Source organism: Streptomyces sp. NPDC028910 (assembly GCF_055564955.1).
Window position 1 is genome coordinate 131,661 of sequence record NZ_JBVHVF010000005.1, and the last position, 229,459, is coordinate 361,119.

The 229,459-nt window shown below is 71.4% G+C and carries 202 protein-coding genes, 1 tRNA gene and 1 riboswitch (1 of these 204 running past the window's edge); of the genes, 132 read left to right on the top strand and 71 right to left on the bottom strand.

The annotated features are described in order from the left end of the window. Positions 1-223 precede the first annotated feature (223 nt). The 3 genes from ACZ4TV_RS09550 (at position 224) to ACZ4TV_RS09560 (ending at position 4,219) form a co-directional block, all read left to right on the top strand. On the top strand, positions 224-1,102 hold the full coding sequence (locus ACZ4TV_RS09550; RefSeq protein ID WP_468132490.1) for a sulfurtransferase: 879 nt from the start codon (positions 224-226) through the stop codon (positions 1,100-1,102). A gap of 161 nt (positions 1,103-1,263) precedes the next feature. After that, positions 1,264-3,660, top strand: a complete 2,397-nt coding sequence (gene lon / locus ACZ4TV_RS09555; RefSeq protein ID WP_468132492.1) for an endopeptidase La — start codon at positions 1,264-1,266, stop codon at positions 3,658-3,660. Between the two features lie 118 nt (positions 3,661-3,778). Further along, entirely contained in the window at positions 3,779-4,219 is a 441-nt protein-coding gene (locus ACZ4TV_RS09560; RefSeq protein ID WP_468132494.1) for a MarR family winged helix-turn-helix transcriptional regulator, read from the top strand. A gap of 24 nt (positions 4,220-4,243) precedes the next feature. On the opposite strand, the gene ACZ4TV_RS09565 is transcribed toward ACZ4TV_RS09560, so the two are convergent. Next, positions 4,244-5,017: a protein phosphatase 2C domain-containing protein gene (locus tag ACZ4TV_RS09565; RefSeq protein ID WP_468132496.1), complete on the bottom strand. Its 774-nt coding sequence runs from the start codon at positions 5,015-5,017 to the stop codon at positions 4,244-4,246. A 397-nt stretch (positions 5,018-5,414) separates the two neighbouring features. Between ACZ4TV_RS09565 and ACZ4TV_RS09570 the strand changes: the two genes are divergently transcribed. The 5 genes from ACZ4TV_RS09570 to ACZ4TV_RS09590 are packed head-to-tail and all read left to right on the top strand — an operon-like array spanning position 5,415 to position 11,386. Continuing rightward, positions 5,415-8,606, top strand: coding sequence for a sensor histidine kinase (locus ACZ4TV_RS09570; RefSeq protein WP_468132498.1), 3,192 nt, complete (start codon positions 5,415-5,417; stop codon positions 8,604-8,606). Beyond that, positions 8,603-9,103, top strand: a complete 501-nt coding sequence (locus ACZ4TV_RS09575; protein ID WP_468132500.1) for a roadblock/LC7 domain-containing protein — start codon at positions 8,603-8,605, stop codon at positions 9,101-9,103. The genes ACZ4TV_RS09570 and ACZ4TV_RS09575 overlap by 4 nt, the downstream gene beginning before the upstream one ends. Then, the gene (locus tag ACZ4TV_RS09580; protein ID WP_468132502.1) at positions 9,100-9,489 is read left to right on the top strand and encodes a DUF742 domain-containing protein; all 390 of its coding nucleotides are present in this window, start codon (positions 9,100-9,102) and stop codon (positions 9,487-9,489) included. Before ACZ4TV_RS09575 ends, ACZ4TV_RS09580 begins: the two co-directional genes overlap by 4 nt. Then, entirely contained in the window at positions 9,470-10,102 is a 633-nt protein-coding gene (locus ACZ4TV_RS09585) for a GTP-binding protein (protein WP_468132504.1), read from the top strand. The genes ACZ4TV_RS09580 and ACZ4TV_RS09585 overlap by 20 nt, the downstream gene beginning before the upstream one ends. Before the next feature lie 12 nt (positions 10,103-10,114). After that, positions 10,115-11,386 carry a styrene monooxygenase/indole monooxygenase family protein gene (locus tag ACZ4TV_RS09590; protein ID WP_468132506.1) on the top strand — a complete coding sequence of 424 codons (1,272 nt, stop codon included), beginning with the start codon at positions 10,115-10,117 and terminating at the stop codon, positions 11,384-11,386. Here ACZ4TV_RS09590 and ACZ4TV_RS09595 read toward each other — a convergent pair. The 6 genes from ACZ4TV_RS09595 to ACZ4TV_RS09620 form a co-directional block, all read right to left on the bottom strand. Then, complete coding sequence (locus tag ACZ4TV_RS09595; RefSeq protein ID WP_468132508.1) at positions 11,383-12,597, bottom strand: C40 family peptidase; 1,215 nt, start codon at positions 12,595-12,597, stop codon at positions 11,383-11,385. The genes ACZ4TV_RS09590 and ACZ4TV_RS09595 overlap by 4 nt on opposite strands. 619 nt (positions 12,598-13,216) lie before the next feature. Next, positions 13,217-14,173 carry a sigma-70 family RNA polymerase sigma factor gene (locus tag ACZ4TV_RS09600; protein WP_468132510.1) on the bottom strand — a complete coding sequence of 319 codons (957 nt, stop codon included), beginning with the start codon at positions 14,171-14,173 and terminating at the stop codon, positions 13,217-13,219. A 14-nt stretch (positions 14,174-14,187) separates the two neighbouring features. Next, a complete protein-coding gene (locus tag ACZ4TV_RS09605; protein WP_468132512.1) occupies positions 14,188-15,378 on the bottom strand; it encodes an NAD(P)/FAD-dependent oxidoreductase in 1,191 nt (396 codons plus the stop codon). A 116-nt stretch (positions 15,379-15,494) separates the two neighbouring features. Further along, entirely contained in the window at positions 15,495-17,099 is a 1,605-nt protein-coding gene (locus ACZ4TV_RS09610; protein ID WP_468132514.1) for a serine/threonine-protein kinase, read from the bottom strand. A gap of 96 nt (positions 17,100-17,195) precedes the next feature. Further along, on the bottom strand, positions 17,196-17,705 hold the full coding sequence (locus ACZ4TV_RS09615; protein WP_468132516.1) for an SHOCT domain-containing protein: 510 nt from the start codon (positions 17,703-17,705) through the stop codon (positions 17,196-17,198). Beyond that, positions 17,705-18,112 (bottom strand): DUF6325 family protein, encoded by a 408-nt coding sequence (locus ACZ4TV_RS09620; protein WP_468132518.1) that lies wholly within the window; start codon positions 18,110-18,112, stop codon positions 17,705-17,707. The genes ACZ4TV_RS09615 and ACZ4TV_RS09620 overlap by 1 nt, the downstream gene beginning before the upstream one ends. A gap of 97 nt (positions 18,113-18,209) precedes the next feature. On the opposite strand from ACZ4TV_RS09620, the gene ACZ4TV_RS09625 reads away from it, so the two are divergent. Together ACZ4TV_RS09625 and ACZ4TV_RS09630 are read left to right on the top strand one after the other, a co-directional pair. Further along, on the top strand, positions 18,210-19,589 hold the full coding sequence (locus ACZ4TV_RS09625) for an FtsW/RodA/SpoVE family cell cycle protein (RefSeq protein ID WP_468132520.1): 1,380 nt from the start codon (positions 18,210-18,212) through the stop codon (positions 19,587-19,589). Beyond that, a complete protein-coding gene (locus tag ACZ4TV_RS09630) occupies positions 19,586-21,043 on the top strand; it encodes a penicillin-binding transpeptidase domain-containing protein (protein WP_468132522.1) in 1,458 nt (485 codons plus the stop codon). Before ACZ4TV_RS09625 ends, ACZ4TV_RS09630 begins: the two co-directional genes overlap by 4 nt. Before the next feature lie 540 nt (positions 21,044-21,583). Here ACZ4TV_RS09630 and ACZ4TV_RS09635 read toward each other — a convergent pair. Next, on the bottom strand, positions 21,584-22,696 hold the full coding sequence (locus ACZ4TV_RS09635; RefSeq protein ID WP_468132524.1) for a ferritin-like domain-containing protein: 1,113 nt from the start codon (positions 22,694-22,696) through the stop codon (positions 21,584-21,586). Between the two features lie 168 nt (positions 22,697-22,864). On the opposite strand from ACZ4TV_RS09635, the gene ACZ4TV_RS09640 reads away from it, so the two are divergent. From ACZ4TV_RS09640 to ACZ4TV_RS09650, 3 genes are all read left to right on the top strand, one after another. Then, the gene (locus ACZ4TV_RS09640; RefSeq protein ID WP_468132526.1) at positions 22,865-23,794 is read left to right on the top strand and encodes an AurF N-oxygenase family protein; all 930 of its coding nucleotides are present in this window, start codon (positions 22,865-22,867) and stop codon (positions 23,792-23,794) included. A 126-nt stretch (positions 23,795-23,920) separates the two neighbouring features. After that, complete coding sequence (locus ACZ4TV_RS09645; protein ID WP_468132528.1) at positions 23,921-24,634, top strand: TetR/AcrR family transcriptional regulator; 714 nt, start codon at positions 23,921-23,923, stop codon at positions 24,632-24,634. Positions 24,635-24,644: 10 nt separating this feature from the next. Continuing rightward, positions 24,645-24,911, top strand: a complete 267-nt coding sequence (locus ACZ4TV_RS09650; protein WP_468132530.1) for a hypothetical protein — start codon at positions 24,645-24,647, stop codon at positions 24,909-24,911. Between the two features lie 300 nt (positions 24,912-25,211). Here the strand turns inward: ACZ4TV_RS09650 and ACZ4TV_RS09655 are convergent, their stop codons facing one another. Further along, positions 25,212-25,925 carry a hypothetical protein gene (locus ACZ4TV_RS09655; protein WP_468132532.1) on the bottom strand — a complete coding sequence of 238 codons (714 nt, stop codon included), beginning with the start codon at positions 25,923-25,925 and terminating at the stop codon, positions 25,212-25,214. A gap of 152 nt (positions 25,926-26,077) precedes the next feature. Next, a complete protein-coding gene (locus ACZ4TV_RS09660) occupies positions 26,078-26,710 on the bottom strand; it encodes a hypothetical protein (protein ID WP_468132534.1) in 633 nt (210 codons plus the stop codon). Between the two features lie 199 nt (positions 26,711-26,909). Between ACZ4TV_RS09660 and ACZ4TV_RS09665 the strand changes: the two genes are divergently transcribed. Then, positions 26,910-27,758 carry a nuclease-related domain-containing protein gene (locus ACZ4TV_RS09665; protein ID WP_468132536.1) on the top strand — a complete coding sequence of 283 codons (849 nt, stop codon included), beginning with the start codon at positions 26,910-26,912 and terminating at the stop codon, positions 27,756-27,758. An 811-nt stretch (positions 27,759-28,569) separates the two neighbouring features. Here the strand turns inward: ACZ4TV_RS09665 and ku are convergent. Next, on the bottom strand, positions 28,570-29,676 hold the full coding sequence (gene ku / locus ACZ4TV_RS09670; protein ID WP_468132538.1) for a non-homologous end joining protein Ku: 1,107 nt from the start codon (positions 29,674-29,676) through the stop codon (positions 28,570-28,572). 31 nt (positions 29,677-29,707) lie between these two features. Between ku and ligD the strand changes: the two genes are divergently transcribed. Both ligD and ACZ4TV_RS09680 read left to right on the top strand, forming a co-directional pair. Then, positions 29,708-30,604, top strand: coding sequence for a non-homologous end-joining DNA ligase (gene ligD, locus ACZ4TV_RS09675; RefSeq protein ID WP_468132540.1), 897 nt, complete (start codon positions 29,708-29,710; stop codon positions 30,602-30,604). Then, positions 30,604-31,524, top strand: a complete 921-nt coding sequence (locus ACZ4TV_RS09680; RefSeq protein ID WP_468132848.1) for an ATP-dependent DNA ligase — start codon at positions 30,604-30,606, stop codon at positions 31,522-31,524. Before ligD ends, ACZ4TV_RS09680 begins: the two co-directional genes overlap by 1 nt. A gap of 95 nt (positions 31,525-31,619) precedes the next feature. On the opposite strand, the gene ACZ4TV_RS09685 is transcribed toward ACZ4TV_RS09680, so the two are convergent. Both ACZ4TV_RS09685 and ACZ4TV_RS09690 read right to left on the bottom strand, forming a co-directional pair. Beyond that, a complete protein-coding gene (locus tag ACZ4TV_RS09685) occupies positions 31,620-32,015 on the bottom strand; it encodes a DUF6479 family protein (RefSeq protein ID WP_468132542.1) in 396 nt (131 codons plus the stop codon). Between the two features lie 333 nt (positions 32,016-32,348). Further along, a complete protein-coding gene (locus ACZ4TV_RS09690) occupies positions 32,349-33,332 on the bottom strand; it encodes an XdhC family protein (RefSeq protein WP_468132544.1) in 984 nt (327 codons plus the stop codon). Positions 33,333-33,726: 394 nt separating this feature from the next. Between ACZ4TV_RS09690 and ACZ4TV_RS09695 the strand changes: the two genes are divergently transcribed. The 5 genes from ACZ4TV_RS09695 to ACZ4TV_RS09715 all read left to right on the top strand — a co-directional run bounded on the left by ACZ4TV_RS09695 (position 33,727) and on the right by ACZ4TV_RS09715 (position 39,631). Then, positions 33,727-34,566: a hypothetical protein gene (locus ACZ4TV_RS09695; protein ID WP_468132546.1), complete on the top strand. Its 840-nt coding sequence runs from the start codon at positions 33,727-33,729 to the stop codon at positions 34,564-34,566. A 518-nt stretch (positions 34,567-35,084) separates the two neighbouring features. Further along, complete coding sequence (locus tag ACZ4TV_RS09700; RefSeq protein ID WP_468132548.1) at positions 35,085-36,128, top strand: RelA/SpoT domain-containing protein; 1,044 nt, start codon at positions 35,085-35,087, stop codon at positions 36,126-36,128. Positions 36,129-36,311: 183 nt separating this feature from the next. After that, positions 36,312-37,130: a DUF4365 domain-containing protein gene (locus ACZ4TV_RS09705; protein ID WP_468132550.1), complete on the top strand. Its 819-nt coding sequence runs from the start codon at positions 36,312-36,314 to the stop codon at positions 37,128-37,130. Positions 37,131-37,878: 748 nt separating this feature from the next. After that, the gene (locus tag ACZ4TV_RS09710; RefSeq protein WP_468132552.1) at positions 37,879-38,769 is read left to right on the top strand and encodes a nuclease-related domain-containing protein; all 891 of its coding nucleotides are present in this window, start codon (positions 37,879-37,881) and stop codon (positions 38,767-38,769) included. Between the two features lie 67 nt (positions 38,770-38,836). Next, positions 38,837-39,631: an NUDIX domain-containing protein gene (locus ACZ4TV_RS09715; protein WP_468132554.1), complete on the top strand. Its 795-nt coding sequence runs from the start codon at positions 38,837-38,839 to the stop codon at positions 39,629-39,631. On the opposite strand, the gene ACZ4TV_RS09720 is transcribed toward ACZ4TV_RS09715, so the two are convergent. Further along, positions 39,615-40,745 carry a helix-turn-helix transcriptional regulator gene (locus ACZ4TV_RS09720; RefSeq protein WP_468132556.1) on the bottom strand — a complete coding sequence of 377 codons (1,131 nt, stop codon included), beginning with the start codon at positions 40,743-40,745 and terminating at the stop codon, positions 39,615-39,617. The two genes, ACZ4TV_RS09715 and ACZ4TV_RS09720, sit on opposite strands and share 17 nt — an antisense overlap. 335 nt (positions 40,746-41,080) lie before the next feature. Here ACZ4TV_RS09720 and ACZ4TV_RS09725 point away from each other — a divergent pair, with 335 nt between their 5' ends. From ACZ4TV_RS09725 to ACZ4TV_RS09775, 11 genes are all read left to right on the top strand, one after another. Beyond that, on the top strand, positions 41,081-41,437 hold the full coding sequence (locus ACZ4TV_RS09725) for an SCO3933 family regulatory protein (RefSeq protein ID WP_468132558.1): 357 nt from the start codon (positions 41,081-41,083) through the stop codon (positions 41,435-41,437). Positions 41,438-41,439: 2 nt separating this feature from the next. Further along, complete coding sequence (locus tag ACZ4TV_RS09730; RefSeq protein WP_468132560.1) at positions 41,440-42,795, top strand: FtsK/SpoIIIE domain-containing protein; 1,356 nt, start codon at positions 41,440-41,442, stop codon at positions 42,793-42,795. Between the two features lie 83 nt (positions 42,796-42,878). Continuing rightward, positions 42,879-43,061, top strand: a complete 183-nt coding sequence (locus ACZ4TV_RS09735; protein ID WP_468132562.1) for a hypothetical protein — start codon at positions 42,879-42,881, stop codon at positions 43,059-43,061. A 71-nt stretch (positions 43,062-43,132) separates the two neighbouring features. Next, entirely contained in the window at positions 43,133-43,813 is a 681-nt protein-coding gene (locus ACZ4TV_RS09740) for a DUF2637 domain-containing protein (protein ID WP_468132564.1), read from the top strand. 13 nt (positions 43,814-43,826) lie between these two features. Continuing rightward, on the top strand, positions 43,827-44,021 hold the full coding sequence (locus ACZ4TV_RS09745) for a mobile element transfer protein (RefSeq protein ID WP_374775829.1): 195 nt from the start codon (positions 43,827-43,829) through the stop codon (positions 44,019-44,021). An 18-nt stretch (positions 44,022-44,039) separates the two neighbouring features. Continuing rightward, positions 44,040-44,198 carry a hypothetical protein gene (locus tag ACZ4TV_RS09750; RefSeq protein ID WP_328298446.1) on the top strand — a complete coding sequence of 53 codons (159 nt, stop codon included), beginning with the start codon at positions 44,040-44,042 and terminating at the stop codon, positions 44,196-44,198. 23 nt (positions 44,199-44,221) lie between these two features. Beyond that, the gene (locus ACZ4TV_RS09755) at positions 44,222-44,560 is read left to right on the top strand and encodes a SpdD-like protein (RefSeq protein WP_468132566.1); all 339 of its coding nucleotides are present in this window, start codon (positions 44,222-44,224) and stop codon (positions 44,558-44,560) included. Between the two features lie 90 nt (positions 44,561-44,650). Then, on the top strand, positions 44,651-44,836 hold the full coding sequence (locus ACZ4TV_RS09760; RefSeq protein WP_468132568.1) for a hypothetical protein: 186 nt from the start codon (positions 44,651-44,653) through the stop codon (positions 44,834-44,836). A gap of 4 nt (positions 44,837-44,840) precedes the next feature. Further along, entirely contained in the window at positions 44,841-46,220 is a 1,380-nt protein-coding gene (gene repSA, locus ACZ4TV_RS09765) for a replication initiator protein RepSA (protein WP_468132570.1), read from the top strand. A gap of 11 nt (positions 46,221-46,231) precedes the next feature. Further along, positions 46,232-46,405 carry a helix-turn-helix transcriptional regulator gene (locus ACZ4TV_RS09770; RefSeq protein WP_392242298.1) on the top strand — a complete coding sequence of 58 codons (174 nt, stop codon included), beginning with the start codon at positions 46,232-46,234 and terminating at the stop codon, positions 46,403-46,405. Further along, a complete protein-coding gene (locus tag ACZ4TV_RS09775; RefSeq protein ID WP_468132572.1) occupies positions 46,402-47,775 on the top strand; it encodes a tyrosine-type recombinase/integrase in 1,374 nt (457 codons plus the stop codon). The genes ACZ4TV_RS09770 and ACZ4TV_RS09775 overlap by 4 nt, the downstream gene beginning before the upstream one ends. 219 nt (positions 47,776-47,994) lie before the next feature. On the opposite strand, the gene ACZ4TV_RS09780 is transcribed toward ACZ4TV_RS09775, so the two are convergent. Then, positions 47,995-48,066: transfer RNA gene (locus tag ACZ4TV_RS09780), tRNA-Arg, on the bottom strand. A 73-nt stretch (positions 48,067-48,139) separates the two neighbouring features. On the opposite strand from ACZ4TV_RS09780, the gene ACZ4TV_RS09785 reads away from it, so the two are divergent. From ACZ4TV_RS09785 to ACZ4TV_RS09905, 25 genes are all read left to right on the top strand, one after another. Beyond that, on the top strand, positions 48,140-48,646 hold the full coding sequence (locus tag ACZ4TV_RS09785; protein WP_468132850.1) for a response regulator: 507 nt from the start codon (positions 48,140-48,142) through the stop codon (positions 48,644-48,646). Positions 48,647-48,780: 134 nt separating this feature from the next. Continuing rightward, positions 48,781-49,752, top strand: coding sequence for an ArgS-related anticodon-binding protein NrtL (gene nrtL, locus ACZ4TV_RS09790; RefSeq protein ID WP_468132574.1), 972 nt, complete (start codon positions 48,781-48,783; stop codon positions 49,750-49,752). A gap of 19 nt (positions 49,753-49,771) precedes the next feature. Beyond that, positions 49,772-51,163, top strand: a complete 1,392-nt coding sequence (gene lysA / locus ACZ4TV_RS09795) for a diaminopimelate decarboxylase (RefSeq protein ID WP_468132576.1) — start codon at positions 49,772-49,774, stop codon at positions 51,161-51,163. 126 nt (positions 51,164-51,289) lie between these two features. Further along, positions 51,290-52,579, top strand: a complete 1,290-nt coding sequence (locus ACZ4TV_RS09800; RefSeq protein WP_468132852.1) for a homoserine dehydrogenase — start codon at positions 51,290-51,292, stop codon at positions 52,577-52,579. A 6-nt stretch (positions 52,580-52,585) separates the two neighbouring features. Continuing rightward, entirely contained in the window at positions 52,586-53,656 is a 1,071-nt protein-coding gene (thrC, locus tag ACZ4TV_RS09805) for a threonine synthase (RefSeq protein ID WP_468132578.1), read from the top strand. Between the two features lie 347 nt (positions 53,657-54,003). After that, on the top strand, positions 54,004-54,930 hold the full coding sequence (gene thrB / locus ACZ4TV_RS09810) for a homoserine kinase (RefSeq protein WP_468132580.1): 927 nt from the start codon (positions 54,004-54,006) through the stop codon (positions 54,928-54,930). A gap of 445 nt (positions 54,931-55,375) precedes the next feature. Next, positions 55,376-57,484 carry a transcription termination factor Rho gene (gene rho / locus ACZ4TV_RS09815; RefSeq protein WP_468132582.1) on the top strand — a complete coding sequence of 703 codons (2,109 nt, stop codon included), beginning with the start codon at positions 55,376-55,378 and terminating at the stop codon, positions 57,482-57,484. Between the two features lie 388 nt (positions 57,485-57,872). Further along, on the top strand, positions 57,873-58,973 hold the full coding sequence (locus ACZ4TV_RS09820) for an LCP family protein (protein WP_468132584.1): 1,101 nt from the start codon (positions 57,873-57,875) through the stop codon (positions 58,971-58,973). A 227-nt stretch (positions 58,974-59,200) separates the two neighbouring features. Further along, positions 59,201-59,419, top strand: coding sequence for a 50S ribosomal protein L31 (gene rpmE / locus ACZ4TV_RS09825; RefSeq protein WP_030708126.1), 219 nt, complete (start codon positions 59,201-59,203; stop codon positions 59,417-59,419). A 117-nt stretch (positions 59,420-59,536) separates the two neighbouring features. Continuing rightward, positions 59,537-60,616, top strand: a complete 1,080-nt coding sequence (prfA, locus tag ACZ4TV_RS09830; protein ID WP_468132586.1) for a peptide chain release factor 1 — start codon at positions 59,537-59,539, stop codon at positions 60,614-60,616. A gap of 63 nt (positions 60,617-60,679) precedes the next feature. After that, entirely contained in the window at positions 60,680-61,525 is an 846-nt protein-coding gene (gene prmC / locus ACZ4TV_RS09835; protein WP_243631438.1) for a peptide chain release factor N(5)-glutamine methyltransferase, read from the top strand. Between the two features lie 49 nt (positions 61,526-61,574). Further along, the gene (locus ACZ4TV_RS09840) at positions 61,575-62,222 is read left to right on the top strand and encodes an L-threonylcarbamoyladenylate synthase (RefSeq protein WP_468132588.1); all 648 of its coding nucleotides are present in this window, start codon (positions 61,575-61,577) and stop codon (positions 62,220-62,222) included. Beyond that, positions 62,219-62,851 (top strand): arsenate reductase/protein-tyrosine-phosphatase family protein, encoded by a 633-nt coding sequence (locus tag ACZ4TV_RS09845; RefSeq protein WP_468132590.1) that lies wholly within the window; start codon positions 62,219-62,221, stop codon positions 62,849-62,851. The genes ACZ4TV_RS09840 and ACZ4TV_RS09845 overlap by 4 nt, the downstream gene beginning before the upstream one ends. A gap of 196 nt (positions 62,852-63,047) precedes the next feature. After that, complete coding sequence (locus tag ACZ4TV_RS09850) at positions 63,048-64,277, top strand: serine hydroxymethyltransferase (protein WP_468132592.1); 1,230 nt, start codon at positions 63,048-63,050, stop codon at positions 64,275-64,277. Positions 64,278-64,393: 116 nt separating this feature from the next. After that, positions 64,394-65,728, top strand: a complete 1,335-nt coding sequence (locus ACZ4TV_RS09855) for an MraY family glycosyltransferase (RefSeq protein ID WP_468132594.1) — start codon at positions 64,394-64,396, stop codon at positions 65,726-65,728. Positions 65,729-66,002: 274 nt separating this feature from the next. Continuing rightward, positions 66,003-66,440, top strand: a complete 438-nt coding sequence (locus tag ACZ4TV_RS09860; RefSeq protein ID WP_468132596.1) for a hypothetical protein — start codon at positions 66,003-66,005, stop codon at positions 66,438-66,440. A gap of 241 nt (positions 66,441-66,681) precedes the next feature. Next, positions 66,682-67,491 carry a F0F1 ATP synthase subunit A gene (gene atpB / locus ACZ4TV_RS09865; RefSeq protein WP_468132854.1) on the top strand — a complete coding sequence of 270 codons (810 nt, stop codon included), beginning with the start codon at positions 66,682-66,684 and terminating at the stop codon, positions 67,489-67,491. 77 nt (positions 67,492-67,568) lie between these two features. Then, positions 67,569-67,793, top strand: coding sequence for an ATP synthase F0 subunit C (gene atpE, locus ACZ4TV_RS09870; protein WP_030545783.1), 225 nt, complete (start codon positions 67,569-67,571; stop codon positions 67,791-67,793). Positions 67,794-67,835: 42 nt separating this feature from the next. Continuing rightward, positions 67,836-68,378, top strand: a complete 543-nt coding sequence (locus tag ACZ4TV_RS09875) for a F0F1 ATP synthase subunit B (protein ID WP_362584332.1) — start codon at positions 67,836-67,838, stop codon at positions 68,376-68,378. Next, positions 68,375-69,190: a F0F1 ATP synthase subunit delta gene (locus tag ACZ4TV_RS09880; protein WP_468132598.1), complete on the top strand. Its 816-nt coding sequence runs from the start codon at positions 68,375-68,377 to the stop codon at positions 69,188-69,190. The genes ACZ4TV_RS09875 and ACZ4TV_RS09880 overlap by 4 nt, the downstream gene beginning before the upstream one ends. A gap of 130 nt (positions 69,191-69,320) precedes the next feature. Further along, the gene (atpA, locus tag ACZ4TV_RS09885) at positions 69,321-70,916 is read left to right on the top strand and encodes a F0F1 ATP synthase subunit alpha (RefSeq protein WP_393740304.1); all 1,596 of its coding nucleotides are present in this window, start codon (positions 69,321-69,323) and stop codon (positions 70,914-70,916) included. A gap of 20 nt (positions 70,917-70,936) precedes the next feature. Then, complete coding sequence (locus ACZ4TV_RS09890; protein ID WP_468132600.1) at positions 70,937-71,854, top strand: F0F1 ATP synthase subunit gamma; 918 nt, start codon at positions 70,937-70,939, stop codon at positions 71,852-71,854. Further along, positions 71,854-73,296: a F0F1 ATP synthase subunit beta gene (atpD, locus tag ACZ4TV_RS09895; RefSeq protein ID WP_468132602.1), complete on the top strand. Its 1,443-nt coding sequence runs from the start codon at positions 71,854-71,856 to the stop codon at positions 73,294-73,296. The genes ACZ4TV_RS09890 and atpD overlap by 1 nt, the downstream gene beginning before the upstream one ends. Positions 73,297-73,437: 141 nt before the next feature. Next, the gene (locus tag ACZ4TV_RS09900) at positions 73,438-73,812 is read left to right on the top strand and encodes a F0F1 ATP synthase subunit epsilon (protein ID WP_468132604.1); all 375 of its coding nucleotides are present in this window, start codon (positions 73,438-73,440) and stop codon (positions 73,810-73,812) included. A gap of 155 nt (positions 73,813-73,967) precedes the next feature. After that, positions 73,968-74,414 carry a DUF2550 domain-containing protein gene (locus ACZ4TV_RS09905; RefSeq protein WP_468132606.1) on the top strand — a complete coding sequence of 149 codons (447 nt, stop codon included), beginning with the start codon at positions 73,968-73,970 and terminating at the stop codon, positions 74,412-74,414. 96 nt (positions 74,415-74,510) lie between these two features. Here the strand turns inward: ACZ4TV_RS09905 and ACZ4TV_RS09910 are convergent, their stop codons facing one another. The 3 genes from ACZ4TV_RS09910 to ACZ4TV_RS09920 all read right to left on the bottom strand — a co-directional run bounded on the left by ACZ4TV_RS09910 (position 74,511) and on the right by ACZ4TV_RS09920 (position 78,408). Next, positions 74,511-76,409, bottom strand: coding sequence for a glycosyl hydrolase family 18 protein (locus ACZ4TV_RS09910; protein WP_468132607.1), 1,899 nt, complete (start codon positions 76,407-76,409; stop codon positions 74,511-74,513). Between the two features lie 173 nt (positions 76,410-76,582). Continuing rightward, the gene (locus ACZ4TV_RS09915; protein WP_468132609.1) at positions 76,583-77,227 is read right to left on the bottom strand and encodes a response regulator; all 645 of its coding nucleotides are present in this window, start codon (positions 77,225-77,227) and stop codon (positions 76,583-76,585) included. Then, on the bottom strand, positions 77,224-78,408 hold the full coding sequence (locus tag ACZ4TV_RS09920; protein WP_468132611.1) for a sensor histidine kinase: 1,185 nt from the start codon (positions 78,406-78,408) through the stop codon (positions 77,224-77,226). Before ACZ4TV_RS09920 ends, ACZ4TV_RS09915 begins: the two co-directional genes overlap by 4 nt. Before the next feature lie 163 nt (positions 78,409-78,571). Between ACZ4TV_RS09920 and ACZ4TV_RS09925 the strand changes: the two genes are divergently transcribed. Then, positions 78,572-79,135: a hypothetical protein gene (locus tag ACZ4TV_RS09925; protein ID WP_468132613.1), complete on the top strand. Its 564-nt coding sequence runs from the start codon at positions 78,572-78,574 to the stop codon at positions 79,133-79,135. A gap of 57 nt (positions 79,136-79,192) precedes the next feature. Here the strand turns inward: ACZ4TV_RS09925 and ACZ4TV_RS09930 are convergent, their stop codons facing one another. Further along, complete coding sequence (locus tag ACZ4TV_RS09930; RefSeq protein ID WP_468132615.1) at positions 79,193-79,765, bottom strand: cob(I)yrinic acid a,c-diamide adenosyltransferase; 573 nt, start codon at positions 79,763-79,765, stop codon at positions 79,193-79,195. 292 nt (positions 79,766-80,057) lie between these two features. Here ACZ4TV_RS09930 and ACZ4TV_RS09935 point away from each other — a divergent pair, with 292 nt between their 5' ends. From ACZ4TV_RS09935 to ACZ4TV_RS09945, 3 genes are all read left to right on the top strand, one after another. Next, a complete protein-coding gene (locus ACZ4TV_RS09935; protein WP_468132617.1) occupies positions 80,058-80,906 on the top strand; it encodes a 3-hydroxyacyl-CoA dehydrogenase family protein in 849 nt (282 codons plus the stop codon). Positions 80,907-81,096: 190 nt separating this feature from the next. Beyond that, entirely contained in the window at positions 81,097-81,420 is a 324-nt protein-coding gene (locus tag ACZ4TV_RS09940) for an STAS domain-containing protein (RefSeq protein ID WP_030153791.1), read from the top strand. Between the two features lie 191 nt (positions 81,421-81,611). Beyond that, complete coding sequence (locus tag ACZ4TV_RS09945) at positions 81,612-84,350, top strand: P-loop NTPase family protein (RefSeq protein ID WP_468132619.1); 2,739 nt, start codon at positions 81,612-81,614, stop codon at positions 84,348-84,350. Positions 84,351-84,405: 55 nt separating this feature from the next. Here the strand turns inward: ACZ4TV_RS09945 and nucS are convergent, their stop codons facing one another. Further along, positions 84,406-85,077 carry an endonuclease NucS gene (gene nucS / locus ACZ4TV_RS09950; RefSeq protein ID WP_468132621.1) on the bottom strand — a complete coding sequence of 224 codons (672 nt, stop codon included), beginning with the start codon at positions 85,075-85,077 and terminating at the stop codon, positions 84,406-84,408. Positions 85,078-85,297: 220 nt separating this feature from the next. Between nucS and ACZ4TV_RS09955 the strand changes: the two genes are divergently transcribed. Then, complete coding sequence (locus tag ACZ4TV_RS09955) at positions 85,298-85,690, top strand: SCO5389 family protein (RefSeq protein WP_030037139.1); 393 nt, start codon at positions 85,298-85,300, stop codon at positions 85,688-85,690. Between the two features lie 25 nt (positions 85,691-85,715). Here ACZ4TV_RS09955 and ACZ4TV_RS09960 read toward each other — a convergent pair whose 3' ends face one another. After that, positions 85,716-86,747 carry an LLM class flavin-dependent oxidoreductase gene (locus ACZ4TV_RS09960; protein WP_468132623.1) on the bottom strand — a complete coding sequence of 344 codons (1,032 nt, stop codon included), beginning with the start codon at positions 86,745-86,747 and terminating at the stop codon, positions 85,716-85,718. 227 nt (positions 86,748-86,974) lie between these two features. On the opposite strand from ACZ4TV_RS09960, the gene ACZ4TV_RS09965 reads away from it, so the two are divergent. Beyond that, complete coding sequence (locus ACZ4TV_RS09965; protein ID WP_326587972.1) at positions 86,975-87,301, top strand: ATP/GTP-binding protein; 327 nt, start codon at positions 86,975-86,977, stop codon at positions 87,299-87,301. Positions 87,302-87,308: 7 nt separating this feature from the next. Here the strand turns inward: ACZ4TV_RS09965 and ACZ4TV_RS09970 are convergent, their stop codons facing one another. From ACZ4TV_RS09970 to mce, 7 genes are all read right to left on the bottom strand, one after another. Then, the gene (locus ACZ4TV_RS09970; RefSeq protein ID WP_468132625.1) at positions 87,309-88,142 is read right to left on the bottom strand and encodes an ABC transporter permease; all 834 of its coding nucleotides are present in this window, start codon (positions 88,140-88,142) and stop codon (positions 87,309-87,311) included. After that, positions 88,139-89,290 carry an ABC transporter ATP-binding protein gene (locus ACZ4TV_RS09975; protein WP_468132627.1) on the bottom strand — a complete coding sequence of 384 codons (1,152 nt, stop codon included), beginning with the start codon at positions 89,288-89,290 and terminating at the stop codon, positions 88,139-88,141. Before ACZ4TV_RS09975 ends, ACZ4TV_RS09970 begins: the two co-directional genes overlap by 4 nt. A gap of 153 nt (positions 89,291-89,443) precedes the next feature. After that, positions 89,444-90,220 carry an ABC transporter permease gene (locus ACZ4TV_RS09980; RefSeq protein ID WP_468132629.1) on the bottom strand — a complete coding sequence of 259 codons (777 nt, stop codon included), beginning with the start codon at positions 90,218-90,220 and terminating at the stop codon, positions 89,444-89,446. Positions 90,221-90,222: 2 nt separating this feature from the next. Then, positions 90,223-91,254 carry an ABC transporter ATP-binding protein gene (locus ACZ4TV_RS09985; protein ID WP_468132631.1) on the bottom strand — a complete coding sequence of 344 codons (1,032 nt, stop codon included), beginning with the start codon at positions 91,252-91,254 and terminating at the stop codon, positions 90,223-90,225. A 112-nt stretch (positions 91,255-91,366) separates the two neighbouring features. Continuing rightward, positions 91,367-92,305 (bottom strand): coiled-coil domain-containing protein, encoded by a 939-nt coding sequence (locus tag ACZ4TV_RS09990; protein ID WP_030708181.1) that lies wholly within the window; start codon positions 92,303-92,305, stop codon positions 91,367-91,369. A 196-nt stretch (positions 92,306-92,501) separates the two neighbouring features. After that, positions 92,502-97,157, bottom strand: a complete 4,656-nt coding sequence (gene scy, locus ACZ4TV_RS09995; RefSeq protein WP_468132633.1) for a polarized growth protein Scy — start codon at positions 97,155-97,157, stop codon at positions 92,502-92,504. A 182-nt stretch (positions 97,158-97,339) separates the two neighbouring features. Next, the gene (mce, locus tag ACZ4TV_RS10000; protein ID WP_229336428.1) at positions 97,340-97,768 is read right to left on the bottom strand and encodes a methylmalonyl-CoA epimerase; all 429 of its coding nucleotides are present in this window, start codon (positions 97,766-97,768) and stop codon (positions 97,340-97,342) included. Positions 97,769-97,903: 135 nt separating this feature from the next. On the opposite strand from mce, the gene ACZ4TV_RS10005 reads away from it, so the two are divergent. Further along, a complete protein-coding gene (locus ACZ4TV_RS10005; protein WP_468132636.1) occupies positions 97,904-99,103 on the top strand; it encodes an acetyl-CoA C-acetyltransferase in 1,200 nt (399 codons plus the stop codon). A gap of 85 nt (positions 99,104-99,188) precedes the next feature. Then, entirely contained in the window at positions 99,189-100,169 is a 981-nt protein-coding gene (gene meaB / locus ACZ4TV_RS10010; RefSeq protein ID WP_468132638.1) for a methylmalonyl Co-A mutase-associated GTPase MeaB, read from the top strand. A 310-nt stretch (positions 100,170-100,479) separates the two neighbouring features. On the opposite strand, the gene ACZ4TV_RS10015 is transcribed toward meaB, so the two are convergent. From ACZ4TV_RS10015 to ACZ4TV_RS10030, 4 genes are all read right to left on the bottom strand, one after another. Beyond that, entirely contained in the window at positions 100,480-100,956 is a 477-nt protein-coding gene (locus tag ACZ4TV_RS10015; protein WP_468132856.1) for a MarR family winged helix-turn-helix transcriptional regulator, read from the bottom strand. A gap of 63 nt (positions 100,957-101,019) precedes the next feature. Beyond that, complete coding sequence (locus tag ACZ4TV_RS10020; RefSeq protein ID WP_468132858.1) at positions 101,020-101,823, bottom strand: AIM24 family protein; 804 nt, start codon at positions 101,821-101,823, stop codon at positions 101,020-101,022. 11 nt (positions 101,824-101,834) lie between these two features. Further along, entirely contained in the window at positions 101,835-102,485 is a 651-nt protein-coding gene (locus ACZ4TV_RS10025) for an AIM24 family protein (RefSeq protein WP_468132640.1), read from the bottom strand. Then, positions 102,485-103,123 carry an AIM24 family protein gene (locus tag ACZ4TV_RS10030; RefSeq protein WP_468132642.1) on the bottom strand — a complete coding sequence of 213 codons (639 nt, stop codon included), beginning with the start codon at positions 103,121-103,123 and terminating at the stop codon, positions 102,485-102,487. Before ACZ4TV_RS10030 ends, ACZ4TV_RS10025 begins: the two co-directional genes overlap by 1 nt. Positions 103,124-103,309: 186 nt before the next feature. Here ACZ4TV_RS10030 and ACZ4TV_RS10035 point away from each other — a divergent pair, with 186 nt between their 5' ends. Together ACZ4TV_RS10035 and ACZ4TV_RS10040 are read left to right on the top strand one after the other, a co-directional pair. Further along, positions 103,310-103,654, top strand: coding sequence for a DUF3817 domain-containing protein (locus ACZ4TV_RS10035; protein WP_468132644.1), 345 nt, complete (start codon positions 103,310-103,312; stop codon positions 103,652-103,654). After that, positions 103,651-103,947: an MTH1187 family thiamine-binding protein gene (locus ACZ4TV_RS10040; RefSeq protein WP_468132646.1), complete on the top strand. Its 297-nt coding sequence runs from the start codon at positions 103,651-103,653 to the stop codon at positions 103,945-103,947. Before ACZ4TV_RS10035 ends, ACZ4TV_RS10040 begins: the two co-directional genes overlap by 4 nt. 110 nt (positions 103,948-104,057) lie before the next feature. Here ACZ4TV_RS10040 and ACZ4TV_RS10045 read toward each other — a convergent pair whose 3' ends face one another. Beyond that, complete coding sequence (locus ACZ4TV_RS10045) at positions 104,058-104,504, bottom strand: RICIN domain-containing protein (protein ID WP_468132859.1); 447 nt, start codon at positions 104,502-104,504, stop codon at positions 104,058-104,060. A gap of 252 nt (positions 104,505-104,756) precedes the next feature. Here ACZ4TV_RS10045 and ACZ4TV_RS10050 point away from each other — a divergent pair, with 252 nt between their 5' ends. Further along, entirely contained in the window at positions 104,757-105,119 is a 363-nt protein-coding gene (locus ACZ4TV_RS10050; protein ID WP_468132873.1) for a hypothetical protein, read from the top strand. A 429-nt stretch (positions 105,120-105,548) separates the two neighbouring features. Here ACZ4TV_RS10050 and ACZ4TV_RS10055 read toward each other — a convergent pair whose 3' ends face one another. Further along, a complete protein-coding gene (locus tag ACZ4TV_RS10055) occupies positions 105,549-106,592 on the bottom strand; it encodes a glycoside hydrolase family 6 protein (RefSeq protein ID WP_468132648.1) in 1,044 nt (347 codons plus the stop codon). A gap of 128 nt (positions 106,593-106,720) precedes the next feature. Next, positions 106,721-107,716, bottom strand: a complete 996-nt coding sequence (locus ACZ4TV_RS10060) for an ArsR/SmtB family transcription factor (RefSeq protein WP_468132650.1) — start codon at positions 107,714-107,716, stop codon at positions 106,721-106,723. 120 nt (positions 107,717-107,836) lie between these two features. Between ACZ4TV_RS10060 and ACZ4TV_RS10065 the strand changes: the two genes are divergently transcribed. The 4 genes from ACZ4TV_RS10065 to ACZ4TV_RS10080 all read left to right on the top strand — a co-directional run bounded on the left by ACZ4TV_RS10065 (position 107,837) and on the right by ACZ4TV_RS10080 (position 111,819). Then, a complete protein-coding gene (locus ACZ4TV_RS10065) occupies positions 107,837-109,093 on the top strand; it encodes an MFS transporter (protein WP_468132652.1) in 1,257 nt (418 codons plus the stop codon). 21 nt (positions 109,094-109,114) lie between these two features. Further along, complete coding sequence (locus tag ACZ4TV_RS10070) at positions 109,115-109,624, top strand: MarR family winged helix-turn-helix transcriptional regulator (protein ID WP_468132654.1); 510 nt, start codon at positions 109,115-109,117, stop codon at positions 109,622-109,624. Positions 109,625-109,701: 77 nt separating this feature from the next. Then, on the top strand, positions 109,702-110,031 hold the full coding sequence (locus tag ACZ4TV_RS10075; RefSeq protein ID WP_468132656.1) for a DUF3817 domain-containing protein: 330 nt from the start codon (positions 109,702-109,704) through the stop codon (positions 110,029-110,031). A gap of 87 nt (positions 110,032-110,118) precedes the next feature. Continuing rightward, a complete protein-coding gene (locus tag ACZ4TV_RS10080; protein WP_468132658.1) occupies positions 110,119-111,819 on the top strand; it encodes an acyl-CoA mutase large subunit family protein in 1,701 nt (566 codons plus the stop codon). Between the two features lie 98 nt (positions 111,820-111,917). Here the strand turns inward: ACZ4TV_RS10080 and ACZ4TV_RS10085 are convergent, their stop codons facing one another. After that, on the bottom strand, positions 111,918-112,538 hold the full coding sequence (locus tag ACZ4TV_RS10085; protein WP_468132660.1) for a TetR/AcrR family transcriptional regulator: 621 nt from the start codon (positions 112,536-112,538) through the stop codon (positions 111,918-111,920). A 250-nt stretch (positions 112,539-112,788) separates the two neighbouring features. On the opposite strand from ACZ4TV_RS10085, the gene ACZ4TV_RS10090 reads away from it, so the two are divergent. The 4 genes from ACZ4TV_RS10090 (at position 112,789) to ACZ4TV_RS10105 (ending at position 116,944) form a co-directional block, all read left to right on the top strand. Further along, entirely contained in the window at positions 112,789-113,796 is a 1,008-nt protein-coding gene (locus tag ACZ4TV_RS10090; RefSeq protein WP_468132662.1) for a tetratricopeptide repeat protein, read from the top strand. A 595-nt stretch (positions 113,797-114,391) separates the two neighbouring features. Beyond that, a complete protein-coding gene (locus tag ACZ4TV_RS10095; RefSeq protein WP_468132664.1) occupies positions 114,392-115,039 on the top strand; it encodes a DUF6230 family protein in 648 nt (215 codons plus the stop codon). A gap of 107 nt (positions 115,040-115,146) precedes the next feature. Beyond that, positions 115,147-115,719: a DUF6114 domain-containing protein gene (locus tag ACZ4TV_RS10100; protein ID WP_468132666.1), complete on the top strand. Its 573-nt coding sequence runs from the start codon at positions 115,147-115,149 to the stop codon at positions 115,717-115,719. Next, on the top strand, positions 115,709-116,944 hold the full coding sequence (locus ACZ4TV_RS10105) for a hypothetical protein (RefSeq protein WP_468132668.1): 1,236 nt from the start codon (positions 115,709-115,711) through the stop codon (positions 116,942-116,944). Before ACZ4TV_RS10100 ends, ACZ4TV_RS10105 begins: the two co-directional genes overlap by 11 nt. 94 nt (positions 116,945-117,038) lie before the next feature. On the opposite strand, the gene pyk is transcribed toward ACZ4TV_RS10105, so the two are convergent. The 3 genes from pyk to pta form a co-directional block, all read right to left on the bottom strand. After that, on the bottom strand, positions 117,039-118,472 hold the full coding sequence (gene pyk, locus ACZ4TV_RS10110) for a pyruvate kinase (RefSeq protein WP_468132670.1): 1,434 nt from the start codon (positions 118,470-118,472) through the stop codon (positions 117,039-117,041). A gap of 62 nt (positions 118,473-118,534) precedes the next feature. Next, complete coding sequence (locus tag ACZ4TV_RS10115) at positions 118,535-119,749, bottom strand: acetate kinase (RefSeq protein WP_468132672.1); 1,215 nt, start codon at positions 119,747-119,749, stop codon at positions 118,535-118,537. 75 nt (positions 119,750-119,824) lie between these two features. Beyond that, entirely contained in the window at positions 119,825-121,918 is a 2,094-nt protein-coding gene (gene pta, locus ACZ4TV_RS10120) for a phosphate acetyltransferase (RefSeq protein ID WP_468132674.1), read from the bottom strand. A gap of 224 nt (positions 121,919-122,142) precedes the next feature. Here pta and ACZ4TV_RS10125 point away from each other — a divergent pair, with 224 nt between their 5' ends. Next, positions 122,143-123,168, top strand: a complete 1,026-nt coding sequence (locus tag ACZ4TV_RS10125; protein WP_468132676.1) for an ATP-dependent 6-phosphofructokinase — start codon at positions 122,143-122,145, stop codon at positions 123,166-123,168. 25 nt (positions 123,169-123,193) lie between these two features. Here ACZ4TV_RS10125 and ACZ4TV_RS10130 read toward each other — a convergent pair whose 3' ends face one another. Next, positions 123,194-123,814: a helix-turn-helix domain-containing protein gene (locus ACZ4TV_RS10130; RefSeq protein WP_468132678.1), complete on the bottom strand. Its 621-nt coding sequence runs from the start codon at positions 123,812-123,814 to the stop codon at positions 123,194-123,196. A gap of 391 nt (positions 123,815-124,205) precedes the next feature. On the opposite strand from ACZ4TV_RS10130, the gene ACZ4TV_RS10135 reads away from it, so the two are divergent. Both ACZ4TV_RS10135 and trxA read left to right on the top strand, forming a co-directional pair. Next, a complete protein-coding gene (locus ACZ4TV_RS10135; RefSeq protein WP_468132680.1) occupies positions 124,206-124,598 on the top strand; it encodes a MerR family transcriptional regulator in 393 nt (130 codons plus the stop codon). Positions 124,599-124,620: 22 nt separating this feature from the next. After that, positions 124,621-124,968 carry a thioredoxin gene (gene trxA / locus ACZ4TV_RS10140; protein ID WP_468132682.1) on the top strand — a complete coding sequence of 116 codons (348 nt, stop codon included), beginning with the start codon at positions 124,621-124,623 and terminating at the stop codon, positions 124,966-124,968. Here the strand turns inward: trxA and glgB are convergent. The 4 genes from glgB to ACZ4TV_RS10160 all read right to left on the bottom strand — a co-directional run bounded on the left by glgB (position 124,965) and on the right by ACZ4TV_RS10160 (position 132,607). Beyond that, the gene (gene glgB / locus ACZ4TV_RS10145) at positions 124,965-127,265 is read right to left on the bottom strand and encodes a 1,4-alpha-glucan branching enzyme (protein ID WP_468132684.1); all 2,301 of its coding nucleotides are present in this window, start codon (positions 127,263-127,265) and stop codon (positions 124,965-124,967) included. The genes trxA and glgB overlap by 4 nt on opposite strands. Further along, on the bottom strand, positions 127,262-128,731 hold the full coding sequence (locus ACZ4TV_RS10150; protein WP_468132686.1) for a maltokinase N-terminal cap-like domain-containing protein: 1,470 nt from the start codon (positions 128,729-128,731) through the stop codon (positions 127,262-127,264). The genes glgB and ACZ4TV_RS10150 overlap by 4 nt, the downstream gene beginning before the upstream one ends. 154 nt (positions 128,732-128,885) lie before the next feature. Then, positions 128,886-130,616: a maltose alpha-D-glucosyltransferase gene (gene treS, locus ACZ4TV_RS10155; protein ID WP_468132688.1), complete on the bottom strand. Its 1,731-nt coding sequence runs from the start codon at positions 130,614-130,616 to the stop codon at positions 128,886-128,888. Next, on the bottom strand, positions 130,613-132,607 hold the full coding sequence (locus ACZ4TV_RS10160; protein WP_468132690.1) for an alpha-1,4-glucan--maltose-1-phosphate maltosyltransferase: 1,995 nt from the start codon (positions 132,605-132,607) through the stop codon (positions 130,613-130,615). Before ACZ4TV_RS10160 ends, treS begins: the two co-directional genes overlap by 4 nt. Before the next feature lie 475 nt (positions 132,608-133,082). Between ACZ4TV_RS10160 and ACZ4TV_RS10165 the strand changes: the two genes are divergently transcribed. From ACZ4TV_RS10165 to ACZ4TV_RS10180, 4 genes are all read left to right on the top strand, one after another. Then, on the top strand, positions 133,083-134,102 hold the full coding sequence (locus ACZ4TV_RS10165) for an AraC-like ligand-binding domain-containing protein (RefSeq protein ID WP_468132692.1): 1,020 nt from the start codon (positions 133,083-133,085) through the stop codon (positions 134,100-134,102). Between the two features lie 52 nt (positions 134,103-134,154). Then, the gene (locus tag ACZ4TV_RS10170; protein WP_468132694.1) at positions 134,155-135,024 is read left to right on the top strand and encodes a hypothetical protein; all 870 of its coding nucleotides are present in this window, start codon (positions 134,155-134,157) and stop codon (positions 135,022-135,024) included. Positions 135,025-135,296: 272 nt separating this feature from the next. Beyond that, the gene (glgP, locus tag ACZ4TV_RS10175) at positions 135,297-137,933 is read left to right on the top strand and encodes an alpha-glucan family phosphorylase (protein ID WP_468132696.1); all 2,637 of its coding nucleotides are present in this window, start codon (positions 135,297-135,299) and stop codon (positions 137,931-137,933) included. Positions 137,934-138,214: 281 nt separating this feature from the next. Beyond that, positions 138,215-138,724: a hypothetical protein gene (locus tag ACZ4TV_RS10180; protein ID WP_468132698.1), complete on the top strand. Its 510-nt coding sequence runs from the start codon at positions 138,215-138,217 to the stop codon at positions 138,722-138,724. Positions 138,725-138,832: 108 nt separating this feature from the next. On the opposite strand, the gene ACZ4TV_RS10185 is transcribed toward ACZ4TV_RS10180, so the two are convergent. Continuing rightward, positions 138,833-141,100, bottom strand: a complete 2,268-nt coding sequence (locus tag ACZ4TV_RS10185; protein WP_468132700.1) for a M4 family metallopeptidase — start codon at positions 141,098-141,100, stop codon at positions 138,833-138,835. 381 nt (positions 141,101-141,481) lie between these two features. Here ACZ4TV_RS10185 and ACZ4TV_RS10190 point away from each other — a divergent pair, with 381 nt between their 5' ends. Further along, positions 141,482-142,957 carry a sugar transferase gene (locus tag ACZ4TV_RS10190; protein WP_468132702.1) on the top strand — a complete coding sequence of 492 codons (1,476 nt, stop codon included), beginning with the start codon at positions 141,482-141,484 and terminating at the stop codon, positions 142,955-142,957. A gap of 21 nt (positions 142,958-142,978) precedes the next feature. On the opposite strand, the gene ACZ4TV_RS10195 is transcribed toward ACZ4TV_RS10190, so the two are convergent. Continuing rightward, positions 142,979-143,923 (bottom strand): GDP-L-fucose synthase family protein, encoded by a 945-nt coding sequence (locus ACZ4TV_RS10195; protein WP_468132704.1) that lies wholly within the window; start codon positions 143,921-143,923, stop codon positions 142,979-142,981. A gap of 234 nt (positions 143,924-144,157) precedes the next feature. On the opposite strand from ACZ4TV_RS10195, the gene gmd reads away from it, so the two are divergent. From gmd to ACZ4TV_RS10210, 3 genes are all read left to right on the top strand, one after another. Continuing rightward, positions 144,158-145,171: a GDP-mannose 4,6-dehydratase gene (gene gmd, locus ACZ4TV_RS10200; RefSeq protein WP_468132706.1), complete on the top strand. Its 1,014-nt coding sequence runs from the start codon at positions 144,158-144,160 to the stop codon at positions 145,169-145,171. 248 nt (positions 145,172-145,419) lie between these two features. After that, positions 145,420-148,197 (top strand): CBM96 family carbohydrate-binding protein, encoded by a 2,778-nt coding sequence (locus ACZ4TV_RS10205; RefSeq protein WP_468132708.1) that lies wholly within the window; start codon positions 145,420-145,422, stop codon positions 148,195-148,197. A gap of 100 nt (positions 148,198-148,297) precedes the next feature. Continuing rightward, complete coding sequence (locus ACZ4TV_RS10210) at positions 148,298-148,972, top strand: hypothetical protein (protein ID WP_468132710.1); 675 nt, start codon at positions 148,298-148,300, stop codon at positions 148,970-148,972. A gap of 126 nt (positions 148,973-149,098) precedes the next feature. Here the strand turns inward: ACZ4TV_RS10210 and ACZ4TV_RS10215 are convergent, their stop codons facing one another. Both ACZ4TV_RS10215 and ACZ4TV_RS10220 read right to left on the bottom strand, forming a co-directional pair. Next, entirely contained in the window at positions 149,099-150,217 is a 1,119-nt protein-coding gene (locus ACZ4TV_RS10215) for a glycosyltransferase (RefSeq protein ID WP_468132712.1), read from the bottom strand. Then, a complete protein-coding gene (locus ACZ4TV_RS10220) occupies positions 150,214-150,753 on the bottom strand; it encodes a WcaF family extracellular polysaccharide biosynthesis acetyltransferase (RefSeq protein WP_468132714.1) in 540 nt (179 codons plus the stop codon). Before ACZ4TV_RS10220 ends, ACZ4TV_RS10215 begins: the two co-directional genes overlap by 4 nt. 123 nt (positions 150,754-150,876) lie before the next feature. Between ACZ4TV_RS10220 and ACZ4TV_RS10225 the strand changes: the two genes are divergently transcribed. Both ACZ4TV_RS10225 and ACZ4TV_RS10230 read left to right on the top strand, forming a co-directional pair. Then, the gene (locus ACZ4TV_RS10225; RefSeq protein ID WP_468132716.1) at positions 150,877-152,400 is read left to right on the top strand and encodes a hypothetical protein; all 1,524 of its coding nucleotides are present in this window, start codon (positions 150,877-150,879) and stop codon (positions 152,398-152,400) included. Between the two features lie 121 nt (positions 152,401-152,521). Beyond that, positions 152,522-153,781 carry a Gfo/Idh/MocA family protein gene (locus ACZ4TV_RS10230; protein ID WP_468132718.1) on the top strand — a complete coding sequence of 420 codons (1,260 nt, stop codon included), beginning with the start codon at positions 152,522-152,524 and terminating at the stop codon, positions 153,779-153,781. Positions 153,782-153,799: 18 nt separating this feature from the next. Here the strand turns inward: ACZ4TV_RS10230 and ACZ4TV_RS10235 are convergent, their stop codons facing one another. From ACZ4TV_RS10235 to ACZ4TV_RS10245, 3 genes are read right to left on the bottom strand one after another with little or no spacing between them, the layout of a single operon-like run. Next, positions 153,800-155,068, bottom strand: coding sequence for an MATE family efflux transporter (locus ACZ4TV_RS10235; RefSeq protein ID WP_468132720.1), 1,269 nt, complete (start codon positions 155,066-155,068; stop codon positions 153,800-153,802). Further along, positions 155,065-156,813: a lipopolysaccharide biosynthesis protein gene (locus ACZ4TV_RS10240; RefSeq protein ID WP_468132722.1), complete on the bottom strand. Its 1,749-nt coding sequence runs from the start codon at positions 156,811-156,813 to the stop codon at positions 155,065-155,067. The genes ACZ4TV_RS10235 and ACZ4TV_RS10240 overlap by 4 nt, the downstream gene beginning before the upstream one ends. Further along, positions 156,810-158,015 carry a glycosyltransferase family 4 protein gene (locus ACZ4TV_RS10245; protein WP_468132861.1) on the bottom strand — a complete coding sequence of 402 codons (1,206 nt, stop codon included), beginning with the start codon at positions 158,013-158,015 and terminating at the stop codon, positions 156,810-156,812. Before ACZ4TV_RS10245 ends, ACZ4TV_RS10240 begins: the two co-directional genes overlap by 4 nt. A 170-nt stretch (positions 158,016-158,185) precedes the next feature. On the opposite strand from ACZ4TV_RS10245, the gene ACZ4TV_RS10250 reads away from it, so the two are divergent. Beyond that, positions 158,186-158,671 (top strand): FAD synthase family protein, encoded by a 486-nt coding sequence (locus tag ACZ4TV_RS10250; RefSeq protein WP_468132724.1) that lies wholly within the window; start codon positions 158,186-158,188, stop codon positions 158,669-158,671. Here ACZ4TV_RS10250 and ACZ4TV_RS10255 read toward each other — a convergent pair. After that, a complete protein-coding gene (locus tag ACZ4TV_RS10255; protein WP_468132726.1) occupies positions 158,652-159,371 on the bottom strand; it encodes a CDP-alcohol phosphatidyltransferase family protein in 720 nt (239 codons plus the stop codon). The genes ACZ4TV_RS10250 and ACZ4TV_RS10255 overlap by 20 nt on opposite strands. A gap of 112 nt (positions 159,372-159,483) precedes the next feature. Further along, a complete protein-coding gene (gene glgX, locus ACZ4TV_RS10260; RefSeq protein WP_468132728.1) occupies positions 159,484-161,865 on the bottom strand; it encodes a glycogen debranching protein GlgX in 2,382 nt (793 codons plus the stop codon). 182 nt (positions 161,866-162,047) lie between these two features. Between glgX and ACZ4TV_RS10265 the strand changes: the two genes are divergently transcribed. The 8 genes from ACZ4TV_RS10265 (at position 162,048) to ACZ4TV_RS10300 (ending at position 170,442) form a co-directional block, all read left to right on the top strand. Further along, positions 162,048-163,268 carry a L,D-transpeptidase gene (locus ACZ4TV_RS10265; RefSeq protein ID WP_468132863.1) on the top strand — a complete coding sequence of 407 codons (1,221 nt, stop codon included), beginning with the start codon at positions 162,048-162,050 and terminating at the stop codon, positions 163,266-163,268. Between the two features lie 125 nt (positions 163,269-163,393). Continuing rightward, positions 163,394-164,272 carry an MSCRAMM family protein gene (locus tag ACZ4TV_RS10270; protein ID WP_468132730.1) on the top strand — a complete coding sequence of 293 codons (879 nt, stop codon included), beginning with the start codon at positions 163,394-163,396 and terminating at the stop codon, positions 164,270-164,272. A gap of 126 nt (positions 164,273-164,398) precedes the next feature. Beyond that, complete coding sequence (locus ACZ4TV_RS10275; RefSeq protein ID WP_468132732.1) at positions 164,399-165,109, top strand: L,D-transpeptidase family protein; 711 nt, start codon at positions 164,399-164,401, stop codon at positions 165,107-165,109. A 123-nt stretch (positions 165,110-165,232) separates the two neighbouring features. Beyond that, on the top strand, positions 165,233-166,474 hold the full coding sequence (locus tag ACZ4TV_RS10280) for a L,D-transpeptidase (RefSeq protein WP_468132734.1): 1,242 nt from the start codon (positions 165,233-165,235) through the stop codon (positions 166,472-166,474). 87 nt (positions 166,475-166,561) lie between these two features. Continuing rightward, positions 166,562-167,329 carry an enoyl-CoA hydratase/isomerase family protein gene (locus ACZ4TV_RS10285; RefSeq protein WP_468132736.1) on the top strand — a complete coding sequence of 256 codons (768 nt, stop codon included), beginning with the start codon at positions 166,562-166,564 and terminating at the stop codon, positions 167,327-167,329. Positions 167,330-167,572: 243 nt separating this feature from the next. Further along, complete coding sequence (locus ACZ4TV_RS10290) at positions 167,573-168,085, top strand: ATP-binding protein (protein ID WP_468132738.1); 513 nt, start codon at positions 167,573-167,575, stop codon at positions 168,083-168,085. 363 nt (positions 168,086-168,448) lie between these two features. After that, entirely contained in the window at positions 168,449-169,258 is an 810-nt protein-coding gene (locus ACZ4TV_RS10295; RefSeq protein WP_468132740.1) for a polysaccharide deacetylase family protein, read from the top strand. Then, a complete protein-coding gene (locus tag ACZ4TV_RS10300; protein ID WP_468132742.1) occupies positions 169,255-170,442 on the top strand; it encodes a YncE family protein in 1,188 nt (395 codons plus the stop codon). Before ACZ4TV_RS10295 ends, ACZ4TV_RS10300 begins: the two co-directional genes overlap by 4 nt. Before the next feature lie 103 nt (positions 170,443-170,545). On the opposite strand, the gene ACZ4TV_RS10305 is transcribed toward ACZ4TV_RS10300, so the two are convergent. Both ACZ4TV_RS10305 and ACZ4TV_RS10310 read right to left on the bottom strand, forming a co-directional pair. Next, positions 170,546-171,787, bottom strand: a complete 1,242-nt coding sequence (locus ACZ4TV_RS10305; protein ID WP_468132744.1) for a cytochrome P450 — start codon at positions 171,785-171,787, stop codon at positions 170,546-170,548. After that, positions 171,768-172,577, bottom strand: a complete 810-nt coding sequence (locus ACZ4TV_RS10310; RefSeq protein ID WP_468132746.1) for a tRNA-dependent cyclodipeptide synthase — start codon at positions 172,575-172,577, stop codon at positions 171,768-171,770. The genes ACZ4TV_RS10305 and ACZ4TV_RS10310 overlap by 20 nt, the downstream gene beginning before the upstream one ends. Before the next feature lie 254 nt (positions 172,578-172,831). Here ACZ4TV_RS10310 and ACZ4TV_RS10315 point away from each other — a divergent pair, with 254 nt between their 5' ends. After that, a complete protein-coding gene (locus ACZ4TV_RS10315) occupies positions 172,832-173,044 on the top strand; it encodes an EF-hand domain-containing protein (protein ID WP_468132748.1) in 213 nt (70 codons plus the stop codon). A 54-nt stretch (positions 173,045-173,098) separates the two neighbouring features. Here the strand turns inward: ACZ4TV_RS10315 and ACZ4TV_RS10320 are convergent, their stop codons facing one another. Continuing rightward, positions 173,099-173,647: a PadR family transcriptional regulator gene (locus tag ACZ4TV_RS10320; RefSeq protein WP_468132750.1), complete on the bottom strand. Its 549-nt coding sequence runs from the start codon at positions 173,645-173,647 to the stop codon at positions 173,099-173,101. A gap of 84 nt (positions 173,648-173,731) precedes the next feature. Between ACZ4TV_RS10320 and ACZ4TV_RS10325 the strand changes: the two genes are divergently transcribed. Continuing rightward, on the top strand, positions 173,732-174,445 hold the full coding sequence (locus tag ACZ4TV_RS10325; RefSeq protein WP_468132752.1) for a flavodoxin family protein: 714 nt from the start codon (positions 173,732-173,734) through the stop codon (positions 174,443-174,445). 57 nt (positions 174,446-174,502) lie between these two features. On the opposite strand, the gene ACZ4TV_RS10330 is transcribed toward ACZ4TV_RS10325, so the two are convergent. The 5 genes from ACZ4TV_RS10330 to gcvT form a co-directional block, all read right to left on the bottom strand. Further along, complete coding sequence (locus ACZ4TV_RS10330; RefSeq protein ID WP_468132754.1) at positions 174,503-175,015, bottom strand: AMIN-like domain-containing (lipo)protein; 513 nt, start codon at positions 175,013-175,015, stop codon at positions 174,503-174,505. A gap of 110 nt (positions 175,016-175,125) precedes the next feature. Then, the gene (locus ACZ4TV_RS10335; RefSeq protein WP_468132756.1) at positions 175,126-176,508 is read right to left on the bottom strand and encodes an L-serine ammonia-lyase; all 1,383 of its coding nucleotides are present in this window, start codon (positions 176,506-176,508) and stop codon (positions 175,126-175,128) included. A gap of 324 nt (positions 176,509-176,832) precedes the next feature. After that, on the bottom strand, positions 176,833-178,089 hold the full coding sequence (gene glyA, locus ACZ4TV_RS10340; protein WP_468132758.1) for a serine hydroxymethyltransferase: 1,257 nt from the start codon (positions 178,087-178,089) through the stop codon (positions 176,833-176,835). Between the two features lie 15 nt (positions 178,090-178,104). After that, positions 178,105-178,485, bottom strand: a complete 381-nt coding sequence (gene gcvH / locus ACZ4TV_RS10345) for a glycine cleavage system protein GcvH (protein WP_468132760.1) — start codon at positions 178,483-178,485, stop codon at positions 178,105-178,107. Between the two features lie 114 nt (positions 178,486-178,599). Further along, positions 178,600-179,715, bottom strand: coding sequence for a glycine cleavage system aminomethyltransferase GcvT (gcvT, locus tag ACZ4TV_RS10350; RefSeq protein WP_468132762.1), 1,116 nt, complete (start codon positions 179,713-179,715; stop codon positions 178,600-178,602). 171 nt (positions 179,716-179,886) lie between these two features. Then, positions 179,887-179,990, bottom strand: a riboswitch (glycine riboswitch). Between the two features lie 205 nt (positions 179,991-180,195). Here gcvT and ACZ4TV_RS10355 point away from each other — a divergent pair. The 11 genes from ACZ4TV_RS10355 (at position 180,196) to ACZ4TV_RS10405 (ending at position 192,474) form a co-directional block, all read left to right on the top strand. Beyond that, entirely contained in the window at positions 180,196-180,852 is a 657-nt protein-coding gene (locus ACZ4TV_RS10355) for an AAA family ATPase (protein ID WP_468132764.1), read from the top strand. A 180-nt stretch (positions 180,853-181,032) separates the two neighbouring features. Further along, on the top strand, positions 181,033-181,767 hold the full coding sequence (locus ACZ4TV_RS10360) for an enhanced serine sensitivity protein SseB (RefSeq protein WP_468132766.1): 735 nt from the start codon (positions 181,033-181,035) through the stop codon (positions 181,765-181,767). A gap of 55 nt (positions 181,768-181,822) precedes the next feature. Then, the gene (locus ACZ4TV_RS10365) at positions 181,823-182,563 is read left to right on the top strand and encodes an enhanced serine sensitivity protein SseB C-terminal domain-containing protein (protein WP_468132768.1); all 741 of its coding nucleotides are present in this window, start codon (positions 181,823-181,825) and stop codon (positions 182,561-182,563) included. 463 nt (positions 182,564-183,026) lie between these two features. Beyond that, on the top strand, positions 183,027-184,028 hold the full coding sequence (locus ACZ4TV_RS10370; protein ID WP_468132770.1) for an ABC transporter permease: 1,002 nt from the start codon (positions 183,027-183,029) through the stop codon (positions 184,026-184,028). A 79-nt stretch (positions 184,029-184,107) separates the two neighbouring features. Continuing rightward, positions 184,108-185,856, top strand: a complete 1,749-nt coding sequence (locus tag ACZ4TV_RS10375; RefSeq protein WP_468132772.1) for an ABC transporter substrate-binding protein — start codon at positions 184,108-184,110, stop codon at positions 185,854-185,856. A 148-nt stretch (positions 185,857-186,004) separates the two neighbouring features. Next, positions 186,005-187,012 carry an ABC transporter permease gene (locus ACZ4TV_RS10380; RefSeq protein WP_468132774.1) on the top strand — a complete coding sequence of 336 codons (1,008 nt, stop codon included), beginning with the start codon at positions 186,005-186,007 and terminating at the stop codon, positions 187,010-187,012. Further along, positions 187,009-188,100 carry an ABC transporter ATP-binding protein gene (locus ACZ4TV_RS10385; RefSeq protein ID WP_468132776.1) on the top strand — a complete coding sequence of 364 codons (1,092 nt, stop codon included), beginning with the start codon at positions 187,009-187,011 and terminating at the stop codon, positions 188,098-188,100. The genes ACZ4TV_RS10380 and ACZ4TV_RS10385 overlap by 4 nt, the downstream gene beginning before the upstream one ends. A gap of 14 nt (positions 188,101-188,114) precedes the next feature. Beyond that, the gene (locus tag ACZ4TV_RS10390) at positions 188,115-189,209 is read left to right on the top strand and encodes an ABC transporter ATP-binding protein (protein WP_468132865.1); all 1,095 of its coding nucleotides are present in this window, start codon (positions 188,115-188,117) and stop codon (positions 189,207-189,209) included. Between the two features lie 326 nt (positions 189,210-189,535). Continuing rightward, the gene (locus ACZ4TV_RS10395) at positions 189,536-190,192 is read left to right on the top strand and encodes a trimeric intracellular cation channel family protein (protein ID WP_468132778.1); all 657 of its coding nucleotides are present in this window, start codon (positions 189,536-189,538) and stop codon (positions 190,190-190,192) included. A 47-nt stretch (positions 190,193-190,239) separates the two neighbouring features. Further along, positions 190,240-191,094, top strand: coding sequence for a thioesterase family protein (locus ACZ4TV_RS10400; protein WP_468132780.1), 855 nt, complete (start codon positions 190,240-190,242; stop codon positions 191,092-191,094). A gap of 216 nt (positions 191,095-191,310) precedes the next feature. Then, positions 191,311-192,474: a cysteine desulfurase family protein gene (locus ACZ4TV_RS10405; protein ID WP_468132782.1), complete on the top strand. Its 1,164-nt coding sequence runs from the start codon at positions 191,311-191,313 to the stop codon at positions 192,472-192,474. 37 nt (positions 192,475-192,511) lie between these two features. Here ACZ4TV_RS10405 and ACZ4TV_RS10410 read toward each other — a convergent pair whose 3' ends face one another. Continuing rightward, positions 192,512-193,195, bottom strand: coding sequence for an N-acetylmuramoyl-L-alanine amidase (locus ACZ4TV_RS10410; protein WP_468132784.1), 684 nt, complete (start codon positions 193,193-193,195; stop codon positions 192,512-192,514). A 69-nt stretch (positions 193,196-193,264) separates the two neighbouring features. Between ACZ4TV_RS10410 and mnmA the strand changes: the two genes are divergently transcribed. Beyond that, the gene (gene mnmA / locus ACZ4TV_RS10415; RefSeq protein WP_468132786.1) at positions 193,265-194,416 is read left to right on the top strand and encodes a tRNA 2-thiouridine(34) synthase MnmA; all 1,152 of its coding nucleotides are present in this window, start codon (positions 193,265-193,267) and stop codon (positions 194,414-194,416) included. Here the strand turns inward: mnmA and ACZ4TV_RS10420 are convergent. After that, entirely contained in the window at positions 194,413-195,336 is a 924-nt protein-coding gene (locus tag ACZ4TV_RS10420; RefSeq protein WP_468132788.1) for an NADP-dependent oxidoreductase, read from the bottom strand. The two genes, mnmA and ACZ4TV_RS10420, sit on opposite strands and share 4 nt — an antisense overlap. A gap of 103 nt (positions 195,337-195,439) precedes the next feature. On the opposite strand from ACZ4TV_RS10420, the gene ACZ4TV_RS10425 reads away from it, so the two are divergent. From ACZ4TV_RS10425 to gatB, 10 genes are all read left to right on the top strand, one after another. Beyond that, a complete protein-coding gene (locus ACZ4TV_RS10425; protein WP_468132790.1) occupies positions 195,440-196,405 on the top strand; it encodes a GlxA family transcriptional regulator in 966 nt (321 codons plus the stop codon). 87 nt (positions 196,406-196,492) lie between these two features. Further along, the gene (locus ACZ4TV_RS10430) at positions 196,493-196,837 is read left to right on the top strand and encodes a DUF1330 domain-containing protein (RefSeq protein WP_468132792.1); all 345 of its coding nucleotides are present in this window, start codon (positions 196,493-196,495) and stop codon (positions 196,835-196,837) included. Between the two features lie 154 nt (positions 196,838-196,991). Then, a complete protein-coding gene (locus ACZ4TV_RS10435) occupies positions 196,992-197,681 on the top strand; it encodes an SDR family oxidoreductase (protein WP_468132794.1) in 690 nt (229 codons plus the stop codon). After that, positions 197,678-198,661 carry a methionine synthase gene (locus ACZ4TV_RS10440; RefSeq protein ID WP_468132796.1) on the top strand — a complete coding sequence of 328 codons (984 nt, stop codon included), beginning with the start codon at positions 197,678-197,680 and terminating at the stop codon, positions 198,659-198,661. The genes ACZ4TV_RS10435 and ACZ4TV_RS10440 overlap by 4 nt, the downstream gene beginning before the upstream one ends. 31 nt (positions 198,662-198,692) lie before the next feature. Then, positions 198,693-200,894, top strand: coding sequence for an NAD-dependent DNA ligase LigA (ligA, locus tag ACZ4TV_RS10445; protein ID WP_468132798.1), 2,202 nt, complete (start codon positions 198,693-198,695; stop codon positions 200,892-200,894). Between the two features lie 388 nt (positions 200,895-201,282). Beyond that, positions 201,283-203,463 (top strand): putative bifunctional diguanylate cyclase/phosphodiesterase, encoded by a 2,181-nt coding sequence (locus ACZ4TV_RS10450; RefSeq protein WP_468132800.1) that lies wholly within the window; start codon positions 201,283-201,285, stop codon positions 203,461-203,463. 362 nt (positions 203,464-203,825) lie between these two features. Next, on the top strand, positions 203,826-204,122 hold the full coding sequence (gatC, locus tag ACZ4TV_RS10455; protein ID WP_010984178.1) for an Asp-tRNA(Asn)/Glu-tRNA(Gln) amidotransferase subunit GatC: 297 nt from the start codon (positions 203,826-203,828) through the stop codon (positions 204,120-204,122). Between the two features lie 5 nt (positions 204,123-204,127). Further along, positions 204,128-205,621, top strand: a complete 1,494-nt coding sequence (gatA, locus tag ACZ4TV_RS10460; protein ID WP_468132802.1) for an Asp-tRNA(Asn)/Glu-tRNA(Gln) amidotransferase subunit GatA — start codon at positions 204,128-204,130, stop codon at positions 205,619-205,621. Continuing rightward, the gene (locus ACZ4TV_RS10465) at positions 205,618-205,863 is read left to right on the top strand and encodes a hypothetical protein (protein ID WP_356878288.1); all 246 of its coding nucleotides are present in this window, start codon (positions 205,618-205,620) and stop codon (positions 205,861-205,863) included. The genes gatA and ACZ4TV_RS10465 overlap by 4 nt, the downstream gene beginning before the upstream one ends. Before the next feature lie 16 nt (positions 205,864-205,879). Further along, entirely contained in the window at positions 205,880-207,394 is a 1,515-nt protein-coding gene (gene gatB / locus ACZ4TV_RS10470) for an Asp-tRNA(Asn)/Glu-tRNA(Gln) amidotransferase subunit GatB (protein ID WP_468132804.1), read from the top strand. Positions 207,395-207,466: 72 nt separating this feature from the next. Here gatB and ACZ4TV_RS10475 read toward each other — a convergent pair whose 3' ends face one another. From ACZ4TV_RS10475 to ACZ4TV_RS10485, 3 genes are all read right to left on the bottom strand, one after another. After that, positions 207,467-207,784, bottom strand: a complete 318-nt coding sequence (locus ACZ4TV_RS10475; protein WP_468132806.1) for an NPCBM/NEW2 domain-containing protein — start codon at positions 207,782-207,784, stop codon at positions 207,467-207,469. A gap of 74 nt (positions 207,785-207,858) precedes the next feature. Then, positions 207,859-208,485: a GNAT family N-acetyltransferase gene (locus tag ACZ4TV_RS10480; RefSeq protein ID WP_468132808.1), complete on the bottom strand. Its 627-nt coding sequence runs from the start codon at positions 208,483-208,485 to the stop codon at positions 207,859-207,861. After that, the gene (locus tag ACZ4TV_RS10485; RefSeq protein WP_468132867.1) at positions 208,482-210,587 is read right to left on the bottom strand and encodes a penicillin acylase family protein; all 2,106 of its coding nucleotides are present in this window, start codon (positions 210,585-210,587) and stop codon (positions 208,482-208,484) included. Before ACZ4TV_RS10485 ends, ACZ4TV_RS10480 begins: the two co-directional genes overlap by 4 nt. 188 nt (positions 210,588-210,775) lie before the next feature. On the opposite strand from ACZ4TV_RS10485, the gene ACZ4TV_RS10490 reads away from it, so the two are divergent. Continuing rightward, entirely contained in the window at positions 210,776-211,510 is a 735-nt protein-coding gene (locus ACZ4TV_RS10490) for a siderophore-interacting protein (protein WP_468132810.1), read from the top strand. A 20-nt stretch (positions 211,511-211,530) separates the two neighbouring features. Here ACZ4TV_RS10490 and ACZ4TV_RS10495 read toward each other — a convergent pair whose 3' ends face one another. Next, positions 211,531-212,031, bottom strand: a complete 501-nt coding sequence (locus tag ACZ4TV_RS10495) for a DinB family protein (RefSeq protein ID WP_468132812.1) — start codon at positions 212,029-212,031, stop codon at positions 211,531-211,533. Positions 212,032-212,174: 143 nt separating this feature from the next. Continuing rightward, a complete protein-coding gene (locus tag ACZ4TV_RS10500) occupies positions 212,175-212,966 on the bottom strand; it encodes a GNAT family N-acetyltransferase (protein WP_468132869.1) in 792 nt (263 codons plus the stop codon). Between the two features lie 61 nt (positions 212,967-213,027). Here ACZ4TV_RS10500 and ACZ4TV_RS10505 point away from each other — a divergent pair, with 61 nt between their 5' ends. From ACZ4TV_RS10505 to ACZ4TV_RS10530, 6 genes are all read left to right on the top strand, one after another. Further along, positions 213,028-213,486, top strand: coding sequence for a cupin domain-containing protein (locus ACZ4TV_RS10505; protein ID WP_468132814.1), 459 nt, complete (start codon positions 213,028-213,030; stop codon positions 213,484-213,486). 120 nt (positions 213,487-213,606) lie between these two features. Beyond that, positions 213,607-215,847 (top strand): MMPL family transporter, encoded by a 2,241-nt coding sequence (locus ACZ4TV_RS10510; protein WP_468132816.1) that lies wholly within the window; start codon positions 213,607-213,609, stop codon positions 215,845-215,847. Positions 215,848-215,868: 21 nt separating this feature from the next. Further along, positions 215,869-216,414, top strand: a complete 546-nt coding sequence (locus tag ACZ4TV_RS10515; protein ID WP_468132818.1) for a GNAT family N-acetyltransferase — start codon at positions 215,869-215,871, stop codon at positions 216,412-216,414. 91 nt (positions 216,415-216,505) lie between these two features. Further along, positions 216,506-217,093, top strand: coding sequence for a hypothetical protein (locus tag ACZ4TV_RS10520; protein ID WP_468132820.1), 588 nt, complete (start codon positions 216,506-216,508; stop codon positions 217,091-217,093). Between the two features lie 167 nt (positions 217,094-217,260). After that, a complete protein-coding gene (locus tag ACZ4TV_RS10525) occupies positions 217,261-217,455 on the top strand; it encodes a hypothetical protein (RefSeq protein WP_468132822.1) in 195 nt (64 codons plus the stop codon). A 59-nt stretch (positions 217,456-217,514) separates the two neighbouring features. Beyond that, positions 217,515-220,577, top strand: a complete 3,063-nt coding sequence (locus ACZ4TV_RS10530; protein WP_468132824.1) for a helix-turn-helix transcriptional regulator — start codon at positions 217,515-217,517, stop codon at positions 220,575-220,577. On the opposite strand, the gene ACZ4TV_RS10535 is transcribed toward ACZ4TV_RS10530, so the two are convergent. The 3 genes from ACZ4TV_RS10535 to ACZ4TV_RS10545 form a co-directional block, all read right to left on the bottom strand. Continuing rightward, entirely contained in the window at positions 220,540-220,710 is a 171-nt protein-coding gene (locus ACZ4TV_RS10535) for a DUF6191 domain-containing protein (RefSeq protein ID WP_468132871.1), read from the bottom strand. The genes ACZ4TV_RS10530 and ACZ4TV_RS10535 overlap by 38 nt on opposite strands. Before the next feature lie 51 nt (positions 220,711-220,761). After that, a complete protein-coding gene (locus ACZ4TV_RS10540) occupies positions 220,762-222,051 on the bottom strand; it encodes a PQQ-dependent sugar dehydrogenase (RefSeq protein ID WP_468132826.1) in 1,290 nt (429 codons plus the stop codon). A gap of 131 nt (positions 222,052-222,182) precedes the next feature. Beyond that, positions 222,183-223,190 (bottom strand): aldo/keto reductase, encoded by a 1,008-nt coding sequence (locus ACZ4TV_RS10545; protein WP_468132828.1) that lies wholly within the window; start codon positions 223,188-223,190, stop codon positions 222,183-222,185. Positions 223,191-223,263: 73 nt separating this feature from the next. On the opposite strand from ACZ4TV_RS10545, the gene ACZ4TV_RS10550 reads away from it, so the two are divergent. From ACZ4TV_RS10550 to ACZ4TV_RS10560, 3 genes are all read left to right on the top strand, one after another. Then, positions 223,264-224,211: a 2-hydroxyacid dehydrogenase gene (locus ACZ4TV_RS10550; protein WP_468132830.1), complete on the top strand. Its 948-nt coding sequence runs from the start codon at positions 223,264-223,266 to the stop codon at positions 224,209-224,211. Between the two features lie 282 nt (positions 224,212-224,493). After that, on the top strand, positions 224,494-227,382 hold the full coding sequence (locus ACZ4TV_RS10555) for a putative bifunctional diguanylate cyclase/phosphodiesterase (protein WP_468132832.1): 2,889 nt from the start codon (positions 224,494-224,496) through the stop codon (positions 227,380-227,382). 204 nt (positions 227,383-227,586) lie between these two features. Beyond that, on the top strand, positions 227,587-229,459 hold the 5' portion of the coding sequence (locus ACZ4TV_RS10560; protein ID WP_468132834.1) for an acetolactate synthase large subunit. 14 nt of this gene lie beyond the right edge of the window; the window shows 1,873 of its 1,887 coding nt (coding positions 1-1,873); the start codon lies at positions 227,587-227,589; the stop codon falls past the right edge of the window.

A 229,459-nucleotide genomic window follows, 5' to 3' on the forward strand; every position in this document is an offset into this window, starting at 1 on the left:
CCCCCTCCCCCCCCCCCCCCCCCCCCCCCCCCCCCCCCCCCCCCCCCCCCCCCCCCCCTCCCCCCCCCCCCCCCCCCCCCCCCCCCCCCCCCCCCCGGCGAGGCTGGAGTGGGGGGAGGCGAGGCTGGAGTGGCGGGACTGCCGGGGAGGATGAGGTGGACCGCGTCGTACAGTCGGCGGCCGCCCCGCCGGGCGCGCCCGCCGCATCCTCCGGAGGTGCCGCATGACCACGCCCCAGAACGCCGTTGCCGAGGAGCCCGAGGCCCCGCCCGGGCCGCTGGTCGGGGTCGACTGGTTGGCCGGGAGGCTGGAGGAGCCCGGGCTGGTCCTCTTCGACGCCTCCGTCGGTGCCCACCGCGGCGCGGACCACCGGATCCCGGGCGCGCGCCCCTTCGACCTCGACGGGCCCCTGTCCGACCACGACGCCCCCGCCCCGCACACCATGCCCGGGGCCCCGGAGTTCACCGAGGCGATGCGTGCCCTCGGCGTCGACGACTCGGACACCGTCGTCGTGTACGACGGCGCGGGCATCTACTCCAGCGCCCGCGCCTGGTGGATGCTGCGCGCCATGGGCTTCGACCGGGCCGCCGTCCTCGACGGGGGACTGCCCGCCTGGAAGGCCGCCGGCCTGCCCGTCGAGGCCACCGGCCCGGCGTACGGGGGCCCGCGCGGCTCCTTTACCGCCCGGCCCCGCACCGGGCTGCTGGTCGACAGCGCCACCGTCGCCCAGGCCCTCACCGACCCGGCCGCGGCCGTCCTCGACGCCCGCACCCGCGAACGTTTCGCCGGCACCGCCCCCGAACCCCGCCCGGGCCTGCGCGGCGGCCACATGCCGGGCGCGGTCAACCTGCCCTTCGCCGAACTCCAGCACCCCGACGGCCAGATGCGCCCGGCCGGCGAACTGCGCGAGGCCTTCGAGGCGTTGACCGGTGACCGGGAACGGCTCTACTTCAGCTGCGGCTCCGGGGTGACGGCCTGCGTCCTCGCCCTCGGCGCCGCCCTCGCCGGGTACGAGGACCTCGCGGTCTACGACGGCTCCTGGAGCGAATGGGGCCTGCCCTCCCCGCTGCGCCCGGTCGTCACCGGCCCGGGCGCTCCGTAGCCGCCGACACCATGGTCACCGGGCGGCCACGGCGGTCCGCGTCCGCGGCGCGTGACACCGCGCGCACTCTGTTCGCCCCGGGCGAACGGCGGTTGGGGAACATTGGGAGGCGCACATGCATTGAGTCGGCATAGCTCAACTTCACTGCCGGAAGGAAGATCATGGCTTCGACGTCCGTAACACTCACCCTGCCCGTGTTGCCGCTCGATGACGAGGTCGTGCTGCCCGGAATGGTCGTACCGCTGGATCTGTCCGACGCCGAGGTGCGCGGGGCCGTGGAGGCGGCCCAGGCGGCGGCGGGCAGCGGGAAGCCCCGGGTGCTGCTCGTGCCGCGGGTCGACGGGAAGTACGCCGGTACGGGAGTGCTCGGGACGGTCGAGCAGGTGGGCCGGCTCTCCGACGGGGATCCCGGCGCGCTCATCCGCGGTCGGGGGCGGGTCCGGATCGGGGCCGGGACCACCGGGCCCGGGGCCGCGCTCTGGGTCGAGGGCGAGACCGTGGAGGAAGCCGTGCCCGATCCGCTGCCGGGGGCGGTCGCCGAGCTCGTCAAGGAGTACAAGGCGCTCGCCACCAGCTGGCTCAAGAAGCGCGGGGCCTGGCAGGTCGTGGACCGGGTCCAGCAGATCGAAGGGGTCTCCGCGCTGGCGGACAATTCGGGGTACTCGCCGTTCCTGACGGTCGGGCAGAAGGTCGAACTGCTGGAGACCGCCGACCCGGTCGTCCGCCTCAAGCTCGCGATCAAGTGGCTCAGCGAGCACCTCGCCGAGCAGGACGTGGCCGAGTCCATCGCCAAGGACGTCCAGGACGGCGTCGACAAGCAGCAGCGGGAGTTCCTGCTCCGGCGGCAGCTGGAGGCCGTACGCAAGGAACTGCGCGAGCTCAACGGCGAGAAGGAGGGCGAGGAGTCCGACGACTACCGGGCCCGGGTCGAGGCCGCCGACCTGCCCGAGAAGGTACGGGAAGCCGCGCTCAAGGAGGTCGAGAAGCTGGAGCGGGCCAGCGACCAGAGCCCGGAGGGGTCCTGGATCCGCACCTGGCTGGACACCGTGCTGGAACTGCCCTGGAACGAGCGCACCGAGGACGAGTGCGACATCCAGGGGGCCAGGGCGGTCCTGGACGCCGAGCACGCCGGCCTGAGCGACGTGAAGGACCGGATCACCGAGTACCTCGCCGTCAGGAAGCGGCGCAGCGAGCGCGGCTTGGGAGTCATCGGAGGGCGGCGCGGCGGGGCCGTGCTCGCGCTCGTCGGGCCGCCCGGGGTCGGCAAGACCTCCCTCGGGGAGTCCGTGGCCCACGCCATGGGTCGCACGTTCGTCCGGGTCGCGCTCGGCGGCGTACGGGACGAGGCCGAGGTGCGCGGCCACCGCCGGACCTACGTCGGCGCCCTGCCGGGCCGGATCGTCCGGGCCATCAAGGAGGCCGGGTCCATGAACCCGGTCGTGCTGCTCGACGAGATCGACAAGGTCGGCTCCGACTACCGCGGCGACCCCGCGGCCGCGCTGCTGGAGGTCCTGGACCCGGCGCAGAACCACACCTTCCGCGACCACTACCTGGAGGTGGAGCTGGACCTGAGCGACGTGGTGTTCCTGGCCACCGCCAACGTGCTGGAGGCCATCCCGGAGGCGCTGGCCGACCGGATGGAGCTCGTCCGCCTGGACGGGTACACCGAGGACGAGAAGGTGGTCATCGCACGGGACCACCTGCTGCCGCGCCAGCTGGAACGCGCCGGGCTCGGCTCCGACGAGGTGGTCCTGGAGGAGGACGCCCTGCGCAAGCTGGCGGGCGAATACACCCGCGAGGCGGGCGTGCGCACCCTGGAGCGGTCCCTCGCACGCCTGCTGCGCAAGGTCGCCGCGCAGCACGAGCTGGGGGAGCGGGAGCTGCCGCTGCGCATCGGGTCCGGCGACCTGCGGGGGCTGATCGGGCGCCCGCACCACGTGCCGGAGTCCGCGCAGGACCCGGCCGAGCGGCGCACCGCGGTCCCCGGCGTGGCCACCGGCCTCGCCGTGACCGGCGCGGGCGGCGACGTGCTGTTCGTAGAGGCCTCGCTGGCCGACCCGGAGACGGGCGCGGCCGGCCTGACCCTCACCGGCCAGCTCGGCGACGTCATGAAGGAGTCGGCGCAGATCGCGCTGAGCTTCCTGCGCTCGCACGGAGCGGAACTGGAACTCCCGGTCGCCGACCTGAAGGACCGGGGCGTGCACATCCACTTCCCGGCGGGCGCCGTGCCCAAGGACGGCCCCAGCGCGGGCATCACCATGACGACCGCGCTCGCCTCGCTGCTCTCCGGGCGGCAGGTGCGCACGGACGTGGCCATGACCGGCGAGGTCTCGCTGACCGGGCGCGTGCTGCCGATCGGCGGGGTCAAGCAGAAGCTGCTCGCCGCGCACCGCGCCGGGCTGACCACCGTCATCATCCCGAAGCGGAACGAGGCCGATCTGGACGATGTCCCGGCCGAGGTGCTGGAGGGGCTGGAGGTGCACCCGGTGACGGATGTGCGCCAGGTCCTGGAGCTCGCCCTGGCCCGGGCGGAGGTGCCGGTCACCGCCGCCGCCTGACGGCCGCCCGTACGGCCCGGATCCCCGCTCCGGCGGGGCCCCGGGCCGTCGGCGTGCCCGCTGCGAAATACTGGCCCCTCACCCACCGGGGTGCCACACACCATCGAAGGAGCGGGACGTGCACGGGAGCGAAGACCAGGAGTTCCTTGCCCTGGAGCGGGAGCTGTCCGTCTTCCTCCGGCGCGCCCGCGCCTCCTCCGGCGAGATGGCCCGCGAGCTCCACCCCGAGCTGGAGCCCGCCGCGTACGGGCTCCTCGTACGCCTGGAGGCGGCCGGCCGGCAGCGGGCCACCGAGCTCGCCGCCTACTTCGGGGTGGGCAAGGCCACCATGAGCCGGCAACTGCGGGCCCTGGAGGTCCTCGGCCTGGTGGCCCGCGAGCCGGACCCCGCCGACGGCCGGGCCTTCCTCGTCGGCCTCACGGACGAGGGCCGCGAGCGGTTCCTGCGGGTACGGGGCGCACGGCGCGAGCAGTACATGCGCAAGCTCGCCGACTGGGACCGCGGCGAGGTGGCGGAACTGGCCCGGCTGCTGAACCAGTTGAACGCGGGCGGGGAGTAGGACCCCGCACAGGCCGGTCCCCCGCTACAGCTGCGCGTACACCGCCGACGCGTCGTCGTGCCGCTTGCCGCGAGGAACGCGGCGGGCCGGGTCGGATTCGAGGGCGCGGACCCGGCCGATCAGGCCCTCCGCGCCCTCCTTCCGCAGCACCGCCAGGCACTCGGCCCAGTCGCCCTCCCGGAACGTGTCCGTCCACCGGCTCGCCCCGTCCGTGAGCGCGGCCACCGCCCGCACCCGCTCGCGCGGGGTGCGCCCCGTCACCGCCCGGGCCGCCACCGCCGGGTCCGCGGCCGCGGTGAAGAAGCCGCCCTCCGCGTTGCGCAGGGCGTCCGTCGCGGCCACCGAGCGCAGCACCTCCCGGGGGACCCGGTCCAGCCGGTCGTCGCGCACCGCCGTCACCTCACCCCCGGGCGCCTGGAGGAGCAGTACGGAGTCCGAGAGCACGAGGTGCTCCACGTACGCCTCGTCCCAGCGGACCATGACGACCGTCGCCTGCGGGGTGCGGACGTGAGAAAGGTCACACGCGCCGCCGTGTGCCTCGGCCGTGGCGCGGACGGACTCGGCCAGAATCCGATCCAGTGGCATGTCCCGCCGCGATCCGGACAGTTCGGTCAATCGGCCGCCGAGCCGGGCCGCGAACCACGGCACTCCGTGCACGCATCCGTCCTCGCCGCTCGGCGGGGTGACCCCGTCCAGGGCGACCAGGACACCGCCACCCGAGGCGAGGATCGCGGCCGACACCCAGTCCTCATTGGGGCGTTCCTGGCTGCCGGGGGCCGAGGCGAGGTCGATGCGCATGCCGCCATTCTGCCGGGCGGCCGGTGGAGCGCACCGGCAGGTCCGTACCAAAGCGGGAGGGTTCGGGCGGCCCCGCACGCGGACCGTCCGGGCGCGGGGCCGGGAAGACCGGGCAGGGGGCCGGGATGTGGGCGGGCATCCTGCCAAAGCCCGCATCGATCTTTCAACCACCTGTCCACGGCGGCGCTCTGGGGGCGGGTGCCCGAGTTGGTCGCCAACTCATCCGTGATGTTCACTCGTTCGAGTGGCCGGGTGGGCGATGTGCGGCTCTCTCCCCAACACGCTGCAAAGGTCTGAGGCGGTACGAGGGGGCAGGGGGCGTTTACTTGTTGACCGGCCGTTACCTCGGCCACACGAGTAGACGAGCACAAGCACACGTACAGGATTGCGAGCACCGGTGCAGAAGAAGCGGTCTCGGAACAACGGCACCGCCGCCGACGGCCCGGCCCCCGCAGGACGCCGCGTCCGCGTGCGCCGCAGGCTGGTCGTAGGCGTGGCCGTCGCGGGCCTCACCGTCCTCGCGGCCGGCGCCCCCGCCGTCGTCTCCGCCTCGACGGAACTGAACGACTCCCAGCGCCTGGTCACCCTCGCGGAACGGACCCGGCACACCCTCACCCTCGCGCACCTCCTCGGCGACGAGCGCGACGCCGTCGTCGAGTACGCCGCCAAGGGCCGCCCGGGCGCGGCCAAGGGGGCAGTCCAGGAACGCACCGCCCGGACCGACCGGCAGCTCGCCGAGGTCCAGGCCGAGGCCGACGAGACGACCGCCCGCGCCCTGGCCCGCGTCCAGACCGTCCGCACGGAGGCCGTGGACGGCAAGGGCAGCGCGCTGGCCGCCCACCAGGCCTACGCCGGCGTCATCGCGGAACTGCTCGCGCCGGGCGACCGGCTCGCCGAGCTGACCCCGCCGCGCGCCGAGGCCGCCCTCACCACCACCCGCCCGCTGGCCCCGCTGGGCCAGGCCGTGGAACAGGCCTCGGCCACCCGTGGACTGCTGCTCGCCGCGCTGGCCGTCCCCCGCGGCGAGCAGCTCCCCAACTCGGCCGTGGTCGACGAACTCACCGCCGCCGCCCAGCGTTCGCGCGTACGGGAACAGGCCGCCCTGGACGACTTCGCGCGGGTCGCGCGCCCCGACGTACGCCAGACCCTCGCCGTCACCGTCACCGGCCCCGAGGTCAAGACGGCCGACGACTTCCTCAAGCGGCTCACCGACCGGCCCACCCTGACCGCCGCCGACCGCAAGACCGACGCCGCCGCCGTCGGTGCCGCGCTCACCGCCCGCATCGACCGGATGCGGTCCGTGGAGTCCACCCTGGCGGGCCAGCGGGCCTCCGCCCTCGCCTCCCTGCGCGACGACGACGTGACCCGGCTGGAGACCCTGGTCGCCCTGCTGGGTGTGCTCTTCCTGGTCACCGTCGGCGTCTCGACCGCCGTGGCGCGCTCGCTGACCCGGCCGCTGTCGGTCCTGCGCCGCGGCGCCGCGCGGCTGGCGACGCCGGAGGGCTCGGTCGAACCGGTGCGGTTCACCGGCCGCAACGACGAGTTCGCCGAGGTCGTGCGCCACCTGAACGCGGTGCGCGACCAGACGGTCTCCCTGCACACCCGGATCGCCGGGCTCGACGCCGACCGGCGCCGGATCATCGGCCGCAACGAGGCGCTGGCCTCCAGCCGGGACGTGCTGGAGGAGGAGCTGACGAAGCTGCGGGCGGGGCTGGAGGAGCACCGCCGCGTCATGTCGACGACCTCCGTCTCGCTGTCGCTGCGGACCCTGGGCCTGGTGGAGCGCCAGCTCGCGGTCATCGAGGAGCTGGAGTCCAAGGAACAGGACCCGGACCGGCTGGCGACGCTCTTCAAGCTGGACCACCTGGCGACCGTGATGCGCCGCCACAACGAGAACCTGCTGGTCCTGGCCGGGCAGGAGCACGGCCACGGGCAGGGCCTGCCGGTACCGCTGGTCGACGTGATGCGGGCCGCCGTCAGCGAGATCGAGCGCTACGAGCGGGTCGAACTCGCGGCGCTGCCCTCGTACACGCAGGTGGCGGGCCACGCGGCCGACGACATCTCGCACGTGCTGGCCGAGCTGCTGGAGAACGCGACGACGTTCTCGCCGCCGGACGTCAAGGTGAAGGTGTCCGGCTGGCTGCTGGACTCGGGTGACGTGGTGCTGTCCGTCGTGGACGAGGGCATCGGGGTCACCGAGGACCGGCTGGAATCACTGAACTCCCGGCTGTCCACGCCCGAGGCGTACGACGAGGAGCCCGAGGCGGAACACGGCCTGGGCCTCGGCCTGTACGTGGCCGGGCGGCTCGCGGCGCGGCACGGGGTCACCGCGGAGCTGCGCGCCCCGCGGCACGGCGGGACCGAGGCCCTGGTGGTCGTCCCGGCGGCGCTGCTGCCCGCCGCCCCGCCGGCCTCCCCCGTCCACACCCTGGCCACGCCGGGCGCGCCCGCGCTGCACCTGCCGGGCGTGATAGCGGAGGCGAACGAGAACACGCTGCCGACGCGGCCGCGGGGCGCGGGTGCGGGTGCCGGTGCCGGTGCTGGTGTCGATGCCGCAGAGCCGGGGCTCGAGCCGGAGCCGGAGCTGGAGCCGGAGCCTGTCCTGGACGGGGCCGCCGCGCCCCACGAGGCCTCGGGCGCCGTCCCGGCGGCCACGGCGGCCCAGGACGATACGGCCGACACGGCCGGGCCCGGCGTGGCGGCGGCCATGCCGCCGGCCGACGAGGTGTTCACCGTCCCCGGCCCTGCCGCCGCCATGGTCCCAGCCGCCGGCGAAGGAGCGCTGCCGCCCGCCGAGGAGGTCTTCACCGTCCCGGCGCCGGCCACGGAGCCCCAGGCGGAGCCCGGCCCGGGCGAGGCGTTCCTGCCGTACGCGGAGTCCGCCGCCGAAGCGGAGATGCCGCCCGCCGAGGACTTCACCGTCCCGGCTCCGGCCACGGAGCCCCAGGTGGAGCCCGGCCCGGGCCAGGCCACGCCGTACGCGGAGCCCGCCGCCGAAGCGGAGATGCCGCCTGCGGAGGAGGTCTTCACCGTTCCGGCTCCGGCCAGCGCAGCGTTGCCGCCCGCCGAGCAGGTGTTCGTCGTGCCCGCGGCGGACTCCGCCGAAGAGCTGCTCGCGCGGGTCGTCCCCGAAGCGGAACCGGCTGCCTTCACGGCGCCGGACACCGCCGAGGGGGTCCCGGCCGCGGCACCTGATGCCGACCCGGCTGCCGACGTACGGGAAACCGCGCCGGAGGCGGACCCGCACAGCCACGCCCCGGCCGAAGGCAACTGGCTCCCCCGCCAGGGCAGCCACCCCTCCGACCCCGCCGAGGGCAACGAAGCCCTCACCCACAAGGGCCTGCCGAAGCGGACCCCGCGCACCGTCACCGCCGGGCGCGCGGCACGCGACGACGCACCGCCCGAGCCGCCGCGCCGGGTCGACGCCGACGAACTGCGCCGCCGGCTCGGCGGCTTCTACCAGGGAGCCCAGGACGGCCGGCGGGTCGTCGCCGCCGAGATCGCGCAGGACCGGGGGCACGAGCAGGACCAGGGGCGGGAACAGAGCAAGACCGACCAGGGGGACACCGCACAGGAGGCACGCACATGACCGCGCCCAGTACGTACGGACTGAGCACCCAGGCCCGCAACCTGCAGTGGCTGCTGACCGACCTGGTCGAGGAGGTCCCCGGCGTCAACTCCGTCGCCGTCGTCTCCTCGGACGGGCTGCTGCTCCTGTCCTCCGACCCCGGAACGGGCGGCGCGGGCGAGCCGCCGGCCACGACCGAGACCAAGGCCAAGGCCAAGGGCCCGCGCGGCGCGTCCGCCGACCTCGCCACCATCGTCTCCGGCCTCGGCAGCCTCACCACCGGCGCCGCCGAACTGATGGACGGCGGCGCCGTCAAGCAGACCATGGTGGCGATGGAGCACGGCTCCGTCTTCGTCATGGCCATCAGCGACGGCTCACTGCTGGGCGTGCACGCCACCCCGGACTGCGACATGAGCGTCGTCGCCTACCACATGGCCCTGTTCGTCGGCCGCGCCGGCCACGTCCTGACCCCCGAAGTCCGCAGTGAGCTGCGCCAGTCGATGGAGAACACCCCGTGAGGAGTCCGGCCTCCGACCGGCTGCCGATACGCGGCGCCGACCGCCGCCCCGCCCGCGTCCGCCCGTACTCCCTCACGGGCGGCCGCACCCGCTTCACGCACGTCCTGCTCGTCGAGACCTTTGTCGCGGCCCTGGAGACCAAGGCGTCGGAGCCGCAGAAGCCCGACCGCACGCCCGAGATGCCCGCCATCGTCGAGGTCTGCCGCCGCATGCGCACCATCGCCGAGATAGCCGCGCTGCTGAAGCTGCCGCTCGGCGTGGTCCGCGTCCTCGTCAGCGACCTCGCCGACCAGGGAAGGATCCGCGTCTACGGCACCGGCCACGGCACGGGCCGGCCCGAACGCGCGCTGCTGGAAAGGGTGCTCAGTGGTCTTCGCCGTCTCTGACAACCCGGTGCCCCTGCCGCAGTCGGACGACGAGCCGGTCCAGCCCTGGCAGTACGACCGCTCCCGCGCACCCGTCGCCGTCAAGGTGCTCGTCGCGGGCGGCTTCGGCGTCGGCAAGACCACCTTCGTCTCCTCCGTCTCCGAGATCACCCCGCTGCGTACCGAGGCGGTGATGACCAGGGCCAGCGTGCCGACCGACGACCTGACCGGAACCCCGGACAAGGCCACCACCACCGTCGCCATGGACTTCGGCCGCGTCACCCTCGACGACGACCTCGTCCTCTACGTGTACGGGACCCCGGGCCAGGAGCGGTTCTGGTTCATGTGGGACGACCTGGTGCGCGGAGCCATCGGCGGCCTCGTCCTGGCCGACACGCGCAGGCTGCGCGACTGCTTCCCGGCCCTCGACTACTTCGAGAGCTGCGGGCTCCCGTACGCCGTCGCCGTCAACCACTTCGAGGGCTCGCCGTCGTACGAGCCCGAGGACGTGCGTGAGGCGCTCAGCGTGCCGCCCCACGTGCCCGTCGTGATCATGGACGCGAGGCGCCGCCACACCGTGGTCGAATCCCTGCTGGCCCTGGTGGGCCACGCCCTCGACAGCACTCCCGAATAGAGAACGTGAGAGATGCGCAAGATACTTGTCGTAGGAGCCGGCCAGTCCGGTCTCCAGCTCGCCCTCGGACTCCAGTCGAAGGGCTACGAGGTCACCCTCATGTCCAACCGGACGGCGGACGAGATCCGCACCGGGCGGGTCATGTCCACCCAAGTCATGTTCGACTCGGCGCTGCAGCACGAGCGTGACCTCCAGATCAACTTCTGGGAGCAGCAGGCTCCGAAGATCGAGGGCCTCGGGGTCTCTGTCGCCGCTCCCGACGCCGCTCGCGCCATCGACTGGCTGGGCCACCTCAAGGGCTACGCGCAGTCCGTCGACCAGCGCGTGAAGATGGCCGGCTGGCTCGACACCTTCGCGCAGCGCGGCGGGCAGCTGGTCATCCACGGCGCCTCCGTCGCGGACCTCGACTTCTTCTCCCGTACGTACGACCTGGTGCTGGTCGCCGCCGGCAAGGGCGAGCTGGTCTCGATGTTCGGGCGGGACGCGGCGCGTTCCCCGTACGACGCCCCGCAGCGCGCGCTGGCCGTGTCCTACGTGCACGGGCTCGGGCCGCGCCCGGAGCACCCGGAGACGGAGGCGGTCCGCTGCAACCTGGTCCCGGGTGTCGGCGAGCTGTTCGTCATGCCGACCCTGACCACGTCGGGCCGGGCGGACATCCTGTTCTGGGAGGGCATCCCCGGCGGGCCGCTGGACGTCTTCAACGGCGTCAAGGACCCGGCGGAGCACCTGGCGCTCACGCTGGACCTGATGGAGAAGTTCACGCCGTGGGAGTACGCGCGGGCGACGAAGGTGGAGCTGACGGACGCGGGCGCCACGCTCGCCGGCCGCTACGCGCCGGTGGTCCGCAATCCGATCGGCCGTCTTCCCGGTGGAGGGCTCGTCCTGGGTGTCGCGGACGTGGTCGTCGCCAACGACCCGATCACCGGCCAGGGTTCGAACTCGGCGGCCAAGTGCGCGGCCTCGTACCTCTCCTCGATCCTGATGCACGGGGACAACCCGTTCGACGAGGCGTGGATGAAGGCCACCTTCGACAAGTACTGGTTCACCACGGGCAAGCCGGTGACCCAGTGGACGAACGCGATGCTGGGCGTCCCGCCGGAGCACGTGCTGAACCTGATCGGCGCGGCCGGGCAGCTCCAGCCGGTGGCGAACCGATTCGCCAACGGCTTCGACAACCCGGCCGACTTCGATGCGTACTTCTACGACCCCGAGGACGCTGCGGACTACTTGGCGGAGGTCTCTTCGGCGGTTTCGGGAGCGGTTTCCTCGTCGTCGGCTTCCTAGTCGGTTTCCTCGCCGGTTTTCTCTTCCTCGTCGGTTTCCTCGTCCGTCTCGTCGTCGGCCTCGACGTCGGTCTCGTCGTCGGTCTCGGGAGCCTCTTCGGCCGAGTAGCCCGTATCGTCCCCCGCCGAGGCCGCCTCGGGCAGCGGCGGGGGAGTGAAGTCGGCGAGCGGGGTCCCGTCGGGGTCCGGCCGTACGGCTCCGAGCAGCGGGTTCGCGGCGATCGGTGAGACCTTGACCCGCGCTCCCGGGCGCGGGGCCTGAATCACCTTCCCTCCCCCCACGTACAGGCCCACGTGGGTGGCCTTGGGGAAGTAGACCACCAGGTCCCCGGGACGTAGTTGGTCCAGCGGTACCTTCGGCAGCTGCGCCCACTGCTCCTGGCTGGTCCGCGGGATGGCGCGCCCGGCGTGCGCCCAGGCCTGCGAGGTGAGCCCGGAGCAGTCGAAGGACCCCGGCCCCTCGGCGCCCCAGACGTACGGCTTGCCGATCTGGGCCGCCGCGTACGTGAGGGCCGCGCCGCCGGCCGCGGTGGGCGTGCCGGTACGGGTGGGGAGCCGGCCGGAATCCAGCAGGTTCCGCTGCGCCGCGGCGGTGTTCTCGGCCTCCTTCGCGCCGAGCCGCGCGAGCTGTTCGGGGGTCAGGGCGGCGAGCATGCGCTCGACCTCCTTGAGCCGCGTCGCGATCTCGTCCTGGTGCCGCTTCTGCTGCGCGGCCAGGGTCTGCCGGGCGTCCAGGGCCTTGCGGGCCCGGACGGCGTGCGCGTCGGCCTGCTTCTCGCCCCGCGCGAGCCGCTCCAGTACGGCGGCCCGCCGGGCGCCCTCGCGGGCGGCGAGCCGACGCTGCTCCAGGGCGGCCTGCGGGTTGCCGGCGAGGAGCATCCGGGCGTACGGGGACAGGCCCCGCGTGGCCTGGTACTGCTCCCGGGCCAGCCGTCCGGCGAGGGCCTTTTCGGATTCGAGAGCCGTACGGGCCCTGCCGAGGTCGGCGGCGCGCTGCCGCTCCTCGTCCCGGCCGGCCCGGAGGGCCACCTCGGTGGCGTTGTACGCCTCGGTGGCCTCCTCGGCCTTCTGGTACAGCCCTTGCAGGCGGGTGAGCAGCACCCCGACGGACTCCCCCTCGGGCCGGCTCGGTTCGGCCCCGGCACCCGGGGCCGGTCCGGCGACGAGGAGCACTGCGACGATGCAGGCGGCGCGAAGCGGCCGATGTGACATGGGATCACCTCCGAGGCCGCCGATGCTGCCACGCCCGGTATGACAAATCCCCCAGCGGAGTCGGCCGGTCGCACGGGGGTCACCCGGTTGGGGGGCTGCGCCTATACGGCGGGGGCTTTGGGGGGCCTGTTGTCCTGGGGCGGGATCAGGGAGGGTTTGGGGGTTTCCCGTCAGTCCCATCGTCTCTCCGTGTCGGGCCGGTCCCTCAAGGGCGCTCCTCCTTCGTCGTCGCGTCGCTGCGCGATGGCCTTCGGCCACCCTTGACCGACCGTCCCGCCACGGACATACGAGGACAGCCGGGAAACCCCCAAAGGAACGGGCCGGGGGTTCCTTTTCAGGGACGGGGCGGCGGACGGAGATGGACGGGCGGGTCGGGGGGCGCGTCCGATCGCTACGCGCTTCGCACGGCTTGGCGTCCGGCCGCCGTCTGGGGCTGGGCATAAGCCGCCACAGATCGCTACGCGCTTCTCCCGTCTCAGCGTCCGACGGCCGCCTGGGGCCGGGCATAAGCCGCCACGGGTTACTGCGTTTCTCGATGATGGCGACCGGCGGCCGTCTGGGGTGGGCGTGGGCGCCGTCGATCGCTCCGCGCTTCGCACGGCTTGGCGTCCGAAGCCGGTCACCACTGGGAGATGAGCGGCGTGTGCGGTTCCTGCTGGCGCCAGGCTTCGGTGAGGCGGGCGAGGCGGGTGGGGGCGGCGATGCCGTGCAGGGTTGCGATCTGGCCGTTGGTGATGTCGAACGTCACGGAGCCGACGACCTGGTCGCCCAGCACGAAGAGGATGGCGGGGGCGCCGTTGAGGACCGCGTAGTGGACGGCGGGCGTGCCGCCGGCACGTCGCCGTTTCGCGGGGGTGGGCTTGAAGCCGGCCCGGACGATGGCGGCGACGCGCTGCGGAGTGTCGTACCGCAGCAGCGTCCTGGCCAGGCCGGCGACGCCGTCGGAGATCGCGGTCACGTCGTCGGTGAGCAGTGCCACGAGCTGTTCGGTGCGGCCCGAGGAGGCAGCGGCGAGGAATTCCTCGACGATCCTGCGGGCGGATACCGGGTCGACTTCGCCGCCGCGGCGGCGCGCGGCGGTGATGTGGCGCCGGGCCCGGTGGAGGTGCTGCTGGCTTGCGGACTCCGTGATGTCGAGGATCTCCGCGCTCTCGGCGTGGGTGTAGGAGAAGGCTTCGCGCAGGATGTAGACGGCCCGCTCAAGGGGTGACAGGCGTTCCAGGAGAGTCAGCACGGCCAGGGAGACCGATTCGCGCTGCTCGAAAGTGTCGGCCGGGCCGAGCATCGGGTCGCCGTCGAGGAGCGGTTCGGGCAGCCAGGCGCCGACGGTGCGTTCGCGGCGGGTTTGTGCCGAGCGGAGCCGGTCGAGGCACAGGTTGGTGAGAACCTTGGTCAGCCATGCTTCCGGCACCTCGATCCGCTGCCGGTCGGCGGCCTGCCAGCGTAGGAACGCATCCTGCACGGCGTCTTCGGCGTCGGCGGCGGAGCCGAGGAGACGGTACGCCAGCGAGGCCAGCCGGTTCCGGCTGGCCTCGAACCGGCTGGTGTCGAAGCGGTCAACGGCGGTGCTGTCCACGCGGACCACCCTAGCTACGCGACCGCTTTCGTGGCGGACGCTTCCGGTGTGGCCAAGCGGCGCTTGCGCTTGGGCAGGCCGAAAGTCGGGTGCGAGGTGGTCCACAGCGACATCTTGAGGATGCCCGACTTGATGCGCGCGGCCTTCCGGCCGCCCACGTACTTCGGCTTGGCCTGGGCTTCGGCGTCGACCATCTGCAGGATCCCGTCCCGCCGCCCGAGACTGATGTGGTTGCCGTGGTAGTCCAGCTTGGTGTTCGGGATCTTGTGGCCGGTCAGGCGTCCCACGATCGCGGCCGTGGCCTGCATGCCGGTGTAGCCGGCCGAAGCGCAGGACATCGGCAGCGGCCGGCCGTTGTCGCCGATGGCGTAGGCGCTGTCGCCCACGGCGTAGACGTTCGGGTGCGAGAGCGACCGCATGGTGCGATCGACGACGATCCGACCGGTCTCGGTGACCTCCAGCCCGCCGGCGGCGGCGATCGGGCTGACCGCGAACCCGGCCGTCCACACGGTCGCGTCGGACGCCAGGGCGGTGCCGTCGGCGCACAGCACCCGCGTCGCTTCGACGGCTTCGACGCTGGTGCGCTCCAGGACGGTGATGCCCAGCCGGTCGCAGGCCTGCCGCAGGTGACCGCGGGCTCCGGCGGAGAGCTGGGCGCCCAGCTCGCCGCGGGCGACCAGCGCCACCGACAGGCCGGGCCGGGATTCGGCGATCTCGGTGGCGGTCTCGATGCCGGTCAAACCGTCGCCGACGACCAGCACCCTGCCGCCTTCGGCCCGCCCGCTCAGGCTGTCCAGGCGTGCGCGCAGGCGCAGCGCCGAGGGGCGGCCGGTGACGTCGAAGGCGTGCTCGGCCACGCCGGGGACGCCGTGGTCGGCGACGTGGCTGCCGAGCGCGTAGAGAAGCGTGTCGTAGTCGAGCTCGCCGTCGGCGTCGGCCACGGCGACGACCTGGCGCTCGGGGTCGACGGCGGTGACACGGGCCAGGCGCAGCCGTATCCCCGTGCCTGCGAAGACGTCTGCGAGCTGTGGGGCCTCGATCTCCTGGCCGGCCGCGAGCTGGTGCAGTCGCAGCCGCTGGACGAAGTCCGGCTCGGCGTTGACCACGGTGATCTCGGTGTCCGCCGGGGACAGTCGGCGGGCCAGGGTCCCGGCCACGTAGGCCCCGGCATAGCCGGCGCCGAGGACGACGATGCGGTGCTTCATGTGTCGCTCCTGTCGGTTCGCTTGCTCTCGGCGAGTTGAGCGAAACGGCGCGCCGATTCCTGACAGGAACTGTGTGTGGTGTGAGTCACAAGGCTGCCGGGTGGTTGCCTGCGTCGTCAGGTCGCGGGCCAGACCGTCATGTCCGCGAAAACGAACTCGGCCACGCCCTTCACCCGCGTAGTCGACTTGGTCTGGAGCACGAGCAGTGCGATATCCCCCGACGGGTGCCTGACGCAGATTTCGCTGCCGGTCGCCGTCGCGGCCAGCGGGAGGGTGTTGGCCGTGGCGGCGGCCGTGAGGCGGCGGCACGTTTCGAGGCTGCCGGTGCCCGGATCGGCGTACAGCAGGGTGAACACGCTCGCGTCGCTCTCCAGCTTGCAGCCGACCTCCTCGCAGTTCAGGCGGATGTCCCCCGTGCCGTCCTCGCGCCGGATCGGTTCCCTGAAGCTGATCGATGTCTTCTCGTCCAGCCACAGCGCGGGGTGGGGAACGGCTTTCGGCGGTTGCGACGTGCTCGGTGCGGGTACGGAGGCGCCCGGCGCCTTGCCGCCGGTCGGCGAGCCGGTCGATCCCGACGGCGATGGTGTGCCCTGGGCCATCGCGGCCGGGCCGCTCTGCTGTGCCTCCCGCTCGCGGATCCTGTCCGCCGCGTCCATGACCACCCAGCCGAGGCCCGACAGGAGCAGGACCCCGGCCGTCACCGCCGCCGTGGTGATCAGTGCGGTGCGTCGACGGCGGGCCCGTCGTTCCTCCGGCTCTTCCGGCGGCTGCGGCGGGCGCCGGACCATCGGAAGCGTGCCCAGCGGCGTGGGGTGCGGGATCGGCGCCGGGACCGTCACCTCCGGCCCCGTCACCTCCCGCCATATGGCCGGGCCGCCGCCCGCGTCGGCGTCCCCGCCCAGCCGTTGCCGGCACCACGCCACGATCTCCGCCGGGGTGGCCCGCTCCTGCGGATCGGCGGCCAGGCAGCGGGCGATCAGCGGACGCAGCGGCTCCGGCAGCCGGGACAGGTCGGGGGCGGAGTGCACGATCCGGAACAGCACGGTCATGGAGGGGCCGTCTCCGTACAGCGGTTCGCCCAGGGCCGCGAACGCCGCCGTCTGGCCCAGCGCGAAGACGTCGGTGGCTGCCGTGGTCTCGCCCGCCAATGCCTGTTCGGGGGCCATGAACTGGGGCGTGCCGATGGCGCTGCCCGTGGCGGTGGGCGCGGTGGTACCGGACGCCAGCGAGATGCCGAAGTCGATGACACGCGGCCCGTCGGCGGCCAGCAGTACGTTCGACGGCTTCAGGTCCCGGTGCACGATGCCCGCACCATGGATGGCCTGCAGGGCTTCGGCCACCCCCGCCATCAGCCAGAGCACGGCGGGCACCGGCAGCGGTCCGCGCCGGGTGACGGCCTCCGCCAGCGAGGGACCGGGCACGTACAGGGTGGCCAGCCAGGGCGGCACCCCGTCCGCCTCGGCGTCGATCAGCTCGGCGGTGTACGCGCCGCGCACCCGCCTGGCCGCCTCCACCTCCCGGCGGAAGCGCCGCCGGAAGGCCGGGTCCTCGGACAGCTCCGGCCGTACCACCTTGATCGCTACGGGACGGCCGCCCGGGGTGTGCGAGAGGTACACCCGGCCCATGCCGCCCGCGCCGAGCCGGGCCACGAGCCGGTAGCCGGCCACGGCCGGTGGATCGTCCGCCTGCAACGGCTGGAATATCTCGGTCGCGCTGTTCATCGGTCTTCCCCCGTCCCCCGATCAACCGATGAGTTGATCCACATCACTTTAAGTGCCGGGGGGCGGGGAGTACGTGACGGGAGGTCCGCCCCGGCGTCAGCCGCGCAGCAGGCGGGTCTTGGCCGTCGTGAACTCCTCCGGGGTCAGCAGGCCCTCGCGGGCCAGGTCGGCCAGTTGGGTGAGCTCCGCCACCAGGCTGACGGGGGGACGCGCCGGCCCGGCCGCCGGGGCGTACTCCGGGTGGGCGTACGGGAACTCGTCCGGTGGCTCCGGCTCCGGCTCGGGCTCCAGATCCAGCGGCTCCGGCTCGGGCTCCAGATGCAACGGCTCCGGCTCCGGCGGCTCCGGTTCCGGCGGCCCGGGCTCCGGCTCATGCGGCTCCGGCTCATGCGGCTCCGGCCAGGGCCTGGTCGGCGGCTGCGCCGGGCCCTCCGCCGCCTGGACCGCACGCGCCAGCAGGCCACGGCGCGGCGGTTGGTCCGGGCCCACCGCGCCCGCCGCCGCGTCCCCGGTTCCCGTCGCGCGCGCCAGCAGACCCCGCAGCAGCGGGCGCCCCGCCGGGCGGTTGGCCGAGCGCACCGTCCCGCCCACCGGTCGGATGAACATCAGGCCACCCCCGCCCGGGGGTCCACCGGGACCCGGTCCGGCGGGATGCGGACCGAGCCCACGATCCGCCCGCCCGCCGCCCGTACGGCGATCGCCGCGTCCTCGGCCCACACGTGCTCGACCACCAGCAGCAGCGCGCAGCTCCCGCGCTCCAGCAGCCCCGCCGCCTCCTCCACGTCCTCCGGCCCGATCAGCCGTGCCACGTCGCGCCCCGTCAGCAGGCCCTGCAGCTCCACGAACTCGTCGAACTCCGCCGCCAGCACGTTCCCCGACGCCGTCTTCGTCGCCACGAGCCCGTCGATCAGCCGGACCACCCCGGTCTTGCGCAGCCCCATCACGGCCTCGACCGCCGGGACGCGCAGCTGCTCCTCCGGGAAGGCGAGGACGATGAATTCCACAGGTCCCATACGCCTCGGCTCCTCACGTCCGACCGTTTGTGACGACTCTTCGGCACTCTATGACATAAGCGGACATACCATCCGTCCGCTTGCTACGTTTCGGTGTATGACCGCTCTGACGGCAAAGGTGGCGGAGCCCGCCCCGCCCCCGCCCCCCGACGCCCGCGCCCCCAAGCGCCGCGGCGTCGAGCTGACGCTCCTCGCCGGCGCCGTCCTGATCTCCGTCCTCGGCCACCTCCACGTCGGCCTCGCGACCACCGGCCGCATCCCCGGTGGGGCCGCCCGCTACGCCGCCGGCCTCACCGCCGCCGCCCTGCTCGCGCACCTCGCCGTCCGCTTCAGGGCCCCGTACGCGGACCCCCTCGTACTCCCCATCTCCGTCCTGCTCAACGGCCTCGGCCTGGTCCTCATCCAGCGCCTCGACGTGACCACGCCCGACCACCTCACCGCCGGGGACCAACTCCTCTGGTCCGCCCTCGGGATGGCGCTCTTCGTCCTGGTCGTCGCGCTGCTCCGCGACCACCGCGTGCTCCAGAGGTACGCCTACCTCTCCGTCACCGTCGCCCTCGTGCTGATGCTGGTGCCCGTCTTCTTCCCGGCGGTCAACGGCGCGCACATCTGGATCCGGTTCGCCGGACTCTCCTTCCAGCCGGGGGAGTTCGCCAAGATCCTGCTCGCCGTCTTCTTCGCCGCCTACCTCGCGGCGAACCGCACCGCCCTCGCCCTCACCGGCCGCCGGCTCTTCTGGAAGCTGCGCCTCCTCCCGGGCCGCGTGCTCGGCCCGATCCTCGCGATCTGGCTGCTCAGCGTCGGTGTGCTCGTGCTGGAACGGGATCTGGGCACCTCGCTGCTGTTCTTCGGGCTGTTCGTGATCATGCTGTTCACTGCCACCGGGCGGATCGGCTGGATCGCGATCGGGCTGCTGCTCGCCGCCCTCGGCGCGTACGCCGTCGGAACCTTCGAGCCGCACGTGAACAGCCGCGTGGACGACTGGCTGAATCCTTTCGCCTCCATCGAGCGCGGCGAGGGCCCCGGCCAGCTCGCCCAGTCCCTCTTCGCCTTCGGCGCCGGCGGCCTCCTCGGCGCCGGGCTCGGCCACGGCCAGTCCTTCCTCATCGGCTTCGCCGCCAAGTCGGACTTCATCCTCGCCACCGCCGGCGAGGAGCTCGGTCTCGTCGGCCTCGCCGCGATCCTGCTCCTCTACGGGCTCCTCGTCGCCCGCGGCTTCCGTGCCGGGCTCGCGCTGCGCGACTCCTTCGGCCGGCTGCTCGCCACCGGGCTCGCCTCGATCGTTGCGCTCCAGGTGTTCGTGATCGCGGGCGGAGTCACCGGGCTGATCCCGCTCACCGGCATGGCCATGCCCTTCCTGGCCCAGGGCGGTTCCTCCGTCGTCACCAACTGGATCATCGTCGCCCTGCTGGTACGGCTCAGCGACAGCGCCCGCAGACCTCGCCCCGATCGTCCCGCGGAGGAGCCGGCCGAGTGATCCGCTACATCCGCTGGTGCGCGTACTTCTGCGCACTGCTGCTCGTCGCCCTGCTGGTCAACATCACCCGCGTGCAGGTCTGGGAGTCCGCCGCCTACGGCGCGAACCCGGCCAACAAACGCCCCGCCATCGAGCGCTACGCCGAACCGCGCGGGGACATCCTGGTCGACGGGCGCCCCGTCACCGGCTCCCGCGACAGCGGCCAACTGCTGCGCTACGAGCGGACGTACGGGAACGGCCCGCTCTACGCGCCCGTCACCGGTTTCTCCTCCCAGACGTACGGGACCAGCTTCGTGGAGCGCGCCGAGGACGGGATCCTCTCGGGCACGGACCCGGGGCTCTCGGCCTTCCCGCTCTGGTACGACCTGGCCCGCGGCCGCCCGGCCGGCGGGAACGTCGCCACCACCGTCCGCGCCGGCATGCAGCGGGCCGCGTACACGGGGCTCGCGGGCAAGCGCGGGGCGGTGGCGGCCGTGGAGCCGGCCACCGGGCGGATCCTCGCGCTGGTCAGCAGCCCCTCGTACGACCCCTCCGTGCTCTCCGGTACGGGCGCGAAGGTCAAGCGGGCCTGGGCGGCGCTGAACGCGGACCCGGCCCGGCCGATGCTCAACCGGGCGCTGCGCGAGACGTACCCGCCCGGCTCCACGTTCAAGATCGTGACGGCGGCGGCCGCCCTCGACGCGGGCGTGGTCACCGATGTGGACGCGCCGACCCGGACCCCCGACCCCTACCCGCTGCCCGGGACCAGCACCCTGCTGCCGAACGCGGCCACGGGCTGCGAGGACGCCTCGATGGCGGAGGCGGTGCAGTGGTCCTGCAACACGGTGATGGCGAAGATCGGGGTACGGGTCGGGCTGCGCGGGATGGTGGAGGCGGCGCGCCGCTTCGGGTTCAACGTCGAGGGGCTGCGGGTGCCCTCGTGGGTGTCCCGGTCGAACTTCGACACCGACATGAGCCAGGACCAGCTGGCCCTCTCCTCGATCGGGCAGTTCAACACCTCGGCGACGCCGCTGCAGATGGCGATGGTGGCGGCGGCGGTCGCGAACGGCGGCGAGCTCAAGTCCCCCTACCTGGTGGAACGGACGACCCAGGACGACGGGTCGCCGGTCCGGCGCGGCGATCAGCGCAGCCTCGGCCGGGCGATGAACCCGGCCACCGCCCTGCGGCTGCAGGAGCTGATGGTGAAGGTGGTGGAGAACGGTACGGGCAAGAACGCGGCGATCCGGGGCGCGGTGGTCGGCGGCAAGACCGGCACCGCCCAGCACGGCGTCGGCAACGCGGGTACCCCGTACGCATGGTTCATCTCCTGGGCCAGGGCCGAGGGCGCGGCCCTCCCGGCGGTGGCGGTGGCGGTGGTGGTCGAAGACGCTTCGGCGCGCCGGGGCGACATCAGCGGCAACAGCGCGGCGGCCCCGATCGCCCGCGCGGTCATGCAGGCGGCCTTGCCCCACTGACCCGGCGCCCGACCGCCGGCCCACCGGCCCGCGGCCCACCGGCCCGCCGGCCCACCGGCCCGCGGCCCACCGGCCCGCGGCCCACCGGCCCACCGGCCCACCGGCCCACCGGCCCGCGGCCCACCGGCCCACCGGCCCGCGGCCCACCGGCCCACCGGCCTGCGGCCCACCGGCCAACCGGCCTGCGGCCCACCGGCCAACCGGCCTGCGGCCCACCGGCCCCCGTGCGCCGGCCGGCCGGCGTGCGCTTCGAATGGGGGTGTGGTCTGCCCGTGGACCCAGGGCGACGGGAACCCTGCGCGCCCGCCGGAGCCGGACCTCCGGCCCCGTGATCCGGCGGGCACGCGCTAGTGCTGTGACCGGAAAGGTTCACCGGGTCACGGCCCCCGGCACCGCACCTCGCGGCGTTGTCGGACCGCCCAAGTGCGTCCAGTACGAGCCGCGGTCCTCCGCCTTGCGACGCTTCCCCTAGGCCCTGCGGGCCTGGGGAGACCCCATGCACCGGACGCCGCGACCCGGCAAATCTTTCCGGCCACAGCACTAGCCGGAGGCGTCCGCGCCCTCCTGGATGGCCGCCTCGACCTCCGCCACCCGCCGCGACTCCTCGGCCGCGAACCGCCGGCGGTCGAGGGCCTCGGCGATCTCCTCGTCCTGGCTCATCAGCAGGTCCAGGTTGGAGTCGCCCATCTCGAAGACGCCCATGTCCACGTACGCCCTCTGCAGCCGCCCGCCCCACAGCCCGATGTCCTTCACGCACGGCACGATCCGGCTGAACAGCAGCCTGCGGAACAGGTGCAGGAACTCCGACTGCTCGCTGAGCCGCTGCGCCTCCTTCCCCGGGATGCCGAAGTTCTCCAGCACCTCCACCCCCAGCAGCCGGTCCCGCATGAGGTGGCACCCCTCGATCACGAACTCCTCGCGCTCGCGCAGCTCGGCGTCCGTCAGCTGCTTGTAGTAGTCGCGCAGCGCCATCCGCCCGAAGGCCACGTGCCGGGCCTCGTCCTGCATCACGTACGCCAGCAGCTGCTTCGGCAGCGGCTCGGCGGTCGTGTCGCGGATCATGCCGAAGGCGGCCAGCGCCAGCCCCTCGATGAGCACCTGCATGCCCAGGTACGGCATGTCCCAGCGGGAGTCGCGCAGGGTGTCGCCCAGCAGCCCCTGGAGGCTGTCGTTGATCGGGTACAGCATCCCGACCTTCTCGTGCAGGAAGCGCCCGAAGATCTCGGCGTGCCGGGCCTCGTCCATGGTCTGCGTGGCGGAGTAGAACTTCGCGTCCAGGTCCGGCACCGACTCCACGATGCGCGCCGCGCACACCATCGCGCCCTGCTCGCCGTGCAGGAACTGGCTGAAGTTCCAGGCGGTGTAATGCCGGCGCAGCTCGCCCTTGTCCTTCGCGCTGAGCTTGGCCCAGTGCCGCGTCCCGTACAGCGGCAGGGCCTCGTCGGGCGTGCCCAGCGGATTGTACGGATCCACCTCGATGTCCCAGTCGATGCGCTTGCCGCCGTCCCACTGCTTGTCCTTGCCCTTCTGGTAGAGCGCGAGGAGCCGCTCGCGGCCCTCGTCGTACTCCCAGTTGAAGCGGGCGGAGCCGGAGGCGGGGATCTGCCAGACGGCCTCGCGCGGGTCCTCGGTGTAGAGCTCGTGCGTCGACACTGACGCCCCCTCGTCTCACGTACTGCCGTGCGGGACCGGACAGTTGGCAGCGTCACACGTTGGTAGACACGGGGTCAACAAGTCGTGCGCGGGGGATTGACGACCTTGCTGACAGGCAGTCTCATAACCAGTGACCGCCGGTAACTCGACGACGAGGTGTCCGAAGCCATGACGACCGTGACCGAACGAGCCGCGCTCAGGGACGCTCTCGGCCTGCTCAAGGACCGGGAGCAGATCGCCGAGCGACTGCTCGAATCCTCGGCCAAGCACTCCTTCGACCCCGACAAAGAACTCGACTGGGACGCCCCGACGATCGAGGGCAAGTACTACTGGCCGCCCGAGCTGCTCTCCCTCTACGACACCCCGCTGTGGAAGAAGATGGGGGAGGAGCAGCGCATCGACCTCTCCCGCCACGAGGCGGCGGCGCTCGGCTCGCTCGGCATCTGGTTCGAGATCATCCTCATGCAGCTCCTGGTCCGGCACATCTACGACAAGTCGCTGACCAGCAACCACGTGCGCTACGCACTCACCGAGATCGCCGACGAGTGCCGCCACTCGATGATGTTCGCCCGCCTGATCCAGAAGGCCGGCGCCCCCGCGTACCCGGTCTCCCGCCTCAACCACAACCTCGCGCGGGTCCTGAAGACCGTCTCGACCACCCCCGGCTCCTTCGCATGCACCCTCCTCGGCGAGGAGATCCTCGACTGGATGCAGCGCCTGACCTTCCCGGACGAGCGCGTCCAGCCGCTGGTCCGCGGGGTCACCCGGATCCACGTCATCGAGGAGGCCCGGCACGTCCGGTACGCCCGCGAGGAGCTGCGCCGCCAGATGCTGACGGCCCCGCGCTGGGAGCAGGAGCTCACCCGGATCAGCTGCGGCGAGGCCGCCCGCGTCTTCTCGCTCGCCTTCGTGAACCCGGCCGTCTACGACAACATCGGCCTGGACCGCCGCGAAGCCGTCGCCCAGGTCAAGGCGAGCGGGCACCGCCGCGAGGTCATGCAGAGCGGCGCCAAGCGGCTCACCGACTTCCTCGACGACATCGGCGTACTGCGCGGAGTGGGCCGGAAGTTGTGGCAGAGCTCGGGACTCCTGGCCTAGCGGGTCTCTCGCCGGCAGGTGTCTGGCCGGCGGGTGTCTCGCCGGCGGGGGTCTAGCCGATCACGCCGGGCCGGTCCGATCGGCAAGACCCCCCTGGACCGACCCCCGCGGGGCTACCCTGCGGACATGACCGTACGCGCCTACCGCAGGCTGAGCGTCGAGGAGCGGCGAGCCCAACTCCTCGACGCCGCCCTCTCGCTGTTCGCGCACCGGGCGCCGGAGGAGGTCTCGCTGGACGACGTGGCGGAGGCCGCCGGGGTCTCGCGCCCGCTCGTCTACCGCTACTTCCCGGGCGGCAAGCAGCAGCTCTACGAGGCCGCCCTCCGCTCGGCGGCGGACGTCCTCGAACTCTGCTTCGCCGAACCCCAGCAGGGCCCCCTGACCCGGCGTCTGTCCCGGGCCCTGGACCGCTACCTCGCCTTCGTCGACGAACACGACGCCGGCTTCGCGGCCCTCCTCCAGGGCGGCAGCGTCGTGGAGACCTCCCGCACGACGGCCACGGTGGACGGCATCCGCCGGGCCGCCGCGGAGGCGATCCTCTTGCACCTGGGGGTGCCGGCCCCCGGACCCCGGCTGCGCATGATGGTCCGTACGTGGATCACGGCGGTCGAGGCGGCCTCCCTCATCTGGATCGACGAGGGCAAGAAGCCGGAGGTCGGCTCCCTCCGGGACTGGCTGCTGGACCAGTTCATCGCCCTGCTGACGGCCACCGCGGCCACGGATCCCGAAACCGCGGCCGCCGCGCGTGCGGCCCTCGCCCTGGAGTCGGCCGACGGTCCGGTCGGGGTCCTGGCACGCCGCGTGGTCCCGGTGGTCTCCGAGGCCGCCCACCTGCTGTGACACTGGTGGGGTGAGAAGCCAACCGACCCCGTTCGAGGGCGGCCCGATGGACGGCCGGGTCCTCCCGATCCTCCTCGGCCCGACCGGACACCCCCCGAAGTGGTACGAGATCCCCGTCCCCACGCCGGACGGCCCGCCGACGGTGCTGCTCTACGAACGCGTCCCCTCGGGCTACTCGAAGCGGCTGGGCCTGCAGAAGGGCTGGAAGTACGAGTACGTCCCCTCAGGCACGAAGCCGAAGGCCCGCTGGCCCTGGTCGAAGAACCCGCACGCCTGAAACCTCAGCGTCGCCGGCGTTTGACGCGCGGCCTGACGAGCCCCCGGGCTGGCCGCGCCTCAACCCAGCCTCGCCGGCGGGGTCGGCCGCGCCCAAACCCAGCCTCGCCGGCGTTTGAGGCGCGGGGTCTGGGGCGGAGCCCCAGGTCCGGGCGCAGCCCGGCTACTGGTCACCCGCACGGTGCGGCGGTACTCGCGGAGCCCGGAGCCGGAGCCCGGAGCCCGGAGCCGGAGCCGGAGCCGGAGCCCGGAGCCGGAGCCGGAGCCGGAGCCCGGAGCCGGAGCCGCAGCCCCGCCAGCCTCATGGAGCGCTCGGCGCCGGAGCCCGCGGGGCGGCCGGGGCCTGCGGATTCCCCGGGACCCGTACGATCTGCTCGCGCGTCGGCAACATCGTGAGCTGCTTCTCGTCCCAGGACCAGGCGGTGATCAGCTCGTAGCCGTGGTTCCCGCTGGGCGCCCGCAGGATCACGTCCCGCCCGGCCAGTTCCACCGAGATGACGGTCTGCGTGGTCGCCATGATCCGGTTGAGCCGCCCGTCGGTGTCCGCCGTGTACACGCGTACGGACATCCTCTTGTCCGGGAACTCGATGCCGACGATCAGATCGTCGACGCCGTTGCCCGTGAGGTCCCGGTAGTACGGCGCCAGCACCGGGCACGCCGCGGGCCCCGCGCCGTCCTTCCCGCACGCGTTGATCGCGGCCGCCGTCGCGGCCGGCATTCCGTCGGCCCCGACCTCGGCGTTCGGGTGGGCCCGCAGCTCCGCCTGGACGAGGGCCACCGGGTCGACGCCGTGCACGTTCTGGTTCTGGACGGGCGGGATCCCCTTCACGTACTCGGGCGGTGCCCCACCCGGATCGGCGGGCGGTACGGACGCCCCCCGGCGGTCGGGCCACAGGTGTACGGGCCCGCTCGCGGTCGCGGTGGCGCCGGCGCCGACCAACCCGCCGGCGTCACCGCAGCCCGTCAACAGCGGGAGCAACGGGAGCAGCGCGAGGGCCGGAACGCCGTAGAGCACAGCCGCACGGAAGCGAAACCTGTTCACAGCCCCCTGTGCCGCCCTTCTGCCCGCGCCAAGACGGCCGATCGCGTCCACGCCTACGCGGAACCCTATGCGGAACGCCATGCAGAGGTACGCCCCTTTTCGCGTACGCCGGCGGCGTCGACGCGTCAGCTGTCGGTGCGCCCTCGGCGCAGCATCGCGAAGCCGAGCCCGGCGGCGCCCACGGCCGCGATACCCGCGCCCGCCGCGAGCAGCAGTACGCCGTCCCCCGGCCCGTCGGCCAGCGTACTCAGACGCCGCCCGTCGGCGGATCCGGCGGCGAGGGCGCGGCTGCCGCCATCGGCCGCCTGCTGCGGAGCAGAGGCGCGGACCACCTGCCCGCTACGGGTCCCGGTCTTGTGCCCGTCGCCCGCGACGGGGTGGCCGGCGCCCTGCGCGGGCGCGGCGCCCACCCAGGAGGTCAGCCGCCCGGCGGAGTCCAGCGCGGCGTGCAGGTCCCCGGCGCCGCCGAAAGCGGTGATCCCGTCACGGCTGGTCAGGGTGGCGGCCTTGGCGCCGTCGGCGGTCAGGATCTCGGCCTGGTACGTGCCCTTGGCCGTGCGGTAGACCTTCGCCGTGGAGAGGCCGTCGGCGAGGGAGAGGCTCTTGACCAGGCTCCGATGCGGGGCCGCGGAGTGCGCGGACGAGGCGGCCGGCACCCCCTCGGCCAGAGCAGCGGCGGTCGGCAGCGCCAGCAGGCTTCCGGCACATGCGGTCACGGCGGCGGCGCGAACGAGAGTGCGGCGGCTGACGGTGCTCACAGGAAGTCCTTCGATGCTGGTCAGGGGTTGTCAGGGGTTGGCGTATCCAGGGGACCCTGGACCAACCTAGGCGGCGGCCATTGCGGCGGAGCCCCGTTCGTGTAACAGCGAAGTCGCAAGGTTCCGTCGGAGTCGTTACACAACCGAGGGATTGCCGTGCGGCGTCCCGGCTGTTCCCATGGACGGCGGGGGTGAGGGGATGCACGGACTCAAGGTCCTGCCGAGCGGCCGGCCCGGCCGCGGCCGGCTGTACGTCAACTTGCCCGACGGGCAGGCGGTGGCCTGGTACGACCGGCAGGCCAACCGGATCAGCGTGCTCGCGGACGATCACCGCGAGGCGATCCTGGCGGCGCTACGCCCCTACCTGAGCGGGACGGTCTCGATCGGCCCGCCTCCGGTCCCGACGGCCGCCGAGCTGCTGCGCCTCGCCCTCCCGCCGGACGCCGACCTGGCCCCGAACCGCCCGGGCGAGAGCCTGCTGGGGGAGCTGGAACACCGCCCGGCGGGCGCCCGCGCCCGGCACCGCCTGCGCCAGGAGCTGATCGCACAGCAGCGGATGGGCGACACCTTCGACGCCCTGGAGCCGGACGGCTGGCGGATCCTGCACTGCGTCCCGCTGCCGTTGCGGGGGCCGGGCGCGGGGACGGGGGCGGGCCTGGGCCGCATCGACCACCTGCTCATCGGCCCGGCCGGGATCTTCTGCGTCCGTACGGTCCCGGGCCGTCGCCAGCGCGCGCTGGTCGGCGACCTGCTGCTCACGGTGGGCCGTGCGGAACCCCGCCCGGACCCCCGCTGGGCCCGCCGCGCGGCCGCCTTCGCCACCCTGGCCCTGACCGCCGAAGTCACCCCGGCCCTGGCCCTGGTGGACGCCTCCCGCGTCGAGACGGCCCCCACCGCCCGCGACATCCGCATCCTCCAGCCCCCGACGGCCACCCCGGACCTCACGACAGCCCCCACGACCCTCAAACCCCCGGACATCGAAGCCCTGTTCGCCCGAGCCCGCGACACAAGAACCTGGCTACCCCCACCCACCCCCACCAACACCTGAGACCCCCACCCTCCAGCCGCGCGCGGACACGAGGCCCGCCCACCCGCACTCCCTGGCCGCCATGCGGGCATGTGGCGCGCCCATCACCGCGCGGCACTCGCCTGGTCGCCGCGCGGGCACACGTTGCGCGCTCACCCCGCGCCCCACCCCGCGGTCGCCGCCCGGGCATATGGCGCGGCCACCGCCGCGCCATACCTGCTGGTCGCCGCCCGGGCATATGGCGCCGCCACCGCCGTGCCGCAACTGCTGGTCGCCGCGCGGGCATGTGGCCACCCACGCACCGTGCCGCACTTGCTGGTCGCCGCACAGGCATGTGCCCGCCCACGCACCGTGCCGCACTTGCTGGTCGCCGCGCGGGCGTGTGGCCCGCCCTCCCACCGCGCCGCACTTGCTGGTCGCCGCGCGGGCATGTGGCCACCCACCCACCGTGCCGCACCTCCTGGTCGCCGCAGGGGCATGTGGCGCGCCACCACCGCGCCGCAGTTCTTGGTCGCCCCACGGTGCACCAGGTGCGCCCCCCGCATCCCATCTCCTGGTCGCCCGCGGGCACATGAGGCACCGGCCCACCAGCCCCGCCCGCCCGGCGCACCTCCCAGCCCTGCGGGCGCTTGAGGCCCGCCCGCCCGCCAACCGGCCCACCCCGCCGCGCCCTCCCGCCGCCCGCCGGCGGTCGAGGCGCGGGACTGGGGCGGAGCCCCAGCTGGGCGTTCCCCGGACGGAGTCGGGGGATGGAGACAGGGCGGAGCGGGCCGGGGCGGGGACCAGCGCGCCGGAGGCCCGCCCACGCCGCCCGCCCCACGCACCCCCCCCGTCAGGCGGAGGACCGCTTCCGCGGCGTCGCCGCCTTCTTCGCACCCGCCGACGCCTTCTTCGCGGAGGCCGAAGTGGACTTCGTAGCCGCCGACTTGGTCGTCTTGGTCGTCTTGGCCGACTTCACCGCCTTCGTCGCCTTGGCCGTGGTGGTCTTCTTCGTCCCCGCCGACGCCGCCGTCTTCTTGGCCGAAGCCGCCGTCGACTTCTTCCCGCCCACCGCCTTCGGCGCAGCCGACGCCGCCTTGCGCCGAATCGGCGTCACTTCGGCCTCGGCCCCGGCCTCCCCGGCCCCGGCCCCGGCCCCGGCTCCGGCCTCCCCCGCTTCGCCCCGGGAGGCCTTCGCCGCCCGCACGCTCTTCTCCAGCGCCGCCATCAGGTCGATCACCTGCCCCCCGGCCGGCTCCACCACGGCTTCCGTCGGCTCGAACGCCCCACCCGCCTTCGCCGCGATCATCGCCTCCACGGCCTCCTGGTAGTCGTCGTGCAACGAGGTCATCTCCACCTCACCCAGCGTCGCCATCAGCGCGTCCGCCAGGTCGAGTTCGGCCTCCCGCACCGACACCGCGACCTCCGGCGCCACCCCCTCCGGCGCCCGGATCTCGTCCGGCCACAACAGCCCGTGCATCGCGATCACGTCGTCGACGACCCGCAGCATGCCCAGCCGTTCCCGCCCCCGCAGCGCGTACTTGGCGATCGCGACCTTCTTGCTCCGCTTCAGGGCCTCCCGTAGCAGCGTGTACGGCTTCGCCGCCGTCGCCCCGTTCGCCGCGAGGTAGTACGCCGCGTCCATCTGCAGCGGATCGATCTCTTCCGCCGGTACGAACGACATGATCTCGATCGTCTTGGCGGTCGGAAGCGGCAGCTGCGCGAGGTCCTCGTCGGTGATCGGGATGACCGACCCGTCGGCCTCCTCGTACCCCTTGCCGATCTCGGCGCTCGTCACCTCCTCGCCGTCCAGCTCGCACACCTTGCGGTAGCGGATCCGCCCGCCGTCGGCGAGGTGGATCTGACGGAAGGAGATCGAGTGGCTCTCAGTGGCGTTCACGAGCTTGATCGGAATGCTGACCAGGCCGAAGGAGATCGCCCCGTTCCAAATGGATCGCACGGTTCCTCCCGATTCGTGGCAGTCTCATCGTATGACGCCGATCACTTTGGTGGAGGGCCGTCGCATCGCGCTCAGCAATCTCGACAAGGTCCTCTACCCGGAGACCGGCTTCACCAAGGGCGAGGTGCTGCACTACTACGCCACCGTCGCGAGCCCCCTGCTGGCCCACATCCACAACCGGCCGGTGTCCTTCCTGCGCTACCCCGACGGACCGGACGGCCAGCTCTTCTTCACCAAGAATCCGCCGCCGGGCACACCCACCTGGGTGAAGACCACCCCCGTGCCACGCTCCGAGGACCTCTCCGCCGAACAGGTGGTCGTCGCCGATCTGGCCACCCTCATGTGGTCCGCCAACCTCGTCGTGGAGTTCCACACGCACCAGTGGCCCGCCGGCAGCCCCGCCGTCGCCGACCGGATGGTCCTCGACCTCGACCCCGGCCCGCCCGCCACCGTCGTCGAGTGCTGCGCCGCCGCGCTCTGGCTGCGCGAGCGGCTCGCCGCCGACGGTCTGCACGCCTACGCCAAGACCTCCGGCTCCAAGGGCATGCACCTGGCCGTCCCGCTGGAGCCGACCCCGTCCGAGCAGGTGTCCGCGTACGCGAAGCGGCTCGCGCAGGAGGCCGAGCGCGAACTGCCCGACCTGGTGGTGCACCGCATGGCCAAGGCCCTGCGCCCCGGCAAGGTCTTCGTCGACCACAGCCAGAACGCCGCCGCCAAGACCACCGCCGCCCCCTACACGCTGCGCGCGCGGGCCCGCCCGACCGTGTCCGCGCCCGTGTCCTGGGAGGAGGTCGAGGCCTGCCGCACCCCTGAGGACCTGGTCTTCCTCGCCGACGACATCGCGCCGCGGCTGGCCCGCGACGGGGACCTCTTCGGCCCGCTGACCGACCTCGGCAGAGCCGGGAGACTGCCTGGAGGCCGGTCGTGATCCGCGTCGCGCTGGCCGCCGCCGTACGCACCCTGCCGCGCCGTGCGGGACTGGCCTACGAGCCGAAGTTCGACGGCCACCGCCTCGTCGTGCTGCGCACCGCGGAGGACGTCGTCCTCCAGGCGCGCTCCGGCCGGATCGTGACCAGCGCCTTCCCGGAGCTGGCCGCGGCCGCGCTGAAGCTGCCCGCCGGGACGGTCCTCGACGGCGAGGTGGTGGTCTGGCACGCGGGCCGTACCGACTTCGCGCTGGTGCAGCGACGGGCGGCGGCCGCCACCGCCGCCCGGGCCGCCGCGCTCGCGCAGAGCCTGCCGGCCTCGTACGCCGCCTTCGACGTGCTGGAACTGGCCGGGCTCGACGTGCGCGCCCGCCCGTACGAGCGGCGCAGGGCCCTCCTCGTCGACCTCCTCCTGCCGCTCGGGCCGCCGCTGCAGCCGGTGCCGATGACCACCGACCCGGAAGTGGCCGCCACCTGGTACGACGCCCTGCCCGCCAGCGGCATCGAGGGCCTGGTCGTCAAACGCCTCGACCAGGCCTACCCGGCAGGGCGGCGCGGCTGGCAGAAGCTCCGGCACACGGACGTCCGGGACGCGGCGGTGGTCGGCTACACCGGCACCGCGCGCCGGCCGCTCGCCCTGGTGCTCGTACTGCCGGTCGGGGACCAGACCCCGCTGGTGTCGAGCCCGCTGACCGCGGCGCTGCGCGCGGAGGTGGCGGAGGCGGTCGCCGCCCGCGCGGCGACCGAGCCGGGGGCCGCCGCGACGGGGACCCCCGCCGCCAACGCCACCGCCACCGCGACCGCGATCGGGCTCGGAGAGGTCCCCTACCGCCCGCTCGACCCGCCCCTCACGGCGGAGGTCCGGCACACCTCGACCAGGCACCCGCCGCCGGAGGTGCTCCGGCTGCGGACAGACCTCTGACCCGCGCGGGAGGCGCGGGCCAGAGGGTCGCCGGGTCGTCGCGGCTCGCCGCTAACCGCTCTCGTGCTCACTCATGGTCACTCTGGTCACTCTGGTCACTCGTGCGCGCCACGCCCCGTGCCCGGGGGAGCACCCGGCTGCGGGTGCGGGCCGGGCCCCTCGGGTCGCTTGTAACCGGACTCGCGCTCCGCCCGGACGTCGTCCGGATGACTGGAGGTCGTGGAGCCGAAGTTTCCGAAGCCCTGCATCTCGTGGGGCCTCAGGCCGCCCTCGGGGATCTCCACGGGGTCCCGCTCCTCGCGCACCTCATGGACGGCCCCGCCATTGGGCAGGTGCGGCTGCTCCTCCGGAGAGGGGGGCGGGGGCTCCTTGGCCCGGACCCGCTGACCCAGCTTGAAACCGCCGAGCAGGAAACCGACGATCACCAGCCCGACGACCAGGAACCACACGATGTCGGTCAGAATCGCGTCCGCGCTCAGGATCATGTCCATACACACCATTTTCCCGCACTTAGACGTGATATGCGCACCTGCGGTCCGGATACCTTGCTGCAACCGGGGTAGGCGCGACGGCCGCCTGAGCTCCCACTCCAGCGCCCAGGGCCCCACGTACGACCAGCTCTACGCGGAGGCCGAGCGCCGCGACAACATCCACGGCCGCTCGGACATCGGCCTGGCCGGTCCGGTAGCGGAAGGAGCCGCGAGCAGGGCCGCGGCCTGATCCCCAAAGATCGTCCGGACGCGACCTACGAAGAGTCGTACACGACCTAGGCGTCGAACTCGACCTAGGCGTCGGACTCGACCTAGGAGGTCGAACGCGGCCTACTAGGAGCTGAGGGGCCCCTCGGAGTCCCGCAGTGCGCCGGCCTTGCGCTTCCCGAGCACGCCCAGGATCTCGGCGCAGATCGCCAGTGCGGTCTCCGCCGGGGTGCGGGCGCCGAGGTCCAGCCCGATCGGCCCGTGCACGAGGGCCAGTTGAGCCTCGCTCACTCCCGCCGCGAGCAGCCCTTCCCGCCGCCGTGCCGTCGTACGCCGCGACCCGAGCGCCCCGATGTACGGAACCCCGGCGGCCAGCGCGACCCGCAACGTAGGGACGTCGAACTCCTCGTCGTGGCTCAGCATGACCACGCACGCGGCGTCCCGCCGTGCCTGGATCACCTTGCTCGCCTCCTCGGCGGCCTCGACCCGTACGGCCTCCCAGCCCAGCAGCAGCGCCTGCCGCTCGATGATCTCGGCCAGTTCACCGCCGCCCCCGATGACCACGTACGGGGCCGACGGGTACGCCTCGACCAGCACCAGCCCGGACTCCCCGTACAGCGCGTCCCGCCCGGGCCGCCGGGTGGCCAGCAGCTCGCCGGCCCGCCGCTCGGCATCGTCGACCGGCGCGTCCACGGCCCGTACCACGTGACTCACGGCCTGGTCGGCGGCCTCGTTCAGCCGGGTCACCAACGCCACCCCGACCCCGTCGCCGAGCAGCTCCCACCACTCGGCCGGGATCGCCGTGAGCGGCTGCAGCAGCACCTCGGCCTGCCCACCACAGGTCAGCTTCGCCGCCATCGCCTCGGCCCCGCGCACGGACACCTCGCACACCCGCGCCGTCGCCCCGGCCGCCATGGCCCCCGCCTCGGCGGCGAGCTCGGCATCGAAGACCCCCCGGTACAGGGCGCCGACACACTCCCCCCGCGCATCGACGAGCAGGGCCCCGGCCGGATCCCGCGGCCCGAACCCCTGCTCGGTCACGGGCCGGGCCAGAAACCCCGCCCGCCCCTCGGCCACCCACTGCCGCGCCGTCTCCACCAGCTCACGCATCCATGCCGCCTCATCCTCATGCGCGCTACTCCCCGCAAAGCACCAGGTCAACGGCACAATGCGGCCTCAGAAACCACCCTACGCACGCCCCGCATCCCTACCCACCCCCCAAAACCCACAGACCCCGCCCCACCTTCCTCGTACAGACCACCGGAACCGTCCGAGCCCACGCCGGGCCGGGCGCCGCCCTCGCGTTGACGCCGACGTCACGAGACGGCCTCTCGACCCTGATCCGGCGCCTCTCGCCCCCCCACATGGCCCTCGCCCGCAAGCCATGGAGGTTCCCCCTGCGCAGGATGGCCTGTGGGGCTCCGGACGGCATATCCGGCAGTCTGGTCGGTGCATCCGCGCTGGCACTGGTGAATCGACAGTAACGAAAGCGGGAGGCAACGCCATGCTCTTCTTCTACAGCAAGGACACGGGAGCTGCGGGAACGGGCGAGCTCGATGGCCATGGTGACTTCGTGAACTTGAAGGACTTTCCGGCCGGCCAGTTCGGGGAGTGGACCCACATCGTGCCGGCCGGTGGCCAGCTCTTCTTCTACAGCAAGGACACGCGAGCTGCGGGATCGGGCGAGCTCGATGGCAGTGGCGACTTCGTGAACTTGAAGGACTTTCCGGCCGGCCAGTTCGGGGAGTGGACCCACATAGTGCCCGACGGCGTCCAGATCTTCTTCTACAGCAAGGCCACGCGAGCTGCCGGTTCGGGCAAGCTCGATGCTGGCGGCGACTTCATCAACTTGAAGGACTTTCCCGCTGGGCAGTTCGGGGACTGGACCCACATCCTCTTCGCCGGCGGCGACCTCTTCGCCCGCTTCTTCTTCTACAGCAAGGGCACGCGGGGTGCCGCATCGGGCGAGCTCGATGACGGCGGCGACTTCGTCAACTTGAAGGACTTCCCCGCCGGCCAGTTCGGCGACTGGACCCACATCGTCTTCGACGAAGGCGCCTCCAAGCTCTTCTTCTACAGCAAGGGCACACGGGCTGCCGGATCGGGCGAGCTCGATGACGGCGGAGACTTCGTCAACTTGAAGGACTTCCCGGCCGGCCAGTTCGGAGACTGGACCCACATCGTGCCCACCCGCCGCAGGCTCTTCTTCTACAACAAAAACACCCGAGCCGCGGCATCGGGCGAGCTCGATGCCAGTGGTGATTTCGTCAGCTTGAAGGACTTCCCGGCCGGCCAGTTCGGCGACTGGACCCACATCGGCGCAACCCAGGAGGGCATCTTCTAACCCGCCGTGGAGGCTGCTGAAACGTCGATGAACCACACCAGGCGGCCGGATAACGATCTCGACGACCCAGGCGAGCGCTGCTAAGAGGGCGCACGATCGGTAAGCACTGATACGGCTGACTGCCGCCGCCCCCACACACCCTCACGCCGGACCACGACAAAGGCCCGGACTCAGCGGTACTGAGTTCGGGCCTTCGTGCTTGGCACTTCAGCTGGTCAGCGTGTTGATCGCTTTGTTCCGGCTGGAGTGCCCCCGGCAGGATTCGAACCTGCGCACACGGCTCCGGAGGCCCCGTGCGGTTCGCCTGTTTCAGCAGGTCACGGGCTCATGAGTCATCCGTCTGCACATGCTGGTCCACAAATAGGCCGCCGCCTCCAGGGGACTCCTGCTGAGGGAAGGCCTGCCCCAAAGCCCGAACATGCCCCTCGTTCCCCGTGGTTCCCCGCACGATGTGGCACGGCCCTCGCCGCGGCGATAACCGCAGGCGGGCGTCGGCGCGGCCCTGTACGGTCGCGACCATGAAGAAGTGGGTGGTCCCTGAGAACTCGAACAAGCGCGTCCAACGCGCGAGCCGGACGATCGGTAAGGGGACGGGCATGCCCGAGGAGATCCGGGAGGCGCGGGAGGTCCTGAGCAACTACCGTCTCGCCCACGCATTTCCTCTGAACGCGGTGACCGTGACCGTGCGGCAGCGAGCGCTCGACGTGAACCCGAACGCCGTCGTGGCCGAGCGCCGGAAGCGCCTGCCCACGATCCTGGACAAGCTGAAGCGCCACCCCACGATGAGCGTGACCACCATGCAGGACTTGGGGGGCTGCCGGGTGGTCTTCGGCACCGTCGCCGAGGTGGACGAGTTGGTCAGAGTCCTGGTGGACTTGCCACGGAGTAAGAACCGCGTCAAGAAGGTCTACGACTACCTACGTGATGACCCGGGGCCACGTGATTCTGGCTACCGGGGTGTTCACCTGGTGTACGAGTATGGAGCTTCGAAAGATGAATACCACGGTCTGAAGATCGAGCTGCAGGTGCGCACGCTGCTCCAGCACGCCTGGGCGACCGCCGTCGAGACCATGGATTTGTTCTCGGGCAGCGAGCTGAAGTACGGGAAGGGCGACGCGGACGTGCTCAGGTTCTTCGTCCTGGTCGGCTCGCTCATGGCGTACGAGGAAGGCACCACCCAGGTACCCGGCGCCGAGGGGACGCGGGAGGAGTTGGCGGCTGAGTTGGCGCGTCTGGAGGCGAACGTCGGCGTTCTGGATCGGCTTAGGGGCTACGCGGCGATCGTGGGCGAGCACGCCAAGACGGACCGGCGGAACACCCTGACCCTCGAGCTCTGGCGGACAGAGGGACGGCTCACAGTGACGGTACACGAGACGCTGGCCGCCGCAGAGGACCGGATCACCGAGTTGGAGGCATTGGACGACGGGGACCTGGACGCGGTGCTCATCAACATCGCCCGGATCAGCCAGCTGCGCGACGCGTACCCGAACTACTTCGCAGACACCGGCCGTTTCACCGAGTTCGTCGTTGCGTGCCTAAACGCGCAACACAGCCACAACTGACGCCCGACCGCTCTCACCTGCGGCTGAGCAACCGACCAACGCGCTGACCAGCGGCTGAGCCGCCACCAGTTGTCAACGTTGGTCACCAACGAGCGCCCTCCCACGGCCCCAAGACGGCCCGGGGAGGGCGCTCTTCCTATGCCGAGCTCAGCCCTTGTCCTAGTGGGATGCTTGACTGATCGCATGTCGCCGAAGCGCCCGCGCTCTCACCAGAACGCAGACTTCTCCCTCACAAAGATCCATCAGGCATTTCTATTGCATGGATGGTCGGTTGAGGAGCTGGATAAGGATTACGGGGAAGACCTCCTGGTTCGAATTTTCAACAACGAGGAGGCGACTCCCTACTCGTTTTACGTTCAGGCGAAGTCTGTTGAGAGCCTGAAGAGGTACACAAAAAAGGGTGGGCAATACCTGAGGTATCCCATTGATCTTGATCACCTTGGGCATTGGTGCGAGTTCTGGGACCCGGTCTTTCTGGTGATTTGGGATCGGGAAACCGATGTGACCTTATGGGAAATGGTCCAGGAGCCGCAGCTTCCCGTGGACATGTCCGGCAAGAAGGCCAGGATCTTTGTCCCGATGGCCAACAAGCTCGATCCCGCAGGCATCACGCGGATCCGCTCAAAGACGCTGTCACGTCACCGCAGGTATCAGCGTGAGCTCGCCGGCTCCGAGGTGCTCATCGATAAGATCAAGGAATCGCTCGGTGTCGAAGTCGAGTACGACCCCCAGTCGGGAGTCATGATCATCGAGCGGCCGGATGAAAGCACGGAGATTGTACTATTTGGTCAGCTGGGGGAGATGACTGAGGAGCTTATGCAGGTCACTGGGAAAACGATGAGTGAGGTCTTGGGGGAGGCCATCTCGGGGCTTGCTGATGTTGTTCGATCCATGGCGGAGGGCGGTTCTCTGAAGGTGTGCCAAGGTGATGGAAAGCTCTTGGAGCTTCGGACATTCGATGAATTGGGTCAATTCATCGATGGGTCGATCTTTGAGGAATAGGCTCCCGCGAGATGGGGATCTGTCGGCGGCTAGGCGCTACCTGACCTCCGTCCTTTCCCAGTGACTGCCCCGGCTCCCATCCCGTCTGCCGTCGACCCACACGTACGTGGAGCGGACACGGGCCCTGGCGTCCAGGTGGAGCGCCCAACTGGACGAACGACCTGGACGCCAGGGCCCGTGTCTGCTCGGCTTGCCTGGGTCGACGGCAGACGGGTTGGGAGCCCCCCACACAAGCCACAGCGGACCTGCACCCGCCCGACCGCCCTCCGCCATCCCGGAGCCCGAGCGCCCCCGCCGGAGGCATCGCTCTGAGTCGCGCGCATCGTCGCGACTCGGGCCGATTGAGGCCAGGGAAGCCGCTGAGCCCGCGAACCGCCCGTTGAAGAGCAGGACTTCCCCGCGTGAATCGAGTGGCCCCGCGGCCCGCTCGATTCGAGGTGCCGGCCAGCATGGAACGAGCCGCTGCCCGGCGCCTCAGCCATTGGCGGTTCGTACCCAACAACCCTGAGCCGTAGGCGTGCGGTCGGCGGCCGGGCTGGAGCGGGGCGGAGACAGGAGCGCAGGCCCGGGCGACGGGCCGCACGCGCCGCGCGTGCGCGGCGGGTGCCTTGATGAAGTAGGGAAACTTTGACCCCACGCCCTACCCAGCCTCAGAGCGGGGCGCGTCGTGATCGGGCTTTGCGCTCTTGTGGCACGGGGTTCCGGCTGCTCCCATGGCCTTCGGCGTGGCATGCGGTCGGGGGTGGGTGTGGCTGAACTGAAGGTCGTCCGGTGGAAGAAGTACGGTCAAGATCGGGTGTATGTGAACCTGCCCGATGGCACTGCGGTTGCGTGGGCTGACGCCCGTTCGGGGAAGGTCACGGTCCTGCTCGAAGAGCATCGGCGTGAAGCTCTCCGGTTACTTCGGCCGCACCTCGCCACAGGGACCGTGCCAGTACCACCGCCTGGACAGTCGCCAACAAGCACACCTCCTGCCGCCTCGAAGGCCAAGCGTGCCCCGCGGTCAGCGCTACCGGTACTCACGACCCCGGATGACCTCGCGCTGAACCGCCCCGGTGCCGAATTGCGGGGTCTGCTCGCGGCCAAGGGCCCGACCCCGGTGGAGCGCATCTTCGCCCGGCTGCTGCGCAGGAAGACAGAGTGGGACTCCTGGTTCAAGGGGCTGGCCGGCGAACGAAAAGTGGGGGCTGAGCTGGAGCGCTTAGCGCCCCTCGGCTGGAAGGTCTTGCACTCCATCCCGCAGTCACGGGGAGGGGACATCGATCACCTGCTGATCGGTCCTGGTGGGGTGTTCATCATCAACACCAAGAACCACCGAGGGAAGTCGGTGTGGATCGGGGACACCATGGTCAAGGTGGATCACGGCACCCCCAGGCCGTACGTGGCCAAGAGCCGAAGCGAAGCGCAGCGCGTGCGCGCTGTTCTGGAGGGGCATTGCTCGTTCGCGGTGCCGGTGGAGCCGGTCCTGGTGTTCGTTGGCGTGAAGGAGCTGCCGATGGTCCCCACACAGCTCGCCGTGAGGGTCTATCGAGAACGCGAGGTGGCCACCCTGGGACCGCTCACCGGGAAGCTCTCCAATGAGCAGATCGAAGCGGTATATGCGGTTGCTCGCCATCGCAGGGCATGGCTCGGTACGTAGTCAGCGGTAGGACTGGATGGCTAGGCTGGTGCGAACCAGCCGGTGAACAGAGGGGTGTGCTGAGGGAATGGGGCCGAAGTCGGAGCGGGTGTACCGCACCATCCGTGAGTGGATCACGGCGGGGAGGTACCTGCCCGGGGAGAAACTTCCCCCCGAACGCAGCCTCTCAGAGGAGCTGGAGATCGGGCGCACACAGCTACGCCAGGTGCTGGCCAAGCTGGTCGCCGAGAGCGTCATCGAGGTGCACGGGCGCAGCTCGTATCGCGTGCCGGACCGCTCGGTGTCGGTGAAGGCGCCGGCTGATCTGGAGCCATGGAGGATCCATGGTGAGCGGACCGTCTACGACAACCGGTGGGTGAAGCTGACGCTCGCCGACGTCGAGCCGCCCGGCGTCGAGCGTTTCGAACACCACGTCGTACGGCTGCACCACGTGGCGATCGCTGCTGTTCTGGATGAGCAGGACCGCGTCCTCATGCTGTGGCGGTATCGCTTCGTCCCCGAGACCTTCGGCTGGGAACTGCCTGGCGGCATCGTGGATCCCGGAGAGGATCCGGCTGCGACGGCCCTTCGTGAGGTCGAGGAAGAGACCGGGTGGCGGCCCGACGCTCTTGAGCACGTGGTGACGTATCAGCCCATGGTCGGCATGGTGGATTCGCCGCACGAGATCTACGTGGGCCGGGGTGCTCAGCTCGTCGGTGAGCCCAGCGACCTTGAAGAGGCCGGCCATGTTGCCTGGGTGCCGCTCGCCGACATTCCAGGGCTCATGGCACGCGGGGAGCTGATGGGCTCTGGGACGCTGGTCGCGCTCCTCCACGTGCTGGCCTCGCGTGCTGCCGGCTCGTCGCCTACAGCCGCTGCGTGAGCTGCTCGATCCGGCGGCGTTGGCGTACGGATCCAGTTCGGTTCGCCAGTAGCCGGGCCTGTTGAAGGTGCTCGCGGCCCTGCTCGTACTCGCCGCGTGCGAGGTGTGCCTGAGCCAGGTCGCAGCGCATACCGGCCGCGGCTCGGATGAACGTGGGGTCCAGCGCACCGAGAGCGTCGTAAAGGCTGTCCACCGCGTCATCGTCGCCGAGCAGGGCCAAGGCGTTGCCTCGCCATCGCCGTAAGTGCCCCTCGTTCAGGAAGATGCTGAGCATGTCGGGGTCGCGGGCTTCTTCCCCGTCGGGGAGCCACCGGGCAGCTTCGTCCAAGGCCCGTCGGCAGTCGTCGGCGAGCCCCTCCTTGGCGCAGATCTCGGCCTCCGCTGCGTACAGCCACGCCTTGAGCCTGGGGGACAGGTGTGTGCCACCGACTCGGATCGCGTCGCGCACCAGTTCAACGGCGGTGGTGGGCCGTCCGGCGTCGCAAAGTACGTACGCCTGCTCGGCCGTGGCGTGGGCGAGGTACATGGGCTCGCAGGCCTCCTGCGCCGCCCGCTTGCCTAACTCGTAGTTTCTCCAGGCCCGTTCTACTGCACCTGAGTCGAGAGCTTGCCATGCCGCCAGCGTTGCGGCACCGGCAAGAGCTTGGGCGACCGGACGCCGCGTCTCCGGCAGGACGGCGAACGTGAGCGCGTCTTCAAGCGTGGCCAGGTGGCCTGTCATCTGGTCGATCAGACTCGCCGCACCCATCTGGCGGTCCACTGTTCGTAGCAGCTCTGTCTGGTCCATGAAGGTTTTCACCATGGTGAGGCTGACGCTGCGGGCTGCGTCGATACGGCTCACGAGCTCGTCGTACCCATCGGCCGCCGGCGCGACCGCACTGGTCCGCCGACCGTGAAGCTCGTCGTCGGTGATGCCGAGCAGGGCGCGAAGGATCTTGGCGTACCGCTCGGAGATCTGGCGTCTGCCGTTCTCCCACTCCGAGACGTAGACGTGCAGGCTCGCGAGTGAGGCGACAGTCAGCACGTGCTGGCGTGCGTAGCGCTCGATCTCGCGAACCAGCCGCTCCTGCGACCACTCGCGCGCGTTCCGAGCCGCCCGAAGTCCGTTCGTCACGTGCACCGCCCTGCATGCGATTCCTGAGCTGTGCAAGCAGCATGCCTCACATCGACGCAGGTCGGCAGGGGTTAACTCGGACAGGGTTAACCCCTGTTGGCTACCGGGCCGTTGGAGCCTGAGGTTCTCTAGAAGTGTCGCAGGAAGGCGAGTTGAGAGGTCGGAGCGCGACAACGCTTGACATCTGGTGCGCACCAGATGCAACCTGCTGGTGCGCACCAGTTGGGAACCGAAGAGCCCGTGGGCCTGATGGCCGGGCTAATGCCAACGCAACGGAGCGGCGACCCACCGCCAAGTAGCCCGCCGCTCCCGCCCCTCTGAAAGGGAGTTCCATCATGCGTCAGATTCCCGTCGACACCTCCGCCGCCATGGTGATGGTGGCTCAGCCCCCGGTCGCGAAGATCAAGGACCGGCGTACCGGTGAGATTGCGACCGACCCCGAGACCGGTGCTCAGATGATGAGCGTGGACGTGCTCTTCGCCGCTTACGGCGAGGCCGAGGTTCTGTCGGTCGCCGTCCCGGCGCCCGGCATCTCGGGTGAGCTGGTCATGGGCACCCCGGTCGCACTGACCGGCCTCGTCGCTCGGCCGTGGGAGAACGAGTTCAACGGTCAGAAGCGCCACGGGATCAGCTTCCGCGCCGTCGCGGTCACCTCGCTGGCCGTGGACGCGTCGAAGCCGAAGGCGGCCTGATCGTGGACTGGTTAACGGTCTCGCTGCTGGTGCTCGCCACGATCGCTCCCGTTCTGCGGTGGCGGCGACCGGCCTGGTACTGGCTGACCTTTGGGGTCACCTTCGCGGCCCTGCGGGTGCTGGTCCGCTACCGGTCGGTGATGGAGGCCTGCGGGCTCACCGTCCCGCCCTCGCGGTGGCGTCTGGCTCTGGCTCGCTGGTCCGATCGCCCCATTCCGGAAACCCGGGCACCTCGGATCCTACGGATTCGGCCGACCCGCACGGGGCTGGTCCTGAGGCTCAAGCTCCGGCCCGGCCAGGACGCCTACGACGTGGCCGCCGCCACGGACCGGCTCCGGCACTCGTTTGCCCTGCACGGCGTGAGTGCCCGTGAGATCAAGTCGTCCGTGATCGAGCTGCGGATGACCGGCTACGACGTCCTCAAGCGGGTGCAGATGCCCGCTGTCCGCGACGACGAACCAATGAGCATCCCGGTGGCGCTGCGGGAGGACGGGGAGGTGTTCCTCCGGGACTACCTCCAGGTGCCGCACGCCCTGAACGTTGGGGCGACACAGTCCGGGAAGTCCGTCTACCTACGCAACCTGGTGGCCGGCCTGGCGACTCAGCAGGTGGCCCTTGCCGGGATCGACTGCAAGAACGGTGTGGAACTGGCTCCACTGGCCCGCCGGTTCACCGCGCTCGCCGACAACCCCGACACCGCCGCCGACCTGCTTGCCGCACTCGTGCGCTACATGGCCCGCGTCTACGAGATCATCCGGCGAGAGCAGCGCATCAGCGCCGACATCCCCGACGCTGAGATCACTGCCAACATCTGGGACCTGCCCAAGCACCTGCGCCCGGTGCCGGTAGTGCTCCTGGTCGACGAGGTGGCTGAGCTGGCCCTCTACGTCACCAAGGCAGAGGAGCAGCGCCGAGACCAGATCATCACTGACCTGGTCCGTCTCGCCCAGCTTGGCCGCGCCGCCGGGATCTACCTGGAGATCTGTGGCCAGCGCTTCGGCTCCGAACTCGGCAAAGGGATCACCATGCTCCGTGCCCAGCTCACCGGCCGTACCGCGCACCGTGTCAACGACGAGACCTCGGCGAACATGGCCTTCGGGGACATCTCCCCGGACGCCGTCCTCGCCACAGTGCAGATCCCGACCGACCGCCCCGGCACGGCCGTGGTCGGTGACTCCTCCGGCGGGTGGGTCCGTATCCGCACCCCGCACACCACGCTCCGCCAGGCCGTGAACCTCTGCAACGCGAACGCCCACCGCACCCCCGACATCGGCGAACTCGCACCCTTCCGGCCCGTACTGCCCGCCCCGGTGCTCTCCGGCAACGTCCAGCCGAAGCCCACCGCCGCGAGCGTCTAACTCCCTCCTCGCTCCATCGGTCGGCGTGACCGCATCACGCCAGGTCCCTACCCCTCCCATGCCACGAACCAGGAGTGATCCTCATGGCCACCGCGAGGAAGACCACCGCCCGCAAGCCCACCGCGAAGAAGTGCCCCGACTGTGAAGGCAAGGGCGAGACCGCCGAGACGGTCCGCATCGGGAGCCGCAAGATCCGTGAGACCGCCGACCGGCAGGCCGCCCTGTGCCTGACCTGCTTCGGCACCGGAGAGGTCCCGACCACCTGAGCCGCCGGGACCGGGCGGCCGGCCAAGTCTCCCGCCCGGCCCTGGCTCCAACCCTGGAAGGAGGAATCCTGATGCTCCCCAAGGCCCGCCCGGACGCCGTCCTCGTACAGGCCGTGATCGCCGGGGCCCTGTCCTTCGCCCACCTCCACGACCTCGCCGAAGCAGCCGGACAAGACGGTTGGAAGGCTTGGGCCTACCCGGTCAGCGTGGACCTGCTCCTCGTCGCCGCCTGGCGCCGCCTCCGGCTCCTCCGAGACGCCGGGGAACGAGTCCGCTCGGCCTGGACCTGGTTCACCGTGGCCCTCGCCGCCTCACTCGGGGCGAACGTCGCCACCGCCGGACTCCTCGACCTCGGACACGTGCCGGACTGGCTGCGGATCCTGGTCGCTGGCTGGCCCGCCCTCGCCTTCCTCGGCGGCACCCTGCTCGTCCACCCCGCCGCCGGGACCGACCCCGGCCCAGCCGTCGATCCCGCGCCTGCGGACGAGATCCCGCCCACGGTCATCGAACGCGACACAGCACCTGAGCCTGTCGCCGAGCCGGAGTCAGTCCCGGCTCTCCCCGCACCCGCACCCGCACCCGCGCCCGTTCCTGAGCCGGTGCCCGTTCCGGCCCCCCTGGTCGAGCACGCCCGCAAGCTCGCCGCGGATCACCTGGCCCGCACCGGCACCGAGCTCGACACAGACACCCTGCGCGCCCGCCTCGGCGTACCGGCGGCCATGGCCGCCGCCATCACCGCCCAACTCATCTGACAGGAGATCCCGAATGCCCGCCCCGGACCGCTTCCACTCGCTCATGCAGATCGGCCCCGTCCAGATCGGCACCTACCGCGACCGCTACGGCCGCACCAAGCACGCCGCCGTCTGCACCACCGACGGATGCGGCTGGTCCGTCACGAACTACACAACCAGCACCGCCGCTCAGCTCGCCGCCCGCTCCCACCGCTGCCGCGTCAGCTAGCCCTGGAAGGCCAACGTCATGGACGTCCCGCTCTGGCTCGCACTGATCGTCGTCGGCGCCCTGGGCATCAAGCTGATCCGCCCGCCCTGGTGGCTCGTCGCCGTGATCCTCCTCGGCGGCTACCTCCTCGCGGACAGCCTCCTCGCCCCGGTCATCGACACCGCCATCACCAAGTAACCCGCCCAGAAAGGAGACCACCGATGATCCGCCCCAAGATCCCGGTCAACCCGCTCCCGACCGGCCTAGTCATCCCCCTCGACCAGCCGACCACCAACGCCACGCTTGAGCCCCACCACAGCACCGCCGTGGCATGTGGCTGCCAGCACACCCCGGCACCGGCTCAGCCCCGCGTCCAGATGCCCGCCGTCCGCCTCACCCCGACCGGCCTCGTCGCCGTCGTCGCCGGTGGCGCCGGACTCGTCCTCGTCGTCGGCGCGGTCCTGGTCTCCATGCTCCTCGCGGTCGCCATCACCGGCGCCTCGGTCGCCGTCTGCGCCGTCGTCCTGCGCTCCCTGGTCAATCAGCAGCACCACCGCTGACCGGCCCCGGGACGGCCTCAACCGCCAAGTCTCCGCCGTCCCGGCGCCGTGCTCCCACCCGAACCAACCGATCCGGAAGGAAGCACCATCATGAACCAGCACCACCACACCCCGGGCCAGGTCTGCCCGAACTGCGACGGTCACGCCTCTGTCGCCATCACCCTCGGCGGCCGCGACCGCACCGGCCACCTCCGCACGATCACCGCCTACTGCCCCGCCTGCCACGGCACCGGCACCCGCGCCCGCCGCACCGCGACCGCCTCGGCTGGACGGTGACCGCGTGACCAACCTGCTCCAGGACCCGGCCACCCTCGGCGACATGCTGAGGGTGGCCTCGGCCCCCGACTACCAGCGCTGGCACGAGCAGATCCACCGCACTGGCGGCTGCTCCGACCCCATCCACATCACCGGGTGGACCCTCGCCAAGGACAAGACGTCCGGCGAGACCCTGCACCGCTACTCCACCGAGGGTGAGCCCGGCGGACGCCTGCGGATCGCCTGCGGCAACCGGCGCGCCTCACGCTGCCCCTCCTGCGCCTGGACCTACGCCGGAGACACCTATCACCTCATCCGCGCCGGACTCGCCGGAGACGACCGCCGCGACATCCCCGCCACCGTCCGCGAACACCCCCGCGTCTTCGCCACCCTCACCGCACCATCCTTCGGCCCCGTCCACAACCGGCCCTCCTCCGGACGCTGCCGCTGTGGTGTCCAGCACCACAGTGAGGACCCTGCGCTCGGCACTGCCCTGGACCCGGCGACGTACGACTACGCGGGCGCCGTCCTCTTCAACAACATGGCCGGCGCTCTCTGGGCCCGCTTCACCAACCGGCTCCGTCGCGAGATCGCCCTACGCGCCGGCCTCACCCGGCGAGAACTCGCCAACGTCTGCCGTGTCGCCTTTGGCAAGGTCGCCGAGTTCCAGAAGCGCGGTGCCGTCCACTTCCATGCAGTGATCCGCATCGACGGCACCGAGGGCCCGGAGACCCCTCCGCCCGCCTGGGCGACCACGGAACTCCTCGACACCTCGATCCGCTCCGCCGTCGCACACTCGTACACCTCCGTCAGCCTCCCCGCCGTGGAAGACCAGCCTGCTCGTACCTTCCGCTGGGGCACCCAGCTCGACGTCCGCCCCATCAAGGCCTTCGGTGACGGCTCCGACATCACGGAGCAAGCTGTGGCCGCGTACGTGGCCAAGTACGCGACCAAGGCCGCTGAGAACACTGGCACCCTCGACCGCCGCATCGGCAACCGTGAGGCCCTGTTCCTCCTCGACGTCCCCGACCACACCGCCCGGTTGATCGAAGCCTGCCTCGACCTGGACCCGCTCTACCCGGATCGTCGCCTCGCCGCCTGGTCGCACATGCTCGGCTTCCGCGGCCACTTCTCCACCAAGTCCCGCCAGTACTCGACCACCCTCGGCGACCTCCGCCAGACCCGCGCCGACTACCGCGCCGCCCAGGAGCGCGAAGCCCGCGGCCTCGGCGACGCCGATCCGGACACGGTGCTCGTCCTCGCCTCCTGGCAGTACGCCGGCCACGGCCACAGCCCCGGTGAGTCCGTCCTCGCCGCCACGATTGCCCGGGACATCCAGCTCAACCGCGAGACCGCCAGAGAGGCCCTGCGCGACCAAATTGCCTTGGAAGGAGACGTGACGTGAAAGACGAGCTGATGACCACGGCGGAGATCCTTTCCGAGCTGAAGGGGATCTCGCGACGCACCTTCTACAGGTGGCGTGAACTCGGCAAGGCTCCCAAGGCCTTCACGCTGCCGAACGGGGAGCTGCGGGTGTGGCGGAGCGACTTTCATGCCTGGCTGAGGAGTCGGGAGGGCGCTGCCGCGTGAAGTCGCTCGACGTCAAGATCTGGAGCGTCCGAAAGCGGGATACGAAGCGGCCTTCCTATGACGTCCGCTGGTCCGTGGCTGGGCAGGTCTTCTCCGAGTCCTTCCGGACGAAAGGGCTTGCTGACAACTTCCGCTCCAAGCTCATGCGGGCGGCGCGTGATGGGGAGGAGTTCGATACGGCGTCGGGTCTTCCCGGCTCGATGGCCGAACAGAAAGCGACCCTGAGCTGGTACGCGTTCGCCCTGAAGTACCTCGTCATGAAATGGCCTCATGCGGCGCCCAACACGCGGGATGGGATCAACGAATCCCTGACCTCGGTCACGATGGCGCTGCTGGATGATCGACCCGGTCGGCCCACCGATGTCGAGCTACGGAAAGCGCTTCGGAACTGGGCCTTCGTCCTGCCTGGCCCGGAAAGCAGGGATCTTCCCCCAGAGATCGGCAATGTCCTGCATTGGGTTGCCAAGGCTTCTCGGCCGTTGTCGGACCTGGCTAATCCGGCTCTTGGGCGGGCGGTCCTCGATTCGCTGAAGATCAAATTGGATGGGACCGCGGCTGCTGCCGAGACCGTGCGGCGGAAGCGGCGGACCTTGGTCAATGCCCTGCACTACGCCGTGGATCTTGGGGAATTTCGGGAGAACCCGCTCTCGGCCGTGCGCTGGCAGAAGCCCAAGGTGTCGAATGAGGTCGACCCGCGAGTGGTAGCCAATCCAGAGCAGGCCCGCTCGCTTCTGTACGCGGTCTCGTACGTCGGTGGCTATAGGCGGGCGCGTGGGCGGCGGCTGGTGGGGCTCTTCGCCGGGATGTACTTCGGGGGCTTTCGACCGGCGGAAGTCGTCGGGCTGGCTGAGGCGGATCTGGCCCTTCCGGATACCGGATGGGGAACCGCTCTGCTGCACCGGACGCGTCCGAGCGTGGGCAAGCAGTGGACCGACTCGGGGGAGAGCCATGACGACCGCGGGTTGAAGAATCGGCCCACGGAAGATGTGCGGCGGGTGCCGATTCCGCCGCAGCTCGTGGCCATCTTCCGCGAGCACCTCGACACCTTCGGGACCGCCCAGGACGGGCGCCTCTTCTTCAGCGAGGGCGGGGGAGTGGTCTCCTCCTCCACGTACTACCGGGCCTGGAAGGAAGCCCGCGTGCTGGCCTTGCCGCCGGCCGTCGCTGCCTCGCCGCTGGCCCAGCGGCCGTATGACCTCCGGCACTCGGCGCTCTCCACGTGGCTCAATGCCGGGGTCGACCCGACCGAGGTCGCCGAGCGCGCCGGCAACAGCGTGGAGGTGCTGCTGAGTCGGTACGCGAAGTGCCTCGACGGGCGCCAGGAGGTGGCCAACCGTCGGATCGAAGATCTGCTGCGTGAGTACGAGTGATCGCGAGTGAGTGGCGATACGCTGCGAGGCCCCTGGACCTGTCCGGGGGCCTTCGACGTTCCCCGGGCTGACCTGGGGCGATTGGTTAAGATCCTGTCCACGAATAGTCCACAGGCTCTGACATACGGGTGCACAGGGCGGCAGTTGGCTGCGCATACGCGAAGACCCCGTCCTCAGCATCTCTGCTGGTGGCGGGGTCTTTGGGCACTTCCTGCGAAGTGCCCCCGGCAGGATTCGAACCTGCGCACACGGCTCCGGAGGCCGTTGCTCTATCCCCTGAGCTACGGGGGCGCGTCGCTTGTGTTGCGGCGACGGGTTGAAGACTACCAGCTTCCGTGGGGTGATCAGGAACTGGTTTCCGGGCGTGGGGAGGGTGGGTCGCCCGCAGGGGGTGGAAGTGGCAAAAACCCGGACGCGGGGGCCGGGGCGGACCTACTCTCGAGTTGTGTCAGGCGTCTCGGGCCGGGTGCTTGTTGTCGACGACAACAAGGTCATCCGGCAGCTGATCAAGGTCAATCTCGAGCTGGAGGGCTTCGAGGTCGTGACCGCGAACGATGGTGCCGAGTGTCTGGACGTCGTGCACCGCGTGTGTCCCGATGTGATCACGCTCGACGTGGTCATGCCGCGGCTGGACGGGTTCGGGACGGCCGCGCAGTTGCGGGCCGATCCGCGGACCAGGGACGTGCCCGTGGCCATCGTGAGCGCCTGCACGCTCCAGGAGGTGGAGGCCGGGATCGCGGCCGGGGTGGATGCCTTCGTCGCCAAGCCCTTCGAGCCCGCCGAGCTGGTGGGGGTCGTGCGGAGGCTGGTCGAGCGCAAGGATCGGCGTGACGGGAGGAAAGGGGCGCCCGCCGGGAGGGGGAGGGGCTAGCGGTAGTCCCCTCGGCGCCGTCGTGCCCGCGGAGTGCTCCTGTGCTTGCTCCTGTGCGTGCTCCTGTGCGTGCTTCCTGTTCACATGGCGAAACCCTTCGTCTGATGGTGGGGCGTCTCGCCTAGGCTGGTCCCGTGACCCCCGCCGACCTCTCCCGTTGCGTCGTACGCGCCGTGCGCCGCGCCGTCGAGGACGGGGAGCTGGGCGGGCCCGTGCCCGCGCGGGTGGTCGTCGAGCGGACCCGGCCCGGTGGGGTGGGGGAGTACGCCACCCCCGTCGCCTTCCAGATCGCGAAGCGTGACGAGCAACGCCCGGCCGACGTCGCCGGCGTGCTGGCCCGCCGACTCGGCGGGGAACCGGGGATCGAGCGCGTCGAGATCACCGGCGCCGGGTTTCTGAATTTCACCCTGGGACCGCTCTCCGCCGCCCAGCTCGTGAGCGAAGTGCAGGGGGGCGTCCCGCCCATCCCGCCCCACCCGCCCGGTGACGTCGAGTCGTCCCGCGTCGAGCACGGGCACGGGCACGAGCACGCGCGCGAGCGCGTCGTCCGTGCGGCCGTCCTGCGGATCGAGGTCAGTCAGGGCCTGCCCCCCGGCCCGCCCCCGAGCGTCGCGCCCGTCGCCCAGCGGGACGGGGACGTCGTGGCGCGGTACGGGGCCGATGCCGCCCGCTGGGCCATGCTCACCGTGCCCGCCCGCGAGACTCCCGTCTTCTCCGACGACGTGCTCCTCGTGCAGGGGGAGAGCAGTGACTTCTTCCGGGTGCGCTACGCCTGTGAACGCAGTCGCGCCCTCGTACGCAATGCCGCCCAGCTCGGGTTCCACCCCGAGGCGGGTGATGTCGACGCCCCCCGGCTGCTGCGCGCCCTGGCCGACCACCCCCTCGTCCTCGAAGCCGCCGCGCACCACCGCGCGCCCGAGCGGCTCGCCAGGCACCTCGTCGAGCTGGCCGACGCGCTGCTCGACTTCCAGTACCGCGTACTGCCCAAGGGGGACGAGAAACCCTCGGCCGCCCACCGTGCCCGGCTGGCTCTTGCCGAAGCCGCCGGGACGGTGCTGGCCGGCGGCCTGGCCCTCCTCGGCATAGACGCACCGACACGCCTGTGACCTGCAAAGAGAGATACCGATGAGCCGTTCCGCGCACCCCGCCGGACCCCGCCACGCCGATGTCCTGCCCGAGGGGCACTACTCCCCGCCCCCGGCCGACCTCAACGCCCTCGACGAGAAGGTCTGGGCCCGCACGGTCACCCGTAACAGTGAGGGCGTCGCCAGCGTCGGCGGGATCGAAGTGACCAAGCTCGCCGAGGAGTTCGGAACGCCCGCCTACTTCCTCGACGAAGAGGACTTCCGGGCGCGGTGCCGGGCCTGGGCGCACGCCTTCGGCAAGGACGCCGACGTCTTCTACGCCGGGAAGGCGTTCCTCTCCAAGGCCGTCGTGAAGTGGCTGAAGGAAGAGGGACTGAATGTCGACGTGTGCTCCGGTGGGGAGCTGGGGACCGCGCTCGCTGCCGGCATGCCCGCCGACCGGATCGCCTTCCACGGCAACAACAAGTCCGAGGGCGAGATCCGGCGCGCCATCGAGGCCGGCGTCGGGCGCATCGTCCTCGATTCCTTCCAGGAGATCGCCCGCGTCGCGCACATCGCCCGTGAGCTGGGCGTACGCCAGCCCGTGCAGATCCGCGTGACGGTCGGCGTCGAAGCGCACACGCACGAGTTCATCGCCACCGCGCACGAGGACCAGAAGTTCGGCATCGCCGTCGCCGACGGGTCCGCCGCCGAAGCCGTACGGCGGGCGCTCGGGCACGACAGCCTGGAGCTGCTCGGCGTCCACTCCCACATCGGTTCGCAGATCTTCGACATGGCCGGCTTCGAGGTCTCCGCCAAGCGCGTCGTGCGGCTGCTCGCCGCCGTACGGGACGAACACGGCGTCGAACTGCCCGAGATCGACCTCGGCGGCGGCCTCGGCATCGCCTACACCTCGAACGACGACCCGTGTGAGCCCCACGAGATCGCCAAGTCGCTCACCGAGATCGTGGCCCGCGAGTGCGAGAGCGCCGGCCTGCGCGCCCCCCGGATCTCTGTCGAGCCCGGCCGCGCCATCGTCGGCCCGACCGCGTTCACGCTGTACGAGGTCGGGACGATCAAGCCGCTCGAAGGGCTCCGTACGTACGTGAGCGTCGATGGCGGGATGTCCGACAACATCCGGACGGCTCTGTACGACGCCGAATACTCCATCGCGCTCGTCTCCCGCACCTCCACCGCCGAGCCCATGCTCGTGCGCGTCGTCGGCAAGCACTGCGAGAGCGGTGACATCGTCGTGAAGGACGCCTTCCTGCCCGCCGACCTCGCGCCGGGCGACCTCCTCGCCGTCCCGGCCACCGGCGCGTACTGCCGCTCCATGGCCAGCAACTACAACCACGCGCTCCGTCCGCCCGTCGTCGCCGTGCGTGACGGACAGGCCCGAGTGATCGTCCGCCGCGAGACGGAGGAAGATCTCCTGCGTCTCGACCTCGGATGATGAAATAGGTGTCTCACTCAATGGACCGAGGATGGAAACTGCTGTCCATTGAGTGAGACTGGTTCCACCCGGTGCGCAAACCGCGCGCGGGGTACTGATGGAAGATCGAAAGGCGTAGGTCGAATGATGCGTACGCGTCCGCTGAAGGTGGCGCTGCTGGGCTGTGGAGTGGTCGGCTCAGAGGTGGCCCGCATCATGACGACGCACGCCGACGACCTCACGCAGAGGATCGGCGCGCCCGTGGAGATCGCCGGCGTGGCCGTACGCCGCCCCTCCAAGGTGCGCGAGGGCATCGATCCGGCCCTGATCACCACCGACGCGACCGCCCTCCTCAAACGCGGCGACATCGACATCGCCATCGAGGTCATCGGCGGTATCGAGCCCGCTCGTACGCTGATCACCACCGCCTTCGAGCAGGGCATCTCCGTGGTCTCCGCGAACAAGGCCCTGCTCGCCCAGGACGGCGCCGCGCTGCACGCCGCAGCCGAAGCGGGCGGGCTGGACCTCTACTACGAGGCCGCCGTCGCCGGCGCCATCCCGCTGGTCCGCCCCATGCGCGAGTCCCTCGCCGGCGACAAGATCAACCGGGTGATGGGCATCGTCAACGGCACGACGAACTTCATCCTCGACAAGATGGACTCGACCGGCGCCGGCTACCAGGAGGCGCTCGACGAGGCCACCGCCCTCGGCTACGCCGAGGCCGACCCGACCGCCGACGTCGAGGGCTACGACGCCGCCGCCAAGGCCGCGATCCTGGCCGGCATCGCCTTCCACACCCGCGTCCGCCTCGACGACGTGTACCGCGAGGGCATGACCGAGGTCAGCGCCGCCGACTTCGCCTCGGCCAAGCGGATGGGCTGCACCATCAAGCTCCTCGCGATCCTGGAGCGTGCCGCGGACGGCGAGTCCGTCACCGCCCGCGTGCACCCGGCGATGATCCCGCTCAGCCACCCGCTCGCCTCCGTCCGCGAGGCGTACAACGCCGTCTTCGTCGAGGCCGAGGCCGCCGGGCGGCTCATGTTCTACGGGCCCGGCGCGGGCGGTGCTCCGACCGCGTCCGCGGTCCTCGGCGACCTCGTCGCCGTCGCCCGCAACAAGCTCGCCGAGGCAACGGGGCCCGGCGAGTCGGCGTACACCCAGCTGCCGGTCAGCCCCATGGGCGACGTCGTCACCCGGTACCACATCAGCCTCGATGTGGCCGACAAGCCGGGCGTCCTCGCCCAGGTGGCGACCACCTTCGCGGAGCACGGTGTCTCCATCGACACCGTCCGCCAGCAGGGAAAGGACGGCGAGGCCTCCCTCGTCGTCGTCACTCACCGCGCAGCCGACTCGGCCCTCTCCGGGACCGTCGAGGCGCTGCGGAAGCTGGACACCGTCCGCGGTGTCGCCAGCATCATGCGTGTTGAAGGGGAGTAAGGACCCATGAGCAGCAATCGCACCCACCAGTGGCGCGGCATCATCGAGGAGTACCGGGACCGCCTGCCGGTGACGGACACCACTCCCGTGGTCACGCTCCGCGAGGGCGGCACTCCCCTCGTCCCCGCGCAGGTGCTCTCCGAGCGGACCGGCTGCGAGGTGCACCTCAAGGTCGAGGGGGCCAACCCCACCGGGTCCTTCAAGGACCGCGGCATGACCATGGCCATCACCAGGGCCAAGGAGGAGGGCGCCAAGGCCGTCATCTGCGCCTCCACCGGCAACACCTCGGCCTCCGCCGCCGCGTACGCGGTGCGCGCCGGGATGGTCTCCGCGGTGCTCGTGCCCCGCGGCAAGATCGCGCTGGGCAAGATGGGTCAGGCCCTCGTGCACGGCGCCAAGATCCTCCAGGTGGACGGCAACTTCGACGACTGCCTGAACCTGGCCCGCGCGCTGTCCGACAACTACCCGGTCGCGCTGGTCAATTCGGTCAACCCCGTACGTATCGAGGGCCAGAAGACGGCCGCGTTCGAGATCGTCGACGCGCTCGGTGACGCCCCCGACATCCACGTGCTGCCCGTCGGGAACGCCGGCAACATCACCGCGTACTGGAGGGGCTTCAAGGAGTACAAGGCCGATGGCCTGTCCACCCGTACGCCCCGCGTGTGGGGTTTCCAGGCCTCGGGCTCCGCGCCGATCGTGCGCGGCGAGGTCGTCAAGGAGCCGCACACCATCGCCACCGCCATCCGCATCGGCAACCCGGCCTCCTGGGAGTACGCGCTGGCCGCGCGCGACGAGTCGGGCGGCTTCATCGACGAGGTGACGGACCGCCAGATCCTCGCCGCCTACCGGCTGTTGGCCGCTCAGGAGGGCGTCTTCGTCGAGCCCGCCTCGGCCGCCTCCGTGGCCGGTCTGCTCAAGGCCGCCGACCTGGGTCTGGTCGACCCCGGCCAGACGATCGTGTGCACCGTCACCGGCAACGGCCTGAAGGACCCCGACTGGGCGATCGCCGGCGCTCCACAGCCGGTCACCGTTCCGGTGGACGCCGAAGCCGCTGCCATCCGCCTCGGCCTGGTCTGACCGCACCCCCTCGTGAGCCGGGTCCCGGAGGGTTCCCGAAGGCCTCCGCAGGCCCTCCTGAGATCCTCCGGAACCCGGCAACTCACCCCGTACGACGATAAAAGTGCGGCCGATTCCGGTCGGATCCGGTCGAAGTCGGTCCAAGCCCGCGACACGCATCGTGCGCCTCCTGTGCGCCCTATGTCGCGAGAGAACCTTCCTTCGATACGCTGTACTTACATCCGCCACCGCGCATATGACACGGTGCTGCCCCGAGGGCCTTCGGGTGTCGTACGTTCTCCAGTACATTCGCAGCGAGCCAGCGAAGAGCGAAGATCTCGCACAGTCACAAGGAGTGTCATCGGACGATGGCCGGTCCAGCGTTCCGCGCCGCCGCCGTACGGGTGCGCGTCCCCGCCAGCAGTGCCAATCTCGGCCCGGGCTTCGACGCCCTGGGCCTGGCCCTGGGGCTCTACGACGACGTAGTCGTCCGGGTGGCCGACTCCGGCCTGAACATCGACATCGCGGGTGAGGGCGCCGAGACCCTCCCGCGGGACGAGAGCCACCTGCTCGTACGGTCCATGCGCACCGCCTTCGACCTGCTGGGCGGACAGCCGCGCGGCCTCGAGGTCGTCTGCGCCAACCGCATCCCGCACGGCCGCGGCCTCGGCTCCTCCTCCGCCGCCATCTGCGCCGGCATCGTCGCCGCCCGCGCCGTGACCATAGGCGGCGAGGCAAAGCTCGACGACGCGGCGCTGCTGGAGCTCGCCACCGAGATCGAGGGCCACCCCGACAACGTCGCCGCCTGCCTGCTCGGCGGGTTCACCCTCGCGTGGATGGACGGGGGGAGCGCCAAGGCGATCCGGATGGAGCCCGCCGAATCCATCGTTCCGGTGGTCTTCGTACCGTCCAAGCCGGTCCTGACCGAGACCGCGCGCGGCCTGCTGCCGCGCACCGTCCCGCACGTGGACGCGGCCGTCAACGCGGGCCGCGCGGGCCTGCTCGTGGAAGCCCTGACCAGGCGTCCCGAGCTCCTGCTGCCGGCCACCGAAGACCGCCTCCACCAGGAGTACCGGTCCCCGGCGATGCCGGAGAGCGTGGCACTTGTGAACCGGCTGCGGGCGGACGGCATCCCCGCGGTCATCTCCGGCGCGGGCCCCACGGTCCTCGCGCTGGTGGACAGCGGCGCGGCCGACAAGGTCGCGCAGCTCGCGGGCGAGGGGTGGGCGGCCAACCGGCTCGCACTCGACTCCGCGGGCGCGAGCGTACTTCCGCTGGGCACCCAGGGCGGCTAGGCCTGTTTCAGGAGGTCACGACGTCTGAACGCACAACCGGCCAGGGGCGGGCGGCCAGGGCAGGCCGCCCGCGCGGAAGGGTGCGGTTGCCGGTGATTGAGAGGGGGAATATCTATTGGATCCGATAGTGTTAGTCTCAAGTGCGCATCGGAAGCCGCCATGGCTCGGTGCTCAGTGTCCCCATCCGGGACCACATTTCTTCCGGGAGCCTCCCCGACTGCTTTGATCACTTCCAGCAGTTTCGAGCACGCTCCGGAATCGGCGTGACATTCCCACGCGTCCAGCTCGGGGGCTTCTCGCCGGAACCACCCATGCACGTTCTCTCCGCCGTATCTCTATCGGCGGACCACCGCCCCGGCACGGTCCACACCTAGGACCGTTGTCGGACAGCACAACCGGTCGCCGAGCCAGACAGGCCGACGTCCGCTCCAGGGAAGGACCCTTCGTGAGCGACACCACCGATCTGATGGGCGCTGCCGACACCTCTGTCGACACCAGTGCCCCCGCCGCGGGCGCCGCACCCAAGCGTCGACGCACCGGCACCGGCCTTGACGGCATGGTCCTGGCCGAGCTGCAGCAGGTCGCGTCGGGCCTCGGGATCAGGGGCACCGCGCGCATGCGCAAGAGCCAGCTGATCGAGGTCATCAAGGAGGCGCAGGCGGGCAGCGGTGCCTCCAAGGCCGCGCCCTCCGCAGCCGCGGACACCGCCGAGGCCAAGCCGAAGCGCCGCGCCACCAGCAAGGCCCGTACGGCCACCGCCGATGCCGCGCAGCCGGGTACGGCCGCCGCGGAGGCGCCCGCCGAGAAGCCTGCCGCGCAGGCGCAGATCGAGATCCCGGGCCAGCCGGCCAGCGACGACGCCCCGGTGGGCGAGCGTCGCCGCCGTCGGGCCACGGCCCCCTCCGGCAGTCCGGAGACCTCGGCGCCCGTCGCCGTGCAGGTCGAGCAGAAGACCGAGACCGTGACCGTCGCGCCCGCGCAGTCCGAGGTCAAGGCCGAGGCCGCCACCGCGGTCTCCGCCGGCCAGGCTCAGGGCGACGGCGAGGGCCGTGGCCGTCGCGACCGCCGCGACCGCGGTGACCGCGCCGAGCGCGGCGACCGCCAGCGCGACCGCCGTGACCGCGGTGCCAAGGCCGACGACCAGGGCCAGGGCGGCCAGGGTCAGGGCCAGGGCGCGCAGGGCGGCCAGGGCGGCGGCCGTCCGGACCGCGCCGACCGCCAGGACCGCCAGCAGCAGGGCGGCCGCGGCCAGGGCCAGGGTCAGCAGGGTCGTCAGGGCCCCCAGGACCACGGCCCGCAGGACGACTTCGACGACGAGAGCGGCCGTCGTGGCCGTCGCGGCCGTTACCGCGACCGCCGTGGCCGTCGTGGCCGCGACGAGTTCGCCCCGAGCGAGCCGCAGGTCGCCGACGACGACGTGCTGATCCCCGTCGCGGGCATCCTCGACATCCTCGACAACTACGCGTTCATCCGGACCTCGGGCTACCTGCCCGGCCCCAACGACGTGTACGTGTCCCTCGCTCAGGTCCGCAAGGCGGGTCTGCGCAAGGGCGACCACACCACCGGTGCCGTGCGCCAGCCCAAGGACGGCGAGCGCCGAGAGAAGTTCAACGCCCTCGTGCGGCTGGACTCGGTGAACGGCATGGCGCCCGAATCCGGCCGTGGCCGACCGGAGTTCCAGAAGCTGACCCCGCTCTACCCGCAGGACCGGCTCCGTCTGGAGACCGACCCGGGCGTGCTGACGACCCGCATCATCGACCTCGTGTCGCCGATCGGCAAGGGTCAGCGAGGCCTGATCGTGGCCCCGCCGAAGACCGGCAAGACCATGATCATGCAGGCGATCGCCAACGCGATCACCACCAACAACCCCGAGTGCCACCTGATGGTCGTCCTGGTCGACGAGCGTCCGGAAGAGGTCACCGACATGCAGCGGTCGGTCAAGGGCGAGGTCATCTCCTCGACCTTCGACCGCCCGGCCGAGGACCACACCACCGTCGCCGAGCTGGCCATCGAGCGCGCCAAGCGTCTCGTCGAGCTGGGTCACGACGTGGTCGTCCTGCTGGACTCCATCACCCGTCTGGGCCGCGCGTACAACCTCGCGGCGCCCGCCTCCGGCCGCATCCTGTCCGGTGGTGTCGACTCGACCGCGCTGTACCCGCCGAAGCGCTTCTTCGGTGCCGCGCGCAACATCGAGGACGGCGGCTCGCTGACCATCCTGGCCACCGCGCTCGTCGACACCGGCTCGCGCATGGACGAGGTGATCTTCGAGGAGTTCAAGGGCACCGGCAACATGGAGCTCAAGCTCGACCGGAAGCTCGCCGACAAGCGCATCTTCCCGGCCGTCGACGTCGACCCGTCGGGCACCCGCAAGGAGGAGATCCTCCTCAACGCGGAGGAGCTCGCCATCGTCTGGAAGCTGCGCCGGGTGCTGCACGCGCTCGACTCGCAGCAGGCGATCGAGCTGCTGCTCGACAAGATGAAGCAGACGAAGTCGAACGCCGAGTTCCTGATGCAGATCGCGAAGACGACCCCGTCGGGCAAGAACGACGACTGACGTCCGACCCGCAGCATCACCACAGCAGCCCCCGCCGCACCCGCGGCGGGGGCTGCTGTGCGTCCCGGCCCCCTACGCGGCCCCAGGGCGCTCCACGGGGGCCTTACGGGGCTCGGGGGCTACGGGACCACGCGCTCCCGGTGCGAGCTGCACCACATTCCCGCCCCGCGCGAACCCGGGCACGCCACCCGGTGCTCCACGGCAAAACCGCAGGTGAGGGCGGGATTACGGACAGTTCTCCCGGTCGGCGCCCGCGCGGCGGCGGAGCGGTGCCTTCCGACGGGCCCGGAACCCTGCGGCACACCGGGCCGTCTGTGTCAGGGGGACCCGCGGGGTGGACGGCGGGCACCGGAACGGACCCGGGGACCGACTCAGGACTGAGGAGAGCATGACCGAGGACAGCATGGGCCACGGCCGGCGCGCCGCAGGCCGGCGCCGGCGCAAACCGGCGAAGCGCCGCAAGGCCCTCATCATCGCCGCCTGGAGCGCCGCGGGAGTGGTCCTGCTGGGCGGGGCGGGCCTCGGCTACTTCTACGTCAAGTTCAACGGCAACCTGAAGACCGTCGACATCGACCAGGCCCTCGGCAAGGACCGGCCGCAGAACGTCGACAACGGCTCCATGGACATCCTCGTCCTCGGCTCCGACTCCCGTGGCGGCGCCAACGGCGAGTACGGCCAGGACGACGGCGGCTCCGCCCGCTCCGACACCGCGATGATCATCCACCTGTACGAGGGCCACGAGAAGGCCAGCGTCGTGTCGATACCGCGCGACACCATGATGGCCCGCCCGTCCTGCACGACGGCCCGCGGGAAGACGGATCCCGGCGGCTCGCGCAGGCAGTTCAACGAGGCGTTCACCGTCGGCGGGGCCGCCTGCGCGGTCAAGACCGTCGAGAAGATGTCGGGGATCCGCATGGACCACTACATCGAGGTCGACTTCACCGGCTTCAAAAAGATCATCGACAATCTCGGCGGCGTCGACGTGACCACCACCAAGCCGATCAAGGACGGGGCCAGCCACCTGGAGCTCGCGGCCGGCCCGAACCACCTCGACGGCGAACAGGCCCTCGGCCTCGTACGCACCCGCAAGAGCGTCGGCGACGGCAGCGACCTGGGCCGAATACAGCTCCAGCAGGCCTTCATCAAGGCGCTGATCAAGCAGGTCAAGGGCATCGGGATCTTCGACAACCCGAAGAAGCTGCTCGACCTCGCCGACTCCGCGACCAAGGCGATCACCACCGACAAGGCGCTCGGTGATGTGAAGTCCCTCATGGGCTTCGCCCAGGGCCTCCAGGGCATCGACGCCCAGGACATGCAGATGATCACGCTGCCGGTGACCACGGACGCCCGGGACGGCAACCGCGTCGCCCCGCTGGCCAAGGAGTCCAAGATGGTCTGGGACGCCCTGCTGGCCGACCAGCCGATCCCGGCCGAGGCCACCGTGAAGTCCTCCGGCGACAAGAGCACGGCCGGGGCGATCGTCCAGTAGAGCCCCTGCGCGGACGTGGTGGAGCCTGCGTGCGGACGAGGTGGAGCCCCCGTGCGGACGCGCCGCGCACCCGTGCGGAATAGAAGGCGACCCCTTCCCGTTGAGGGAGGCGTCCTCAGAATTTTGACAGGCAGCCCGGTCCTGGCAGACTGGTCTGTCGGCCCCGGTTCACGCAGTGCGCAATTCCGCTCCTGCGACCCGGCGCCCTCCCGAATCTAGGAGACACCTTGAAGCGCGATGTTCACCCCGAGTACGTCGAGACCCAGGTCAGCTGCACCTGTGGCGCGTCGTTCACCACTCGTAGCACCCTGACCGAGGGCTCCATCCGAGCCGAGGTCTGCTCCGAGTGCCACCCGTTCTACACGGGCAAGCAGAAGATCCTCGACACCGGTGGCCGCGTGGCCCGCTTCGAGGCGCGCTTCGGCAAGGGTGCGGCCAAGAAGTAGCGCGACCCAGGCGCCGGTCAGCGGCCGCCCCCTGTCCACTCGGGGGCGGCCGGACCGGCGCCTTTGTCGTCGTTCCGCCACGTCACCCCGTTCGTACTTTCACTACAGGAGCCCCCGATGTTCGAGGCGGTCGAGGAACTGGTCGGCGAACACGCCGATCTTGAGAAGAAGCTCGCCGACCCTTCGGTCCACTCGGATCAGGCCAACGCGCGCAAGCTGAACAAGCGCTACGCGGAGCTGACCCCGATCGTGGCGACCTTCCGTGCCTGGAAGCAGTCGGCCGAGGACATCGAGACGGCCAAGGAGTTCGCGGCCGTCGACCCTGACTTCCTCGCCGAGGTCAAGGAGCTGACCCAGCAGCGCGAGGAGCTCACCGAGAAGCTCCGCCTGCTGCTGGTCCCGCGTGACCCCAGCGACGACAAGGACGTGCTCCTGGAGGTCAAGGCGGGCGCGGGCGGCGACGAGTCGGCGCTGTTCGCCGGTGACCTGCTGCGCATGTACCTGCGCTACGCCGAGCGCGTGGGCTGGAAGACCGAGATCATCGACGCCACCGAGTCCGAGCTCGGCGGCTACAAGGACGTCCAGGTCTCCGTCCGCACCAAGGGCGGCAACGGCGCCACCGAGCCCGGCCAGGGCGTGTGGGCCCGCCTGAAGTACGAGGGCGGCGTGCACCGCGTCCAGCGGGTTCCGGCCACCGAGTCCCAGGGCCGCATCCACACCTCCGCCGCCGGCGTGCTCGTCACCCCGGAGGCCGAGGAGGTCGAGGTCGAGATCAACATGAACGATCTCCGCATCGACGTGTACCGCTCGTCCGGCCCCGGCGGCCAGTCCGTCAACACCACGGACTCGGCCGTGCGCATCACGCACCTGCCGACCGGTGTGGTCGCCTCCTGCCAGAACGAGAAGAGCCAGCTCCAGAACAAGGAGCAGGCCATGCGCATCCTGCGTTCGCGACTGCTGGCCGCGGCCCAGGAGGCCGCCGAGCAGGAGGCCTCCGACGTGCGCCGCAGCCAGGTGCGCTCCGTGGACCGCTCCGAGAAGATCCGTACGTACAACTACCCGGAAAACCGGATCTCGGACCACCGGACCGGTTTCAAGGCGTACAACTTGGACCAGGTGCTCGACGGCGACCTCGACGCGGTCATCCAGGCGTGCGTGGACACGGACTCCGCGGCCAAGCTCGCGGCCGCGCACTGACACCGGTCCCCGACCCCTGACCCTGCTCCACCCCCCCGTACGACAGCAGCCCGGAGGACCAGCGTGAACTTGCTGCTTGCCGAGGTGGCCCAGGCCACCCAGCGGCTGGCCGCCGCCGGCGTGCCCTCACCGCGCTTCGACGCGGAGGAGCTCGCGGCCTTCGTGCACGGCGTCAAGCGGGGGGAACTGCACCACGTCAAGGACGCGGACTTCGACGCCCGCTACTGGGAGGCCGTCGCCCGCCGCGAGGCGCGCGAGCCGCTCCAGCACATCACCGGCCGCGCCTTCTTCCGCTACCTGGAACTCCAGGTCGGGCCCGGGGTCTTCGTGCCCCGGCCCGAGACCGAGTCGGTCGTGGACTGGGCCATACACGCGGTCCGGGCGATGGACGTCGTGGAGCCGCTGATCGTGGACCTGTGCTCCGGCTCCGGCGCCATCGCGCTGGCCATGGCCCAGGAGGTGCCGCGCTCGCGCGTGCACGCGGTGGAGCTGTCCGAGGACGCCCTGCGGTGGACCCGGAAGAACGCCGAGGGCTCCCGGGTCACCGTCCACCAGGGCGACGCCCTGAGCGCCCTGCCGGAGCTCGACGGCCAGGTCGACCTGGTCATCTCCAACCCGCCGTACATCCCGCTCACGGAGTGGGAGTACGTCGCGCCCGAGGCCCGGGACCACGACCCGGAGATGGCGCTCTTCTCTGGCGAGGACGGCCTCGACACCATCCGCGGCATCGAGCGCACCGCCCACCGGCTGCTGCGGCCCGGCGGCATCGTCGTCATCGAGCATGCCGACACCCAGGGCGGCCAGGTCCCGTGGATCTTCGCCGAGGAGCGGGGCTGGGCCGACGCGGCCGACCACCCGGACCTCAACAACCGCCCGCGCTTCGCCACGGCCCGCAAGGCACTGCCGTGACCGGCGCGACGATTCCAGCCACCACCCTGCTGCACGAGGAGGCCCGCTGATGGCCCGGCGATACGACTGCAACGACGCGACGGACCGTAAGACGGGTCTGCGTGAAGCCGCATCCGCCGTGCGCCGCGGCGAGCTCGTCGTGCTGCCCACGGACACCCTGTACGGGATCGGCGCGGACGCCTTCAGCCCGGAGGCCGTCCACGACCTGCTCGCCGCCAAGGGCCGCGGCCGCGGCATGCCCACGCCGGTGCTCATCGGTTCCCCGAACACCCTGCACGGCCTCGTCACGGACTTCTCCGAGCAGGCGTGGGAGCTCGTCGACGCCTTCTGGCCGGGCGCGCTGACGCTCGTCGCCAAGCACCAGCCCTCGCTCGCGTGGGACCTGGGGGACACCCACGGCACCGTGGCGGTCCGCATGCCCCTGCACCCCGTCGCGATCGAGCTGCTGACCGAGGTCGGCCCGATGGCGGTGTCCTCGGCCAACCTCTCCGGGCAGCCGGCGCCCGAGGACTGCGACGCGGCGCGCGAGATGCTCGGGGACTCCGTGTCCGTGTACCTGGACGGCGGCCCGACCCCCGGCATCCAGCCGTCGTCGATCGTCGACGTCACCGGGAAGGTTCCCGTCCTGCTGCGCGAGGGGGCGCTCAGCGCCGACCAGCTGCGGGAGGTCGTACCCGACCTCGAGGTCGCCCCGTGAGCCCTGGGGGGCGTGGCATAGCCGAGGGAAGTGCTTTCCGCATCCTCCACGTCAGCACCGGCAACGTGTGCCGCTCGCCCATCACCGAGCGGCTGACGCGGCACGCCCTCTCGCACCGCCTCGGCGGCCTCGTCACGGGGGACCTCATCGTGGAGAGCGCCGGCACCTGGGGACACGAGGGCGCCCCGATGGAGGCCAACGCGGCCGCCGTGCTGGCCGACTTCGGGGCCGACGCGTCCGGGTTCACCGGGCGGGAGCTGCTGGACGAGCACGTCATACGCGCCGACCTGGTGCTGACCGCCACGCGCGACCACCGGGCGCAGGTCATCTCGATGGGCCACTCGGCGGGGCTGCGCACCTTCACGCTGAAGGAGTTCACCCGGCTGGTGCGGGCCATAGATCCGGCCACGCTGCCGCCGCTGGACGACGGCATGGCGGAGCGGGCGCGGGCGCTGGTGCGGGCTGCCGCGGCGCTGCGCGGGTGGCTGCTGGCGCCGTCGCCCGACGCGGACGAGGTGTACGACCCGTACGGGGCGCCGATCACTTTCTTCCGCTCGATCGGCGACGAGATCAACCAGGCGCTGGACCCCGTCGTGACGGCCCTGACGGGCGTGACCGCTTCCCGCTGAGCGTTCTCCGTTTCCCGGGGCCCCGCCCCGGACCCCGCGCCTCAAACGCCGGCGGGGCTGGATTTGTGCGGCGGGGCCGGATTTGTGCCGGCGGCCCTGGATTTGTGCCGGCGAGGCTGGGAGAAGGCCGAAACAGGGCGGGATGTGCCGCCTCGGCCTACAGTGGCTGGTACCCGGTACCCCCTGGAGTCGCGCCATGAGCGTCATCACCCAGCCCACGGACCTGCTGCGCGGGCAGGACCCGCAGATGGCCGACGTACTCGACGGGGAGCGTCAGCGGCAGGCCGGTACGTTGCAGCTGATCGCCGCGGAGAACTTCACCTCGACCGCCGTGCTCACCGCGCTCGGGTCCGCGCTCGCCAACAAGTACGCCGAGGGGTACCCCGGCGCCCGGCACCACGGCGGGTGCGAGTACGCCGACCTGGCCGAGCGGATCGCCGTGGAGCGGGCCAAGGCGCTGTTCGGGGCCGAGCACGCCAATGTGCAGCCGCACTCCGGCTCCTCCGCCGTGCTCGCCGCGTACGCCGCGCTGCTGCGGCCCGGGGATACCGTGCTGGCGATGGGTCTCCCGTACGGGGGGCACCTCACCCACGGGTCGCCCGCCAACTTCTCCGGGCGGTGGTTCGACTTCGTCGGGTACGGGGTCGACGCCGAGACGGGTCTCATCGACTACCAGCACGTGCAGGACCTCGCCCACGCGCACCGGCCCAAGGCCATCGTGTGCGGCTCCATCTGCTACCCCCGCCACCCCGAGTACTCGGCCTTCCGGGAGATCGCCGACGAGGTCGGGGCCTACCTGATCGCCGACGCCGCCCACCCCATCGGGCTGGTGGCCGGCGGGGCCGCGCCCAGTCCCGTGCCTTACGCCGACATCGTCTGCGCGACCACGCACAAGGTGCTGCGCGGGCCGCGCGGCGGGATGATCCTGTGCGGCGCCGAGTTCGCCGAGCGCATCGACCGGGCGGTGTTCCCGTTCACCCAGGGCGGGGCCCAGATGCACACCATCGCCGCCAAGGCCGTGGCCTTCGGCGAGGCGGCCCGGCCGGCCTTCACGACCTACGCCCACCGGGTCGTGGCCAATGCCCGGGTGCTGGCGGGCGCGCTCGAGGACCAGGGGTTCGCCGTCATCACCGGCGGCACCGACACGCACCTGATCACCGCCGATCCGGCGCCGCTGGGCCTGGACGGCCCGACCGCCCGCGGCCGGCTGGCCGCCGGCGGGATCGTGCTCGACACCTGCGCCCTCCCGTACGGGGACCAGCGGGGCATCCGGCTGGGAACGGCCGCCGTGACCACCCAGGGGATGGGCGAGGCGGAGATGCTCCGGATCGCGGCGCTGTTCGCCGCCGCGCTGCACGGGGACGCCGCGAGAACACGTACGGAGGTCAATGAGCTCACGCTGGGATTTCCCCCTTACGGGGAGTAAGCAGGACAAGAGGGGTGTACCGCAACCGGGATACCGCCCCCTCGCGTCCTCGATGGAGGGGACATCGCAGCTAATGTGTGGGGCTGAGATGGCCGGCGATACATCTGGGGCAGCCCGTGCGTGAATATCTGCTGACGCTTTGCGTCACGGTCGCGGTGACCTACCTGCTGACCGGGCCCGTGCGGAAGTTCGCGATCGCGGCCGGGGCCATGCCGGAGATCCGCGCCCGTGACGTCCACCGCGAGCCCACACCACGGCTGGGCGGCATCGCCATGTTCGGTGGGCTGTGCGCGGGCCTGCTGGTCGCCGACCACCTTCAGAACCTCAACGGCGTCTTCGAGCTGTCGAACGAGCCACGGGCGCTGCTCTCCGGCGCCGCCCTGATCTGGCTGATCGGCGTGCTCGACGACAAGTTCGAGATCGACGCCCTGATCAAGCTCGGCGCGCAGATGATCTCCGCCGGCGTGATGGTCATGCAGGGCCTGACGATCCTGTGGATCCCGGTCCCCTTCATCGGCACGGTCGCGCTGACCCAGTGGCAGGGCAACCTGCTCACCGTGGCCCTCGTGGTGATCACGATCAACGCGGTGAACTTCGTCGACGGCCTCGACGGCCTCGCCGCCGGGATGGTCTGCATCGCCGCCGCCGCGTTCTTCCTCTACTCGTACCGGATCTGGTTCGGCTACGGCATCGAGGCGGCCGCGCCCGCCACCCTCTTCGCCGCGATCCTGATGGGCATGTGCCTCGGCTTCCTGCCGCACAACATGCATCCCGCCCGGATCTTCATGGGTGACTCCGGCTCGATGCTCATCGGCCTGGTCCTCGCCGCCGCCGCCATCTCCATCACCGGCCAGGTGGACCCCGACGCCCTGGCCCTGTACGCCCAGGGCGAGCGCAACGCAACGCACGCGATGCTCCCCGTCTTCATCCCGCTGATCCTGCCCCTGACGATCATCGCCATCCCGATGGCGGACCTGGTCCTGGCCATCGTCCGGCGTACGTGGAAGGGCCAGTCGCCCTTCGCGGCCGACCGCGGGCACCTCCACCACCGGCTGCTGGAACTCGGTCATTCGCACAGCCGCGCGGTACTGATCATGTACTTCTGGTCGGGGCTGATCGCCTTCGGCACGGTGGCGTACTCGGTGCATTCCGCCACGATGTGGATCGTGCTGGCCATCGCGGTACTGAGCGCGGTGGGCCTGATCCTGCTGCTCCTGCCGCGCTTCACGCCACGCGCCCCGCGGTGGGCGGAGGCCCTCGTTCCGCCGCGCTACCGACACGCTGCACGCGCGGCCGAGGCCGCCGCCGAGGCGGCCGCGCAGGATGCCTCGGGCACCGAGCCGGAGCCCGTCAGGCCGATCGTCGCGGGCGTCTCGGGCGTCAACGGAGCGACGGCCGTGGGCCCCCGTTCGCGCTTCCCGGACCGGCGTAAGGCTGAATCGACCCGCTGACCGCCGGTGAGCATGTCCGACATCGGCGCCCTTTACCAGACAGAGCGGTCTCCTGGCGTGCACACCCGCGCAGGGTCACTCTCATGTGTGACAGTTGGCACACTCGGCAGGTAAAGCTCTCATCAAATAGTTTGTGATACCGTTCACTAAACCCGGCGACAGAGCCGAAGGACCGTAGTGCGACGGTCCCTTGGCCCGAGGTTCCCTCTCGGACCGGGCTTACGCTCGTCCCGTACGAGTCCCGTGCCCCCACCACCACGCGGAGCAAACCGCCATGCGGTCAGATGACGTCCGATTCCTCCTGCAAGCCGCCGTACCCACCGCTGCCGCCGGCGCTCTCGCCGCCGTGATCAGCGCTCTGGTCGTCGGCGGCAAGGGTGCGGTCGGCGCCGTCGTAGCGACGCTGCTGGTGATTCTCTTCATGGGTATCGGATTCGTCGTTCTGCAGCGCACGGCGAAATCACTCCCGCATCTCTTCCAGGCCATGGGGCTCATGCTCTACGCGGCCCAGATCCTGCTGCTCTTCGTCTTTCTCGCCGCGTTCAAGAACACCACCCTGTTCCACCCCAAGGCGTTCGCGATCACGCTTGTGGCCACCACCCTCGTGTGGATCGGCGCGCAGACCCGTGCTCACATGAAGGCCAAGATCCTTTACGTCGAACCGGACTCGATGAAGGGCGACAAGCCCGAAAATCCGGGACCGAAGTCGTGAAGGGTAGGGCCGGGATAAGTGGGCGTTCGAGATCCTGCTATCGTCCGGTGCCAACTGCGGCACTGCGGGCGCGGGCATCTGAGCTGACGCCTGTTCCATCGCGAGGCTCGATGCCTGATCGCCGCCCCACCATCCGTTACACCAGTCCAGTGCCGAACCGCGGCTGCTCGCCGCGCCGACACAACGAGGTTGCCGTACCTATGCGCCACGCTGAAGGAGCCCTGCGGTGAGTGCTGCTGACATGACGCTCGCCTTCGATATCAACTGTCATTTCGAAGACACTCCCAGCTGCGGCTTCCCGGGCCCGACCCTGTACTCGTTCCTGTTCGAGCCGATCTTCGGTGACGCGGACAGCAACCTGTACTTCAACAAGACGATGCTGCTCGCCCTGCTGGGCTCGGTCATCATCGTCGGCTTCTTCTGGGCAGCGTTCCGGAAGCCGAAGGTCGTCCCGGGCAAGCTTCAGATGATCGCCGAGGCCGGCTACGACTTCGTACGCCGCGGCATCGTCTACGAGACGCTCGGTAAGAAGGAAGGCGAGAAGTACGTCCCCTTCATGGTCGCGACGTTCTTCTTCGTCTGGATCATGAACCTGTGGTCGATCGTGCCGCTCGCCCAGTTCCCGGTGACGGCGGTCATCGCGTACCCGGCCGGCCTCGCCGCGATCATCTACGTCATGTGGATGTCGGTGACCTTCAAGCGCCACGGTTTCGTCGGCGGCTTCAAGAACCTCACGGGTTACGACAAGTCCCTCGGCCCGATCCTGCCGATGGTCATGGTGATCGAGTTCTTCTCGAACGTCATCGTCCGCCCGTTCACCCACGCGGTCCGACTGTTCGCGAACATGTTCGCCGGTCACACCCTGCTGCTGCTGTTCACCATCGCCAGCTGGTACCTGCTGAACGGGATCGGCATCGCCTACGCCGGTGTCTCGTTCGTCATGGTCATCGTGATGACCGCGTTCGAGCTCTTCATCCAGGCTGTCCAGGCTTACGTCTTCGTGCTCCTGGCCTGCAGCTTCCTGCAGGGCGCGCTCGCCGAGCACCACTGAGCGAGCTCGCTCCGCAAACCCCCGAATCGTCCGGTGGCCAACCCCCACCGGTCCATGAAAGAGAAGGAAGAACTGGCATGTCCCAGACCCTTGCTGCCGTCGAAGGTTCCCTCAGCTCCGTCGGTTACGGTCTCGCGGCGATCGGCCCGGGCGTCGGCGTCGGCATCATCTTCGGTAACGGCACGCAGGCTCTCGCCCGTCAGCCTGAGGCTGCCGGTCTGATCCGCGCCAACCAGATCCTCGGCTTCGCCTTCTGTGAGGCGCTCGCCCTCATCGGTCTGGTCATGCCGTTCGTCTACTAAGACGAACCCAACGACTAGTCCGAATCGACGAAAGGCACTGATGTGAACCTCCTGGTTCTCGCGGCCGAGGAGCCGGGTAACCCCCTCGTCCCGCCGATCCCCGAGCTCGTCATCGGTCTGATCGCCTTCGTCATCGTCTTCGGTTTCCTCGCGAAGAAGCTCCTCCCGAACATCAACAAGGTTCTGGAAGAGCGCCACGCGGCGATCGAAGGCGGTATCGAAAAGGCAGAAGCCGCTCAGACCGAGGCCCAGAGCGTCCTGGAGCAGTACAAGGCCCAGCTCGCCGAAGCCCGGCACGAGGCCGCGCGCCTGCGCCAGGAAGCGCTGGAGCAGGGCACTGCGCTCAAGGAAGAACTGCGCGCAGAGGGCCAGCGGCAGCGTGAGGAGATCATCGCTGCCGGCCACGCCCAGATCGCGGCCGACCGTAAGGCTGCGTCTCAGGCGCTGCGCCAGGACGTGGGCAAGCTCGCCACCGACCTGGCCGGAAAGCTCGTCGGCGAGTCCCTTGAGGACCACGCCCGGCAGAGCCGCACGATCGACCGCTTCCTCAGCGAGCTTGAGGAGAAGGCCGAGGCGGCCCGATGAACGGAGCGAGCCGCGAGGCGCTGGCCTCCGCGCGTGAGCGTCTCGACGCGCTGATGGACAACACGTCCGTCGACGCGGCGAAGCTCGCCGGTGAGCTGGCTGCCGTCACCGCGCTGCTCGACCGTGAGGTCTCGCTGCGTCGGGTCCTCACCGACCCGGCGCAGGCCGGCGAGGCCAAGGCCGAGCTGGCCGGTCGGCTGCTCGGCGGCCAGGTCAGCGGGGAAACCCTCGACCTGGTGTCCGGCATGGTCCGGTCCCGCTGGTCGCAGTCCCGCGACCTGGTGGACTCGCTGGAGGAGCTGGCGGCCACCGCCGACCTCACGGCGGCCCAGCAGGGCAACGCGCTCGACGACGTCGAGGACGAGATCTTCCGCTTCGGCCGGATCGTCTCCTCGAGCACCGAGCTGCGTGCCGCGCTGACCGAGCGTGCGGCCACCGTCTCCGCCAAGAGCGAGCTGCTGCGCAGCCTGCTCGGCGGCAAGGTGAACGCCGTCACTCAGCGCCTGGTGATCCGTCTTGTCACGCAGCCGCGTGGACGTAGCCTGGAAGCGGGCCTCGAGTCCCTTTCCACGCTCGCCGCCGAGCGCCGCAACCGCATGGTCGCCACCGTGACCAGCGCGGTTCCGCTCAGCGACGAGCAGCGGGCGCGTCTCGGCGCGGTGCTGGCCAAGCTGTACGGCCGCCAGATGCACCTGAACCTGGACGTGGACCCCGAGGTCCTCGGCGGGATCTCGGTGCGCGTCGGCGGCGAGGTCATCGACGGCACCATCGCGGACCGCCTCGCCGAGGCGTCCCGCCGCATGGCCGGCTGACCAGCCACCAATTAGAACAACGCATTCCTAGCGGCCCGGTTGGGCCGTGCAGAACTTGCAGAAGATTCCTGGGGGTCGCCCCCAGACCCCTAAGAAGCTTCAGGCCCAACAAGGAGAGCAGGGAACCCAGATGGCGGAGCTCACGATCCGGCCGGAGGAGATCCGGGACGCACTGGAGAACTTTGTCCAGTCGTACCAGCCGGACGCGGCCTCGCGCGAGGAGGTCGGAACGGTCAGCGTTGCCGGCGACGGCATCGCGAAGGTGGAGGGCCTGCCCTCCGCCATGGCGAACGAGCTGCTGAAGTTCGAGGACGGCACCCTCGGTCTCGCCCTCAACCTCGAGGAGCGCGAGATCGGTGCGATCGTCCTCGGCGAATTCAGCGGTATCGAGGAGGGCCAGCCGGTGCAGCGCACCGGTGAGGTTCTCTCCGTAGGTGTCGGCGAGGGCTACCTCGGCCGTGTTGTCGACCCCCTCGGCAACCCGATCGACGGCCTCGGCGAGATCGCGACCGAGGGCCGCCGCGCCCTCGAGCTGCAGGCCCCGGGCGTCATGGTCCGTAAGTCGGTGCACGAGCCCATGCAGACCGGCTACAAGGCCGTCGACGCGATGGTGCCGATCGGCCGTGGCCAGCGTCAGCTGATCATTGGTGACCGTCAGACCGGCAAGACCGCTCTGGCCGTCGACACGATCATCAACCAGCGCGACAACTGGCGCTCGGGTGACGTGAACAAGCAGGTGCGCTGCATCTACGTCGCCATCGGCCAGAAGGGCTCGACCATCGCGTCCGTTCGCGGCGCCCTGGAAGAGGCCGGCGCGCTCGAGTACACGACGATCGTCGCCGCTCCGGCGTCCGACCCGGCCGGCTTCAAGTACCTGGCGCCGTACACCGGTTCCGCCATCGGCCAGCACTGGATGTACGCCGGCAAGCACGTCCTGATCATCTTCGACGACCTGTCGAAGCAGGCCGACGCCTACCGCGCCGTGTCGCTGCTGCTGCGCCGCCCGCCGGGCCGCGAGGCCTACCCGGGTGACGTCTTCTACCTGCACTCCCGTCTGCTGGAGCGCTGCGCGAAGCTCTCCGACGAGATGGGTGCCGGTTCGATGACCGGTCTGCCGATCGTCGAGACCAAGGCGAACGACGTGTCGGCGTTCATCCCGACCAACGTCATCTCCATCACCGACGGCCAGTGCTTCCTGGAGTCCGACCTGTTCAACGCGGGCCAGCGCCCGGCGCTGAACGTCGGTATCTCGGTCTCCCGCGTCGGTGGCTCCGCCCAGCACAAGGCCATGAAGCAGGTTTCCGGCCGTCTGCGCGTGGACCTCGCCCAGTACCGCGAGCTGGAGGCGTTCGCCGCCTTCGGTTCCGACCTGGACGCCGCGTCGAAGAACTCGCTGGAGCGCGGCAAGCGCATGGTCGAGCTTCTGAAGCAGGGCCAGTACCAGCCGATGCCCGTCGAGGAGCAGGTCGTCTCCGTCTGGGCCGGTACCACCGGCAAGATGGACGACGTCCCGGTCAACGACATCCGTCGCTTCGAGTCGGAGCTGCTGGAGCACCTGCGCCGCGAGCGCAAGGACCTCCTCACCTCCATCGCCGAGGGCGGCAAGATGTCGGACGACACCCTGACGTCGATCGCTGACGCCATCGCCGGCTTCAAGCGCCAGTTCGAGACCTCGGACGGCAAGCTCCTGGGCGAGGACGCGCCGGCCGTCAACGTCTCCAAGTGACGACGGAAGGGACCTGACTCATGGGAGCGCAGCTCCGGGTCTACAAGCGTCGCATCCGTGCCGTCACGGCGACCAAGAAGATCACCAAGGCGATGGAGATGATCGCCGCCTCGCGCATCGTCAAGGCGCAGCGCAAGGTGGCGGCATCGATGCCGTACGCGACCGAGCTCACCCGTGCGGTGACCGCGGTGGCTACGGGTTCGAACACGAAGCACGCCCTGACCACCGAGGTCGAGACGCCGACCCGTGCCGCGGTCCTGCTCATCACGAGCGACCGCGGTCTGGCCGGCGGCTACTCCTCGAACGCCATCAAGCAGGCGGAGCGGCTCTCCGAGCGGCTGCGCGCTGAGGGCAAGGAGGTCGACGCCTACATCGTCGGCCGCAAGGGTGTCGCGTACTACGGCTTCCGCGAGCGCAAGGTCGCGGAGTCGTGGACCGGATTCACCGACAGCCCGGCCTACGCCGACGCCAAGCGCGTCGCGGCGCCGCTGATCGAGGCCATCCAGACGGAAACGGCCGAGGGCGGCGTCGACGAGCTGCACATCGTCTACACGGAATTCGTGTCGATGATGACGCAGAACGCGGTGGACGGCCGGATGCTGCCGCTCAGCCTTGACCAGGCCGCGGAGGAGACCGGCGCGAAGGGCGAGATCCTTCCGCTGTTCGACTTCGAGCCGTCGGCGGAGGACGTCCTCGACGCCCTGCTGCCGCGCTACGTCGAGAGCCGGATCTACAACGCACTGCTGCAGTCGGCCGCTTCCGAGCACGCCGCCCGCCGCCGTGCGATGAAGTCGGCCACCGACAACGCCGGGGATCTCATCAAGAGCCTCTCCCGGCTTGCCAACGCGGCCCGCCAGGCCGAAATCACCCAGGAAATCAGCGAGATCGTCGGTGGCGCCAGCGCCATGGCTGACGCGACCGCGGGGAGTGACAAGTAATGACGACCACTGTTGAGACGGCCGCCGCCACGGGCCGCGTCGCCCGGGTCATCGGCCCGGTCGTCGACGTGGAGTTCCCCGTCGACGCGATGCCCGAGATCTACAACGCCCTCAAGGTCCAGGTCGCCGACCCGGCCGAGGACGGCAAGCTCAAGACCCTGACCCTCGAGGTCGCGCAGCACCTGGGTGACGGCCTCGTCCGTACCATCTCGATGCAGCCGACCGACGGCCTGGTCCGCCAGGCCGCGGTGACCGACACGGGCGCGGGCATCACCGTCCCCGTCGGTGACTTCACCAAGGGCAAGGTCTTCAACACCCTGGGTGAGGTGCTCAACTACCCCGAGGCGAACGCCGAGGTCACCGAGCGCTGGCCCATCCACCGCAAGGCCCCGAGCTTCGACGAGCTCGAGTCCAAGACGGAGATGTTCGAGACCGGCGTCAAGGTCATCGACCTTCTCACCCCGTACGTCAAGGGTGGAAAGATCGGTCTGTTCGGTGGTGCCGGTGTCGGCAAGACCGTTCTGATCCAGGAAATGATCTACCGCGTCGCCAACAACCACGACGGTGTGTCGGTCTTCGCGGGCGTCGGTGAGCGTACCCGTGAGGGCAACGACCTCATCGAGGAGATGGGCGACTCCGGCGTCATCGACAAGACGGCGCTCGTCTTCGGCCAGATGGACGAGCCCCCGGGCACCCGTCTGCGCGTCGCCCTGGCCGGTCTGACCATGGCGGAGTACTTCCGCGATGTGCAGAAGCAGGACGTGCTCTTCTTCATCGACAACATCTTCCGGTACACCCAGGCGGGTTCCGAGGTGTCGACCCTGCTCGGCCGTATGCCCTCCGCGGTGGGTTACCAGCCGAACCTGGCCGACGAGATGGGTCTCCTCCAGGAGCGCATCACCTCGACCCGTGGTCACTCGATCACCTCGATGCAGGCGATCTACGTCCCTGCGGACGACCTGACCGACCCGGCGCCGGCGACCACCTTCGCCCACCTCGACGCGACGACGGTTCTGTCCCGTCCGATCTCCGAGAAGGGCATCTACCCGGCCGTGGACCCGCTGGACTCGACGTCCCGCATCCTCGACCCGCGGTACATCGCGGCGGACCACTACGCGGCCGCCATGCGTGTCAAGGGGATCCTGCAGAAGTACAAGGACCTCCAGGACATCATCGCGATCCTCGGTATCGACGAGCTGGGCGAGGAGGACAAGCTCGTTGTCCACCGTGCCCGTCGCGTCGAGCGCTTCCTGTCGCAGAACACCCACGTCGCCAAGCAGTTCACCGGCGTGGACGGTTCGGACGTTCCGCTCGACGAGTCGATCACCGCGTTCAACGCGATCTGCGACGGTGACTACGACCACTTCCCCGAGCAGGCGTTCTTCATGTGCGGTGGCATCGAGGACCTGAAGGCCAACGCCAAGGAGCTGGGCGTCTCCTGATCCGGCGCGCTCCCTCACGGAGCGCATCCGGTTCATAGGTTTTACGGAGAGGGGCGGGTATGTCCCGTCCCTCTCCCCACGCCCATTAGAATTTGACCCAACACCCGGCTGACCCGCCGGGTGGTGACCCGAGGAGCCACCTTGGCTGCTGAGCTGCACGTCGAGCTGGTCGCGGCGGACCGCAATGTCTGGTCCGGCGAGGCCACCCTTGTTGTCGCCCGCACCACGTCCGGCGACATCGGCGTCATGCCCGGTCACCAGCCGCTTCTCGGTGTGCTGGAATCGGGCCCTGTGACCATCCGTACCAGCGAGGGCAACACTGTCGTCGCCGCGGTGCACGGCGGTTTCATCTCGTTCGCGGACAACAAGCTGTCCCTGCTGGCCGAGATCGCCGAGCTCGCGGACGAGATTGACGTCCAGCGTGCGGAGCGGGCACTGGAGCGCGCCAAGTCGGAAGCCGACGCGGCCTCCGAGCGACGCGCCGAAGTCCGGCTGCGCGCGGTCGCGGGGCACTGAGCGCCGTACCGCTATTGCTTGAAACCTCAGCCGCGGCCCGAGCTGGAATCTTCCAGACCGGGTCGCGGCTGAGGCGATGCAGGTCCCACCCCGGCCCCGGCCGGGAGGGGCCCCGGTTCGTTTGAGGTATTCGATGAGCGAGGAGGTCGGTGAAGATGCTCCTCGCTCTGCTTGTGAGCGGCCTGGTCGTAACCCTGGTGGTGATCGGGCTGTTTGTCTTCGGGCTGCGCCGCAGGCTCATCCAGCGGTCCGGTGGGACCTTCGACTGCAGCATGCGCTGGGATGTGGCCGAGGAGCCCGACATCTCCGGCAAGGGCTGGGTGTACGGGGTCGCGCGCTACAGCGGTGACCGGATCGAGTGGTTCCGGGTGTTCTCGTACTCCCCGCGCCCGCGCCGGCTGCTGGAGCGGTCCTCCATCGAGGTCGTCGCCCGCCGCGCTCCGGAGGGCGAGGAGGAGCTGGCCCTGCTCTCCGACGCCGTCGTGCTCGGCTGTCTCCACCGGGGGACCCGCCTGGAGCTCGCGATGAGCGAGGACGCGCTGACCGGCTTCCTGGCCTGGCTGGAGGCGGCTCCGCCAGGGCAAAGGGTAAATGTTGCCTGATTTCCTTGCCCGTTGACTGTAGGGCCTTGCCTGAGGCGTTTCAGGCATGAAGAAGCCGGGGAGACGGGGGCGGACCCGTCTCCCCGGCTTCGGTCTTTACTGGAGCCCGGTGTGGATCGCGTTCGCGAGCTCACCGTTCGTGGTGTCGCCGCTGAACTCCCAGAAGAAGGCTCCCTTGAGGCCCTGCTGCTTGGCCCAGGTCATCTTCCCGGCGATGGTGGCGGGGGTGTCGTAGCTCCACCAGTTGCTGCCGCACTTGGCGTAGGCCGTGCCGGCGATGGTGCCGGTGGCCGGGCAGCTGTTCTTGAGCACCTTGTAGTCCTCGATGCCCTGCTCGTACGTGCCTGCCGCCGGTCCGGTGGCGGTGCCGCCGGGGGTCGACTGGGTTACGCCGGTCCAGCCGCGGCCGTAGAAGCCGATGCCGAGGTTGAGCTTGGCGCCGGGGACGCCCTTGGCCTTGAGCTTGGCGATGGCTTCGGCCGAGTTGAAGCCGGCTTGCGGGATGCCCGCGTAGGAGGTGAGCGGGGAGTGCGGGGCCGTCGGGCCCTGTGCCGCCCAGGCGCCGAAGAAGTCGTACGTCATGACGTTGTAGAAGTCGACGTACTGCGCGGCGCCGCCGTAGTCGGCCGCGTCGATCTTGCCGCCGCTGGAGGCGTCGGCGGTGATGGCCGCGGTGACCAGGTTGTTCGTGCCGAACTTGGCCCGCGTGGCCTGCATCAGGTTCTTGAAGGCGGCGGCTCCGCTGGTGTCGCAGGACAGGCCGCAGGCGTTCGGGTACTCCCAGTCCAGGTCGATGCCGTCGAAGACGTCGGCCCAGCGCGGGTCCTCGACCAGGTTGTAGCAGGACTGGGCGAAGGCGGCCGGATTGGCCGCGGCCTGTGGGAATCCGCCGGACCAGGTCCAGCCGCCGAAGGACCACAGCACCTTGATGTGCGGGTAGGCCTTCTTCAGCTTGCGCAGCTGGTTGAAGTTGCCGCGCAGTGGCTGGTCCCAGGTGTCGGCGACGCCGTCGACGCTCTGGTCGGCGGTGTACGCCTTGTCGTAGTCGGCGAAGGCGTCACCGATGGTGCACTGGCCGTTCTGGACGTTGCCGAAGGCGTAGTTGATGTGGGTGATCTTGCTCGCCGTACCCGAGGTGACCAGGTTCTTCACGTGGTAGTTGCGGCCGTAGATGCCCCACTCGGTGAAGTAGCCGAGCTTGACCTTGCCGCCCGGGTCCGGCGGGATGACACCGCCGGTCGTCGTCACCGAGACGGAGCCGGAGGAGGGGCCGGTCTGGTCGATGGTGTCGCGTGCGGTGACGCTGTAGGTGTACGTCGTGCCCTTGGTCAGGCCGGAGTCCGCGTAGCTGGTCCCGGTGACGGTGGCGATCTTGGTGGAGCCCCGGTAGACGTCGTAGTTCTTGATGCCCTTGTCGTCCGTGGCCGGGGACCAGCTCAGGGTCAGCGAGGTGTCGGCGACGCTGCTCGCGGTGGGGGTGCCGGGAGCCGTGGGGGGAGTGTCGCCGGGCTGGGTGCCGTTGCACGAGGCGCCGTTGATCTTGCAGCCGCTGGGGGCGCCGGGGCCGGCGCCGTTGAAGCCGAAGCTGGCGGTGCCGCCGGGGGCGAGGGTGCCGTTCCAGCCGACGTTCTTCGCCGTCCAGTGGGTGCCCGAGCCGGTGACGGTGGCGTCCCAGGCCGAGGTGACCGAGGTGCCGGCCGGGTAGTCCCACTCCACGGTCCAGCTGGTGAGAGTGGTGGTGCCGGTGTTCTTCACCACCCACTTGCCCTCGAAGCCGGTGCCCCAGTCGGAGACCTTGGTGTACGTCGCGGTCGCGGAGGCGGCGGCCTGGGCCGGGCCGGCCAGGACGACGAGCCCGGTGACGGGCAGGGCCAGCGCGGCCACGACCGCCGCGACGCGGGTGAAGAACCGGGAACGCCTGGTGCGGGGTGGGGATGCTGTGCTCAAGGGTGATCCTCCGTAGGTCCGTCGCGGTCGTGGGGCCGACTTCGACATGGGGGTGGGACCTGCGCCGCCCGTGAGCACGCTTTTGTCATGGCACGCTCACCACAGTGTTGCGGTGAGCGTAGAAAGGTCTGGACCAACCGTCAAGAGGTCCAGACCGGTGTGGGGGTGCGCTTCCGCGCCGGGCGGGCCGGGCCCGGCGCCGGTTCCCGCCCGGACACCCCCTAGAGGCCCAACTCCTGTGCCAGGACGGCGGCTTGGACTCGGCTGCGCAGCTCCAGCTTGCCCAGGAGACGGCTGACGTGCGTCTTCACCGTCGCCTCCGCCATCTCCAGCCGGAGCGCGATCTCCGCGTTCGACATCCCTTCGCCCAGGCAGGACAGGACCTCGCGCTCGCGGCGGGTCAGGGTCTCCAAGGCCGGCGGGGCGGCGGGTCTGGCCGGTCGCGCCGGAGCCGCGAACTCGGCGATCAGCCGCCTGGTGACCGCCGGGGCGATCAGACCCTCCCCGCGCGCGACGGTCCGTACCGCCTCGATGAGCTCCGCCGCGTCCGCGTTCTTCAGCAGGAAGCCCGCCGCACCCGCCCGCAGCGCGCCGAAGACGTACTCGTCGAGGTCGAAGGTGGTCAGGACCAGAACGTCCGCCAGCCCTTCCGCGACCACCTGCCGGGTCGCCGAGACCCCGTCCAGCCTCGGCATCTGCACGTCCATGAGGACCAGATCCGGCCGCAGCTCACGGGCCAGGCGCACCGCCTCCTCCCCGTCCGCCGCCTCGCCCGCCACCTCGATGTCGCCCGCGCTGCGCAGGATGAGCACGAGCCCGGCCCGTACCGCACTCTGGTCCTCCGCCACCAGCACCCGGATGGTCATCCCTCCACCGCCTTCTCCTCGGCGGGCAGTGACGCCCGCACCTGCCACACCGCGCCGTCGCGGCCCGCCGTGAACTCCCCGCCGAGCAGGTCCGTCCGCTCCCGCATGCCGATCAGCCCGGCTCCGGAGCCGGGGGCGCGGGGTCCCGCCCGGTCTCCGTAGGGCGAGTCCACCCCCACGGTCAGCAGTCCGTCCGTGTGCGCCACGCGGACCGTGACCGTGCCCGGGACGGCGTGCTTGAGGGCGTTGGTCAGCGACTCCTGGACGATCCGGTACGCCGCCAGTTCCACCGGAGCCGGCACCCGCTTCCCGGGCGTCCGGCCGTCGTGCAGGACGAATTCCAGCCCGCTCGCCGAGCCGTTGGCACGGGCCTGGTCGAGCAGGGTCTCCAGGCCGTCCAGCGAGGGCACGGCGACCGCCTCCTGCTCGGCCCCCGCGGCGCGCAGCAGCCCGATCAGGCGGCGCATCTCGGCCAGGCCCTGCACGCTGTTCTCGCGGATCACCCCGAGCGCCTCGCGGCTGGTTTCGGCCGTGTCGATGGAGAGCGCGGCGGTGGAGTGGATGGCGATGGCCGACAGGTGGTTGGCCACCATGTCGTGCAGCTCCCGCGCCATCCGGGCACGCTCGGCGACGACGGCCTGGCTGCGGTCCATCTCGGCCAGCAGCGCGGTCTGCTCGGCGCGCAGCCGGGCCGCCTCGGCGGCCTCGCGGTGGTTGCGCACGCTGGCGCCGGTCAGGGCCGGGGCGAAGCTCACGAGGCCGGTGACCACGCCGATCAGCAGAGCTTCGGGGATGCGCAGCCAGGCGACGGAGGCGATGGTGACGGCCACGGTGATCAGGCCGGTCGTGACGGGGAGACGCCGGGCCATGGCCGGTTTCCCGTAGACGACGGCGGCGTACATCAGGTCGGTGAAGATCAGGACGGTGGCGAGGCTGCCGACCGTGAACTCGTTGGCGATCACGCCGAGGGTGCCGACGGCCAGGGTCAGCGACGGTCTGGTGCGGCGCAGCAGCTCCATCGCGCCGAGGATCACGAGGGGGACCAGGGCCGCCCAGTCGGGCAGGAGGTGCCGGTTGCCGCTGCTGTAGACCCCGAGCGACCAGAGCGCCAGGCCCGCGAGGACGCTGACCACCGCGAGGAGGACGTCGTGGCGGTGGGGGCGCAGGCTCTTCGTGGTCACGGTCCCATCCAACAGGGTGTGCGGTCCGCGCACGTCGGCGGAGCGGCCGAGGTGCGGGTACATCGAAGGATGCAGTCGTACGTCGTCAATGGCGACGACGCGCCGGGCCCGGCCGGACGGGAGTCTGAGAGGGAACCGGAAACCCGAGCGGACGGAGAGTCCCGTGATCGTCGCGCTGATCATCGCCTGTGAGATCGGCTTCTGGGTACTGCTGGCGGCCGGCCTGGCCCTGCGCTACCTCGCGAAGATGCCCAGGCTGGGGGCGGCGGTCCTGCTGTGCGAGCCGATGTTGGAGCTGGTCCTGCTGGTGGTCACCACCCTCGACCTCAAGAACGGCGCGGCTCCGGACTGGAAGCACGGGCTGGCCGCGCTCTACATCGGCTACACCGTCGCCTACGGCCACTACACGATCAAGTGGCTCGACGGCCACGCCGCGCACCGACTGGCCGGTGGGCCGAGGCCGGCCGGCGCCGGGTACGGGAAGGCGAGGGCCGTCCACGAGTGGAAGCTGTGGGCCCGCACCGTCCTCGCGGCGGCCGTCGCGCTCGGCCTGCTCCAGGCGGCGATCTGGTACGTGGGCGACGCGGGCGACGTCAGCTCGCTCAAGGCGTGGCAGTACGGCGCCCTGCGGATGGTCGGCATCCACGCCCTGATCGCCGCCACCTACACGATCTGGCCGAAAAAGGCCCCGGCCGCCGCCACCCCGGAGCCCGAGCGGATCGGATAGTCCTCGGGGTCGAGGTGGGACACCGCCGCGAGGTCTACCGCGGGCTCTGACCGCGGCTCAGCGCTCGCCGCCCGGCACCCACAGCACGTCCCCGAGCTCTTTGTTGGCCACCCGGGCCAGGATGAACAGGAGGTCGGAGAGGCGGTTCAGGTACGTCGCGGTCAGCGGGTTCATCACCTCGCCGTGCACCTCCAGCGCCGCCCACGTCGAACGCTCGGCGCGCCGGACCACCGTGCAGGCCTGGTGGAGCAGGGCAGCGCCGGGGGTGCCGCCGGGGAGGATGAAGCTGCGCAGCTTCTCCACCTGCTCCAGGAAGCGGTCGCAGTCCGCCTCCAGCTTGTCGACGTAGAACTGCTCCACCCGAAGTGGCGGGTACTCCGGCTTTTCGACCACCGGGGTGCACAGGTCGGCGCCCACGTCGAAGAGGTCGTTCTGCACCCGGACCAGGACCTTCACGACTTCCTCCGGCAGGCCGCCGAGGGCGATCGCCGTCCCGATGGCCGCGTTGGCCTCGTTGGCGTCGGCGTACGCGGAGATCCGCAGGTCGGTCTTGGCCGTGCGGCTCATGTCGCCGAGGGCGGTCGTGCCCTTGTCGCCGGTACGGGTGTAGATGCGCGTGAGGTTCACCATGCGGCCAGGGTAGACGGGCGGCCCCGGGAAAACCGGGGCGGGAGCCGGCGCCCGCGCACCGCCCCCTCCGCCGGGCCGCCGAGGCGCTTGGCGCCGGCGTGGACCCGGCACGCCGAGTGAACTGGGCCGCCCCGCACGGGTGCTGGGCCGTACCGGTGTGATGTCCGTCATCTGAGACGTGACGCGTGTTACTTCACGGTCACACCGCACCGCCCGGGCGCTAGTCTCCGCCGGAGTGCTACGAGACTGTGCCGTCCCAAGACTGTGCCGTCATGAGAACGAGGGGTGTGTAGTGGCTGGGAAGCTCGCCGTCATCGGTGCCGGACTGATGGGTTCCGGGATCGCTCAGGTCTCCGCTCAGGCGGGTTGGGACGTCGTGCTGCGCGATGTCACCGACGCCGCTCTGACCCGTGGCACGGACGGGATCAAGGCCTCGTACGACAAGTTCGTCTCCAAGGGCAAGCTGACCGCCGAGGACGCCGAGGCGGCGCTCGCGCGCATCACGACCACCACCGATCTCGACGCGGTCGCCGACGTCGACATCGTGGTGGAGGCCGCCTTCGAGAAGATCGAGATCAAGCACGAGATCTTCCGCGCCCTCGACAAGATCGTGCGCGAGGACGCGATCCTCGCCTCCAACACCTCCGCCATCCCGATCACCAAGATCGCGGCCGTGACGGAGCGTCCGGAGCGGGTCGTCGGCGCCCACTTCTTCTCGCCCGTCCCGATGATGCAGCTCTGCGAGCTCGTGCGCGGCTACAAGACGAGCGACGAAACCCTCGCCACCGCCCGGGCCTTCGCCGAGTCCGTCGGCAAGACCTGCATCGTCGTCAACCGCGACGTCGCCGGCTTCGTGACGACCCGTCTGATCTCCGCGCTGGTCGTCGAGGCCGCGAAGCTGTACGAGTCGGGCGTGGCGTCCGCCGAGGACATCGACATCGCGTGCAAGCTGGGCTTCGGACACGCGATGGGGCCGCTGGCCACCGCCGACCTCACGGGTGTCGACATCCTGCTGCACGCCACCAGCAACATCTACACCGAGTCCCAGGACGAGAAGTTCGCCCCGCCGGAGCTGATGCGCCGGATGGTGGACGCCGGGGACATCGGCCGCAAGAGCGGGCATGGCTTCTACAAGCACTGAGGCCGGCCCACCGCGGAGCACCACCGTTCACGAAGCACCATCGTTCGAGTGCCATCACCCCTCAGGGTGAATTAGGTATCGGTTCGCTCACGGTCGGCAACTTCCCTGCCCGTGCGGCAGTCAGTTGAAGTGAGAGTTGCCGACCAGGGACCAGTCGGACCATACGTACGCAGTACCGCCGGGAGTACACATGCACATCAGGGGCGACCACGCCGAACTCGCTGTCGGGGGCCGCCTCGACGTGCGCAGCGCGGCGGACGCCCGTACGGCCCTCCACACCGCCCTCGACGACGGCCACGGCGACCTCGTGCTCGACCTCACCGGTCTGGACTCCTGGGACGCGACCGGCCTCGGCGTGATCATGGGTGCGCACCGGAGGGCCGGCCGGACCGGACGGCGGCTGGTCCTGCGCGGGGTGCCGCCGCAGATGCAGCGGCTGCTCGTGGCGACCCGGCTGCACCGGATCCTCGCGATCGAGGGCGGCCTGGAAGCCGAGTCCCTGCCCCGGGTCTGACCCGTAGGCGCCTGACCTTTGCATTTCCTGCGGAAAGTAACGGTCCGGTGGTGATCGCACCCCTGCGGTTTCCCGCACGACCGGCCACCGTCTAGGGTTCGGGCGGAAACCGGACCAGTGGCGACAGCGGGTGCGCCAAGGCCGGGCGGTACGACGGCGAGGCGCGCGGCCCGCGATCGGGGGACTGGGTCATGGACCGTACACAGGGGCGGACCGAGCAGGACGAGCAGACCGCAGGGAACTCCGTGCCGCCCGCATCCGGGCCGGCGGCGCCCACGGCGCTCGCCCCCGCACGGGTCGTCACACTGACCGCGGGGGACTTCGCCCTCACCGTCAACCCGGTCGACGGCAGCGAGATCGAACCGCTCCGACCGGGCACCGCACCCGGCCGCCCCGCCAAGCGCGACGCTGCCGCCCGAACGGCCCGGGACGCCGCCGCCCGGTCGCCCCTCCCGCCGGGCCGCGCCGCGGCCGCCGGGCCCCGGCTGGAGCGCGCGGAGGAGCGGGAGCGGCTCGTGCGACTGCTGGGCCGGGGACGGTCCGTACGACTGACCGGACCTTCAGGATCCGGTCGCACCGCGCTGCTCGACGCGGTCGCCGCCCGGTGCGCGGGCCTCGCGCCCGACGGCGTCGTACGGCTCTCCGGGTACGGGCACCAGCAGCCCGCGGAACTGCTCCAGGCGCTCTACGCGACCGTGTACGAGGCCCCGGGCGTACGGCCCGACCGGATCGACCTCCTGGCCCGCGTACGGGACATCGGCGCCATCGTCCTCCTCGACGACCTGGAGATGGGCGGGACCGCCCTCGACGAACTGCTGCGCGCCACCCCCGAATGCGCCTACCTGCTGGCCGCGACCCCCGAGACCCGGGCCCCCTCCGACGACGCGCACATAGAGGAGATCTTCCTCAGCGGGCTGGGCAAGGCCGACTGCCTGGAGCTGCTCGAAGCGGGCGTGGGACGGCCGCTGACGGACGGGGAGATCGCCTGGGCGGAGGACCTGCGGTTCGCCTCCGAGGGGCTGCCCCTGCGCTTCGTACAGGCCGCGGCGCTGCTGCGGCAGCGCGACGAGCTCAACCACGGTGTGGAGGACGACGAGGAGGAGGAGCCCGGCGTCTTCGAGGAGCGCCCGCGCGAGGCCGTGGAGGTGCCGCTGCCGACGCTGGCCGAGGGCGCGGCCCCGGCGGAGCTGCTGGCCTCGCGGGTCAGCGAGTCGGCGCGCGCGGCCCTGCGGATCGCGTGCGCGCTGGGCGGCGAGCTGCCGCACCACGCGCACCTGCCGGCGCTGGTGGGGGACACCCACGCCGACACGGCGGTGGCGGAGCTGCTGGCCTGCGGGCTGGTGACGCCCGTCGGCACGCGCTACCGGCTGGCGTCGGGGGTCGCGCGGCAGCTGGAGGAGGTCGGGTACGGGGACACCGCGGCCGAGGAGGCCCGTACGGCCGCCCGGCACTACGCCTGGTGGACCGGACACGGCTCAGTGACCGCGGAGCGGGTCGCGGCCGAGGCGGACGCGGTGCTCGCGGCGCTGGCCGGTGCGGACGTGGTGGCGGCGGTGCTGCTGGCGCGGACGGCGGCTCCGGCGTTCGCGGCCTCACTGCACTGGGAGGCCTGGGAACGGGTGCTGCGCTCGGGCGCGGAGGCCGCGCGGAAGGCGGGGGAGGTCGCCGAACAGGCGTACTTCCACCACGAGCTCGGTGTGCTGGCCCTGTGCGAGGGACGCCTGGACCGGGCGCGGGCCGAGCTGGAGACCTCGATCGGGCTGCGGGGCGCGCTGGCGGACAAGCGGGGCACGGTGGCGGGCAGGCGGGCGCTGGCGCTGGTCGTGGACCGGGAGGCGGCAGGGGTGGCGGCGTCGCCGCCGCTGCGGCTGGAGGCGCCGGCCGGCCTGGCGGCGGGTGCGGGTCCGGGCGCGGGTGCGGCTGCCGGTGCCGAGGCGGAGGCCGTGACGGTGGCGACTCCGGCTGCGCCGGCGGGCGCGGTGACGACCCCCTCAGCTCCTTCAGCCCCTACGTCCGCTTCAGCCCCGTTGTCGCCCTCAGGGCTCTCGTTCCCCTCGGCCGCGTCGGGTCTGTCCGGCCCGTCGGCCGCGTCGGGTCTGTCCGGCCCGTCGGCCGCGTCGGGCCTGTCCGGCCCCTCGGCCGCGTCGGCCCCATCGGGTCCGTCGGCCCCGTTGGCCTCTTCGGGCTCGTCGGCCCTGCCGGGCTCGTCGGCCCCGTCGACGCCGTCGAGCTCTTCGATCCCGTCGAGACCGTCGGCCTCCTCCGCCCCGTCGGCCGCATCGGCCCCGGCGTCCCGGGTGGCCCCCGTGGTCCCCTTCTCCTCCGAGGCGGTGACGCGGATGACCCCCGTGGTGCCGGTCACCGCGCGTTCGGAGCCGCCCACGACGCTGTCGGAGGTGTTCGAGGACGCCTTCCCGCTGGCCCCGAAGCCGGCCCCGGCCGCCGACCCGGAGCCGGCCGGCGAACCGGCCCCGGACCCCGGCCGCCGCCGCCTGGTGCTGCTGGCCGCGGCGGGAGCGCTGACCGTCGTGGTGCTGGGCACGGTCGTGAGCCTCGCGCTGGACTCGTCCGAGCCCTCGCCCCCGGCGCAGGGCCCGGCGGTGTCCTCGACCCCGACGGCGGCGGTTCCCTCGGTGGTGCCGAGCACCAGCGGGAACGATCCTGCACCCGAGCCGCCCGCGTCCGCCCCGCCGTCGGAATCCACGGCCCCGGGACAGAGCGTCGCCCCGGCCCCGGGCCGTACCCCCGGCCGGACCCCTTCCCGCCGCCCGTCCTCGACGCCGCCGAACCCGCAGCCCCCGTCGTCCGTTTCGCCCCCGCCGACGACGGCGGGGCCGTCCGAGTCGCCGACGGAGACCGCCGCGCCGTCGCCCACGGCCACCACGGGCACGGCCACCGCCACGTCGACGTCCCCGTCCACGGGCCCGTGAACGCCAACGGCTCCGTCCTTCCGGACGGAGCCGTTGCTTCAGGAAGACCGGACGATCAGAACAGCCGCAGCTTGTCGTCCTCGATGCCGCGCAGCGCGTCGTAGTCCAGGACCACGCAGTCCATCCCGCGGTCCGTCGCCAGGACCTTGGCCTGCGGCTTGATCTCCTGGGCCGCGAAGACGCCGCGGACCGGAGCCAGGTGCGGATCGCGGTTGAGGAGCTCCAGGTAGCGGGTCAGCTGCTCGACGCCGTCGATCTCGCCGCGGCGCTTGATCTCCACGGCCACCGTCGCGCCGGAGGCGTCCCGGCACAGGATGTCCACCGGACCGATCGCCGTCATGTACTCGCGCCGGATCAGCGTGTAGCCCTCGCCCAGCGTGTCGATGCGGTCCGCGAGGAGCTCCTGGAGATGGGCCTCGACGCCGTCCTTGATCAGCCCCGGGTCGATGCCGAGCTCGTGGGAGGAGTCGTGCAGGACTTCCTCCATGGTGATGATGAGCTTCTCACCCGCCTTGTTGATGACCGTCCACACACCGGCCTCCTCACCGCTCCCCTCTTTGAGGGTGCACGGCGGCGACATCCAGTTGAGCGGTTTGTACGCCCGGTCGTCCGCGTGGATCGAGACACTGCCGTCGGCCTTCACGAGGATCAGACGGGGTGCCGAGGGCAGATGGGCGGTGAGCCGGCCCGCGTAGTCGACGGAGCAGCGGGCAATGACGAGACGCATGGTCGGCAACGCTACTCGACGAGAAGGCCTCCACGCGATTCGCCCCTGAAAGCCCCCTTCGCCGATGGCGCGTTGTATGCGCATTCTCCTGGTGCGCCACCCATGGGGCGCCTACCGTGGTGAGCGGGAGGTTGCGGAGCGTGCACGCTGCGTCGCGGCCTCCTTCCCTGCCCGTAAGGCTCCGGCAACCCAATCAGCCGGGGTCGCGAGAGGAGAACCCATGTCGCTCGACGTCTCACCGGCCCTACTCGAACAGGCCGAGCGAGGCGAGGTCGACGAAGCCGCTTTCGTCGACTGCGTCCGGACCTCCCTGCCCTTCGCATGGGAGATGATCAGCTCGCTGGTGGCCCAGCTGAAGGTGGACGGCGGACAGTTCGCCGACAACCAGACGCCGCCGCCCGACGAGCAGGCGCGTGGCCAGCTGCTGCGCGCTCTCGCGAGTGACGCGATACGTGGTGCGCTGCAGCGGCACTTCGGAGTGCGCCTGGCATTCCAGAACTGTCACCGGGTGGCGGTCTTCCCGCTGGATCCCTCGGTGGACGACCGGTTGGCCAAGTTCACTTCGATCCGCGGTCAGCTGCTCAACCAGTCGCCGGAACTGCGGGACTGCTAGGCACAGCCGCCAGGCCCCGTAGGTCTCAGCCGAGGCGGGGCAGGACTTCGGCGCCGAGTCGTCGTACGTTCTCCTCCGTCGCGGCGAGATCGCCGGAGCCCTCCGTCAGGAGGGCGAAGCGCGTGATGCCCGTGCGTGCCGACGTGGCCGCCAGCCGGTCCGCCGCCACCTCCGGGGTGCCCACCGGGTGCAGGTCGCACAGCAGTTCCGTGTAGGCGACCGGATCCCGCATCGCGCGCACGCGGCCGTCCACCGTCACATGCGCGTCCAGGCCCTGTTTGAGCCAGCCCGGCATCGCCTTCAGCAGGGTCTCGCGCGCGTCCGCCGTGCGGTCCGCGATCTGGCACACCCCGGCGGAGACGTGCCCCGCGCCGGCCACGTGCTCCCGCGAGTGGCCCGCCGCCAGCGCGGTGCTGCGCCACAGCGCGACCATCTCCGCCTTGTTCTCGTCCCCGCAGTGCATGCCGAGCAGCATCGGCAGACCACGCTGCGCGGCCAGCCGTACCGACGCCGGCGAGGTGCAGGCCACGATGACCTCCGGCCCCGCGCCGTCCCCGTCCAGGGCCTCCGACGGCCGCGGTACGACGGCCACCTCGCGGAAGCCGTACCGCTCGCCGGCGGTTCCCACCCTCGCCTCCGTCAGCCAGCGCCGCAGCAGGTCCAGCGCCTCCGGGAAGCCGTTCTCGTACGAGTCCAGGCCGCCCCCGAATACCTCCAGGTCGACCCACGGCCCGCCGCGGCCCACCCCGAGGGTGAACCGGCCGCCCGAGGTCAGGTGCAGCAGTGCCGCCTGCTCCCCGAGGACCACCGGGTGCGTGCTCGGCAGCACGCTCACCGCCGTGCCCACCCGCAGTCGCCGGGTCCGGCCCAGCAGCAGGGCCGCCAGGGTCACCGCCGAGGGGCAGACCCCGTACGGGACGAAGTGGTGCTCGGCGAGCCAGACCGAGTCGAGCCCGGCCTCCTCGGCCACCTCGGCGGTCCGCACCGCCCGGTGCAGTGCCTCTCCCTGTCCCTGACCCGGGAACTGGGCCGCCAGTACAAACGCTCCTACGCGCATCGCCTTTAGCCTCCTCGCGGCTGACGCGGCCTCCCCAGGTGGACCGGTTTTCCTATGGCAACAACGTCTGACACGTGCCAAAGGCACGGGCTGACAGGAAAGTTATTGGGATTGTCTGGCCATTCCTCTTCGCGGGGCCGTCTTCCTCAGCCACCCTGCGGGTACCCGGTCTCGCTGCGCGTAGTCTGGGAGAAAGTCACTGCCGTCCGCCCCTCCGTGAGGTATACGTGTCACCGCGCAACAACCGCCCCAGGGGCGGCGAGACTCCGGACGAACGCCCCAGCACCGGCCTCGACCGCTACGGGCTGGAGCGCACCGAGGAGTACCAGGGCGAGGACTGGAAGGTCCGGCACGTGGCGGGCGCCAGCGCGGCGGGCAAGCGCTACCGCTGCCCCGGCTGCGACCAGGAGATCCCCTCCGGCACCCCCCACCTGGTGGCCTGGCCGGAGTACGGCGGCGTGGACGACCGGCGGCACTGGCACAAGGCCTGCTGGAACGCGAAGGACCGCCGCACCACGAAGGTGCAGCGGTCCCGCAACGCACCGCGGTACTGAGCGGGCTCTACACGTCCCGGCGGCCGACCGACATGTACGAGGCCGTCACCGCGGCCGCCGTGACCACGAGGATGATCGCCATGTGGGAGAAGTCGCTGGGCAGTCGGCCGATCTCGCTGCCGCTCGGCATGCCGAACAGCTGCATCAGCGCCACCGGCGCGTTGTGCTCGATGATCACCTGTCCGAGCGGTGCGACGGCCTCCCAGATGCTGAGCATCGCCCCTATCACCGGCGGCAGCGTGACGAGGCCCAGCATCACGGCGATGGCCCCGGCCGAGTGCCGCACCAGCGCGCCGATGGCGAGCGCGAGCACGCCGAGCAGAGTGACGTAGAAGCTGCCCGCCACCGCGCCGAACCACTCGCCCGCCGCGTGCCGTCCGGCTGCGGCGCTGTTGTGCGCGATCGCCCCGGCCACCCCGACCACGAAGACGGATCCCGTGGTCACGAGGAAGGCCGTGATGCTGAAGACGAGGTACTTGGCCGTGAGCACCCGGTGGCGGTCGGGGGCGGCGGTGAAGGTGGTCCGCGCGAGGCCGGTGGCGTGTTCGGAGGTGATCGTCAGGACGCCGAGCACGATCACCGCGAGCTGCCCGACCAGCAGACCGAAGAGCGCCGGCGTGGTGAAGGAGATCTCCGCGTAGTCCTGGTCCCGGGTCTGCAGGACGAAGAGCAGCCCGAAACCGACGACGGTGGCCACGAGCGAGCCCAGCGTCCACAGCGTGGAGCGGACCGAGACCATCTTGGTCCACTCCGAGGCCAGCGCGTGCCCCAGATGCGGCCGCGGCGTCGGCAGCGGCGAGCTGTAGGCCGCGGCGGTCCGCGCGCCGGAGGGGCTGGTCATCGGGCTTCCTCGGAGTCGTTCTCGGGGGCGTTCTCGGGGGCGTTCTCGCGGGCGGTCTCGGTGGCGCCGACGAGCTCGCCCGGGTTGCTGGGCATCAGGAAGGGCCGACCGCCCGCTCCGGGGGGCGGCGGGGCGTAGAAGCCCGTCTTCGGTACCTCCGGGGCCGCCGGCTCCTCCTCCCATGCCGGGAGGGTCAGCGGCTGCGGCTCCCACAGCTCGGCCCGCGGGTCGTCGGTGGAGGTGTACTCGACGGCCGACTGGGTCATCCGCATGTACGCCTCCTCCAGCGAGGCCCGGTGCGGTGACAGCTCCCACAGCCGTACGCCGGCCTCGTGCGCGAGGTCCGCGATGCGCGGCAGCTCCAGCCCCGTCACGCGCAGTGCTCCGCCGGGCTCCTGGAGGACCCGGCCGCCCGCCCTGGTGAGGGTCGTACCCAGCGTGTCCCGGCCATCAGGATCGGTGTCGGCCGCGCGTACCCGAGCGAATCCGGCCGAGTTGTGCGCGATGAACTCCTGGGTGCCCATGTCGGCCAGCAGCCGCCCCCGGCCGATCACGATCAGATGGTCCGCGGTCAGCGCCATCTCGCTCATCAGGTGCGAGGAGACGAAGACGGTGCGGCCCTCGGAGGCGAGCCGGCGCATGAGGTTGCGCACCCAGAGGATGCCCTCGGGGTCGAGCCCGTTGACCGGCTCGTCGAAGAGGAGCACCTGCGGGTCGCCGAGCAGGGCGGTGGCGATGCCGAGCCGCTGGCCCATGCCGAGCGAGAAGCCCTTCGTGCGCTGCCGGGCGGCGTCCTGGAGGCCGACCACGGCCAGTACCTCGTCCACCCGCCTCGTCGGGATCCCGGAGAGCTGGGCGACGGAGAGCAGGTGGGTGCGGGCCCGGCGGCCGCCGTGCACGGCCCTGGCGTCGAGCAGGGCCCCGACGTGCCGCTGGGCGTTCGGCAGCTCCCGGAAGGGGTGCCCGTTAATCGTGACCTGACCGGACGTCGGCCGGTCCAGGCCGAGGATCATGCGCATGGTGGTGGACTTCCCGGAGCCGTTGGGCCCCAGGAATCCGGTGACGTGACCCGGCTTGACCTGGAAGGACAGCTGGTCGACGGCGGTCTTGGCGCCGTAGCGCTTGGTCAGGCCGACTGCCTCGATCATCTTGCTGCCCCTTACCAGGCCGGGACGACTCTCGCCCGCGTAAGGGTTAAGAGGATAACGACGTTCCTATGGTTCCGTCCCGGGCCGGATCCCTGAGCTGCCCCTGAGACCGACCCGGGCATCACCCGTAGTCCCTGCGAAGGACGCCGGCCGTCAGGCATCCCTCTTCTTGAGGACGAGGTAGCCCCCGAGTACCGAGGCGGCCACCCACAGGAGCATGATCCCGAGACCGCCCCAGGGGCCGTAGGGCGTCTCGGTGCCGCCGAGGGCGTCCGGCACGATCTGCATGATCTTGGATCCGGCCTGGTCGGGCAGGTACTGGCCGTACTCACGAGTCGCCTCGAAAGCGCTGAGGAGGTTCGAGACGATCAGGAAGAACGGGATCAGGATGCTGATCGCAGCGACCGAGCTGCGCAGCATGGCGGCCACGCCCATGGAGAACAGGGCGAGCAGCGCCATGTAGAGGCCGGCGCCGATCACCGCGCGCAGGACGTTCGCCCCGTCGATGCCGATGCCGTGTTCCCCCAGGATCGCCTGGCCGAGGAAGAAGGACACGAAGCTGGTCAGCAGCCCCACCAGCAGGGCCAGCGCCGTGGCCACGGTGAGCTTGCCCAGCAGGAAGCCCGCGCGTCCCGGTACGGCGGCCAGCGAGGTGCGGATCATGCCCGAGCTGTACTCGCTGCTGACCACCAGCACCCCGAAGACGATCATTGCCAGCTGACCGAAAGTCATCCCGCTGAAGCTCAGCAGGGTGGGGTCGAACGTGGCCCGTTCCACCTCGCTCATGCTGTCGAAGCTCGCGCCGACCGCGGCGCAGAAGGCGGCACCGAAACCGATGGTGGCGATGAGGGCGATGGCGAGGGTCCAGCTGGTGGAGGCGACCGTACGGATCTTGGTCCACTCGGAGCGGAGGACGGGGGAGAAGGCCATGCTCACTCACCGCCCTTGCGCGTCGCGTCGTAACCGGCGCCCCAGGCCGGGACGTCGGCGGGCCGGGCCGGGTTGTCCGTGGCCATGCCGAGTGGGACCGCCGTGCCCGGTGCGCCCGGTGTGCCGGGCGCGTGGGCGTGGTACTCGACGGAGTCCGCCGTCATGCGCATGAACGCTTCCTCCAGTGAAGCCCGTTGCGGGCTGAGTTCGTGCAGCACGATCCGGTGCTGGGCGGCCAGCTCACCGAGCCGCTCCGGGTCCACGCCGTCGATCTCCAGCGTGCCGGTGGCGGAGACGGTGACGGCGTTGATCCCGGCCTCGTGCAGGAGGTCCTTGAGCTGCTCCTGCTGCGGCGAGCGCAGCCGGACGTAACTGCGCGCGTTCTGCTGGATGAAATCGGCCATCGACAGATCGGCCAGGAGCCGCCCTCGTCCGATGACGATCAAATGGTCTGCGGTCAGGGCCATTTCGCTCATCAGGTGGGAGGAAACGAAGATCGTTCTTCCCTCCGCCGCCAGGCCCTTCATGAGATTGCGGATCCAGAGAATTCCCTCCGGGTCCAGACCATTGACGGGTTCGTCGAACATCAGGATTTCCGGATCGCCCAGCAGTGCGGAGGCGATTCCCAGCCGCTGGCCCATGCCCAGCGAAAATCCTTTGGACTTCTTCCTGGCCACGGCCGTCAGGCCGACCAGGTCCAGCACCTCGGCGACCCGGCGCTCCGGGATCCGGTTCGACTGGGCCAGGCAGAGAAGGTTGTTGTACGCACTTCGGCCACCGTGCATGGCCTTCGCGTCCAGCAGCGCTCCGATGTACTTCAGCGGCTCCGGCAGGTCCCGGTAGTGCTTCCCGTCGATCCGGACCGTACCGCTGGTCGGGTTGTCGAGGTCGAGCATCATGCGCATGGTCGTGGACTTCCCCGCCCCGTTGGGGCCGAGGAAGCCGGTCACCACCCCCGGTCTGACCTGGAAGCTGAGGTTGTCCACGGCGGTGGTCGCGCCGAATCGTTTCGTAAGGTCCTCAAGCTCGATCATGCGGCCACGCTAGAACGACGAAGGGCCGTACGCCACCTCCGAAAGGTGACGCACGGCCCTGCTTTGGTCGTGAAACGGGCGAACCGTGCCGCCCGTCAAGCCCGACGCGGGGTCAGCGGCTCTGCTGCGCCGGAACGCCGCGACTGACCGGCTCGTCGTCCACGATCGGGTTGGCCGCCGCGACGGCCGCACCGGTCAGCGTCGCCAGCATCTCGCGGACGTTGGTCAGCTGCGCGTTGATCGAGTCGCGACGGTTGGTGAGCGCCGCCAGCTCGCGCTCGGACTCGCTGCGGATACGGTCCGCCTTGGCGTTGGCGTCGGCCACGATGTCCTCGGCCTGGCGCTGCGCGGTCTCCACGGTCTGGCGGGCACGGCGCTCCGCGTCCGTACGCAGCTTCTCGGCCTCCAGGCGCAGCTGCTCCGCGCGGTGCTCGATCTCCGCGAGACGCTTCTCGGCCTTGGCCTGACGCGAGGCCAGGTCGCGCTCCGACTGCTCACGGCGCTTGGCCAGGTTGGTCTCGAAGTCCGCGGCGGCCTGGGCGGCCTTGGCGCGGGTCTCCTCGAACAGCGCGTCGGCCTCCTCGCGCTTGGAGGCCGCGTCCTTCTGGGCCTCGGCGCGCAGGGTGGAGGCGTCGCCCTTGGCCTTCTCGACGATGCGGACGCCCTCGTCCTCCGCCTTCGACTTCCGGTCGGCGGCGAACGACTCGGCGTCGTTGCGCACCTGCTGGGCAGCCGACTCGGCGAGCTCACGGTGCTGCTCGGCCGCGCGACGGGCCTCCTCGCGCAGGTCCTTCGCCTCCTCCTCGGCCAGCCGCAGGATCTTCTCGACCCGGGCGCCGAGACCGGCGTACGACGGCTCCGCGTCGTTCACCTGGGCCTGGGCGTTCTGCGTCTCGAGGTGCAGCTCCTCGATCCGCTTTTCCAGAGAGTTGATACGTCCAAGGGCGCTGTCGCGGTCGGAGACCAGCTTGGTAATGCGGTCGTCCACCTGACCGCGGTCGTAACCACGCCGCACGAGCTCGAAGCCGAAGGGGGAGGAAGTGTCGCTCATGGGGTTCCTGTCGAATGAGACCGATGAGGTGCTACGTGAGGTGTTAAGGGGAATCCTAGGCGCCCGAGCGGCGTGTCATCGAGTCAATCCACGTTTGATCTGGACAATGACACCCCTTTTGAGTGGCAAGGCGGCAGAATGCTTGTCACCCGTTCGCCTGAACCTTCATCAGGTGCACACATTTCCGTGCATGTGGCTAGCCCTCCGACGACTTACCACCCGAACGAGTGGATCCTGCTGTCGCTGCGGCCTTCACGCCCCCCGCGCCCTGGCCACCGACCGCCGGCTTTCCGCTGCCCGAAGGCGCCTCGAATGATTCCAACGCCTCAAGAACGTCCTGGACACGGGAGATCTCCGCCTGAATGTCCTCGCGTCGGCGCACCAGGACCTCCAGCTCACGGCGGCCCTCCTCGACGAGCCGTTCGGCCTCCGCCTTCGCCTGCGCGAGGGCGTTCTCCGCCTCCCGGGCCAGTTCCGCCTTCTTCTGCTCGGCCTCCTTGAGCAGCGCCTCGGCCTTGCGCACCGCGGCGATGCGCACCTTGCTCGCCTCGCTGCTCGCGTCCGACACCAGCTCCTTGGCCTTCGCCTCGGCCTCGACGCTCTGCTCGGTCGCCGCCCGCACGAGCTTGTCCACGCGCTCGCCGGCCGACTTCATCTGCTCGGCCGACTCCCGGCGGGCCCGCTCGTGCAGCTCCTCGACCTCGCCCTCGACGCGGCTGCGCAGCTCCTCCGCCCGTTCCCTTATGGCCGCCGCGTCCGTGCGCGCGCCGACCAGCAGCTCGTCCGCGTCCGTACGGGCCTTCTCCACCAGGGAGTTGCCCTCGACGGTCGCCTCCGACGTGATCCGCGCCGCCTCCTTGCGGGCCGCGTCGACCATCGCGTCGGCCTGCTCCTCGGCCGCCGTGGTGGCGGCGAGGGCCTGCTTCTGCGCGTCGGTGGTGAGCTTCTCGGCTTCCGCCGAGGCCTCCGTGATGAGCCGGTCGACCTGCTCCGCGGCCTCGCTGCGGCGCTTGTTGGCCTCCTCGCGGGCCTCGTCCAGCAGCCGCTCGGACTCCGTACGGGCCTCCGAACGGATGCGCTCCGCCTCGGTCGCCGCCTCCGCCTTGACCCGCTCGGCCTCCGACCGGGTGCGGGCCGCGTGCTCCTGCGCCGAGGACAGTGCCTCCGAGGCGTCCGCGCGCAGCCGCTCGGCCTCGTTCGCGGCCTCGCCGACCGTCCGCTCGTTCGCCTTGCGGGTCTCGGCGGTGAGCCGCTCCGCTTCCGCGGCGGTCTCGGCCGTGAGCTTCTCGGCCTCCGCAGCGGCCTCGGTGATGAGCCGGTCGGCCTGCTCCGCGGCCTCGCTGCGGCGCTTGTTGGCCTCCTCGCGGGCCTCGTCCAGCGTCCTCGCGGACTCCTGCTCGGCGCTCGCCAGAGTCTCGTTGGCCGCGGCCGTGACGCGCTCCGCCTCCGCGGTCGCCTCGCCGATGATCCGGCCGCCCTCCGAGCGGGCGTCCTCCAGGACCCGGGCCGCCTCCGTGCGCAGCCGCTCGGCCTCCGCCGCGGCCTCCCCGACCGTGGCCTCGTTGGCCGCGCGCGTCTCGTCGACCAGCCGGTCGCCCTCGGTACGGGCGTCGACCAGGACGCGTGCCGCGTCCCGCTCGGCCGAGACCAGGGTCTCGGCCGCCTGGGCCGTGAGCCGCTCCGCCTTCGCGGTGGCCTCGGTGGTGAGCCGTTCCGCCTCGGCGCGCGCCGCGTCCAGCGTGCCCGCCGCCTCCGCGCGCAGCGCGTCCGCGAAGGCCTCGGCCTCGCCGACGGTGGCCGCGTTGGCGGCGCGGGTCTCCTCGGTGAGACGGTCCGCTTCCGCCGAGGCCTCGGTGATGAGCCGGTCGGCCTGCTCCGCGGCCTCGGTACGCAGCCGGTTGCCCTCGGCCCTGGCCTCGTCCAGCGTGCCGGCGGCCTCGGCGCGGGTGGCCTCCGCGGCCTGTGCCGCCTCGGCGGTGATCCGCTCGGCCCGCGCCTCGGCCTCGGCCACCATGGCAGCGTTCGCCGCCAGGGTCTCCGCGGTGATCCGCTCGGCCTCCGCCGTCGCCTCGGCCGTGATCCGGGCGCCCTCGGCGCGGGCGGCCTCCAGGGACTCCGCGGCCTCGCCGCGGATGCGGTTCGCGTCGTCGCGGGCATCGGCCCGGGTACGGGCCGCGTCCCGCTCGGACGCGGCCAGCGCGTCCGTCGCCTCGGTACGCACCCGCTGCGCGTACTCGGCGGTGTCGCTGCGCAGTTGCTCCGCCTCGGCGATCGCGTCGCCGACCGTCCGCTCCGCCAGCGCCTTCGCCGCGTCCGTCTCCGCGCGCGCCTCGCTGCGGATCCGGTTGGCGTCCTCGGTGGCCCGCTCCCGTTCCGCGTGGGCGTCGGAGCGGACCCGTCCGGCCTCTTCCTCGGCCTCCGTCCTCGTACGCTGCGCCGCGTGCTCGGCGGCGCTGCGCAGTCCGGCGACCTCCTCCTCGGCCTGCTCGTGCAGCCCGGCCACGGAGTCCCGTACCTGCTGGGCGGTGGCCTCCGCCGCCGACACCAGCTCCGACGCGCGGCGCTCGGCCTCCTCGGTCAGGCGGGCCGCCTCGGCCTGCGCCTCCTCCGAGCGGCGGCGGGCCGCGGCCAGCAGCTCCTCGCTCTGCTCGCGGGCCTGCGCCCGCTCCTGCTCCGCGTCCGTCCGGGCCGACGCCAGGGTCTCCTCGGACTCCCGGCGGCGCCGGGCGGCCTCCTCCTGCGCGGCGGCCAGCGCCTCGGCGGCCTCCGCGGCGACCCGCTCGGCCGCCGCCTTCGCCTCCGCGCGCAGCCGGTCCGCGGTCTCCTGCGCCTCCGAGCGCACCCGCTCGGCCTCGGCCTCGGCCTCGCCGCGCAGCCGTACGGCCACCTGCTCGGCCTCGGCGCGCACCCGGCCGGCGTCCTGCGCCGCGTCCGTGCGCAGCTGGTCCGCCTCCGCCTCCGACTGCGCCTGCAGGGTGCGGATCCGCTCCGCCGACTCGGCGCGCAGCCGGTCGGTCTCCTCCGCGGTCTCCCGGCGGATGTTCTCCGCCGCCGCACGGGCGTCGCGCAGGGTCTGCTCGGCCGTGGTCAGCCGGTCCTCGGCGTCCGTGTGCAGCCGTACGAGCTCCTCGTCGGCCTCCGCGCGCTTGGCGGCCAGCGCCTGCTCGGTCTCCTCGCGCCGCGCGAGGGCCGCCGCGTCCGCCTCGGCGCGTACGGCCTCGGCCTGCTCCTCGGCCTCGGCGCGCAGCCGCTCGGCCTCGGCGCGGGTCCGCTCCAGGGTCTCCTCGGCCTGCTTGCGTAGCGTGCCGGCCCGCTCCACGGCCTCGGCGCGGACCCGTTCGCTCTCGGCGGTCGCCCCGCCGCGCAGCTCGTCCGCGTCCGCCTTGGCCTTGCCGAGCAGTTCCTCGGCGGTCCGGGCCGCCTCCTCGATCTGCTGGACCGCCTCGCGGCGGGCCTCGCCCCGGATCCGCTCGCCCTCGGCGACGGCCTCCGCGCGCAACTGCTCGGCCTCGCCGCGCAGCCGCCGGGCCTCCTCCTGGAGCTCGACCGTGCGGGCCCGGTACTCCTCGGTGTCGTCCTTCGCGGCGCCCTTGAGCTCGTCGGCCGTGGCCGCCGCCTGGAGGCGCAGCCGGTCGGCCTCCGCCTCCGCCTCGCGGCGGATCCGCTCGGCCTCCTCGGACGCGGCCCGGGTGGTGGCCCGGGCGTCCTCCGAGGCCCTGTTCAGTACGTCCTCCGCCGTGCGGGCGGCCTTCGCCAGCTGCGCCGCCATGTCCTCGGCCGCGGCCGTACGGGCCTTCTCGCCGGCCTCGGTGCGCAGCCGCTCGGCCTCCGCGCGGGCGTCGGCCAGGGCCTGCTCGGCCTCCGCCTTGAGGACCTCGGCCTCCTTGGTGGCCTCGCCGACCAGCCGGGCGACCTGCTCCTTCGCGGTACGGGTGCGCTGCTCGTTGACGGACTCCGCCGACGCGAGCTGCCGGGACGCGCTCTCCTTGGCCTCCGCGAGGACCCTTTCGGCCTCGGCCCGGGCCTCGCGCAGCGCCGACTCGGCCTCCTGCGCGCGGGACTCGGCCAGCCGGCCGAGGTCGATGGTCTGCTGCCGGGTCTGCTCGGCCTCGGCGGAGGTGGTGGAGCGCAGCCGCTCCGCGTGCTCGCTGGCCTCCTGGGCCTGCGCGGAGGCGGCGGTCAGCAGCCGCTCGGCCTCCTTGCGGGCGCGCAGCAGGGTGGCCTCGGCCTCGGCGCGGGCGGCCTCGGCGTCGGCGGCCATCCGGCGCCGGGTCTCCTCGGCGACCCGGGCGGCCTCGGCGCGGGCGGCGTTCAGGGACTGCTCGGCCTCGGCGCGGGACTCCTCCATGAGCCGGCGCGCCTGGGCCTCCGTACGGGCGCGCAGCTGCTCGGCCCAGGCCACGTTCTCGTTGACGTGCGCCTCGACGGTCTGGCGGCGCTCGCCCAGCTCCTGGTCCAGGCGCTGGCGGCGGTTGACGGCCTCGGCGTGCAGTTCGGCCTGCAGGCGCGCCTGGTGCTCGGCGTGCTCCTGGAGGATGCGCTGGGTCTGCGCCCGGGCGTCGCGCAGCTCGCGCTCGGCGTCGGAGCGCATCTGGTCGGCCTGGATCTGGGCATTGCGGAGCAGCTGCTCCGCCTGGTATCCCATGTCCGCGCCGTCGTAGGCGGGGCGGGACGCCAGAGACCGGCGTACCTCGTGGAGCTTGGCGCGCAGCACCTCGACCTGGTATCCCAGGTCCTCAGCGTGCTGGACGGCCTTCCCGCGCTCCTTCTTCAGCCGCTCCATCTCGGCCTCGAAGCGCGAGAGATGGTCGGCCTCGGCCTGATGGCTCTCCTGGCTTTCGTAGCCCCGCACAGCGCGGTCCCATCCGTCCCCTGGTCGCAAGCTCACTCCCAAATGAGCATCGCTCGCCCGCTGAACGACGCCCCCAGGGAATGGTGTCAGATACCGGGGCAAGGGTCACAGGACCAGACCCCCGTCTCCGCACCGAACCCCGGCCGAGCCATGGCCACTCTACCGGCCGGGGAATGGCGGCATCAGTGGTCGGGGTTGGAGGTGACGAGCTCGGTCAGGACTCCGTGGCAGTCCTTGGGGTGCAGGAAGGTGATCGAGGAGCCCATCGAACCCGTGCGGGGCTGGTCGTAGAGGACGCGGACGCCCTTGCCGCGGATGGCCTCCGAGTCGCCCTGGACGTCCTCGGTGCCGAAGGCGATGTGGTGGACCCCCTCGCCGTTCTTGGCCAGCCACTTGCCCACCGCGGAGTCCTCCCGGGTGGGCTCCAGGAGCTGGAGGTAGGAGGCGCCGCCGTCGGACGTCTCGTTGATCTTCAGCATGGCCTCGCGGACACCCTGCTCCTCGTTGACCTCGGTGTGGAACACCTCGAAGCCGTACGTGGCACGGTAGAACTCGACAGTTTTGTCCAGGTCGAAGCAGGCGATCCCGATGTGGTCGATTCTTGTCAGCATGGGGACAGTGCACCGCCGAAGGGGGTGGTAACGCAACGTGCGCGCGATCACACCGGCAGCCCGGTGACCGCTGCGGTACCGCCCAGTACATTCACGTAAACCCTCGTTCACTCCTCATCCAAGGGGCTGTGCCTCATGTCCGGATCGAACAACACCACTTCTGTGATCGTCGCCGGGGCCCGCACGCCCATGGGGCGCCTGCTCGGCTCGCTCAAGTCCTTCTCGGGGGCCGACCTCGGCGGTTTCGCCATCAAGTCCGCGCTGGACCGGGCCGGAATCTCCGGCGACCAGGTGCAGTACGTGATCATGGGCCAGGTGCTCCAGGCCGGCGCCGGCCAGATCCCCGCCCGCCAGGCGGCGGTCAAGGCCGGCATTCCGATGAACGTGCCCGCCCTCACCATCAACAAGGTGTGCCTCTCGGGCCTGGACGCGATCGCGCTGGCCGACCAGCTGATCCGCGCGGGTGAGTTCGACATCGTGGTCGCGGGCGGTCAGGAGTCCATGACCAACGCCCCGCACCTGCTGCCCAAGTCCCGTGCGGGCTTCAAGTACGGCGCCATCGAGATGCTCGACGCGATGGCCTACGACGGTCTCACCGACGCCTTCGAGAACATCGCGATGGGCGAGTCCACGGAGAAGCACAACACCCGCCTCGGCATCGAGCGCGCCCCGCAGGACGAGTTCGCCGCCGCCTCGCACCAGCGGGCCGCGGCCGCGCAGAAGAACGGCGTCTTCCAGGCCGAGATCACCCCGGTCGAGATCCCGCAGCGCAAGGGCGAGCCGGTGGTCTTCGCGGAGGACGAGGGCATCCGTCCCGAGACCACGGCGGAGTCCCTCGGCAAGCTGCGTCCCGCCTTCGCCAAGGACGGCACGATCACCGCCGGCACCTCCTCCCAGATCAGCGACGGCGCGGCCGCCGTGGTCGTGATGAGCAAGGAGAAGGCCGAGGAGCTCGGCCTGGAGTGGATCGCCGAGATCGGCGCCCACGGCAACGTGGCCGGCCCCGACAACTCCCTCCAGTCGCAGCCGTCCAACGCGATCCTGCACGCCCTGAAGAAGGAGGGGCTGGAGGTCTCCGACCTGGACCTCATCGAGATCAACGAGGCCTTCGCGGCGGTCGCCGTGCAGTCAATGAAGGACCTCGGGGTGACCCCGGAAAAGGTGAACGTCAACGGTGGCGCCATTGCCCTGGGGCACCCGATCGGCATGTCCGGCGCCCGTGTGGTGCTGCACCTGGCGCTGGAGCTGAAGCGCCGCGGCGGCGGGGTCGGCGCGGCCGCGCTGTGCGGTGGCGGTGGCCAGGGTGACGCGCTGATCATCCGCGTCGCCAAGTAGGCGCGGCGCCGGAGCCCAGGCGCAGGACCGGCCGGGGCCCGGCGGCCTGCCCGTACCCGTAAGAGAACCGAGGAGCGCAGCACGTATGACGGCGGTGGACGTCCCCCAGCTGGTGGCCCAGGCCCGTGAGGGCCGGCCGAGAGCGGTGGCCCGGCTGATCTCGCTGGTCGAGGGGGCGTCCCCGCACCTGCGCGAGGTGATGGCGGCCCTGGCCCCGCTGACGGGCGGGGCGTACGTGGTGGGGCTGACCGGTTCGCCGGGCGTCGGCAAGTCGACCTCGACCTCGGCGCTCGTGTCCGCGTACCGCAAGGCCGGGAAGCGGGTCGGCGTCCTCGCCGTCGACCCGTCCTCGCCCTTCTCGGGCGGGGCGCTGCTCGGCGACCGGGTGCGGATGTCGGACCACGCCTCGGACCCGGGCGTCTACATCAGGTCCATGGCCACCCGGGGACACCTGGGCGGGCTGGCGTGGGCCGCCCCGCAGGCGATCCGGGTGCTGGACGCGGCCGGCTGCGAGGTGATCCTGGTCGAGACGGTCGGGGTCGGGCAGTCGGAGGTGGAGATCGCCTCGCAGGCCGACACCTCGGTGGTGCTGCTGGCTCCCGGGATGGGCGACGGGATCCAGGCCGCGAAGGCGGGCATCCTGGAGATCGGCGACGTGTACGTCGTCAACAAGGCGGACCGGGACGGCGCGGACGCGACGGCCCGGGAGCTGAACCACATGCTGGGGCTGGGGGAGGCGCGCGGCCCGGAGGACTGGCGGCCGCCGATCGTGAAGACGGTCGCGGCCCGTGCGCAGGGCATCGACGAACTGGTCGAGGCGCTGGAGAAGCACCGGGCGTGGATGGACGAGCGGGGCGTGCTGGCCGAGCGGAGGGCTGCGCGGGCGGCGCGGGAGGTCGAGACGATCGCGGTGACGGCGTTGCGGGCGCGGATGGCGGATCTGCATGGGGATGCGCATCTTGATGCGCTGGCCGCCAGGGTTGCCGGGGGCGAGCTGGATCCTTATGCCGCGGCGGACGCGTTGCTGGCGACGCTGACCGAGGCCGAGGCCGAGGCCGAGGTTTAGGCCTGGGCCTGGGCCGGTGGGCCGGTGCGGCGCCGTTGCCGGGGGCGCTGCCCCCGGAGCCCCCGCGCCTCAAACGCCGGCGAGGCTGGAATGTGCCCGGCGGGGCCGGATTGTGCCCGGCGGGGCCGGATTGTGCCGGCCGGGCTGAAAGATCGGGGCTCCGCCCCGGACCCCGCGCCTCAAACGCCGGCGAGGCTGGATTTGCCCCGGCGGGGCTGGAATGGCCCGGTAGGGCTGGATGTGCCCGGCGGGGGCCGGCAGTGGGCGGGTAGCGCCCGTTCTGCGGCCGGCCGCCGCCGAGTGGGCGAGGTCAGACCTTGCCGCGGTTGCCCCGGAGGTGTTCCGCGACCGGGGTCAGTGACGCGTGCAGCGCTGCCAGGTCCTCCGGCGACAGCAGGTCGATGAAGTGCTGGCGGACGGACGCCACGTGGTGCGGGGCGACCTTGCGCATGGTCTCCATGCCCTGCTCCGTGAGGACCGCGTACAGGCCGCGGCGGTCGGACTCGCAATTCACCCGGCGGACCAGGCCCGCCGTCTCCATTCGCGTGATCTGGTGCGACAGCCGGCTCTTGGACTGCAGCGTGGCGGTCGCGAGATCGCTCATCCGCATCCGGTGGTCCTGCGACTCCGAGAGGTTCACCAGGATCTCGTAGTCGTTGTTGGTGAGTCCGAAGGGCTGGAGATCCTTTTCCAGCTGGTGCATCAGCAGTCTGCTGACGTCCAGGTGGGTGCGCCAGGCGCACTGCTCGGCATCGGTCAGCCAGCGCGTGGCCGTCTCGGTCTCCATGGTCTCCATGAATGAACTCTACCTAAGAAGTTGAATTACGTACAAAGATCTGACATCACGGGGTCACAGTCCGAAGCGGCGCTGAAGATCACCCAGCTGTCCCGGCATCCGCGGTACGCCCGACTGCCCCATCGGGCCCTGACCGGCCCCCGGAACGCCCTGCGCGTCGCCCCTGGCCGCCCCGGCGCCGACCGTGCCGACCGCCTGCTCCGCCATCAGCATCTCCGACGACTGCAGCAGCACCGTACCGGCCCCGACGAACTCGAACTGGTGCTCCTCGCCCGAGCTGCCGCCGATGCCGGTCAGCGAGCGCAGGCCGCCCAGCACGCCCGACATGTAGCCGTGGTCGTAGTGGTGGCACGGCGACGGGCAGTCCGCCCAGCCCACCAGCGCCTGCGGGTCCACGCGCAGCGGCGGCTCCATGAACACCACCGGTCCGTTGGACGCCGCCACGAACTTCCCGGTTCCGATCAGCGTCAGGAAACCCGGGACGATCGACTGCTTCAGGGCGAGGGAGGGCTGGTACGCGAGCAGGTTGCCTGACCGGATCGTCAGGTTCCCGTTCTCCAGGTCGTACGAGTTCACATCAAAGGCCCGGTCGGCCAGCAGCATCTTGCCCTGACCCTCGGCCACCACCCAGTCACTCGCGTGCAGCGGCGAGTGGAAGCTGGTGCGCAGCAGACGGTCGAAACGCCCGTTGCCGATGCCGTTGAACTCGATGTGCCCGTAGTACGAGATCATCTTGCCCTTCTGCAGGAACCACTGGCTCCCCTTGAGCTCCACGCAGAAGGTGTACGGGTTCACGTTGTCGTCGGAGGGCAGCGTGTACGGGTCGAAGACCGTCGGGCCGCCGGGTCCGCCGGTCACAGGGCCAAAGTTCACAGCTTCTCCTCGGAGGCCTGTACGTACACCGCGCCCTGGCCGGACAGCTCCAGCTGGAACGCCTCGCCCGAGCCGCGTCCCACCATGTCCCGCCAGCCGAGCGCGGTGGAGAGCTTGTTGCGGACGTCGCCGTGGTGGGCGACGTACGCCTGCGGGTCCACGTGGACCGGCCGCTGGGGCGTGATGGGGAGCTCGATGACCCCGCCGTGGGCCATCACGGCGACCGAGCCGTGGCCCTTGAGGGTGGTGGTGAACAGGCCCTGGCCGGTCACCTGGCCGCGGACCATGCCCATGACCCCGCCCTGGGAACCCATGAACATCGTGCCCTGCTGGAGGGTCCCGTCGAAGGCGAGCAGCCGGTCGGCCTCGACGTAGAGGGTCTCGCCGGTCAGGTTGATCACCTGGATGTGGTGGCCGCCGTGGCCGAACATCACCGTGCCGCTGCCCTCGACCTCCATCAGCGGGGTCTGCTCGTTCGCCACCCGGCGCCCGATCATGCCCATGACCCCGCCCTGACCGCCCGTCAGGCTCGGGGTGAAGGAGACCTCGCCGCGGTACGCGAGCATGGCGCCGCGCTGGCTGAACATCTTCTGGCCCGGGACGACCTGCGCCTCGACCATCTTCGAGTTGATCTCGCGGAACGGCATCAGATGTCGCCCCCGACGGTGTTGCGCTCGCTGGGCTGCACGTAGACCAGGCCCTCGCCCTCGAAGCGGATCTGGAACGCCTCGCCGGAGCCCTCGCCGATCAGCGTGCGGAAGTTCACACCGGACTGGAAGGACTGCTGGAGGTTGCCGGTGTGCGCGATGTACGCCCCCGGGTCGACGGACAGCGGGTACTGGGCGCTCACGCGCAGCACCACCGCCGGACCGTCGGACATGATCGCCGCCTGGCCCGAGCCCTCGACGGTCGTCGTGAACAGGCCGTTGCCCGACGTCGCGCCGCGCAGACCGGTGAAGGTCGTGCCGGTGCGCAGCCCGGCGTCGGTGCACAGCAGGTTGCTGGACTCGACGTAGAGCTTCTCGCCGCGCAGATCGACCAGATTGATCTCGCTGGCGCGGTCGGCGAAGAAGCAGGTGCCGTGCCCCTGCACCTCCATCACCGTCATCTGTTCGCCGGTCAGCCGGCGGGTCACCATGCCGCGGAGGCCTTCGCCACCGCCGGTCATCTTCTTGAAGGCCATCTGCCCGTCGTACGCGACCATGGAGCCGTTCTTCGCTTTCACGGCATCCCCGGTCAGGTCGACGGCGAGCACCTTGCTGCCTTGGAGTCGGAACTGAGCCACGGGATGACGTTATCCGCAGTGGGCGAACCCGAACAGGGCCCCTTGGCCGATATGTGACACACCCGGGCGGTATGGGCCCGATGCCGGGGCCGTCCCGGCCGCCGCGGAGGGGAGGGGCCGGGTCAAGATCCCGCAAAGCGGCTGAGACACTGGGACGGACCCTGGCCTCCACCCCGAAGGTTCCACGTGGACATCAAGACCGCCTCCGCCCTGCACCGACTGCGCCTCATCTCCGTCCCGGAGGCGCTGTCGTTCCCGGCCCTGCTGATCTTCGGCTCGCTGCTGAGCCGGATCTCGGACATCGACTACCTGATGATGCCGCTCGGTGTCATCCACGGAATCCTGTTCGTCGTCTACGCGGTCTTCCTGCTGGATGTCTGGAACAAGGCGAAGTGGCCGGTCAAGAAGGTCGTGCTGTTCCTCGTGCTCGCGCTGCTGCCCTTCGGCGGGCTGTACGGGGACAAGCTGCTCAAGCGGGACGAGGCCGACAGCGTGATAGCGGCGCGGGCACGCGAGGCGGCCGAGGCGTGATCGTCGCGTTCTCGGTGACCCCGCTGGGGGTCGGTGAAGAGGTCGGCGAATACGTCGCCGACGCGGTCCGGGTGGTCCGCGAGTCCGGACTGCCGAACCGCACCGACGCCATGTTCACCACCGTCGAGGGCGAGTGGGACGAGGTCATGGACGTGGTCCGGCGCGCGGTGGCCGCCGTCGAGGAGCGGGCGCCCCGGGTCTCCTTCATCCTGAAGGCCGACATCCGTCCTGGGGTCCGCGACGGGATGACCTCCAAGGTCGAGACGGTGGAGCGGCACCTCGCCGAGGGCTGACGCGCACCGCCGTCGTCGTTCTTCTCTCTCCGAAGCGCCTCTGGCCTGCCGGCCGGGGGCGCTTTCGCGTGCGGGGGCCGGGGCGGGGTGCCGCGAGGACGGCCACAGCACTAGGTGCGCCAGAGCAGCCAGGGGGCGGTGGTGCAGGACGCCTGGAGGGCCTGGTCCAGGTTTCCGCCGTTGGGGCGCACCGAGACGCACTTTCCGCTGTTGCGGTTGACCAACTGCCAGGCTCGGTAGGGGGCGTCGTAGCGGAAGGTCCAGAACTGGTCCGGGAAGAGGCGGGTCTCGTCGTCCCCGCACAGGTACTGGGTGATCAGGGCGTCGTCCGAGGTGCGGGCCGCGTCGACCGACAGGCACAGTCCGCTGTACTGGCTGCGGATCGCGTAGACGGTTCCCTCGGGGCCGGTGGCCTCGGCGGTGAGCTTCCAGAACTGGTCGAAGCTCGCACCGCAGCCGGTCTGCACGAGCCCCTCGGAGGGCAGGGTGCTCCCGCGATCGGGGGACAGGCACATCCTGCTGCCCACGTTGGTCAGCCGGAACAGCCCGTCCGGCAGTGCGGGCGGGCCCTTCGGGGTCTCCGGGGAGGCAGGGGAGGCAGGTGAGGCCGGGGGTGAGGCCGGGGGTGAGGCCGGAGGGACGGAGACGGGGCGACGGGCCCGGACGGCGTGGGCCCGAGGAACCGCGGTGCGCCGGCCGACGCGCTCGGAGCCGGAGTCGGAGCAGTCGGCGCCGGAGTCGGTGACGGGACCGGGCCGGGTGAGGTACCCGCGGGGACGGGAAAGGGGGCCGGGCCGGGAGACACCTCCGTGCGCGGCGCCGTACTCGCGGCCGAGGCCGTGGCGTACTGCCGGGTGAGGAGGACGGCCACCGCCGCGGCGGTGACGGTGGTGATGCCGAACAGCGCGGCCGTGGCCAGCGCGACCAGCGAGAACCCCCGCTCCCGCGTGCGCCGGCGCGGGGAAAGCACCGGGACGGCGGCCTCCGGAGCTTCGTCGACCGTCCCCGTCCCCGCCTGCGCCACGGTGACCGCCGCCGTGGACGAGGTGTCCACGCGTTCCAGGACGACCCCGTCGCAGCCGTCCTCCCGTATGTCCTGCCACAGCCGCACGACCTCCGCCCGCCGGTGGTCGAGCGCGCTGCCCACCAGGGCCAGCGCGAGCGACAGATGATCCGCGCGCCTGAGCGGTACTCGCCCCACAGCGTCTTCCCGCCGCCGTAGCGCTCCGCCAGCTCACGGACCGTCAGCGAGTCGGTCATCGCCCGCCGGAACCGCGCGAGGGCGTTCGCCGCGTCCGTCGGCCCTCTCATCGCCCCCTGTGGACGGCCCGCCTTCCCCATGGCTCCCCCTGGTGTCCGCGGACCACACGGGTCCAGCCCGTGCCCCGGAGCGGCTCAGGGAACACCGACGGTCCGCGACCGTCCACAGCCGTGTTCCCCCGGTGTCTCGAAAGCGGCAGGGGGAGCAGCGGGAGCGGCCGCGGCCCGGGGGTCACGACGCCGAGGTGGCCGCACTCGTCCCGCGCGGGGCCGGGAGTGGTGGGGGCGGGGCGGACGTGGGGGGAGGCCCGACCCCCGACGTGGGAATGGCCGGTTCCGCGTCACTCCCTGGCGCGCCGGGCCAGACCCAGGGCGTAGTCGGGCCACCACGTGCCGGCCGCCGGGCCGCCCCGGCAGGGTCCGTCGGACTCGCCGGGCCGCTTGATCCAGAGGTATGCGTCGACGAGCGGGTCGCCCGTCCGGTCGGTCGGCGGCGTCCCGAGGGCGCGCCCCGGCGGATTGCACCATGTCTGGTTCCGGTCGCCGGGCAGCGGCCCCTCGCCGTTGCGGCTGGTGTCGATGACGAAGTGCTTGCCGCGGGTGGCCTTGGAGAGCTTGGCGCCGTACGCCCGGGCGGCCGCGTCGGGCTGGAAGTCCGAGACGTTGACGGCGAAGCCGTCGGCGCGGGCGAGGCCCGCTGTGAAGAGCGGCTCGACGAGGTCCGTCGCGTCGGGGATCCGGGCGGGACTGCCGGCGCCCAGATAGACCTTCGTGTTCCGGTTCTTCTTGAGCCGGTCGACGGCCTCCGAGAGCAGGCGGTAGCGCTCCGCGCGGTGTTCGGGCCGGGTGCAGCCGTCGATGACGTGCGCGAGGGCGTCCGGCTCCAGGATGACGACGGCGTTGGTGGCGGCGACGGCGTCGGCGAAGGCGCCGATCCAGCCGCGGTAGGCCCGGGCGTTCGCGGCGCCGCCGGCCGGGTGCGGTCCGCAGGCGCGGTGAGGGATGTTGGACGCGGCGAGCAGCAGGGTCCGCCCGGTGGCCCGGGCGCCCGCGGCGGCCCGGCGGATCTCGGGCCCGGGGTCGCCGGCCGGTCCCCACAGGGTCATCGGCCGGTCCGCGATCCTGCGCAGCACTTGGGCGTCACTGTTGCGGCCCGCCGCCTCCCAGGCGGCGACCTGCCGGGCGGCGGCGCTGCGCGGGTCCACCCAGAACGGGGACTCGCCGGTCGCACCAGCGGCGGGGGAAGGGGCCCGGGGCCCGGCGGCGGGAGTCCCCGGCCCGGGGGCGGACGCGCCGCTGCACGCGGGGGCCGCCGCGAGCAGCAGGAGGAGGCCGATGACGGTGGCGGGACTTCTGAAACGCGGCCTGGGAGCGGCGGGGGGCATCCGGCTTCCTCGGGACGAAGGGTCGTGCAGCGGACCGGGATACCGGCATATGGTGACATGACGGACAGTCGGCACGGCTGCGCGACACCGCGCGCAGGTGTCGGTCAGCGGCGCCCAGTGAGCGTGGCTCAGTGAGCGGGGTCTCCCGTGGTGAGGGCGATGGCCAGTGGGGTGCGCTCGTAGAGCACCTGGTGGCCGTGGCGTGCGGAGATGAGCAGGCCCGCCGCCTGCAGGACCCCCAGGTGGGCCGAGACCGTGGACGGAGCCAGGCCCAGCCGGCGGGCCAGTGCCGTCGTGGACGCCGGTTCGTCCAGCGCGTACAGCACGGCGGCCCGGGCCCGGCCCAGCAGGCGGCCGAGTGCGGCCGGGGTGTCCTCCCGTACCGGGGTCCACAGCGCGCCGATGCCGCGGGCCGGATAGACGACGGTCGGTTGCCAGGGCGGGTCGAAGCCGCCCGCGATCTGCGGCCAGACGAAGGCGCTCGGCATCAGGAGGAGGCCCTGGCCGCCTAGGACGCGCTCGTGGTGACTGGGCCGCTCGATGGTCAGGGTGAGGGAAGCGGCGTCCCAGGAGAGGTCCGGGTGCAGACCGTCGAAGAGCGACTCCAGCCCGCCCGCGGCGAGGCGGCGCGAATGGAAGAGGACGTCCGCCTCCAGCAGGGCCCGCAGCCGTGGCCAGTGCGGCTCGATCAGGACGCTCCAGGCCCGCTCGATCAGATCGGCCAGCTCGTGCACCGCCCGCGCCGGATCGGCGAGCAGGGCACGGCCCAGGTCGCTGTCGAGCGCGCCCGGCGTACAGGCCAGCGACCTGCGCATGTCCTCGCGCGCCTCGGCCGGGTCCGCCCCGCGGATCAGCGCGAGCTCCTCCTCGAAGGAGACGCCGGGTCCGCTCGGCGGCGGGCTGATGAAGTCCGTACTGTGCCCCCGCCGGGGCATCAGCAGCCACAGCGGCCGCAGGTCCAGCCCGTCGGCGGCGCCGCGGATCCGCTGCAGCCAGGGCAGGTGATAGCCCTGCCGGTCCGGGCGGTTCAGGGTGCGGACCGCCTCCTGCGTCTCCCACGCGGGCGACAGCGCGAACCGGCACCGCAGCAGATCCGCGTGTCCGAAACGATGGTGCAACCCCACTCCGGCCCCCTTTCCCTTCCTCGCCTCGCCCGATGACGCCGGTTCGAGGGGCGCCGCCTCAATATTCGGGTACACACGAATATCTGGGGCGCCGCGAGCGCGGCCGGGACGCTGGGCCCCATGTCAGCCGACACCCACGCACCGGGGCGGTCCACGCCGTCACCGGGCTACCTTTCCGTGTTCCGGGTCCGGGAGTTCCGGCCCGTCTTCGCCGCCCACCTGATGTCCGTACTCGGCCTCGTCATCGCCGAGATCTCCCTCACCGTCCTCGTCTACCGCACCACCGGCTCGCCGCTGATGAGCGCGCTCACCTTCGCCCTCGGCTTCCTCCCGTACGCCCTCGGCGGCACCCTGCTCGCCGGGATCGCCGACCGCCACCCCGCCCGGCGGGTGCTCGTCGCGTGCGACCTCCTCTGCGCGCTCTGCGCGGCGGCCATGGTGCTGCCGGGCACCCCCGTCGCCGTGCTCCTCGTACTGCGCTGCGCGATGGCCTTCGTGGCACCGCTGTTCCAGGGCACGCGCAACGCCTCCCTCGCCGACGTCCTCGGCGCGGGCGACACCTTCGTCCTGGGCCGCTCGCTGCTGCGCATGGTCGCCCAGAGCGCCCAGCTCATCGGCTTCGGCCTCGGCGGACTGCTGCTCACCGTGCTCGCGCCGCGCGGGGCGATCGCCCTCACCGCCGCCGGATTCCTCGGCTCCGCGGTCCTGCTGCGGCTGGGCACCCGCAGCCGCCCCGCCCGAACGACCGTCCGCACCTCAGCCCTCGCCGGACTGCGCGCCGTCCTCGGGCGGCGCCGGCTGCGCGCCCTCACCCTGCTGTTCTGGCTGCCACCCGTCTTCCTCGTCGTCCCCGAGGTGCTGCTCGCCCCGTACTCCGACGGCATCGGCGCCGGCACCGCGACCCTCGGGCTGATGATGTGCGCCATGCCCGTCGGCGTCATAACCGGGGAGGTGTGGGCCGGATCCGCCCTCACCGCCCGAACGCGTTCCCGGATCGTGGCCCCGCTCGTCGCCGCCGGTTTCCTGCCGCTGCTGGTGTACGCGGTCCGGCCCGGGGTGCTCCTGGTCCTCACGCTGCTCCTGCTCACCGGGCTGGCCCACGCGTACACCCCCGGTCTCGACCAGTGGTACGTGGACGCCGTCCCCGCCGAACTGCGCGGCCGCGCGATGACCCTGCTCAGCACCGGCCTGATGACCCTCCAGGGGGTCGGCATGGCGCTGGCCGGTCTCGCCGCCGAGTTCCTGCCCGTGCACGTGGTCGTCACCGGGTCCGGGGTCCTCGGGACGGCCGTCGTGCTGCTGCTCCTGGCCGAACTGCGGGCCGCCGCCCGGGAGGAAGAGGGTCTGAGTGGTGAGACGGCCCCCACCGCGAAGTGACCTCCCGGTAGGGTCGGATACGTGCCCAAGCCGCTCAGCCTTCCCTTCGACCCCATCGCCCGCGCCGACGAGCTCTGGCGGCAGCGCTGGGGGCCCGTGCCGTCGATGGCCGCGATCACCTCGATCATGCGCGCGCACCAGATCCTCCTCGGCGAGGTCGACGCCGTCGTCAAGCCGTACGGTCTGACCTTCGCGCGGTACGAGGCACTGGTGCTGCTCACCTTCTCCAAGGCCGGCGAACTGCCGATGTCGAAGATCGGCGAGCGGTTGATGGTCCACCCGACGTCGGTGACGAACACCGTGGACCGGCTGGTGAAGTCCGGGCTGGTCGACAAGCGGCCCAACCCGAACGACGGCCGCGGCACCCTCGCCTCCATCACGGAGAAGGGCCGCGAGGTCGTCGAGGCCGCCACGAAGGACCTGATGGCCATGGACTTCGGCCTCGGCGCGTACGACGCCGAGGAGTGCGCGGAGATCTTCGCGCTGCTGCGCCCGCTGAGGGTGGCCGCCGCGGACTTCGAAGAGTCCTAGGGGGCGTCCGGCCCCGGGTGCGGGCGGGCACGGGGCCGCGTCAAGATCGAGCAAAACGGGCGGTTAGGCTCGTCCGCATGAAACGAAGCGTGCTGACCCGCTACCGCGTCATGGCCTACGTGACCGCGGTCATGCTCCTGATCCTCTGTGCCTGCATGGTGGCGAAGTACGGCTTCGACACCGGCGCCGACCTGACCTTCGCGGTCTCGCAGGCCCATGGCGTCCTCTTCATGGTCTACCTGGTCTTCGCCTTCGACCTCGGCTCCAAGGCGCGGTGGTCGTTCGGCAAGCTCCTCTGGATCCTGGCGTCGGGAACGATTCCGCTGGCCGCCTTCTTCGTCGAGCGCAAGGTCCGCGCCGAGGTCGAGCCGCTGGTCAGTGGCTCCCTCGCGACCGCCAAGGCCTGACAAGAGGCGAGCATCACCCACCCCCGGGGTGACTCCCCGGGGGTTTGCCATCGACATTTACTAGGACGTCCTAGTAAATTCATGGGTATGGACGCTGACGCCATCGAGGAGGGCCGCCGTCGCTGGCAGGCCCGTTACGACAGAGCCCGCAAGCGCGAGGCAGACTTCACCACGCTCTCCGGCGATGCCGTCGATCCGGTCTACGGGCCCCGGCCCGGCGACGCGTACGAGGGTTTCGAACGCATCGGGTGGCCGGGTGAGTACCCGTACACCCGCGGCCTGCACGCCACCGGCTACCGCGGGCGGACCTGGACCATCCGGCAGTTCGCCGGGTTCGGGAACGCCGAGCAGACCAACGAGCGCTACAAGATGATCCTGGCCGCCGGCGGCGGCGGGCTCTCCGTCGCCTTCGACATGCCCACCCTCATGGGGCGCGACTCCGACGACCCCCGCTCCCTCGGAGAGGTCGGGCACTGCGGGGTCGCCATAGACTCCGCCGCCGACATGGAGGTCCTCTTCAAGGACATCCCGCTCGGCGACGTGACGACCTCCATGACGATCTCGGGCCCCGCCGTGCCCGCCTTCTGCATGTACCTGGTCGCCGCCGAACGCCAGGGCGTGGACCCCGCCGTGCTCAACGGCACGCTCCAGACCGACATCTTCAAGGAGTACATCGCCCAGAAGGAGTGGCTCTTCGAGCCCGAGCCGCACCTGCGCCTCATCGGCGACCTCATGGAGTACTGCACGAAGGGCATCCCGGCCTACAAGCCGCTGTCCGTCTCCGGCTACCACATCCGCGAGGCCGGGGCGACGGCCGCGCAGGAGCTCGCGTACACCCTGGCGGACGGCTTCGGCTACGTGGAGCTGGGCCTGTCGCGCGGGATGGACGTGGACGACTTCGCGCCCGGGCTCTCCTTCTTCTTCGACGCGCACCTCGACTTCTTCGAGGAGATCGCCAAGTTCCGTGCCGCCCGCCGGATCTGGGCGCGCTGGATGAAGGAGGTCTACGGGGCGAAGAGCGAGAAGTCGATGTGGCTGCGCTTCCACACCCAGACCGCCGGCGTCTCGCTGACCGCGCAGCAGCCGTACAACAACGTCGTACGCACCGCCGTGGAGGCCCTCGCGGCCGTCCTCGGCGGCACGAACTCCCTGCACACCAACGCCCTCGACGAGACCCTCGCCCTGCCGAGCGAGCAGGCGGCCGAGATCGCCCTGCGCACCCAGCAGGTCCTGATGGAGGAGACCGGGGTCGCCAACGTGGCGGACCCGCTGGGCGGTTCCTGGTTCGTGGAGCAGCTCACCGACCGCATCGAGGCCGACGCCGAGAAGATCTTCGAGCAGATCAAGGAGCGCGGCCTGCGCGCCCACCCCGACGGGCAGCACCCCATCGGGCCGATCACCTCGGGCATCCTGCGCGGCATCGAGGACGGCTGGTTCACCGGGGAGATCGCCGAGTCGGCCTTCCAGTACCAGCGGTCGCTGGAGAAGGGCGACAAGCGGGTCGTCGGCGTCAACGTCCACCACGGGTCGGTCACCGGGGACCTGGAGATCCTCCGGGTCAGCCACGAGGTGGAGACCGTCCAGGTGCGGGAGCTGGCGGCGCGCAAGAGCCGGCGCGACGACGCCAAGGTCACCGCGTCGCTGAAGGCCATGCTGGACGCCGCCCGGGACGGGTCGAACATGATTCCGGCCATGCTGGACGCGGTGCGGGCCGAGGCCACGCTGGGCGAGATCTGCAACGTCCTGCGCGACGAGTGGGGCACCTACACCGAGCCGCCCGGCTTCTGATCCCCCATCAGCGGAAACGGCCGGTCATGGCGCCCTGTCAAAAATGGCGCCATGGCCGGCCTTCCTGTTCCCGTACGGGGCGTGACGGACCGGCCGGTTCAGGCCGGGGGCGTGCCCCGCAGGCCGTGCATCAGGAGGGCGGTGAACGTGCTCACCCAGAGTGCGTCCACCGGCTCCGAGCTCACCAGGGCGCGGTGGACCACGGTGCCCGCGATCACGTCGAATATCAGGTCCGTGGTGCGGTCCGCGAGGGACTCGTCCTCTTCGTAGGGAAGTTCGCCGCGGGCCTGGGCCCGTTCGCGACCCAGTACGACGAGACGTTTCTGCCGGTCCACGATCGCCGACCGGATCCGGTCGCGCAGAGCTTCGTCCCGGGTGGACTCGGCGACGACCGCCATCAGGGCGGTACGGGCCTCCGGGCGCCGCAACAGCGCCGCGAACTGCAGGACCACGTACTCGATGTCGGCTTCCAGGGAGCCCCGGTCCGGGAGTTCGAGCGCGTCGAAGAGCTCCGCGACCGCGTCCACGACCAGCTCGTTCTTGCTCGCCCAGCGCCGGTAGAGGGTGGTCTTGGCGACGCCCGCGCGGGCCGAGACGTCGCCCATCGTCAGCTTCGACCAGCCCAGCTCGACCAGCGCGTCCCGGGTCGCGGCGAGGATGGCTGCGTCCGCAGCGGCGCTGCGGGGGCGACCGGTGCGGCCGGGGCTGGCGTGGGGCATGGCCGAGACCATACCCGTCGGTAGCCAAGGCGGCCGCTGTGGTTCAGATCACGGGCCGCGCGCGGGCGCGGAGGGCCGCGGGGAGAGTTACGCTACGGCTCGTAGCGTAAGAGCGACAACCACGCGAAGAGCTACGGGCGTCAGGTGGGGACCCGGCGCCGCCCAGCCTTTACGACCACGGCACCACGGCACCACGACCAATTCAGGCGATCTTTTTCGTCGGCGCGCGCATACGGGGGAGGATGTACGCATGCAGCCCAGAAACATGTCCATGAGCGGCGTCGTCGACCTCGCCGCGGTGAAGGCGGCCGGTGAGGCCAAGGCCAAGGCCGAGCAGGCCCGCGCCGAAGCGGCACGCCAGGCCGGTCAGGGTGGCGGGGCCGGCCCGTCCGCCGCCGGCGCCCTGCCGCCGTCCGCGCTCGTCATCGACGTAGACGAGGCCGGCTTTGAACGCGATGTGCTCCAGCTCTCCGCCGAGGTCCCGGTCGTCCTGGACTTCTGGGCCGAGTGGTGCCAGCCGTGCAAGCAGCTCAGCCCCCTGCTGGAGCGCCTGACCATCGAGGCGAACGGCCGCCTGGTGCTGGCCAAGATCGACGTCGACGCCAACCAGATGCTGATGCAGCAGTTCGGCATCCAGGGCATTCCGGCGGTCTTCGCCGTGGTCGCCGGTCAGGTGCTGCCGCTCTTCCAGGGCGTGGCCCCCGAGCAGCAGATCCGCGAGACCCTCGCCCAGCTGGTCCAGGTCGCCGAGGAGCGCTTCGGGATCATCGGCGTCGAGGTGGACCCGAACGCGGAGGGGGCCGCTCCCGCCGCCGCGGCCCCGGCCGAGACTCCGGCCGGCCCGTACGACGCGCTGCTGGAGGCGGCCGTCGTCGCGCTGGACGCCGGTGACCTCGGCGGCGCGGTGCAGGCGTACAAGAACGTGCTGGCGGACGACCCGGGCAACACCGAGGCCAAGCTGGGCCTGGCCCAGGCCGAGCTGCTCGCACGCGTCCGGGACATGGACCCGCAGGCGGTGCGCGCCGCGGCGGCCGAGAACCCGCGCGATCCGGCGGCGCAGATCGCCGCGGCCGACCTCGACCTGGTCGGCGGTCACGTGGAGGACGCCTTCGGGCGACTGGTGGACACCGTGCGGGTCACGTTCGGTGAGGACCGGGACACCGTACGGCTGCGGCTGCTGGAGCTGTTCGAGGTCATCGGCGCCGACGACCCGCGGGTGACGGCGGCGCGTACGGCGCTCGCGCGGGTGCTCTTCTAGGCCGGCTCCGGCCTGGTGCCCGGACGCCGGCGGGCGACCGCCGATTTGTTGACACGTAGATAAACAGCGGCCGCGCTTTGCCAAAACTTGGCAATCGCGGCCGCTGTTACTCGCAGTAAATCGAACCCCGTGAACTGTCCGGTGTGTTCGCCCTTCCACCGTTCTGTCGTGGCCCTGGGTGACACCCTGTGTTGCTGCCCGACGGCAGGGGGTCGTACGCGAGTTATCTTGCCGTTACCCGCCAGTAACGAACCCCCTTGTGCCTCGGCCTGGAATGGACCACGATCGGCGACGCTCGGTCCTTCCCGCAGAGCCGCTCACTCGGAGCCGCGGTGGAGGGTCCCCACCGAGCCGGCCGGTGGCAGTGGCACCGGCCGTGGGACAGGGGGGTCTCTGCCGCACCGGCGGGGCCTGTCCTCCAGGTTGCGCGAACGCGTGGCCCAGTGGTTGTCGCTCGGGGGTGATCGCCGGTGTTTCGGACGTGGCACAGCCGCGGCCCGGCCGCCTGCGCTCCTTCCCGAGGACGTAGCACTTCTCCCATCCCAGGACGGGCACGGCCCGGACCGGAGATGTACGTCCGAGAAGGAGGAACGAAATGAGTTCTCAGGTTCGTGGCGGGACCAGATGGAAGCGCTTCGCGCTCGTCATGGTGCCGAGCATCGCGGCCACCGCCGCGGTCGGCGTGGGTCTGGCGCAGGGTGCCCTCGCGGCGTCGTTCAGCGTGTCCGGCCAGGACTTCAAGGTCTCGGCCGACAAGCTCGACGGTCAAAACCTCATCCAGTACGGCGGCATCGCCGAGGGGCACGACCTCAAGGGCAACCCGCAGCACCACCCGGTCACCATCTCCGGGTTCAGCAACGCCAAGATCACCAACATGTGCCAGTCCCTGGTCACCCCGACTCCGCTGGGCAACATCACGCTCCAGCTGAAGACCGGTCACAAGGGCACCCCGGCCGAGGCGACCAACATCTACCTGGATGTGGCCGAGCTCGACACCGACGCCGAGTTCACCAACCTGGACATCGGTGTCGCGGTCGGCGACAAGAGCCACAAGATGAAGCCGCAGCCCGGCACGGTCGCCAGCCCGTACGCGTTCTCGCAGCGCGCCGACCGCGCCGTGCTGACGAACGTCAGGCAGAAGGCGTGGGCGACGACGGCGGGCACCTTCAAGCTGCCCAACCTGAAGCTGCGCCTGATGGGCGGCGACAAGCCGTGCTACGAGGACAAGGACGTCCGGGACTGATCGGTCCCGTTTCCTGACCGGGAGGGCGGGCGACGGCTGTCGTCGCCGCCCGTTCTCGCGGGCTCCACAGATTTCTCCGTACCACCGTTTCCAGGGAGCTGTTGTCCATGAACCCCCAGGCCCCGGTTTACGTTCGCGCAGAAGACGACGCCTGGCTGACCGTGGTGTATTACCACTTCCATGCCTGGCGTGGGCTCCGTCCCTTCTGGGCCGGGTTCTTCACGCTCCTCAGCGGCTTCCCGATCGCGTACTTCCCGTACGCGGACCTCCGGCTGGGCAACGTCAGTCTCGCGATGGCCACCACGGGTGGCGCGGGTGCACTGATCATCGGTGTCCTGCTGATCACGCTGGGGCTGGCCCTCTGGTTCCAGCAGGCCATCCGCGTCTTCGCCGGGGTCGCCGCGATCCTGCTGGCCCTGGTGTCCCTGCCGGTGTCCAACTTGGGCGGTTTCGGCCTGGGCTTCGTCCCCGCACTGATCGGCGGCGCTCTCGCACTGGCCTGGACCCCCGGGCAGCCGGAGGACGAGTCCCCGGCGCAGGAGCGGCCGACCGCGGTGGACCTGGGCAAGGCGGAGGCGATGGCGGGCTTCCAGGGCATTCCCGGACCCCGCGAGACGGAAACGGCACACGCGAGCGAGACGACTGCCCACGCCGATGGCGGGAGGAACAGTGCGGGGTGACGAGACGCAGCGGGGCGTGGCCCCAGGCGCAGAGTCCCGTGAGAGCAAGGGCCCGCGGCACGCGGCGCCCAGAAAGTCGCTGCTGAACAAGATCCAGATACCCGTCGGCAGGACGATGGCGCTGGCGGCGATGCCGACGGCCGTGTTCGTCGGGATGGGCATGGCGCCGAAGCTGGCCGTGGCCGACGAGAAGGACTTCCCCTTCGCGCCCGGGCCGTGTGTGACCCAGTCCGACGAACCCGCCGACACCGAGTCGAAGTCGCCGTCGCCCACGCCTTCGAAGACGCCTTCGCCGAGTACGTCGCCCAGCGCGACGCCCTCCGCGTCCCCGTCCGCGAAGCCGAAGCCGAAGCCGAGCGCTTCGCCGTCGGCGACCAAGCCCGCTACGACGAGCACGACGGCCCCGGCCGCCGCGCCGTCACCGACCAAGACCACGAACCCGCTGGACCCGCTGGGCGTCGGCGACGCGCTCAAGAACCTCATCAACCCCGGCAAGGACGCGCCGCCGGCGGCGACCCCGACCCCCACCCCGACGCCCACGCCCTCCACGACCGCCCCGGCGGCCCCGGACCCGGCCGCGGACGCCATCCGCGACGCGGCGAAGAAGGCCGGCGTCGGCGTCTCGGAGCTGTCCGACGAGGTCAAGGGCACCGAGAAGACCCCGAAGGACGAGACGGGCGAGGCGGCCGAGGGAGAGGACGGCTCCGAGGACACGAAGGACGCGGACGGGAAGCAACCCTTCCCGTGCCCGACCTACGACGCCAAGGCGCTGGCCGACGCCGAGCTGGAGGAGGGCATCCCGCTCCTGCCGGACGAGCCCTGGTACCTCGACAGCTCCAAGCTGACCCTCTACGGCCTGGACTACCACGGCATCGTCGAGGTGAAGACGGCCGGCGGCAAGATCAAGAAGGTCCTGAAGTTCACCGCGGAGTCGCTGGACATCAAGGACCTGTACCAGACGGTCGGCAAGGCGGGGAACGTCGCCCACCTGAAGTCCCGTCCGGGCTCCACGTCCGAGATCCGCGGCGGCACGGTGACGATGTACACCGAAAGCCTCAAGGGCAAGCTGTTCAACGTGGTCCCGGTCGAGTTCACACCGAACAGCCCGCCGCCCCTGAACGTCCCGTACGCGTTCTTCACGGACGTCAAGGTCGTCCAGGCCGGCCAGTTCGGCGGCACGCTGACGGTCCCGGGCCTGAAGAACTACATCGGCCCGCCGGAGTAGTCCCGTACGGCTCACCGCACACGCGAAACACCGAGGGCGGCACTCCGCATCACTGCGGGGTGCCGCCCTCGGTCTCTGTGCGGCAGAGTGTCGATCAGGCCTGGGGGGCGTCGCCACCCAGGTGGTGGACCCGGACCATGTTGGTGGTGCCCGGGACGCCGGGGGGCGAGCCGGCCGTGATGACCATGATGTCGCCCTGGTTGTAGCGGTTGAGCTTGAGCAGCTCGCCGTCCACCAGGTCCACCATCGCGTCGGTGTTGTCCACGTGCGGGACGACGTAGGAATCGACGCCCCAGCTCAGCGTGAGCTGGTTGCGGGTGTTGACGTCCGTGGTGAAGGCCAGGATCTGCTGCGTGGCGCGGTAGCGCGACAGGCGGCGGGCCGTGTCCCCGGACTGGGTGAAGGCGATGAGCGCCTTGCCGTCGAGGAAGTCCGCGATCTCGCAGGCCGCGCGGGCCACGGAGCCGCCCTGGGTACGGGGCTTCTTGCCCGGGACCAGCGGCTGGAGGCCCTTGGAGAGGAGCTCCTCCTCGGCCGCCGCGACGATCTTCGACATCGTCTTGACGGTCTCGATCGGGTAGGCGCCCACGGAGGACTCGGCCGACAGCATGACCGCGTCCGCACCGTCCAGGATCGCGTTGGCGACGTCGGAGGCCTCCGCGCGCGTCGGGCGGGAGTTGGTGATCATCGACTCCATCATCTGGGTCGCGACGATCACCGGCTTGGCGTTGCGGCGGCACATCTCGATGAGCCGCTTCTGGACCATCGGGACCTTCTCGAGCGGGTACTCGACGGCGAGGTCGCCACGGGCCACCATCACCGCGTCGAAGGCGTCGACCACGGCGGCCATGTTCTCGACGGCCTGCGGCTTCTCGACCTTGGCGATGACGGGGACCCGGCGGCCCTCCTCGTCCATCACCTTGTGGACGTCCTTGACGTCGTTGGCGTCGCGGACGAAGGACAGGGCGACCATGTCGCAGCCCATCCGCAGAGCGAAGCGGAGGTCGTCGACGTCCTTCTCCGACAGGGCGGGGACGTTCACGGCGGCGCCCGGCAGGTTGATGCCCTTGTGGTCCGAGATGACACCGCCCTCGATGACGATGGTCTTGACCCGGGCGCCCTCGACCTCGGTCACCCGGAGCTCGACGTTGCCGTCGTTGATCAGGATCTGGTCGCCCTTGGCGACGTCGCCCGGGAGGCCCTTGTAGGTGGTGCCGCAGATGGACTTGTCGCCCGGGACGTCCTCGGTGGTGATGGTGAACTCGTCACCGCGCACCAGCTCGACGGGACCTTCGGCGAAAGTCTCCAGACGGATCTTCGGGCCCTGGAGGTCGGCGAGGACGCCGACGGCGCGCCCGGTGTCCTCGGAGACCTGCCGGACGCGGTCGTACCGCTCCTGGTGTTCTGCCTGGGATCCGTGGCTGAAGTTGAATCGGGCCACGTTCATGCCTGCCTCGATGAGCGCTTTCAGCTGCTCATACGAGTCGACGGCGGGGCCCAGCGTGCAGACGATTTTGGAACGGCGCATGGAGCGGATCCTATCGGTTTGTTTCGTAGCGGAATATTCCGTCTGGTGGAAAGTCCAACTGACTACTGGGTAACCAGCGCGTACGCCTGGGTGGCGATCTCCAGTTCCTCATCCGTCGGGACCACCGCCACGGCCACCCGGGCATGGTCCGCCGAAATCAGCCGCGGCTCCGGGGAGCGCACCGCGTTGGCTTCGAGGTCCAACGCCAGGCCCAGTTCCGCCAGGCCGTCCAGCGCGGCTTCGCGGACCTGGTGGGCGTTCTCGCCGACCCCCGCCGTGAACACCACCGCGTCCACCCGGCCGAGCACCGCCGAGTAGGCCCCGATGTACTTCTTCAGACGGTGGACGTACGCGGCGAAGGCCAGGCTCGCCGCCTCGTCGCCCTCGTCCGCCCGCCGCAGTACCTCGCGCATGTCGTTGTCGCCGCACATGCCCAGCAGACCGCTCTTCTTGTTCAGGAGCGAATCGATCTCATCCACCGAGAAACCGCCCACCCGCGCCAGGTGGAAGATGACCGCGGGGTCGAGATCGCCCGAACGGGTACCCATGACCAGCCCCTCCAGCGGGGTCAGCCCCATGGACGTCTCCACGCACACGCCGCCCCGGACGGCCGAGGCGGAGGCGCCGTTGCCCAGGTGCAGCACGATCACGTTCACGTCCTCCACCGGCCTGCCGAGCAGCCCGGCCGTCGCCCGGGAGACGTAGGCGTGGGAGGTGCCGTGGAAGCCGTACCGCCGGATGGAGTACTCCCGCGCGGTCGCGGCGTCGATCGCGTACCGCGCCGCGTACTCCGGCATCGTCGCGTGGAAGGCGGTGTCGAAGACGGCGACCTGCGGGATGTCCGCGCGCAGCGAGCGCGCCACCTCGATGCCCGTCACGTTCGCCGGGTTGTGCAGCGGAGCCAGCGGGATCAGCTTCCGGATCTCGGCCAGCACCTCGTCGTCGATCACGGTCGGCCGGGTGAACCGCGTCCCGCCGTGCACCACCCGGTGGCCCACCGCGGCCAGTTCGGGCGAGTCCAGGCCCATCCCGTCCGCGGCGAGCTCCGCGGCCACGGCCTTCAGCGCGGCCTCGTGGTCCGCGATCGGGCCGACCTGCTCGCGCTTGCCCCCGGCGGCGCCGGGACCGGCGAGCGGCTCGTGCACCAGCCGGGAGGTCTCCTCGCCGATGCGCTCCACCAGGCCGACGGCGAGACGGGACCGGTCCGCCATGTCGAGGAGCTGGTACTTGACCGACGAGGAGCCGGAGTTGAGGACGAGTACGCGCGATGCGGTCACGATGAGGGGTCTTTCCTGGTCGTGTGGTGGTGTGGTCGTGTGGTCGTGGAGAGAGGGGGAGAGGGAGGGGCGGGATCAGACGGTGGCGGTGGGCGCCGGCGTCGCGCCCTGCGCCTGGATCGCGGTGATGGCCACGGTGGTCACGATGTCCTGGACGAGCGCGCCGCGCGAGAGGTCGTTGACCGGCTTGCGCAGACCCTGGAGCACCGGGCCGACCGCGACCGCGCCGGCCGAACGCTGCACCGCCTTGTACGTGTTGTTGCCGGTGTTGAGGTCCGGGAAGATCAGCACCGTCGCGCGGCCGGCCACCTCGGACCCGGGCAGCTTCGTCGCGGCGACCGAGGGCTCCACGGCCGCGTCGTACTGGATCGGCCCTTCGACGGCCAGGTCGGGGCGCCGCTCGCGGACGATCTCGGTGGCCTTGCGGACCTTGTCCACGTCCGCGCCCGAACCGGAGGTGCCGGTCGAGTACGAGAGCATCGCGATCCGCGGCTCCACACCGAAGGCCGCGGCGGTGGCCGCCGACTGGACGGCGATGTCGGCGAGCTGCTCGGCGCCCGGGTCCGGATTGACCGCGCAGTCCCCGTAGACCAGGACCTGGTCGGCCAGGCACATGAAGAAGACGGAGGAGACGACGGCCGCCTCCGGCCGGGTCTTGATGATCTCGAAGGCGGGCCGGATGGTCGCGGCGGTGGAGTGCACCGAGCCGGAGACCATGCCGTCGGCCAGGCCCCGCTGGACCATCAGGGTGCCGAAGTAATTGACGTCGGTGACCACGTCGTTGGCCAGCTCGACGGTCATGCCCTTGTGGGCGCGGACCTCGGCGTAGTACTCGGCGAAACCTTCCCGCAGGGCGGAGGTCGCCGGGTCGATGAGCTGCGCGCCCGAGATGTCGATGCCGAGGTCGCCGGCCTTCTTCAGGATCGCCTGCTCCTCGCCCAGCAGGGTCAGGTCGCAGACCCCCCGGCGCAGCACCACGTCCGCGGCGCGCAGCACGCGCTCCTCGGTGCCCTCGGGCAGGACGACGCGGCGGCGCTCGGAGCGGGCCCGCTCCAGCAGCTCGTGCTCGAACATCATCGGGGTGACGCGCTCCGAGCGGGCCACCGACAGCAGGTCGCGCAGCTCGCCGGTGTCCACGTGCCGCTCGAAGAGGCCGAGCGCGGTCTCCAGCTTGCGCGGGGTCGCGGAGTTCAACCGGCTCTGCAGCGAGAAGAGTTCGGCGGCGGTCGGGAAGCTGTTGCCGGTCACCGACACCACCGGCGTGCCCGGCGCCAGCTTCGAGGCCAGCGTCAGGATGTCCTTGCCCGGGCGCTCGTTCAGGGTGAGCAGCACACCGGCGATCGGCGGGGTGCCCGAGCTGTGCGCGGCCAGCGCGCCGACGACCAGGTCGGAGCGGTCGCCGGGGGTGACGACCAGGCAGCCCGGCGTCAGGGCGTTCAGGAAGTTCGGCAGCATGGCGCCGCCGAAGACGAAGTCCAGGGCGTCGCGGGCCAGCCCTGCCTCGTCGCCGAGGAGCACCTCGCCGCCGAGCGCCCGGGTGATCTGGGCGACGGTCGGGGCGGACAGCGACTTGTCGTCCGGCAGGACGTAGCAGGGTACGGGGAGCCGGGCGGCGAGCCGCTCGGCTATGAGGTCGCGGTCCTGCGCGGCCACCCGGTTGACGACCATCGCGACGACGTGGCAGCCCAGGCCCTCGTAGGCGCGGAAGGCGTTGCTGGTCTCCGCGCGCACGGCCTCGGCGGGGTGCTTGGTGCCGCCCACCACGGGGACGACGACCGCGCCCAGCTCGTTGGCGAGGCGGGCGTTGAGCGCCAGCTCGTCGGGGAGGTTCGTGTCCGCGTAGTCGGTGCCGAGGACCAGCATGACCTCGTAGTCGCGGGCCACCCGGTGATAGCGGTCGACCAGCCGGGAGACCAGTTCGTCGGTGCCCTTCTCGGCCAGGATCGCCGAGGCCTCCTGGTACTCCATCCCGTAGGCCGTCGCGGCGTCCTGGTCGATCCGGTAGCGGGCCTTGAGGAGGTCGAAGAGGCGGTCGGGTGCGTCGTGGAGCAACGGACGGTAGACGCCGACCCGGCCCGTCTGCCGGGTCAGGAGCTCCATGATCCCCAGCTCGACGACCTGGCGGCCGTCCCCCCGCTCGATACCGGTCACGTACACGCTGCGCGTCACGCGTGCTCTCCGTCCCATGCTGTGAATGTCGTTTTAGTGCGGCTTGACCTCTTGACAATACCTCTGTCAGTGGATAGGGCGCCCGCCGGAGAAATGCCTGGCCGGGAGGGTCGAAGGGCCTGGCGGGCGGAGGAGCAGAAGACGCGGGGCACCCCCGGCCCGTGGAAGAATCGGAGTGGCTTCATCATGACGCCCTTCACAGGTACGGCAGGAGACACAGGACGATGCGTATCGGAGTTCTCACCGCAGGCGGCGACTGTCCGGGCCTGAACGCCGTCATCCGTTCGGTCGTACACCGGGCCCTGGTCGGACACGGGGACGAGGTCATCGGTTTCGAGGACGGTTTCAAGGGCCTCCTCGACGGCAACTTCCGCCCCCTCGACATCAATGCCGTCAGTGGCATCCTCGCCCGCGGCGGCACGATCCTCGGTTCGGCGCGCATGGAGCGCGCCCGCCTCCACGAAGCCGCCGAGAACGCGCAGGAGCTGGCGACGCGCTACGGGATCGACGCCCTCATCCCGATCGGCGGCGAAGGCACCCTGACCGCCGCCCGGATGCTGTCGGACGCCGGGATGCCGGTCGTCGGCGTCCCCAAGACCATCGACAACGACATCTCCTCCACCGACCGCACCTTCGGCTTCGACACCGCCGTCATGGTCGCCACCGAGGCCATCGACCGCCTCAAGACCACCGCCGAATCGCACCAGCGCGTGATGGTCGTCGAGGTCATGGGCCGCCACGCGGGCTGGATCGCCCTGGAGTCCGGCATGGCCGGCGGCGCCCACGGGATCTGCCTGCCGGAACGCCCCTTCGAGGTGGACGCCCTGGTGAAGATGGTGGAGGAACGCTTCTCCCGCGGCAAGAAGTTCGCCGTCGTCTGCGTCGCCGAGGGCGCGCACCCGGCCGAGGGCTCCATGCCGTACGAGAAGGGCGCGATCGACCAGTACGGTCACGAGCGCTTCGCCGGCATCGGCAACCGCCTCGCGGTCGAACTGGAGCGGCGCCTCGGCAAGGAGGCCCGCCCCGTCATCCTCGGTCACGTCCAGCGCGGCGGCACGCCCACCGCCTACGACCGCGTCCTCGCGACCCGCTTCGGCTGGCACGCCGTCGAGGCCGTCCACCGCGGCGACTTCGGCAACATGACCGCCCTGCGCGGCACCGACATCGTGATGGCCCCCCTCGCCGACGCGATCACGGAGCTGAAGACCGTCCCCGAGGAGCGCATGTACGAGGCCGAGTCGGTCTTCTAGGAGCTGCCGTGCAGTGACCTCCGGCCTACGCCGTACCGCCCGCCAGCTGCCAGAAGCGGTCCACGATGTCGAGGAGGAACTCCCGGCCCGCGTCCCCGCTGGCGGCCTCGCCCTGACCGCCCCAGCTGAGCGTCGCCACCATCCGCGACTGGTAGTCCCCGTGCAGCTGCTCCAGCATCCGCTCCAGGTGGTGCTTGGGGATCGGCAGCAGCTTGCCCAGCGGTTTCACGTACGCCTGCCAGCGCGTGGTCACCGCACTGCGCAGCAGGTCGGCCAGCTCCTCGTGCTTGCCGGTCGCCGTCACGAACTGGGCCAGCGTCAGACCCAGCACCGTGGCGAGGGCGGCGGACTGCCGCTCGTTGCCCTTCCAGCGTCCGGTGTCCTCCATCTTCTGGTACGCGTTCGTCTCCAGGCCGACCCGCCGGGCCAGGTCGTCCGCGGCCAGCCCCCGGGAGATCCGGTGCTCCCGCAGGGTGACCGGCTCGGCGAGCAGCTCGCCGGGCGCACACCACAGGACGCCGGCGAGCGCCGTGAGCTCGGCGGAGGAGGGGGATATCTCCCCACGTTCCCAGGCCAGTACGGTCTCGGGCGCGACGACGAGTCCGTACTGGGCACGCAGGCCGTAGGCGACGTGTCCGGGAGCCATACCCAGGGCCGCGCGCAGGCGACGCGCGGCGGGGGCATTGAAAGGTGGGCTGGAGTGCACACCGCACACCGTAGGAGTGGCCGGGCTGCGGCGCCTACGGACCAAACAAACAAGCCAATATCTCGGAGGAACGTCCTATGAAGTGAAGGGCTTTGGGCCGTTTTCCCTGCGACTGTCCGGTAATCGGTGCGCTCGAAGATCCTTTACATGGGTACGGTTCCAGCCAGCGCCCGGCGGCGCAAGGCCCGTCACAGCCTTCACACAACTTGAACCGGACTCCTCTCCCGTACGTGACCCCTTGTGGGGCCCTCGCATACGGGGGTGGCGAGGGCCCCCACCTCCACCCCCTGTCCCTTGCCTTGACCTCGGCGTCAAGGATTACGGTCGCCCCATGCGCATCGGCGAACTGGCGGAGCGGGCCGGGACCAGCACCCGGACGCTGAGGTACTACGAGTCCCGCGGGCTGCTGCCCGCACGGCGGACGAGCAACGGCTACCGGACCTACGACGAGGAAGACCTGCGGCTGCTGCGCCAGATCCGCATGCTCCAGGACTTCGGCTTCGAGCTGGAGGAGACCCGGCCCTTCGTGGACTGCCTGCGGGCCGGCCACCCCGCCGGGGACTCCTGCCCGGCCTCCCTCGCCGTCTACCGGCGCAAGCTCGCCGAGCTGGACGGCCTGATCGGCCAGCTGGCCGACGTACGGGAGCAGGTCGCACGGCAGCTCGCCGCCGCCGAGGAGGCCGCCGGGGAAGCCGCGACGCCGCACTGCGAAATGACCGGATGACCGACCGAGAGGGGAACACGACATGATCCACGCCCAGGGAGTCGCGGAAGTGACCGACGCGGACTTCGAGGCCGAGGTGCTGGCGGAGCGGGACCGTCCCGTCCTCGTGGAGTTCACGGCCGACTGGTGCGGCCCCTGCCGCCAGCTCGCGCCCGTGCTGTCCGCGATCGCCGCCGAGGAGGCCGGCCGGCTCAAGGTCGTGCAGATCGACGCGGACAGCAACCCCGGCACCGTCACGCGGTACGGGGTGCTGTCCATGCCGACCATGCTCGTCTTCCGCGACGGCGAGCCCGTCCAGCAGATGGTCGGGGCCCGCGCCAAGCGCAAGCTGCTCCAGGAGCTGGAGGAGCAGCTCGCGCCCGTGGGCTAGAGCGCCCTCAAGGGCCTGAACCAGACCGTCGCCAGCGGCGGGAGGGTCATGCGCAGGCTCACCGGGCGGCCCTGCGCCGGCACCGGCTCGGGCCGCAGCGGCTGCGTGTGGTGGACGCCGCTGCCGCCGTAGACCTCCAGGTCGGTGTTGAGCACCTCCCGCCACAGCGGCACCTCCTCCGGCACGCCGATCCGGTAGGCGTGCCGGACCACGGGCGAGAAGTTCGACACGCACAGGAGCGGCGAGCCGTCCTGCGCGTACCGCAGGAAGGCGAAGACGTTGTCCTCCGCCGCGTCCGCCTCCACCCACGCGAAGCCCTCCGGCACGGTGTCCCGCTCCCACAGCGCCGGCGTCTGCCGGTACCCGCGGTTCAGGTCGCGCACCAGGTCCCGTACGCCCCGGTGGTCGCCGGCCGCCGAGTACGAGGAGTCCAGCAGCCACCAGTCCGGCCCGTGCGCCTCCCGCCACTCGGAGCCCTGGGCGAACTCCTGCCCCATGTAGAGGAGCTGCTTGCCGGGGTGCGCCCACATGAAGCCGAGGTACGCCCGGTGCGAGGCCCGCTGCTGCCACCAGTCCCCGGGCATCTTCGACACCAGCGAGCCCTTGCCGTGCACCACCTCGTCGTGCGAGATCGGCAGGACGTAGTTCTCGCTGAAGGCGTAGATCATCCCGAAGGTCATGTCGTGGTGGTGGTACTTGCGGTGGACCGCGTCCTTCGACATGTACCGCAAGGTGTCGTGCATCCAGCCCATGTTCCACTTCATGCCGAAGCCGAGCCCGCCGCTGTCCGTCGGCCGGGTGACCCCGTTCCACGCCGTGGACTCCTCGGCGATCGTCACCACGCCCGGGCAGCGCCGGTACACGGTGGCGTTCATCTCCTGGAGCATGCCCACCGCGTCCCAGTTCTCGCGCCCGCCGTGCTCGTTGGGCGACCACTGGCCCTCCTCGCGCGAGTAGTCGAGGTAGAGCATCGAGGCCACCGCGTCCACGCGCAGCCCGTCGATGTGGAACTCCTCGCACCAGTACACGGCGTTGGCGACGAGGAAGTTGCGGACCTCCTTGCGGCCGTAGTCGAACTCGAGCGTCCCCCAGTCCGGGTGCGCCGCTCGCCGCGGGTCGTGGTGCTCGTACAGCGGCCGCCCGTCGAACTCCGCGAGCGCCCAGTCGTCGCGCGGGAAGTGCGCGGGCACCCAGTCGACGATCACCCCGATCCCGGCCTGGTGCAGCGCGTCCACGAGGAAGCGGAAGTCGTCCGGCGTACCCATCCGCGAGGTCGGCGCGTAGAAGCCCGTGACCTGGTAGCCCCACGAGCCGCCGAAGGGATGCTCGGCGATCGGCATCATCTCCACGTGCGTGAAGCCCAGCTCCTTGACGTACGAGGGGAGCTGCTCGGCGATCTGCCGGTAGGAGAGCCCGGGCCGCCAGGACCCCAGGTGCAGTTCGTACACCGAGAAGGGGGCCTCGTGCGCCGGCCGGGCGCCGCGCTCCGCCATCCACGCCGCGTCCTGCCACTCGTACCCGGAGGCGGTGACCACCGAGGCGGTCGCCGGGGGGACCTCCGCGGACCGGGCCATCGGGTCGGCGCGCAGGGTGTGACTGCCGTCCGGGCGCGTGATGTCGTACTTGTAGAGCGCCCCGGCGCCCACGCCGGGCAGGAAGAGCTCCCACACGCCCGTCGCGCCGAGCGAGCGCATCGGGTAGGCGCCGGAGTCCCAGTACGAGAAGTCCCCGGCGATCCGCACCCCCTGGGCGTTCGGCGCCCACACCGTGAACCGGGTCCCGGCCACGCCCTGGTGCTCCATGGGCTGGGCGCCGAGCGCCTTCCACAACTGCTCGTGGCGTCCCTCGCCGATCAGGTGCAGGTCCAGCTCGCCGAGGGCGGGCAGGAAGCGGTACGGGTCGTGGATCTCCAGATCGTCGCCGTCGTACGTCACCAGCAGCCGGTACTCCGGCACCCCGGTCAGCGGCAGCAGCCCGGAGAACAGCCCGTCGCCCTCGTCGAAGAGCTCGGCCCGCAGTCCCTTGGCGAGGATGGCGACAGCCTTGGCGTAGGGGCGCAGCACGCGGAAGACCACCCCGCCCCGCTGGGCATGGGCACCCAGCACCGCGTGCGGATCGTGGTGGCGGCCCTCCAGCAGGCGGGCCCGTTCCTCCCCGCCGAGCACGGGCGCCTGCCGGACCCCGTGCGGAGGGGCGGCGCGGCGGGCCCGGGGCGCGCGGGGCTTCTTCGCCGCCGCCGCGGGGGCGGGTGCGGTTTCGTCGCGGACGGTCGGTGACGGCTGTCGTGCGGCGCTCACGCGAGCGGCCTCCTCGGGGGCTTCGGATGCGGATGGGGGTGCGGATGCGGATGCGGATGCGGGGAGATGGAGCCGGATGCGGGCGGGGTTGGCGGCACGCGGTGGGCGGGTCGCGAGGGTTCCGAGAGCCGTCGGATCGCGGCCATCGGGACGTGCAGCCAGTCGGGGCGGTGCCGGGACTCGTAGCGGGCCTCGTACACCGCCTTGTCGGTCTCGTACGCGCGCAGGAGTACGGGGTCCTCGCGGGGGTCCCGGCCGGTGGTACGGGCGTAGCCCTCGCAGAAGGCGGTCCGGCAGTCGTCCGCCCAGGCGGGGGCGAACGGCCGGTGCGAGCGGGCGGCGTAGTCGAAGGAGCGCAGTATCCCGGCGATGTCGCGGACCGCCGGTTCGGGACGGCGCCGGTCGGCCAGCGGCCGGGCCGGTTCGCCCTCGAAGTCGATCAACGCCCAGCTGCCGTCCAGGGTGCGCAGGGTCTGACCCAGATGGAGGTCGCCGTGGATCCGCTGGGCGGGCACCCCCGCCCCCCGGGACGCGGCCAGCGCGTCGAAGGCCCCCCGCAGCCCCGCCTCGTAGGGCCGCAGCGCGGCCACCTCCCGGGCGGTGGCGGCCAGCCGTGCGGTCATCCCGGCGGCCAGCCGGGCCGTCTGCTCCGGGCCGAGCGCGACGGTGGGCAGGGCGGCGGCGAGCGCGCTGTGCACCTCGGCGGTGGCCCGGCCGAGCGCGTGCGCCTCGGCGGTGAAGTCGGCCCCGGCGTCGAGCCGGCGCAGCGCGAGCTGCCAGCCGTCGTCGGAGCCGCGCAGGTACGGCTGGAGCACGCCCAGGGTCAGCGGTTCGCTCCCGGGCGGCTCGGCCTCGTACCAGGCGACGGGCGCCGGGACGCGGGCGCAGCCGGCGGCGGCCAGCGCGCGCGGTAGCTCCAGGTCCGGATTGACCCCCGGGCCGACCCGGCGGAACACCTTGAGGATGAACGAATCTCCGTAGATCAGCGACGAGTTGGTCTGCTCCCCGGACAGCGGCCGGGGCGCGAGCCCCGCCGGGATCGGCGTGGCCGGATCCCGGTCGAAGCGCAGCGGGCCGAGCGCGCCGGGGGAGCGCAGCCGCTCCAGCAGCATGGCCGCGAGCCGGGGGTCGCCCAGCGCCTCGTAGACCACCCGGCCGGCGTACGGGCCGTGCTCGGCGTGGCCGATCAGGGTGGGCGCGAGCGCGGGCGGCAGGGCCGGGCGGATGCCCAGCAGCAGTTGGTAGCAGTCCCCGTCGACGTCGAGGAGCAGGTGCAGCAGTCCGGGGGTGGAGCCCGGCGGCAGCAGCTCGGCCGCCGAGACGGTCCTGAGCCTGCTGATGGTGCGGCCCTTGCCCGCGAACCAGCGCTGTGCGGGCAGCCAGTCCCTGAGCATCGGTTCCAGCGGGGCGATCCCGGCGGCCCGGTCGGCCGTCAGCCGGCTCCGGGCGGATGCAGCCTCCGACATGGCGTCGCGTCCTTTCCCCGGGCCGTCACAGAATGCGCAGAGTGTCCCGGATGCGCGGCAGTTGCTTATCCGGCATGTGCGAGTGTCGGGTCAGGATGATCCGTACAGGGGCGGGCGGTTGACCCATTCGAGCGGCCCGCCCCGTACCCGGCCGCTACTCGGAGCGCTGAGCGGACCGCGCTTGGGTCCGCACTTCGGTCCGCAGCCGGAACCAGTAGAAGCCGTGTCCCGCCAGGGTCAGCAGGTACGGCCACTCGCCGATCGGCGGGAAGCGCACGTCACCCGTGAGCTCCAGCGGGACCCGCCCGTTGAACGACCGCAGATCCAGCTCGGTGGGCTGCGCGAAGCGCGAGAAGTTGTGCACGCACAGCACCAGGTCGTCCCCGAACTCGCGCAGGAACGCGAGTACCGCCGGGTTGGACGACGGCAGTTCGGTGTACGAGCCGAGTCCGAAGGCGGGGTTGGCCTTGCGGATCTCGATCAGCCGCCGGGTCCAGTGCAGCAGTGAGGAGGGCGACGCCATGGCCGCCTCGACATTGGTGACCTGGTACCCGTAGACCGGGTCCATGATGACCGGCAGGTTCAGCCTGCCCGGATCGCACGAGGAGAAACCGGCGTTGCGGTCCGGAGTCCACTGCATGGGGGTGCGGACGCCGTCGCGGTCGCCCAGCCAGATGTTGTCGCCCATGCCGATCTCGTCGCCGTAGTAGAGCACCGGCGAGCCCGGCAGCGACAGCAGCAGGGCGGTGAACAGCTCCATCTGGTTGCGGTCGTTGTCCAGGAGCGGGGCGAGCCGGCGCCGGATGCCGATGTTGGCCCGCATCCGCGGGTCCTTGGCGTATTCGGCGTACATGTAGTCGCGTTCTTCGTCCGTGACCATTTCGAGGGTGAGCTCGTCGTGGTTGCGCAGGAAGATGCCCCACTGGCAGCGGTCCGGGATCGCCGGTGTCTTGGCCAGGATTTCGGAGACGGGGTAGCGGGATTCTCTTCGTACGGCCATGAAGATGCGGGGCATGACGGGGAAGTGGAAGGCCATGTGGCACTCGTCCCCGCCCTTCGCGAAGTCCCCGAAGTAGTCCACGACGTCCTCGGGCCACTGGTTGGCCTCGGCGAGCAGCACGGTGTCCGGGTAGTGCGCGTCGATCTCCGCCCGGACCCGCTTGAGGAGCTCGTGCGTGCGCGGCAGGTTCTCGCAGTTGGTCCCCTCCTCGGCGTACAGGTACGGGACGGCGTCGAGCCGGAACCCGTCGATGCCGAGGTCCAGCCAGAAGCGCAGGGCGGAGATGATCTCCTCCTGCACGGCCTTGTTCTCGTAGTTGAGGTCCGGCTGGTGCGAGAAGAAGCGGTGCCAGTAGTACTGCTTGCGTACCGGGTCGTAGGTCCAGTTCGAGGTCTCGGTGTCGACGAAGATGATGCGGGCGTCCTGGTACTGCTTGTCGTTGTCGGCCCACATGTAGTAGTCGCCGTACGGGCCGTCCGGGTCCTTGCGCGACTGCTGGAACCACTCGTGCTGGTCGCTGGTGTGGTTCATGACGAAGTCGATGATCACGCGCATGCCGCGGGTGTGGGCTGCGTCCACGAACTCCACGAAGTCGGCGAGGTCGCCGAACTCGGGGAGCACGGAGGTGTAGTCGGAGACGTCGTAGCCCCCGTCGCGCAGGGGTGAGGCGAAGAACGGCGGCAGCCAGAGGCAGTCGACGCCGAGCCACTGGAGGTAGTCCAGCTTGGCGGTGAGCCCCTTGAGGTCCCCGACGCCGTCGCCGTTGCTGTCGTGGAAGGAGCGGACGAGGACCTCGTAGAAGACGGCCCGCTTGAACCAGTCGGGATCGCGGTCCTTCGCGGGGGTGTCCTCGAACGTGTCGTGGACGGGATCGTTGATCATCATGTGGTGGGTGACCCTCCGGTGGGCGGGGACGGTCGCAGAGCGGCCAGTACGTGCGCGGGCGTGCGGCCCGGCTCTAGGCGCACGTAGTTCGCCCTGCCCCAGTGATAGGTCTCGCCGGTGAGCTCGTCGCGCACCGCGAGGGACCCGTGCCAGTCGAGGCCGAGTACCGGCATGTCCAACGACACCGTCGCCTCCTGGGTGTGGTGCGGATCGAGGTTGACGACCACCAGTACGGAATTGGCTCCGGCGTGCTTCGAATAGGCGATCACCTGTTCGTTGTCGGTCGTGTGGAAGTGGATGTCGCGCAGCTGCTGAAGTGCCGGATTGCGCCGGCGCAGCCGGTTCAGGGCGGTGATCAGCGGGGTGATACTGCGGCCCTCGCGGTCGGCGGCGGCCCAGTCGCGCGGCCGGAACTCGTACTTCTCGGAGTTCAGGTACTCCTCGCTGCCCTCGCGCACCGGGCTGTTCTCGCAGAGCTCGTAACCGGCGTAGACCCCCCAGGAGGGGGAGAGGGTGGCGGCGAGGACCGCCCGTACCTCGAAAGCGGGACGGCCGCCCTTCTGCAGGTACTCGTGCAGGATGTCCGGCGTGTTGACGAAGAAGTTCGGCCGCATGACCGAGGCGGAGTGGGTCGAGGAGAGCTCGGTCAGGTATTCGGTCAGCTCGGCCTTGGTGTTGCGCCAGGTGAAGTACGTGTACGACTGCTGGAAGCCGACGGAGGCCAGCGCGCGCATCATCGCGGGACGGGTGAAGGCCTCGGCCAGGAAGATCACGTCGGGGTCGGACTTGTTGATGTCCGCGATCACCTTCTGCCAGAAGACCACCGGCTTGGTGTGCGGGTTGTCCACCCGGAAGATGCGGACGCCGTGGTCCATCCAGTACCGCAGGATCCGGCACGTCTCCTTGACGATGCCGGCCATGTCGGTGTCGAAGTGGACCGGGTAGATGTCCTGGTACTTCTTCGGCGGGTTCTCGGCGTACGCGATCGTTCCGTCGGCGCGGTGACGGAACCATTCCGGGTGCTTCTCCACCCAGGGGTGGTCGGGGGAGCACTGCAGGGCGAAGTCCAGCGCGATCTCCATGCGCAGCTCGCGGGCGCGCGCGACGAAGGCGTCGAAGTCCTCGATGGTGCCCAGCTCGGGGTGGACGGCGTCGTGCCCGCCCTCAGTGGAGCCGATGGCCCACGGCACGCCCGGGTCCCAACTCCCGGCCGACAGCGTGTTGTTCGGGCCCTTCCGGTACGTGCTCCCGATCGGGTGGATGGGCGGCAGGTAGACCACGTCGAAGCCCATCGCGGCGATCGCGGGCAGTCGCTCCGCGGCGGTCCGGAAGGTGCCGCTGACGGGGGCCTCGCCGGGCTCCAGCACCGCTCCCTCGGAGCGCGGGAACATCTCGTACCAGGAGCCGAAGAGGGCCCGCTTGCGCTCGACGAGCAGGGGAAGCGGCTTGGAGGCGGTGACCAGCTCCCGGTAGGGGCGCCTGGCGAGCGCGGCGTCCACGGCGGGGTCCAGGGCGGCCGCGTACCGTTCGGCGGCCGGCCGGTCCTCGTCCCGCATGATGTCGGCGGCGCTCAGCACGGCCTGGCGGCCGTCGCGCTTGGGAATCCGGGTGCCGGCCCGCTCGTAGAGCTCCGCGCCCTCCAGCAGCATGAGCCCGGTGTCCATCCCGGCGGGGATCTTGATCGCGGCGTGGGCCCGCCAGGTGGCCACCGGGTCGCTCCACGCCTCGACGGTGTACGTCCACCTCCCCTCGACCTCGGCGGACACCCTGGCCCCCCACCGGTCGGTGCCGGGGGCGAGTTCGCGCAGCGGCACGGGGGGCCGCAGCCGCCCGCTCGGATCGCGAAGGACGAGGTGCGCGGCAACGGCGTCGTGCCCCTCGCGGAACACGGTGGCGGAGATCTCGAAGACCTCGTCCACGACCGCCTTTGCGGGTCTGGCGCCGCAGTCGACGGCGGGGCGGACGTCCAGCACGGGAATGCGACCGATCATGATGGGCTCACCTGGGGGCAGTTCGCGGGACTCGGTGACAACAGGCCAGCCAGTATCACGGCTGGTAGTGCACGCTCTGTTCGCTCTGTTTCTAGCCGCTCGGTGGACGGCTGCGCTGCGGGCATGGCCGCTCCTGTCCGCGTTCACTCGGGTGGCGGGGAGAGGGTTTGTGGGCGGGTGCGCCGTGCGTGTACGACGTGTACCCGGGGAGCCCTTCCCACTCTCACCCCGCCCAATCCGCCCGCTTGGTTAACTACTCGTACGTAGTGGCACGGGCAATACCAAGCCCCGGGTCGACATCCGACGGGGCTCCGTCAAGTCGGCCGGGACTAGGTGACGTAGGGGCGGACACCACCAGTCCCAGGGGTCTCCCGGGTCCCTCGCGGACCGTCGCCGCGGCCGCACAGGGCACAATGAGCCCTTGTCCCGAGAGGCCGGGAGTACGCACGTTCCGGGGGTGAAGATGTGGGCGAAGATGTCCTCCACTGCTGTGCCGGAGGCCGACAGGTTCGAGTGGTTCGCCGACATCGTCGCCACCGCGCTGGCGCCGACGCAGCTCCACGAACCCCCCGTCGCCGGATTCCGGGCGGAGGCCGCCGCGCTCGAACTGGACGCCGTACAGCTGTCGACCTTCGCGTGCACCCCCGTGCAGTCCCGGCGCACGGCGGCGCAGGTCAGGCAGAACGACCCGGAGAGGTACCAGTTCTCGCTCATCACGGGATGCCCCATGTGGATGACGCAGAACCGCAACGAGTCCGAGCTGACCGCCGGCGACATGGTGCTCCTGGACACCTCGCACCCGTACGCGGCCGGTGCCCGGGCCGGGGGTGACAGCCGGACCGGGGGCGACGTCCGGACCGGAGGTGACGCGATCCGGAATATCGTCATACAGATGCCCAGGAGCGCGCTGCCCCTCCCCGCCGACAGGATGGACCGGCTGCTCGCCCAGCGGATCTCCGGAGAGACCGGGATGGGCGCGATCCTGGCCCAGTTCATGCGCTCCCTCGGATCACACGGAGCCGAATGCGGTCCCCAGGACCTCGCCCGGCTGGGAAGGGTCGCGGTCGACCTGGTCACCGCGTGCCTGGCCGAGCGCAGCGACACCCACGACGAGCTCCCCTCCGAGTCGCGCCCCCGTGTCCTGATGGAGCGGATCAACGCCTTCATCGAGCACAACCTGGGCGACCCGGACCTGACCCCACAGGCCATCGCGGCCCGCCACCACATCTCCGTGCGCCGCCTGCACCTGTTGTTCCAGGACCAGGAGGAGAGTGTCGCGGCCTCCGTCCGGCGGCGCCGTCTGGAACGCTGCCACGCCGACCTCTCCCGGCCCGAACTGCTCGGCCGCCCCATCCACGCCATCGCCGCCCGCTGGGGCTTCGCCAACGCGGCCGCCTTCAGCCGCGCCTTCCGCGAGGCGTACGGCATCAGCCCCAGCGAACAGCGCGCGTACGCCGAGGCGGCGGTCCGGCCGCACCCGGGGTCGTCGCCGTAGGGGAAGCTTCCGGCCCCGGGACGCGCGCCGTTCGCGCGAGGGACAATGCCCCATGGACTCGCAGGCACTGCACGCATGGATCGGCGCACGGCTGCGGGCGGCCGACCCCCGGCTGCGGGAGGCGGCCGCACGGGAGGCGGCGGCCGCGGTGTGGGACCCGGACCAGGAGCGGTACCTGGCCTCCGCGCTGGCCGACGCCGCCTGCCGGGAGGACGATCCGGCCGCCCTGGCGGCGGAGATCGACGCGCTGCCCGCCGTCGAACCGGCCCTGGACGACGCCGCGCTGAACCGACTCGCCGGGCTCGCCGCCGGATCCCCGGTGGCGGCCGCGCTGCTCGCACGGGCGGCGCGGCTGCAGATCTCCGGGCCGGCGGAGCCCATCGGCGACGCGACGCGGGTCCTCGTGCGCTGCCTGCGCGGAATCCCGCACACCGGGCTCCCGCTGCGCACCCCGGGCGGGGCATGGGTGGTGCTGGAGCGGATCGACTTCTACGGGAGGGCCGTGGACCGGCTGGATCCCGGCTGCACGGCGCGGGTGTTGCTGTCGGGCTGCGGCGCGCGCGGACTGGCCGAATGGGACCGCCTGGACGCCGAACCCCGGGCACGGGAGTCCGTACGGGGCCTGCGCGCGCCCGACCCCCGGCTGCGGGAGCGGGCAGCCGAGGAGATCTCGGACCGGCCGGACTCCTGGGCGCCCGAGGTGGGCCGCTACCTGTGCGGCGCGCTGGCCCGGGCCGCCGTACGGGAGCCGGACCGGGACGCGCTGGAGTCCCAGCTGAACGCGCTGCTCCAGCTGGGCGTCCACCTGGCGGAGCCCGCGTACGCCCTGCTGCGCACGCTGGAGCGCGCCGCGCTGCCCGAGGTGCTGCGGCCGTACCTGGACGACCTGTTGGAGGCGGGCCGGCCCGATGCCGTGCGATGAGACACCCGCCGCGCCCGGGTCTGCGCACGCGAGGGACGCCCGGCGGGGGCGGCCACCACGTACCTTCCACGGCGGTCCGAGCGCGTCCTCCCGTACATCCGTTCCGTGGCGGACCTCACCGGCGCGGGTTGCCGCGGGGGTCCTCGAAGGCCGCCCGGCGGGAGGCGCCATGGCCCGAACCGGCGGGCGTCGCTAGCCTTCCCGGGGTGATGCGCGGGTGCACAGCGTGGTGCGGCCGCTCCGATCCGCAATCCCCTGCGAAGGTGGAACGTGTGAAGGCTATCCGTCGATTCACCGTGCGCCCCGTCCTCCCGGAACCCCTGCTGCCGCTCACCGGCCTCGCGCGCAACCTGCGCTGGTCGTGGCATACAGAGACCCGGGAACTCTTCCAATCCGTCGACCCCGAGGGCTGGCAGGCCGCCGGCGGCGACCCCGTCCGGCTCCTCGGCGCGGTCTGCGCCGACCGGCTCGCGGAACTGGCCGGAGACCGCCGGTTCCTGCGGCGGCTCGCCGTCGCCGCCGCCGACCTCGATGACTACCTGAACGGCGGGAGGTGGTACCAGAGCCGGGAGAACGGCGCGGAACTGCCCGCCGCCATCGCCTATTTCTCGCCCGAATTCGGGATCACCGCCGCCCTGCCGCAGTACTCCGGCGGCCTCGGCATCCTCGCCGGGGACCACCTGAAGGCCGCCAGCGACCTCGGCGTCCCGCTCATCGGAGTGGGACTCCTCTACCGGCACGGCTACTTCCGGCAGTCGCTGTCCCGCGACGGCTGGCAGCAGGAGCACTACCCCGTCCTCGATCCCAACGAACTCCCGCTCGGCCTGCTCCGCCAGGACGACGGGACCCCCGCCCGGGTCTCGCTGACCCTGCCCGGCGGGCGCGCCCTGCACGCGCACATCTGGCAGGCCCGCGTCGGGCGGGTGCCGCTGCTGCTGCTGGACTCCGACGTCGAGGACAACGACGCCGCGGCCCGCGAGGTGACCGACCGGCTCTACGGCGGCGGCAGCGACCACCGGCTGCTCCAGGAGATGCTGCTGGGCATCGGCGGTGTCCGCGCCGTCCGGCTGTACTGCGGGCTCACCGGCCACCCCGAGCCCGAGGTCTTCCACACCAACGAGGGCCACGCCGGCTTCCTCGGTCTCGAACGCATAAGGGAACTGGAGCGGGAGCGCGGACTCGGCTTCGACGCCGCCGTCGAGGCGGTGCGCGCCGGAACCGTGTTCACCACGCACACCCCCGTCCCGGCCGGGATCGACCGCTTCGACCGGGCCCTGGTCGCCCGGCACTTCGGGGACGGCGGGGAGCTGGCCGGCGTACCGGTCGAGCGGATCCTGGAGCTGGGCGCCGAGAGCTATCCCGGGGGCGACCCGGGGGTGTTCAACATGGCGGTGATGGGACTGCGGCTGGCCCAGCGGGCCAACGGGGTGTCCACCCTGCACGGCGCGGTCAGCCGGGAGATGTTCGCCGGGCTGTGGCCCGGCTTCGACCCGGCCGACGTGCCCATCACCTCCGTGACCAACGGGGTGCACGCCCCGACCTGGGTGGCCCCCGAGGTGGTCCGGCTCGGCGCCCGCCAGATCGGCGCGGGCCGCACCGAGGACGCCCTGTCGGTCGGCGGTTCCCAGCGCTGGGACGCGGTCGCCGACATCCCCGACCAGGACGTGTGGGATCTGCGGCGGGTGCTCCGCGAGCAGCTGGTGCAGGAGGTGCGCGACCGGCTGCGGGCCTCGTGGCTCCAGCGCGGGGCCGCCGCCGCCGAACTGGGCTGGGTGGACTCCGTACTGGACCCCGACGTGCTGACCATCGGCTTCGCCCGGCGCGTGCCCTCGTACAAGAGGCTGACGCTGATGCTGCGCGACCCGGACCGGCTGCGCAGGCTGCTGCTGGACCCCGACCGGCCGGTGCAGATCGTCGTGGCCGGCAAGGCGCATCCGGCCGACGACGGCGGGAAGCGGCTCGTGCAGGAACTGGTGCGGTTCGCGGACGACCCGCGGGTGCGGCACCGGATCGTCTTCCTGCCCGACTACGGCATGGCCATGGCGCAGAAGCTCTACCCGGGCTGCGACGTCTGGCTGAACAATCCGCTGCGGCCGCTGGAGGCGTGCGGCACGAGCGGGATGAAGGCCGCGCTGAACGGCTGCCTCAACCTGTCCGTGCTGGACGGGTGGTGGGACGAGTGGTTCGAGCCGGACTTCGGCTGGGCCATCCCGACCGCCGACGGCCTCGGCGCGGACGAGGACCGGCGCGACCACCTGGAGGCGAACGCCCTCTACGAGTTGATCGAGGGGCGGGTCGCGCCCACGTTCTACGAGCGGGCCGGGAGGGCAGGGCTTCCGGTGCGGTGGATCGAGATGGTCCGGCGTACGCTCGCCTCACTGGGGCCGAAGGTGCTCGCCGGGCGGATGGTGCGGGAGTACGTGGAACGGCTGTACGCGCCGGCCGCGCTCGCCCACCGGGCCCTCACCGCCGAGGCGGCGCGCGACCTCGCCTGGTGGAAGGGGCGGGTCCGCGCGGCCTGGCCACGGGTCTCGGTCGACCACGTGGAGGCGCTGGCCGCGGCTCCCGTGAACGGCACCGCCGAGCTGGGGGCCACCCTGACCCTGCGGGTGCACGTGGCGCTGGACGCGCTGGCGCCCGAGGACGTGGAGGTGCAGGCCGTCGCCGGCCGGGTGGATCCGCAGGACGTGATCCGGGACGGGCGGACCTTCCCGCTCAAGCCGGCCGCGGGTCCCGACCTGGACGGGCACTGGGTGTACGAGGGCCCGCTCGCCCTCGACCGTACGGGGCCCTTCGGCTACACGGTACGCATCCTGCCGGCGCATCCGATGCTGGCGGCCCCGGCCGAACTGGGCCTGGTCGCGGCCCCGGTGGACTCGGACGCGGGGGGCGGCGTACTGCTCCGGTAGGACCGCCGCACGAGCGGTACGGGGGAGGTTCGGGAGCGGTACGGGGGCGGTTCGGGGGCGGGCGCTTCCGGGGGCGGGCGGCGGGTTCACCAGCCGTCCGTCCCCCACGGGCGTCGCGGCCCCCGCCGGGCCGAGCCGAGGCCGTCCGGCCGGGACCTCCTGGGTGAACCTTCGCACGCGCTGGGCGTGACGAATCGTTTCTGCTGACCCTTCCGCTCCTACGCTGCCCGCGGATGCCACCGGACCCTGCATCCGCGGAACCCGAGGAACGGACCCACTCCATGCGTCTTCGCACCACCGCCGCCGTGTTCGCCGGCGCTCTCGCGCTCGTCCTGCCCACCGCCGGCCCGTCGCTGGCCGACGACAACGGTGACAGCGCCATCGGCACGCTGCACTACCGGTTCGTGGACGAGCGCGGCTCCGAGCGGAAGGGTCAGCTCCGGCCCACGGGGAACGACACCTGCTACGTGCTGACGCGCACCTCCCGGGACGAGCCGGCCCTGGAGGTGCGCAACGACACGCCGTCGCTGGCGGTGCTCTTCGCCAACCGCAGCTGCAACGGCGAGGCGGAGAAGGTGCTGCGGCCGGGCGAGCGGGCGGGCGGAGTGGAGGTCGTCTCGGTCTTCTTCCAGTCGGCGGACGAGGACGACGAGGGCCGCGAGGACGAGGGGCGTGACGACCAGGGCCGTGGGGACCATGCCCTTCCGGACTACGGGCTCGGTGACTGGCTGGGCCGTGACGACAAGGACGGGGACGACTTCCTCGACGTCGTCTTCCGCGCCATCGACTGATCCCGGCTGCCCCCGATGGGGATGGAACAGGGCCGCCCGGGGAGGTCTTCTCCCGGGCGGCCCCGTGGTCTATCTGCTCAGCTGTCGCTCACACTGCCCCGGTGGGGGTCAGAAGGTGAGCTTCCAGCTGTCGATCTTGCCCGTGTCCAGGCTGGCGAGGTCCGCGACGCGGAGCTTCCAGACACCGGCCGCCACCTCGGAGGAGGCGTTCACGGTGAAGGACTGGACGATGTTGTCCGCGCTGCCGCCGGTGCGGTTGCGCAGGTTGTAGACGGTGCCGTCGGGGGCGACCAGGTCGACCCGGAGGTCACCGACGTAGGTGTGGACGATGTTCACGTCCACCTTGAGGGCGCTGGAGGCGTTGCCCGTGCGGTTCACGGTGATCGGTGACTCGACGGTCGCGTTGTCCGCGATCGCGTAGTCCGCGGTGTTCTCGAAGACGGTCTGCTGCTGGGTGCCGACCGTCCAGGTGAACGCCGCCGTACCGGTCTGGTTCTGTGCGTCCGTCACCGTCACGGTCACGCTGGACGTGCCCGCGGTGGAGGCCGTACCGGAGATCAGGCCGGTGGAGGAGTTGATCGACAGGCCGGCCGGCAGGCCGGTCGCCGCGTAGGTCAGCGCACCGGGGTTGGTGCTGGTGGCCTGGATCTGCAGGCTCACGGCGCTGCCCGTGATGGTGTTCTGGTTGCCCGGGTTGGTGACAGAGACACCGTTCACGATGCGCGGGCCGACGTTGATGGCTGCCCAGGCGTTGGCGGTGTTGTTGTACGTGGCCGAGCCGGCGCCGTACAGGTCGGCGGCCGCCTGCAGCGTGGCCGTACGGGCGCCCGCGTAGTTGGTGTTCGACTTGAACAGACCGGTCGTCAGCGCGCGGAACCAGATCTTCGAGGCGGCGTCGCGGCCGATCGGGGTGACCGGGAGTCCGTCGGAGGTCGGCGAGTCGTAGCTCACGCCGTTGATGACCTTGGCGCCGGAGCCCTCGGAGGCCAGGTAGTACCAGTGGTTGGCGGGGCCCGAGGAGTAGTGGACGTCGATGGAGCCGATGCCCGAGTACCACGCGTCCTTGGACGAGCCGTCCTTGCTGGGCTTGTCCATGTAGCGCAGCGGGGTGCCGTTGCCGCGGATGTCGATCTTCTCGCCGACCAGGTAGTCGCCGACGTCCTGGGCGTTGTTGGCGTGGAACTCCACGGCCGCGGCGAAGATGTCGGAGGTCGCCTCGTTCAGGCCGCCCGGCTCACCGCTGTAGGTCATGTTGCCGGTGACCGAGGTCAGGCCGTGGGTCATCTCGTGGGCGGCCACGTCGATGGAGGTGAGCGGCTTGGCGTTGCCGTCGCCGTCGCCGTAGGTCATGCAGAAGCAGGAGTCCTGCCAGAAGGCGTTGACGTAGTTGTTGCCGTAGTGGACCCGGGAGTACGGGGCCACGCCGTCGTTGCGCAGGCCGTTGCGGCCGTGCACGTTCTTGTAGTAGTCCCAGGTGAGGGCCGCGCCGTAGTGCGCGTCGGCGCCGGCCGTCTCCAGGTTGGCGGGCAGGCCGTTGCCCCAGATGTCGTCCGGGCCGGAGAAGAGCGTGCCGGTGCCGGAGGTGCCGCGGTTGAGGTTGTAGGTCTTGTGGGCGCCGCGGGCGGCGTCGGTCAGGTTCCAGCTGCTGCCCGACTGCGTGGTCCCGAGGGTCACCTGGCCGCTGTACTGCGTGTTGCCGGTGCCGGTCTCGACGGCCTGCCACTCGGTGATCTTGGCGCCGGTCTTGGCGTTGGTCACCACGTGCAGCTCGTTGGGCGTGCCGTCGTGCTGGAGGCCGCCGACGACGGTCTCGAACGCGAGGACCGGAGCGCCCTCGGCCGCCCAGATCACCTTGCGGGCGCTCTTGGAGGCCTTGGCCTCCTTGGAGCCCTCGGCGCCGGCGGCGGCAACGGCCTGACTCTCCGCGGCCGCCGGGGTGACGGTGGCGTCGGTGTCCGCGACCTTGATCTCGTGGTGGGTCGCCTTGGTCACGCTCTTGGTGACGCCGTCCTTGGCGTGGACGGTGAGGTCGCCGCCGAGCACCGGGAGGCCGTCGTAGGTGCGCTCGTACGTGGTGTGCGTGGTGCCGTCCGCATCCTGGACGACATCGCGGACGACGAGCTTCTCGCCACTGCCGAGGCCGAGCGCCTTGGCGGCCTGCGCGGTGGTCGAGTTGGCCTCGGCGAGGAGCGTCGCACGCTCCGAGGCGCTGAGTACGCGGTTGGCCGCGCCCGGGTTGGGCTTGGCGGCCGGGCTGGCCTGTGACGCGGTGGCGTCGGCGGTGGCGGAGCCGGTCTGTATGCCTACGGCGAGCAGGGCTGCCGCGGCTACGAGCGCGCCGGCCGCGGTGGCACGCCTCTGGGGGGTGGACCTCAACGCAGACTCCTTCTGCAAGGGGGGTTCCGGATGGCTGGGTGGGCCTCCGGGCAGAACAGGGCTGGTGCGATGAACGGTCGAAGAGTGCCACTTGCGGAGTTGAATGTCAGGGTCGCGTCAAAATGTTGGCCGGAAACGGTCCGTTGTTCGAAGATACGTATCCGGTATCCGAACTATTCACCTTCGTGTGCTGACGGGACGTCCAGCATTCGGAACGGCTGATACCGGTTGCTAACACTTGGGCAACAAGAGACCACGTTGACCCAAACGGCATTTGTCGTACGGGTGTTTGTCGTACTGTTTCCCGGTGCGGCAGATGTCCGTTGCCCGGGGAAGCCATGGACAGCCGCCACTGTCATAGACCACGTGCCAGGGGGGCCCATGAGGCATGTCCATTTTCCTGCGCAAAGAGTGGCCAGAACGGCCCGGGAGTCCGTTGCGCCCACACGGCGCCTCGGAGACAAGGCCCGTTGGTACCGCCCGGCCGCCGTCGCCGCCGATTTCCTCGGCGCCGCCCTCCCCGTAGGGCTCGTCTTCGACGCCGCACAGCAGGTCCGGCCCCTCTACTGCGCCCTCGCCGCCGCGCTGGCGTGGACCGGGGTGCAGGCGCTGCGCCGACGGTACGCGACCCGGGCGCTCGGGGAGTCCCGCGGTGTGCTGCCGGTCGTACATGACTGGCTGATTCTGATCGGTGTGCTCGCCGTGGCCCGCGTGGTGACCGAGGAGGCCACCCCGCGGCTGTCCGCCCTCGGCGCCCTGCTGCCCGCTCTGCTCATCACCGTCGCCTGCCACAAGCTGACCTACCGCCACCTCTCGGCCGCCCGCCGCGAGGCACAGGCCGTCAGCCGGGTCCTGGTCGTCGGCGAGCCCGACGCGGCCGAGGACGTCATCGCGCACCTCGCCGCCCGCACCGACCATCCGTACGTGGTCGTCGGCGTGGTCCCGGTCGGTGCCGGCTCGCTCGTCAGCGGGGTGCCCGTGGCGGCCCGGCTCGACGCGGCGATGCCCGGGGCCGCGAACGTCGACTCCGCGGCCGTGCTCGGTGCGGTCCGCAGCCACCACGCCGACCTGGTGCTGGTGGCCCCCGGCGCGCGGATCGCGGGGGAGCGGCTGCGCCGGGTCGCCTGGGCCCTGCACGACGCCGGCCTGGAACTCGCCGTCTTCCCCGGGCTGGTGGAGGTCTCGGTCAAGCGGCTGGAAACCCTGTCCGCGGGCGGCCTCGCCGTGCTGCGGGTCGCGCCGCCGGTCAGCCGCGGCGTGCAGACCCTGCTCAAGTCGGCCCTGGACCGGGTGGGAGCCGCGGCCGGGCTGCTGCTGCTCTCCCCGCTCTTCCTCGGGATCGTCCTGGCCATACGCTGCGGCTCGCGCGGCCCCGCCTTCTACCGGCAGCGGCGCATCGGCCGCGACGGGGTCCCGTTCGTCATGTGGAAGTTCCGCACCATGGTCGTGGACGCCGACGCCCGCAAGGCCGAACTGTCCGGGTCCAACGAGAACGACGGCCTGATGTTCAAGATGCGGCGCGACCCCCGGGTGACCCGGGTGGGCCGCCTCCTGCGCCGCACCTCCCTGGACGAACTGCCGCAGCTGGTCAACGTACTGGCCGGCGACATGTCGCTGGTCGGACCGCGCCCGCCGCTGCCGGAGGAGGTGGCGCAGTACGACGAGGTCGAGCTGCGCCGGCTCACCGTGCGGCCGGGGATGACAGGGCTGTGGCAGATCAGCGGGCGGTCCGACCTGTCCTGGGATGAAACGATTCAGCTGGACCTGCAGTACGTCGACAACTGGTCCTTCACCAGCGATGTCGATGTCATGGGCCGTACGCTCCGCGCCGTCGTCGACGGTCGCGGAGCGTACTGAGGGGGGCCCTGGGCCGTGCGATCAGCCCTGCTCGCGCCACCACGCGTACGTGGCGGCGATGCCGTCCCGCAGCGGGACGGCGGGCTTCCAGCCGAGCGAGGTCAGGCGGCCGACGTCCAGCAGCTTGCGCGGGGTCCCGTCCGGCTTCGAGGTGTCCCAGGCGAGCCGGCCCTGGAAGCCGGTCACCTCGGCGACGGTCTCGGCCAGCTCCTTGATGGTCAGGTCCTCGCCGCAGCCGATGTTGACGGGCTCGTCGCCGTCGTACGTGCTCAGCAGCACGGCGCAGGCGGCGGCCAGGTCGTCCACGTGGAGGAACTCCCGGCGCGGGGTGCCCGAGCCCCACAGGGTGACCTCCTCGCGGCCCTCGGCGGCGGCCTCGTGGAAGCGCCGGATGAGGGCGGGCAGGACGTGCGAGGACTCCAGGTCGAAGTTGTCGCCCGGACCGTAGAGGTTCGTCGGCATGGCCGAGATGTACGAGGCCCCGTACTGCTTGCGGTACGACTGGACCTGGACGATGCCGGCGATCTTCGCGAGGGCGTAGGCCTCGTTGGTCGGCTCCAGGGGGCCGGTCAGCAGGGCGTCCTCGCGGATGGGCTGCGGGGCCAGCTTCGGGTAGATGCAGGACGATCCGAGGAACAGCAGCCGGCCCACGCCGGCGGCGTGCGCGCCGCCGATGACACTGAGCTGGATCTGCAGGTTCTCCTCCAGGAACTGCACCGGGTAGGTGCTGTTGGCCATGATCCCGCCGACCTTGGCGGCGGCCAGCACGACGGCGTCCGGGCGAACGTCCTTGAGGTACGCCCCGGTCGCGGCGGCGTCGCGCAGGTCGAGGTCGGCGCGGCCCCGGGTGAGCACCTCGTGGCCGTCGGCGGTCAGCCGCCGGGCGACCGCGGACCCCACGAGGCCGCGGTGGCCCGCGACGAAGACGCGGGCGTTCGGGGGCAGGAGCGGCAGCGAACTTGTCATACCGCCGATGATGCCAGTCCGCTCCCGCGGGGGTGGCAGCAGTCCGGACCCGGCCCGGCCCGGCCCGGTCCGGCCCCTGCCTCTCGCCGTTTGCCGGGGCTCCGCCCCCGGACCCCGCGCCTGAAACGCCGGCGAGGCTGAATCTCTGCCGGACCGGGCGTGTACGGTTCCCCCTCGAACGGGTGGGGAGCCCCGCTGATCACAACTGACCGAAACCATCCCCAGGGGGACCGTATGGGCAAGACCGCACTGATCACCGGCGTCACCGGGCAGGACGGCTCGTACCTCGCCGAGCTCCTGCTCTCCAAGGGCTACACGGTGCACGGGCTCGTGCGGCGGTCCTCCAGCTTCAACACGGAGCGCGTCGACCACATCTACCAGGACCCGCAGACGGCCAACCGGTCCTTCGTCCTGCACCACGCCGACCTCTCCGACGGCGTCGCGCTGGTGAACCTGCTCCGCGAGATACGCCCCGACGAGGTCTACAACCTCGGCGCCCAGTCCCACGTCCGCGTCTCCTTCGACGCCCCGCTCTACACGGGCGACGTGACCGGCCTCGGCGCGCTGCGGCTGCTGGAGGCCATCCGGGCCAGCGGCGTCGACACCCGCATCTACCAGGCCTCGTCCTCCGAGATGTTCGGGGCCACCCCGCCCCCGCAGAACGAGGGGACCCCGTTCCACCCGCGCAGCCCGTACGGCGCCGCGAAGGTCTTCGCGTACTGGACGACGGTGAACTACCGCGAGGCGTACGACATGTTCGCCGTCAACGGGATCCTCTTCAACCACGAGTCCCCGCGCCGCGGCGAGACCTTCGTGACCCGCAAGATCACCCGCGCGGTCGCCCGCATCAAGGCCGGTCTCCAGGACCACCTCTACCTCGGCAACCTCGACGCAGTGCGCGACTGGGGCTACGCCCCCGAGTACGTGGACGCCATGTGGCGGATGCTCCAGCAGGACGAGCCCACCGACTACGTCGTCGCCACCGGCGTGGCCGCGACCGTCCGCGAGTTCGTCGAGTCCTCCTTCGCTCACGCGGGTCTCGACTGGAACGAGCACGTGCGCTACGACCCCAAGTACGAGCGCCCCAGCGAGGTCGACGCCCTCATCGGCGACGCGTCGAAGGCCCAGGAGCTGCTCGGCTGGAAGCCGACGGTCCTGGTGGCGGAACTGGCCCGGATCATGGTCGACGCCGACATCCGCCAGGTCGAGGACCAACTGGCGGGCGTGACGGTCCGCATCGACCGCTGAGGCCTTATATTTCCCCTACGGTTTGCCGTGTTCCGGTCATGCCTCCGCAGCTCCGCGTGGGTGTGGCCGGGGTAAACCTGCCGTATGTCCCTAGTGCGCCCTCCATGCTGAACCCTGTTGATTCCAAGTTGGTATGCAATGGGTCAAGTGAGGTGACCGGGCCCTCGCGCGAGCCCTAGTCTGCGCCAGTACATATGGCTGTTCGGATAGTTCCAGCCATCAAACCGGGCGATTGCCCTGGGGGGCTCATGCGTAGATCCAGAGGGCTGACTGCTGCCCTCGTCCTGTCACTGGCCGGTGCGGGCACCGGTATAGGCCTGGTGCTGATACCTCAGGCGTCCGCCATCACGCCGCCGGTGGCATTCACCGCCGACGAACTGCCGACCTGGCAGCCGAACGGCATCGTCTGGGCGATGGCCCAGGCGAACGGCACCGTCTTCGCCGGCGGTACCTTCTCGGCCGTCCGTCCGCCCGAGGGCGCCGCCGGCACCGAGCAGGAAGCGGTGAACTTCGTAGCGCTCGACGCGGCGACGGGCAAGCCCACCTCGTGCAAGCTCGCCTTCACCATCGGCGAGGGCAGCGCGACCGTGCGGGCGCTGGTCGTCTCGAAGGACCAGAAGACCCTCTACGCGGGCGGCTCCTTCGGCGCCGTCAACGGCACCCCGGTCTCCAGCGTCGCGGCGATCGACATCGCGACCTGCACCCCCAAGGCTTCGTTCCACCCGAGCTTCCCCGCCACCGTGCGCGCGCTCGCCGTCACCGACGACACCCTGTACGCGGGCGGCGACTTCAACGCCGTCGAGGGCCAGACCCGCGAGCGGTTCGCCGCCGTGGACGCCACCTCTGGTGCGCTCAAGCCCTTCGTCGCCAACGTCGACGAGCCGGGCCGTGCGATCGAGGTCACCCCCGACGGCAAGAACGTGCTGCTCGGCGGCGACTTCTTCACGGTCAACGGCAAGACCAGCCACGCCCTGGCCGTGGTCGACGCCGCCACGGGCGCGGTCACCAAGACCTACACCAACATCCCGTCGAACTCGGTCGTCAAGGACATCTCCACCGACGCCACCGGGTTCTACACGGGCAACGAGGGCTCGGGCGGCGGGGTCTTCGACGGCCGCATCGGCCTGAACCTGAGCGACTTCAACGAGAAGTGGCGCGACCGCTGCCTCGGCGCCACCCAGTTCGTCCTGCCGTACCAAGGCGTGCTTTACAGCTCCTCGCACGCGCACGACTGCTCCACCGAGCTGGAGTTCCCCGACGGCAAGCGGCACTTCCTGCTGGCCCAGCCGACCCACCACGAAGGCTCCGCCCCCGCGCCCGTGGACGGATTCGTGCGCGGCCCCGGCAAGCTCGGCTGGCACCCCACGGCCAACGACGGCCTCGGCGAGGGCATCGGCCCGCGCGTGATGGCCGTGGCCGAGAAGAACGACGTCAAGTACATGTGGGTCGGCGGCGAGTTCACGCTCATCAACGGCAAGGCGCAGCAGGGTCTGACCCGCTTCGCCTCCACCGGCGACCGCGGCGTCCCCACCACTCCGGTGGCGAGCGCCGCGAGCGTCAAGCCCGGCGAGGTCCAGGTCCGCTGGCGCACCAGCTACGACGCGGACGACAGCAAGCTGACGTACCGCGTCTACCGCAACGGCTCGGCGACCCCGGTCGCCACGGTCACCGCCGACTCCCTGGAGTGGCAGCGCCCCCAGGCCTCCTGGAACGACACCACGGTCAAGGCCGGCCAGTCGTACACCTACCGCGTGACCGCGACCGACGACGCGGGCAACACCAGCGCCCTGTCGGCCACCGCCTCGGTGACGGTCCCGACCTCGGTCCACTCGTACCCGAACCAGGTCCGCGCGGACGGCGCCCAGCTGTACTGGCGCTACGACGACACCGTCAGCCCGTACGTCGCCGACTCCTCGGTGTCCGGCAACACCAGCGGCATCCAGCACAACGCCCCGGCCCTGCGCCAGACGCCCGGCGCGGTCTCCGGCAGCAGCACGGCGATCGGCTTCACCGGCACGAACCAGCAGGTCTACAGCGACCGCCGCCAGACGGTCGGCAGCGCGTTCACCATCGAGACCTGGTTCAAGACGAACACCACGCGTGGCGGCAAGCTGATCGGATTCGGCAACAACACCACCCGCAGCAGCAGCTCGCACGACCGGACGCTGTACATGACCAACACCGGTCGCCTGGTCTTCGGCGTCTACAACGGCTCGGCCAGGACGGTCTCCACCGGTCTGCTCGACACGTACAACGACAACAAGTGGCACCACGTGGTCGGCACCCAGGGCCCCGGCGGCATCACGCTGTACGTCGACGGCCAGAACAAGGGCACGCTGAACACCACCAGCAACGCGAACTACGCGGGCTACTGGCACGTCGGCGGCGACACCCTCGCCGGCTGGCCGACCCGCCCGACGAGCAACTACTTCGCCGGCCAGGTCGACGAGACGGCCGTCTACCCGACGGCGCTCACCCAGGCCCAGGTCAAGAACCACTTCGACCTGGCCAAGGCCCCCACCGACACGGTCTCCGCGGTCAAGACGACCGAGGACACCTACATCAACCAGGGCGCCCCGAGCACGGCGTACGGCACGTCCACCTCGCTCGCGGTGCGCGGCACCTCGGCGTACGAGACGTACCTGCGCTTCGACCTGCCGGCCGCCCCGGCCGGTCAGGTCCTGAAGTCCGCCTCCCTGCAGATCAAGACCACCACGCAGGCGGGCGCCGGCACCGCCGACACCGTGTCGGTGGTCCCGGTCACCGGCACCTGGACCGGCGCGGGCACGACCTTCAACACCAAGCCCGCCCTCGGCACCACCCCGCTCGGCAGCATCGCGGGCGTGCCGGACGGCTCGGCGGTCCACAACGTCGAGCTGGACACCGCCGCGCTCTCCGCGGTGCTGGGCAGCAGCTACAGCCTGGGCCTGACGAGCACGGGCACCGACCCGCTGTGGCTCTGGTCCTCCGAGGCCACGGCGGCGGAGGGCACTCCGCAGCTGGTCCTCACCTTCGGCGCGAAGTAGCGACGACACCGAAGCAACCGCCTGACGGCGTGCGGGGCCCGGCTCTACGTGGCCGGGCCCCGCACTCCTGTCCCACCCCTGTAAGTACGGGAGCCATCCGATGTACCGACGCTCCGCAGCGGCCGCTGTCCTGCTCACCGCCGCCCTGACGCTGACCGCCTGCAGTTCGGGCGGCGACGAGGCCGACACCGGCGCGAAGGCGAAGCCTCCGGCCTCGTCGGCGGTCCCCGACCCCGCGGACGCCCCGCCGCAGTCGGCGCCCGCGGCCGACGCGAAGCCGACGGGGCCCGTCCTGCCCGACGCGAAGCTCATCCCGAAGACGGGCAGCTTCACGGCCCAGGAGAAGAAGTACCTGAGCGGGCGGGTCCCGGAGAAGATGGACCCGGCGGCCGTCCTGCAGAGCGGCCAGGAGGCCTGCCAGCGGGTGGAGCGCACCGCGAAGCGCGACAAGGACGCGGCGACCGGGGCCGTCATCACCGGGGAGATCCCGGGTGCGAAGGACGCGATCACGCACCTGTGCCCGGAACAGAAGCCGATCCTCGCGGCGGCGGAGAAGGGCTTCCCCGAGGGCCCCAGGCAATCACCCGCGCCCGGCTCCTACCGCGCGCTGACCCAGGCCACGAACTGCACCTGGGAGGCCAAGGCCAAGGACGGCTCGATCCTCGCCTCGGGCCCCGAGACCCCGCCCAAGGCGGGCGACAAGATCACCGCGACCATCCCGGCGGGCACGTCGGAGTTCAACTCGTCGGGCTGCTACGCCTGGACCCCCGCGTAAGCCTCAAACGCCGGCGGGGCTATCTTTCAGCCCCGCCGGCGTTTGAGGCGCGGGGTCTGGGGCAGCGCCCCAGGAAACGGCGAAAGGGCGGGGCGGGGAGAGAGCCCGCGCAGCGGCCCCGCCCCGCTAGCTCCGCAGGGCGGCGGCCTCGTACACCGGGAGCAGGGTGTCCAGGACCGACTCCATCGAGAAGGATTTCGCGGCCAGTTCGCGCGCCGCCGCCGAGACCGCCTGATTGGCCGCCGGATCCAGCAGCGCCAGGACGGCCCGCGAGACGCCCTCCGGGCCCGGATCCACCGCCAGGCCCGCGCCCGCCGCGGCGATGTCACGGGCCAGCCCGTTGGAGTGGGTCACCACCGAGGGGACGCCCACCGACAGCGCCTCCAGCACGGACATGGGGAACGGCTCGTCCACGGAGGGCAGGACGTAGACGTGGGCCCGGCGCAGTTCCGCCAGGACCTGCGCACCGGACAGCGCCCCCGGCACCGTGAACCGGTCCGTCAGACCCAGCGCCCCGATCCGGGCGCGTACGGCCCCCAGCTCGCCCTCGTCCGGCCCCGCGACCACGAAGTGCGCGTCCGGGTGCGCCGCGAGGACCGCCGGAGCCGCGTCCACGAAGTCCACCGGCCGCTTACGGGTCTGCAGCCGCGCCGAGTACAGGATCCGCGGCGGACCGCTCAGCGGCGGCCGCTCCTCCTGCGCCGGGGTCCCGTTGACCAGCCGGACCGCCTGCGCCAGCGGCGCGCCGACCACCGCGTCCAGCCCCTCGCGCTCGTGCGGGGTCAGGTACAGCACCGCGTCCGCGCCGCGCAGCAGCCGGCGTACCGCCACCGCGTCCAGCACCTTGGCCAGCAGCTTCTCGCTCGGGTCCACCATCCCGTGGGTCTGCAGCACCAGCGGCCGGCCCGCGCGCAGCGTCGCCAGGGCCACCGGCAGGGTCACCAGGTCACGCGCCAGGTGGACGTGCACGACGTCGGCGTCCCGCACCAGCCGGCCGGCCGAGGCCAGCAGCGCCGGCGAGGTCATCCCGCTGAAGCCGAGGGGCAGCAGCCGGCGGGCGGGGTACAGCTTCGCCGGTATGCCCTCCACGGCGGTGGGCCACGCGTCGAAGCCCTCGCCCAGTGCCAGCAGCCGCGCCTCGTGGCCCCGGGCCCGCAGCCCCTTGGTCAGGTTCAGCGCGACCCGGACCGGCCCGCCGAAGGCGTGCGAGGGGGAGTGCAGCGTCACGGCGTGCAGGACTCTCACTTCGGCTCCTCCACCGGGCGGCGCGCCCCGTCCTGGGTCTGCAGGGTCAGCGCGGGCAGGTCCTTGTGGACCACGGCTCCGGCCCCGGCCACCGCGCAGCGGCCCACCGTGACCCCGGCCAGCACGGTCGCCCGTACCGCCACCCAGGCGCCGTCCTCGACCGTGATCGGGGCGTTGCGGTAGCGGAAGTCGGCGGCCCGGTGGTCGTGCGAGCCGGTGCACAGCAGAGCCTCCTGGGAGAGGCAGACGTGCGAACCGATCGTCACCGGCTCCAGGTTCAGCAGCCAGGCGCCCTCACCGATCCAGGTGTGGTCCCCGACGGTGAGCTTCCACGGCCACAACACCCGCACCTTGTGCCGGATCAGCACGCCCTCGCCGATCCGCGCGCCGAAGGCCCGCAGCAGGGCCACCCGCAGCCGCGCCGGACAGAACCAGCTCATGAAGAGGGTGTTCATCACGGCGAACCAGAGGGCCTGCGTGAGCAGCCCGCGCCCCTTGTCGTATCCGGCCAGCGTGAAGGCAGGTAGGTCACGCAACTTGAAGCCCCGATCGTCCTCCCCCGGACTCCGTCCGTGGGGACCCCCCGCGACGCGCCTCCCCGGGCGCCGCCCGCTCAGACTAGACTGCGCGCGAATCACGTACACCGGGTGGGGGCGGCAGTGGCAACGGACATACGCGAGCCCGCCGTCACATCCGCGAAGCCGCCCGTGCCGTCCCCCTTCGAGGACGAGACCATGTGGGGCCGGGTCACCACCCCGCGCACCCTGCTCTCGCGGGCGCTGTCCGTCCCGCTCGCCCTCGGCTTCACCGTCTTCCTGCCGCTCATCGTCGCCGTCCAGTCCGGTGCCGGCCAGCGCGACGCGGCCTTCTGGCTCCAGCTCCTGCTCACCATGTACGCGGGCGCCCGGCTCTCCGCGATGGTGCTCACCAGCCGCCGCAAGCTGCTCCAGGGCTCCTTCTGGCTCTTCGTCTACATGGCCATGGGCGTGGCCCCGCTCGCGCAGGCCGTCCTCGGCCAGGTCCCGACCCCCGTCGTCGGCCCCCGCTCCGACCTGACCGTCGCCATCGGGCTGGTGCTGCTCGGCTGCACCGCCTACGACGTCGGCGTGCTGCTCGCCCGCCACCGGCCGGCCGGCCGCGCGGGCGGCTCGCAGAAGGAGCCGCGCCCCGTCATGGCCCACCGGCGGCGCCTCCAGCTGCTCACGGTCCTCTCCTTCGCGTGCAGCGCGGTCTTCATCATGAAGCTCGGCGGCCCGGCGGTATTCTTCTCCAGCCGCCAGGAGATCATCGCGGGCATCCAGGAGGCGGGCGTCTCCAACGGCGACGGCCAGGCCGGGCAGGCCCTGCTGCGCGGTTTCGGCACCGTACCCGCGCTGCTCGCGCTGCTGCTCCACACGCGCTGGCTGATCACCTCGAAGTTCGCCCGCCGCAAGGTGTCGGTCATCGTCACCTGGGCGGCGCTCGCCCTGCTCAACCTGATCGTCAACAACCCGATCTCGAATCCGCGGTACTGGTTCCTCACGGTCATGTTCGCGATGCTGTTCACGGTCTTCCCGGTGAGCGCGGCGATGTACCGGGTGGCCCTGTCGATGGCCGTGGTCATCGCCCTCCTCGTCTTCCCGTTCGCGGACCGTTTCCGCTACGACGAGAAGAACTACCGGCCGGTCGAGACCACGTCGTTCCTGGAGCCGATGGCCCTCAAGGACTACGACCAGATCGGCATGTTCGCGAACACCATCACCTTCTCGAACTCCGGACCCGGCCATTTCTACGGCCGTCAGCTCGCGGGATCGGTCTTCTTCGCGGTGCCCCGCTCGATGTGGCCCGGCAAGCCGCGGGACACGGGCGTGATGGTCGGCCAGTGGATGGGCACGGTCAACACCAACCTCTCCTCCCCGATCTGGGCGGAACTGTGGCTCGACTTCGGGCCGCTGGGCATGGGCGCCGGGCTGCTCGGCATGGGATACGCCTCCGCCCGCGTGGACCGGCGCTACGCCAAGCGCGCCACCCGCCGTAGCCCACCGGGCAGTCTGATCTCGGTGGTGGTCCCGCTGGTCGCCGGCTACTCCTTCATCCTGCTGCGCGGGCCGCTCCTGCAGGCCTCCGGCCGCGTCGCGATCGCGGCTCTGTGCCTGGCGCTGGTCGCGACCTACCGTACGGACAAGTCCACCGGCCTGCGCTGACTGACCGACCGACCGGCCGCGGAGCCTGCGCGTTCCCTTGCCGGAGCGGCCCCGGCATCGCTACTTTCTCGGCAGCAAGCGCACTGCCGCGCGTCGGCTGCCGGTTCGGGAAGCGGGTCAGATGCCCTCCGTCGTCACTCTCGCCGTGGTCGGCGCCGGAGAGCGGGGCACCGGTCACGCGAGGTGGGCGCTGGCCCATCCGGATCGCGCCGAGGTCGTCGCGGTGGCCGAGCCGCGCAGGATCCGGCGGGACCGCTTCGCGGCCGGCCACGCCCTGGGCGCCGGGGCGGCGGTGGCCGACTGGCGGGAGCTGGCCGCCCGCGGCCGGATCGCCGACGCGGTACTGATCTGCACGCTGGACCGTGACCACCTGGAGCCCGCCCTGGCGTTCGCCGCGCTCGGCTACCACATCATGCTGGAAAAGCCGATGGCGCTGACCGAGGACGAGTGCCGGCGGATCGTGGCGGCGGTGGAGGAGGCCCGGGTGACCTTCGCCGTGGGTCACGTCCTGCGCTACACGCCCTACACCCAGGCCCTCAAGCGCGTCCTCGAATCCGGCAGGCTCGGGGAGATCGTCAGTGTCCAGCACCTGGAACCGGTCGGGTTCTGGCACCAGGCCCACTCCTTCGTACGGGGCAACTGGCGGCGCGAGGACGAGGCGACCTCCATGCTGATGGCCAAGTCCTGCCACGACCTGGACTGGCTGCAGTACGTGCTCGGGCAGCCGCCCGTACGCGTCTCCAGCTTCGGGCGCCTCTCGCACTTCCGGCCCGAGAACAAGCCGCCCGGCGCCGCCGACCGCTGCCTGGACTGCGCTGTGGAAACCACCTGCCCCTATTCGGCCAAGCGGGACTACGGCGACCGGCTCGCCCGCGGCAGGCACGGCTGGCCGCTCAGCGTGGTGGTCGACGAGTTCACCCCGCCCGCCCTGGAGAGCGCTCTGCGCGAGGGCCCGTACGGGCGGTGCGTGTACGCCTGCGACAACGACGTGGTCGACCACCAGGTGGTGGCCATGGAGTTCGCCTCCGGAGCGACCGCCACGTTCACCATGACCGCCTTCACCGAACAGGCGGACCGCCAGACCCGCGTGTTCGGAACCCGGGCCGAGCTGCGGGGAGACGGCAGGCGGCTGCGGGTCTACGACTTCCTCACGCGCACCGAAGAGCTGATCGGCCTCGACACCGAGGGGGCGATGGACGCCGCCGGCGGCCACGGAGGCGGCGACGCCGGGCTGATGGACGCCTTCGTCGCCGCCGTCGCCACCGGGAACCCGGGCCTGATCAAGTCCGGTCCGCGGGAGTCCCTCGTCAGCCACCTGACCGTGCTGGCCGCGGAACGGGCCCGGCTGGCCCACACCGTCGAGACCATCCGGCCGGCCTGAGGCCTGAGCCCTGAGGCCTCAGGCCTGGGCCGCGGGGGCTTCGGCCCGCTGAGGGTCGTCGGCCTGCGGAGCGGGGGCCTTCAGGCGGGCCACCCGCCACCACGCGGCCGCTGCCTTGAGGGCCGAGCCGGCCGCCAGGCCCCACGCGGCGCCCGCCACGCCCCACAGGGCGTAGCCGCCCAGCAGCAGCCCCACGGACAGCAGGGAGAAGACCACCTGCAAGGACAGCGTGGCCTTCGGGGCCAGCACGCGCAGGGTCAGCAGCGCGCAGGTCCCGAGCCCCATCACGGCGTACTGCGCACCCGTCGCCGGCAGCAGCGCGCCCGCCGCCGCCCAGGTGTCGCCCAGGAGTTCCCGGCCCAGCCGGTCCGGCAGCAGGTACAGGGCCGTGGCCCAGCCCGCGCCGACCGCGGCCAGCACCAGGCCCAGCGCCGCCGTGACCCGGACGGTGGCCCGCTTGCCGCCGAGCCGCCCCAGTACCGGCGGCCCGAACGCGTTGGCGGAGTTGAACAGCACGTTCAGCGGCCCGAAGAGGGTGGTCGCACCCCGCAGCGCGCCGACGGCCAGAGGTGTCGCGAAGACGCCGAGGCCCAGCACGGCGAGCTGGCTGGAGCCGTTGCCCACCGCGAACTCGACCGCGAACCGCCGACCCAGGTGCCCCCGCCGCAGATACGGCCGCAGATCCGCGCGGCAACCGCGTACGTACGGCCACAGCAGCCACAGCCCCAGCGCCAGCGCGGGCAGCGCGGACAGCCCCCACACCAGCACCAGCCGCCCCGCCGAAGCCCCTTCGGGCTGCAGGGCCAGCGCCGCGACCGCGCACACCAGCCGCAGCGCGTCGGCGGCCAGCGCCCGCTCGGGGGCGCGCAGCGCGGAGAAGCAGTACCGCAGGCCGTCCTGGAGGAGCACCAACGGCAGTACGAGCCCCAGCGCGAGGAAGGCCCGCCCCGTGGCCCCGGGGAGCGCGAGGCCCGCCAGTACGAGCACCGCGCCCACGGCGGCCGACGCGGCCGCGGTGAAGCCCGCGGCCGAGCGGCACACCGCGCCGAGCCTCCCCCCGACTTCGCCCGCGGGACCGTCCAGGCCCTTCTCCAGGACCACGCTCTGGCCGACGTAGGCCATGTTCAGCCCGAGGAGCACGCTGAACGTCACGTACACCATCGAGAAGTCGGCGAACCCGGACGCCGAGGACAGCCGGGCGGCGAGCACCAGCACCAGGATGTTCGTGGCGCTGGACGCGGCCTGGTCCAGGACCGACGCGACGGCGGCGAGGCCGCGTCGGCTCATCTGCGGCCCGTGCGGACGGTGCGCAGGGCGACGGTGTCGGTGCCGTCACCGGGGATGTGCTGCTCGGGCTCGGCCACTTCGTAGGGGATCGGCTGGGGCTGCGGCGGGGAGCCGCCGGAGGCCGCGGCCGGGCCGGTGGCGGCCGCGCCGTCCTTGCCCTTGCCGCGGCCGCGCTTCTCGCCGGGCAGCGGCGCGTGCAGCACCGCGCCGAGCACCGTGCCGCCGGCGCCGCTGATCAGCTCGCGGATCCGGGACAGATCGGTGCGGTGGACGGCGCGCGGGTCGCAGACGACGAGGACGCCGTCGACGCGGTCGACGAGGGCAAGGGCGTCGGCGTACGAGAGCACGGGCGGCGCGAGCACGACGACGGTGGAGTTGGGGGAGTCGGCCTCGGAGATCAGCCGGGTGGCGCGGGCCGAGGTCAGCGCGCGCGGCACGTTGCGCGCCCGGTCGCCCGGGATCAGGTCGAAGGAGCCGGACTCCCCGGCGTCCACGACGAGCTGGCGCCCGTCGGGCCACTCGGAGTCCGCGTGCCGCCCGGCGGCGGTCGCACTGCCCGGGGTCTGGCTCCAGCGGGGCCGGCCGCCGGCGTCCGTCGGCAACTGGCTGGCCAGCACCGGGGTGCGCAGGTCGGCCTCGATGAGCAGCACGTCCTTGCCGGTCTCCGCGAAGGAGGCGGCGAGGTTCACGGCCACCGCGGCGGCGGTCTCGCTGCTGCCGCGCGGGGCGACGACGAGCAGTCGGCGCCGGTCGGCGAAGCGGGAGTCGTAGGCGAGCCGGAAGGCCACCGAGCGGTACTCCTCGGCGAGCCGCGGATCGGCCTCGCCGGCGGCGAGCAGGGGCCCGCCGCCCGTCCGGTCCCGCGGCAGGTAGCCCAGTACGGGCGCGCGCAGGGCACGTGCCACATCGCCCTCGGAGCGCGGCGCCGGGTCGAAGACCAGCCGGACCCAGGCGGCCAGCAGGCCGAGGGCGAGGCCCACGGCCGCGCCGAGCGCGAGCGACATGATGAGCCCGGGCCCGTCGGCGTCGGTGGGCGCGGTCGCGGCGCTGGTGACCCGGCCCGGGGTCATGTCGAGCGCTTCCAGCTTGGTGATCTTGCCGTTGTAGCCGCCGACCTCGCTCTGCAGGTCGGTCTTGGCGGAGGTGGCCGCGTCGCGCCCGGCGCCGGCCGGCATCCGGGCGATCTCCTTGGAGAGCTCGTCGAGTTGCTTGGCGACCGGATCGCGCTGGTCCTTGTAGCCCTTGACCATCTTGTCGCGGGTGGCGTCGAGGGCCTCCTGCCGCTTGAGCAGGTACGCCTCGGTCATCGCGTTGGCGCGCTTGGCGGCCTCCTTGGGGGAGGACGCCGTGTAGGTGAAGCGCAGCACCATGGTCTGCGGCGGGTTGGTCACCTGCAGACCGCTGCGCAGGGCCGCGAAGCCGGACGCGGACACCCCGAGCTTCTTCGCCGCCTCGTTGGCTATGGAGGAGCTGAGCGCGACCTGGCGCTCCGAGCCGATGTTGATCGCCTTGTCGGGGGCGAGGCTCGGGTTGAACGGGTCGTCGGTGGGCGCGCGCAGCACGACGTCGGCGGTCGCGACGTAGGTGTCGGCCGTGGAGATGCCGAGGTAGACGCCGCCCAGCAGACCGATCCCGATGCCCGCGCCGATGAGCCTGCGGTAGCGCAGGAGCTGGCGGAACTGGTCTCTGAGGAGATCGGGTTCGTCGTCGGCCGGTGCCGCTGCAGGGCGGTTCGTCTCGATCACGGCCGGGGCCCCCCAAGTGCTTCGTCTATCAGTGCGTCGATGCGGGCCAGGCCCGCATCGCGGCTCAGATGGGCCGCCACGTGGCGGGGTCCGGCCGCTCCCAGTGCGTCCGCGCCTTCCGGGTCCTCGGCCAGGGCCCGTACGGCCTTCAGCAGGGCCTCGGGGTCCTCCGGCGGTACGAGCACCCCCGCGCCCGAGCGTTCCACCTCCTGGGCGGTTCCCCCCTCCGCCGCCACGGAGGCGACGACGGGCCGGCCGGTCTGGAAGTAGGAGGTGAGTTTCGACGGCACGCTCATGTCCAGGACGGCGGCGTGCTGCGTCACCGCGAGCACGTCCGCCGCGGCGAGGATATCCGGGAACTCGCCGTCAGCGGCAGGGGGGATGATGTCCAGGTTCGGTACGTCGGCCGCGAGGTCGGCGAGCGCCGCGCGCTGGCTGCCGTCACCCATCAGGACGAAGCGGACGCGCGGGTCCAGCCGGGCGGCGCCGACGAGGACTTCGAGGCCCTGCTTGAGGCCCATGTTCCCGGAGTGCAGGACGACGGTCTCGCCGGGGGCCCAGCCGAGGTGGCGGCGGGTCTCGCCGCGCGGCTTGGTGGGCACCGCCACATGGGACCAGTTGGGCACCAGGCGGATCCTGCCCGGGTCCACGCCCATGCCGACGACCCGGTCCACGAAGGTCTCGTGGATGACACCGACGAGGGTGGCCCGCTTGAGGGCGTACGCCTCGGCGCGGCCGGCGATCGCGGCCGCCTTGTCGCCGCCGCTGATCCCGCTCTGCGCGGCGGCCGCGCCCATCAGGTCCTGGACGACCGGGACGTACGGGACCTTCCACCGCGCCGCGAGCCGGGCGGCGAGCACCCCGCCGGCCAGGCTGGGCATCTGGGCGAGCACCGCGTCCGGCCTGGGCATCCGGGGCGGGGCCACGGCGCCGTGCAGCAGAATCGATCCTTCGAACAGGGCCCGCTTCACGGCGGTCTGGCGCGGCGGCACGGTGTGCGCACGCCGGTGCACGGTGACTCCCGCGCGCTGCTCCGTGCGCCGTAGCGCCCCCTTGTACTCCGGCTCCAGCGACCACGCGGGGTAGTGCGGCATGCCCGCCAGCACGTGCGTCTCGTGGCCGAGATCCGCCCAGTGCTCCGCGATCTGGGTGGCGTACGGGCCGATCCCCGCGTGCTCCGGAGCGTAATTGGTGGAAACCAGCAGCAGGCGCCGGTGGCCGGATCTGGACACTGAGCGTCCCCTTCTCCCCTGGATGATGCGCACGTCACCCTATTCGTTCACCCGCCTGGCGCGGAACGTGCACGCTATTGTCTGCTAATCCGCTGCACCGGGGGGTGTGGCTGCTGGGGGTAAAGATGACGGAGCGGGACATGTCCGACTTTGGCGCGCCATCGCGCAGACCGTATCGGGTCGGCTACGCACCGGGCGCCTACGATCTGTTCCACATCGGGCATCTCAACATCCTCCGGCACGCCCGGAGTCAGTGCGACTACCTGGTCGCCGGAGTGGTCTCCGACGAAATGGCCGAACTCGCCAAGGGGCGCCGTCCGATGATCCCGCTCGTCGAGCGACTGGAGATCGTCCGCAGCGTGAAGTACGTCGACGCCGCCTTCGTCGAGACCGTCCCGGACAAGGTGGAGACCTGGAAGCAGGTCCGCTTCGACGTCATCTTCAAGGGCGACGACTGGCGGGGCACCCCCAAGGGCGACCGGCTGGAGAAGGACTTCGCCACCCACGGCGTCGACGTCGTCTACTTCCCCTACACCGTGCACACGTCCAGCACCCAGCTGCGCCGGGCGCTGGACGCGCTCGCGGAACCCGCGATCCCCGGTCAGGTCACCGGGGAACGGCGCTGAGCTCCCGGAACCACTTCGCCAGGAACGCCAGCAGGAACAGCCCGGCGACCACGCCCAGCCCCGCGTACGCGCGGGCGAACAGCTCCCCGCCGCCGAGCAGCAGGAACACCACGCAGAAGACCCCGTAGTCCACGGGCAGCAAGGCCACCGCACGCACGGTCGACGGCGCGGCGGCGCTTCCCGGGGCCGCCCTGGGCTTGAGCTTCTCGGTCAGCAGCCCGCCGAAGAAGGTGACGACCGCGGCGAACTGGAAGCCCAGCGGCACCAGCAGCCAGCCGTCCCCGCCGGTCCCGTACGCCTCGGGGAAGCGGTAGAAGGCGATCAGCACGCAGGTGTGCAGCGCGGTGAGCTTGGCGCAGTCCACGACGTGGTCGAGCCACTCGCCCGCGGCGCTGCCACCCCCGCGCAGCCGGGCCAGCTGCCCGTCGGCGGAGTCGAAGGCGAAACCGACGGCGAGCGCGGCCCACACCGCGATGCCCAGCCCCCACGAGGGCGCGCTCAGCGCGACCGCCGCCGCGGCCGCGAAGCTGAAGGCGGCGCTGATCAGCGTCACCTGGTTCGGGGTGAGCCCGAGCGCGTGCGAAACGGCGGCCAGGTACCGCCCGGCGGGCCGGTTGACGAACCGCGAGTAGAGCGACACTCCCTTCGCCGGCTTCTGCGCCCCGCGCAGCTCCCGCAGCGCGGTGGTGACTCTGCCCATGCACGGACCCCCTCAGTGACGATGTCGAACACATCATCGCAGGGCGCGCGAGGGCGTCCGTTGCGGACGCCGGCGTACGTCCGGAAGCAGCCGTACGCCGCCCGCGCCCGCCTCAGGCGGACGCCCCCGGCGGTGGCGGCTCGCTGACCCGGAACAGGAGGACCGAGCGGGCCGGAACCGTCAGACTCTCCCCGCCGCGGTGACGGGTGCCCGGGGCGGTGGACTGGGCCTCCAGGGAGGTGTCCAGGACGAGCTCGTACGCCTCCGCCCACGGCGCCCCCGGCAGCACCCACGCCATCGGCCGGTCCCCGGTGTGCAGGAGGGCCAGGAAGCTGTCGTCCGTCACCTGGCGGCCCCGCTCGTCCCGGCCGGGGATGTCCCGGCCCGACAGGTACATCCCGAGCGCGGCGGCCGGGGCGTACCAGTCCCGCTCCGTCATCTCCACGCCCGCCGGCGTGAACCAGGCCAGGTCCCGCAGCCCGTCCACCCCCTGCGGTCGCCCCGAGAAGAACGCCCGCCGCCGCAACACCGGATGGGCGTGCCGCAGCGAGATCAGCCGGGAGGTCAGGGCGAGGAGCGACTGCCAGGCCGGGTCCGACAGGAGCGACCAGTCCACCCACCCCGTCTCGTTGTCCTGGCAGTACGCGTTGTTGTTGCCGCCCTGCGTACGCCCGAACTCGTCGCCCGCCACCAGCATCGGCACCCCCGTCGACAGCAGCAGGGTGGTCAGCAGGTTGCGCAGCTGACGGCGGCGCAGCGCCCCGATCCGCGCGTCGTCCGTCTCGCCCTCGGCCCCGCAGTTCCACGAGCGGTTGTCGTTGGTCCCGTCCCGGTTCGCCTCCCCGTTCGCCTCGTTGTGCTTGCGCTCGTAGGACACCATGTCCCGCAGGGTGAAACCGTCGTGCGCCGTCACGAAGTTCACCGAGGCGTACGGGCGCCGCCCGCCCCACGCGTACAGGTCGCTCGACCCCGACAGCCGGTAGCCCAGATCCCGTACGTCGGGCAGCGCACCCCGCCAGAAGTCCCGTACGGCATCGCGGTAGCGGTCGTTCCACTCCGTCCACAGCGGCGGGAACGCCCCCACCTGGTAGCCGCCCGAGCCCACGTCCCACGGCTCGGCGATCAGCTTGACCCGCCGCAGCACCGGGTCCTGCGCGATGACCGCCAGGAACGGCGACAGCATGTCCACGTCGTGCATCGAGCGGGCCAGCGCCGCCGCCAGGTCGAAGCGGAAGCCGTCCACCCCCATCTCCGTGACCCAGTAGCGCAGCGAGTCCGTGATGAGGCGCAGCACGTGCGGGCGCCCCGCGTGCAGGGTGTTCCCGCAGCCCGTGTAGTCGGCGTACCGGCGCTGGTCGGACTGGAGCCGGTAGTAGCCCCGGTTGTCGATCCCGCGCAGCGACAGCGTGGGTCCCAGCTCGCCCGCCTCCGCCGTGTGGTTGTAGACCACGTCGAGGATGACCTCGATCCCGGCCGCGTGGAGCGCGCGGACCATCCGCTTGAACTCCCCGACCTGCTGGCCGGCCGTACCGCTCGACGAGTACCCGGCGTGCGGGGCGAAGTAGCCGATCGAGTTGTAGCCCCAGTAGTTGCGCAGGCCGCGGCGCAGCAGGTGGTCCTCGTGCGCGAACTGGTGTACCGGCAGCAGCTCGACCGCCGTCACGCCCAGCTTCGTCAGGTGCTCGATCGCGGCCGGATGGGCGAGGCCCGCGTAGGTGCCGCGCAGTTCCTCGGGAATACCCGGATGGCGCATCGTGAAGCCGCGCACGTGCAGCTCGTAGATCACCGAATCGGCCCACGGGGTCTTCGGCCGGACGTCGTCCGCCCAGTCGTCGTCATCGTGGACGACCACGCCCTTCGGGACGAACGGCGCGGAGTCCCGGTCGTCGCGCACGGTGTCCGCGATGTACTGCTGCGGCCAGTCCCGGACGTGCCCGTACACCTCCGGCGGCAGCGTGAAGTCTCCGTCGACGGCCCGCGCGTACGGGTCCAGGAGCAGCTTCGCCGGGTTGTACCGGGCGCCCGTCCAGGGGTCCCAGCGGCCGTGCACCCGCAATCCGTACCGCTGCCCGGGGCGCACGCCCGGCACGAAGCCGTGCCAGATCTCGTGCGTGAGCTCCGTCAGGGCGCAGCGGACCTCGCTGCTCTCGGAGCCGTCCCCGTCGAACAGGCACACCTCCACCGCCTCCGCGCCCTGTGCCCACACCGCGAAGTTGGTGCCCGCGGTCCCGTCCGGACCGTGGTGGAATCGGGCCCCCAGGGGATGCGCGGACCCCGGCCACACCGGTGGCGCCGCCGGGCGCGCGTGTGCTCGTATCACCTGCCCCTTGACCTGGCCGTTCGTCTGGCCGTTCGTCTGGCCGTGGGGTCGGCCGTTCGGGTGACCCCCCGGTTCACCGTCGACCTGCGGTACGGGCGCGGCCTGGCCGCTCCGCACCGCTTCGACGGCGTTGCTGACGGCTTCCACCGCCTCTTGCTCGGCTGCGCTCGACACTGCCCGCCTCCACGGCTCCTCGGTACCGGCGGGGGTAGCGGAAAGTGCGGCCCCGGCGTCCCGGCCTGGGCCCGCCCCCGTATGGTCCTTCACACTGTTCTGCCCGGACTGTTCTGCCCGGAACGTGCCCCGCGCTCACGTTTCCCCCGGAGGGGCCGGTCGTTGGAAGGATCGTGACACTTCTGACGAGGCGGGCAGGGGCGGGCTTGGCCGCCGTGGCGGCATGGGCGGGCCTCCTGGGCGGTCTGGCCGGATGCACCGAGGACGGCAGGTCCCCGGTCGAGATCCAGCTGCCCGGCAAACCCCGCTCGCCGGACGAGGCCATCCGCATCACCCCCGACGACAACGCCAAGGGGGTTGCGGCCGACGGCCGGCTGTCGGTCACCGTGCCCGAGGGCCGGCTGGAGCGGGTCGTGGTCACCAAGGTGGAGGACGCCCAGCGGGAAGAGGTCCCCGGCACCATCGCCGCCGACGGGCTCAGCTGGAGCCCCGACCCGGAATCCGGCCGGCTCGCCCTCGCGGCCAAGTACACCGTGGACGCCGTCGCCCTCGACGGACACAACCGCCGCCAGGCCCGGCACACGACCTTCACCACCTACGTTCCCGAGGAGCGGTTCATCGGCTACTTCAAGCCCGAGAACCGCTCCACCGTCGGCACCGGCATGATCGTCTCCTTCAAGTTCAACCGCGCCATCGAGCGCCGCGCGGAAGTGGAACGGGCCATCACCGTCACCTCCGACCCCGCCGTGCAGGTCATCGGCCACTGGTTCGGCAAGGAGCGGCTCGACTTCCGGCCCAAGGAGTACTGGAAGGCCGGCACCCGGGTCACCGTCAAGATGAAACTGCGCGACGTCGAGGGCGCGCCCGGTTCGTACGGCATCCAGGCCAAGACCATCACCTTCACCGTCGGCCGCTCCCAGATCTCCAGGGTGGACGCGGCCGCGCACACCATGGAGGTCCGCCGGGACGGGGAGCTGCTGTCGACCGTGCCGATCAGCGCCGGAGCGCCCAAGACCACCACGTACAACGGGAAGATGGTGGTGATGGAGATGTTCGACGTCACCCGGATGAACGGCCAGACCGTCGGATTCGGCGGCGAGTACGACATCCCCGACGTCCCGCACGCCATGCGGCTCACCTCCTCCGGGACCTTCCTGCACGGGAACTACTGGCTCAGCCCCGACACCTTCGGCAGCAGCAACATGAGCCACGGCTGCGTGGGCCTGCGCGACGACAAGGGCGGTGGCTCGGACACCCCGGCCGGCTGGTTCTTCGACCGGACACTGATCGGGGACGTGGTGGAGGTCGTGAACTCGCAGGACAAGACGGTCGCCCCCGACAACGGGCTGGGCGGCTGGAACATGTCCTGGGCGGACTGGGTCGCCGGCTCCGCCATCGCCTGAGCGGCACGGAAGGGTGATTCGTGTGACCGGAATGCCGTAGCGGCCGAGTGTCCTCCCGCATGTGCGTACGAGTCTCCCCGCAGCCTGTCAGGGGCAGAGCAGCCCCAGGCGACGGACGGAGCGGCATGGCAGCCAGGACAGCAAGGGCGTGGCCACTCGGCCTCGCCGCCGCGGCGGTGCTCGTCGCGGCGGCGCCGGCCCATTCCGCGGGCACGGACGGGCCGGTTCCGCCCGCCCCGGCTCCCCCCGCCCCGACGGCCGTACGGCCCGCAGCGCCGCTACCGGCTGCGGCCGGCAGCGCCACGGTGGTGCTGCGGAACACGGACCTCGACACCGGAGCACCCCTGCCCGGCGCGCGGTTCGAGCTGTGGCGGGAGCTCAACGACCGGCCCGGGCTCCAGACCACGGGGCCGGGCCCGGACGAGAAGCACGAAGCCGCCTGCGTGACCGACGCCCAGGGCACCTGCACGGTGGAGCTGGCGACCGGGGAGTCGTACTACTGGCTGGAGGCCGACGTCGCCGCCGGCTACGAGCGGCCCGAGGAACCGGTCACCGCCTTCTATCTCGCCGCGGACCGGGGCACGGAGGCTCTGGTCGTCAACGTCCCCAACCGCAGGACGGACGCGGCGTACAGCGGGCGGATCCGGGTCCTGAAGAAGGACGAGAAGACCGAGTGGCCGCTGCACGGCGCGGTGTTCGAGGTCTGGAAGGAGACCAACAGCACCGCGGGCCTCCAGACCCGTGGCATCAACGCCGACCAGCGGGTCAGGCCCGGCTGCGCCACCGACGACGACGGCATCTGCGACTTCGACCGGCTCGCCGACGGCTGGTACTACCTCGTCGAGACGGACGTCCCCGAGGGCTACGTGCTGCCGGAAGACCCGGTGACCGGTCCGCGGTGGCTGGACGGCGAGACCCCGGACCGGCGGCTCGTGATCACCCGCTACAACGAGCGCGACGACTACAGCGCCCCCCGCCAGGACGAGTACCGCCGCAAGGGTTGAGCCGCGCCCGCGGTGCGCCGGGGGAGTGACCTCCTCACCCCGCCGGCGCATCCCCGCGGGCCCCACCCGCGCCCGGCGGGTTAGCTGGGCCGTGACGGTCCGGCCGGCGGGCCGGAGGAGGCCCGGATGGCTACACATCAGGTGACAGGTTCCCTGGCCAGGGCGGCCGTTCTCGGCGGCGCCCTGCTCGTACTCGCGGGTCTGAACCCGTCCCCGGCGGTGGCGGCCCCGGAGTCGGAGCGCGCTTGTACGGCGGGCACCGGCCCCTACCAGCGGGAGCTGGAGGAGCACCTGGGCCGTCCGGTCGACGGGGTGCAGTCCCCGGCGGACTGCTACGCGGTCCGCACCTTCCAGCGGACGAACGGCGTCACCCCCGCGAACGGCTACCCGGGCGTGGCCACTTACCGCACGATGCTCGTCGTGACCGCCCGTCCGGACCCCAACGCCGCCGGCGACTGCCCCGTACGCACGTACCGCGTGACGTGCGTGGACATGGACCGGCAGCTGCTGTGGGTGCAGCAGGGCAGCAGGATCGTCTTCCCGGTCGTGCCCATCCGCACCGGCCGCGACACCCAGGAGACCCGCACCGGCTGGCACGAGGTGTACTGGCGCAGCAAGCACCACACCTCCACGCTGTACGCCAACTCGCCCATGCCGTACGCCCAGTTCTTCGACGGGGGACAGGCCCTGCACGGCCGCCCCGGCTACCTCTACGCCCACGGCGGTTCCGCCGGCTGCGTCAACCTCACCGAAGCCGACGCGGCACGCCTCTGGGACCTGCTGACCGAGGGCGACGACGTCTACGTCTGGGGCGCCAAACCCGGCACCGAGGACTGACCCGCGACACCGCCCCGGGCCGCTCCCGCAGTTGGGACGGAACGGTGACAAGACCGTGGCTCTTCGTGATCCCCCCGTGTGGTTGCATGTCGACATGCGCGCGACTGTCCGCGCGCGGGGGACATGGGGAGAACACGAGTGAACCTGCAGCCGATACGCGGCCGCGCCCGCACCGGCCTGCCGGCCCTCCTGCTGGGGGCGGCCCTGCTGTTCACCACCGCCTGCAGCGGCGGTGGCGGCGGTGACAGCAGCGGCAGCGGCGGCGACAACGGCGGTGGTGGCGGCAAGGCCGGTACCGAGGCCTCCCAGGCCGTCGTCAGCGTCAAGCCCGACGACGGGGCCAAGGAGGTCGCCACCAGCGGCGTCCTGAAGATATCGAGCACGGGCGGCAAGCTCACCACGGTGACCGTCGCCGACACCAAGGGCAACGCGGTCGAGGGCAAGATCGCCGACGACGGCGCCAGCTGGGAGCCGGTCCGTCACCTGGCCTCGGCCACCGAGTACAAGGTGCACGCGGTCGCCAAGGACGAGGCCGGCCGGGAGTCCGCCAAGGACACCACCTTCACCACCTTGACCCCGACGAACACCTTCATCGGCCACTACACGCCGGAGGACGGTTCGACCGTCGGCGTGGGCATGCCGGTCTCGATCAACTTCACCCGCGGGATCACCAACCCCGAAGCCGTCGAGAAGGCCATCACGGTGACGGCCGAGCCGTCCGTGCCGATCGAGGGCCACTGGTTCGGCAACGACCGCCTCGACTTCCGCCCCGAGAACTACTGGGCCGCGGGCACCAAGGTCACCGTGAAGCTCGCCCTCGACGGAGTCGAAGGCCGCCCGGGGGTCTACGGCAAGCAGACCCGTACGGTCACCTTCACCATCGGCCGCTCCCAGATCTCCACGGTCGACGCGAGCGAGAAGCAGATGCAGGTCGTCCGCGACGGCCAGGTGCTCAAGACCATCCCGATCACGGCGGGCGCCCCGGCGACCACCACGTACAACGGGCAGATGGTCATCAGCGAGAAGTACAAGGTGACCCGGATGAACGGCGCGACCGTCGGCTTCGGCGGCGAGTACGACATCGCCGACGTCCCGCACGCCATGCGCCTGTCGAACTCGGGCACCTTCGTCCACGGCAACTACTGGGCCTCCTCGGGGACCTTCGGCTCCGCGAACGTCAGCCACGGCTGCGTGGGCCTGCGCGACCAGCGCGGCGGCGGTGACCCCAACGCCCCGGCGGCCTGGTTCTTCAACGAGTCGCTGATCGGCGACGTGGTCATCGTGAAGAACTCGAAGGACAAGCAGATCGCCCCGGACAACGGCCTCAACGGCTGGAACATGCCGTGGGCGGAGTGGATCAAGTAACCACCTCTTCCCGGTGGTCCTGGTGGCCCGGTGCTGTGACCCACAGCACCGGGCCACCTTCGGTTAACCGGCGCTAACCTGGCCCGTATGACCCTCTCTCTCGAAGTCTCCGAAGGCGTCGGCACCATCCGCCTGGACCGGCCGCCCATGAACGCCCTGGACATCGCCACCCAGGACCGGCTGCGCGAGCTCGCGGTGGAGGCGACCGACCGGGCCGATGTCCGCGCGGTCATCCTCTACGGCGGCGAGAAGGTGTTCGCGGCGGGCGCGGACATCAAGGAGATGCAGACGATGGACCACGCGGCGATGGTCGCCCGGTCCCGCGCGCTGCAGGACGCCTTCACCGCCGTCGCCCGCATCCCCAAGCCCGTCGTCGCGGCCATCACCGGCTATGCGCTGGGCGGCGGTTGCGAGCTCGCGCTGTGCGCCGACTACCGGATCGCCGCCGACAACGCGAAGCTCGGCCAGCCCGAGATCCTGCTCGGCCTGATCCCCGGCGCGGGCGGCACCCAGCGGCTGTCCCGGTTGGTCGGCCCGTCCAGGGCCAAGGACCTGATCTTCACCGGGCGCATGGTCAAGGCCGACGAGGCGCTCACCCTGGGCATGGTCGACCGGGTCGTGCCCGCCGCCGAGGTGTACGAGCAGGCGCACGCCTGGGCCGCCAAGCTGGCGCAGGGGCCGGCGATCGCGCTGCGCGCCGCCAAGGAGTGCGTGGACGCGGGCCTGGAGGCCGACATCGACACCGGGCTCACCATCGAACGCAACTGGTTCGCGGGCCTGTTCGCCACCGAGGACCGCGAGCGCGGCATGCGCAGCTTCGTCGAAGAGGGCCCGGGCAAGGCGAAGTTCGTGTGAGGTCCGGCCCGCCGGTCCTCCCTGGGGGTGGATTAGCCGGGCCTTAAGGCGGCCTTAAGCAGAAACGGTGATCCACTGTGAGTGATCACTTCCGTCCGGAGGGTCACCGCAGGTCAACGCGGCCGCTGTGGCCCCTGGTTGCCTCCCGCATATGACAGGACACCCTCCCGGGTTCGTTGAATCCGGGGGGTGTTTTCCTGTGGAACGGCCCGGAGGGGCGGGTCGGCCGTCCATGATGGGTGCATGGCGGGCCTGGAGGGTGTGGAACAGCCGCGGCAGCGCGGCAGCGCTTCGGCGGTACGGCTCACGGCGGCTCTTGAGGACGAACAGGGCCTCAAGGCGCTGGAGTTGCACGGGAATCCGGCCGAGGCGGAAGTGACGTTGCCGTCCATGCCGGAATCGGCGAGTACGGCGCGCCGGCTCACCCAGTGCGTGGTGGTCCGCCTCTGGGGCCTCTCGCCGCAGATCGCCGAGCACGCCGTCCTGCTCGTCTCCGAGCTCGTCGGCAACGCGGTCCGGCACACCGGGGCCCGCTCCTTCGGCTTACGCCTGCTGCGGCGCCGCGGCTGGATCCGGGTGGAGGTGCGCGACCCCTCGCGCGGGCTGCCCTGCCTGATGCCGGTGCATGAGCTGGACACCACGGGCCGGGGCCTCTTCCTCGTCGACAAACTGTCCGACCGCTGGGGCGCCGATCTGCTGCCGCGCGGGAAGATCACCTGGTTCGAGATGCGGGTCGCCGACCGCCAGAACGCCTGAAGCCCCCGTGCGCCGTGTGGGGCGGTGTGGGGGCTTCATGGGTGCGCCGAGGATCGAAGGGGGTGTGATCCTCGGCGTGGCGACTTCGCTCGGGTCAATGGGAAGTCGTGGTTCCGACTATGGCAGACGAGGGTTCAAACGCCAAAAGTCCCTACTTGGACATAAGTGTGCAAAGCATAAGACTTTCCAGCTAAATCCTAGGTGAGTTGGGCCACTCGCCTCGCAATCTATGAATAACTATCGAGTGCGCTGAGTAAATCGTTGATCACGTAGCGGTCGGACCACCCTGTTGGCCCCCTTCTGTGAACGTCACGAATTGGGTCAATCATTACCTTCCAGGTCATCCGCCCCTTAAATGGGCAGGTGCTCTCACATCCAGGCCGCCGCGCGGCCCTGCGCGCGACACTGCGCGCGGCCACCCTCGGGGCGGCCGGCGTCGCGGCGGCCGGTCTCACCGCCGCCTGCGGACCGGGTCGCCCCGCCGCCGCGCCCTCCGCCCCGCCCCCGGGTCCGGCCCGAACGGTCCGGCCGGCGCAGGCGGCCGCGCCCGTCCCGCGCCGGTTCGCCGGGCAGCCCGTCGAGATCGCCCACGGTCCGCGCGACCGTCCCCGGGTCGCCCTCACCTTCCACGGCAACGGGGACCCCGCCATCGCCCGGGCGGTACTGGCCGCGGCCGAGAAAGGGGGTGCGCGGGTCACCGTACTGGCGATCGGGGCCTGGCTCGACGCCCACCCGGACATGGCCCGACGGGTCCTCGACGGCGGTCACGAGCTCGGCAACCACACCCAGCGCCACCTCGCGGTCAACGACATGCCCGAGGCGGAGGCCTACGCCGAGATCACCGGCTGCGCCCAGCGGCTCAAGCGGCTCACCGGCTCCATCGGAACCTGGTTCCGCCCCTCCCAGACGCAGTACGCGACCCCGCTCGTCCAGAAACTGGCCCAGCGGGCCGGCTACCCGCACGTCCTCTCGTACGACGTGGACTCCCTCGACTTCACCTCGCCCGGCGCCGCGGCCGTCATCCGCACCGTCACCGGGACGATCCGGCCCGGATCGGTGGTGAGCCTGCACTTCGGCTACGCGGACACGGTCGACGCGATGCCTCCCCTCCTCGAAGAACTCGCGCGCCGCAGACTGCGCGCGGTGACCACCACGGAGCTGCTGACCCCATGACGACCACCCGCCTTCCCCGGAAAGCCGGCGTGCTGCTGGCCGGTCTGGTCCTCGCCGCCCTCGCAGGCTGCGGATCAGCCGACAAGGGGCCTGCCGAGGCCCTCGGCTCCAAGGGCCCGGCCGAGCGCGCCAAGGATGTGCCGGCCGTGCCGCCCGGCCTGCCCGGAATGCCGCCGCTCCTCGATCCGAATGACGTCTACGCGGCGGACCGGCCGGGCATGCTCTCCCCGGTGGTCAAGGACTTCCCGTCCCGCGTCTACGTGCCGAACACCGCCTCCAACACGGTGTCCGTCATCGACCCGGAGACCTACCAGGTCATCGACACCATCCCGGTCGGGATCCAGCCCCAGCACGTGGTCCCCTCCTGGGACTTGAAGACCCTGTGGGTCAACAACAACCGCGGCCACACGCTCACCCCGATCAACCCGGCCACCGGGGAGGCCGGAAAGCCCGTCGAGGTGCACGACCCGTACAACCTGTACTTCACGCCGAACGGCAAGTACGCGATCGTCATGGCCTCGATGGACAAAGAGCTGGTCTTCCGTGATCCGCACACGATGGACCGCGTGAAGACCGTCCCCGTGACCTGTTACGGCGTCAACCACGCCGACTTCTCGGCCGACGGGCGCTACTTCATCGTGAGTTGCGAGTTCTCCGGCGAACTCCTCAAGGTCGACACCGAGAAGATGGAGGTCATCGGCCAGCAGAAACTGCCGTTCGAGGGCGCGATGCCGCAGGACGTGAAGGTCTCTCCGGACGGAAAGACCTTCTACGTCGCGGACATGATGGCGCACGGGATGTGGGTGCTCAGCGGAGACACCTTCGAGACGCCCAAGCTGCTGCCCACCGGGAAGGGCTGCCACGGCCTGTACGTGAGCCGCGACTCCAAGGAGATGTACATCTCCAACCGGGGCGAAGGCACCGTCTCGGTCTTCAACTTCCCGCAGAACAAGCTCACCAAGAAGTGGACGCTGCCGGACGGCGGCAGCCCCGACATGGGCGGCGTCTCCGCCGACGGCAAAGTGCTGTGGCTGTCGGGCCGCTACAACTCCGAGGTCTACGCGATCGACACCGTGACCGGCAAGCAGCGCGCCCGGATCCCGGTGGGCGGCGGCCCGCACGGGCTCGCCGTGTACCCGCAGCCCGGCCGGTACTCGCTCGGCCACACCGGCATCTTCCGGTAGCCGACCGGCGGCGGGCACGGCCGCCAGGGCCGGACACGACGGTGCCCCGGGAGCTCGCACAAACCCCCGGGACACCGTCGTCGACCCGTCCGGCTACGGACTCCTACCAGGCGACCGGAAGACGCTCCGGCAGTCGCTTGATGAAGCCCGTACGCCAGACGAGGTTCTCGGCGGGCACCGCGAGCCGCAGCCCGGGCAGCCGCTCGACCAGCACCTCCAGCGCGATCTCGGCGTGCGCCCGGCCCAGCGCGGACGCCGGACAGAAGTGCCGGCCGGCGCCGAAGGCGAGATGGGACTGGGAGCTCTCGCGCTCCAGGTTCAGCTCGTCCGGGTTCTCGAAGGCCTCCGGATCGAAGTTGGCCCCCTCCAGGAGGACGAGGACGAGCTCGCCCTCCTTCACCAGCACGTCACCGACCTGGATGTCCGCGAGGGCGATGCGCGGCAGGCCGTCGCCGACGGACAGGTTCCAGCGCAGCAGCTCGTCCACGGCCTTGCCCATGCGCTCCGGGTGCCGGCGCAGGTACTCGATGAGCTCGGGCTTCTGCAGCAGCGCGAGGACCGCCAGGGTGAGGAAGGCGGACGTGGACACCGCGCCCGCCCCGAAGAGCGAGACGGCGACCGTCGCGAACATGTCGTCGGTCAGGTGCGCCGACTCCGGGTCCGCCTCCTTCAGCTCGGCGAACCTGCCGAGGAGCCCCGTACGCTCCTCGGACGTGAGCGCCAGCTGGACGTTCAGCTGGTCGACGAAGTAGCCCACGTCCTTGTACCAGTTGAGGGCCGAATCGGCGAACGGTTCGCGCGCGGTCATGAACGCGACGTCCAGCCCCGACATCAGCCGGCGCCAGTCCTCGAAGGGCACCCCGAGCACCTGGCAGTGCATGGCCGCCGAGAAGGGGTCGGCGAACCCCGCCCGGAGGTCGGCCGGGCCGCCCTCGGCCACGATCTCGTCGATGAGCTCACCGGCCTTGGCGCGCAGCCAGTCCTGGAGCCCCTTCTGGCGCGGGTTGAGCGCCTTCATCACGGCGTTGCGCAGGCCGGCGCTGTTGATGTTGCCCATGTTGTTGACGACCTCGGGCGGGATCGTCAGCGCGTACTGGCGCGGGACCCCGGCGTTCGCGGTGTCCTTGAGGCTGAATCGCTCGTCCTCCAGCACCTGCTTGGCCAGCGCGTAGCTGCTCACCAGCCAGCCTGTGTCCCCGGTGAGGGTACGGACCTTGGCGACCGGAGCCTTCTCGCGCAGCCAGCCGCACTCCTCCGGGAGCACGTCACCGCGCCGCGAGAGCGGGAAGTCGAGGAGCGGCTGCCGCTCCCGGATCTCCTGGCCCTCAAGCTGCTCGACGCTCATCGACGATCCTTTCGGTTGGTGCGTGGTTCACGTTGTTCTGGGGCGCGGCGTTCCCGGGCACGGCGTTCTGCGGCGCGGCGTTCCCGGGCGCGGCCGTCGCGGCCTCGGGCCGTACGACGGCGTACGCCTGGTTGCGGGTCGCGCGCAGGCCCCCGCCGCGCGCGAAGAGGACATCCGTCAGCGGCATCTTGACGTGATAGGCCGCCACCGAGGACGGCACGTCGAGAATGCTCGGGGTGTCCACGAAGAAGGGCAGCTCGGCCGCCATGTAATCGAAACAGACTTGCAACTGTTCGTCTGTTATTGATTCACCTTCCGGCAACTTGGAGCCGACAAAGTGCAGGGCCATCTCCTCGCAGCCCTTGCGGAATTCGGCGTCCGTCTCCAGAAAATGCAGGACACGCCGGTGGAGCAGTTGGTAAACGGGGTTCGACTGGAACTCCGAAAGTGCCCTCACTCGGATCTCGGCCTGCGGAGGCCCTGACTCCTCCACGCCCTTGAGAATCCGCCGCCGGACCGCCTTGATTTCCTTCGTGGCGCGCTTCTCCGCATGCTCCCGGGTGTAGCCGAAAGCGGCGAACATCCGGTCCACGTGGAGGTCTGCGTACACGAAGTCGACCTGTGCGAAGCGGGTCGTGGCCCACTGGGCGAGACTGGTGATGCGCTCGGAGCTGAAGTAGCTGTTGCCAGGACTCACTCCGATGAGCACATGGTCGCCGTCTTCCCAGATATGGCGGCAGGTGCGTGTGAAGGGCAGAACTTCGAATGATGCGTCAGCTGTGATCGTCACCTATGTGATCGCCCTTGTTGCCGCTTGTCCCTGGGAGCCCTGCGCTCCTGGTGTGGCGGCAATGCCGTTACGTTATGCCGTGGCGCCGGAGCGTGACAAGTGGGGGCCGAAATTGTTGGCTGGAATTATCGCTTCCGCATTACGGAAGGGTAATCGCATTTCTATCTGCCGCTCGAACGGGACCCGCGTCGGAGGCGCTTCGGGGCGGCCGCTACCCTGAGCCGGTCAACAAGCACCAAGAAGGGGTGGACCCAGTGGCGGACATCGAGAGCGCACGGACGACGTTCGGCAAGTTCGACGTGAACGGTGACGGATTCGTCACGGCCGACGAGTTCAAGGCGGCCATGGCGGCGATGGGCGACCCGTTCGTCACCGGCCCGATAGCGGACGCCGTGATCGCCGCCAAGGACGCGAACGGCGACGGCCTGCTGAGCTTCGACGAGTTCTGGGCCTCCCTGAACAAGTAGCCCCTCCGCTCCCGCCCCGGTCCGGCCCGCCGACCGGGGCGGGAGCGCGTGTCGTCAGGCCCGGGGCCCGGACATGTCCTCGACCTCGGCGAGGGCCTCCTCCAGCCAGTGCAGCCAGAACGTCTCCAGGGCGATCCCGCCGTGCAGGACGAGCCGGCGCAGCCGGTCCTCCACGGCGTCGCGCCCCGGCGGGAAGTCCTTCTCCTCGATGGCCTCGTACTGGGCCAACTGGCGCTGGTGCAGCTCCAGATGGCGCCGCAACTCGGGACCGAGACCCTGCGGCCCCACGACACCCGCCGCGCGGATCCGCAGCAGCAGCGGGTCGCGCATCGGCTTCGGGTCCTGGCTCTCGCCGACCCACCGGGCCAGCTCCGCGCTGCCGGCGGGCAGCACCTCGTACTCCTTCTTCTGCCCCCGCACGGGCACCTCGCTGGGCAGCGCCCGGATCAGCCCGGCCTCCTCCAGCCGTCCGAGCTCGCGGTAGATCTGCTGGTGCGTCGCCGACCAGAAGTACCCGATCGACTTGTCGAAGCGCCGGGTCAGCTCCAGCCCGGACGAGGGCTTCTCGAGCAGGGCGGTGAGGATGGCGTGCGGCAGGGACATGGCGCCATCCTAGGTTTGCGGCAGCCGTCCCCGTACGGGCGCGGCCCGGTGGCGGCTTCGGCCCGCCTTGTTCAGGCTGAGGGCGTGGCTGCCGACTACACCTACTCAGACCTCAGCGCCGTGTACGTGAACTGCACACTCAAGCGCTCGCCCGAGACGAGCAACACCGAGGGGCTGATCGACAGGAGCCGCGCCGTCATGGAAGCGGCCGGTGCCCGGACCTCGCTCGTCCGCGCCGTCGACCACGACATCGCGACCGGAGTCTGGCCGGACATGACCGAGCACGGCTGGGAGAGCGACCAGTGGCCGGTCCTCTACAGCCAGATCATGGACGCCGACATCCTCGTCCTCTGCGGGCCCATCTGGCTCGGCGACAACAGCTCCGTGATGAAACAGGTCATCGAGCGGCTCTACGCCTGCTCCTCCCTGCTGAACGAGCAGGGCCAGTACGCCTATTACGGGCGGGTCGGCGGCGCGCTGATCACCGGCAACGAGGACGGCGTCAAACACTGCGCCATGAACATCCTCTACAGCCTCCAGCACCTCGGCTACGTGATCCCGCCGCAGGCCGACGCGGGCTGGATCGGCGAGGCCGGGCCCGGGCCCTCCTACCTGGATCCCGGCTCGGGCGGCCCGGACAACGACTTCACCAACCGGAACACCACCTTCATGAGCTGGAACCTCATGCACCTGGCCGCCCTGCTCAAGCGCTCGGGCGGCATCCCCGCGCACGGCAACCAGCGGTCCGAGTGGGACGCGGGCTGCCGCTTCGACTTCCCCAACCCCGAGCACCGCTGACCGCGCCGGCGGGCCCGGGGCGCGTGCGGTGCCCCCGGGCCCGTCGGTCGCACCGGTTCAGTGGGCGATGTCCACGACGAACCGCTCCGGCGAGTGCAGGGAGTAGGCGCGGTAGTACGGCAGGGTGTCGAAGGCGGCGCCGAAGGTCACGTACCCCTCGTAGTCGCCGGTCATGGCGATGCCCTTGAGCTTGCTGAGGTAGATCTTCTGGAGCTTGGGCCCCTGGTAGACGCTCTCGCCCGCGTCGTTGTGCGCGGCGGCGGGGTTGAGGCGGATCTCCAGGAAGTACTTCCCGGCCAGCGGCACGGGCTTCCCGGACCCGTCGTAGATCAGCTGCGAGACGGGAGTGACGGTCGTCCCCGGGGCGTACCCCTGCAGGTCGATGACGATCCGGTCGAACGTGGCGTGTCCGCCCCAGCGGGCATTGACGATGAGCGGGGTCTGGGTCTGGGTCTGGGTGGCGGCGGTGGTGGTGGTGGAGGCCGAGGCAGGCGCGGCGAAGGAGAGGCAGGCGGCGAGCAGAACGCCGGTTGCCACGGCCACGAACTGCCGGAGACGCGGGTGGACCATGACGTCCCCTCGATTCTCGAGAGACGGGGACAGAGTGTCACTGACTAGGACACCCACCGCCCGCCCGCGGTTGCAACCGGGGGCGGGCGGGATACGTCATCGCGTGGGGGTCAGCATTCGATGACGTTGACCGCCAGGCCGCCGCGGGCCGTTTCCTTGTATTTGACCTTCATGTCTGCGCCGGTCTCCTTCATGGTCTTGATGACCTTGTCGAGGGAGACCTTGTGGCTGCCGTCGCCGCGCATCGCCATCCGGGCGGCCGTGACCGCCTTGACCGCAGCCATGCCGTTGCGTTCGATGCAGGGGATCTGGACCAGGCCGCCGACCGGGTCGCAGGTGAGGCCGAGATTGTGCTCCATGCCGATCTCGGCCGCGTTCTCGACCTGCTCCGGGGTGCCGCCGAGGACCTCGGCGAGGGCGCCGGCCGCCATCGAGCAGGCGGAGCCCACCTCGCCCTGGCAGCCGACCTCGGCGCCGGAGATCGAGGCGTTCTCCTTGAACAGCATGCCGATCGCGCCCGCCGCCAGGAGGAAGCGGACCACGCCGTCCTCGTCCGCGCCGGGTACGAAGTTCATGTAGTAGTGGAGCACCGCCGGCAGGACGCCCGCGGCGCCGTTGGTCGGGGCCGTCACGACCCGCCCGCCCGCGGCGTTCTCCTCGTTGACCGCCATCGCGTAGATCGTCGCCCACTCGCTGCGGTGCAGCATCGGGTCGCCCTCGGTGCGCAGCTGGCGCGCCGTGGCGGCGGCCCGGCGCTTGACCCGCAGGCCGCCCGGGAGGATGCCCTCGCGGGACATGCCGCGCGCGACGCAGGACTGCATGACGCGCCAGATCTCGAGGAGGCCCTCGCGGATCTCGTCCTCCGTGCGCCAGGCCTTCTCGTTCTCCAGCATCAGCGAGGAGATCGACAGGCCGGTCTCGTTCGCGAGGCGCAGCATCTCGTCGCCGGAGCGGAAGGGGTACTTCAGCACCGTGTCGTCGAGCTTGATCCGGTCCTCGCCGACCGCGTCCTCGTCCACGACGAAACCGCCGCCGACCGAGTAGTAGGTCTTCTCCAGCAGCGGGGTGCCGGCGGCGTCGTACGCGAAGAGCGTCATGCCGTTCGCGTGGTACGGCAGGGAGCGCCGGCGGTGGAGGATCAGCTGGTTCGGCTCGTCGAAGGCGATCTCGTGGCCATCGCCTATCTCCGCGCCCAGCAGCCGCAGGCGGCCGCTCTTGCGGATGCGCTCCACCTCGTCGTCCGCGGTCTCGACGTTCACCGTGCGCGGGGAGTGGCCTTCCAGGCCCAGGAGCACCGCCTTGGGGGTGCCGTGCCCGTGGCCGGTCGCGCCGAGGGACCCGAACAGCTCGGCCCGCACGGAGGCGGTCTGGGCGAGCACGCCGTCCTTCTTCAGCCGCGTCACGAACATGCGCGCCGCGCGCATCGGACCGACCGTGTGGGAGGAGGAGGGACCGATGCCGATGGAGAAGAGATCGAAGACGGAGATGGCCACGGTGGCGGACTCCCTTGTCTGCTCGTGGGGTGGGAGGGGGCAGGAGAGGTGGATTCTTCGGATTTTGTCCGACAGACGAGCTTAACGCGGTGAGGTGAACGCCTCGCCTGCCGGACGAGGTGGGAAGGATTACGCGGAGGGGTCGGGCGGGGTGCCGCTCGCCCCGGCGGGCGCGGGAGGTCCGGTCCGGCTTCGTGCGGCGGATCGGCGGAAGAGCGGAAGAGCGGAAGAGCGGAAGAGCGGAAGAAGCGGAAGAGCGGCAGGGTGGTCATGAAAAGGGCCCGGCCTGCGCACGAGCAAGGCCGGGCCCTTCCAAGCCGTTGGCTAGAGCGACGGGTACAGCGGGAACTTCGCGGCGAGCGCCGAGACGCGCGCCTTCAGGCCCTCGCTGTCGTAGGCCGGCTTCAGCGCGGCCGCGATGATCTCGGCGACCTCGGTGAATTCCTTGGCGCCGAAACCGCGCGTGGCCAGGGCCGGCGTACCGATCCGCAGACCCGAGGTGACCATCGGCGGCCGCGGGTCGTTCGGGATGGCGTTGCGGTTGACCGTGATGCCGATCTCGTGGAGCCGGTCCTCGGCCTGCTGGCCGTCCAGCTCGGAGTTGCGCAGGTCGACCAGGACCAGGTGCACGTCGGTGCCGCCCGACAGGACGGAGACGCCGACCTCGGTGACGTCCGGCTGCACGAGGCGCTCGGCGATGATCTTCGCACCCTCCAGGGTGCGCACCTGGCGCTCCTTGAAGTCCTCCGAGGCCGCGATCTTGAAGGAGACCGCCTTGGCCGCGATCACGTGCTCCAGCGGGCCGCCCTGCTGGCCCGGGAAGACCGCGGAGTTGATCTTCTTCGCCAGCTCCTGCGTCGACAGGATGACACCGCCGCGCGGACCGCCGAGGGTCTTGTGCGTGGTGGTGGTGACGACGTGGGCGTGCGGCACCGGGTTCGGGTGCAGACCCGCGGCGACCAGGCCCGCGAAGTGCGCCATGTCGACCATCAGGTACGCGCCGACCTCGTCCGCGATCCGGCGGAAGGCGGCGAAGTCCAGCTGGCGCGGGTACGCGGACCAGCCGGCGACGATCAGCTGCGGCTTGGACTCCTTGGCGAGGCGTTCGACCTCGGCCATGTCCACCTGGCCGGTCTCGTCGACGTGGTACGGGACCACGTTGTAGAGCTTGCCGGAGAAGTTGATCTTCATGCCGTGGGTCAGGTGACCGCCGTGGGCCAGGTTCAGGCCCATGATCGTGTCGCCCGGCTTCAGCAGCGCGAACATCGCGGCGGCGTTCGCCTGCGCACCCGAGTGCGGCTGGACGTTCGCGGCCTCGGCGCCGAACAGCGCCTTGATGCGGTCGATCGCGATCTGCTCGACCACGTCGACGTGCTCGCAACCGCCGTAGTAACGGCGGCCGGGGTAGCCCTCGGCGTACTTGTTGGTCAGGACCGATCCCTGGGCCTCCATGACGGCGACCGGAGCGAAGTTCTCCGACGCGATCATTTCCAGGGTGGACTGCTGGCGTACGAGCTCGGCGTCGACAGCGGCGGCGACGTCCGGGTCGAGCTCGTGGAGAGGGGTGTTCAGTACAGACATCAGGGTCCCCTGGGGTCAGTTACCGGCGGTGAGCTTGGTGTACTCCTCGAAGGACAGCGCGTCCTTCGGCTCCTCCGAGAGGCGCACCTTGAACAGCCAGCCGTCCTCGAACGGGGCGGTGTTCACGAGCGCCGGGTTGTCCACGACGTCCTGGTTGGCCTCGACGATCTCGCCGGAGACGGGGGAGTACAGGTCGCTGACCGACTTCGTCGACTCCAGCTCGCCGCAGGTCTCGCCCTCGGTCACGGTGTCGCCGACCTCGGGGAGCTGGGCGTAGACGACGTCACCGAGCGCGTTGGCCGCGAACTCCGTGATGCCGACCGTCGCGACGCCGTCCACGGCGTCCGACAGCCACTCGTGCTCCTTGGTGTAACGCAGCTTCTCGGGGTTGCTCATGACCTGATTCTCCTGGATGCGGGGGAGTGGATACGAACTGTGGTCTTGGGTACTGAGACGGCGCCGAACGGGTACGCCGAACGGGTACGCGTACGGCGGACGTGGTGTGCGGAACTACTTCTGCCGCTTGTAGAACGGCAGCGCCACGACCTCGTACGGCTCATGCGTACCGCGAATGTCGACGCCGACGCCGGAGGTGCCGGGCGCGGCGTGCGCCGCGTCCACGTACGCCATCGCGATCGGCTTGCCCAGCGTCGGGGAGGGGGCGCCCGAGGTGACCTCGCCGATCACCATGCCGTCGGCGACGACGGGGAAACCGGCGCGGGGGACGCGGCGGCCCTCGGCGACCAGACCGACCAGCTTGCGCGGCGGGTTCGTGGCGGCGCGCTCGGCGGCGGCCTCCAGCGCGGCGCGGCCGACGAAGTCGCCCTCCTTCTCGAACTTCACGACCCGGCCCAGCCCCGCGTCGAAGGGGGTCAGGGAGGTGCTCAGCTCGTGCCCGTACAGCGGCATGCCCGCTTCCAGGCGCAGGGTGTCGCGGCAGGACAGACCGGCCGGGACCAGACCGACGCCCTCGCCCGCCTTGGTCAGCGCCTGCCACAGCTCCACGGCGTGTTCGGGGGAGACGAACAGCTCGAAGCCGTCCTCGCCGGTGTAGCCCGTACGCGCGATCAGCGCGGGCACGCCCGCGACGGTGCCCGGCAGACCGGCGTAGTACTTGAGGCCGTCCAGGTCGGCGTCCGTCAGGGACTTCAGGATGCCGGGGGACTCCGGGCCCTGCACCGCGATCAGCGCGTACGCGTCGCGGTCGTCGCGGACCTCGGTGTCGAAGCCGGCGGCACGCTCGGTCAGGGCGTCGAGGACGACCTGGGCGTTGGAGGCGTTGGCGACGACCATGAACTCGGTCTCGCCGAGGCGGTAGACGATCAGGTCGTCGACGATCCCGCCGTCCTCCTGACAGATGTGCGTGTAGCGGGCGCGGCCGACGCCGACGGTGGAGATGTTGCCGACCAGCGCGTAGTCCAGGGCCTTCACGGCCTCCGGCCCGATCAGCGTGATCTCGCCCATGTGGGACAGGTCGAAGAGACCGGCCCGGGTGCGTACGGCGTTGTGCTCGTCGCGCTCGCTGGCGTACCGCAGCGGCATGTCCCAGCCCGCGAAGTCGGTCATGGTCGCACCGAGCGAGCGGTGCAGCGCATCGAGGGCGGTCAGACGGGGGGCAGTGCTCATGGGTGTGGCTCCCGGGTCCCAGGGCATCGACATGACATGACGAGGACGTTCCTCCCCATCTGTCATCGGAACCTGAGAGGTTCGCCGAGAGTTCCGCCGATCGTTCGATCGTCGGAATCCCCGACTTGCACCTTGGGTGGAGCTGTCGAGCAGCTCGCTTTTCAGATCTGCCTCATCCACGCGGTACGGGGCCTGAGAGATTCAAGGGAGGTTCTTGCTCCTTCGGCGCCCGCGCACGGCCTTGCGGCGTGCCGGGACTCTCCCGCGCGGATTCAAGCGGCCGGTATGCAGTTGGTCCAGATGGCGCACATCATTGCACGCCATGCCCGTGATCGGGTGTGGGGGTCCGAAAGTTCGTACGCCCCCCGAGCGGGCGGACCGGAACCGGCGCTGCCGGATTACCGTCTCTTTACACTCAGTGGGCAAGGGTCCTTGCGACCCGATTCGGGGGAGGCGAACACTGTGCGGAGATTCGGAGTAGTGGCGACGACGGGAACCGTGGACGCGGTGCCGGCGCAGCGCGGCGCGCGCGAGCGCAAGGGGACGGCGGACGCCGGCCTCGGTCTCGTACGCGACCTGCGCGGACCGGCGGTGCGCGGCCCGCAGCGGCTCCGCTTCGCGGAAGGGGACATCGTCGTGGTGTCCGGCCTGCCGGGCGGCGGCAAGAGCACGCTGATCAAGCGGGCGGCGGCGCAGGGCGCGGCCATCGACTCCCAGGACACCCGTGAGCGCTGGGAACGCCGGATGCCGGCGGCGCTGCCGTACGCGGTGTACCGGCCGCTCGTGCGCGGCGCGCACTACTGGGGGCTGTGGCGGATCCTGCGCTCCGGTGCCTCCGTGGTCGTCCACGACTGCGGTACGCAGACCTGGGTACGGGGGCTGCTCGCGGCGGCCGCGCGCCGCCGGGGCCGGGCGCTGCACCTGCTCCTCCTGGACAGCAGCCCCGAGGAGGCCCTCTCCGGCCAGGCCGCGCGGGGGCGCCGGGTGTCGGCGTACGCCTTCGCCCGTCACCGCGGCGCGGTGTCCCGCCTTCTCCGCTCCGCGGAGGCCGGCCATCCCCCGCCGGGCTGCGCCTCGGTGACCCTCCTGGACCGCCGCTCGGCTACCGCCGTGACCGGGATCGCCTTCCACGACTGACGACCGCGGCGCCGCCGGGGCTGGGTATTTCAGCCTCGCCGGCGTTTGAGGCGCGGGTCCGGGCAGAGCCCGGCAGCGGCGCCGCAGCTGGGCGCGGACAGGACCACCGCCGGGACACCCGATAGCCTCGGCACGACATCGGCACGACATCGGCGGGACCACAGGCGGAGGCAGGGGCACATGCAAGGCGGCGGCTGGCCGGGGAATGAGCTGGAGCAGGTGCTCGGGGCGGCGCTCGGGCAGCCGGACGCGGGGGGCCGGATCCTGGAGGTGCTCGGGCGCAGCCAGGTGTGGGTGCCCCTGCCCGGCGGCGGCGGCCCCGACGCCCCCAGCCTCGACCTGCCCACGATGGACATCGGCGGGGCGGCGTACGTCCCGGTCTACAGCTCCGAGGCCCAGTTCCTCGCCTGCGTCGGCCCCGGCATGGACTTCGCGGTGGCCCCCGCCGTCGCATTCGCCCGCGGCCTGCCCCCGCAGCTCGGCATCGCGCTCAACCCAGAGGGCGCCGTCGGCGTGCCGCTCCCCCCGCCCGCCGTCGCGGAGCTCTGCCGTACCGGACGGACCCCGCTCGACGGCTCCTCCACCGGCGGCCGGGTCCGGCTCTACGAGCCCGACTGGCAGGACGATCCGGTGGACTTCCTGGCCGCCGCCACCGAGGAGTTCCGCGCCACCGGCGTGGTCGCCGCCGCGTACCGCTGCCTCGCCAGCATCGAGGGCGGGACGCCGGAACTGTTCATCGGTGTCCGCCTGGTGGGATGGGAGCCCGAGACGCAGGGCGCCCCGATGGAGGCCCTCGGGCGGGCCCTGACCCGTGTCCCGCCGCCGTGGCCCGTGCAGTTGATCCTGCTGGACGCCGCCCAGGACCCGGTCACGGACTGGATTCGTGAGCGCGTACGCCCCTTCTACCTCCCGTAGCGCCGCTTAAGCTGTTGGCACGCGTGGACGACGGGCGGACGAAGAGGGGTACCGGGTGAGTGCGTCAGGCACGGCCGCGGCCGGGCAGGTCGAGCACATGATGCGCCAGGTGACTCCCGGGCGCTACGAGAGTTACGAGTCGCTCCTGCATGCCCTTTCCGAGGGCCGGCTGTGGATGCTGCTCTGGCAGGGGCAGCCGGGCTCCCCGGACGCCCAGTACGGCGGCATGGAGGTCGAGAGCCTCGGGTACGCGCCCTGCGTCACCTCCCCCCAGGAACTGGCCGCCAGCGGCTGGAACCGGGGCTACGAGGTGGTCACCGGGCGGGACATCGCCCGCGCCCTCTACCCGGACCGCTGGGGCCTGTGGCTCAACCCGCACGCCCAGGGCGGCGGCCTCGGCGTCCCCTGGGCCGACCTGCGCCGGATCGCGACCGGGCTGGACCGGATGCCGGCCGGCCCGCTGCGGCTCTCCGAGCCCGCCATCGAGCTCCCGCAGTTCTACGGGCTGCTGACCCAGCACGCGCACCGCACCCCCGCCGTCCGGTCGCTGCGCCGCGCCTGGGTGCAGCCCGCGCTCGGGTCCCCGTACCTCGCGGTCGGGCTCGACCTGTACGACGCCTCCGCGCCCGCGCTGGAATCCGTACGGGAGATGATGCGGCAGTCGGTCGGGGTGGTCCCCGAGGGCGTCCCGGTGTGCACGGTCGCGCTGGCGGACGAGCACGACCCCGTGGCCATGTGGCTGCGCGCGCAGACCCGTCCCTTCTACGACCGCGAGGGCCAGGCGCCGACGTACTGAGGCTCCTAGACCCCCTCGTCCGCATCGCGAGACGCCCGTCCCGAGGCCGCACCGGAACTCACCGGTGCGGCCTCGGCCGTATGCGCCGATAACCAGCCAAAATCCCGGCGTTCAGGGGTCGTCGGCCGCGATGTCCGGTCCGTGCGCATCGGACCCCGTTGTTCCGCTGAGCCGGGCGACGAGTCCGGATACCGGGAGGTTCGGCCGGAGATTACGGTTGCGCATCCATTCCCCGGCAGGTCTGGCGGGTGATCGCGAGCCCGATAAAGACTCCCCCCAACCGAAGGCCGGGCCATCCGGGCCGTCCGCAAGGAAGAGCCCTCCGGGCTGACTTCAGGCTCGCCGCACCACCCACGCCGACGCAGCCGCCGGCACCCACGCCAACAGTGCCACCGATGTGAACCAAGCCGCTACGGCGGCGGCCAGGGCCGGCCACCGTCGGCCGAGAGGGGTCCCCACCACGATGACGGCTTCACCCACAGCGCCCAGTGAGCCGGTGCTCCCGCAGACCGACGGGATACCCGACGGGCTGACGCAGAAGCGGATCGAGGGGCGTTCGCTCGGCCAGATCGCGTGGATCAGACTCAAGCGGGACAAGGTGGCGATGGCCGGCGGCACGGTCGTGCTGCTGCTGGTGGTGCTGGCCATGCTCTCCCAGCCGATCCAGTGGATCTTCGGCTTGGACCCCGACGCCCTCCACCAGGACCTCATCGACCCCTCCCTGGCCACCCCCATCGGCCCCCTCGGCGGCATCAGCTGGGAGCATCCCCTCGGCGTGGAGCCGAAGTTCGGCCGCGACATCGCCACCCGCATCCTGGAAGGCTCCTGGGTCTCCCTGCTGGTGGCCTTCGGAGCCACCGTCGTCTCGGTGTTCATCGGCTCCGTGCTGGGCGTCATCGCCGGGTACTACGGAGGCTGGGCCGACACGGTGATCAGCCGCATGATGGACACCTTCCTCGCCTTCCCGCTGCTGCTCTTCGCGATATCCATCTCCGCCGCCCTCCAGGGCGGGGCCTTCGGCCTCGAAGGACTGCCGCTGCACATCAGCGTGCTGATCTTCGTGATCGGTTTCTTCAGCTGGCCCTACATCGGACGTATCGTCCGCGGCCAGACCCTCTCCCTTCGCGAGCGGGAGTTCGTCGACGCGGCCCGCAGCCTCGGCGCGCGCGGCCCCTTCATCGTCTTCCGGGAGCTGCTGCCCAACCTGGTGGCCCCGATCCTCGTCTACGCCACCCTGCTCATCCCGACCAACATCCTCTTCGAGGCCTCCCTGAGCTTCCTCGGCGTGGGTATCCAGCCACCGCAGGCCTCGTGGGGCGGAATGCTCAGCTCCGCCGTGGACTACTACAAGGTCGACCCGATGTTCATGGTCGTCCCGGGCATGGCGATCTTCCTCACCGTGCTCGCCTTCAACCTCCTCGGCGACGGCCTGCGCGACGCCTTGGACCCCAAGAGCTCGCGCTGACCCGTCCCGTTCCTCGGACACCCGGCCGAGGCACCGTCAGTACCCACCATCACTCCGAATCAGGGGGCATCACTCCGCCATGAGAAGCAGGTCGAGATCAGCCGCGGTGCTCGCCGCCGCCATCACCGTCGTCCTCACCGCCTCCGCCTGCAATGGTGGTGACAAGACCGGCGGCGACGACAAGTCGGCCGGTGCCAACGCTGCCGTCAAGGCCGTGGTCAACGCCTCGGACAAGAAGGGCGGGACGATCGTCTACGAGGCGTCCGACACCCCCGACTCCTGGGACCCCGGCAACACGTACTACGGCTTCGTCTTCAACTTCAGCCGCCTGTACGCCCGTCCGCTGACCACCTTCGCGCCCGCCCCGGGCGCCGAGGGCAACAAGGTCGTCCCGGACCTCGCCGAGGGCCTCGGCACGCCGAGCGACGGCGGCGCCACCTGGACGTACAAGCTCCGCAAGGGCGTGAAGTACAGCGACGGCACGGCGGTCACCTCCAAGGACGTCAAGTACGCCGTCGAACGCAGCAACTTCGCGCGGGACGTGCACTCCAACGGCCCGAGCTACCTCGCGCAGTACCTCAAGAACAACGAGACCCCGTACGAGGGCCCGTACAAGGACAAGTCCGACGCGGGGCTGAAGTCCATCGAGACCCCCGACGACCAGACGATCGTCTTCAAGCTGAAGCAGCCCTTCGCCGAGTTCGACTACCTGCTGGCGAACCCGCAGTCGGCCCCCGTGCCGAAGGCCAAGGACACCGGCGCGGACTACGTGAAGAGCATCGTCTCCTCGGGCTCGTACATGTTCGAGAAGTACGAACAGGACAAGGAAGCCGTCCTGGTCCGCAACCCGCACTGGGACGCCTCCACGGACCCGCTGCGCAAGCAGCTCCCGGAAAAGATCGTCGTCAAGCTGAAGGTCAACCAGGAGACGATCGACTCCAACCTGAAGGCCGGCAACACCCACATCGACATCGTCGGCAACGGTGTGGCCCAGCAGACCCAGACCGAGCTGCTGACCTCGAAGGACCCCAACACCGACAACGCCGAGGGTGGTCGCCTGGTCTACATGGCGATGAACACCAAGGTGGCGCCCTTCGACAAGCTCGAATGCCGCCAGGCGGTGCAGTACGCGATCGACAAGGTGTCGGTGCAGACCGCCTTCGGCGGCCCCACCCGCGGCGCCATCGCCAGCACCGTCCTGCCGACCGACATCCCGGGTCACGTGGACTTCAACACCTACCAGACCCCCGGTGACAAGGGCGACGAGGCCAAGGCCAAGGCCGCGCTGACCGCCTGCGGTCAGCCGAACGGTTTCGAGACCACCATCACCGCGCGCAACGACCGCGCCGGCGAGGTCGACATGGCCACGGCCATCCAGGCGTCCCTGAAGAAGATCGGGATCACCGTCAAGATCCAGCAGTTCCCGGCGGGCAAGTACTTCAGCGACTACGCGGGCGTCCCGAAGTTCACCGAGGACAACAAGATCGGCCTCATGATGATGCAGTGGGGCGCCGACTGGCCGAGCGGCTTCGGCTTCCTCCAGCAGGTCGTCCACGGTGACGCGATCGGCAAGACGGGCAACACCAACCTGTCGCAGCTGAACGACCCCGAGATCAACAAGATGCTGAACGACAACATCGCCAACACCGACGCCGCTGCCCGCGAGAAGGTCTACGGCGAGATCGACAAGAAGGTCATGGACCGGGCGGTCATCGTGCCCCTCACCTACTTCAAGGTGCTGCACTACCGCTCGCCCAAGCTCAGCAACGTGGTCTCCAACCCGGCGTGGAGCGGTCAGTACGACTACCTCAACATCGGCCTGAAGTAACCCCGGCCGTACGTCCGCAGGCAGTTTGACCCTCTCAGCCAGATCTGCCAGAACCGTGGAAGGCAGGTGAAGGCAGCAGTGCGCGCCGGTCCGTCCCGCTCCCCCGACCGGGGAGCGGGCGGACCGGCGGACGCCGAAGCCGACCCTCGTGTTTGTGTACATCGTCCGGCGGCTGTTCGCCGCGGTGTTCCTGCTGCTCATCGTCAGCGCGATCACCTTCGCGATCTTCTTCCTGCTGCCCCGGCTGGCCGGCGGCACGGCCGACTCGCTGGCCACGCAGTACGTGGGCAAGAACCCCTCGCCCGAGTCCATCGCCGCGGTCAAGAAGAACCTCGGTTTCGACCAGCCCCTGTACGCGCAGTACTGGGAGTTCCTGAGGGGCATCTTCGCGGGCCGCGAGTTCAACTTCGGCCCCAACCCCTCGCAGTGCAACGCCCCCTGCCTCGGCTACTCCTTCAAGGACCACGTCGAGGTCTGGCCCGACATCGTCACCCGGCTGCCCGTCACCGCCTCCCTCACCCTGGGAGCGGCCGTCATCTGGCTGATCACCGGTGTCACCACGGGCGTGATCTCGGCCCTGCGCCCCGGCTCGCTCTTCGACCGGCTCGCGATGGGCGTGGCCCTCGCCGGAGTCTCGCTGCCGATGTTCTTCACCGGCACGCTCGCGCTGGCCGTCTTTGTCTTCAACTGGCCCGTGTTCACCAACGTGTACGTGGAGTTCGCCGACGACCCGGCGGGCTGGGTCCAAGGGCTGGTCCTGCCCTGGTGCACGCTCGCCTTCCTCTACTCCGCGCTCTACGCCCGGCTCACCCGGGCCGGAATGCTGGAGACCATGAGCGAGGACTACATCCGCACCGCGCGCGCCAAGGGCCTGCGTGAACGGGTGGTCGTCACCCGCCACGGGCTGCGCTCCGCGCTGACCCCGATCGTGACCATCTTCGGCATGGACTTCGGGCTGCTCCTCGGCGGCGCCATCGTCACCGAGACGGTCTTCTCCTACCACGGCGTGGGCGAGTACGCCTACCACGCCATCGCGGTGAACGACCTGCCGAAGATCCTCGGGGTCACCCTCTTCGCCGGATTCTTCATCGTGCTGTGCAACCTGGTGGTCGACCTCGTCTACGCCATCATCGACCCGAGGGTGAGGCTGTCGTGACCGATCCGACCGCGAAGGGGAACGGGGCCGGACCGGCCGGCGGCCGTCCCTCCGAGGCCTTCCTCGACGTACGCGACCTCAAGGTGCACTTCCCCACCGACGACGGGATCGTCAAATCGGTGGACGGGCTCTCCTTCCAACTGGAGAAGGGCCAGACCCTCGGCATCGTGGGCGAGTCCGGCTCCGGCAAGTCGGTCACCTCGCTGGCCGTCATGGGACTGCACCGGGTGGGCAGCGGCAGCCGCTCCACCGTCGAGATGTCGGGCGAGATCTGGCTCGACGGCAAGGAACTGCTGTCGGCCGATGCCGAGGAGGTGCGCCGGCTGCGGGGCCGCGAGATGGCGATGATCTTCCAGGACCCGCTGAGCGCGCTGCACCCGTACTACACGATCGGCGCGCAGATCGTGGAGGCGTACCGCGTCCACCACGCCGTGGACAAGAAGACGGCGCGCAAGCGGGCCGTCGAGATGCTCGACCGGGTGGGCATTCCCGAGCCGGCCAAGCGCGTCGACGACTATCCGCACCAGTTCTCCGGCGGCATGCGCCAGCGCGCGATGATCGCGATGTCGCTGGTCAACAACCCCGACCTGCTGATCGCGGACGAGCCGACCACGGCTCTGGACGTCACCGTGCAGGCGCAGATCCTGGACCTGATCCGCGATCTGCAGAAGGAGTTCGGCTCCGCCGTCATCATGATCACGCACGACCTCGGCGTCGTGGCGGAGATGGCCGACGAGATCCTCGTGATGTACGGCGGCCGGTGCGTCGAGCGGGGCACCGCCGAGAAGGTCTTCTACGAGCCCCGCCACCCCTACACCTGGGGCCTGCTGGGCTCGATGCCGCGCATCGACCGTGAGCAGACCGAGCGCCTCATCCCGGTCAAGGGCTCACCGCCCAGCCTCATCAACATCCCCAGCGGCTGTGCCTTCAACCCGCGCTGCCCGTACGCAGACGTACCCAAGGGCAATGTGACGCGTACGGTCCGGCCGGAGCTCACGCAGGACGACAGCAGCCACTGGTCCGCCTGCCACATGTCGCAGGAAGAGCGGACCCGGATCTGGACCGAAGAGATTGCGCCGAAGCTGTGACCGAGACGCCTGACATGAAGAAGACGGAAGCGGCGGTCATTCCCGCGCAGGCCACGGACTCTCCCGAGGTCCTGCTCAAGGTCACCGGCCTGATGAAGCACTTCCCCATCACCAAGGGACTGATCCGGCGGCAGGTGGGCGCGGTCAAGGCCGTCGACGGCATCGACTTCGACGTCCGGCGCGGTGAGACCCTCGGCATCGTCGGCGAGTCCGGCTGCGGCAAGTCGACCATGGGCCGGCTGATCACGCGGCTGCTCGAACCGACGGGCGGCACCGTCGAATTCGAGGGCAAGGACATCACGCACCTCGGCGTCTCCGGCATGCGGCCGATGCGGCGGGACATCCAGATGATCTTCCAGGACCCGTACGGCTCGCTGAACCCGCGCCACACGGTGGGCACCATCGTCAGCGCGCCCTTCAAGCTCCAGGGCGTGGAGCCGGAGGGCGGCCTCAAGGCGGAGGTCCAGCGGCTGCTGTCCCTCGTCGGCCTCAACCCGGAGCACTACAACCGCTACCCGCACGAGTTCTCGGGCGGTCAGCGCCAGCGCATCGGCATCGCGCGCGCCCTGGCGCTGAAGCCGAAGCTGGTGGTCGCGGACGAGCCCGTCTCGGCGCTGGACGTGTCGATCCAGGCCCAGGTGGTCAACCTGCTGGACGACCTCCAGGAGGAGCTCGGCCTCACGTACGTGATCATCGCGCACGACCTGTCGGTCATCCGGCACGTCTCGGACCGCATCGCGGTGATGTACCTGGGCAAGATCGTCGAGCTGGCCGACAACGCGTCGCTGTACAAGGCGCCGATGCACCCGTACACGACGGCGCTCCTGTCGGCCGTGCCGGTGCCCGACCCGAGGCGGCGCGGCGCGAAGAGCGGCCGCATCCTGCTCAAGGGCGACGTGCCGTCGCCGATCGCGCCGCCGAGCGGCTGCCGCTTCCACACGCGTTGCTGGAAGGCCACGCAGATCTGCACGACGCAGGAACCGCCGCTGCTGGCCCTGAAGACGGGCCACCAGGTGGCCTGCCACCACCCGGAGAACGCCCCCGACCAGGCCCCGGGCGACCAGCCCCTGCCGGGCGCGTCGGAAGCGGTGTCCAAGGCCACGGAGTAACGACCTGGTGGGGCCGCCCCGCGCTCCGCGCGCCCCCGGCCCCACCAGGCACATCCGGGCCCGCCGCACACGTCCAGCCCCGCCGCACAATCCAGCCCCGCCGGCGTTTGAGGCGCGGGGTCCGGGGCGGAGCCCCGCGAGCGGGCGCACCCACGCCGCACACTTCCAGCCCCGCCGGCGATTGAGGCGCGGGGTCCGGGGCGGAGCCCCGAGTCCTGGACCCCGCCCCCGCCCCGGCCCCGGCCCCGGCCAGCCCGAGCCTCCACCCCGGCGGGAGCCAAGAGGCTCCGTCACCCCGGCGGGAGCCAAGGGGCGACAATGAGCCAGTGCTCCACGATCTCTTCCCGCCCGGGATCCAGCATGCCCTGGACCTCGCCGGCATCTTCGTCTTCGCCACCGCAGGCGCCCTGCTCGCCGTCCGCAAGAACTTCGACGTCTTCGGCATCGTGGTCCTCGCCCTGGTCACGGCCCTCGGCGGCGGCCTCTTCCGCGACCTCGTCATCGGCGCCGTCCCGCCCGCCGCCTTCGGCGAGCTCAGCTTCTTCCTCACCCCGCTGATCGCCGCCGCGATCGTCTTCTTCCTGCACCCCGAGGTCCAGCGGATCAACCGCGCCATCAACGTCTTCGACGCGGCCGGCCTCGGACTGTTCTGCGTGACCGGCACGACCAAGGCGTACGAGTACGGACTCGGCCTCACCGCCTCCGCCGCCCTCGGCCTGGCCACCGCCGTCGGAGGGGGCGTACTGCGCGACGTACTCGTCAACGAGGTGCCCTCGCTGCTGCGCGACCGCGAGATGTACGCCGTCCCCGCCGTCGTCGGCGCCTCGATGGTCGCCGTCTTCATCGGCCTCGACATCCTCAACGGCATCACCACCGGCCTGGCGATCGTCACCACCTTCGTCCTGCGTCTCCTCGCCATGCGCTACCACTGGCGGGCACCGCTGGCCTGGAACCGGCGGTCGTCTGTGTCCGAGGAGCCGTAACAAAAGAAAGCTACCGCTTAGTAGCTTCGCGGTGTACCGTCGCTTTCATGTCACACGCAGCTGCCCAGGCAACCATCGGCGACAGCGAGTTCGACCGCGACACCACGATCACCGCGCGCGCGGGCGAGCCGGGGGTGTACGACGCCGAGCTCTCCGCCGGATGGACGATCATCACCGCCGTCAACGGCGGCTACCTGCTGGCCCTGGTCGGCCGGGCCCTGTCGGCGGCCCTCCCGCACCCGGACCCCTTCACCGTCTCCGCGCACTACCTGACCTCCTCCGTGCCCGGCCCCGCCGTGATCCGTACGCAGGTCGTACGGGTCGGCCGCACCCTCTCCACCGGCCAGGCCTCGCTGTTCCAGTACGACGAGAACGGCGCCGAGGTCGAGCGCATCCGCGTCCTCGCTTCCTACGGCGACCTCTCCTCCCTGCCGGACGACGTACGCACGGTGGCCCTGCCGCCCGTGATGCCGCCCTACGAGGACTGCCTCGGCCCCGAAGCCGGCCCGGCCCCGATCCCGGGCAGCTCCGCGATCGTCGACCGGCTCCGGCTGCGGCTGGACCCCGCGACCGCGGGCTGGGCCGTCGGCGCGCCGTCGGGCAAGGGCGAGATGCGGGCCTGGTTCGAGCTGGCCGACGGCCGCGACGCCGACCCGCTGTCCATGCTGCTGGCGGTGGACGCGCTGCCGCCCACCGCCTTCGACCTGGGCCTGATCGGCTGGGCCCCGACGGTGGAGCTCACCACCCACATCCGCCGCCGCCCGGCCCCGGGCCCGCTGCGGATCGCCATCACCACCCGCAACCTGGCCGGCGGCTTCCTGGAGGAGGACGCCGAGGTCTGGGACTCGGCGGACCACCTGGTAGCCCAGTCCCGCCAACTGGCCCGCGCCCCCCGCGGCTGACGCTGGGGCTGCTCAAGCCCCGCCGGCGTTTTGAGGCGCGGGTCCGGGCGGAGCCTGCTGCTCAAGCCCCGCCGGCGTTTGAGGCGCGGAGCCGGGCGGAGCCCGGGAAACGGAGAAGGGGCGGGGCGGGGGCCGGCTCCGCGCAGCGGCCCCCCGGCAAGCCCCCGCAGGGACACGGCACGGGACGGCACAGCCGACTCGTAGAATCGAGGGATCATGGCCTACCTCGACCACGCCGCCACCACACCGATGCTGCCGGAGGCCGCCGCGGCGATGACCGCGCAGTTCGCCGCCACGGGCAACGCGTCCTCCCTGCACGCCGCCGGCCGCCGGGCCCGCCGTACCGTCGAGGAGGCCCGAGAGGCCTTCGCCGAGGCGGTCGGCGCCCGCCCCAGCGAGGTGGTCTTCACCGCCGGCGGCACGGAGGCCGACAATCTCGCGGTCAAGGGCCTCTACTGGGCCCGGCGCAACGCCGACCCCGCCCGGACCCGGGTCCTCGCCAGCCCCGTCGAGCACCACGCCGTGCTCGACGCCGTCCACTGGCTCGCCGAACACGAGGGCGCGCAGGTCGAGTACCTGCCCGTGGACCATTACGGGCGCGTGCACGCCGACGCCTTCCGGGAAGCCGTCGAGCGGAACCCGGACGACGTGGCCCTGGCCACCGTCATGTGGGCCAACAACGAGATCGGCACCATCATGCCGGTCCACGAACTGGCCTCCATCGCCGGGGAGTTCGGGATCCCGCTGCACTCCGACGCCGTCCAGGCCTTCGGGCAGCTCGACGTCCACTTCGGCGACAGCGGCCTCGCCGCCATGACCGTCAGCGGCCACAAGATCGGCGGCCCCTACGGCATCGGAGCGCTGCTCCTGGGCCGCGACCAGACCCCCGTCCCCGTCCTGCACGGCGGCGGCCAGGAGCGGCACGTCCGCTCCGGCACCCTCGACGTGCCGGCCGTCGCCGCCTTCGCGGTGGCCGCCGTCGTCGCCGCCGAGCGGCGGGAACGGTTCGCCACCGAGATCGGCGCCCTGCGCGACGAACTGGTCGCCGCCGTCCGCGCGGCCGTGCCCGACGCCGTCCTCGGGGGAGACCCCGACGAGCGGCTTCCGGCCAATGCCCACTTCAGCTTCCCCGGCTGCGAGGGCGACTCCCTGCTGCTCCTGCTCGACGCCCAGGGCATCGAATGCTCCACCGGCTCCGCGTGCACCGCCGGCGTGGCCCAGCCGAGCCACGTCCTGCTGGCCACCGGCACCGACCCGCAGCTGGCCCGCGGCACCCTGCGCTTCTCCCTCGGCCACACCTCCACGAAGGAGGACGTCGCGGCCCTGGCCGCGGCCATCGGCCCCGCAGTCGAACGCGCCCGCACGGCGGGCCTCAGCTAGGGGGTGTCCGGGGCGGTGTCCTGCCGATCAGGCCGGATCAGGCGCGGCCCGCGCCGGGCGCCGTTCCGTCGAGCTCGGCCCGGATCATGCCTATGTACCGCTTCCAGTCCCAGTGGCGGCCCGGGTCCGTGTGGTCGGCGCCCGGCACCTCCGAGTGCCCGACGATGTGGCTCCGGTCCGCCGGTATGCCGTACCGGCGGCAGACGTCGGCCGCCAGCCGGGCCGAGGCCGCGTACATCGCGTCCGTGAAGTCCTGCGGGCGGTCCACGAACCCGACGTGCTCGATGCCGACGCTGCGCTCGTTCATCGAGCGGTTGCCCGCGTGGAAGGCCACGTCCAGCTCGCGCACCATCTGCTCCACATGGCCGTCCCCGCGCACTATGTAGTGCGCCGAGGCCTTGTGCCACGGATTCTTGAAGGCGTCCACCGAGGAGGCGAAGCCGCCCTGGGTGACATGGACGACGATCCGGTCCACCCGGTAGTCGTCCGGCCGGTCCGCCATCCGCCAGTTCGCCGGTGAGGCCGCCGTCCAGCTCGCGCCCGCGTGGTCGAGCTCACCCTCCTTGCGCGGCTTGGCCACCCCCGGCAGCAGCCACCAGGCACGGCTGATCTCCTCCCGGCCGGCGATCGCCGCCACCGTGAAGATCCCGAGCCCTCCGAAGAGCACCGCCCTGCGGGTCCGGCCCGGCGGCTTCTTCGCCTTCTTCCCCTGCTCGACCATGTGATCCACCCCCCGTACCCGATAACGCGCTGTGACCCCGCCCGGTTCCCCCGTACTCTGGAGGGTGCTATGACTGAGAACCTGCCGCGCACCGCCCGCCCCCTTCGCGTCCTGGCCGCCATGTCCGGCGGCGTGGACTCCGCCGTCGCAGCCGCCCGTGCGGTCGAAGCCGGGCACGACGTGACCGGCGTCCACCTCGCGCTCTCCGCGAACCCGCAGTCCTTCCGGACCGGCGCTCGCGGCTGCTGCACCATCGAGGACTCCCGCGACGCCCGCCGCGCCGCCGACGTCATCGGCATCCCGTTCTACGTCTGGGACCTGGCCGAGCGCTTCCGCGAGGACGTGGTCGAGGACTTCATCTCCGAGTACGAGGCCGGGCGCACCCCGAACCCCTGCCTGCGCTGCAACGAGAAGATCAAGTTCGCGGCGCTGCTCGACAAGGCCCTCGCCCTCGGCTTCGACGCCGTCTGCACCGGCCACTACGCCACCGTCGTCGTGAACGAGGACGGCTCCCGCGAGCTGCACCGCGCCTCCGACATGGCCAAGGACCAGTCGTACGTCCTCGGTGTCCTGGACGAGAAGCAGCTCGCCCACGCCCTCTTCCCGCTCGGTGACACCCTCACCACCAAGGAAGAGATCCGCGCCGAGGCCGAGCAGCGGGGCCTGGCCGTGGCGAAGAAGCCCGACAGCCACGACATCTGCTTCATCGCCGACGGCGACACCCAGGGCTTCCTCGCGCACCGCCTCGGAAAGGCCGAGGGCGACATCGTCGACGAGACCGGCGAGAAGGTCGGCACCCACGAGGGAGCCTTCGGCTTCACCATCGGCCAGCGCAAGGGCCTGCGCATCGGCCACCCGGCCGCCGACGGCAAGCCGCGCTACGTCCTCGACATCTCCCCGGTGAACAACACCGTCACCGTCGGCCCCGTCGAGGCCCTCGACGTCACCGCCCTCACCGCGATCCGCCCCCGCTGGTGCGGCTCCACGGCCGCCGCCCCGGGCACCTACACCGCCCAGCTGCGCGCCCACGGCGGCGAGACCGAGGTCTTCGCCGAGCTCGTGGACGGCGAGCTGCGCGTCTCCTTCACCGAGCCCGTCCGCGGCGTGGCCCCCGGCCAGGCGATCGTGCTCTACGACGGCACCCGCGTGGTCGGCTCGGCCACCATCGCGACGACCACCCGGGCCACCACCGCGTCCTCCTCCGCCTCCGCCTCCGCTTAGACCACCGTCAGGACGATCTTGCCGGTGGTGCGGCCCCGCTCGCCGAGCTCGTGGGCCTTCACGGCCTGCTCCAGCGGCAGCACCGTGTCGATGACCGGGCGCAGCTTGCCCTCCGCGACCAGGGCGGCGATGGCCTTCAGGCCCGCGTAGTCCGGCTCGACGAGGGTCCAGCCGGTGCGGAAGCCCTCGGCCCCGGCCGGCACGTCGTCGGGACCGTTCAGGGTGATCAGGTGTCCGCCCGGGCGCAGCACCTTCAGGGAGCGGGCCCCGTAGTCGCCGCCGATGGCGTCGATCACGACGTCGACCTCGGAGACCGCGTCCTCGAAGTCGGTGGTGCGGTAGTCGATCGTCTCGTCGGCCCCGAGCGAGCGGAGCACGTCGTGCTTGGCGGCGCTGGCGGTCCCGATCACGTACGCGCCGAGCGCCTTGGCGATCTGGACGGCGAAGTGGCCCACCCCGCCGGCGGCCGCGTGCACGAGCACCCGCTGTCCGGCCCGCAGGCCCGCGGTGTCGGTCAGCGCCTGCCACGCGGTGAGCGCGGCCAGCGGGAGGGCGGCGGCCTGGACGTGGTCGACGGCGGCGGGCTTGCGGGCGAAGTGCCGGGCGGTGGCCGTGACGTACTCGGCGTAGCCGCCCGCCTGGGCCGGGAAGCGCGGCATGCCGAAGACCTCGTCGCCCGGCTGGAACAGCGTCACGCCGGGGCCGACGGCCTCGACCGTGCCGGACACGTCCCAGCCGACGGCCGGGACCGGCCCCCAGGGGATCAGGGCGCCGGAGGCCCGGGTCTTCCAGTCGACGGGGTTCACCCCGGCCGCGTGGACCCGTACCAGGATCTCGCCCATGGCCGGCTCCGGCCGCTCCAGCTCGGTCTCGGTCAGGACCTCCGGTCCGCCCCACTGGCTGACGACGACGGCGCGCATGTGTTTCTCCTCAGGTGTGTCCGGTGCTGCTGTGGAACCAGCTTCGGCGCCGGAACCGGGCCATGGTGTTGGCCGGACGGCCACCATGTGTCAGGATCTGGCCATGCACCGGATCGCAGTACTGGCCCTCGAAGGCGTCCCCCCGTTCGAGCTCGGGATCCCCTCCCGGGTCTTCGGCAACGCCTACGACGACGCCGGCCACCGGCTCTACGAGCTCACCGTCTGCACCGCCGACGGCCTGCCCGTGACCAGCGACGCGGGCTTCACCGTGGGCGTCTCGGCGGGCCCCGAGGCCCTCGCCGCGGCCGATACCGTGATCATCACGCCCACGCACGCCATGGACGAGCTCGCGCAGGGCGCGCCCCTGCCGCGGCCACTGACCGACGCACTCGCCGCGATCCGGCCCGGCACCCGGCTGGTCTCCCTCTGCACCGGCTCCTACGTCCTCGCCGCCGCCGGGCTGCTCGACGGCCGGCCCGCCACCACGCACTGGATGCACGCGCCCGAGTTCCAGCGGGGCTTCCCGCGCGTCCGACTCGACGAGGAGGTCCTCTTCGTCGACGACGGCGACATCCTCACCTCCGCGGGCGTGGCCGCGGGCGTCGACCTCTGCCTGTACCTGATCCGCCAGGACCACGGCTCGGCCGTCGCCAACCGCGCCGCGCGGCTGTGCGTGGTCCCGCCGTGGCGCGACGGCGGGCAGGCCCAGTACATCGACCGGCCCGTGCCCGAACCCACCATCGCCACCACGACCGCCACCCGCGCCTGGGCCCTCGAACGCCTCGGCGAGCCGATCGCGCTCGCCGAGCTGGCCGCGCACGCCCGGATGAGTCTGCGCACCTTCTCCCGGCGCTTCCGCGACGAGGTCGGGATGACCCCGGTGCAGTGGCTCACTGCCCAACGGCTGGAGATCGCCCGCCACTTGCTGGAGTCCAGTGACCTCCCGGTCGACCTGGTCGCCCACCGGGCCGGCTTCGGCTCCGCGGGCTCGCTGCGCCAGCACATGCGTTCCGCGCTCGGTGTCTCCCCGATCGCCTACCGCCGCACCTTCCAGCCCGCCCCCGCATGACCTCGGAGGTAATCGCCGGCGCGGCCGGCCTCTGCCATGATCGCATCAACGGCCCGCACGGGCGGGCCCGTTGACGGGGAGAAGATCATGACCGCGTACGCAATCGCCCACATCCGGACCACGACCATGAACGCGGACATCCTGGAGTACATCGAGCGGATCCAGTCGACCATGGAGCCCTTCGAAGGCCGCTTCCTCGTGCACGGCAAGGAGGTCGAGGTCCTGGAGGGCCCCTTCCCCGGCACGGTCGTCATGATCGGCTTCCCGGACATCGACCGGGCGCGTGCCTGGTACGCCTCCGACGCCTACCAGGCCATCCTCCCGCTGCGCACCGACCACCTCGCCGGTGAGGCCATCCTGGTCGAGGGCGTCCCGGCCGACTACGACGCCAGGAAGACGGCCGCGGCCCTGCGCGAGGCCGCTGGGCTCTGACCCATTCGGCCTCGCCGGCGTTTGAGGCGCGGGGGTCCGGGGGCCGGCCCCCGGCAGCGGCGCCGCGCCGGCCGACGTACGGGACCAGCCCCGGACCACTGGACCACTGGACCGCGCTGCCGCCGGAGCCCGGCATGGTGCGAGCATGGGCCGTATGGCTACTCACCTGATCACCGGCGCCGGCTCCGGCATCGGCGCCGCCGTCGCGGCCCGGCTGCACGCCCGCGGCGACGACCTCGTCCTGCTCGCCCGCGACGCCGGCCGCGCCCGCCAGCTCGTCGACCGCTACCCCGGCTCCGCGGCCCTCGTCGGCGACCTCGCCGACCCCGACCGGCTCTCGTGGGCCTTCTCCAAGCAGGCCGTTCCGGAGCGGATCGACTCGCTCCTGCACATCGCCGGGATCGTGGACCTCGGACCGGTGGGGGACCTCCGGCCCAAGACCTGGCACCAGCAGCTCAACGTGAACCTGATCGCCCCCGCCGAGGTCACCCGGCTGCTGCTGCCCACCCTGCGGGCCTCGCAGGCGGACATCGTCTTCGTGAACTCCGGCGCCGGCCTCCACGCCCACGCCGACTGGAGCGCGTACGCCGCCTCCAAGCACGGGCTCAAGGCCCTCGCCGACTCGCTGCGGGAGGAGGAGAAGGGCAACGGGATCCGCGTCACCTCCGTCTACCCGGGCCGCACCGCCAGCCCCATGCAGGCCAAGGTGCACTCCCAGGAGGGCAAGGAGTACGACCCCGCCGACTGGATCGACCCCGAGTCCGTCGCGACGACCATCGTCATGGCCATCGACCTGCCCCGCGACGCCGAGGTCAACGACCTGACCGTAAGGCCCGGCCGATGAGCGCGGGCGCCACCGGCATCGGTTCGCTGCCCGGCGGCGACGCCCGCGAGGCCGCGAAGACCGTCACCGGGTCCTTCGAGGACTTCCCGTACCTCGCCGAGCTGCCCGCCCGCGGGCCCGGCGCGGACATGATCGGCCGCTCCCTCGGACTGCTCGTCGACATGTACGCCCACGTGGAGCCCAGCGGCTGGCGGATCAGCGACCGCCCGGGACGGGACTCCAAGCGGGCCCGGTCCTGGCTCGGGGAGGACCTGGACGCGCTGGAGGAGTTCACCCAGGGGTACACGGGGAAGCTCAAGATCCAGGCCGTCGGGCCGTGGACGCTCGCCACCGCCCTGGAGCTGCACGGCGGTGAGGCCATGCTCCAGGACGCGGGCGCCTGCCGGGACCTGGCGGGATCGCTGGCCGAGGGCCTGCGCGAGCACCTGGCCGACGTACGCAAGCGGATCCCCGGCGCCGACATCGTCCTGCAGTTCGACGAGCCGTCCCTGACCGCCGTACTGCTCGGCCGAGTGCGGTCCGCCAGCGGCTACCGCACCTACCGCGCCGTCGACCGGCAGGTCGTCGAAGGCACGCTGCGCGAGCTGTTCGCCGTCCACGGCGGGGACGTCGTCGTGCACTCCTGCGCGCCCGAGGTCCCCTTCGGCCTGCTGCGGCGAGCCGGCGCCACGGGCGTGTCGTTCGATTTCTCCCTGCTCACCGAGCGCGAGGACGACGCCGTCGGAGAGGCCGTCGAAGGCGGTACGAAACTCTTCGCCGGAGTGGTGCCGGGCACCGATGCTCCGTTGTCGGACCCTGCCGGTAGCGTCATGGGTGTCAGGAAGCTTTGGCGCAGGCTGGGGCTGGCCCCGGGGACTCTGGCGGAGTCCGTCGTGGTCACCCCGTCGTGCGGTCTGGCGGGCGCTTCACCCGCATACGCCCGCGCGGTGCAGGCGCATTGCGTCAGGGCGGCGAGGTCGCTCGCCGACAACCCTGAGTGACGGTCGAGGACGGGCCACGGGAGGACACGGCATGGCAGCCGAACAGCAGGACACGGCAGTACCGGCGGCGGTGCGTGAGCAGCACCAGCTGCTGGCCGAGCAGGTCGAGGAGCACCGCTTCCGGTACTACGTGAACGACCAGCCGATCGTCAGCGACGCCGAGTTCGACAAGCTGCTGCGCTCGCTGGAGGCGCTGGAGGAGCAGTACCCGGAGCTGCGCACGCCCGACTCGCCCACCCAGAAGGTGGCCGGGGCGTACGAGACCGACTTCGCCTCGGTCCAGCACCGGGAGCGGATGCTCTCCCTCGACAACGCCTTCGACGACGAGGAACTGGCCGCCTGGGCCGAGCGGGTGGCCCGGGACGTGAACACCTCGGACTACCACTACCTGTGCGAGCTGAAGGTGGACGGCCTCGCCGTCAATCTCACCTACGAGAACGGCCGGCTGACCCGCGCCGCCACCCGCGGCGACGGCCGCACCGGCGAGGACATCACGCCCAACGTCCGCACGATCAAGGAGATCCCGGACCGTCTCAAGGGCGACCGGATCCCGGCCCTGGTGGAGATCCGCGGCGAGGTCTACTTCCCGATGGAGAAGTTCGAGGAGCTCAACGCGCGGCTCGTGGAGACGGAGGGCAAGCCCTTCGCCAACCCGCGCAACGCGGCGGCCGGTTCGCTGCGCCAGAAGGACCCGAAGATCACCGCCACGCGCCCGCTGCACATGGTGGTGCACGGCATCGGCGCGCGCGAGGGCCTGGAGATCGAGCGCCAGTCGCAGGCGTACGAGCTGCTGCACGAGTGGGGCCTGCCCACCGCCGCCCACGCCACGGTGCTCTCCTCGCTCGCCGAGGTCCGCGAGTTCATCGCGTACTACGGCGAACACCGGCACTCGGTGGAGCACGAGATCGACGGCGTGGTCGTCAAGGTCGACGAGATCGGCCTCCAGGGCCGCCTCGGCTCCACCGCCCGCGCCCCGCGCTGGGCGATCGCCTGGAAGTACGCCCCCGAAGAGGTCAACACCAAGCTCATCGACATCAAGGTCGGCGTCGGCCGCACCGGGCGCGTGACCCCGTACGCGCAGGTGGAGCCCGTGACGGTGGCCGGCTCCGAGGTCGAGTTCGCGACGCTGCACAACCAGGAGGTCGTCAAGGCCAAGGGCGTGCTCATCGGGGACACCGTGGTGCTGCGCAAGGCGGGCGATGTCATCCCCGAGATCCTCGGGCCGGTGGTGGATCTGCGGGACGGCAGCGAGCGGGAGTTCGTGATGCCCGCCGAGTGCCCCGCCTGCGGGACGGCGCTGCGGCCGATGAAGGAGGGGGACATCGACGTCCGGTGCCCCAACGCCCAGACCTGCCCCGCCCAGTTGCGCGAGCGGCTCTTCTACCTGGCGGGCCGGCAGTCCCTGGACATCGAGAACTTCGGCATGGTGGCGGCCGCCGCGCTGACCGCCCCGCTGGAGCCGGCCCAGCCGCCCCTGCTGGACGAGGGCGACCTCTTCGGCCTCACCATCGAGCAGCTGCTGCCCATCAAGGCGTACGTCCTGGACCCCGACAGCGGGCTGCCCAAGCGGGACCCGAAGACGGGCGAGGAGAAGATCGTCACGGTCTTCGCCAACCAGAAGGGCGAGCCGAAGAAGAACGCCCTGGCGATGCTGGAGAACATCGCGGCCGCCAAGCAGCGCCCGCTCGCCCGCATCATCAACGGCCTGTCGATCCGTCACGTCGGACCGGTCGCGGCGGAGGCGCTCGCCCGCGAGTTCCGGTCGATCGAGCGCATCGAGCAGGCCACCGAGGAGGAACTGACGGCGACGGACGGGGTCGGCGCGATCATCGCCCGCTCCCTCAAGGAATGGTTCGCCGTCGACTGGCACCAGGAGATCCTGCGCAAGTGGCGGGAAGCCGGGGTCCGGATGGAGGAGGAAGGTTCCGGCGAGGAGGAGGGTCCGCGCCCGCTGGAAGGGCTCACCGTCGTCGTCACCGGCACTTTGCAGAGCCACACGCGGGACGGCGCCAAGGAGGCACTGCAGAGCCGCGGCGCCAAGGTCACCGGCTCCGTGTCGAAGAAGACCTCGTTCGTCGTGGTCGGGGACAACCCGGGCTCGAAGTACGACAAGGCCGTGCAGTTGAAGCTGCCCGTCCTCGACGACGCCGGCTTCGCGGTGCTGCTGGAGCAGGGCCCGGACGCGGCGCGGGACGTCGCGCTCCCGGTGGACGGCGAGGGCGAAGGGGAGTAAATACCAAGAGGGGGATCGCCGAGGGGGAGTAGCGAAGGCGAACGGATGCGTGGCGTGCGGCCGTACGGGCGGGCGCACGCCCGGCGCGGCGGACGGTGGTAAACGGCTGGTACAAGGCTGGTCGCAGGCCGGTGACCTGTCGGATCATCGGAGGGGTGACGGGGGGTGCCTGGTCCAAACTCACCCGTTCGGCGGATACCGTACTGATGAGGATGGCTGGGTCGCATTCGGGCAACCACTGCCGACCGCTGCCCCTGGGAGCCTCCCGCGTCCTACTGTTGAGGGGTGCGCCTGTCGTGCGCGGCTGCGGGACGCGATGTCGGCCGTGGTGGCATGACATCGGGGCCATCGTGTGACATCGGCATCGCCGGCTGTGAGAGGTACGGGCATGAAACCCACCGAAAGCGCCGACCCGTCACCTGAATTCGGCGGGGAACTCCCGTCCATCCGGGCGGGCAGGCTCGGTGTCCTGGGCACCAGGACACCGGAGACCCGACCGATCGACACCGGCGCGGGCGGACAGGGGCGGCGCGGAGTGCTGCCCCACCTCGTCGTGGGCCTCTCCGCCGTGGTGCTCGCGGCCGGCATCTTCTCCGCGCTGAGCGGTCGTCATGCGCTGTTCCCCGGCGGGCCGGTCGGCTGGGCGCTCGCCCTCCTCACCGGCATCATCGTCGGCCACCTGGTCGCGCTCGGCCGCGACCGCTGGTGGGGCGGCACCGGATCGGGCGCCGCGCTCACCCTCGGCGTGCTCCTCCTCTACGGGTGGGTGCCCGCGGGACTGGTCTCGCTGGCGGTGGTCACCCTGGTCGGGGCCGCGCGCCGGCACCGCTGGCGGCAGGGGCTGCTGCACGGCTCCGTGGACATCCTCGGCATCGGCGCCGGGGCCCTCGTACTCGGTGCCTTCGGCGTGGCGCCCTCCGTCGAGACCCCCTGGCTGCCCACCAGCTGGGGGCTGGAGGCGGTCCCCGAGGTCATCCTCGTCGCCGTCGCCTATCTGCTCGTCACCCGCGTCCTGCTCTGGATCTCGCTGGCCCCGCGCGGCGGCGGCCTGCCCACCGTCGCCCGGACCGCCCTGCTCCGGCAGGCCTTAGTGGCCGTCGCGCTGCTCGGCATCGCCCCGCTGATCTGCGTCGTCGCCGTCACGCAGCCGGTGCTGCTGCCGCTGTTCGCCGTACCGCTGATCGCGCTGGACTCCACGCTGTGGATCGCCCGGGCGCGCGCCGAGGAGCAGCTGCGGGATCCGCTGACCGGGCTGCCGAACCGGCAGTGGCTGCTGGAGCGGGCCTGGTCCGCCCTGGACGAGGCTGAACGTTTGGGCACCCGGTCAGCTCTTGTGCTGATCGACCTGGACCGCTTCCGCGCGGTCAACGACACCCTGGGCCATCTGGCGGGCGACCGGCTGCTGCTCCAAATCGCCGACCGGCTGCGCCAGGCCCTGCCCGAGGACGCCGAGGCCGCCCGGCTCGGCGGCGACGAGTTCGCCGTCCTGCTGCCCGTCGCCGACTCCACCACCAGCGCCCAGCGCATCGCCCGCCACCTGGTCGCGGAACTCAGCTCCCCCCTCGACCTGGACGGACTCACGCTCGTCCTGGAGGCCAGCGCCGGCCTCGCCGTCTTCCCCGACCACGCGCTGGACGCCGAGGGGCTGCTGCGCCGTGCGGACGTGGCGATGTACCAGGCGAAGCGCGACCGTACGGGCGTGGAGGTGTACGAGTCCAAGCGGGACAGCAACACGCCCGACCGCCTCGGGCTCCTCGGCGACCTCCGCCGGGCCCTCGACGCCGGTGAAGTGGAACTGCACTACCAGCCGAAGGTCCGCTTCGACGGCCAGGTGGCGGGGCTCGAAGCCCTGGTGCGGTGGGTCCATCCGGAACGGGGGCGCGTGTCACCGGACGAGTTCATCGCGATCGCCGAGACCTCCGGGCTGATGCCGCACCTGACGGAGTACGTCCTGGAGACGGCCCTCGCCCAGGTGGCGCGCTGGCGGGCCCAGGGTCTGAAGGTCCCGGTGGCCGTCAACGTCTCGCCGCGCGACGTCCACACCCCGGGCTTCGCGGGCGCGGTGGCCGCGAGACTGGCCCGCCACGGGGTCCCGGCCAGCGGCCTGCAGCTGGAGATAACGGAGCACGTCCTGCTGGAGGACCCCCAGCGGGCGGCGGACACCATGGCCGGGCTCACGGGCCACGGCGTGAAGATGTCCCTGGACGACTTCGGCACCGGCTACTCCTCGCTCGTCCACCTGCGCCGGCTGCCGGTCAGCGAGCTGAAGATCGACCGGTCCTTCGTGGGCCGGCTGGCGGTCGACGCGCAGGACGCGGAGATCGTGCGCTGCACCGTCGATCTCGCCCATTCGCTGGGTCTGCTCGTGGTCGCCGAGGGCGTGGAGGACGACGAGACGTGGGAGCGGCTGCGGGACCTGGGCTGCGACGCGGTGCAGGGGTGGCTGGTCGCCGCCGCGATGCCGCCGCAGGAGGCCACCGCCTGGCTGCTGGCCCGTGGCGAGCGCGGCTGGCGCCGCCCGGCGGACATCACGGCCGAGCTCGCGGCCGCCGAGGCCGACGCCGGCTGACTCCGCCGGAGGTCGCGGGGCTCCGCGGGCTGCGGCTGCCCCCACGGCGCGCCGCCGCTGCCGGGGCTCCGCCCTAGGGGGTGTCCGGCGCCTCAATCGCCGGCGGGGCTTGGCTCATGCCGTCGGCCCGGTGCTGTTGGATTGCCCGCAGGACGACTCCGGCCCCGCCGATCTTTGAGCCCCGCCGGCGATTGAGGCGCGGGTCCGGGCGGCGCCCGGAAGGCCCCGCGCGGCGGGCTCGCGCGGGTGCCCGTACCGGCGCCCTGGACGCCCGCCGGGCAAACCGTTTCGTTCGCCGGGCGCCTGGCCCCATAGGATTGGGCCTGAAACCTACACACTCGAAACCCCCAGAGGATCGCTGCATGCCTGGCATCACGCGCGAGGAGGTCGCCCACCTCGCTCGGCTGGCACGTCTGGAGCTCAAGGCCGAAGAGCTGGACCACTTCGCCGGACAGCTCGACGACATCATCGGCGCGGTCGCCCGCGTTTCCGAGGTCGCCGACCAAGACGTCCCGCCGACCTCCCACCCGCTGCCGCTGACGAACGTCATGCGCGCGGACGAGGTCCGTCCGTCGCTCACCCCCGAGCAGGCGCTCTCCGGTGCTCCTGCACAGGAGCAGCAGCGTTTCAAGGTGCCGCAGATCCTGGGGGAGGACTAACAACCATGGTCGACATCATCAAGCTCACGGCCGCCGAGACCGCCGAGAAGATCGCCTCGGGCGAGCTCACGGCCGTCGAGGTGACCGAGGCCCACCTGGCCCGCATCGACGCCACCGACGAGAAGGTCCATGCCTTCCTCCACGTCGACCGTGAAGGCGCGCTCGCCCAGGCCCGCGCCGTCGACGCCAAGCGCGAGGCCGGCGAGAAGCTCGGCCCGCTGGCCGGCGTACCGCTCGCCCTCAAGGACATCTTCACCACCGTCGGGGTCCCGACCACCGTCGGTTCGAAGATCCTCGAAGGCTGGATCCCGCCCTACGACGCCACCCTGACGCGCAAGCTCAAGGAAGCCGACGTCGTCATCCTCGGCAAGACCAACATGGACGAGTTCGCCATGGGGTCGTCGACGGAGAACAGCGCCTACGGGCCCACCGGCAACCCCTGGGACCTCACCCGGATCCCCGGCGGCTCCGGCGGTGGCTCCGCCGCCGCCCTCGCAGCCTTCCAGGCCCCGCTCGCCATCGGCACGGACACCGGCGGCTCCATCCGCCAGCCCGCCGCCGTCACGGGCACGGTCGGCGTGAAGCCCACGTACGGAGGCGTCTCCCGCTACGGCATGGTCGCCTTCTCCTCCTCCCTCGACCAGGGCGGGCCCTGCGCCCGTACGGTCCTGGACGCGGCGCTCCTGCACGAGGTGATCGCCGGCCACGACCCGCTCGACTCCACCTCCATCGACGCCCCGGTCCCGCCGGTCGTCGAGGCCGCCCGCAACGGCTCGGTCGCCGGCATGCGCGTCGGTGTGGTCAAGCAGTTCGCGGGCGAGGGCTACCAGGCCGGTGTCGTCCAGCGCTTCAACGAGGCGGTGGAGCTCCTGGGCGAGCTCGGCGCCGAGATCGTCGAGCTGGACTGCCCGTCCTTCGACCTCGCGATGGCCGCGTACTACCTGATCGCGCCCTCCGAGTGCTCCTCGAACCTGGCCCGCTTCGACGCCATGCGCTACGGCCTGCGCGTCGGCGACGACGGCACCAAGTCCGCCGAGGACGTCACCGCCCTGACCCGCGAAGCCGGCTTCGGCGACGAGGTCAAGCGCCGCATCATCCTCGGCACGTACGCGCTCAGCTCCGGCTACTACGACGCGTACTACGGCTCCGCCCAGAAGGTCCGCACGCTCATCACGAAGGACTTCGAGAAGTCCTTCGAGCAGGTCGACGTGATCGTCTCCCCGACGACCCCGACCACCGCCTTCCCGATCGGTGAGCGCACCGACGACCCGCTGGCGATGTACCTCGCGGACCTGTGCACCATCCCGACCAACCTCGCCGGCAACTCCGCCATGTCGCTCCCCTGCGGCCTGGCGCCGGAGGACGGCCTCCCGGTCGGGCTGCAGATCATCGCCCCCGCGATGAAGGACGATCGGCTCTACAAGGTCGGTGCGGCCGTCGAGGCCGCCTTCGTCGCACGCTGGGGTCACCCGCTGCTCGAGGAGGCACCGTCGCTGTGAGCACCAGTGCACTGTCCAAGGCCAAGGGCTTCAAGAAGTCCAAGACCGGCACCTACCTGTCGATCGGCACCACCGCATTCGGTGCGCTCAGCGTGATCAAGCAGGTCAAGAAGGCCCGCGTCGAACACGACACGCTGAAGCTGATCGACGCCGCCGTGTCCGCCGCCGCCATCGTCACCGGCCTCGCGATCCTGTACCGCGAGCTGAAGCGCCTGGGCGACGACGACGTCCTGCTGGGCTGAGAGGGAAATTTCCACCGTGACCACCTTCACCGAACTGCTGTCGTACGAGGACGCTCTCGCCTCGTACGACCCCGTCATGGGCCTCGAGGTCCATGTCGAGCTCGGCACCAAGACCAAGATGTTCTGCGGCTGTTCGACCGAGCTGGGCGCCGAGCCCAACTCGCAGACCTGCCCGACCTGCCTCGGTCTGCCCGGCTCCCTGCCCGTCGTCAACGCGATCGGCGTCGAGTCGGCCATCAAGATCGGCCTCGCGCTGAACTGCGAGATCGCCGAGTGGTGCCGCTTCGCCCGGAAGAACTACTTCTATCCGGACATGCCGAAGAACTTCCAGACCTCCCAGTACGACGAGCCCATCGCCTTCAACGGCTTCCTGGACGTCCAGCTGGAGGACGGCGAGATCTTCCGCGTGGAGATCGAGCGCGCCCACATGGAAGAGGACACCGGCAAGTCGCTGCACGTCGGCGGCGCCACCGGCCGTATCCACGGCGCGTCCCACTCCCTGCTGGACTACAACCGCGCCGGCATCCCGCTCATCGAGATCGTCACCAAGCCCATCGAGGGCGCGGGCGAGCGGGCCCCCGAGGTCGCCAAGGCGTACGTCGCCGAGCTGCGCGAGGTCATCAAGGCGCTCGGCGTCTCCGAGGCCCGCATGGACAAGGGCCAGATGCGCTGCGACGTGAACCTGTCGCTGCGCCCGAACCCCGAGGCCCCCTTCGGCACCCGCTCGGAGACCAAGAACGTCAACTCGCTGCGCTCCGTCGAGCGCGCCGCGCGCTTCGAGATCCAGCGGCACGCGGCCCGGCTGCGCAGCGGCCTCGCGGTGGTGCAGGAGACCCGGCACTTCCACGAGGAGGACGGCTCCACCACGGCCGGCCGCATCAAGGACAACGCCGAGGACTACCGGTACTTCCCGGAGCCCGACCTGGTCCCCGTGGCCCCGGCCCGCGACTGGGTCGAGGAGCTGCGCGCCGGCCTGCCCGAGATGCCGCGCGTGCGCCGCAACCGGCTCCGCGAGGAGTGGGGCGTCACCGAGCACGACATGCAGTCGATCCTCAACGCGGGCGCGGTGGACTCCATCGTCGCCACGATCGAGGCGGGTGCCGACCCGGCCGCCGCGCGCAAGTGGTGGATGGGCGAGCTCGCCCGCAACGCCAATGAGCAGGGCGTCGTCGTCGACGAGCTGCCGATCACCCCGGTGCAGGTGGCCCGGGTCGCGGCCCTGGTCGCCGACGGCTCGCTCAACGACAAGCTGGCCCGCAAGGTCCTCGAAGGCGTGCTCGCCGGCGAGGGCACCCCGGACGAGGTCGTCGAGAAGCGCGGCCTGAAGGTCGTCTCGGACGAGGGCGCGCTCGGCGCGGCCGTTGACGAGGCCATCGCGGGCAACGCGGCCATCGCGGACAAGATCCGCGGCGGCAAGATCGCCGCCGTCGGCGCCCTGGTCGGGGCGGTCATGAAGACCACCCGCGGTCAGGCCGACGCGGCGCGCGTCAAGGAGCTCATCCTGGAGCGCCTGGGCGTCACCGAGGGCTGAGCCTCCTCGTCGGGTATGCGTCGAAGGGCGCCCCGTACCGGTACGCAGACCGGTGCGGGGCGCCCTTCGGCGTCAGCGCTTGAGGGTGGGCGCGGCCAGGACGACGTAACCGTCCTTGGTGCCGCAGGTGTCCTCCACACGGATGCGCAGCCGTAGCGCGTCCTTGACCTGCACCGTCTTGGTGACCGGCTTGCCGAGCCGGACCTCCTCGTTGAAGAGCGCGGGCTTGTCGTCGATGACGACGGAGATCCGCCCCGACTCGACGGGCGAGGTGTCGTCGATACCGGCCGTGAACTCCAGGGTGGACCAGGCCCGGTTGAGGTGCAGCGTGACGGCGTTGACCCGCAGGCCGTTCAGTCCGTCGATGGGGTCGAGGTCGGTCAGGTCCACGAGGCCCTTTGAGTGGGCATCGGCTTCCCGGGGAGAGGTGCGCGCGGTCAAGCTTCGCGGCTCGCGCTCGCTCTTCAGTGGGAACCGGTGGACGCGCTGCCGGGCGCACGGCTCGTCCGCCCGGACTGCGGCGGGCTGAGGAAGGCCAGGCGGGCCTTCTTGGCGGGGAGGTAGACCTCGGGCAGGTCGATCTCGGGGAGTTCGATCTCCGGGCCGAGCACGAAGCCCGTGCGCTCCAGCAGGGCGATGGCCTTTTCGTTCCGGGCGTCCGGTTCGCCGACCACGCGCCGCGCGGCCGGGTCGGAGAACACGAACGCGATGAACGCCTCCATCAGGCCGGCCGTGAAGCCGTGCTCCGCCGCGCCCTTGCTGGGGCCGATCAGCAGGTGGACGCCGACGTCCCCGGGCTGGACCTCGTAGCACTCGCCGACCCGGTCCTCGGCGCAGTCGTACGTCTGGAACAGCGCGACCTGCTCCCCGTCACGGCTGATCATGAAGGCGTGGTGGGTGGTGCGGCGGTCGACGTCCTCGTAGATCTCCTGGACCAGTTCGCGGCTGGCCTCGCCCATCCCCCAGAAGCGGGCCCGCTCCTGGGTCACCCAGCTGTGGATCAGGGCGGAGTCGGCGGCCGGGTCGACGGGGGTGACGGTGACCGTGCCGAAACCCCCGACGGGGTAGGTGAAGACCGGGGTGGGGCTCATATCGATTCCTTGGTGAGGCGGGTCCAGTCGGTGACGACGGGGACGAGTTCGCACCGCGCCCACAGGGGGAGCTGGTCGCGGTGGTGGGGCGAGCCGGTGACGCCGTCCGCGCCCAGCGGCACCGCCCAGAGGCTGTCCTCGCGGCGGGCGAGGTCCCAGACGTAACGGGCCGCCGACGCGCGGGCGGTGAGGTCGGTGAAGCCGGGGACGGAGGAGGTGGCGTTCACGCAGTCGTGGTCGCCGCCGAGGCCGGGCCAGTCCTCGGCCTCCGGGTGGGGGAGGGCCTGCCAGGGGGTGAGGCGGTGGACCTGTGACCAGGGCGTGTCGGGGGCGCTGGCAGCGGCCGTCTCCTCCAGGGCGGCGCGGACGTGCGCCGCGCGGTCGAGGCCGGGGACGAGGGAGGTGGTGAGCAGTCCTTCGAGGGCGTAGCCGATCCGGGGGACCAGGTACAGCCAGGGGTGGAACACGGCCGGGCCGGTGGGCGCCCCCGACAGCCCGGCGAAGACGGGATCCGCGGCGAAGCGGCGTACGGTCGCGCTCCGGAAGGCCGCGAAGACGGTGGCGTCGGTGCTGTCGGCGGCCATGTGCCGGTCCCAGGCGAGCAGTCGGGCACGCAGGGCCTGCGCCGCCGGGGTCAGATCCTCGAAGCCGGGCAGCAGGGCGAGCAGGGGCGCGGCCGAGGCCAGGTGCGTGTCCCGGTGTACGTCGGCCATCGCCTCCGGGGACCAGTCCGCGGAGCCGCTGAGCAGCTCGCGGATGCGGTTGGCGCGGTGCGGGGGCGCGAACTCCACGCCCAGCGGGGCGGCGATCCCGCGGGCGTTCGCCATGACGGCGAAGCCCTGCACCGGCTCCGCGGGGGTCGGGGCCCAGCCCTGCCACGCGTGCCGCGGGTCCCAGGCGGGAACGGGGCGCAGCCGGTTGGCGTGATGGCGCAGCGGCACGGCGCCCGCGACGCGGTGCAGCAGGCCGCCCGCGGAGTCGGCGGCGTGGACGACGTTGACCGGCTCGGCCCAGCCGTCGAGGGCGCGGTCGATGTCGGCGACGGTGCGGGCGCGCAGGAGGGCGCGGAGGGCCGCGAAGCCGAGGTCGCGGCGGACGCGGGGCGGGTAGCGCAGGGAGAGGGTCTGCGCGCCGGCGCCGGCGTCGGCGTCGGTGCCTGTCCCGGGGGCGGCCCCGGTGGCGCCGTCCGCGTGGATGATCACGGGGCCGCGGGGCGTCTCCAGGATCTCCACCTCGACGTCGTCCCCGCCGGCCACGGTGATGGTCTCGGTGTGGCGGGCGACGGGCTCCCAGACGCCGTCCGGGCCGAGCGCCTCGACGACGGAGCCGGAGCCGGAGCCGGAGCCGGAGTCGGCGCCGGAGTCGCGGCGCAACTGCTCGACGTACAGGTCCTGGTAGTCCGCCATCGCGTTGGTGATCGCCCAGGCGGCGGTGGCGGTGTGCCCGAAGTGGGCGAGGCCGGGGACGCCGGGGACGGCCAGGCCGAGGACGTCGTAGTCCGGGCAGGAGAGACGGATCTGCTGGTAGACGCCCGGGTCCTCGATGAAGCGGTGCGGGTCGCCCGCGATGATCGCCGAACCGGTGCTGGTGCGGTCGCCCGGCACCAGCCAGCCGTTGCTGCCGGCGGTGCCGGGGCCGTCGGCGGCGAAGAGGGTGACCGCGTCGTCGCCGAGGGCGCGGGCCACGCGCTCGCGCCACAGCTTGGTGGCGAAGCCGGCGAACAGGATGTGCGTGGCGATCCAGATGGCGAGCGCCACCCACGGCTCCCAGGGAACGGGGGTGAGGCCGGTGCGCGCGAAGCGTTCGTCACGGGCGGCGCCGGCGGTGAGTCCGTCGTTGACGCCGTCCACGTACGCGCGGACCCAGGCGGCGGTGTCGGGATCGTCGCTGTCCAAGGCCTCGTAGCAGCGGCGGGCGGTGTCGGCGAGGCGGCTCTGGCGGGCGAAGCGGTCCCAGGCGACGCAGTCCCCGCCGAGGAAGGAGGCGCTGGAGCCCTCGGCGCGGTGCCGTTCCACCTCGAGCTGCCAGGCGCGGTCGAAGGCGGTGACGCGGCCCTGGGCGTAGGCGAGTCGGAGCTCGTCGGACGCGCGGAGGTGCGGGATGCCCCAGGGGTCGCGGTAGACCTCGTACGATCCCGAGGTCTCCCCGGCGGCCGCGCCCTGGGCTTGCGCGTACGACTCCGCGTCGCTCCCGCTGCTCACACTGCTCACGCTCACGCTGCTCACGCTCTTCCCGAGGTGTATTAGGTTAGGCTGCCCTAACTATAGGGGTGTCAGGGGAGGGGTTGGACATGGCTGTCGGCAAGGGCTGGGAGGGCGTGGTCCTGAAGCTCATGCGGGGCAAGGACTTCACGTTCACCGTTACGGGGGCGGAAGACGTCACAGAGCACTACCGCCGCGTGTACTTCACGGATGGCGGGCTGCTGGCGGCCGCCGGCGGGTCGCCGCACCCGACGATGTGGGTGCGGGTCTGGTTCGAGGGCGCGGGCCGGCCGCACCAGCGGGCGTACACCCTGGTGGACCCGGATCCGCAGGCGGGCACGTTCTGCTTCGAATTCGCCCTGCACGACGGCGTCGCCAGCGCCTGGGCGCGCGGCGCCGAACCGGGCGACACGATCGACGCCACCGTCCAGGGCGCCGGGTTCACCGCCCCGACGCCGCCCCCGGAGCGCCTGCTGGTGATCGGCGACCCGGCCTCCCTCCCGGCGATCAACTCACTGCTGGACGCGTACCCGCGAACCCCGGCGACCCTCTGGTTCGAGACGCAGCACGCCTCGGACGCGGAGTTGCCGATGCGGCTGGACGCGAACCGGCACGACGTCCGCCGGGTGTCGCGGGGCGGGACGGCGCTGGCCGACCGGGTCAGGGCCGAGCTGCCGGAGCTGGTGGGGGACCCGGAGTCGGCGTACGTCTGGCTGGCCTGCGACACGGCGACGACGCGCGCCCTGACGGCGTACCTGCGCAAGGAACTCGCCCTGCCGAAGCACCGGGTGAACGGGCTCGGGTACTGGCGGGCGGGGGCCTGACCGCCCTGGACCCCTGTGACCTACGCGCCGGTGGCGCCGTCGATCGCCTCGCGGAGGAAGTCGGCGTGGCCGTTGTGGCGGGCGTACTCGTGGACGAGGTGGAGCATGACCAGGCGCAGCGAGGCCTCCTCCTTCCAGCTCGGTACGTACGCCGTCACCTCCAGGGACTCGGCGGCGGCCTCGATGCGGCGGGCGTGCGCGACCTCGTCCCGCCAGGCGGTGAACGCCTCGGCGCGGCTGGAGCCCGACGCGTCGTAGGCGGCCTGGAAGTCGTGGCTGTCCGACCACAGGTGCGGGAGGTCCTCGCCGCTCAGGACGCGGCGGAACCAGTGCCGCTCGACCTCGGCCATGTGCCGGACCAGTCCCAGCAGGGACAGCGTGGAGGGGGGCATCGAGGCGCGGCGCAACTGCTCGTCGGTGAGGCCCTCGCACTTCCAGGCGAGCGTGGCCCGGTGGTAGTCGAGGTAGGCCCGGAGGGTCTCGCGTTCGTCGCCGGTGAGGGGCGGGCTGATGCGTTCCATGCGGGCGATCCTGCCCGGTGATCCCGGGGCGGGGAAACCCTTGCGGTTCTATGACGGACACCATAAGTGCCGGCTGACCGTCCCGGAGGTGTCCGGCGGATCGGGCGCGGAGGCGGGACAGTCCCTCGGGGGTGTCTTGTCGATCAGGCCGCCCATACGTACGGCACCGTCACGCCCATGACCCCGAAGCCCAGCCGCTCCAGGATCGGGCGGCTGTCCGCCGAGGCGTCCACCTGGAGGTACGGGATACCGCGTTGCGCCGCCAGGCGGGCGCGGTGGGCGACCAGCAGGCGGTAGATGCCCCTGCCCCGCCATTGCGGGAGGGTGCCGCCGCCCCACAGACCCGCGAAGGCCGTCCCCGGCCGCATCTCCATCCGGGCCGCGCTCACCGGGGTGTCGCCCGCCATCGCCAGCACCGCGGCGATGCTGTCCGGCTCGTTGCGCAGCAGGCTGAGCAGCTGCTCCCGGATCTGCGGCCGCTCCGTCCCGAAGGCCCCCGCGTGGACCGCCATCATCAGGTCCACCCCGGCCTCGTCCGTCACCACCCGCAGTGTGATCCCCTCCGGCGGATCCACCGGCAGCCGCGCGAGCTCGGCCACCCGCCCCACCATCAGGGTCTCGGGCGGCTCCGGTACGAAGCCCGCCGCCCGCAGCCGGTCCCCGAGGTCCGCCGGGCGGTCGTAGTCGTACAGCTTCCACTCGAAATCGGGACATCCGCGTTCCGCGAAGAAGGCCACCTGCGCCGCGATCTCCGCGTCCGCCGTCTCCCCGTCGAGGTCCGACCAGAGCACGCCGTTCCATCCGAGCCCGGGGACGCTCTGGCGTACCACCGCCCCCGCCCGCTCCACCCGTGCCCGCGCGGCGTCCGGCCGCGCACCCTCGCGCATCTCGGCGTCGTACCGGGCGCGCACCTTCAGAAGTTCCTCAAGATCCATCGTCATCGGACCACCTCATCAGTGTCCGTCCGGCCGACACAACTGCATTAGCCTCACCCCCGTGAACGACGACTCCACCATCTACACCGGCAAGGCCGCTCCCGACGCGGCCGCCGACCGCGGCTGGCTCCTCGGCCACTTCAAGGACCCGGCCGATCCCCGTCACAGCGAGGACGTGGAGATCAAATGGGGCGTCCACCCGAAGGGGGACGCACGCGAGCGGTGGGCGACGGGCGAGCAGCGCACCGCACTGCTGGTGCTGATCAGCGGGCGCTTCCGGCTGGAGTTCCCGGGGCGGACCGTCGTCCTCGCCGAGCAGGGGGACTACGTGCTCTGGGGACGAGGCGTCGACCACTCCTGGTACGCGGAGGAGGAGGCGGTGGTCCTCACCGTCCGGTGGCCCTCGATCCCCGGCTACCGGGTGGACGAGCCCGAGGCGCAGAGGGACGCCCGTCCCGCCTGTGACAATGCACACGAAAGGGGCCAACGATCACGAAACGCTGAGATCGTTGAGGTGTAGACCATCTGTGCCGAACCCCCCGGGGCGATCCCCCGGGCCTCGGCCGGGCCTTCACGAGTTGTGTGTTCTTTGCGACGGGCCGACCCCGGTAAAGATCCGAACCACCAGGGAGCACGTCCGTTGGCAGTAATCGCACGGTGGTGCATGCGCCACCGTCTCCTCGCCGTCCTGATCTGGCTGCTGGCACTCGGTGGGACCGCGGCGGCCGCAGGGACCACCGGAGCGGCGTTCTCCAACAACTACGAGGTCCCGGGCACCGAGTCCGGCAAGGCGGACGATCTCCTGCGCGAGGGCTTCCACGGCCAGGGCGGGGACACCGACACCATCGTGTGGCGGGCCCCGGAGCATCAGAGCGCGCGCACCCCGGACATCGAGCAGCGCATGACCCGGGCACTCGACGCCGTCGCGAAGCTCCCCGGCGTCGGCTCGGTCGCCGGACCCTACGGTCCCGGTCCGGAGAGCGCCGCGCGGATCAGCCCCGACGGGCGCACCGCCTACGCCGTGGTGACCTTCGACCAGCAGGCGGACTCCGTACCCAAGGCCCAGGCCAGGGCGGTCGTCGACGCGGCGAAGAACCCCACCACCGAGGCCGGCGGACTCCAGGTCGAGCTGGGCGGCCGCGCCATCCAGCTCACCGAGGCTCCCACCGCGCACCTCGCCGAGATCATCGGCGTCGCCGTCGCGGCCCTGGTCCTCTTCCTCGCCTTCGGCTCGCTCGCGGCGAGTCTGCTGCCCATCGCGACCGCCGTGGTCAGCGTGGGCACCGCCTATTTCGGCATCACCCTCCTCGGGCACGCGATGCCCGTCGCCGACTTCGCCCCGATGCTCGGCACCCTCATCGGCCTCGGCGTCGGCATCGACTACGCGCTCTTCATCGTCACCCGGCACCGCAAGGGCCTCGCCCGGGGCCTCCCGGTCGAGGAGGCGGCCGAGAACGCCGTCGCCACCACCGGCCGGGCCGTCGTCTTCGCCGGAGCCACCGTCTGCATCGCCCTGCTCGGCATGCTCGTGCTGCGGCTGAACTTCCTCAACGGCGTCGCGATAGCGGCCTGCGTGACGGTGATCCTCACGGTCGCCGCCTCGGTCACCCTGCTGCCCGCCCTCCTCTCGTACATCGGCATGCGCGCCCTCTCGCGCCGCGAGCGCCGCAAGCTCGCCACCGAGGGCCCGCGGCCCGAGCCGACCTCCGGCTTCGCCGCCCGCTGGTCCGTCTTCGTGGAGCGGCACCCCAAGCTGCTCGGTGTCGTCGCCACCGCGGTCATGCTGGTGCTGGCCGTGCCCACCCTCTTCCTCCACCTGGGCACCTCCGACCAGGGCAACAATCCGGCCGGCTCCACCACCCGGCAGGCCTACGACCTGCTGGCCGAGGGATTCGGGCCCGGCACGAACGGCCCGCTCGCCGTCGTCGCCCGCGTGGACGGCGCCGGCGACCGGCTCGCCGTCGACGAGCTGGCGCAGGCGCTCCGTACGACGAAGGGCGTCGCCTCCACCGGCCCCGCCGTCTTCAACCGCGGTGGGGACACCGCCGTCCTCATCGTGGTGCCGGACTCCGCCCCGCAGTCCAGGGCCACGAGCGAGCTCGTCGACCGCCTCCGCGAGGACGTCATCCCGCGCGCCGGGCACGGCACCTCCCTGGAGGTCCACGTCGGCGGCGTGACCGCCGGCTACGACGACTTCGCCGAGGTCATCATCGGGAAGCTGCCGCTCTTCGTCGGCGTGGTCGTCGCCCTCGGCTGCGTACTCCTGCTGCTGGCCTTCCGGTCCATCGGCATCCCGGTCAAGGCCGCGGCCATGAACGTCGCCGCCGTCGCCTCCTCCTTCGGCGTCGTGGTCGCGATCTTCCAGTGGGGCTGGGGCAGCGAGCTGCTGGGCCTGGGCAGCGCCGGGCCCATCGAACCCTTCCTGCCCGTGATCATGGTGTCCGTCCTCTTCGGACTGTCGATGGACTACCAGGTCTTCCTCGTCAGCCGGATGTACGAGGAGTGGCTGGACACCGGCGACAACAAGCGGGCCGTGCGCGTGGGCCTCGCCGAGACCAGCCGGGTCATCAACTCGGCGGCCGTCATCATGATCTCCGTCTTCCTCGCCTTCGTCCTCAGCGGCGACCGGATCATCGCGATGTTCGGCATCGCGCTCGCCGCAGCCGTGGCCCTCGACGCCTTCGTGCTGCGCACCCTCCTCGTCCCGGCCCTGATGCACATGCTCGGCGGCGCCAACTGGTGGCTGCCCGCCTGGCTCGACCGGCGGCTGCCGCGGATCAGCATCGAGCCCCCGGAACAGCGTTCCCATGCGAAACTTCCGGCACAGCAGCCGAGCGAAGACAGCGCGGAGCCGGCTGACCCCGTACCCGTGTCCCGCTGACCAGCCGTAAGGACTCACCGCATGTTCGCGATAGACCTGGCCGAAGACGCCCAGCTCAAGCCGCTGGAGGTGTGGCACGCCGAGGAGTTCCTCGCCCACATGGACCGGGGCCGCGAGTACATCGGCCAGTACGTCGGCTTCCCCGACCGCGCCACCGACCTGAACTCGGCGCGCGAACTGCTCCGTGCCAACGCCGAGAAGGCCGCGAACGACGGGACCCGCTTCTTCGGCATCTGGGTCGGCGGCACCCTCGTCGGCGGAGTGCTCTACCCGGTCTTCGACGCGGCGGCCGGCAACTGCGAGGTCGGCTGCTGGCTGGAGCCCTCCGCAGCCGGACGCGGGCTGGTCACGGCCGCCTGCCGGGTGCTCATCGACTGGGCCTTCCAGGGGCGCGGCATGCACCGCGTGGAGTGGCACGTCGCCACCGAGAACAAGAAGAGCATCGCGGTCGCCGAGCGCCTCGGCCTGACCCGCGAGGGCGTGATGCGCGAGAACCACCTGCACCGCGGCGTGCGTCAGAGCACCGAGGTCTGGTCGGTCCTCGCTCACGAGTGGCACACCCCCTGAGCCCTGTCCGGGGTTGACTCCGGGCCCCGCGGACGGCGGGGCCCGGCGGATTCTCAGAAAACTCTCAGACAGTCCGCCTACGGTGCCCCGCATGGACACCACCAAGACCCCCGCCCCGAACGCCCCCGAGGCGGACACCGCCCCCGCCGACCTCGCGAAGGCCGAGACGCCGCAGGCCGCCGAAGCCGCCCCGGCCGAAGCCGCCGCCGAGCTCACGGACGCGGACCTGGACGGCGACGAGCTCGTCGAGCTCGACGAGGACCAGGCCGAGACCGAGGAGCCGAGCCACGTCGGGTCCGCGGCCTCCGCGATCATCGCGGCGGGTCTCGCCGTCGTCGCCCTCAGCGGAAGCTGGGTCGCCGGCATCGTGTCCGAGCGTGCGAGCATCGCCGCCCGGCTGGAGCTGACCCAGGCCGCCGACGCCAACGCGCAGATCGCCGCCCAGTTCGTCGACCCGTGGCACACCACCGCGATGGTGAACGGAGTCTTCTCCGCCCTCGCCCTGATCATCGCCACCTTCGTGCTGGCCCTCCCCGCCTTCAGCACCCCCGAGCGCGTCCTCCCCACCTGGGTGCGGTCCGTCTCCTGGGCGGGCATCGGCCTGGGCGCCCTCGGCGTCCTGCTCTTCGTCCTCATGTACTTCGACCTCCTCCTCGCCATTCCCAAGGCAGCTGGCTAGGCACCGCCTTAGGCCTCCGAGGCCCGTCCCGGGGATCTTCGGCCCCGGACTAAGGCCCCCTGCCCCCGGCAGATGCGGCATGCGACCGATGTGCCGGTACCCCCTGGGACGCGAATCTTGGATCACACCGAACGAGGTGCCCGAGAAACGCGACCAGGGAGTACGAGATGTTCGAGCACGAGATCGCCACCGCCGCCCGCAGCGCCGACCTCATCCGCGAGGCAGCCGAGTACCGGCTGGCCCGGGAGGCGAGCAAGGCGCGCCGCGCCTCCTTGCGAAACCAGGAACCCCGAGGGCCGGTGAGGGGGCTACGGATCCGCTTCACCCGCCGCGCAGCGTGCGCCGCGCCCCGCACCGTGTGAACCGACACGCGAGGGGGAGCGCACCGATAACGGGTGCCGCCGAGCCGGACCTCTGTGCGATGCTCGGCGGCGTGGAAACCAGATCTGTCAGCCCGGTGTTCGTCGGCCGAGCCGACGAACTGGCCGTGCTCACCGACGCACTGACCCGCGCCGAGGGCCAGGAGCCGCAGGCGATGCTCATCGGGGGAGAGGCCGGCGTCGGCAAAACCCGCCTCACCGAGGAGTTCCTCTGCGAGGCGGACCGCCGCGGCGCAGTCGTCGCCGTCGGAGGCTGTGTGGAGATCGGGGCGGAGGGACTTCCCTTCGCCCCGTTCTCGACGGCCCTGCGCACCCTGCACCGCCTGCTCCCCGGGGAACTGGCCGCCGCGGCCGCCGGCCAGGAGGACGAACTCGCCCGGATCCTGCCCGAACTCGGTGATACTCCACGCGGCCCGCACGACGAGGAGAGCACCGCCCGGCTCTTCGAACTGACGGCCCGGATGCTGGAGCGGCTCGCCGCCGACCGCACCGTCGTCCTCGTCCTGGAGGACCTGCACTGGGCGGACACCTCCACCCGGCACCTGCTCTCCTACCTCTTCCGCACCCTCGCCAGCGGCCGGCTCGTCGTCGTCGCCACCTACCGCGCGGACGACGTCCACCGCCGCCACCCGCTGCGCCCGCTCCTCGCCGAACTCGACCGGCTCCGCACCGTCCGACGCATCGAGCTGTCCCGCTTCAACCGGGCCGAGGTACGCCGCCAGCTCGCCGGCATCCTCGCCGCGCAGCCCGACGAGGACTTCGTGGACTCCGTCTTCGACCGGTCGGACGGCAACGCCTTCTTCGTCGAGGAACTCGTCGCCTGTCAGGAGAGCGGCTGCCGCACCGGCCTCACCGAATCCCTCCGCGATCTGCTCCTCGTCCGGGTCGAGGTCCTCCCCGACGAGGCCCAGCGCCTGGTGCGCATCGTCGCCGAGGGCGGCTCCACCGTGGAGTACCCCCTCCTGCGCGCCGTCGCCGGGCTCACCGAGGACGAGTTGATCGAAGCGCTGAGGGCCGCGGTCGGAGCCAACATCCTGCTCGCCACCCCCGACGGCGACGGCTACCGGTTCCGGCACTCGCTCGTCCGCGAGGCCGTCAGCGACGACCTGCTGCCCGGGGAACGCGCCCGCGTCAACCGCCGCTACGCCGAGGCCATGGAAGCCGACGCGTCGCTGATCCGGGCCGAGGAACGGGTCATCCGGCTGGCCAGCTACTGGTACCACGCGAACGACCCCGCCAAGGCGCTGCCCGCCGTACTGGCCGCCTCCGTGGCGGCCCGCCGCCGGCACGCCTACTCCGAGCAGCTGAGTCTGCTGGAGCGGGCCATGGACCTGTGGGACAGCGCACCGCAGGACGTCCGTGCGGCGCTTCGCCCGGCGGACTACACCGACGTGTACCCGCCGTGCGGCTGCGACCCGGCCAGCACCCCGCTCCAGCGGCTCGACCTGCTGGCCGAGGCGACCGTCGCGGCCCGCTACGGCGGAGAGCGCGAACGCGCCCTGAAGATCACGAAGACGGCGCTGCGCCTGCTGGAGGAGGACCGCGACGCGCTGCGGGCCGCGTGGTTCTGGACCGAGCGCTCCCGGCTGGTCGCCGGCCTCGGCCGCGGCGACGGCTGGGAGGAGATAGCCAAGGCGCAGGACCTCGTCCGGGGGCTGCCCCCGTCCCAGGTGCACGCCGAGGTCCTGGTCCGCGCGGCGGGCTGGGGCATGCTCCACAAGCCGGGCCCCGACAACCTCGCGGCCGCCGAACGCGCCGTCGAATACGCGCGCATGGTCGGCGCCGAGGACACCGAGCTCAATGCCCGGATCACGGTCGGCTGCCTGCTCACCGACTCCGGCGACGGCCCGGGCGGCCTCGCGGAGATGCACGCGGTCAGGCAACGCGCCACGGAACTCGGGCTCACCATGCTGGCAGGACGTGCACATATCAATCTCACCTCTCAGTTGGAAAGCATGGGCCGGTCCCGCGAAGCCGTGGAACTGGCCGAACAAGGGGCTGAACTGGTCAGGAAGGCCCGGCTTCTGGACACCGAGGCCTGGGTCTGCGGAAACATGGCCGAGAGCCTCTACAGCCTCGGCCGCTGGGACGAGGCCGCCGAGGCGGCCCGGCGCATCCTGCTCGTCGGCCAGAGCGCGGCCCCCCGCGGCTCCGGCGCCGCGCGACTCGCCTACCTCGCCTTGGCCCGCGGCGAGTTGACCGAGGCGGCCCAGCAGCTCGCCGCCGCCCACGCCCACTTCGGCACCCATGACACCCAGCCCCAGCACCGGATACCGCTGTACCGCCTTGCCATCGGGCTCGCCGCGGGGGAGGGCCGGATCGCCGACGTCCGCGCCGAGATGACCGCCGCCGTCGCCTACGGGTTCCCGCTCGGCCAGCACCGCTACGCCTGGCCGCTCGTGCTCGCCGCCGCCTCCGCGGAGGCGGACGCCCGGGGGCTCCCGGCCGCCGACGCCGGCCGCGACGCCGCTCTGGACGTGCTGCGCACCGTCGCCCGCTCCCTCGCCACCCCGGTCCCGGTGTGGGCCGCCCACGCGGAGTACGTCCGGGCCGAGCTGCTCCGGGCCGAGGCCCGGGACAGCGTCGCCGACTGGGCGGCCGTCGAGGAGGCCATCCGCCCGCTGGAACGCCCGTACCTGCTGGCCCGGGCCCGCCACCGGCTCGCCGAGGCCATGCTGGCCGCCGGCGGCGACCGGGAATCCGCGGCCCTCCTGCTCCGCGAGGCCTACGCCACCGCCGACCGCATCGGCTCACGCCGGCTGCGTGAGGACCTGGCCCTGCTCGCCCAGCGCGCCCGCCTGCCCCACACCGCCGCCGACACCTCCCCGGCCCCGCCCGAACCGCGGGCCGACCCGGTCGAGGCGCTCGGCCTGACCAGCCGCGAGCGGGACGTGCTGCGCCTGGTGGCGGCCGGCAGCACCAACCGCAAGATCGCCGAGGAGCTCTTCATCTCCCCGAAGACGGCGAGCGTGCACGTCTCCAACATCCTGGCGAAGCTGGGTGTCACCGGCCGCGGCGAGGCGGCCGCCCTCGCCCACCGGCTACGGCTCTTCGCCCCCGGCCCGGTCAGCCCCCGACCGGAGGCTGCCCGGCGGGGCGTATGAGCACCCTGCCGGAGTCGAGGTCTATCGGACCCCGTCCCGGATCGTTGTCATTGACATCGGCCCGGGACAGCTCCAGCCGCTTCTTCTCCTCGTCCGTGTGTTTGCGTCCCGGGTTGAACAGCTCCTCGATCATGTTGAACACCGCGCCCACCGCACCTTTCGTCCCCCGCCGGGGGCATGCCGCTCACCGCACCGTCAGTGTCAGGATCCTGTCGTCGCCCGCTTCCGGCGACCCGCGCCCGTCCGTCTCGCTGGTGACCAGCAGCAACCGGTCCCCGCCGAGGGCCACCACCGTCCGCAGCCGGCCGTACTCGCCCGTCAGGAAGGCCTCGGGCTCCGCCACCGGCTCCGTCCCGGCCAGCGGGATCCGCCACAGCCGCTCGCCCCTGAGCCCGGCCATCCACACCGATCCCTCCGCCCAGGCGATCCCGCTCGGCGAGGCGTCGTCGGTCTTCCACACGGCCACCGGATCCCGGAGGCCCGGCTTGCCCGCCTTCCCCTCGGCCTGCGGCCAGCCGTAATTCGCGCCGGGCTCGATCAGATTCAGCTCGTCCCAGGCCTTCTGGCCGAACTCGGCCGCCCACAGCCGTTTGTCCTTGTCCCAGGCGAGGCCCTGCACATTGCGGTGCCCGTAGGAGTAGACGACGGAATCGGCCTCAGGATTGCCGTGCACCGGATCCCCGTCCGGGGTCATCCGCAGGATCTTGCCGCCCAGCGACTTCTTGTCCTGCGCGAGCCCGGCGTCACCGGTCTCACCCGTCCCCGCGTAGAGCATCTTGTCCGGGCCGAAGGCGATCCGGCCGCCGTTGTGGAAGAGGCCCTTGGGGATCCCGCGGAACACGGTGTCCGGAGCGCCCAGTTGCTGCCCGGCCGGTCTCTGCTCGTCATACCGCAGCCGGGCGATGCGGTTGTCGGACTCGGTCGTGAAGTACACGTACACCAGCCGGTCCGAGGCGAAGGAGGGCGACAGCGCGAGGCCCATCAGCCCGCCCTCCCCGCCGGGAGCCACCCCCGGCACCTCGCCGATCCGGGTCACCGCGCCCGATCCCACGGCGATCCTGCTGATCGTCCCCTTGTCCCGCGAGGCGACGAGCAGGTCCCCGCCGGGCAACGGGGCCACGCCCCACGGCGTCTCCAGGTCCTTGGCCACCTCGCCGGTGACCGTCACCGTGCCCTTCGCCGGCGGACCGGGGGCCTCCGGCGAGGCGGACGGTCTGGCCGACGGGCCCGGTGACCCGGGCACAGCCGCGGCCGCGCCCGGTGGAGAGCTGCCCCGCCCCGTGCCGGGGGCGCCCTCCGGGGAGCATCCCGCCGTCAGCAGAGCCCCGCATCCGGCCAGCGCGACCGCCGCCAGCACGCTCCGACGCCGCGCGCGCGGGCCTCCGTACCCGCGCGGACCCTCGTACCCGCGCGGGCCCTCGTACGCGCGCGGCCCCTCGTACCCCACCTGCCCGGGAGAACTTCCATATCGCATCGCCCTGCTCCCTTCCCGTCCTCCGATCGTGCCTTCCATCTGTCTCAACAGCTCCGGCAGTTCCCGAAGTTCCACCACTCGTACACTCGATCGAGTGGTTGTGGGAGGGGCCGGTCCCGGGCCGGTCCGGCTCAGTCCCAGGCCCCCACCTCGACGGGGAGGGCCGCGATCTCGGCCAGATCCCCGGCCGAGAGCCGGACCTCCGCCGCCCGCGCGTTCTCCGCGGCCCAGCGCGCCCGGTCGGCCCCCGGCACCGGCACCACCTGCGGGCCCTGCGCCAGCACCCACGCCAACGCCACCTGCGCGACCGTGACCTCGGGCCCGTGCCGCAGCGCCACCCGCCGCAGCCCCGACACCAGCACCTGGTTCGACGCCATCGCCTCCGCCGTGAACCGCGGATGGCGGGCCCGTACGTCCTGCGACTCGAAGCCCTCACCCGGGGTGAGAGTCCCGGTCAGGAACCCGCTGCCCAGCGGCATCGCCGCCAGGAACCCCACCCCGCGCGCCGCGCACCACGGCAGCAGCTGCCAGGCCGCCTCCGGCGACCACACCGACAGCTCCGCCTCCACCGCGCTCACCGGGAACACCTGCTGCAGCCGCTCCAGATGCCGCACGGTCGTCCTGTACCCGCGGTCCCCGCGCCGCCCCGCCCCCGGTCCGGCCCCGGCACCCAGCGCGCAGAAGCCCAGCGCCCGCACCTTCCCCGCAGCCACCAGCTCCGCCATGGCCCCCCAGGTCTCCTCCACCGGAACCTCCGGATCCACCCGGTGCAGCTGGTAGAGGTCTATGACATCGGTCCGCAGCCGCCGCAGCGAGGCGTCGCAGGCCCGCCGCAGATAGCCGGGCCGCCCGTCGGCCACCACGTGCTGGTCACCCGCCCGCAGTCCCACCTTGGCCGAGACGAACGCCTCGGACCGCCGCTCCCGCAGCACCCGCCCGAGCAGCAGCTCGTTGGTGAACGGCCCGTACACATCTGCCGTGTCCAGCAGGTTCGACCCCAGGTCCAGCGCCGTGTGCACGGCGGCCAGCGATTCCTGCCCCCGCCGCCGCGAAGGCGCGTACGCCCAGCTCATCGGCATACAGCCGAGGCCGATGGCGCCCACGGTCAGCGCCCCCGCCCCGATCGACCTGCGCTCCACGCCTGCGTCCCCCTCCCGCTCCGGCAAACAAACTAACGGCTTGATCAAGATGGCTTGGCATAGCCTCGCGATCATGACTGCGAAGACCCCGGACGTCTGGCTCCCCTTCCCCGCCGAGGAGATCGACGGCCTCCCCGACTCCTTCCGCTACCGCCTCTGGGACGGCGAGGACGACTTCCCGGCCGATCCGGCCGACTGCGTCTTCTACGTGACGCCCTACATGAAGTCCCCCGAGGTCACCGTGCGTCCCCTGGCGGCGATGCCCGCGCTGCGGGTCGTCCAGACCCTGACCGCCGGCATCGACCACGTGCTGGGCGGCCTCGGCGACCTGCGCCCCGGTGTCCGGCTGTGCAATGCCGCCGGGGTCCACACGGCCAGCACCGCCGAGCTCGCTCTCGCGCTGACCCTGGCCTCCCTGCGCGGCATCCCCGGCATGGTCCGCGGCCAGGACCGCGAGGAGTGGCGCTCCGGCTTCTATGACGCCCTCGCCGACAAATCCGTTCTGATCATCGGCTACGGATCGATCGGCTCGGCCATCGAGGACCGGCTCGTGCCCTTCGAATGCGGGCGGATCGCACGGGTGGCCCGTACGGCGCGGACCACCGCGCGCGGGCCCGTGCACGCCCTCTCCGAACTGCCCCGGCTGCTGCCGCAGGCCGACGTGGTGATTCTGGTGACGCCGCTGACCGAGGCCACCCGGGGTCTGGCCGGCGCCGGGTTCCTGGGCCGGATGAAGGACGGCGCCCTGCTGGTGAACGTGGCCCGCGGCCCCGTCGTCGACACCGAGTCCCTGCTGGCGGAGGTGGAGTCGGGCCGGCTGCGCGCGGCGCTCGACGTCACCGACCCGGAACCGCTGCCCGCCGGCCACCCGCTCTGGCATGCTCCGAATGTCCTGATCACGCCCCATGTCGGCGGCAGCAGCACGGCGTTCGAGCCGCGGGCCAAGCGCCTGCTGGTGCGCCAGCTCGGCCGGTTCGCCGTCGGAGAGCCCGTGGAGCACACGGTGCTGATCATCGAGTGACGCGCGGTGCGCACGCTCCGCAGTCACTCGAATGCGCTGCGTGGGCACAACTCCCTGAGCGGTAACGCAGAGTAGAGGAACTATGTCCCTGAGTGACGAAAGTGGTGTATCGTCCGGAAGAAGGGGCTGCGCCACGAACGTCTGGCGCTGGGGAGTGATCGGACACTTTGGGGGGCGACGGGCGATGCACGGCCAATGGACGAAGGATCCGATGCGGCAGAGCCGCCGGAGGCGACGGTGTCGGGACTGGGCTGCGCCGGAACCAGCCAGCGAGGGGGACCGGTGAGTGCCCAGGGGGCGGCGCTCCTGAACCGGCCGTCCGTCTCCGGCGGAGGCAAGTGCCTGACGATGCAGCTGCTCCTCGCGGTGGTCTGCGGCGGGTACGCCGTCGGCGCCGCCCTCAACTGGGGGTCGGAGGAAGTCGCCGAGATCATGGGCGATTTCGGACTCAGCGCCGCCGGCTTACTGGCCGCTGTCTCCTGTTACTCCTACGCGCGGGCGATCGACAGCCGCGAACGCCCCGCCTGGCTGCTCTTCGCCTTCTCCTCCCTCATGGGCGCCAGCGGCAACGCGGTCTGGGGCTGGTACGAGGTGATCCTCGGTCAGGCGGTGCCCAAGCCCTCGCTCGCCGACTTCGCCTTCCTCTGCTTCGCCCCGCCCGCCATCGTGGGCCTGCTCGTCCTCGCCAAACGCCCGGTCACCCGCGCCGGCTGGGTGTGCCTCGGGCTCGACTCCTGGCTCATCGGCGGCTCCCTGCTGACCCTGTCCTGGAGCCTCGCCCTGGCCCACGCGGCGCAGACCGCGCAGTCCGGCGCACCCGGCAGCGTCCCGCGCGCCGCGCTCTCCCTCGCATACCCGCTCCTGGACATCGCGCTCGTCTCGATGGTCCTGGTCCTGCACTTCCGGCGGAGCGAGAGCAACCGCTCCGCCGTCAACACCGCCATCGCCGCGCTGGCCCTGACCGTGCTCAGCGACGCCCTGTTCACCTCGCCCCTGCTGAGCGCCGAGTACCAGTCCGGACAGCTGCTCGACGCCGGCTGGTTCGCGGGCTCGCTCCTGCTCGCGTACGCGCCCTGGGGCGCCCGGCGCGTCCACCCGGGCCCGGAGCCGGTCGGGCACCCGCGCGCGGACCGGCCGCACAGCCGCCCGATCACCGGCTCGCTGCCCGCCCTCACCCCGTACCTCGCGGCCGCCGTGTGCACTCTCGGCATCCTCTACAACGTCGTGGACGGCCGGAAGGTGGACCGGATGGTCGTCTTCACCGGCTGCACGGTCGTGCTCGCCCTCGTCATCCGGCAGGGCATCATGCTCCTCGACAACATCGCGCTGACCCAGGAACTGGCCCAGAAGGAGAACCACTTCCGCTCCCTGGTCCAGGGCTCCAGCGACGTCATCATGATCGCCGCGCCCACCGGGACCCTGCGCTACGTCAGCCCCGCCGCCGCCGGCGTCTACGGCCGCGAGGCGGAGGAGCTGGTCGGCACCGAGCTCGCCACCCTGATCCACCCCGACGACCTCGGCCGGGTGGTCCACGAGGTACGCCGCTTCCTCGCCGCACCGCCGGCCGAGGAGCCCACCACCCGCATCGAGTGCCGCTTCAAGTCGGGCGGCGGCGAGTGGCTCAACGTGGAGTCCACCGTCAACCGCCACCAGGGCGGACTCATCCTCAACAGCCGGGACGTCACCGAGCGGGTCCGGCTCCAGGCCCAGCTCCAGCACAGCGCGGAACACGACCCGCTGACCGACCTGCCCAACCGGGCCCTCTTCACCCGGCGCGTGCGCCAGGCCCTGACCGGCCGGCGCGCGGGCGACCACAGCACCGCCGTGCTCTTCATCGACCTCGACGGCTTCAAAGCGGTCAACGACACCATCGGCCACCAGGCCGGCGACGAGCTGCTCATCGAGGCCGCGCGCAGGCTCCAGGACTCGGTCCGGGCCGGGGACACCGCGGCCCGGCTCGGCGGCGACGAGTTCGCCGCGCTGATCCTGGGCGACGGGAACCGTGACCGCAGCGCCCGCGAGTACCAGGTGCGCGAGATCGCCGACCGGCTGCGCACCACGCTCTCCCAGCCGTACCGGATCGGAGGCAGCGAGGTACGGGTCGCCGCCAGCATCGGCGTGGCCTTCGCCGACCCCGGAATCACCCCTTCGGACCTGATGCGCAACGCGGATCTCGCGATGTACCGGGCCAAGGCGGGCGGCAAGGACCGCGTCGAGATGTACGCCCCGCAGATGCAGGCCGAGGTCGTGCGGAAGGCCGAGCTGGCCGGCCGGCTGCGGACCGCACTGCACGAGGGTGAGTTCGCCCTGCTGCACCAGCCCGTGGTCTCGCTGGCCACCGGCGAGGTGTCGGCCGTCGCCGCGCAGGCCCGCTGGCGTTCGGCGCAGGGGATCCTCTTCACCCCGGCGGAGTTCCTCCGGGTCGCCGAGTACAGCGAGGGCGCCGCGGGCGCCGCCGGCGGCGCGGGCCCGGACGCCTCGCGCACCGCCGAGCTGGGACGCTGGCTGCTGGAGGAGGCCGTGGAGCAGGCCGCAGACCGGCACCGGGCCGGACACGACGTACCCGTGGCCGTGCGGATGACCGCCCAGCGGCTCCTGGACCGCGCCATGCCGCTCGGCTCCGTGGAGGCCCTGCTGACCCGGCACGGTCTGCCCTCCGGGGCCCTGGTGCTGGAGCTCGCCGTATCCGATCCCCGCGTGCCCTTCGACGACCTGGAGCGCCGCCTGACGGCCTTGCACCGGCTCGGGGTGGGCATCGCCCTGGACGGCTTCGGCAGCGGCTATGCGGCCATCAGCGCCCTGCGCCGCCTGCCGGTGGACATGCTCAAGCTGGACCGGGGCCTGGTGGAGGGCGTGGTCGAGTCCGCCCGCCTGCACAAGATCACTGCCGGTCTCTTGCGGATCGCAAACGACCTGGGCATGCGCTCGGTGGCCGACGGAGTGGATCTCCCCGAGCAGGTGACGGCCCTGCGGGCCATGGGCTGCACGCACGGCCAGGGAATGGCGTTTTCCGGCCCGCTCGACGAGTACAGGCTGCGGCGCGCGCTCGTGCGCGGTACGTTCCCAGTACCGGGCGGTACGGCCCAGCCCGCACTGGCCGGCGGTTCCCCCGGGGGCTCGATGGCCATCCATAGAGGCTCACATAATGAGACGCCCGTCCCACCTACTTGACATCACCCTCCCGCCGGAGGGAGGGTCAGTGTCATGCGCACCCGAATTCTCGTACTTGGAAAGCGCGTCGGCTGAGGCTGGGACCAGCATGTCCCTGCTCAACACACCCGACGCGCTCCCCTCGCTTGCCTCCTGGCACGAGGGGTTTTTTGTTGCACTGGCACAGAGTCGAATCCGCGTAAAACCCTCAGCTTCGAGAAGAGAATGCCGATGACCGAGCAGGCCACCGGGGCCCACCATCCGCAGCCGCGGCCCCGTTCCGGCGGACAGCAGTCCGCCGCAGTTGAGCACGTCACGGGTGCGCAGTCCCTCATCCGCTCTCTCGAAGAGGTGGGGTGCGACACCGTCTTCGGGATTCCGGGAGGCGCCATCCTCCCCGCGTACGACCCGATGATGGACTCGAAGAAGGTCCGTCACATCCTGGTCCGCCACGAGCAGGGGGCCGGTCACGCCGCCACCGGCTACGCGCAGGCCACCGGCAAGGTCGGCGTCTGTATGGCCACCTCCGGCCCGGGCGCCACCAACCTGGTCACCCCGATCGCCGACGCGCACATGGACTCCGTCCCGCTCGTCGCGATCACCGGTCAGGTCTCCTCCAAGGCGATCGGCACCGACGCCTTCCAGGAGGCGGACATCGTCGGCATCACGATGCCGATCACCAAGCACAACTTCCTGGTCACCAAGGCCGAGGACATCCCGCGGACGATCGCCGAGGCGTTCCACATCGCCTCCACCGGCCGCCCCGGCCCGGTCCTGGTGGACATCGCCAAGGACGCCCTGCAGGCGAGGACCACCTTCTCGTGGCCGCCCGCCCAGGACCTCCCCGGTTACCGGCCGGTCACTAAGCCGCACGCCAAGCAGATCCGCGAGGCCGCCAAGCTCATCTGCCAGGCCAAGCGCCCGGTGCTGTACGTCGGCGGCGGCGTCATGAAGTCCGGCGCGACCGCCGAGCTGAAGGTCCTCGCCGAGCTGACCGGCGTCCCGGTCGCCACCACCCTGATGGCCCTCGGCTCCTTCCCCGACAGCCACCCGCTGCACGTCGGCATGCCGGGCATGCACGGATCGGTCACCGGCGTCACCGCGCTGCAGAAGTCGGACCTGCTGATCGCGCTCGGCACCCGCTTCGACGACCGCGTCACCGGCAAGCTGGACAGCTTCGCGCCCTTCGCCAAGATCATCCACGCGGACATCGACCCGGCCGAGATCGGCAAGAACCGCGCGGTCGACGTCCCGATCGTCGGCGACGCCCGCGAGGTCATCGCCGACCTGATCCAGGCGGTCCAGGCCGAGCACACCGAGGGCAACGCCGGTGACTACACCGCCTGGTGGAACGACCTCAACCGCTGGCGCGACACGTACCCGCTGGGCTACGACCTGCCCGAGGACGGCAGCCTCTCGCCGCAGCAGGTCATCGAGCGGATCGGCGCGCTCGCGCCGAAGAGCACGATCTTCGCGGCCGGCGTCGGCCAGCACCAGATGTGGGCCTCGCACTTCGTCAAGTACGAGGAGCCCCGCACCTGGCTGAACTCCGGCGGCGCCGGAACCATGGGCTACGCGGTCCCGGCCGCGATGGGCGCCAAGGTCGGCATGCCCGAGCGCACGGTCTGGGCGATCGACGGCGACGGCTGCTTCCAGATGACCAATCAGGAACTGGTCACCTGCGCCCTGAACAACATCCCGATCAAGGTCGCGATCATCAACAACGGCGCGCTGGGCATGGTCCGCCAGTGGCAGACGCTGTTCTACAACCAGCGGTACTCCAACACCGTCCTGCACGCCGACGAGACCGGCCACGACACGGTCGGCTCCCAGCTCGGCGAGTCCGTCGCGCCCCGCAAGGGCACGCGTGTCCCGGACTTCGTCAAGCTGTCGGAGGCCATGGGCTGCGTGGCGCTGCGCTGCGAGGACCCGGCCGACCTGGACAAGGTCATCGCCGAGGCCAACGCGATCAACGACCGTACCGTCGTGATCGACTTCATCGTCCACGAGGACGCCATGGTGTGGCCGATGGTCGCCGCCGGCACCTCCAACGACGAGGTCATGGCAGCCCGGGGCGTCCGTCCCGACTTCGGCGACA

Bases quoted from the DNA above. Each gene is read 5' to 3' on its own strand.
- ACZ4TV_RS09550 (WP_468132490.1), top strand. From the start codon at position 224: ATGACCACGCCCCAGAACGCCGTTGCCGAGGAGCCCGAGGCCCCGCCC.
- lon (WP_468132492.1), top strand. From the start codon at position 1,264: ATGGCTTCGACGTCCGTAACACTCACCCTGCCCGTGTTGCCGCTCGAT.
- ACZ4TV_RS09565 (WP_468132496.1), bottom strand. From the start codon at position 5,017: ATGCGCATCGACCTCGCCTCGGCCCCCGGCAGCCAGGAACGCCCCAAT.
- ACZ4TV_RS09575 (WP_468132500.1), top strand. From the start codon at position 8,603: ATGACCGCGCCCAGTACGTACGGACTGAGCACCCAGGCCCGCAACCTG.
- ACZ4TV_RS09590 (WP_468132506.1), top strand. From the start codon at position 10,115: ATGCGCAAGATACTTGTCGTAGGAGCCGGCCAGTCCGGTCTCCAGCTC.
- ACZ4TV_RS09595 (WP_468132508.1), bottom strand. From the start codon at position 12,597: ATGTCACATCGGCCGCTTCGCGCCGCCTGCATCGTCGCAGTGCTCCTC.
- ACZ4TV_RS09605 (WP_468132512.1), bottom strand. From the start codon at position 15,378: ATGAAGCACCGCATCGTCGTCCTCGGCGCCGGCTATGCCGGGGCCTAC.
- ACZ4TV_RS09610 (WP_468132514.1), bottom strand. From the start codon at position 17,099: ATGAACAGCGCGACCGAGATATTCCAGCCGTTGCAGGCGGACGATCCA.
- ACZ4TV_RS09615 (WP_468132516.1), bottom strand. From the start codon at position 17,705: ATGTTCATCCGACCGGTGGGCGGGACGGTGCGCTCGGCCAACCGCCCG.
- ACZ4TV_RS09620 (WP_468132518.1), bottom strand. From the start codon at position 18,112: ATGGGACCTGTGGAATTCATCGTCCTCGCCTTCCCGGAGGAGCAGCTG.
- ACZ4TV_RS09625 (WP_468132520.1), top strand. From the start codon at position 18,210: ATGACCGCTCTGACGGCAAAGGTGGCGGAGCCCGCCCCGCCCCCGCCC.
- ACZ4TV_RS09640 (WP_468132526.1), top strand. From the start codon at position 22,865: ATGACGACCGTGACCGAACGAGCCGCGCTCAGGGACGCTCTCGGCCTG.
- ACZ4TV_RS09645 (WP_468132528.1), top strand. From the start codon at position 23,921: ATGACCGTACGCGCCTACCGCAGGCTGAGCGTCGAGGAGCGGCGAGCC.
- ACZ4TV_RS09665 (WP_468132536.1), top strand. From the start codon at position 26,910: ATGCACGGACTCAAGGTCCTGCCGAGCGGCCGGCCCGGCCGCGGCCGG.
- ligD (WP_468132540.1), top strand. From the start codon at position 29,708: ATGACGCCGATCACTTTGGTGGAGGGCCGTCGCATCGCGCTCAGCAAT.
- ACZ4TV_RS09685 (WP_468132542.1), bottom strand. From the start codon at position 32,015: ATGGACATGATCCTGAGCGCGGACGCGATTCTGACCGACATCGTGTGG.
- ACZ4TV_RS09690 (WP_468132544.1), bottom strand. From the start codon at position 33,332: ATGCGTGAGCTGGTGGAGACGGCGCGGCAGTGGGTGGCCGAGGGGCGG.
- ACZ4TV_RS09695 (WP_468132546.1), top strand. From the start codon at position 33,727: ATGCTCTTCTTCTACAGCAAGGACACGGGAGCTGCGGGAACGGGCGAG.
- ACZ4TV_RS09700 (WP_468132548.1), top strand. From the start codon at position 35,085: ATGAAGAAGTGGGTGGTCCCTGAGAACTCGAACAAGCGCGTCCAACGC.
- ACZ4TV_RS09705 (WP_468132550.1), top strand. From the start codon at position 36,312: ATGTCGCCGAAGCGCCCGCGCTCTCACCAGAACGCAGACTTCTCCCTC.
- ACZ4TV_RS09715 (WP_468132554.1), top strand. From the start codon at position 38,837: ATGGGGCCGAAGTCGGAGCGGGTGTACCGCACCATCCGTGAGTGGATC.
- ACZ4TV_RS09725 (WP_468132558.1), top strand. From the start codon at position 41,081: ATGCGTCAGATTCCCGTCGACACCTCCGCCGCCATGGTGATGGTGGCT.
- ACZ4TV_RS09735 (WP_468132562.1), top strand. From the start codon at position 42,879: ATGGCCACCGCGAGGAAGACCACCGCCCGCAAGCCCACCGCGAAGAAG.
- ACZ4TV_RS09740 (WP_468132564.1), top strand. From the start codon at position 43,133: ATGCTCCCCAAGGCCCGCCCGGACGCCGTCCTCGTACAGGCCGTGATC.
- ACZ4TV_RS09745 (WP_374775829.1), top strand. From the start codon at position 43,827: ATGCCCGCCCCGGACCGCTTCCACTCGCTCATGCAGATCGGCCCCGTC.
- ACZ4TV_RS09750 (WP_328298446.1), top strand. From the start codon at position 44,040: ATGGACGTCCCGCTCTGGCTCGCACTGATCGTCGTCGGCGCCCTGGGC.
- ACZ4TV_RS09755 (WP_468132566.1), top strand. From the start codon at position 44,222: ATGATCCGCCCCAAGATCCCGGTCAACCCGCTCCCGACCGGCCTAGTC.
- ACZ4TV_RS09760 (WP_468132568.1), top strand. From the start codon at position 44,651: ATGAACCAGCACCACCACACCCCGGGCCAGGTCTGCCCGAACTGCGAC.
- ACZ4TV_RS09770 (WP_392242298.1), top strand. From the start codon at position 46,232: ATGACCACGGCGGAGATCCTTTCCGAGCTGAAGGGGATCTCGCGACGC.
- lysA (WP_468132576.1), top strand. From the start codon at position 49,772: ATGAGCCGTTCCGCGCACCCCGCCGGACCCCGCCACGCCGATGTCCTG.
- ACZ4TV_RS09800 (WP_468132852.1), top strand. From the start codon at position 51,290: ATGCGTACGCGTCCGCTGAAGGTGGCGCTGCTGGGCTGTGGAGTGGTC.
- thrC (WP_468132578.1), top strand. From the start codon at position 52,586: ATGAGCAGCAATCGCACCCACCAGTGGCGCGGCATCATCGAGGAGTAC.
- thrB (WP_468132580.1), top strand. From the start codon at position 54,004: ATGGCCGGTCCAGCGTTCCGCGCCGCCGCCGTACGGGTGCGCGTCCCC.
- ACZ4TV_RS09820 (WP_468132584.1), top strand. From the start codon at position 57,873: ATGACCGAGGACAGCATGGGCCACGGCCGGCGCGCCGCAGGCCGGCGC.
- prfA (WP_468132586.1), top strand. From the start codon at position 59,537: ATGTTCGAGGCGGTCGAGGAACTGGTCGGCGAACACGCCGATCTTGAG.
- ACZ4TV_RS09840 (WP_468132588.1), top strand. From the start codon at position 61,575: ATGGCCCGGCGATACGACTGCAACGACGCGACGGACCGTAAGACGGGT.
- ACZ4TV_RS09850 (WP_468132592.1), top strand. From the start codon at position 63,048: ATGAGCGTCATCACCCAGCCCACGGACCTGCTGCGCGGGCAGGACCCG.
- ACZ4TV_RS09860 (WP_468132596.1), top strand. From the start codon at position 66,003: ATGCGGTCAGATGACGTCCGATTCCTCCTGCAAGCCGCCGTACCCACC.
- atpB (WP_468132854.1), top strand. From the start codon at position 66,682: ATGACGCTCGCCTTCGATATCAACTGTCATTTCGAAGACACTCCCAGC.
- atpE (WP_030545783.1), top strand. From the start codon at position 67,569: ATGTCCCAGACCCTTGCTGCCGTCGAAGGTTCCCTCAGCTCCGTCGGT.
- ACZ4TV_RS09880 (WP_468132598.1), top strand. From the start codon at position 68,375: ATGAACGGAGCGAGCCGCGAGGCGCTGGCCTCCGCGCGTGAGCGTCTC.
- atpA (WP_393740304.1), top strand. From the start codon at position 69,321: ATGGCGGAGCTCACGATCCGGCCGGAGGAGATCCGGGACGCACTGGAG.
- ACZ4TV_RS09890 (WP_468132600.1), top strand. From the start codon at position 70,937: ATGGGAGCGCAGCTCCGGGTCTACAAGCGTCGCATCCGTGCCGTCACG.
- atpD (WP_468132602.1), top strand. From the start codon at position 71,854: ATGACGACCACTGTTGAGACGGCCGCCGCCACGGGCCGCGTCGCCCGG.
- ACZ4TV_RS09905 (WP_468132606.1), top strand. From the start codon at position 73,968: ATGCTCCTCGCTCTGCTTGTGAGCGGCCTGGTCGTAACCCTGGTGGTG.
- ACZ4TV_RS09910 (WP_468132607.1), bottom strand. From the start codon at position 76,409: ATGTCGAAGTCGGCCCCACGACCGCGACGGACCTACGGAGGATCACCC.
- ACZ4TV_RS09915 (WP_468132609.1), bottom strand. From the start codon at position 77,227: ATGACCATCCGGGTGCTGGTGGCGGAGGACCAGAGTGCGGTACGGGCC.
- ACZ4TV_RS09930 (WP_468132615.1), bottom strand. From the start codon at position 79,765: ATGGTGAACCTCACGCGCATCTACACCCGTACCGGCGACAAGGGCACG.
- ACZ4TV_RS09940 (WP_030153791.1), top strand. From the start codon at position 81,097: ATGCACATCAGGGGCGACCACGCCGAACTCGCTGTCGGGGGCCGCCTC.
- ACZ4TV_RS09945 (WP_468132619.1), top strand. From the start codon at position 81,612: ATGGACCGTACACAGGGGCGGACCGAGCAGGACGAGCAGACCGCAGGG.
- nucS (WP_468132621.1), bottom strand. From the start codon at position 85,077: ATGCGTCTCGTCATTGCCCGCTGCTCCGTCGACTACGCGGGCCGGCTC.
- ACZ4TV_RS09955 (WP_030037139.1), top strand. From the start codon at position 85,298: ATGTCGCTCGACGTCTCACCGGCCCTACTCGAACAGGCCGAGCGAGGC.
- ACZ4TV_RS09960 (WP_468132623.1), bottom strand. From the start codon at position 86,747: ATGCGCGTAGGAGCGTTTGTACTGGCGGCCCAGTTCCCGGGTCAGGGA.
- ACZ4TV_RS09970 (WP_468132625.1), bottom strand. From the start codon at position 88,142: ATGACCAGCCCCTCCGGCGCGCGGACCGCCGCGGCCTACAGCTCGCCG.
- ACZ4TV_RS09975 (WP_468132627.1), bottom strand. From the start codon at position 89,290: ATGATCGAGGCAGTCGGCCTGACCAAGCGCTACGGCGCCAAGACCGCC.
- ACZ4TV_RS09980 (WP_468132629.1), bottom strand. From the start codon at position 90,220: ATGGCCTTCTCCCCCGTCCTCCGCTCCGAGTGGACCAAGATCCGTACG.
- ACZ4TV_RS09985 (WP_468132631.1), bottom strand. From the start codon at position 91,254: ATGATCGAGCTTGAGGACCTTACGAAACGATTCGGCGCGACCACCGCC.
- ACZ4TV_RS09990 (WP_030708181.1), bottom strand. From the start codon at position 92,305: ATGAGCGACACTTCCTCCCCCTTCGGCTTCGAGCTCGTGCGGCGTGGT.
- mce (WP_229336428.1), bottom strand. From the start codon at position 97,768: ATGCTGACAAGAATCGACCACATCGGGATCGCCTGCTTCGACCTGGAC.
- ACZ4TV_RS10005 (WP_468132636.1), top strand. From the start codon at position 97,904: ATGTCCGGATCGAACAACACCACTTCTGTGATCGTCGCCGGGGCCCGC.
- meaB (WP_468132638.1), top strand. From the start codon at position 99,189: ATGACGGCGGTGGACGTCCCCCAGCTGGTGGCCCAGGCCCGTGAGGGC.
- ACZ4TV_RS10015 (WP_468132856.1), bottom strand. From the start codon at position 100,956: ATGGAGACCGAGACGGCCACGCGCTGGCTGACCGATGCCGAGCAGTGC.
- ACZ4TV_RS10025 (WP_468132640.1), bottom strand. From the start codon at position 102,485: ATGCCGTTCCGCGAGATCAACTCGAAGATGGTCGAGGCGCAGGTCGTC.
- ACZ4TV_RS10055 (WP_468132648.1), bottom strand. From the start codon at position 106,592: ATGCCCCCCGCCGCTCCCAGGCCGCGTTTCAGAAGTCCCGCCACCGTC.
- ACZ4TV_RS10065 (WP_468132652.1), top strand. From the start codon at position 107,837: ATGTCAGCCGACACCCACGCACCGGGGCGGTCCACGCCGTCACCGGGC.
- ACZ4TV_RS10075 (WP_468132656.1), top strand. From the start codon at position 109,702: ATGAAACGAAGCGTGCTGACCCGCTACCGCGTCATGGCCTACGTGACC.
- ACZ4TV_RS10080 (WP_468132658.1), top strand. From the start codon at position 110,119: ATGGACGCTGACGCCATCGAGGAGGGCCGCCGTCGCTGGCAGGCCCGT.
- ACZ4TV_RS10085 (WP_468132660.1), bottom strand. From the start codon at position 112,538: ATGCCCCACGCCAGCCCCGGCCGCACCGGTCGCCCCCGCAGCGCCGCT.
- ACZ4TV_RS10090 (WP_468132662.1), top strand. From the start codon at position 112,789: ATGCAGCCCAGAAACATGTCCATGAGCGGCGTCGTCGACCTCGCCGCG.
- ACZ4TV_RS10095 (WP_468132664.1), top strand. From the start codon at position 114,392: ATGAGTTCTCAGGTTCGTGGCGGGACCAGATGGAAGCGCTTCGCGCTC.
- ACZ4TV_RS10100 (WP_468132666.1), top strand. From the start codon at position 115,147: ATGAACCCCCAGGCCCCGGTTTACGTTCGCGCAGAAGACGACGCCTGG.
- pyk (WP_468132670.1), bottom strand. From the start codon at position 118,472: ATGCGCCGTTCCAAAATCGTCTGCACGCTGGGCCCCGCCGTCGACTCG.
- ACZ4TV_RS10125 (WP_468132676.1), top strand. From the start codon at position 122,143: ATGCGTATCGGAGTTCTCACCGCAGGCGGCGACTGTCCGGGCCTGAAC.
- ACZ4TV_RS10130 (WP_468132678.1), bottom strand. From the start codon at position 123,814: ATGGCTCCCGGACACGTCGCCTACGGCCTGCGTGCCCAGTACGGACTC.
- ACZ4TV_RS10135 (WP_468132680.1), top strand. From the start codon at position 124,206: ATGCGCATCGGCGAACTGGCGGAGCGGGCCGGGACCAGCACCCGGACG.
- trxA (WP_468132682.1), top strand. From the start codon at position 124,621: ATGATCCACGCCCAGGGAGTCGCGGAAGTGACCGACGCGGACTTCGAG.
- ACZ4TV_RS10150 (WP_468132686.1), bottom strand. From the start codon at position 128,731: ATGTCGGAGGCTGCATCCGCCCGGAGCCGGCTGACGGCCGACCGGGCC.
- treS (WP_468132688.1), bottom strand. From the start codon at position 130,616: ATGATGATCAACGATCCCGTCCACGACACGTTCGAGGACACCCCCGCG.
- ACZ4TV_RS10160 (WP_468132690.1), bottom strand. From the start codon at position 132,607: ATGATCGGTCGCATTCCCGTGCTGGACGTCCGCCCCGCCGTCGACTGC.
- ACZ4TV_RS10165 (WP_468132692.1), top strand. From the start codon at position 133,083: ATGTCCTCCACTGCTGTGCCGGAGGCCGACAGGTTCGAGTGGTTCGCC.
- ACZ4TV_RS10170 (WP_468132694.1), top strand. From the start codon at position 134,155: ATGGACTCGCAGGCACTGCACGCATGGATCGGCGCACGGCTGCGGGCG.
- ACZ4TV_RS10180 (WP_468132698.1), top strand. From the start codon at position 138,215: ATGCGTCTTCGCACCACCGCCGCCGTGTTCGCCGGCGCTCTCGCGCTC.
- ACZ4TV_RS10190 (WP_468132702.1), top strand. From the start codon at position 141,482: ATGAGGCATGTCCATTTTCCTGCGCAAAGAGTGGCCAGAACGGCCCGG.
- ACZ4TV_RS10195 (WP_468132704.1), bottom strand. From the start codon at position 143,923: ATGACAAGTTCGCTGCCGCTCCTGCCCCCGAACGCCCGCGTCTTCGTC.
- gmd (WP_468132706.1), top strand. From the start codon at position 144,158: ATGGGCAAGACCGCACTGATCACCGGCGTCACCGGGCAGGACGGCTCG.
- ACZ4TV_RS10205 (WP_468132708.1), top strand. From the start codon at position 145,420: ATGCGTAGATCCAGAGGGCTGACTGCTGCCCTCGTCCTGTCACTGGCC.
- ACZ4TV_RS10210 (WP_468132710.1), top strand. From the start codon at position 148,298: ATGTACCGACGCTCCGCAGCGGCCGCTGTCCTGCTCACCGCCGCCCTG.
- ACZ4TV_RS10230 (WP_468132718.1), top strand. From the start codon at position 152,522: ATGCCCTCCGTCGTCACTCTCGCCGTGGTCGGCGCCGGAGAGCGGGGC.
- ACZ4TV_RS10235 (WP_468132720.1), bottom strand. From the start codon at position 155,068: ATGAGCCGACGCGGCCTCGCCGCCGTCGCGTCGGTCCTGGACCAGGCC.
- ACZ4TV_RS10250 (WP_468132724.1), top strand. From the start codon at position 158,186: ATGTCCGACTTTGGCGCGCCATCGCGCAGACCGTATCGGGTCGGCTAC.
- ACZ4TV_RS10255 (WP_468132726.1), bottom strand. From the start codon at position 159,371: ATGGGCAGAGTCACCACCGCGCTGCGGGAGCTGCGCGGGGCGCAGAAG.
- ACZ4TV_RS10270 (WP_468132730.1), top strand. From the start codon at position 163,394: ATGGCAGCCAGGACAGCAAGGGCGTGGCCACTCGGCCTCGCCGCCGCG.
- ACZ4TV_RS10275 (WP_468132732.1), top strand. From the start codon at position 164,399: ATGGCTACACATCAGGTGACAGGTTCCCTGGCCAGGGCGGCCGTTCTC.
- ACZ4TV_RS10280 (WP_468132734.1), top strand. From the start codon at position 165,233: ATGGGGAGAACACGAGTGAACCTGCAGCCGATACGCGGCCGCGCCCGC.
- ACZ4TV_RS10285 (WP_468132736.1), top strand. From the start codon at position 166,562: ATGACCCTCTCTCTCGAAGTCTCCGAAGGCGTCGGCACCATCCGCCTG.
- ACZ4TV_RS10290 (WP_468132738.1), top strand. From the start codon at position 167,573: ATGGCGGGCCTGGAGGGTGTGGAACAGCCGCGGCAGCGCGGCAGCGCT.
- ACZ4TV_RS10300 (WP_468132742.1), top strand. From the start codon at position 169,255: ATGACGACCACCCGCCTTCCCCGGAAAGCCGGCGTGCTGCTGGCCGGT.
- ACZ4TV_RS10305 (WP_468132744.1), bottom strand. From the start codon at position 171,787: ATGAGCGTCGAGCAGCTTGAGGGCCAGGAGATCCGGGAGCGGCAGCCG.
- ACZ4TV_RS10320 (WP_468132750.1), bottom strand. From the start codon at position 173,647: ATGTCCCTGCCGCACGCCATCCTCACCGCCCTGCTCGAGAAGCCCTCG.
- ACZ4TV_RS10330 (WP_468132754.1), bottom strand. From the start codon at position 175,015: ATGGTCCACCCGCGTCTCCGGCAGTTCGTGGCCGTGGCAACCGGCGTT.
- glyA (WP_468132758.1), bottom strand. From the start codon at position 178,089: ATGTCTGTACTGAACACCCCTCTCCACGAGCTCGACCCGGACGTCGCC.
- gcvH (WP_468132760.1), bottom strand. From the start codon at position 178,485: ATGAGCAACCCCGAGAAGCTGCGTTACACCAAGGAGCACGAGTGGCTG.
- gcvT (WP_468132762.1), bottom strand. From the start codon at position 179,715: ATGAGCACTGCCCCCCGTCTGACCGCCCTCGATGCGCTGCACCGCTCG.
- ACZ4TV_RS10360 (WP_468132766.1), top strand. From the start codon at position 181,033: ATGCAAGGCGGCGGCTGGCCGGGGAATGAGCTGGAGCAGGTGCTCGGG.
- ACZ4TV_RS10370 (WP_468132770.1), top strand. From the start codon at position 183,027: ATGACGGCTTCACCCACAGCGCCCAGTGAGCCGGTGCTCCCGCAGACC.
- ACZ4TV_RS10375 (WP_468132772.1), top strand. From the start codon at position 184,108: ATGAGAAGCAGGTCGAGATCAGCCGCGGTGCTCGCCGCCGCCATCACC.
- ACZ4TV_RS10390 (WP_468132865.1), top strand. From the start codon at position 188,115: ATGAAGAAGACGGAAGCGGCGGTCATTCCCGCGCAGGCCACGGACTCT.
- ACZ4TV_RS10400 (WP_468132780.1), top strand. From the start codon at position 190,240: ATGTCACACGCAGCTGCCCAGGCAACCATCGGCGACAGCGAGTTCGAC.
- ACZ4TV_RS10405 (WP_468132782.1), top strand. From the start codon at position 191,311: ATGGCCTACCTCGACCACGCCGCCACCACACCGATGCTGCCGGAGGCC.
- ACZ4TV_RS10410 (WP_468132784.1), bottom strand. From the start codon at position 193,195: ATGGTCGAGCAGGGGAAGAAGGCGAAGAAGCCGCCGGGCCGGACCCGC.
- mnmA (WP_468132786.1), top strand. From the start codon at position 193,265: ATGACTGAGAACCTGCCGCGCACCGCCCGCCCCCTTCGCGTCCTGGCC.
- ACZ4TV_RS10420 (WP_468132788.1), bottom strand. From the start codon at position 195,336: ATGCGCGCCGTCGTCGTCAGCCAGTGGGGCGGACCGGAGGTCCTGACC.
- ACZ4TV_RS10425 (WP_468132790.1), top strand. From the start codon at position 195,440: ATGCACCGGATCGCAGTACTGGCCCTCGAAGGCGTCCCCCCGTTCGAG.
- ACZ4TV_RS10430 (WP_468132792.1), top strand. From the start codon at position 196,493: ATGACCGCGTACGCAATCGCCCACATCCGGACCACGACCATGAACGCG.
- ACZ4TV_RS10435 (WP_468132794.1), top strand. From the start codon at position 196,992: ATGGCTACTCACCTGATCACCGGCGCCGGCTCCGGCATCGGCGCCGCC.
- ACZ4TV_RS10440 (WP_468132796.1), top strand. From the start codon at position 197,678: ATGAGCGCGGGCGCCACCGGCATCGGTTCGCTGCCCGGCGGCGACGCC.
- ligA (WP_468132798.1), top strand. From the start codon at position 198,693: ATGGCAGCCGAACAGCAGGACACGGCAGTACCGGCGGCGGTGCGTGAG.
- ACZ4TV_RS10450 (WP_468132800.1), top strand. From the start codon at position 201,283: ATGAAACCCACCGAAAGCGCCGACCCGTCACCTGAATTCGGCGGGGAA.
- gatC (WP_010984178.1), top strand. From the start codon at position 203,826: ATGCCTGGCATCACGCGCGAGGAGGTCGCCCACCTCGCTCGGCTGGCA.
- gatA (WP_468132802.1), top strand. From the start codon at position 204,128: ATGGTCGACATCATCAAGCTCACGGCCGCCGAGACCGCCGAGAAGATC.
- ACZ4TV_RS10480 (WP_468132808.1), bottom strand. From the start codon at position 208,485: ATGAGCCCCACCCCGGTCTTCACCTACCCCGTCGGGGGTTTCGGCACG.
- ACZ4TV_RS10490 (WP_468132810.1), top strand. From the start codon at position 210,776: ATGGCTGTCGGCAAGGGCTGGGAGGGCGTGGTCCTGAAGCTCATGCGG.
- ACZ4TV_RS10495 (WP_468132812.1), bottom strand. From the start codon at position 212,031: ATGGAACGCATCAGCCCGCCCCTCACCGGCGACGAACGCGAGACCCTC.
- ACZ4TV_RS10500 (WP_468132869.1), bottom strand. From the start codon at position 212,966: ATGGATCTTGAGGAACTTCTGAAGGTGCGCGCCCGGTACGACGCCGAG.
- ACZ4TV_RS10515 (WP_468132818.1), top strand. From the start codon at position 215,869: ATGTTCGCGATAGACCTGGCCGAAGACGCCCAGCTCAAGCCGCTGGAG.
- ACZ4TV_RS10520 (WP_468132820.1), top strand. From the start codon at position 216,506: ATGGACACCACCAAGACCCCCGCCCCGAACGCCCCCGAGGCGGACACC.
- ACZ4TV_RS10525 (WP_468132822.1), top strand. From the start codon at position 217,261: ATGTTCGAGCACGAGATCGCCACCGCCGCCCGCAGCGCCGACCTCATC.
- ACZ4TV_RS10530 (WP_468132824.1), top strand. From the start codon at position 217,515: ATGCTCGGCGGCGTGGAAACCAGATCTGTCAGCCCGGTGTTCGTCGGC.
- ACZ4TV_RS10535 (WP_468132871.1), bottom strand. From the start codon at position 220,710: ATGATCGAGGAGCTGTTCAACCCGGGACGCAAACACACGGACGAGGAG.
- ACZ4TV_RS10540 (WP_468132826.1), bottom strand. From the start codon at position 222,051: ATGCGATATGGAAGTTCTCCCGGGCAGGTGGGGTACGAGGGGCCGCGC.
- ACZ4TV_RS10550 (WP_468132830.1), top strand. From the start codon at position 223,264: ATGACTGCGAAGACCCCGGACGTCTGGCTCCCCTTCCCCGCCGAGGAG.